A 218,736-nucleotide genomic window follows, 5' to 3' on the forward strand; every position below is an offset into this window, starting at 1 on the left:
GTCTGGTCGATTTCGATGGCGCAGTCAGAGACCAGGGGAGCGCCGGCGAGGGCGGTTCCCTTGAAATAGTCGACCGACCACCGTGTGCTCAGGCAAGCACCGGGAACCACGACTTCTTCGGGAACGGCAACCTCGATGGCCGTGGATGCCTCCGAGACGAGGGCGTTATTGCCAACGGACTGAACGATGTAGTAGTAGGTCGTTCCGGCCGTGACGGTCTGGTCGGTGAAGGTCAGGGCGGCCAGGGGAGCCGCGCCGTTGAGAGCGACGCCGTCGGTGGCAACGGTCGCGGTGGTGCCGCGGTAGATGTTGTAGCCCGCAGTTTCCGGCACGGCGTCCCAGCTGATAACGGCCAGGTCGGCGTCGTCGAGGCTGCCGACGACGTTGGCCGGAGCCTCTGGTGCTGCCGGTGCTGCAGGAATGTCCACGCGTACAGCGGTCGAGGCTGCCGAGGCCGCAGTGTTTTCGCCCAGCGCCACGACCACGTAGTAGTAGGAGCTGCCGGCAATAACGGAGGCGTCGGAATAGCCCGTCGCGGTGAGGGTCTCAGCGTTCAGCGGCGTGCCCGTGATGTCGACCTCGGTGCTGGCACCGCGGTAGACGTTGTATCCCACGGCTCCGTCGACGGCCTGCCAGGACAGGGCGACGGAGTCGGAGCTCAGGGTGGTGGTGACGTCCGTCGGAGCGGATGGGGCGAACGCGGTCACCTCGTAGATCTCGAGGTAAGCGATCTTGCCGTTCGTGCCTCCCTCGGCGTCGATCGTGAGCTTTCCGTCAGTCACAGAAACTGTGGCAACAGATTCGTTGTATTCATTGCTGGCGGATCCCACGAAGGGTGCCAGAAGTTCAACCCCTTCTGCTCGCAGCGCGTGGGTGCTGTCATAGTTGCCCGTGGCCGAATCGCCCATAGCTGCGACTACGTTGTAGCTGCCATTTGGCAGGTTGTATTCCCAGACGCCCTCCTCGGTGGTGATTCCGTTGGCGGCGTTCGCTGCGGCGATATCGCCGTACTGCATGTGCACGACCGACGCCAGCCGCGGGTCGGTCGTGACCCCGGAATTGGTGCGAACGCGGGCATTGAGTGAGAAGTCGAAGGGGGTGCCGTCATCAGCCGTCAACCAGCCGTAGCCAGTCCCTGCCGCAAACGGCAGGCCGGTGTCTTTTGTGTACCCGTCAACTGCGGGGCCGGCGGTCGTTGAGAAATTGAACTTCTCCACGAGGGTGCCGGTGGGAGCCGGAGTGGTCAACGCCGTGGACTCCGCCGCAGCCGCGGCATTGCCCGACGCATCAACGGCGACGACCGAGTAGACGTAGCCGGTGCCGGTGAAGGTGCTGGTGTCGGAGTACGAGCTGTCGGTGAGCAGATCTGTTCCCGACAGGGGCGTTCCTGAGGTCGAAACGGGTGAGGTGAGGCCGCGATAAACACGGTAACCGGCCAAATCTTCAGCAGCTGATGCCTCCCAACCCACGTCAATCTGGCCGGGTACGGCCTCGCCGAGCACGTTCGTCGCGGGGGCAGGCGGCGTCGAGTCGGTTTCGCCCACGGTGAAGGAATTGAAGGAGAACGTCGCCGCCGTGGCTTCGGGCATATTGCGCTTGGTCGCGAACACGCCGCCGAATGAGTCGACCGTGCTGGTCGCAGGCCCGGTTAGAAGCGATCCGTCGAGAAAGTTAGCCGGAATCTGCACCCGCCCCAGCGTCGTCACGGCGCCACCGGCGAGCTGATAGTGCGCGGTGGCAGTGCCGGTGATGGCGTCGATGTCGAGGATGAGGGTCACCGCCGAGCCGTTGGGAATCACAGCGGTGGAGGTGTCGAAGTTCACCTGGTCAACCGCGGTGCTCGTCGAGATAGCAGCGACTTCTCTCCCCAGTTGAATCTGTCGGTTTGACGCACCGGCGCTGCTGCCGGGAGCGGCCATCACCAATTTCAAGTAGTTATCGTCGTTGGGCCCAAACCACAAACCGGCCTGGGCCGAGTTGTAGACCCTGCTCGGGGCGGTGAGGGTGGTGGTGAGCCGTAAGTTTTTGCCCGAAGCTAGAAGGCCTGCCCCGAGAGTGTTGTCCTGTTGGTTTCGAGTACCGCCGTTGTTGATGGTCGGCGCGTTGTGCAGGTACGCGATGCCCTTGCTGGCCGCGATTTTGAGCGAGCCGTCGGCGACCGTGAGGTTGTTCGGCAGGTACCACTGGCTGTCGGCAGAAGACGGCTGCACCATGGTGAAGCCGGTTCCAACGTCTCCGCTGGCCGGCAGGCCGCCGGACTCTTCGTCGAACTCGAGTGTGAGCGAGTTGCCCGGCGCCGCGATCTCTTCGGGCTGCAGAGGCGAGTAGGGGGACGTGGCCCAGGCTGCCGGGTCTTCGGCAATGTCAGCGACGGTGAGTGCGGCGGCAGGCATCGTGCCCAGGAGCGAAAGTCCGAGTGCTGCAATAGTGCCGACCGCGATGCTTCGCAGGCGGCGTGGTGGAGTAGAAGGGGCCTCGGAGCGAGGAGCAAAGCGCGACATTATTATCCTGACTATTTGGTTGCGCTAACTGCGATCGAGCACGTCAAGTCGACGCGCCCTCGCGAGTGCGGTCACAGATTTCTGGGGCTTCACCGTCCGCGAGTGAGACGCGCTGGGCGACTTGGGTTGGTGAGACGATGCGATTGGTCGCCCTGACTCATATCTGCCGAGTCTTGGTAAGTTGCGGGCAATTGCCAGAACGTTATCGACAAATTCTCAGATTTGGCGACCCCTGTCGCGCGTTCTCCCCCCGCATTGGGGGGAGACTGCTGCCCGGTCTGGGGGGTGCCGGTGCTGCCCGTGCGATTTACTCGTCCTAGACTGACGATCGCCCAGCTATACCCGGATGGGCTGCTAGGAAACGCCTGCGAGAGGCCAAGGCATGCCCCGAGTTCACCGGTTGCTTGCTGGCACAGCCTGGATTTACGGGGCTCAGCTTACGACGGTGACTCTACAATTCGGCTACGCGGCTGTGACGTCACGGACGGTCGATGCGAATGGCTTCGGCCAATACGGCGTAGCCCTTGCGGGAGCTGCTCTTGTGGGGCTCCTTGCAACCGGAGGCCTCGCTCAGACGGTGGCGCGAATGCTCACCATCGATCCCGCTCGCTTGCGGGCCATTTCGCTTTACGGTCTCATTCTTGGAGGCGCCGGTTTCGGCGTTGTGCTCGCGGGAGCGAGCCTCTGGGGCCAGCTGTGGTCGGCTCCCGGAGCGGCCCAGCCGTTACGGTGGCTGGGCATCAGCGTGCTAGTGGCTCCCTTGTTGGGGCTGGGGACGGGGCTCTTACGCCGGGAGGGACGTTTTCGGTTGCTCGCGACCATCGTTCTCATCGGCAATCTGATCGGTATGGCGGTCGGAGTTGGGGCCGTTGCGCACTGGGCGACGCCGAGTGCGCTCGTGCTCTCACCGGTGCTTGCGCAACTGCTCACAGCAGTGGGCACCTGCTCAGTGAATCGCAAACGATTGCTCGGCAGGGCTCGCCTCGGCGACGCTCGCGGCGACATTGCGTTTAGTTGGCGGCTTACACTCGCGTCGGTGCTGACCTATGCGAACGGCAACGTCGGTCGATGGGCGGCATCGAAGGCTCTGGGCGCTGCGGCTCTCGGGCACTGGAATCGTGCCGACGTGGTAACGACAGTGCCCTTCCACCAACTGCAAAATGCCATCGTGCAGGCGATATACCCCGAATTCCGACACGATCGGCGCGATGGTCGGCGTGCGCGCGAGGTGTGGCCAGACCTTCTCGTGCTCGTAGCCTGGGTCACGGTGCCCGCCGCAGCTGTTGCTGCGGTGCTCCTTCCCGTACTGATTCCGGTCTTGTTTGGACCCGGTTGGGTCCTTTCCGGCCAGCTTGCCGTGCCCCTCTTGCTCATCGCGGCGATCCAGGCCGTGTCAAGCGTTCTGTCCGCGGCTATCGAAGTGTTGGGAAGATTTTGGTGGATCTGGGGCACACAGCTTGCCCTTCTCGTGGTTTACATCGGTGCCGCTGTGGCAGCGCTCGTGACCCGGGGATGGGTTCCACTCATAGCGGGGCTGTTCGTTGGGATGATCGCGCAACACGGGACGCACATCATTCTCTGTCGACGTTCGGGCTACCTTGCCTTAGGCCCACTGCTCCGAGGTTACGCCAGCGTCGTCGTCGTCGCTCTTTCACTCGCGGGCCTGACGATGATCGTCGTTCGAGTGCTCTCACCAGCCTCGTTGCCTGCACAGCTTCTCGGATCGGTCGTCGTGCTGGTCGCAGCCGGAGCACTCATCTATGCCGCACGTAATCGCCTCCCGCCGATCCGGATTATGCGTGAGCACTCGCTGATCTGACGCTCAGCTGGTCACAGTTCGTGCAGGGCAGGTGCGGCGATTTTCCATATTTCGGTGGCGCGTGCGGGATCGATTCGGGCGCCGCCAGCATTCAGCAGTGTAACTAGGTTGTCGTCCTGGCGAAAGTGGTCGAAGGCGAACTGGCGGCCGGCGGCAGCGGCCGCCATCCGCTGGCCCGGGCTTGTTGTGCCGAGAATCGCCGCCACCCGGTGCACGATCTCGCTGACATTAGGCTCGTGGTGGAGAAACTGCTGACCCGGCGGAAAGACGTCATCGAAGCCGGGTTTCGTTGAGGTGACGTGAACGGTGCCACTCGCAAGCGCGATGGGCAACCGGTCGGAGAAAGAGCGTGACTCGGTCGTGAAGTGTTCCCAACTTGCCGTGATCCACCCGGACTGCACGGCCCGTCCCTGGTCGAGAAAGTCGATGGGGCCCTGAGCGGACGGCCCGGTCCAGCCACGCCCATACACAGCAAAGCGCTTGCCGAATCGCTTCTGAAATGCCGCGACCAACTGTGCCCGTTCTCGCGCTCCGGGCATTGAATGCAGGGGAATGCGCGAGCCGTTGGCATTGCCAATGAGAACTACGTCGAAGGGGCGATCGAGGGGCAGTGGCGCGTGGCCGAATTGATCGGAGTTGAACGCAGTGGGAACCCACCGCACATCGGGCACCCCACAACGACGCAGAAAATCTAGCTGTGCGGACGCGCCAACGCTGAAGGCGACATCCGCGTATGCGGCGGCACTGCGGAGTTCCCGCGGCGGAGGCCGGTGCCACCGATCGTAGAGATCACCTTCGTGCAGCACCAGGGTGAATTCGGCGAGTTGTCGAAGTTCTTGCCAATGTCGGCCGTACAGCTCGCTGCGTTCCGGATGCTGCACGAGCACGATGTGCGGTTGAAAGTCGTGCACGAGCTGGGCCAACTGCCCGAATACGTCTGATTCCCCATTTTGCAAACGCCACAACGGGCTGAAAATACGAACGTCGCCGATCAACTGCCCGGCAGCGAGTCTGGCGAGTCCCAAACGTAGGCCCTGTTGCCGCCATTCGCCCGCTTCATTAGGCAGGTACAGCACGCGTGATCCGAGCTGGTTCATGGCCGCACGGCAGTTCGATAGACCCCGACGTATTCACTAGCGCCACGCGCCGAAGTGAAATCAAACGGGCTCACAACCGCCTCTGTCGGCGGCGACAGCACAGCTTTCTGCCACGCTTCGGGGGTATCGGGCACCATTACCACCCCGGGAATGCCGTGCGCCCAATGTAGGCCGGGGGATGCGCTCACGAGGCAAGGAACCCCCGACACGATGGCCTCGGCGAGCGCCACCCCCATGCCCTCGACGCTGCTCGGCATTGCAAAGTAATCGGCACGGCCGAGGGCCGCGACAGGAGATTTTACACCTCGAGTAAATAGCTGCCCCGACGCTTCCAAGTCGTTGAGAAATTTCCGTTCGGCGTCACCGGAGCGCTCCTCCGAACCGAGGTGCATCACCGAGTGGCCTGCCGCGATGGCGGCCTGCAAGTAGAGGCCGTGCCGCTTAATAGCGGAACAGTTGCCAACAAGTAGCCCCAGCAAGGGCGTGAATGGGGCGCGCGCTCCAGCGTCACGTCGGGCACCCACCGCGAAGAAAGCGTCGTCGACCCAATTGAGAATCGTGCGGGTATTCCGACCAAAACGATGTTCATTAGCCGTGACGTCGGGCGACGGAGCGATGATGGCGCGTACGAAGCGGTCCGCCACTGCTGCCTGAATCCACCGGGAGAGAAACCAGCGTCCGCGCGCGTCGAAAACATTGTGCACGGTGCGCACGATGCACGGTCGTTGGCTGCCGAATGCGGCCACACATGCGAGAACGGTGCGCAGGTAATCGCCTTCGGTGTGCACGTGAATGACGTCAATCTGTTCTTGACGAACGAGCTTACGTAGCTGGCGACGCGAGTGTCGACCGGTGACTGGCCCGTTCAGCAACGTGACGGCGTAGCCCGCGCGCTGCAATTCATCGGCGAACGGATGCTTGCGGCCCTGGCCCACCACGAAGCCGCGCACACCCAGACGGGAGAAATCAGATGCTGCCGAGACGAGCATCCGTTCCATTCCGCTTGGGTTGAGCTCTCGAAGTAGGTGCAGCACACGCAGTTTTCTGTCAGTGGAGAGCATGCGACCTTCGTTCCGTGGGCTGCAAGGACAGCTGGGGCGGCAATGAACGATCGTTCAAGGTTGGCGAGAGGATGCGGCTGCTCGCCCACGCAAAGATGAGCAGGGTGTACCACGGCCAGGAATACGCCCAGCCGAAGACCAGAATGGCGCTGATAGTGGCAGTCTCGATCGGCATCGTGTGCTTGCGTACCGCCGTTCTTGCTAGCTCCACGAGGATCACCGCCAGCAGTGCTAACCCGACGAGTCCGGTGCGAAGGTACAGCATGATGTACCAGTTGTGCGGCGAGTACTCCACCCAGCGCGTCGCGGATTCGAACCGGCCGTAGCCGCTTCCCACGGCACTGCCGAAGATGACGTTGATAAGTCCATCGTCGGCTGAATGTTGCACGAGATAGAGCCAACCGCCGACGCGGCCGTCGTAAGTCTTTGCATTAGTGGCTGATTCCCCCAGGCCGCCGAGAACCTGCAAGCCGCCAACGGCGACCAGAAGGATGACGATCGTTGCGGAGTACGCGACAATCAGGAATGTGAACCACCGCACTCGAACCGAGAGGTGAATGAAAAGCGCCAGCCCGGCCGCGAGCAGCGCCAGCCACGCCGCACGTTGCTGGGTGAGTATCACTACGGTCAGAAAGACGGTGGATGACAGGATGGATAAAGTTTGGCGTCGCTTGAGCGCGTCGCAGCCTACGATCACTGCGCATAGCAGCAAGGTCAGGGCCTGACCGGAAACGAGGATGCGCGACGTCTGCTCTACACCCGATGCAGGGTCGACGAATTCGTCTGCACCGCCTAGCCCATAGACCGTCCAATGCGCCAGACCCACCGCTACGAGCGACCAGCCGAGCACGATCCCTCCCCGCGTCCACACTTCTTTCGGCAGTGTGTCGAAGCGAAGGCTGAGCCCCCAGAACAGCGCGGCGAAGGGGTATAGAAAGAATCGCAGCTCGTTGAGCACGATCCCGGGAGTGAACTCGCCAAGGCCCCGGGCGAATCCGACGGTGAGGACAAGGCCGATGACAACCCATAAGTAGGTAGTCCAGCCAACGTTTCGCACGATTTCTCGGACCCGGAATGAAGCCACTGTGAGCATCACAGCGGAGAGTAGATCGAGGGGGTAGAAGGTATTCCCCGCCACGATGAAAAGCGGCGGCAGTTGCGGAAATTCCCACGCCACCAGTACTGTCAGTGCCATGCAGACGGCGCCAAGAATCGGCCAGCGTCGCAGCATGAGTACCGCGAGCCAGAACGCAGCACCCGCGCCGGTGGCGACGAACAGTATCCAGACGGACGTCACGTCGACTGCACCAAGGCGGCGAAATGACGGCTCCACCACAAGAGGTAGGTAACGACGATAGCGGCGGGCCACTTAGCTGGTTCATGGCGACGAACGAACCGCCTGGTCGACGCGAAGTGGCCGCCTCCGGTAACGCCGATGAACTGGCGCCATTTTCGGCGTACGCCGCCGGCGGGTCCCGACGGATTGCGGGCGCAAGTGCCGATCGAACCGGGTGCCACCAGTACGGGGATCGAGAGCCACCGGCACCGCAGGCCATAATCGATGTCCGCGAGGGAGTGCGAGAAGCCTCCGTCGATTCCGCCTACACGGCGGGCAGCTGCGATCGGGACCAACACGGCATTACCGTTAAACGTGTCGACAGGTGTCGATCGGTCCGCGATTGGGACCAGGCGAAAGCTGCGGGGGTGCCACCCTTCTCGTCGGAATCCGCCATACGTCACCACCTGTGTGGTCGGGTCACGGAGCGCTCCGACCACGACTGCTCCGGGGTGCTTTCTCGCGCAGCGCAGCAGTACACTCAGGGCATTCGCATCGAACTCAGCGTCGTCGTTGAACCAGAACACGCTGTCGCCGGGGTTGGCGCCGATGAGAGCGTGTGCCTCAGCGCGCGCCATGCTCAAGGCCCAGAAATCCGAGCCCGCACCCGGCACAATCGTGAGGTGTAGGCCTAAGTCCAGCAGCGCTCCCGCGGTGCCATCGGTGGAGCCATCGTCGTAGATCGTGAACTCGATGGCAACGTCCGCCTGCCGAGCCGCCAGTGCCAGGCCGAGAACAGCGCGCACTGTGAGCGCGCGTCGGTTGTGGCAGGCTACGATTGCGCGAATCATCGGGTACCGGCTTCGCTGAAATGCCGCACTCCGGCGACGAAGTTTTCTACCATGAGCTGGATGCTGTATCGCTCGCGAGCCTCGAGGCATTCAGCGGCCAAGCCGCTCAATCGGCTGGCGTCATTTAGAATCTTTACGAGCTCGCTGGCGTAGGTGGCTTCGTCGTCGCGAGTGACGATGGCGTTTCTTGCTGCCTCAAGGTACTCGAATTCGGGCGCGTGCCACGGCCAATTCGTCGTTACGATGGGGGTGCCGGCGGCGAAGCTGTCAACGGCAACGAGACCGACCCGACCGGGCATGGCGATGACCTCCGCGCCGCGCAGGGCGAGTGCCTTCTCGGTTCCAAAGACGGATCCGAGGTAGTGCACGGCGGGGTTGGTGCGGCAGGCCTCCTCCACGGTCGCGCGTTCGGAACCGTTCCCGGCGATGAGCAGCCGAAAGTCGGGGTCGAGCGCGGAGGCCATGGCGGCAGAATGCAGAAGAAACGGAATGCGTTTCGGTTCGTCGAGGCCGCCCAGAAATAGCGCCGTCTTGCCGCGCAGGTCGTATGTTTTGACGAAATGACTGATCTCTGCCGGAGTGATTGAAGCCAGGTCCACGCTCAATGCAGCAGTGTCGCTGGCATTATTCAAAACAGTCACCCGTGCGGCAGGAAAACCGGCTCGCGTCACGGCATCACCGCCACCCCGGGTATATGCGAGAAACCAGCAACCCCTCCCGGTGAGCCACTGTTTGACAGCCTCCTGAACGCGACCCACCTGTTTTGTGTAGGTCGCGCCGTGACCCCAAAAGGCAATCGGCGTGGATTGGATGATCAAGCGAAACGTCTCCAGATTGCGCACGGCCTGCTCAACGATGATCAGATCGTAAGGGCCAGACCGCGTAATCGGTCTGAGTGATTTGAGGATCAGTGTGCGACCGCGGAACGTGAGGAACCGTGTCCGTAGCGCAGTGGCCCAAGTTGCAACGGAGGTATCACCACGCGCGCGCCATTCTGGTGGTGCATCGCCATAGAAAATTACGAATTCTATGCCGATTTCGGCCCCTCGTCGGCGCAGTAGCTCGAAAAATTTAACCCGATATTTAGGTAACCATGGATGCACAACCGCAATGCGTACGGTGGCGACTGCCTCAGCCGGGCCGTTCATCGGGGCAGGCCGACACCGCGTCGTCGTACGACGGCATAGAGAAAGCGCAGGTTGCCAACGAGGTACCGGTGTCCAAGTCGCCGGGGCTCGTTTGCCAGGCGATAGAACCACTCCATGCCGAGCCTGCGCACCCAGGCTGGCGCTTCGCGCTGGGTGCCTGCCACAAAATCGAATGCCGCGCCGATCGCGACAGTGATGCGTTTCGTTGAACGCGAAATTCGCTGCGCCTCAAAATCTTGCTTCGGTGTGCCAAGGGCCACCCACACGATTCCAGCGCCGCTGGACCGAATCATGGCGTCCTGCCGGGATCGCTCTTCGTAGGACAGAGGCCGGAGCGGCGGCGAATAGGCCCCGACGATTTGCACGCCGGGGTAACGCCGGTATAACTCAACGTGCAGTCGGGCCAGCGTTTTCTCGCTCGAGCCCAGCAAGAAATGGGTGACGCCATGGACTCGTCCGACATCGAGCACGTCGGTGAAGAGTTGGGGTCCGCGCGTTTGGGTAAGCGGGTTCGCACCGAAGGTGGTCAGCCACGAAAGCGGCTTGCCGTCGGCGAGATTGATTCCCGCGCCGGCGAACACCTCGTGGAGTGCATCATCACTTTCAGCAGATGCAATGGAATAGGCGTTGATGAGGTGCACATCTATCGGCTGCCCTCCGGAAGCCGCTGCCTTATTGCACAGCCACGCCGTCGCCGAAGCGGGAGTCGTCGAAGCGATTGTAAACCCGGCGACGCGCCGGGTTGGAAAGGCGTGCGGTTTCTCTTGCCGTGTCGTTACAAGGTTTTCGCCCATGCGCGTCGGAGCAAGGACGCGAAGGTCTTCTAATGGAAGGGTCATGAAGCAGTCTCCTTCGGAGTAAGGAGAGCGGATCGGAGGCGCAGTAGTGCGCAGTCGGCAGAGCTCCTAGGGGGGGCTCGCCGGCCAGACCGGGACGTTCACCAACGCGTTCTCTGGTTCGGGTGAGCCAGAACGTGGTCTCACGGTAGTGGAACGGGCGTCGAATACCACTCCCCCCAACCATGGGGGTGCGCGACATCCAATTTTCTGATAGGAGAATTACTCAGTTCCCTGCAGGGCGCAGCCTTTAAGCGTTCGCGGGAGCGATGTTGATGTAATGCGCAGCTAGAAGCGGAATTCATCGACTAGGTGAGAGTCGATGTGTGCATACATGGCGTCCAAGGGCTTCCCAACGTGTCGTGAGAACCATTGACGAATCCAGGTGAGCGGTGAGCGCATGCGGGTGCACCTTCTAGGCCGGGCTACTGCATCGAGTACATGCGCGGCTCGGTCGGCAACACACGACGAATTTTGCGGGTAAGCGCGTCTTCGTGGTGCGAACGTAGCCTAACTGGCGGATATTTGCGAGCGTATTGAGGAATTTTCGTTTCATTTTCAGTGCAGCAGTGATGCAACATCTTCAGGTGTCGCGCCGGTTTGTCATGGCGGGCCCGACACCTGACATTGATCTCGGGCGCGACGTCGGCGACCCAATTGGGGCACCACTTGCCCCCGTGATGAACGTCGAACACGTGGAAACTGCTGTAAGCCTTGTCTCAACGGATGCCGCCATTTGAACAAGCGCACTACTGCACGATTGCTCGTGCGCAACGGGAATTCACGCACCTTTCACCGGCGACGCTCAAGGTAGCGGAGGTAGCGGAGGTGGCAGAAAAGACGCTACTGGCGCGGATGAATTCCTGATCCGCGGTCGGTCCGCCGTGACCGATTGTGACTCCCGTCGGTGCATCCTGGCGAACGCTTTGTCTGAACGATGGGGTTCGTCGAGCAGGTGGGCCTCAAGCTGGGTACCGTCTTTGGGTGCGTGCGAAACTCGTGTGCACATGAAGGATTTTGCTGGGTAAGTGCGTCTCCGCGCAGCGCTTGCGAGATATTCGCATGTTGTTCTTTGGATTCGTGACCGGATAGGTCTCGCGGGTCAATACGAGTCGCGGCATCCGCTCAGTAGGCGCCGTCGCGAGCTAGCACGGCCTTGGTGGTGCGCCAGAGGATGACGAGGTCGCCTACGAGCGACCAGTTCTCGACGTAGTAGAGGTCGAGGCGCACGGTTTCGTCCCAGGTGAGGTTGGAGCGGCCGCTTACTTGCCAGAGTCCGGTGACGCCGGGTTTGACGAGAAAGCGGCGGTGCACGTGCAGCTCGTACTCGCTGACCTCGGTTTCGAGCGGCGGGCGGGGGCCGACGAGCGACATGCTTCCGGCGAACACGTTGAATAGCTGGGGCAGTTCGTCGAGGCTGTAGCGGCGCAGAAAGCGGCCGGCGCGGGTGACGCGCGGGTCGTTCTGCATCTTGAACATGACGGTGTTGCCGACCACGCGGGGAGTGTCTTGCAACGCGGCAAGGCGTGCCTCGGCGTCCACTACCATCGAGCGAAACTTGAGCATCTTGAAGAGATGACCGTTGTGACCCACGCGTTTTTGGTGAAACAACACCGGGCCGGGGCCGCTGAAGCGCACGGCGAGGGCGATGGCTGCGAGGGCGGGGGAGAGCACGATGATGAGCAGGGCCGAGCTGATGATGTCGAATGCGCGTTTGGTGAAAAGGGTATGGCCTTCGTATCGGGGGGTCTCAACATGAATGAGCGGCAGGCCAGCGACGGGTCGGGTGTGGATGCGTGGGCCGCCTACGTCGATGAGGCGCGGCACCATGATGAGGTGGTGGCGGCCGGGTTCGAGGCTCCAGCTGAGTTCGCGCATGCGGGTGGGGGAGATGTCGTCGCTGCTGGTGATGATCACCGTGTCAGCGTTCAACGAATCAAGGGCGGTGTGCATATCGTCGATGTCGCCCACCACGGGCACGGTGCCGCGCGGCAGATAGGCGCTGACTTCGCCCGACGTGACGCAGGCGCCGACGACGAGGTAGCCGGCGCCGAGGCGTGTTCTGAGCTCGTCGGCGATGTGGGCGGAGGATTCCTGGGTGCCGATCAGGATGACGCGGGAGGTGAACTGGCCGCGCGAACGCTGCGCGACGAGCCATTGCCGCCACATCCATCTTGAGAAGATGAGCACGACGATGCCGACGGGGAACGCGAGCAGAATGTAGCCGCGTGCCACGTCGATCTTGAAGAGATAGGCGACGATGGCGAGCAGGCCGAAGAGTCTTATTGAGGCCCCGGCGATGAGCTTGTACTCGTCGAAGCCGGTGCCGAGTACGCGGTCGGTCCGGGTTCCGTAGAGGTTGAGCGCGACCATCCAGCTGGCGATGAGAATGACTGACACCGACGTGTATGACACGGCCAGGTCGGTGGAGCGCACGGCCAGGCTGGCCCGGTCGAAGCCGAACCAGGCGATCTGCACGCCGAAGACCACCCAGAGCAGCACGAAAAAGTCGCTGAGGCTGAGGCGGGTCGAGTAAACGGCGTGCCAGTTGTAGGACCGTTTGGGGAGTTTTCGCGTGCGCGTCGTGTTCGACAAAATGCGATCAACTCCCCCGAATTCGCGGAGATTTGACCGCACCTCTAGTTTACATAAATGGGCTTTCCCCATTGAGGGGTAACGCAGTCCGCTCGCCTGGGCCCAGCAGCGGGGCAGGCTCCTTGAACTGCGTGAACGTGTCGCGGATCTGGCAATTCGTAGAGTTGTTGGGCTGACCAACTCGGGCGGGTCATCTTCGGGCATTGCGGAAGCAGTGTGACGAGTTAGATGTACCCGGCCATGACGATAGTGACTTGAGGGCTTGAAAAGGGAGAACCTCCGGTGCTTAGTGGAGTGGAGCTGTCAAAGGCCAACCACTTCAGACCAGGAGGTCCTCGTGTCCCACGCTAATGCTGCTTTGACTCCGCGTCACCGTCTTCGTTTGGCGCGTCTCATCGTCGATCAAGACCGCTCGATCGTCTACGCCGCCCGACTGTTCAACGTGTCGTGGCCGACCGCGAAACGGTGAGCCGACCGCTACGCCGCAATGGGCCCGGACGGGATGGAGGACCGGTCCTCACTCCCGCATCGAATGCCCACCAAGACACCTCAGGACCAAGTGAGGAAGCTCGTCCACCTGCGCTGGAAGAAGCGTTTGGGGCCCGTGGCGATCGGCGCAAAACTGAATATGCCACCCTCGACCGTTCATGCGGTTCTGAACCGGTGCCACCTGAATAAGCTGCACCACGTGGACGTGCGCACCGGGGAGGTCGTCCGCCGCTACGAGCACGCCACCCCGGGGTCGTTGATCCACGTCGACGTGAAAAAGCTCGGCAATATCCCCGATGGTGGCGGATGGCGGTACGTTGGCAGGCAGCAAGGCGGCAAGAATCGAGCCGCGACGGCGACCCAGAACCGCAGCGTTCACCGCCACCCACTGATCGGGACCGCGTTCGTGCACACGGTCATCGAGGACCACTCCCGCGTCGCCTATGCCGAGATCCACAACGACGAGACCGCCGCGACAGCCGTCGGGGTCCTGCACCGCGCGGTGTCCTGGTTCGCCGCCCGCGGCGTGACCGTGGAACGGGTCTTGTCGGACAACGGCTCCGCCTACAAATCACACCTCTGGCGCGACACCTGCCGAGACCTGAACATCAAGGTCAAGAAGACCCGCCCCTACCGCCCGCAGACCAACGGCAAGATCGAACGCTTCCACCGGACCCTCGTCGACGGCTGGGCGTTCAGCCGCTTCTACAATTCAGAATCTGCCCGTCGAAACGCCCTGCCAGCCTGGATCCACGAATACAATCACCACAGGCCCCACACCGCCATCGGAAACCACCTACCCATCAGCCGCTTAACCAACGTCCCTGGGCAGTACATCTTGCGCGTCACTGCGAGGTTGATCGACTGCTGACGGATGACGCGGCCAGCGTCGAACAAGCAATGGCCGCCTTTCGTGAGGTGGTGACAGGCCGCTCGGCTCGGCTCCTCGCTGAGGCGCTCGACCGGTTTGCTCTGGCGCGGCAATTTGCCGCCGACGCCACCGACGACGGCGGTGGCGATGCCACGACCGAGCACAGTTTTCACGAGCCCTTGGGTATAACCGCGCCCGTCGTGGTGGCAACGTCGAAGTCGAGATTTGTGGCGGCTGTCGGCGGTGAACTTGACCTCGGTAACGATTGGGTGGGTCGACAGGACTGGCTCCGAGAGGTTGTGCGAGAGGCCGCCAAGCCGCTCCAGATTGATCCAAGCGGCCGCGCGTTCCCGATGGGTGCCTGGAGCGGCTTCGACTACGCCCGGTGGATTGCGCTCGGCGCACCACAGGATGACTCGTACTTTGCTTTCGGAATCGCTAGTCGGTGGGCCATCGATGGGCGCACTCCGGTGTGGATCCAGGTAAATTCGGGCACCGGCGGATGGTCAACGGTTGAGGTGCGCGTCACCTCGTCGGTGCTCGCGAACACGATGGAGCTCGAGGCCGAACTTGCCGGGCGGGAAAGCACTCGACTCTGGATTCCGGTGGAAGCCCCCGCCTACCTTGAGCGGGAGACGTTGATCGCGCACTTCGTCGCCCAGGGAAGAGAGTTCAGAAAGGTCATCGTCAGCGCGGATGAGCCGCAGCCCAACCCGGCCATCCCGCTGTCGTTCGGCCGCTAGCCCCGGTTGGGCAGGTGTCGGGCGCTCGCGGCACTATTTAGAGATGACGGCACCGGTTCCTGGGGGTGCGCGCTTTGCTAAAACGTGCCACGAGACTGCCAGCATCCGCTTTAGGCGCGCGCCACGCCTTCGGCACGCTTTCGGCGTACGACAGTCGTGGTGACCAGGGTCAACCCGAGCAAAAACGCTGCGCTTCCGCCCGAAATCGCCAGCACGGAGCCGTCATAGCCGGTCGAGGCAAGCCCGACGTAGCCCACATACGCCTCCTCGGAACCGACATATCCCGCATCCGGAGGCACAACGGCACCGGTCGTTTTGGGGCTCGAACTGCCATTGGGAACGTAAGTGACAGCGGATGCCGCGGCCGGCACCGCTAAGACGGCCAGCGTGGCCAGCATGGTGATTGCAAAGAGCTTCTTGAGCATGAGGAGTTTCCTGTCGAAACGGTCGGTGCGGCACGAATCACGGTGGGTGTGTGCCGTGAACGCCTCATACCGTAGTGATTTTTCCCGTAGATATCTACGGGGTACTGACAAATTCTCACTGATTTTAGTGAGTTGCATTTTTCGAGCCAGAGCTCCCGCGCAAGCTGAAAGTGACGGCCCCGGCATCACGAACCGGCTGATGAATCCACCCGGCACCCGCCTGTAGGGTGGCAATGGCGTACATCCGCTCCCTCCATCGAACGGACGAATCATGCCCGACCTCGTTCTGCGCTCCGTCATGCAGCCCGGCGACACCACCCTCTCCGATCTGCATATCTCCGACGGGGTCATCACGCAGATCACGCACGTCGGCACCACAACGGATGCCCCCACCGTCGACCTCGAGGGCCGCACCGTCATCCCCGGCCTCTGGGACGAACATGTACACATGACCCAGTGGGCCCTCGCCGGCGCCCGGTTCGACCTCTCCGCTGCCGCCTCTGCCCGCGAAGCGCTCGAGATCGTGCGCGCACAGATCACCCCGGCCGCGAAACCGACCCCGCTGATCGGAGTCAGATTCCGCGATGCGATCTGGGCCGACCGGCCAACTCTGCGGGGTCTCGACGAGGCGACGCAGGGGTATCCGACCGCCTTGATCAGCCATGACCTGCACTGCGTCTGGCTCAACAGCGCGGCCGCCGCTCGTTTCGACGTGCACGTCGACGAGTCCGGATTGCTGAGGGAGCAGGCCGCGTTCGACCTCACGATTGCACTCGGCCAGCTGCCCGACGCCGAAGTCGACGTTCTGGCCGCCCAGGCCGGGAGCCTGGCCGCCGCCCGCGGCATCGTCGGCATCGTCGACTTTGAAATGACGTGGAACCGAGACCCGTGGCAGCGCCGCATCGGCAACGGATTCGACGCCCTCCGCATCGACGCCGGCGTCTACCTCGCCGACCTTGACCGCGCCCTCGTCGAGCGGATGCACACCGGCGACCGCATCGCAGACACCCGCGGGCTGCTCACCGTGGGACCGCTCAAGATGCTCATCGACGGATCGCTGAACACCCGCACGGCCTTCTGCGTCGACGAATATCCGGTCGGCGGGCATGGAGTGCTCACCGTGAGTGAAGATGAGCTCACCGACATTTTGTTGCGAGCCCGACAAGCCGGGCTGCTGCCCGCGGTGCACGCCATCGGCGACGCGGCCAACACCGTCGCCCTCAACGCCTTCGAGCGCGTCGGCACAATCGGCCGTGACACCCCCATCAGCCCGGCCGGTCGCATCGAGCACGCACAGTTTCTGCAGGGCCAGGACTTCGCTCGCTTTGCCCGCCTGGGCGTCACGGCGAGCGTGCAGCCGGAGCAGGCCCTCGACGACCGCGACGCCATCGAGCTCAACTGGGCGGCGGGCGCTGACCGCGTCTTCGCCCTGCGTTCGCTGCTCGACGCCGGCGCCACCCTGGCATTTGGATCCGACGCCCCCGTCGCCCCCCTCGATCCCTTCACCGCCATGAGCGCAGCGTCGTCCCGCGCTCGAAGCGACGGCCGCGAACCGTGGCGCCCCGATCAGGTCATCACCCGCAGTCAGGCACTTGCCGCGTCAACCCGCGGCCGCACCCGCCTGCGCGTTGGCGATGTCGCCGACCTTGCCGTTCTCGACGGTGACCCGCTTCAGGTCTCCGACGCCGTCTTTGAGCGGATGCCCGTGGCCGCCACGCTGCTCGCCGGTCGCGCGACCCACGGCGCCGCCCTCCTGGCCCCCCGAGAGAGACCTACCCGAACCGTCCAGACACGTAGTCCTCTGTGGCCTGAACACTCGGGTTCGAGAAGATCGTCGTGGTGTCGTCATACTCGATGAGCTTGCCCGGCTTGCCGGTACCCGCAATGTTGAAGAACGCGGTGCGGTCAGACACCCGCGAAGCCTGCTGCATGTTGTGCGTCACGATCACAATCGTGTACTCCTGCTTCATCTCTTCGATGAGGTCCTCGATAGCCAGCGTCGAGATTGGGTCGAGCGCCGAACACGGCTCGTCCATCAGAATCACGTCGGGCTCGACGGCAATGGCGCGGGCGATGCACAGTCGCTGCTGCTGCCCACCTGACAGCCCCGATCCGGGGCGCGCCAGGCGATCCTTCACCTCGTTCCACAGGTTGGCGCCGCGGAGGGCTTTTTCGGTGAGGTCGTCAGCATCCGTTTTCGACATGCGACGGTTGTTGAGCTTCACGCCGGCGAGCACGTTGTCCTGAATAGACATGGTCGGAAACGGGTTGGGTCGCTGAAAGACCATGCCGACCTGGCGGCGCACGAGCACGGGGTCAACGCCCGGTCCGTACAGGTTGTTGCCGTCGATGAGCACTTCACCCTCGACGCGGGCGCCGGGAATGACTTCGTGCATGCGGTTGAGCGTACGAATGAAGGTGCTTTTACCGCAACCGCTCGGCCCGATGAACGCGGTCACCGTGCGCGGCTCGATGACGATCGAGACACCCTCGACGGCCAGGAAATTGGTGTAATACACGTTGAGGTCGTTGACTTCGATGCGCTTGGACATAGGTCCCTTTCTATACTGAATGAAAAATTAGCGACCCAGTTTGGGCGAGAACCAGTAGGCGATCAGACGGGCGAGCCCGTTGAGCAGCATCACGATCAGAATCAAGGTGAGCGCCCCGGCCCAAGCCCGGTCGATAAAGGCCTGCGAGTCGGCGCCCTGGTTGGCGTACTGCGTGTATACGAACACCGGCAGGGTCATCATCCGCTCGCTGAACAGATCGTAATTCATGCTGGCGGTGAATCCGGCAATGATCAGCAGCGGGGCGGTCTCGCCGATCACGCGGGCGATTGCCAGCATGACTCCGGTCACAATTCCGGCCATGGATGTCGGCAGTACGACCTTAAGAATGGTCAGCCACTTCGGCACCCCGAGTGCAAAAGCGGCCTCGCGCAGTTCGTTCGGCACGAGCTTGAGCATCTCTTCGCTCGAGCGCACCACCACGGGAATCATCAGCACCGACAGTGCGATGGCTCCACCGAACCCAAACCGGATCCCCGGATCGTCGAACAGAAGCGCGAACAGGGCAAAGGCGAACAGACCAGCGACGATCGAGGGGATACCGGTCATCACATCGACGAAGAAGGTGATTGCCTTGGCCAGGCGTCCGCGACCGTATTCCACGAGGTAGATCGAGGCCAGGAGCCCGATCGGTACCGAGACGAGCGTTGCCATGCCGGTCACCAAAAGCGTGCCGATGACGGCGTGTAGCACGCCGCCGCCAGCGCCCACAACGTTGCGCTGCGAGGAGGTGAAGAACGTCGGCGTCAAAAACGCGGGCAGCCCGTTCACGACGGTCGTGTAGATGATCGAGATGAGCGGCAGCAGGGCAATGATGAACGCTGCGGTCACCAGCGCGGTCATCAACCGGTCCTTGGCCTTGCGCGAGCCCTCGACCAGGCGGGAGAGCACATAGATGGCCACGCAGTACAGCACGGTACCGAACACGACCGTGCCCACAATGTTGAAGCCTTCCACGGCTCCCGACAGGTAGAGCATCGCGAAGACGGCGGCCGACACGGCCCAGCTGGCGAGCAGTACCCACAGCGACGAGCGCCGGGGCAGTTTGCCGGCGGTGAGCGAGTTCGTGAGCGGCGAAGCTTCCAGAACGGATGACATCAGTTGGCTCCCGAAAATGCCTTACGGCTGTTGATGATGACCCGGGCCAGCATGTTCACGAGCAGTGTAACGACGAACAAAACGAGGCCGGTCGCGAGCAGAATGTTCACGCCGACGCCGTGCGCCTCCGGAAAGTTCAGGGCGATATTCGCGGCGATCGTGTTGGAGTTCTGCGCGGTGAGCAGTTGGAAGATCACTTCCGGGCTGGGGGAGAGCACCATGGCCACGGCCATGGTCTCGCCGAGCGCACGGCCGAGGCCGAGCATCGACGCCGAGATGATGCCGGGCAGGCCGAACGGCAACACGGCCATGCGAATCATTTCCCAGCGGGTGGCGCCGAGGGCCAGGGCTGCTTCTTCGTGCAGCAGCGGGGTCTGCAAAAAGATCTCGCGGCAGATGGCGGTGATGATCGGCAGAACCATCACGGCGAGCACGATCGCCACGGTGAAGATGGTGCGCCCGGTGCCCGAGGCCGGGCCGGCAAAAGGGGTGAACCAGCCGAACCAGTCCACGATGGTGGTGTAGAACGGCTGTACGAGGGGGGCCAATACGCCGATGCCCCAGAGGCCGAAGACCACTGAGGGAACGGCGGCGAGCAGGTCGACCAGGTAGCCGAGGCCCTGCGCGAGCTTGCGCGGGGCGAAGTGCGAGATGAACAGTGCAATGCCGATGGCGACCGGCACGGCCATGAGCAGCGCCAGAATGGCCGAGTAGATCGTGCCGAACACGAGCGGGCCCACGTAAGACCAGAAGTTGGTGATGTCTCCGCTGAATTCGTCTGGCGCCGCGACGAACGCCGGCAGGCTCTCGACGAGCAGAAAGATGGCTACGGCGGCGAGCACGGCGAGGATCAGGCTTCCGGAAATCACGGTGGCCGACGAGAAGATGCGGTCGCCGGGACGTTGCCTGGCCTTGATGGTCGTGGCGGCAGCGGTGGTCATGCCGGTCTCCTAAAACGCGTCGAGCTGGTGAAATTATGTGAAACGGGGGTGCCATGCGGCTGGACGCAACTGGCCGTACACCCCAGTCTGCCCGATCCGCCCTCGCAGGTGTGCGAGAACAGACCGGGCAGGTGTGTGAAGTTGTTACTTGACGGTCGCGAGAACCGCGGCGACGTCGGCTTCGAGCTGGTCGGTCAGCGGTGCAACGCCGGCAGACTCCTCAGCGACGGCCTGGCCGGCAGCGCTGGCGATGTACTCGATGTAGGCCTTGACGAGCTCGCCCTGTGCTGTATCGGCGTACTCGTTGCAGACGATCGCGTAGCTCACCAGTACCAGCGGGTATTCCGCCGGGTTGGTGGTCTTGCGGTTCAGGTCGAGCGCGAGGTCATCGGCTGCGCGGTCGGCCACGAGGGGCGATCCGGCAACAACCTCGGCCGCGGCCTCGGGGGTGTAGGCCACGAAGTCAGTGCCGACCTTGAGCTTGGCGGTGCTGAGCGTGCCGGCCTGCGAAGCGTCGGCGTAGCCGATCATGTTCGTGCCGTTGGTGACAGCGTCAACGACGCCCGAGGTGCCCTTCGCGCCTTCGCCGGGGAACGGGAAGGTGTCAGAGGCCTTTTCGGCCCATGCGTCGGGTGCGGCCTGGCCGAGGTAGTCGGTGAAGTTCTTGGTGGTACCCGAGTCATCCGAGCGGTGCACGGCGTGAATGATATCGGAGGGGAGCGTTGCGTCGGGGTTCAGCGCAACGATAGCCGCGTCGTCCCAGGTGGTGATTGCACCGGAGAAGATCTTGGCGAGCGTGTCAGCGTCCATGTTGAGTTCGTCAACGCCATCGACGTTGAAGATCACGGCGATGGGGGAGATGTAGACCGGCAGGTCGACGGCCTTGCTGTCGGGAGCGCAGGAGGCAAAGGTACCGGCGAGTTCTTCGGTGCTCATGTAGGAGTCGCTGCCGGCGAAGTCGGTACCGCCGGCGATGAAGGCTTCGCGGCCGCCGCCGGAGCCGGAGGGCTCATAGTTGATCGTGACGCCGGTGTTGGCCGTCTGGAAGCCGGCGATCCAGGCCTGCTGGGCGGCATCCATCGAGCTGGCGCCGGCGCCGTTGAGGGTTCCGGTGAGGGTGCTGGCGGATGCTTCGTCGGCCGCCGGGGCGGCGCCTTCGTTTGCTGCACAGGACGAAAGAGCGAGGCCTGCGGCAATGGCGATGACCGCGGGGCGGCCGAAACGCTTGAAGTTCACGTGTATTCCCTTTCAGGGTTTTGACAAGACTGTGTTTGCTTATACAAGCCGGTGCTGGCCCGTGTACGAGGTTAGAGATTTGAAGTAACCATCGCTCGACCTATTGGTAAACGGGAGGTAAACGAGAGATAACGCTTGCCGCGTCTGTGTCCCCAGTTCGGGTGGTCTCGGCGCGCGTGACCAGCGGATGCGTGACCGTGCAGCTGGACTAGGCCGTCGCGGGGTACGTCTCTATCGCGAGGATGCCAGCAGCCGGGTTCTCCGACGACAGGTGCACGATAGAGAACCCGCCCGTGTCCAGATCCGCGGCGTCGAACAGCGCAGCCGACGTCTGGCTGCCCGTCGCCAGCGCGATCTCCCGCATGATCTCCGGGAGTACCGGTCCGTGGCTGCAGAGCACGGCCGTCTTGCGGGCCCGCACGCGCTTGCCGACGACGGTGCGAACATCCGCTTCGCCGCTTTCGAGAGCGTCCTGGCTGATCAGCTCGCTCTGCTTGATGGGAATACCCGTGGCGGCGGCCAGCGGAGCGACCGTCGTGACACATCGCGTTGCCGTGCTCGAAATAATGCGCAGTGGGCGCCACGCCGTGATCGTGTCGACCAGGCTCGCCGCCTGCTTCACGCCGCGAGCGGTCAGCGGACGACGCGCGTCGGGCAAGGCGCCGGTGCGCGCCGCCGCTTTGCCGTGCCGCAGGGAGATCAGTGCGAACGTGCGGGTCACACCGGCATCGACCAGAGCGGAGAACGCCTCGAGAATGGTGACATCGGCTGGGTAGCTCAGATAGGTACGCGCCTTCTTGATGGTGACCCATTCAATGGCGGCGACCTCGCCGTTGGGCACAAAGGTGGATTGTGCGATGGCGTCGGGGGTAATCTCGGCGGCCCAGTAGTGCACGATCTTGGTGCGGCCGTCGGGCATGTCGTAGTGCGACACCCCGAGCGGAACTCCGAGGGCCACGGCCAGCCCGGTCTCCTCCGCGACCTCGCGCACCGCGGTACGGGGCAGCGTCTCGCCCGGGTCCACCTTGCCCTTGGGAATGGTTACGTCGCCATGTACCGTGCGGTGGATCAGCAGCACCTGCACGCGCCCCTCGACCAGCCGCCAGCAGACAGCACCGGCGGCGTACACGGCGGGGTCGATAGCCTTGACGGCCACTAGCGTCGTCCGGTCGGCCGCTTGCGCGCACCGATTTGCTGCATCAGCTTGTTCTGCATGTCGCTTAGGTGCACACCGTTTTCGTCGACGTCGTGGCGGGTCCACTGGCCGGTCTCGTCGAGCCACCAGCTTGACGTGCGCGGATCCATCGCTCGCTCGAACAGATTATCGATCTCGATCAGGTGCTCTGGATCGACCAGCCGCACGAGCGCCTCGACCCGGCGGTCAAGGTTGCGGTGCATCATGTCGGCGCTGCCGATGTACACCTGGGTGCCGCCGAGGCTGTGGAAGGAGAAGATGCGCGAGTGTTCCAGGTACCGGCCCAGAATCGACCGCACCCGAATGTTCTCGCTCATGCCCGCGACGCCGGGTCGCAGGCTGCAGATGCCGCGCACCCAGACATCGACCTGTACGCCGGCCTGGCTGGCCCGGTACAGCGCGTCGATGATGTCCTCGTCGACCATGGAGTTGACCTTGATGCGGATGCCGCTCGTCTTGCCCTCGAGCGCGTTGTGGGTCTCGATGGCGATGTGCTTGAGCAAAGCCTTCCGCAGGTGCAACGGAGCCACCAGCAGGCGCTTGAACTTCTTCTCGATGGCATAACCCGACAGCTCGTTGAACAGGCGGGTGAGGTCCTTGCCGACCTGGGGATCCGCTGTCAGAAGGCCGAGGTCTTCGTAGATGCGGCTGGTCTTGGGGTTGTAGTTTCCGGTGCCGACGTGGCTGTAGTGCCGCAACACGCCCTTCTCATAGCGCACCACGAGGGCGAGCTTGCAGTGCGTTTTCAGGCCGACCAGGCCGTAGACCACGTGCACGCCGGCCTTCTCGAGCTTGCGAGCCCAGGTGATGTTGGCCTGTTCGTCGAAGCGGGCCTTGATCTCAACCAGCGCGAGCACCTGCTTGCCGCTGTCGGCGGCGGCGATGAGTGCCTCGACGATGGGGCTGTCGCCCGAGGTGCGGTACAGCGTCTGTTTAATGGCGAGCACGTTCGGGTCGGCCGCAGCCTGCTCCAGAAATGCCTGCACGCTCGTCGCGAACGACTCATAAGGGTGGTGCAGCAGCACGTCGTGCTTGGCGACCGCTGCGAAGATGTCCTGCTCGGCGTTCGGCTCGCTCGGCAGCAGCTGGGCCGCCGTGGTCGGCACGTGCTTGGCGAAGTGCAGGTCGGGCCGGTCGATGCGAAGGTCGAACAATCCACCGAGGTCGAGCGGGGCTGGCAGGTGGTAGACCTCCTGCTCGGTCACGTCGAGTTCGCGCACGAGCAGGCCGAGGGTGACGTCGTCCATATCTTCGGTGATCTCGAGCCGAATCGGCGGGCCAAACCGGCGTCGCAGCAGCTCTTTCTCGAGCGCTTTGATCAGGTTCTCGGTTTCGTCTTCGTCAATCTCGACGTCTTCGTTGCGGGTAACCCGAAACACGTGGTGTTCCAAAATCTCCATGCCCGGAAACAGGTCGCCGAGCTGGTTGGCGATGAGATCTTCCAGCGCGATGTACCGAATGCGCTCAACTGACTCCCGGCGGTCGACTCGCACGAAGCGCGGCAGCATGGGTGGCACCTTGAGCCGGGCGAACTCCTGCTTGCCGGTCTTGGAGTTGCGCACCCGCACGGCCAGGTTGAGCGACAGGCCTGAAATATAAGGAAATGGATGCGCCGGATCAACCGCGAGGGGCATCAGCACCGGAAAAATCTGGTTAGAAAAGTAGGTACGGAGTGAACGACGATCGGAGTCATCGAGGCTCTGCCAGTCGACGACTTCAATCCCGGCCTCGCCGAGGGCGGGGCGCACGAGTTTTTGAAAGGCGAGGGCGTGGCGATCCTGCAGGGCATGGGCGACGGCCGAGATGTCGCTGAGCACATCCTGGGCGGCTCGACCCACGTTGGTCGGCACCGCGAGCCCGGTGAGAATGCGGCGTTTCAAACCGGCAACACGCACCATAAAGAATTCGTCGAGGTTGCTGGCGAAGATGGCCAAAAAGTTTGTGCGTTCCAGCACCGGCAGACTCTCGTCTTCGGCCAGTTCGAGCACGCGCTGATTGAAGGCGAGCCAGCTCAGTTCGCGGTCAAGGTAGCGGTCGTCGGGCAGCGCCGGGTCAAGTTTTTCGATGAGTGGGTCGAAATCGTCATCGTAATCTGTGAGTCCCGAGTCTGCTTGGGTGATTTCGCCGTCCATCTGACCATCCTGACACCCTTGGTCGCGCCGCCGCGACGAACGGGGTGAACGTCTGGCGAAATAATCTCTGGGCTGTTGACTTTCCGCCGCGTCGCGTGCTCAGTATTACGTCGCACCGCAGTGGCGCCGCGCCGCGCGCATAACTCCTGCAATTGGTGGGCCGCCACTTTTCCGTCCGCTAAATCATGCGGAACTTGCGGCGGCGTTCGAGAATTTGCAGGAGTTATGCACCCGCGACGGCGGGTACGGCGCCGTCAGTTCGCGAAGCGACGGTACTGCACGTCAACCGTGTGGTCGACAAAACCAAGCGCCCGATACAGGTGCACCGGGCCGAGGCTGTCGGCCTCGACATAGAGCGAGGCGGTGGTGCAACCAGCCTCGGCCAGGCGGTGCAGGCCGGCCTGCATGAGTACTCGTCCGAGGCCGCGGCCAGCGGCATCCGGATGCACCCCGACCACATAGATCTCGCCGATCGCCCCGTCGACCTTGAGCCAGTTGTAGCCGATCATGTCGCCTGCTGCGTTGTGCAAAATCAGAAAGTCGTCGGCGTTGAACCACGACTCCGCCTGCCGCGCCGCGAGGTCGGACTCGGTGATGGCACCCTGTTCCGGGTGCGTTGCAAACACGAGCGCGTTGAGCGCCACCCACTCCGGCTCGTCAATGCCCACCCGGAATGCCGAGATACTTTCGCCACTGGGTAGAGCGGATGCCTCCACCTCGTCGAGCAGCGGCCTGCGCAACTCCAGCAACGTTCGCGCAGCGACGAAGTTGAGCTCGTTGGCGAGCGCCCGGGCGGCCGGATGATCGCCGTGCGACCAGGCCGTCACGTCGTTCGGCTCGGCCTGGGCGAGTTCGCGCGCCGCTGTGCGCCCGAACCCGCGCCGCCGATAGGCCGGGCTGATCACGAGGTCAATCTCGCCGTGTCCTGACAGCGACGCCCCGACGACGAGTTCGTTCGTGCGCACCAGATAGGCGGTGCGATGGCCCGACTGCAGGTCATACAGAGCCTGCTCGTTGAACGGCGCGTAGCCGTCGAAGGCCAGCGCGGAATCGGCGACCTGGTGAAAGGCAGCCAGCCCAGCGGCATCCGCTGTACTAAGCGCGGACAGAATGGGGAACCCGTTCATCGTTCTCTTCGTGCACATTGAAACGGTAGCCCACGTTGCGCACCGTGCCAATGAGCGACTCCTGGTCGCCGAGCTTGGCGCGCAGGCGCCGCACGTGCACGTCAACCGTGCGGGTTCCACCAAAGTAGTCGTAGCCCCACACCTCGCTCAGCAGTTGTTCGCGGGTGAAAACGCGTGCTGGATGCGCCGCCAGAAACCGCAGCAACTCGAACTCCTTATAGGTGAGGTCGAGCGGCTTGCCGTGCACTTTCGCCGAATAGCTCGCCTCGTCGATGACGACTCCGGCGGCGCGAATCGTGTTCGACGGCTCCGTGCGAGCGAGGCGGCCTGCGGTCAAGCGGATTCGGGCATCCACTTCGGCGGGGCCGGCCGTGTCGAGAATGACGTCGTCGACGCCCCAATCGGGGCTGACAGCGGCGAGGCCGCCTTCGGTGATCACCAGCAGCAGGGGAATGGAGCTGCCCATGGTGCGCAGAATCTGGCAGAGCGACTTGGCCGCGGCGAGATTGCTGCGGGCATCGACCAGGATGAGGTCCGAATCGGGCGCATTGATGAGTTGGTCCGCCTGGGCGGGAATCAGCCTCGCGCTGTGCGACAGCAATGCCAGGGCGGGGAGGACATCATTGTTGGCCGCCGAGGTCAGGATCAACAACTGCGCCACGGGCGCCCTCCAAGCATCTCGAATTTCATACTAGCGTGCCATGGAACACGGGCGGTCAGGCAGAATAGAGACGTGAACTGGCACTGGAAAACGATCGCGACCGTGTGGGTACTGGCAATTGCGGGCGCAATTCTGACCGCGATTCTCGCCACCGACGGGTCCGCGATCAGCTGGATCGGCCTTACCCTGGCCGTCTGTACCCTCGTCACGCTGGGCCTGCAGATCGCCACCCGCACCAAAGAGGGCTACGTCAAACGGGTCACCATGAGCATCACCGGAGCCATCGTCATTCTGGTGGTGGCCACGGTCGTCGTCTCGATCTGACCGCTCGCACTAGACTCGCAGCATGGATCTGTTAGCGCTAGAACTTTTCTTCCTGGGCCTGCTCGGACTGGCCAGCTTGTCGATCGCCTGGGTATCGGGCATAGTCGTGTTCAAGCTGTTCCGGGGGCAGCGGTAACCACGCATGATTGACCTGCCGGTCGGCTTGCCGTCCGAACTCGTTCCACTCTCGTGGTTGATCGGGGTCTGGGAAGGCTCCGGTGTGCTCGAATACAAAATCGGTGAAGAGTCGGTCAGTAAAACCTTCGGCCACCGCATCAGCTTCAGCCAGGACGGCCTGCCACACCTGAACTACAGCTCCTACACCTGGCTCGAGCCCGAGGTTGCTTCTGCAGAAACGGATGCCGCCGCATCCGCTGGCACGTACCCCGGCGCCGCAGAAAATGCCGCGGCCGCACTACTGCCCCCGGCGCTGCCCCCCGAGATGATGTCCGACGAGAAAATACCGTTGGTCACCGAAACCGGATACTGGCGGCTCAGCCGTCACCAGGGTGACGGCGATCCGGGCCCCGGGATGCTGCCCGGCACCGGCGAGCGTCCGTTCACCTCGGCGGCTGCTGTCGAAACGCTGCGCAACAGGGATGGCGGCTTCGACATTGAGGTCACCCTCGTGCACCCCGGTGGTGTCGCCGAGCTCTACCTCGGCCAGGTCAAGGGCCCGCGCATCGATCTGGCAACGGATGCCGTGCTCCGCACTGCGGGCGCCAAGCCTTACGCCGCCGCCACCCGACTCTACGGCCTGGTCGACAACCACCTGCTCTGGGCCTGGGACATCGCCGCCCTCGGCCAGGACCTGCGCACCCACGCCTCCGGCCGCCTCGCCCGAGTGCAATAGCCCCCTCGCACTCGCTTCTGACCGGGCCCGGGCCCGGAAACGGGGCCCATGCTAGATCATGGGCCCGGTTCCCTAAAGTGGGCCCGGTCGCGCACCTCACCCGCCGCGCCCACCCGCCCCGCGCTCACCCGCCCCGCGCTCACCCGAATAAATCGCGCGGCCGTACTGTTGATACGGATGACNTGTTGATACGGATGACCAACGCACCGAAGCACGATCGCCGCCCCTCAACCCGGGCCGGCAGAATTGAGCGACATGACTGACCCGGCCCTGACCTCCTCCCCGCTGCTCGGCCTACCCGGCGCGGTTCAGGCCGAAGGAATCGATGCCGGCGTCGCCGCGCACTACGGCAACCCCATGATCGAGCAGCGCACCCTCGCTGCCGGTGGCGCCATCGTCGACCTCTCCCACCGCGGCGTGCTCTCCGTCTCCGGCCCCGACCGACTCACCTGGCTCAATTCCATCGCCAGCCAGGAATTGAAAAGCATGAAGCCGGGCGAATCCACCGAAATGCTGCTGCTCGACCCCACCGGACGTCTCGAGTACGCCATCCGCGTGCTCGACGATGGCGTCGAGACCTGGCTTTTGATCGAGGCGGCCGAGCTGCCCGGCCTGCAGAAGTTTCTCGACCGCATGAAGTTCATGCTGCGCGTGCAGGTCGTCGACCATACTCTGGCCTACGCCACGATCGGCGCCATGACGGATGCTCCCGCCACCGTCGGCCTCTTCCCCGCCGCCCCGAACGACGTGCCCCTGACCTGGCGCGACCCGTGGGCCGAAGTTGCCCGCGGCGGCTACCAGTATGCCGAAACTCCCGAGCACCCCGGAACCCACTGGACTTACACGGAAACCCTCGTGCCCCGGGCCAGTCTCCCGGCCCTCCGCGATGCCCTCGCCGCCGGAACCGTGACCGTCACGCCCGCGCTTGCTGAAACCGCCGCAGCACCCGGAGCCGCGCCCGCCGATGCCCTCGCCGCCGCATCCGCTTCGCCAGTGAAACCCGCAGGTCTCCTCGCCCTCGAAGCGCTGCGCATCGCGGCCTGGCGGCCGCGCCGGGCGCGCGAGGTCGATGAGAAGACCATCCCGCACGAGCTGGACTGGCTGCGCACCGCCGTGCACCTGAGCAAGGGCTGCTACCGCGGACAGGAAACTGTCGCGAAGGTGCACAATCTCGGCCACCCGCCGCGCCGGCTGGTCATGCTTCACCTCGACGGATCCGAGGGCGTACTGCCCGCCCCCGGCGACTCGGTGCAGGCCGACCGTGTCAGGCCAGAGCAAGAAGCCGAGCGGGTTACCGTTGGCGTCATCACCTCGAGCGGAATCCACTACGAGCTCGGGCCGATCGCGCTCGCGGTGATCAAGCGCACCATCCCGGCTGCGTCGACGCTCTACGTCGAGTCCGAGGGCATCGTCATCTCGGCCAGCCAGGAGATCATCGTGCCGCAGTCGGCCGGGTCCGTCGCCGACATCCCCCGCCTGCCCCGCCTCGGCATTCGCACGCCCGGTCACTGAGTCCGCCCCGGCGCTCGATAGAGTGGGCACATGCCTGCCCCCTACACACTCGTCCTTCTCCGCCACGGCCAAAGCACCTGGAACCAGCAGAACCTGTTCACCGGCTGGGTGGACGTTCCCCTCAGCGAACAGGGCGCCAGCGAAGCCGCGCGCGCTGGCGTGCTGCTGAAGGATGCCGGCCTGCTGCCGGACGTATTGCACACCAGCCTGCTCTCCCGCGCTATCCAGACCGCGAACCTGGCGCTCGAAGAAGCTGACCGCTCGTGGATCCCGGTGAAGCGCTCGTGGCGTCTCAATGAACGCCACTACGGCGGGCTGCAGGGCCTTGACAAGGCCGCGACCCAGGCCAAATTCGGCCAGGAACAGTTCATGCTCTGGCGCCGCTCCTACGACACCCCGCCGCCCGTGCTCGACGACTCGAGCGAGTTCTCGCAGGCGCACGACGCCCGCTACGCCGACCTCGGCCCCGACCTGCCCCGCACCGAGTGCCTCAAAGACGTCGTCGAGCGGATGCTGCCCTACTGGCAGTCCGACATCGCGCCCGACCTGCGCGCGGGTAAAACCGTACTGGTCACGGCGCACGGCAACTCCCTGCGTGCCCTGGTCAAGCACCTCGACGGAATCAGCGATGCCGATATCGCCGAGCTGAACATTCCCACCGGAATTCCGCTCGTCTACCAGCTCGGCGAAGACCTTATGCCGCTGGGCCCCGGGCAGTACCTCGACCCCGAAGCCGCTGCGGCCGGTGCGGCCGCCGTCGCCGCCCAGGGCAACAAGAAGTAGTTTCGCTGGCTAAATCGGCCACCCGGCGCACTTCTTTAGGCGCATAACTCGTGCAAATTGTCGGACGCCGGCACAAGTACCGTGTAATCCTGCGGTCGAAAATTCGTCGGGGCGCACATTGCAGGAGTTATGCGAGTGGCGCCTCGGTGAACTAGCGGAAACGGACCCGGAGTGCCGGCTTCGGGGCTGGTGACAGGATTTCGATGCCTGCGGCACCCCACGCCTCGTGGCCGCGCCTCATTTCGGTGGGCGCTGCGCCGGTTACTGTAGCGACTACCGAAACCGGGCGCGCGCATCTCGTGTGGTCACCCAACCGGATCCCCGCACCGCAAACGGACACCCGCACCGAAACCGGGCGCGCGCATCCGAGTCGTTACCAGATGATCAGGCGTGGTCGTCCTGGTGCCAGGCGCCCGTACCGAGGTACTGCACCTTCTTCGCGATGGAGACTGCGTGGTCAGCGAAACGTTCGTGGTACCGGCTGGCCAGGGTCGCGTCGACGGTGTCGGCGGCCAGTCCCTTCCAGGTTTCGCCGAGCACGGCGTCGAACACGCTCAGGTGCAGGGCGTCGACCTTGTCGTCTTCGTTGCGAATCTTTTCGGCGAGCTGCATGTCCTGGTTGGTGAGCAACTGGGTGAGCATGTTTGCGATGACTACGTCGAGGGCGCCCATCTCGGCGAAGGTGCTGCGCAGCCCCTTGGGGATGACCTTGTCGGGAAATCGGTAGCGGGCCAGCTGGGCGATGTGGGTGGCGAGGTCGCCCATCCGCTCGAGGGAGGCGCTGATGCGCAAGGCACTGACCACGATGCGCAGGTCGCGGGCGACCGGCTGCTGGCGCGCGAGAATGGTGATGGCGAGTTCATCGAGCTCAACGGTGAGTTCGTCGATCTTCTCGTCTTCGGTGATGGCCTCTTCGGCGAGGCTCACGTCGCTCTCGTTGAAGGCGCGTGTTGCTTTGTCCATAGAAATCGCGACGAGCCGGGCGATGTCGACGAGTCGCTGTTGAACTTCGGCGAGTTCTTGTTGGAATACATCGCGCATAGGGGTGGTCCTTCCGGCCGCGCGAACACGCACGATCTATGTGACCAGCTTTGGTCACCGGTTTATGATGTCGAATTTAGGTTAACGGCAGGTGCCGCCCACTTGAACACTTACTAAAGTACAGGGCCAGGCGTAGGTGCGTTGCGAACGACGGGCAGATACTGTCAGTAATCTGTAGAGATGGAATCGACGTGGCTGGTGTTGCTGTCGCTGGCACTCGGGCTCGGTGTTGGCGCCGGCTTCGTGTCGCTCGTGCACGTCGCCGAGCGTCACGGTCGCCGCGCTGCGGATGTCGTCAACCCCGCTGTGCCCGACGGTATCGATCAGGTGCTCGACGCCCTCGAGACAGCTGGCGTTGTGCTCGACCCGTCGAACAACGTCATCAAGACCAGCCCGGGCGCCCTCACTCTGGGCCTGGTCTGGAACCAGCAGCTCGTGCACCCCGAACTGCTTGAACTCGCCCGTCGGGTACGGCAGACCGGCGACCCGATCTCCGAAGACCTGGTGCTCTCCCGCGGTCCGTTCGGCGACGCGAGTATGCGATTTCGGGTGCGCCTGGCCCGGCTCGGCACCCGTTACGTGCTGCTGCTGGCCGAAGACCGCACCGAAGCCTTTCGCCTCGACGAGGTGCGCCGCGACTTCGTGGCCAATATCAGCCACGAACTGAAAACTCCCATCGCCTCCGTCGGTCTGCTCGCCGAGGCTCTCAACCAGGCAGCGGATGAACCGGAGCAGGTTCGCCGCTTTGCCAACCGGTTAACGACAGAGTCGGCCAGGCTCGGCCGCCTCACCCAGGAGATTATCGAACTGTCCCGGTTGCAAGCGCAGGACGCCCTCGCCGAACCGGAGATTCTCAGCGTGGACGACATCGTCGCCGCAGCGGTCGATCAAAGTCGGGTCGTCGCCGAGGCCGAGCGCATCACGATCGTCATCGGCAAGAAGTCTGGGGCCCGGGTTTTCGGTGACGAAGCCCTACTCATCGTCGCCGTTCACAATCTCGTCGCAAACGCGGTGAACTATTCCCTCGAGGGGTCGCGAGTCGGCGTCGGCGTGCGCCTGCAGAAGGGCATCGTCGAGATCACCGTTACCGACCAGGGAGTCGGCATCGCCGAGAGCGACCTCGACCGGGTGTTCGAACGCTTCTTCCGCGTCGACCAGGCTCGCTCGCGGCACACCGGCGGTACCGGCCTCGGCTTGTCCATTGTCAAGCACGTCGTGCAGAACCACGGCGGCGACATTCGCGTCTGGTCACAGCCGGGCAGCGGATCTACCTTCACCATCCGCCTTCCGGAGGCGGCTGTACCGATCATCGAACCACGCCCGAACAAACCGCGACCGGTCGCCCGTGCGGCCGCAGGAGACACACTATGACACGCATCCTCTTAGTTGAAGACGAGAGCGCACTGAGCGAGCCGCTCAGCTTCCTGCTCGAACGTGAGGGCTATGAGGTCGTCGTTGCCGAAGACGGCCCGAGCGCGATCAGCGAGTTCGACCAGAACGGCACCGACCTTATTCTGCTCGACCTGATGCTGCCCGGCATTCCGGGCACCGAGGTGTGCCGGGATATACGCACCCGCTCGACCGTGCCGATTATCATGCTCACGGCAAAGGATTCCGAGATCGATATCGTCGTCGGGCTCGAACTGGGCGCCGACGATTATGTCACCAAGCCCTATTCCACTCGTGAACTGGTTGCCCGCATTCGCGCGGTGCTGCGGCGGCACGAAGACCAGAGCGCAACCGACGTGGACACCATGCTCACGGCAGGCACGGTGCGCATGGACGTGGAGCGGCACGCCGTGACCGTCTCCGGTGAGCTCGTCAATATGCCGTTAAAAGAATTCGAACTCCTCGAATTTTTGTTACGGAACGCCGGGCGTGTGCTCACCCGCGGTCAGCTCATCGACCGGGTCTGGGGCACCGACTATTTCGGCGATACCAAAACGCTCGACGTGCATATCAAACGCATCCGCTCGCGAATCGAGGCTGCACCCTCCGAACCGGTCATGCTCGTCACTGTGCGCGGGCTCGGCTACCGATTCGAAGCGTAGCCCGAATACACTTCAGGCCGCCGACCCATAAGGGACGGCGGCCTGAGTGAGACGTCGTGAGGTTACGCGGCGGGCGTGGCCGACGGTGTTGGAGTCTCGGTCGGTGCGATCGTCGGCAGTAATCCGTCGTATTCTTCCTGAAAACCGGTCAGTACGGGCAGCAGTAGCTCGATGCCGGTCTCTTCGCCGTACTGAAAGAACACCGGAAACAGCGAGCCGGGCTGGCTGTCCATGTTCTCCAGAACCACCGAGGCCGCGCCGTCAGTGCCGAAGGTCACGGTCGTATTGGGCTCGACCGGAACGTTCTGCGAGACCTTTCCGGTGCTCGACTCGTACTGCACGAGCAGGCTCTGCACGGAGTCCGTCGGGTTCACCACGGAGACGACCAGGTTGGCCAGCTCGCCATCGGTGGAGAACAACATGGCGTTGCGAATGTGAATCTCGCCCACCTCGCCGCTAACGCCGTCGCTGGCGTTGTAGGCGATCGAGGTGGCCGGCGCTGCGAAGAACCCGCACGCGCTCGTGCCCAATAGAATGCCAGCCGCCAAGACGACGGATGCAGCGATGCGCGCTCTCACAAGACCTCCACTTACTGAAGCAGCGGTCGGCAAGGGCCGGCGCTGCAAAATTCACTTTGTCACTAGCTTAGCGGCGCGGGTAGGTGCGCAATTGTCGCCGACGTGCCTCGCGGGGGCGCGCGTACTGTAGCACCTCTTAGCTGTGGTAAACTCGGGGTCGCTGAAGGGATCACATCCATGCTGTTTGAGGTTGGCGAAACTGTCGTATATCCCCACCACGGCGCGGCGATGATCACCGAGGTGAAGACCCGCATCATCAAGGGTGAAGAGAAGCTGTACCTCAAGTTGAATGTCACCCAGGGTGATTTGACTATCGAGGTTCCCGCCGAAAATGTCGATCTTGTCGGCGTTCGCGATGTCATTGGCCAAGACGGCCTCGACAAGGTCTTCGAAGTGCTGCGGGCTCCGTTCACCGAAGAGCCCACGAACTGGTCCCGCCGGTACAAGGCCAATCTCGAAAAGCTGGCCAGCGGCGATGTAATCAAGGTGTCAGAGGTGGTGCGCGACCTGTGGCGCCGCGACCAGGACCGTGGCCTGTCCGCCGGTGAAAAGCGGATGCTGGCCAAGGCTCGGCAGATTCTGATCAGCGAGCTGGCCCTGGCTGAAAAGACTGACGAAGAGAAGGCGTCTACCGTACTCGACGAGGTTCTGGCTTCGTGAACTTCCGAACTATCTAGCTCGACCAATGTGCTTCGTGAGAGGCGGCGCCGACAGGCGTCGCCTTTTGCATGCTTGTCCCGACCATACTTTCCAGCCTGATGCTCAGATAGATACCCTCCAGATATGACTGATTCACCAGCACTATCGGCTGCGCCCTCGGTTGCCGTCATCGTCGTGGCCGCCGGCAGTGGTTCGCGCCTCGGTCACGCCGAGCCTAAAGCATTCGTTCCGCTACAAATGCGCCCCCTCCTGGAGCGTGCCTTGGATTCGATTTTTAGAATGCGTGAGGCCGTGCAGATCATCGTGGTTGCTCCCAGTGACCGGCTGACGTATGCCCGAGGCATTGCCGCTCAGGTCGCTGCACGTCACGAGGCGCCCGTTTCCACCAACCGGCCGGCGTCCGGCCCCGCCGCGTCTCCTTCGCGCACGGTCACCATCGTCGGCGGCGGGCGCACTCGCCAGGACTCGGTCGATCGCGGCATGAGTGCACTGATACCGAGCATCGACATCGTGCTCGTGCACGACGCCGCGCGCGCACTCACCCCGGCCGCCCTCTGCGACGAGGTCGTCGCTGCGGTGCGCTCCACTGGACACGGCATTATTCCGGGGTTGCCCCTGGTCGACACCATTAAGCGCATCGCCAATTCCGGCGCCATCCTCGGAACCGTCGATCGTTCTGAGCTCTCCGCGGTGCAGACCCCGCAAGGCTTTCCGCGCTCAATGCTCGCGGAGGCCCACACCTGGGCCGCGCAGAACGGCCGGTTCGAAGCCCTCACCGACGATGCGGCGCTCGTCGCGGACGCCGGGCTCCCGGTAAGCGTTATCCCCGGCCACCAGCTCGCCTTCAAGATCACGACCCCCGAAGATCTCGCACGTGCCGAGCTGATTTTGCAAGCTGCGCTGGGCGAACCACAGCCTCAGATCCTTCCGCGCATCGGCACCGGCCTCGACGTGCACGCCTTCGCGGCCGACGACACGACCGAACTCTGGTTGGCCGGCCTCCACTGGCCGGGGGAGCGCGGGCTCAGCGGCCACAGTGACGGCGATGTCGCCTGCCACGCCATCTGTGATGCCCTGCTCGGCGCCGCCGGACTCGGCGATATCGGCAGCGTTTTCGGCACGGCCGACCCCCGGTTCACCGGTGCGCACGGCGAGACTTTCCTCACCGAAACCGTGCGCCTGGTCGCCGCAGCCGGCTATCTCATTGGCAATGTTTCGGTGCAGATTATCGGCAATCGTCCTAAATTTTCACCGCGTCGAGGCGAAGCCGAAACGCGACTCGCCGGCATTCTCTCTGCACCGGTCAATATTGGCGCGACGACGACCGACACGCTCGGCTTCACCGGCCGCTCTGAAGGCGTGGCGGCGACGGCGACCGCATTGGTTTACCCCGCACCCCGTGCAGGGCGATTTGCCGGGCAGGTGGCCGCGCCCGCCCCCCTGCCCGAGCCGGGTCAGACCCCTGACCTAAACTGGGAGGCGTGACCATGCAACTGTACGATTCGAAGGCGCAGGCCCTGCGCGACTTTGTCCCCCTCGAAGCGGGGCAGGTCTCGATGTACGTGTGTGGACCCACCGTGCAGTCCAGCCCGCACATCGGTCACCTGCGCAGCGCCCTGGTCTACGACCAGCTTCGTCGCTGGCTCAGCTACCGCGGACTGAACGTCACCTTTGTACGCAATGTCACAGACATTGACGACAAGATTCTGATCAACGCGACCGGGTCCAGCGAGCAGTGGTGGGCCCTCGCCTACCGTTTCGAGCTCGAGTTCACCGCCGGCTACCAGCGTCTTGGCATTCTTGCGCCCACCTATGAGCCGCGCGCGACGGCGAGCATCACCGAGATGCAGACCATCATCGCAACCCTGATCGACCGCGGCCACGCTTATGCGGCCCCCGACGAATCCGGCGATGTTTACTTCGACAGTGCCAGCTGGGCGGCTTACGGTGCCCTCACCCACCAGTCGCCGGGCAATATGGAAGCGGCAACAGACGCCTCACCCCGGGCCAAACGCGACCCGCGCGATTTTGCCCTGTGGAAGGGGGCCAAGGTCGGCGAGCCCGCCTCAGCCGCGTGGGCCTCGCCATGGGGCCAGGGCCGCCCGGGCTGGCACATCGAGTGCTCCGCCATGGCCGCCCGCTACCTCGGCGACCACTTCGACATTCACGGCGGCGGCCTCGACCTGCGGTTTCCGCACCACGAGAATGAGCTGGCACAGTCGACAGCGGCCGGCAGCGACTTCGCGAACTACTGGGTGCACAACGGCCTGGTCAACGTGAACGGGCAGAAGATGTCCAAGTCGCTCGGCAACTCGGTGTTCGCGGCCGAACTGCTCGACCAGGCCCGCGCCATCGTCGTGCGCTACTTTCTCGGCGCTGCCCATTACCGCTCCACCATCGACTACAACGATGGATCCCTCGCCGAGGCCGAAGCAGCCCTTGAGCGCGTCGAAAGCTTTCTCGACCGGGCCGATCGCCGGCTGGCCGGCACCCGGTTCGCCGGGAGCGGCGTCGAGGTCGTGCCCGAGGATTTCGCCACTGCCATGGACGACGACCTCGCCGTTCCACAGGCGCTCGGCGTGCTCCACGACACCGTGCGCGCCGGCAACGCCGCGCTCGATGCCGAAGACCTGCACGCTGCGGCATCCGCTCGCAGTGAAGTACTCGCGATGAGCGAAGTGCTTGGAATCAACCCTTTGTCGCCCGGCTGGGCCGTGGCAACAGACGAACCGGCCATGGTGGCCCTGAGTGCGTTGGTCGAGCGACTGCTCGGCGACCGCAACCTTGCCAGGGAAAACCGCGACTATGCGGCCGCAGACCGAATCCGGGACGAACTCGTCGCCGCCGGAATCACCATCGAAGACACCCCGTCGGGTGCCCATTGGAGTTTTGACTGATGAAGAACTTAGACCGCAAATCGCGTACCGGAGCGGTGCGCAAGGGCAGCCGTGGAGCCCAGGTCGGCTCCGGCGGCCAGGGCCGTCAGGCGCTCGAGGGTAAAAAGCCCACCCCCAAGGCCGAAGACCGTCCGTACCACCCCGCTGGCAAGCGCAAGGCGGCTGCCGAACGGTTCACCGCGGCCGGCGGCTTCAACTCGCGGCCCGCAGCGGATGCTTCCGCCAACCGGGGCGGCGCCCGCGGCGGTACCCCGGCGCGTGGCGGGGCTCCTCGTGGCGGCGCCCGCGGCGCCTCGCAGGGTGCACCCCAGCGCGGCACCGGTAACAGCGGCGGCGGCGGATCCTCGACGCGTCGGGCGCAGCAGATTGACGAGCACGAGATTGTCACCGGCCGCAACTCGGTGCTCGAGGCGCTGCGGGCGAAGATCCCCGCGCTGACCCTCTATATTGCCGCGCGCATCGAGATGGATGAGCGGGTAAAAGAGGTGCTGCTCATGGCGACGAGCCGCAACATTCCCATTCTCGAGGTCATGCGCCCCGAACTCGACCGTCTCGCCGGTCGCGACGCCGTGCACCAGGGCCTCGCGCTCAAGGTTCCCGCTTACGAGTACGCGCACCCGATGGAACTGCTCGAACTCACCATCAGCCGCGGCCACAAGCCGTTGTTCGTGGCCCTCGACGGCATCACCGACCCGCGTAACCTGGGCGCGATCATCCGCTCGACCGCTGCGTTCGGTGGCCACGGAATCATCGTGCCGCAGCGCCGCTCGGTCGGTGTGACCGCCTCAGCCTGGAAGACCAGCGCCGGCGCGGCCGCTCGCACGCCCGTCGCGATGGCGAGCAACCTCACCCAGACGCTCAAGGCGCTCAAGGCGCAGGGAGTGTTCGTGCTCGGACTCGACGGCGACGGCGACGTGTCACTGCCCGACCTTGGTACCGGCTTCGCCGAGCGCCCGATCGTGATCGTCGTAGGCAGCGAGGGCAAGGGCCTGTCCCGCCTCGTCACCGAGACCTGCGACGCGATCGTCTCGATTCCCATCAGCGCGGCGACCGAGTCGCTCAACGCCGGAATCGCTGTCGGCGTCACCCTGTATGAGGTGGCCCGTCTCCGTGCCCAGATCAAGCAGGCAAAGGCCGCAGCAAAGCTCTAGCCCCTTTCTCCCCTTTTTTGGACCGGGCCCGGGCCCGGAAACCGGGCCCATGATAGATCGTGGGCCCGGTTCCATAAGGTGGGCCCGGCGGGCGCCGCGGGGCGGGGCGTGCCACGCCCGCGCGCCACGCCCGCGGCTCGTCCTCCCCGGCGGATGCCGCCGCCGATATTCCACAGATTCGCCGACTGCTCGACGCTCGAGACCCGTGCCCGGTCAGAATCAACCATGCTTGACAGCCTGGATCTACTAAATGCCCGCAACGAGGGCCTCATTCATGCCGCATCCCTGCGCGCGTCGGGACTCACCACCCATGCAGTGCGCGCACTCCTCGCGAGTGGCGAGCTGGTGCGCATCCGTCGTGGAATCTATATCTTGGGCGCTGCTTGGCGCGGAGGTCACAGCGCGGACCGGTATCGACTCTTCGTACGCGCCACGGTTCTCGCAGCCGAGCAGCCGTTGGTGCTTTCGCATCATTCGGCGGCGGTGCTGCACGACCTGCCCATCATTGGCCCATGGCCGCAGGTCGTGCACGCGATAAACAATGACACCGCCGGCGGGAGCAGCGCCCGATTCACCACGAGTCATAGGAGCGTAGCCGAGCCCGAAACCGTCATGGTGAACGGATGCGCAGTCACCAGCCTTCCCCGCACCCTCATCGACGTGGCCGCCAGCTCGATTTTCCTCGTCGGCGTCACGATGATGGACCACGCACTACGAGTGGACCAGGAGCGCGTTCAGGTGGAACGCCGCCGGGGCACCCTTGGTACCCCGGCACTGACCAAAGACGCGTTATATGCCGAACTCGCGAGTGTCAATCCGCGCAGCGGAGGCGCCCAGGTTCGCCGCGTCATTGAATTCGCGAATCCCCTCTCGGCCAACCCGGGCGAGTCGCTCAGTCGTGTTCGCCTGCATGAACTGGGCTTCGAGATTCCCGAACTCCAGGTGAGCTTCGTGGTGAAGGGCCACGAGTATTGGGTCGACTTCTTCTGGCGCGGTGTGCGCAAGATCGGGGAGTTCGACGGCAAAATCAAGTACACCCGGGGCGCGATATTGGGCGACCGGCACCCGGGTGATGTGGTCGTTGTCGAGAAGAATCGCGAGAATCTGCTGAGACCGTTTGCCAAGAGCTTCGATCGGTGGGACTGGGATACGGCCTACTCGCCGCGCCGATTCTATGATTTTCTGGCCGAGCACGACGTCCCTCGCGCCTGATCCGGTAGCGGATGCCCGCTGCCTCACGATCCGACCGTGGTGCGTCTGGGCCCACCTTACGGAACGGGGCCCATGATCTATCATGGGCCCCGTTTCCGGGCCCGGGCCCGGTCGAAGGCGGCTAGACCTTGAGCATCCAGTCGTCGGCATCGTCGGGGTCAGCAGACGCGTCGTCACCGAGCTGCGTGCGAATCGGCAGGGTGATGGCCCCGGTGAGCGGGTCGATCACGGTCGCCTCGTCGCGACGGTGTCGCAGTACGTCCTGCACGTACGAAGTGACGGCCTCGGCGAGCGGAATATCCCGCGACTGGTTTTGCGCCATGTACCAGCGGTGATCGAGCAACTGATGAAACACCTGCGCCCGCTCGAGCTTGCCTCGCAGCTCCTCCGGAATAGCTCGCACTACCGGTTCGAACACCCGCACCAGCCACTCGTGCGCGACCATCTCTTCGTCAACTCGGGGGTCACCGTAGGCAGCCCGATAAGAGTCGAGGTCGTTCAGCAGGCGGCGGGCCTGATTTTCTTCTGCGTCGAGGCCGGTCAAGCGCAGTAGCCGGCGCTGATGGTGGCCAGCGTCGACGACTTTCGGCTGGATGCGCACGCTTGAACCCGTGCTGTCGGTCTTGATGGCGAGTTCTTCGATGTCAAAGCCGAGATCGTTAAGGCGTTCCACCCGCTGCGCAATTCGCCAGCGTTCGGAGTTGGAAAAGGACTCGGAGCCAGTAAGTTCCTGCCAGAGCAGCCGGTACGCTGCGACGATGCCGTTGCTGACGCGCACCGGGTCGAGCTCGTCGGCGACGCGACCGCCAGCTTCCAGATCCATCAGCTCGCCAGCGATGTTCACTCTGGCGATCTCGAGGTCGTTTTCGCGTTGACCATTCGACAGACCGCCCGAGTACAGCTGTCCGGTTTCAGCATCGACGAGGTAAGCGGCGAAAGCGCCGGCGTCGCGGCGAAACAGGGTATTCGACAGCGAGACGTCTCCCCAGAAAAAACCGATCATGTGCAGGCGCACCAGCAGCACCGCGAGGGCGTCGACCAGCCGGGTGGCGGTATCCGGTCGCAGCTCGTGCGAGTACAGCGCTCGGTACGGGAGTGAGAACTTGAGGTGACGGGTGACCAGAACCGAATTGAGCGGATCGAGCGCAGCATCTGTTCTGTTGGTAATGACCGCGACCGGCTCAACGCAGGGAATCTCCAGGTTGGCCAGGGTGCGCAGCATGTCGTATTCGCGCTTAGCCATCTCGCTCGTGGTCTCTTTGATGGCGACCACCCGCCCGCTCAGGTGGGCGAACCGCACAAGGTGGCGCGAGATGCCCTTGGGCAGCGAGGCGATGCTCTCATTTGGCCAGGCATCGAGGGGCAGTTGCCACGGCAGGTCGAGCAGGGCAGGATCGACTGTGGCCGACGTGATATTGAGTGAACCGCTCATTATTTGACCCTAACAAACAACAAACGGCTGGAGGGAGCGAACCCCCTCCAGCCGTTGTACGTTACTGACTAGTCGGTGACGGCGCCGCCGAGGCGCAGGCCGCTTTCGGCGTCGAACACGTGTAGGTGGTTCGGCGTGGCTGTGAGGTACACCGTCTCGCCGGCGTTCGGGTGCGACCGTCCGTCAACGCGCGCGACGATGTCGGTGCGCTTGCCCTCGATCGTGGAGTGACCGTAGAGGTAGCCGTCAGCGCCGAGTTCCTCGACCAGGTCGACCTCGATCTGCAGGCCGTCGCCGGCGGCGGACGACATCTGGATGTCCTCCGGGCGAATGCCAACGGTGACCTTCTTGCCGGTCGAGCTGGCGAGTGTCTCGCGCTGCACGGGAACGGTCGCCGTGCCGAACTTGATGCCGCCATCGACGGTGTCCGCCAGGAACAGGTTCATCGCGGGGCTGCCGATAAAGCCGGCCACAAACACGTTCTGCGGCTTCGCGTACAGGTCGCGGGGCGAACCGACCTGCTGCAGGACGCCGTCCTTCAGAACCGCAATCCGGTCGCCCATGGTGAGGGCCTCGGTCTGGTCGTGGGTTACATAGACGGTGGTGACGCCGAGGCGGCGCTGCAGCGACGCGATCTGGGTGCGCGTCTGCACGCGCAGCTTGGCGTCGAGGTTGGAGAGCGGCTCATCCATCAAAAACACCTGCGGCTGACGCACGATTGCGCGGCCCATGGCAACGCGCTGACGCTGGCCGCCGGAGAGGGCCTTGGGCTTGCGGCTGAGGTAGGGCTCCAGGTCGAGCAGTTTGGCCGCTTCAAGCACGCGGGCGGCGCGCTCGTCTTTGTTGATGCCAGCGATCTTGAGCGCGAAACCCATATTCTCGGCGACGGTCATGTGCGGGTAGAGCGCGTAGTTCTGAAAGACCATGGCGATGTCACGGTCTTTCGGCGGAACATCCGTCACGTTGCGCTCGCCGATGAAAATATTGCCGTCATTGACCTCTTCGAGGCCGGCGAGCATACGCAGTGAGGTGGACTTGCCACAGCCGGACGGGCCGACTAAAACCAGGAATTCGCCATCGGCGACCTGCAGGTCGAGCTGGTCAACAGCCGGCCTGGTAGAACCAGGGTAAAGCCGCGTTGCCTTGTCAAAGGTCACTGAAGCCATGATTATTACTCCTTCACCGGCAGGAACGTGCCGGACGATCCGTTGTGAATAGGATTTTTGCGTCGCAGGCCAAAGCGCACGATCGTTCCAGTATTACACGACGGATGCCCCGGCGCGGGTTCGCGCCCCGTTTGGCCGTTTCCCAGTCAGGGGACCTACTATTTCAGTGGTGCCTTCACGTGCGCCCCCACTTCTCGAAAGCGATCTTTTATGACTATTGGCGGATCAGGCGACGGTAGTCCCTCAAAAAACCGGCGGCGTGACGCTGCCAGAGTGAAAGCCAAGCAGCTTCGAGTCAGTCAAAAGAAAAAGGACCGCCGCAACAAGGTATTTTTGCAAGGCGGCATCGCCCTCGCAGCCATCGCGATCGTCGTTTTGGTTTCCGTGATCATCGTGAATTCAATCAAACCGGCTGGTCCGGGCCCTAAAAACATGGCCAGTGACGGCGCGCTCATCGGCGAGGGCATGGTCACCGCTCTGACGCCCGCATTGCAGCCCAACGCGAACCCGAGGCCGTCCGAGCCGGATACCACCGGCGCCGTCGCCAACATTCGCGTCTACGTCGACTACCTCTGCCCACTTTGCGGCGACTTCGAAGACGCTAACAATGATCAGATCGCTCAATGGGTCGAGTCCGGCGCTGCAACAGTCGAAATTCACCCGGTAGCCATTCTCACGAGCAAATCCGCCGGCACCAAGTACTCCCTGCGCGCGGCGAACGCGGCAGCGTGCGTTGCCAATTATTCGCCGGATGATTTCTTCGCCTTCAGTTCCGCCCTGTTCGTCGACCAGCCCAAAGAGACATCGCCCGGCCGCAGCAACGACGAGATCAAGGCTGTCGTCCGGGAATCCGGTGTGAGCACGGCCCTCGCCAATATCAATTCATGTATTGAGGACGGCACCTACGAGTCCTGGGTGACGGCGGCAACCAACCGTGCGCTTGACGGTCCTATCCCCAATTCCTCGATGGAGTCCATCATCGGAACGCCGACCATCCTGGTCAATGGCAAGCCATATACCGGGTCACTCGAAGACCCGAAGGAGTTTGCGTCCTTCGTGCAGGTCGCCCTCGGTGAGACGTACTCCACGTCGACGCCAACGCCGACCCCCGGCGGGTAATGTGCCACTTCGCAAAGCGGATGCGCCACCTCGCTCCACGCGCATCCGCTTGGGTGTTGCCCGTGCCAGCGCTGAAATGATTTAGGATGGTGGACTGAGGCCTTACGCCTCATGCCGGCCTGGCGCAATTGGTAGCGCACCACTCTTGTAAAGTGGGGGTTACGGGTTCAAGTCCCGTGGCCGGCCCCATTCTTCCTGCTCCGCTCCGAACCGTGAGTGAGTCTTCGACCTCCCGGGCGCTCGCCCCGACGCCGAAGCGGATGTCCGCGCGCCCTGAGAGGAAACACGCATGAGCCTGATCCGGCTGAACGATGTCAGCATCCGCTTTGAGAACACCCAGATTTTGCGCGAAGCGTTCTTTCGCCTCGAACCTCGTGACCGGGTCGGCCTGATCGGCAAGAATGGCTCCGGCAAATCCACCATTCTCAAGCTCATCCTCGACCAGGTCTCGCCCGACACCGGCGAGGTCACGCTTGAGGACGACATCCGGGTCGGCTACTTCTCCCAGTTCTCCGAACTCAACGGCGCCCAGACCATCACCGAAGTGCTCGACGCGCTGTTCGTGGACGTGAAAGCGGTTGAGGCCGAGCTCGCGGCGATCGACGCGGCAATTGCCCTCGATTCTTCGGCCAGCTCTGAACTCGACCAGCTGATCTCCCGGCAGGGCGAACTGTTCGAGGAGATGGACCGGCTCGACGGCTGGGAGTACAAACGCCACATCGACACCGCCCTGACCACCCTCGGCTTTAACGAGGCACACCGCGTCTGCGCCATCGACGAGCTCTCCGGCGGTTGGCGCAACCGTGCAGCCCTGGCGAAAATCGTGCTCCAAGCCCCCGACGTGCTGCTGCTTGACGAGCCCACCAACTTTCTTGACGTGGCCGGCGTTGAGTGGCTCGAGGCCTGGTTCAAGAGCTTTAAAGGCGCCGCCATCGTGGTCTCACACGACCGCAAGTTTCTGGACGCTGTCGTCACTCGCATCATCGAGGTGGAGAACTTTCACCTGCACGAGTATCCCGGCAACTTCGGCGAGTACATCGTGCAGAAGCAGTTTCGGCTCAAGACGCTCGAGGCCCAGTTCGTGCATGAATCCGAGCTGCTCGCTTTCGAAGCGGAGGGCATCGCCGACCGCCGTGAAGCAGCCAAGGCCGAGAGCCGCCAGCTCGGCAACCAACTGGCCCACATCAAGAAGTCGCGCACACCGCGCCCAGTCGACCAGATCATCACGGAGATCTACGGCAACCTGCACGTCAAGGACGTCCTGTGTCGGGTCGACGGCCTCGCCAAGAGCTACGGCGACAAACTCTTGTTCGAAAACCTCAGTTTTGAGGTGCGCCGCGGCAACCGAATCGTGGTGCTCGGCAGCAACGGCAGCGGCAAAACTACCCTGCTGCGCGTGCTCACCGGCGAAGAGACGGCGGAGCACGGCTCGGTTGCCTGGGCCAGCGGGGCCGGCGTCGTCTCGTACAACCAGATTCTGGCTGAACTTGATGCGAGCGACACCGTCAGTCACGCCGTCAACGCCATGCCCGGCAGCCTTGCACTCACCGCGACGAAAAAGTCGGTCAACCGATTTCTGACCATGTTCCAGTTCAGCGAGGCCGATCTCAAGCAGAAGATCGGTGCTCTTTCGGGTGGTCAGCGCGCCCGCGTGGCCATGGCCCAGTGTTTGCTTTCCGGCGCCTCGGTGCTGTTGCTCGACGAACCGACCAACCACCTGGATATGTCGAGCACCCAGGTGATGGAACGCGCCCTCGTGCACTTTCCCGGCGCCGTCGTTGTGGTCAGCCACGACCGCTTCTTCACCGACAAGATCGCCAACCGCCGCTTGGTTTTCGGCAGTGAGGGAGCCGCCCCCGGCCAGATAGAGATGCGCGCCGCCTGACCCGCCCTCTTCTAGGGACCGGGCCCGGGCCCCGGGCCCAGCTTATAAACTGGGCCCGGGGTCACAAGGTGGGCCGCGCAGCCCAGCAGCCTGGCGGCGCACAGCGCACCCCATCTCGTAGTATTACCGGGTGACCCAAGCCCGCGCACGAAAACGAACGGAGGCGTCAGCCGCGCTCGCGACATCCGCTGTGCCGGTCTGGCTGGCCCTCGTCTTCTCGGTGCTGATCGGCGCTTTGTACGCCGTGCAATCACGCGTAAACGGCGAACTCGGGCACCAAATCGGCGACGGATTCATCGCCGCCGTCATCTCCTTTGGTTCCGGCCTGATCATTCTGAGCCTCGGAGTCATCGCGTTTCGCCGCGGACGCCGAGGACTCCAACTCGTCGCGCGCGCTGTATCGGCAAAACATCTGTCCTGGTGGCACCTGTTCGGCGGACTGGCCGGCGCCCTGTTCGTACTGTCGCAGGGTCTCGTCGCCGCGCCGCTCGGCATCGCGTTGTTCACGGTCGCCGTGGTGGCTGGCCAGACCGTGAGCGGTGTGCTCATGGATCGTTTCGGCATCGGCCCGGGTGGTCGGCGACCGCTGCACGCGTCCAAAATCGTTGGTGCCGCGCTCGCCCTGATCGCCGTCGCCTTCACGGTGAGCGCCGAAGTGAGCGGCAGCGGTGCGCTCTGGCTGCTCGCGCTGCCGCTCGTTGCCGGTATCGGCCAGGGCTGGCAGCAGGCCGTCAACGGTCAGGTGCGGGTCACGGCCCAGAGCGCGCTTACGGCGACCTTTCTGAACTTTCTCACCGGCACCATCGCCCTCGTACTCGCCGCGCTCGTGCACGGCCTGTTGGTGGGTTTCGCGCTCGACTTGCCAGGAAACCCGTGGCTCTACACCGGCGGACTCATCGGCTGCGTCTTCATTGCCGGGGCCGCCGTCGTCGTGCGCACCACCGGGGTACTGATGCTTGGCCTGTGCGTCGTGGCCGGCCAGCTGGTCTGCGCCCTCGCGCTGGACCTGCTGGCGCCAACGGCGGGGCATCCGCTCGGCATGACGACCATCCTTGGAACCGCGCTCGCGCTCGTGGCCGTGGTCATCGCCGCGGTGCGCTGGCGTCGCCCCGGCCACGTCCAGCGCCGAAATCCCGCGCCGAGGACCGGCGTCTAAATCCCGCGCCGACTACCAGCGTTCGATTACAGAACCTTGAGAAAATCTGCGGGGTCGATTGACAGCCGCACACCGGGTTTGCAGTCAGCCGGGATGCCGCCGATATACAGCCATCCGAGCAGTTCCTCGTTGTCGGCGAGGTCGTGCACCGCACGTACCGCTGCCGAGCGCACGAGAGGTCCGGTGCGCCACATCGCACCCCAGCCGGCGTCGTCGAGCAGAAGCGTGAGCAGGTGCGCGACGCCCGCCGCCGACGCATCCTGCTCCCAATCAGCCACCTTGTCGTTGGCTCGCCGTACGGCGACCACTGCAATCAGCAGCGGCGCCCGTAGCGGTTTGCCGGCCAGTTTGATGGCTTCACTGCCCTCGCAAGCGGATGCCAGCACAAATGCCGTTCCCAGCCGCTCCCGTGCGTCGCCGCGTAGTTCGAGTAGACGCCACGGCCGAAGCGCACCGTGGTCGGCCACCCGTGCCGCCGCGGCCACCAGGGGCAGCAACTGAGCTCGCGTAGGCGCAAGAGCCGTCACTTTGGAGTAGCTGCGCCGGCAATTGACGGCCTGAAAGACCGCAGACGTGGCAACATTCGGTGTTGAGGGAGGCAGGCTCACCGCTTTACTCGGCGGGCGTGAAGCTGAGCGAAATCGAGTTCATGCAATAGCGATCGCCGGTCGGAGTGCCGAATCCGTCGGGAAAAACGTGACCCAGGTGCGAGCCACAGTTTGCACAGCGTACCTCCGTGCGCACGCTGCCGAGGGAGCGGTCTTCGAGCAGTTCGACCGCTTCGGGCCGCACCGACTCGTAGAAACTCGGCCAGCCGCAGTCGGAATCAAACTTGGTACCGCTCTTGAATAATTCAGCGTTACAGGCGCCGCAGGTGTACGTGCCGGCCCGGCTCTCGTCGAGCAGCTCGCCGGTGCCGGGACGCTCGGTACCGGCCTCGCGTAGCACGGCATATTTTTCGTCGCCCAGTTCGGAGCGCCACTCGCTGTTTGACTTCTTGATTGCGTAGTCCATGGTGGAGGTCCCTTCGATCCGGCCGCCCACAAACGGACAACGTCTACTCAGCCTAAACTTGTGTGGCGCTGCCCGCATTCCGGGCCAGGCCGTTTTTGCAGCGTTTGCACGGCGATAGCCCCTGCGCTTCCGGGCGTTCCGGGCGTGCCGGAGGCAACATCTAGCCACCCACAAATAGGATAAAGCCGTCGGATAACCCGTCGAAACTGCCTTGGGGGAGAGAAATATCAATGAGTGAGAGAACACCGACCCACGCACACCCTCCCGCTTCGGCCTCCGAAAGCGCCCCGGTTGTAACCCAACTCGGCGAACGCGACGCCGCCGTGCTTTCCTTTGAGCGGCAATGGTGGCGGCATGTTGGCGCCAAAGAGGAAGCTATTCGTGCCACCTTCGGTCTTTCGGCCGCCCGGTATTATCAGATATTGGCGGCACTGGTCGATTCACCGTTGGCACTGGCCTTCGACCCGATGCTCGTGAACCGACTGCAGCGGATGCGTTCCGCACGTTCCGAGGCGCGCGCCAGTCGTTCGCTGCCCGCTCACGACTAGTACCTGACCGCATGTCGCCGGCATGGAGCGGCCGGCCAATCAAGGATCCAATCACTATGGCGCGAAAATTCGCGAAAGACCGTTTCGACACCCACCTGCATGCCCTCGACCGAGTGGGAGCCCACCGTGCCCCTCGTAGAAAGGGCCGCGGGTGGATTGGGTTCTGGTGGGCGCTCGGCGCCACCGTGCTCTTGATCGCGGTCGGCGTGGTCGGAATTTTCGCGATCAACAACCGCCTCGACTTCTCCAACATCCCGGGCCTGTCGTCGCCTAGCTCGACTCCGGTCCCCACCGAAACCGCCATTCCGACCGCCGAAGCGACCGTCGACCCGGCGCTGACCGTGAACGTGCTGAACGGCTCCGCGACGAACGGTGTCGCAGCATCCGTCAGCGACACGCTTACCGCCGCTGGCTGGGTAGTAACCGCCACCGGCAACGCGAGCACCGACACCGAACCGACCACCGTCATTTACTACGCCGATGCCAGCCAGGAAGGCGCCGCTCGCGGCATCGCTGCTTCACTGCCCGGATCGAAAATCGTCGTCTCGACCGGCTTCGTCGGCTCGGGAGCGGCCCTCACCGTCGTCGTCGGTAACGACTACGTGCTGCCAGCTGGCTGACAGGGACTCGAAACTTCGGACCTAGTGGGCATGGCCCGATTCGTCAAGCCCCTTTTCTTTCGCCGTGGCTTCAGTATTATCTGGTTTTGGTCACACATTTTGTTCGGGCAATACCCGCCCGGATCAAGAACACTCGCCCAAGGTAACTTGCACCAGTAGGTAACTTGCAACAGAAGACTTGCTCTCGGGGATTTGCTGCTTGCACAGAATGAACGCAGCTTTTGCGACACGGCCCGGAACAGCCAATGGGCGGTGCCGTCGAAATTGAGCAAGGAGTAACACATGGCGAACGGAACCGTAAAATGGTTCAACGCTGAAAAGGGTTTCGGCTTCATCACTGTCGATGGGGGAGGGCAAGACGTTTTCGTCCACTACTCCGCCATTGATATGAGCGGATACAAGGTACTCGAAGAAGGCCAGCAGGTCGTCTTTGAGGTCGGTGCCGGAGCGAAAGGCCCCCAGGCCGAATCGGTTCGACCGGCCTGACACAGCCAATAATCGGGGTCTGTCCCCCACCTAACGCCGCCCGCTGCAACGGGCGGCGTTAGTGTTTACCGGTGATCAAGAAAAAGACAGCCCGCACCACACGACCGTTGAAGAGCTCGGTCCTGCTCGCTCTGATCGTGCCGGCACTGCTGCTGAGCGGATGCTCCGGCAGTAGCGCGACGCCGACCAAGACGCCGGCTCCCGCCTGGGCTTCAGGCTATGTAGCCCCCGCCGCCACGGAGATCGCTCCGCTCACCGGCATTGCTGCGGCAGTCGGATCGACGGCGCGCCCTTCACTCGCGGCCAAGATCGACAACCACGTGGCCGCCCGGCCGCAGGTCGCGATCGACCGCACCGACGTCGTGTTCGAAGAACTGGTTGAGGGCGGCATCACCCGGTACGTCGCCGTGTGGCAGTCGAGCATTCCCGACCAGGTCGGGCCGGTACGGTCGATCCGCCCGATGGACCCGGACATCATCGCCCCGTTCAGCGGCCTCGTGGCGTTCTCGGGCGGCCAGCAGCGATTCGTCGATGCCATGGCCGCGACCGGTCAGATCAGTGCCATCTTCGACTATGACACGACTGGCCTGTTCTCCCGTTCGAACGCTACCGCGGCCCCGCACAACGTCATCCTCGCCGCCTCGGAATTCGTCAACCGCAACGCTACAGTCGCCCCGCCTGCCCAGCAATACGCTTATGCTGCCACGCTCGCCGGGGCGTCCGCGGTCGTGGACGGGGCCCCAATTTCAGTGATCAATGCCCGGTTCTCAAACGCGAGTGCCCGTAGCTGGACCTGGAATGCTGAAGCTACCGCTTACCTGCGTGCGCAGGACGGCGCGCCCGACCTCGCCAGCGACGGCGTGCAGCTCAAGGCCACCAACGTTGTCGTGCTGCGGGTGGACGTCACCGTCGATCAGAGCATCCCCAAGACCGAGCTCGTCGCCTCGGGTGAAGCGTCGATCTCGACCGGTGGAAAAACGCTGGCGGCCACCTGGAGCAAGGATTCTCAGACCGCACCGATCCGCCTTGTCGACGCTCATGGCGTGACAATTCGGCTCGCTCCGGGCAATACCTGGTTTCAGCTGGTGCCCAATGGCACCGGCTCGACCGATCTTGTTCCCTGACCGTCGGCAGCTGGTCAGACGTAACCCCGGATGCTCGCTTGCACTCTCGACCCCAGAGTGCCAGAATCGTTTTAGCACTCTCGTCACCTGAGTGCTAACCCCATCATCGTTTGGAACGTCCGGGAGGGACGAGTTACACATATGGCAAAAATCATTGCATTCAATGAAGAGGCCCGTCGTGGGCTTGAGCGCGGCCTGAACATTCTGGCCGACACCGTCAAGGTCACCCTCGGCCCGCGCGGTCGCAACGTCGTTCTGGAGAAGAAGTGGGGCGCCCCCACGATCACCAACGACGGTGTGTCCATCGCCAAGGAGATCGAACTCGACGACCCGTACGAGAAGATCGGTGCGGAACTCGTCAAAGAGGTCGCCAAGAAGACGGATGACGTAGCCGGCGACGGCACGACCACCGCAACCGTTCTCGCCCAGGCCCTCGTTCGCGAAGGCCTGCGCAACGTCGCAGCCGGCGCCGACCCGATCAGCCTCAAGCGCGGCATCGAGAAGGCCACGGCAGCTGTCATCGCCGAGCTCATCGCCAGCGCCAAGGAGATCGAGACCAAGGAAGAGATCGCCGCTACCGCGTCCATCTCCGCCGGAGACACCGAAATCGGCGCGATCATCGCCGAGGCCATCGACAAGGTCGGCAAGGAAGGTGTTGTCACCGTCGAGGAGTCGAACACCTTCGGCACCGAGCTCGAGCTCACCGAGGGCATGCGCTTCGACAAGGGCTTCCTGTCGGCGTACTTCGTCACCGACCCCGACCGTCAGGAAGCGGTCTTCGAAGACCCCTACATCCTGATCGTCAACTCCAAGGTCTCCAACATCAAGGACCTGCTCCCCATCGTGGACAAGGTCATCCAGACCGGCAAGCAGCTCCTCATCATCGCGGAAGACGTCGACGGTGAGGCCCTGGCCACGCTCGTTGTGAACAAGATCCGCGGCATCTTCAAGTCCGTCGCCGTCAAGGCTCCGGGCTTCGGAGACCGTCGCAAGGCTCAGCTGCAGGACATCGCCATCCTGACCGGTGGACAGGTCATCTCGGAAGAGGTCGGCCTCAAGCTCGAGAACGTCACGCTCGACCTTCTTGGTAACGCCCGCAAGGTCGTCATCACCAAGGACGAGACCACGATCGTTGAGGGTGCCGGCGACGTCGAAGCCATCGCCGGTCGCGTTTCGCAGATCCGTGCCGAGATCGAGAACACCGACAGCGACTACGACCGCGAGAAGCTCCAGGAGCGCCTCGCCAAGCTTGCTGGCGGCGTTGCTGTTATCAAGGCCGGAGCCGCAACGGAGGTTGAGCTCAAGGAGCGCAAGCACCGCATCGAAGATGCAGTGCGTAACGCCAAGGCAGCTGTTGAAGAGGGAATCGTCGCCGGTGGTGGCGTTGCACTCATCCAGGCTGGCAAGACGGCATTCGAGAGCAAGGCAGTCCTTGACCTCGTCGGCGACGAGGCAACGGGCGCGAACATCGTGCGCGTCGCCATCGACGCCCCGCTCAAGCAGATCGCACTCAACGCGGGCATGGAGCCCGGCGTTGTCGCCGACAAGGTGCGCAACCTGCCCGTCGGATGGGGCCTCAACGCCGCCACCGGCGAGTACGTCGACATGATCGCTGCCGGAATCAATGACCCGGTGAAGGTTACCCGCTCTGCGCTGCTGAACGCTTCGTCGATCGCCGGACTCTTCCTCACCACCGAGGCCGTCGTTGCCGACAAGCCCGAGAAGAACTCGGCTCCGGCCGGCGACCCCTCGGGTGGCATGGACTTCTAAGTCCGAGCCAGCACATTCGAACACCACAAAGTGGGCGTCTCCCTTGGGAGGCGCCCACTTTGTGCGTCTCGCTCGGACGACTCGTGCGTACGGGGCCACAAGGGGCGCGAAAATCAATTCCCGGGAATGACCGGCGGCCCCACGATTACAGCAGATGCCTATCGCACGAACAGACGGGTGTTGGCCTGCTCGGTCTCGGCGTACTGCTGCCCGGCGACGCTCAAGGCCTGGTTGAGCAGGGTCAAGCTCTCTTCCAGCTGCTGGTGCATGCCACGCCACTCGGCGAACGCCCCCTGGAAGGCCGCGGAGGCCTGGCCGGTCCAGAAACCTTCGAGGCTGGTCAGCTGGGCGTTGAGATCGCCGACATCTGCTTGTACGCGCGCAATGGTGCCACGGGCGGTACTCGCTGTGCTCTGTACCGCATCGCTGTCGACCTGGAAGCTCGTCATGGTGTGCCCTTCTCCTACATAGCAGTGGTTGGTGACTGCGAGCGTAGAAGGTGGGGGCGCGCCATCCGCTCTCTTAAATTGATCTGTGAGCGGATGCCGTTACCGGCAACCTGTGGAGGATGCGGCGAAATCCCTACGGAATGACGGGTTGCGCGTGCTGTGGTGCGCTCGGTGTGCCGGCGAGCGGGAGTGATACGCGGAAGGTCGCGCCGCCGCCGGGGGTGTCGACGACGTCGACCGTGCCGTTGTGGCTCGCGACGATCGCCGCGACGATAGCCAGTCCGAGACCGCTGCCGCCGGTTTCGCGGGCGCGCGAGGAGTCGGCACGCCAGAAGCGCTGAAAAATCTTCTCTCGAATCTGCGGCGGAATACCTTCGCCGTGGTCGATCACGGCGATCGATGCCCGCTGGGCGCGCGAATCCACCATGATTTCGAGTTCGATCGGGCTGTCAGTAGCGGTGAAGCGCATCGCGTTGCCCATGAGGTTGGTGATGACCTGGCGAATCTTGTTCTCTTCAGCCATGACGATCGGCGGTAATTGCGCATCCATCGGCAGCGCGGTCGGGGTGACGTCGGGCAGAACGGGGCCTCCCCGACGGGGCTTGCGAGTGCGCAGACGGGCCAGGGTGGCGCCGGCAAAGGCGATGGCTCCCGTCGGTGTGCCGGTTCCCGACGACCGGGTGATGGTGCCGGTGGTGGCGCTCTCCGACGAGTCGTTCCCTAATGGAAGAATTTCTCCGGAGTCCCCGTCAATATTCACGTCGAGGTCGTCGCCCCGCGGCCCGCTCGGCGGCGGGGGAGTGAGTACGGTGATCTGGCGGCCGGGGGAGCTGGCCATGGTGTCGAGGGCGGCGTCGCGGGCCAGCGGAACGAGATCCACCGGGGTCAGAGCCAGCGGCTTGGTCTCGTCGAGGCGCGCTAGTTCGAGCAGATCCTCGACCAGGCCGCCCATGCGAATGGCCTCCTTTTCGATGCGTTCCATGGCCTGGGCAACATCTTCGGGCGTTTGCAGCGCACCCATGCGGTACAGCTCGGCGTAGCCACGAACTGAAACGAGCGGGGTGCGCAATTCGTGGCTCGCATCGCCGACGAAGCGGCGCATCTGGTCGATGGTGCGGGCTCGGTCCTTGAAAGCACGGTCGATGCGGCTGAGCATGATGTTGAGCGAACGGTTGAGGCGACCGACCTCGGTGTTTGGGGTGGCACCGCCGAGGCGCTGGCTGAAGTCACCGTCGGCGATGGCCGCTGCGGTCTGCTCGGCTTCCCGCAGCGGCACGAAGGTGGTCGTGACGAGCACCCGGGTGAGCATGGCCCCGATCAAGACCACGCCAGCGCCGAAGCCGAGAAAGATCGTGAGGTAGGTGGCCATGGTGTTCTCGGTCGGCCGCAGCGACACCGCCATGACGAGGGTGCCGTAGGTGCCGGTGGGGCTGATCACCACGGGCACCATGATCGCGTGAAACTCGGTGTCGTGGGCGGCGTCCCACAGAGTCTGGATCTGCCCGTCGAGCTGGGACACCCGTTTCAGATCGAGCGGCATGCCCACGACCGGCAGTTCAGCATGGTCGCGTTCCTGCCAGGTTCGAGTGATCAGAGCGCCGTCCTGGTCGTAAAGTGCCACGAAGTAGTCCGACGCGACGCCTTCGGTGTCTCCCTGCGAGAAGACGCTCGACGAATAGCCGCTGAGCGCGGTTTGTGTGTCGACCTGCAGCTGCGTGTCGACCTGAGTCACGACATACTGCTTCAGCATTGCCATGGTGCCGATGCCCGAAACGAGCAGGCCTAGCGTGAGCATCAGCACCGTGACGCCGGTGATCTTGGAACGGAGGGAGATGCTGCTCCACCGTCTCGACAGGGTTTCGTGCATTTGGATTTAGTCTACGAAAGCTCGCTGTGTATAACGTGCGCCGGGACTACGCCTTGGCAGCCTTGAGCATGTAACCGAAGCCACGCTTGGTCTGAATGAGAGGTTCGCTCGAGTGCACATCGACCTTGCGGCGCAGGTAGGAGATATAGCTCTCCACAATTCCGGCGTCACCGTTGAAGTCGTACTCCCAGACGTGGTCCAGAATTTGCGCCTTCGACAGCACCCGGTTGGGGTTGAGCATGAGGTAACGCAGCAGCTTGAATTCGGTAGGACTCAGTTCGATGGCTTCCGTGCCTACAAGAACCTCGTGGGTGTCCTGGTCCATGGTGAGCTCGCCGGCGCGGATCACGGCGTCTTCGTCAGCGTGCATGGTGCGACGCAGGATGGCCTTGATGCGGGCGACGATCTCGTCGAGGCTGAATGGCTTGGTCACGTAGTCGTCACCGCCGACGGTGAGGCCGGTGATCTTGTCTTCGGTGTCGTCTTTGGCGGTCAGGAATAGGATCGGGGCGGTGTAGCCGGCCGAACGCAGGCGTTTGGTCACCCCGAAGCCGTTCATGTCGGGCAGCATGACGTCGAGGATGATGAGGTCGGGCTCCTCCTCGAGTACGGCGGAGATAGCCTGCGCGCCATTACCGACGGCGCGCACGGCGAAGCCGGCGAAGCGGAGGCTGGTGGTGAGGAGATCGCGGATATTGGGTTCGTCATCGACGATAAGGATGCGGGGGCCGTCAGTCATGCCCCCAGTATCTGCGCGTTAGCTGAAGCTTTGCTGATAGTGGACGGTGTGTGCGGGGATCGGTGGCAGATAACTGTCGTGCAACGCGGATTACCGCCATGATGGGAGAGGACGATCGACTCGTCTCACAGGTGAGGACCGCTATGAACCGCACGAGTACCGGCACAACGTTGACGTTGCCTCAAATGGATGCCCCGCAGCGGCTGATCGGCGGCCGCACCTTCAACTTCGATCGAGAGGTGGCCGTGATGGCCATCATCAATCGCACGCCGGACTCGTTCTATGACCAGGGCGCAACGTTCGCGCTCGACGCATCCGTTGTGGCGGCGCATCGGGCGATTGCCGATGGGGCCGACTGGATCGACATCGGCGGGGCTAAATTCGCTCCAGGGCCGGCCGTGCCCATCGAGCAGGAGATCGAGCGGGTGGTGCCGGTGGTCGAGGCGCTGCGCGGCTCGGGCGTGGTCATTTCGGTTGATACGTTTCACCCTGCGGTGGCCGCCGCGAGCATCGCCGCCGGCGCGCACGTGATCAACGACACCACCGGAGTGCACGATCCGGCCATGGCCGACATCGTCGCGGACAGTGACGCCACTCTCGTGATAACCCATAGCCTGGCGGCGCCGCGGAGGCCCTACCCGGCGCCGCACTATGACGATGTCGTTGCCGATGTCAGCGAGTTTCTGCTGGCGCGGGTCGATCGGGCTATGGGGCGAGGCGTTTTGCGCGAGCGGATCATCATCGACCCGGGCCACGACCTCAACAAGACCACGCGACACTCGCTCGAACTGACCAGGCGGCTCGGCGAGATCACCGCACTGGGCCTGCCTACCCTGGTCGCCGTCTCCAACAAAGATTTTGTGGGGGAGAGCCTGGACCGGCCACGCGGCGAACGCGTGGAAGGCTCTCTGGCAGCCATGACCGTGTGCATTCTGCAGGGTGCCCGCATCGTGCGCATGCACAATGTGCGGGCCGCCGTCGACGCCGTGCGCATGACCGAGGCCATCCTCGGGTTTCGTGAACCCGCCTACGAGCGTCACAACCTCGCCTGATGCGGGCTGAACTGCCGCCTCGGGCCGAATTGATCGAGGACTACCGCGTGGCCGCCCGATCGGTGCCGCGGGTGCGCGTCAACTTCATCGCCAGCCTCGATGGTGCCGCAACGCATGAGGGGCTCAGCGGCGGCCTGAACAACGCCGACGACAAGATGGTCTTCGACACTCTGCGGCTGCTCACCGATGTAATTTTGGTCGGCGCCGGAACGGTGCGCGCCGAGGGCTACGGCGGCATTCTGCTGCCAGCGGATGACGCGGCCTGGCGCGTGCAGGCGGGCCTGGCCGCCCAGCCCCGGGTCGCAATCGTGTCGGGGCGGCTGGATCTTGACCCTGGGCATCCGGTTTTCACGGATGCGGCGACCCGACCCATTGTGCTGACCCATGCAGCAGCGCCGACCGACCAGCGGGTGGCACTCGCCTCGCGCGCCGATGTGGTCGACTGCGGTGAGGACGCGGTCGACCCGCGACGCATGGTGGCGGAGCTCGCTCGGCGCGGTTTGCCCCAGATTCTCTGCGAGGGCGGTCCGCACCTCTTCGGCGACCTCGTGGCCGCAGACCGGGTCGACGAGCTCTGCCTGAGCCTCGCCCCGGTGCTCGAGGGGGGATCCGCCGGGCGCATCGCCGTCGGGGCGACCGCGGCGACCCGCGCCATGGAGTTGGTGCACGTGCTGCGCGCTGGCGACATGCTGTTCCTGCGGTACGCCCGTCGACAATCCTGACGCGGGCGGGCGGGCGGATGCGCTGGCCCCACCTTACGTACCTGGGCCCAGTTTATAAGCTGGGCCGGCGGACTGGGCCCGGGCCCCGTCCGCCGGGAGGGGGTCAGGCCGCCAGGGTGGGGGCGGTGAGGCTCTGCGCGTCAAGGATCGTATAGCTGTAACCCTGTTCGGCGAGAAAACGCTGGCGGTTCTGGGCGAAGTCCTGGTCGACGGTGTCGCGGGCGACGAGCGTGTAGAAGTTCGCCGACAGGCCGGACTCCTTCGGGCGCAGCAGCCGGCCGAGACGCTGGGCCTCTTCCTGGCGTGAGCCGAACGAGCCGGACACCTGGATGGCCACGGTTGCCTCGGGCAGGTCGACCGAGAAGTTCGCGACCTTCGAGACCACGAGCACCTTCACCTCGCCCACGCGGAACGCCTGGTATAAGCGTTCGCGTTCGTCGATGGGGGTGGCGCCGGTGAGCTGCGGGGCGTTCAAGACCGCGGCAAGTTCATCGATCTGGTCAAGGTACTGGCCGATCACCAGGATGCGTTCGCCGTCGTGCTTCTTGATCAGGGCCTGCACCACGCCGAGCTTGGCCGGTGCGGTCGCGGCCATGCGGTAGCGCTCATCGTCAGCGGCGGCGGCGTAGCTCAGCCGCTCCGACTGCGGCAGATCGATGCGCACCTCGAAGCAGTTGGCCGGGGAGATGAAGCCCTGGGCCTCGATCTCCTTCCACGGGGCGTCGAACCGCTTCGGGCCGATCAGGCTGAACACGTCGCCCTCGCGGCCGTCCTCGCGCACCAGGGTGGCGGTGAGGCCGAGACGGCGGCGCGCCTGCAATTCGGCGGTGAGCTTAAACACGGGCGCGGGCAGCAGGTGCACCTCGTCGTAGATCACCAGGCCCCAGTCCATGGCATCGAGCAGCTCAAGGTGGGCGTACTCGCCCTTGCGCTTCGCCGTAAGAATTTGGTAGGTCGCGATGGTCACCGGCTTGACCTCTTTCACCTGTCCGGAGTATTCGCCGATCTCGTCCGGCGTTAGCGTCGTGCGCTTGAGCAGCTCGTCGCGCCACTGGCGGGCCGAGACGGTGTTCGTCACCAGAATGAGCGTGTTGGTCTTCGCGGTGGCCATGGCCCCGGCGCCAACGAGGGTCTTGCCGGCGCCGCACGGCAACACGACGACGCCGCTGCCGCCGTCAAAGAAGCTCGCAACGGCCTTGTTCTGGTAGTCGCGCAGCGCCCAGCCGTCTTCCTTCAGCGCAATATCGTGCGGGGTCCCCGGTGTGTAACCGGCAAGATCTTCGGCCGGCCACCCGAGCTTCACCAGTTCCTGCTTGAGCTGCCCGCGAGCCCACGCCCCTACGAGATACGTTTCCGGAGAAGGATGCCCGATCAACAGTGGCGCAATGCGCTTCGCCCCTGCTATTTCGGTGAGAACGGCTTGGTCACTGCTATGCAGCACGAGGGCACCCTCGGGGTCACGTTCGATGACGAGCCGCCCGTAGCGACCGACCGTCTCAGTGATATCCACGCTAACCGTCTGCGGTATGGCGAACTTGGAATACTTCTCGAGCGTTGCGAGCATGTCGGACGCATCGTGCCCCGCTGCCCGGGCATTCCACAGGCCCAGCCGCGTGATGCGGTAGGTGTGGATGTGTTCGGGGGCGCGTTCGAGCTCTGCGAAAACGGCGAGGTCGTGACGAGCATCCTCGGCAAGAGGATGGGCAACTTCGAGCAACACCGTGCGGTCACTTTGCACAATCAGGGGGCCATCAGACATAGCCCCCAACTCTACGCCCGTCTAGCGGGGTTCCCGGTACGGGGCGGTGGCCGCGCACTCAGTTGGTACGCCCGTCTTGCGGGGTTCCTGGCACGGGGCGGTGGCCGCGCTCCAGGGATCGGTTGGTGTCAGCGCACCAGCGATTAGGGGGCCGGGGTGATGCTGAGGATGCTTTTGAGTGGCAGTGTGCGCTCGATGTCGGCCCGCCGGTCGCGAGCGCGGAAGCGTCCGTTGCTGACGCTGGCCGGTTCGAGCAGGTAGTCCACAACGGCGCCGCCGGGCATTGCGATGCTGACCAGGATGGTCTGCTTGGCCTTGATCGCGGTGTCGAGCTGGCGGGCGAGCCAGGCATCCGCTACTGAAAGGCCACTTTCAGCGCGGAGCCGCAGCTTCTCGACCAGGTTGCGGGCGGTGTCAACCGTCGGTGTCTGCGTGACGCGGGCGATCTGGTGACGGCGCAAGTGCACGATTTCACCGAGGTCGTCTTCGGCGGCAACGGGATAACGAGCGTCACTCAGCGCCCAAAAAACGGCGTCACCGGCAAAACGGCTGAGCAGGTGTTCGCTGTCGCCGGCGCGCACGAGTGCGAGCGGCGCCAGCGTCTGGTCGACGGCGATAGTGCCGAGCAGCGCCGCGTCAGCTGAGCATACGTAGCTGAGAAAAACGGTGCTGTTACCAGCCGGGGCGATCGGGGCGTTCGGCCCATCGGTGAGACTTCCAACTCGCACCCGACCGTACCGCGAAGCCGATTCGTTGATGAGGTAATCGACCGGCTGCGGAATGCCGGTGAGTGAGATCGACGCCAGAAAAGCGAGCAGCGAGTCTGCATTCTCTCCCGCGGCCAGGGCGCGATTGACGGATGCCGCGGTGATGCGATAACTCGACGCAAGCTCTCGACTTTCCACGTCGGCCATCCCCCGCAGCCGCGAGTCTATCGACGGTGCGAGTGGGCCTGGCGCGACGATCGAGAGGTCGTGCTGCAGATACACCGCGCCGACTTCAGCCGGCAGCGCGGTCGCCATGATGTCGACGGCTACCTCGAGGTCACCGCGCAGCACGCTGGCTCCGGCCGTGCTGGTGGTGTCATGGGCGGTGATGCCGAGCAACTCAGCGTCGCAGGCGAACTCGGTTAGCTGGGCGAGCATCCACTCGCCGCCGGCCGGATAGAGCCAGGCGATAAACGCACTGAGTTCGTCACCCCAGTGCAGCCCGGCCTGGCGCGGAAGAATATCGGCCACGATCGGCGGGAGCACCGCCAACCACGCCACGGCCAAGGCCGCCCAGCGGGAGGTCGTGTGCTCGAGCAACCAGGCCTCTCCGGCCTCGGTTTCCATCCAATATCCGTCGGAGTGGGCGAGCAAGTCGGCCCGGGAAGCCAAGGCCAGGATCGGGGCAACCAGATCGATGTCGACCGTCATTACGGCGGCGAGGCGCTTGGTGTCGGGCAGGCCGAGCCCACCCCGACTCAGCTGCCGGGCGGGCTCGCGGCACAGCTCGTTGACCAGCTCAGCGATCGACGACACCACCCCGAAGGCGCGCTCAGCGGCCAGCTGGTCGACGAACACAATCTCGGTGTCGGGCACGGCGGCGGGATTGACCGGGGGCAGAGCGACGGCGAGGTCGGCGGTACCCGGCAGGCCCTGGGCTGGCCAGCGCGCTAGATGAGTCGAGACGGCGTCGTAGGGAATGCAGCATCCCTCGCTGAGCTCGGCCAAGAACAAAGCGTGCAGGGTGTCGACCCGGCGGGCCACTGCGGCGAGCACGACCTCGGTTGAACCCAGTTCAGACAACCGGTTCGTCACCGCGCCCAGCGTCGGTACAGAATTGCTGCTGGTGAGTTGAGCGGCTACGGCCAGAACGGCAAGGGTCGGGCGGTCCAGGTGGCTGAGGGCCGATTGCACATTGCCCGCCTCAAGCAGGGCTTCGGCCAGATCGAAGAAGTCGTGGATGCCGTTCGCAGAAACGCCCCGCACCCCGATAACGTGCCGCAGCTCGGCATCGGACAGGACCCGAAGTCTCGATGCGAGGCCGAGCATTACTCGCGGTCTCGTCGAGCGGCGCGACTGCGGCGAACTCCCACAGAGATGATGAGCACGATAATAAGCACGAAACCGATTGGCAGGCCGTAGAGCGGCAGGATGAAGATTGGCGGCCAGATGCCGCGACTGAACCCGTCATTTTGGCCGACGCCCATCGCGGTCGCGATGATCACCGCGATAAACGCGAGAATCGACAGCCCCACCACACTCGCCACCATATAAGCGAGCACACGTTCCAGCCGGCTGACGGATTGCGGAGTTTGATTGGTCACAGACTAAGGATACGGGCACGCGGGTGCCGCAACCGAATATGCTGGGTGCACACCCCGCGCTCTCCTGTGCGCCCAAAACTCAGTGAGGTTCAGATGCCTACCGGCAAGGTCAAGTTCTACGACGAGGAGAAAGGCTTTGGCTTCATCACATCCGATGACGGTCAGGAGGTCTTTCTCCATGCTTCCGCCCTGCCGTCCGGCGTCACCATCAAGGCCGGCGCGAAGCTCGAATTCGGAATCGCCGACGGAAAACGCGGCGCCCAGGCGCTGTCGGTGCGCGTGATTGAGGCTCCTGTGAGCCTGTCGAAATTCAACCGCAAGCCGGCCGACGACATGTCGATCATCGTCGAAGACCTGGTGAAGCTGCTCGACGGTATCGGCACAAATCTCAAGCGTGGCCGCTACCCAGAATCGAGCCACAGCAAGAAGATCGCGGCGATGCTGCGCAAGGTCGCCGAGGAACTGGATGCCTGAGGCTACCGACGCACAGCCGGCGGACGCACAGCCGGCGGAAACGGCTAGATCGACCGACGCCACCCTGCTCGCGGCCGTTGAGCTGGCGCGCACGGCGCTGCTGGAGATCACGACCGACGACACTATCGGCGAGGTCCTTGGCCACATCGACGAAGGCGACCTCGTGGTGTCGCTGTTGTTTGACTGCCTGCTGACCGGCTATCCGGGCTGGCGCTGGACGGTCAGTCTTGCGCGGGTCGACGAGAATTCCGAGCCGAAGGTTCTTGAAACCGAGCTGACTCCCGGTGATGACTCCTTGCTCGCGCCCGAGTGGGTGCCGTGGTCGGATCGTCTCGTCGACGACGACATGACAGCGGATGATGACGAGTCTGACGAGGACGAGGATGAGGACGAGGACGAGGACTCCGACGACGCGGACGCAGACAATGCGGAGTCAGACGAAGATACGGACGACGACGCAGACTCGGCCGACGACGACGCGGATGACTCCCTCGATGCTCTGGACGGCATCGACTTCGACGAAGCGCTAGCGGCGGCGGAACTGAACCCAGGCGAACCCCACGAGGCCGACGCCGACGCCGGTCACAGTGCACCACAGCCACCAACCCGGTCCCGGCGCGCTCGCCGCGCCTGATTTTGCGGTGCCCGGCGCCGTTACCTCAATGAAGAGGGCGGCGCCGAGAGCTACCAGCCAGAGCAGGGTGCCGACGAACAGTGCCGTGCGGGCATCCGTTCTAGCAGGCAGCGGATCGGGTCGGCGTTCGCTGTCTTTCAACCAGAGACGCATCGTGCGATCCTTTCGTTGTGTTTTGTGCTGCTAGTTTCCGAGGTGCGCGACGACGTGCTCGATGGATGCCACGAGCTTCTTGACATCTTCGGGGTCGATGGCGGTGAAGGTGGCGATGCGCAGTTGGTTGCGCCCGAGCTTGCGGTATGGCTCGGTGTCGACGATGCCATTGGCGCGCAGAGTCTTGCTGATTGATGAGGCGTCGATGGCGTCGTCGAAGTCGATCGTCACGACGACCTGTGAGCGGTGCGTCGGGTCGGCCACGAATGGGGTCGCGTAGTCGACGCCTGCCGCCCAGTCATACAGAACGGATGACGACGCCTGCGTTCGCGCAGACGCCCACGCCAGCCCGCCGCTCTGGTTGATCCAGTCGATCTGGTTTTCCATCAGCAGGAGGGTGCTGAGGGCCGGCGTGTTGAGCGTCTGGTTCAGGCGGGAATTGTCGACCGCGTTCTTGAGGCTGAGGAACTCGGGTATGTACCGGCCGCTCGCGGCAATGCGTTCGACGCGTTCGAGGGCCGCAGGGGAGAACAATGCGATCCACAGGCCACCGTCGGAGGCAAGGTTTTTCTGCGGAGCGAAGTAATAGACATCCGCCTGGCTCGCGTCGAAGTCAATGCCGGCGGCGGCGCTGGTGGCGTCGATGACGGTGAGCGCGCCAGCGTCACCATTGACTCGGGTAACCGGGGCCATGACGCCGGTCGAGGTCTCATTTTGGGGCCAGGCGTAGACGTCGATGCCGTCGCGCACCACAAAATCGCTGCGTGAACCAGTGTTGGCCGTGATTACGTCGGGGGCTTCAAGCCAGGGGGCACCCGCCGCCTTGGCAAACTTGCCGCCGAACTCCCCGAACACTAAGTTTTGCGCGCGGTTTTCGATGAGGGAGAAGGCGGCGGCGTCCCAGAATGCGGTCGAGCCGCCGTTGCCGAGCACAACTTCGTAGCCGTCGGGAATGCGGAACAGTTCGGCCAGGCCGGCGCGCACGCGTCCGACGAGGTCTTTCACGGGTGCCTGGCGGTGCGAGGTGCCGAGCACTCCGGTGCCGAATCCGAGCAGATGGTCGAGCTGTTCGCGCCGGATTTTCGATGGGCCGCAGCCGAATCGACCGTCGAGGGGGAGTAGATCGGTGGGTATCAATAGGTCGGCCATACGGCGATTCTAGTTGCCCTGCCGCGGGCGGGTAGGCTTGTGACGCTGTGCGGGCCACTACCGAGGCCGCCAACGGAGCGCCGTTCTATCAGTCGATGAGCGGTGCGCGCACGAGCCGAATGAAGGGCTGCGGATGAGCGATCTGATCGACACGACCGAAATGTATCTCCGCACCATCCTCGACCTGGAGGAAGAACAGATCGTGCCCCTGCGGGCCCGCATCTCCGAACGACTCGGACACTCCGGTCCGACCGTCTCGCAGACCGTCGCCCGCATGGAACGTGACGGCCTCGTCATCGTGTCCGGCGATCGGCACCTGGAACTAACCCCAACCGGCCGCAGCAAAGCCGTGCACGTAATGCGCAAGCATCGTCTGGCCGAACGCCTACTCAGCGACGTGATCGGTCTCGAATGGGAGTTCGTGCACGATGAAGCCTGCCGCTGGGAACACGTGATGAGCGAGCAGGTCGAACGTAAAATTTTGGAGATGCTCGGTCACCCGACCGAATCTCCCTACGGCAACCCGATTCCGGGCCTGGACGAACTCGGTGATTCCCCTGCGGTCGCGTTCATGGCCGGCGTGACCAACGTTCTTTCCGTGGTGGCGAGTTCGACTGCGCCGGTAACGGCGGTCATCCGTCGTCTTGGTGAACCGGTGCAGTTCGACCCTGAGCTGCTCCTGCAGCTCAAGCAGAGCGGCGTCATGCCCGGCGCGACCGGGGTGTTTTCAGCCGCCGGATCGTACGTTCTAGTTCAGGTCGAAGGTTTCGGTGCCGGGTTAGAGCTGCCCAATGAGGTCGCCGGGCACATCTTCGTCACCACACCGACCGGCTACAGCCCGGTCGCTCACTGACGCTGCGCCGGGTTCTCAGCGCGTTGAATCGATCCAGTCGTCTCGACCTGCTAACTGGTTCGTTACCAATCCGTTAGAAATGTGCCGTTTCAGGGTGACAAATGGGCGTCGCTCTTGTAGCCTCGGGATGTCCCACAGACCATGAAAGGTCGAAGGACTCTGATCAAGACGCCTGCTTGCCCCGTCTCTTGATCTACGAACACACCCGCGATTAGCGAAGTGGACGGGACAACAACCTAGTGTTGTCGAGGCGCCGGAGGTTAAAACTTTGGCTGCATTAGGAACAAGAAGGTCCCGTCGCGGGCTGAACCGCGCATCGGATTCTCTGGAAAAAGTGGAATCGTCGGCACACTCTTACCGTGCCGTGCCTCGGGTGGCACCGAAGAAGCGACGTGGCGGTATCGCCAACATCGTCGTCATGACCCTCGCTACCGGCCTTGTTGCCACAATGGCCCTTCCGGCATACGCCTTTGCTCCCGGCTCGAAAGATGCCTCCTTCAAGGCCACCGAATCCACGGAGATGTCCAAGGCGCAAGCGCAGGCCGTTGATGTCGATGCCCAGGCGGCAACCGTGAGCGTTGCCCGAGAGGGTTTCACTGCGACCACGCCCGAAGAGCTGGCGGCAACCGCCGCTGCCGCCGCGGCGGAAACCCGTCGCGTTGAAGTCGCCGCGCAGATGACCTCCTATGCCGCGAGCTATTCCGGCCCGAGTGTTGCCGACTTCCTGGCAAACCCGACCTATCCAAATTTCGATCTCGCATCCGTTTTCAATGTGGCCTCGCAGTACCAGGGCACACCGTATGTCTACGGCGGCGCTACGCCAGCCGGGTTCGACTGCTCAGGCTTCATCATGTACGTCTACGCGCAGTTCGGAATTAGCCTGCCGCACTCCTCTGTTGGCCAGGGAGCGGCCGGAACGAAGATCTCGATCGAAGACGCCGTGCCGGGCGATCTCGTGATCATGGACGGTCACGATGGCTTCTACGCCGGCAATGGAAACATCCTGCACGCGCCGTACACCGGCCAGTCCGTGCGGATCCAGCCCATCTGGACCAGCGACTACTACATCGTGCGGATCGGCATCTAATTCGCCCCTTCCGGTGAACACTGGGTAACAGCTCACACGAATGGCGCATACAGGTTTACCTGTTGCGCCATTTGTGGGTTAACCTAGTGCCCTGATGTAGTTTGTAGGTCCGAAAGGAGAGCCAATGCATAAGCGACGCACTATCCACACCATGGATGTGCGCGGTCGCGAGTGCTTTCGGCATAGTTGTCAGAGCGAGAAGAGCTGTGTGAGCAGCCAGAAGGCGTTGTCATTGTGACGGCGCCTTTTTTTGTACTCTTTTTCGCCCCGTCGCGCTCCAGTTCTTCACGCATCGGATGTAGTTCGAATGGCTGGAAGCCGTCCAGCCTCCTTCGAAAGGGAGCGCATGCGCACACTGGTACTCAATGCGGGCTATGAGCCCCTCGCCGTCGTCTCGTTCAAACGAGCGCTCATTCTGGTGATGAATCAGAAAGCCACGATCGTGCAGTCCGATCAGGGCCATCCCGTTTTCGCGGCCTCGGGCTCGTGGGATCGTCCGAGCGTCATTCTGCTCACGCGGTACGTGCGCATCCCCATGTCGCGACTGGTTCCGGTCAGTCGCCGCGGAGTCTTGCGCCGTGACGAGCATCGTTGCTGCTACTGCGGCAAGTCGGCGGCCACGATTGACCACGTGTTGCCGCGTTCGCGCGGTGGCCGTGATACCTGGGACAACCTCGCCGCGTGCTGTCTAAGGTGCAATAACCTCAAGAGCAACCACACTCCGGCCGAAATGGGCTGGGAGCTGCGCTTCACTCCGCGGATGCCTCAGGGCACTACCTGGATTGTGCGCGGAGTCGAGCGCCCCGAGCAGGAATGGGACGCCTATCTGGCCCCGGCCGCCTAGCGCGGCGATTTACCGCCGGGGCAACAGGCGACATTGTGATCATCATCACAAGCGTGTTGACGGGGCGGTGCGTGCCACGCGACAACGCGGGCGGCGCGCTCGACCGAGCGGACTGATCGGCTAAACTTGCCGGACCAGCCTCTGTAGCTCAGTGGAAGAGCAATTCCGTCCTAAGGAAATGGCCGGGGGTTCGAATCCCTCCAGGGGCACCACGCTTGAAGGCCCTACATCCCTTGTAAACAATGGGCTGTAGGGCTTTCGCCATTCTGAGGAATGGCCGTTTGCCCACATTTTGCCCACACCTCAAAAAATTTAGGTCTAATCTGACGTTGGTAAAATAGCGTAAAACTGGCATTTGAACGTGCAACGGGGACACCCTGCCAAGGGTTTTTGAGGCCGCTCCTCAAGATCGAAAACCGGCCCCGACGGCGTGAATCGTTACGGCAGCGTGTCCGACCTGGCCTTTGCAATATGCAGCGCGATCGCCACGGCGTCAAGATCGTCAAACAGGTCGGCATGGGTGTCCAGGGTCCTCGCCGCTGAGGCGTGCCCCGGCATGCGCTGCACCGCCTTCACGTTTGCGCCGGCCGAGATCGCCAAGGACGCTACGGTATGCCGCAAATCATGCGGCGTCAGCCCAATAGGAATGGACGAATCGGTCAGGCGTGCGCGTTTCCGGGCTCCCGCGAACCAGCCGTCACCGTGGGTCGGCGTGGCCAAATAGATGTTGCCATCGCAGAACACGAGCTGGTTGCGCTGTTTGCCGGCGATCTGATCTGTCAGCGGCGCTTCGAGAAAGGCAGGAAAGGGCACGCTGCACATCTCGTAGCCCTTGGAGGAACGACTGCAGATCGCGGCCTTGCACCTGGGTGGTACCGGCGTGCGGGCGAACACTGCTCTGGTGGGCCGGTCTGCTGCCACGATCAGTGCGGTGTTTCCGGCTAGGCAGGAGATGCGGGTCAGTCCGGAAGCCATCTGCCAGACGCTTTATGGGGGCGGCCGGGGCGGCTTGCGCGGTGATCTGCATCAGCACTTGCGCACCGGCCGCGCCATCCGGCGTCCGAGACGGCCTGCTGCGAAGAACTCGGGCAAGATCCCGGACATGACCATGATCAGTGAGCGGCCGCCGGAGGTTTCCGGCCGCGCCGTGCCGGGGCATTGGGAAAGGGATCTAATCTTGGGATCACACTGCCGGTCGGCGATCGCTCCGTGTGTGGAGCGTCAGACACGGTTCACGATGCTGGTCCACCTCCCCGGTGACCCAGCGCAATCACGGTTCGTGATGGGCTGTTGGCCGCCATCAAGACCCTCCCCGAGCACTTGGAGAAGACTCTGACGGGGGATCAGGGAACTGAGCTGGCCCAACACCGGCAGATCACAATGGCCACCACGATGGCTATCTACTTCTGTGATCCACACTCGCCGTGGCAGCGGGGCACCAACGAAAACACCAACGGTCTGCTACGCCACTATTTCCCCACAGGCACCGACTCATCCGTCCATTCGCCCGAGCGGCTACTCGAAGTCGCTACCGAACTCAACAATCGACCCCGCAAAACACTCGACGGCAGCACACCCGCTCAAGCCATGCAACGACTATTATCAGAGCCAGAACAGCCCATCGTTGCGACGACCGGTTGAATCCGCCGTTCCCCTTGCGGTTACATGGTTCGCTGAGAGTCGTCATACGGCGCCATCCGGGTGCGGGGCACTTTTGTGAATTGGTCGACACGACAGACTTGGGTGATGACCAACATTGATTCGCTTCCCATCGCGGAGGTCGGATTCCCCGGGCCGCTCCGCGACAAGCTTGTTTCCGCTATCTGCGATGGACGTAAGACCTCGACGACGTCTTTTGTGGCGGAGTATCAGATTGAAAACGAGCCTTTGCCTCAGGTTGGTTCACGCCAGGCTGTCGTGGATTCGGAGGGGCGTCGACTCGTAACCATCGAAACAACGGATGTTGAACAGGTTCGGTTATCCGATGTGCCGTGGGAGCATGCGCGCGACGAGGGCGAAGGGCATTCGTCGTTATCTGAGTGGCGTATCGCGCACGAGCGATTTTGGGAGGATGATGAACTGCGGGCCTTTCCGATGGACCCAACTTTTGTTGTGGATGACAACACACTTGTGGTGCTTGAACGGTTTAGAGTCTTGGACTGATCCCGCTGAGCGTTTCCGCCAGGGGTACTTCGGCTGGAGGCTGTAGCGGTGCCGCGCAGCGGCTGCGACGCTGGCAAGATAACGCGTTGTCCCCGCAAGCGTGCCGACAACAAGGGCCTGTCCCAAATCTACGGCGGGCATAATGTCGGCATGACCAAACACTGGACGCCACTCGCTCTCGTCTATCTCGGGCTGGGTCTCGCCGGGCTCGCTGGGACCTGGACCTACAACGTTCTCGCGATCGTGCAGATGCGCAACTTCATCGGCGACTGGATGGACAGCGGACCGGCGGTCTCGTCGCTCACCGTTGACTTGCTCATCGCGGCGGTGGCCGGGAGCATCCTGATCATCGTTGAGGCGCGACGGCTCGGTATGAAGCGAGGCTGGCTTTATGTCGCCCTCTCGGGAGTCACCGCCTTCGCCTTCACGTTCCCGCTGTTCCTCGCGATGCGCGAGCGCGCTCTGGAAACGGCGCGTGAAAAGGTGCTGGATTAAACGGGCTGCAGGATACTCGTTTCGGCTCGTGATGGTCCTGGTTTTACTCGGCCAGAACCGCCGATCCCAAGGGTCTCAGCGAGGAGAACTCAAATGGGAACCCATACGCTGGCGTCTACTTCTAGATGTTCGTGATGAGAGCGACGGCAACGGCGAGCGACGACAAGCCGAAGGCCGCCTCGATCGTGTGCGGCACCCGCACGTTCCGAGAGAGTTCTAGACTGGTACTTTCGCGGCGTGCCGTACTACTGCCACGACCTGAACGAGGAGTCGTGTGAGCGAGCACCAGTACAGCCCAGCGGGCGACAGCGGCTACGCCCAGGATGTGCTCTCAGCGGGTCATCTGGCCATGCCTGCCCGCACCCTCGCCGACGTTTTCGCGTACACCGCAGCGCAGCATCCGGATGCTTTGGCCCTGGAAGACTTGGCCGGCACGATCAGCTATCGCGGCATGCTGCGGCGGGTGCAAACCCAGGCGAACGCGCTGAGCCTGGCCGGAGTACGCCGCGGGGACACCGTAGGCATTCGCATTCCCTCTGGAACCCGCGACCTGTATGTCTCGATCTTGGCCACGCTATTCGCCGGCGCAGCCTATGTTCCGGTCGATGCGGACGATCCGGAGGAACGCGCCCGCCTGGTCTTCGCCGAAGCACACGTGGTCGGCATCATCGGCGAGAACAGTGTGTTCGCGCCGCGCGAGGCCCTGGACCTGCAAGCATTACAGGGGCGACCCGTGCCGCCACACGACGACCCAGCTTTGGTCTTTCCGAGCGGCAACATTCCGACGCCCGACGACGACGCCTGGGTTATCTTCACCTCCGGCTCAACCGGTGTGCCCAAGGGCGTCGCTGTCACGCACCGTTCAGCCGCGGCGTTCGTCGATGCTGAAGCGGAATTATTCCTGCACGACGAGCCGATCGGAACGGGCGACCGAGTTCTGGCCGGCCTGTCAGTGGCCTTCGACGCGAGCTGCGAAGAGATGTGGCTGGCCTGGCGCAACGGCGCCTGCCTGGTGCCGGCCCCGCGCTCCCTGGTGCGCAGCGGCGCTGACCTCGGTCCCTGGCTGATCGCCCACGGCATCACCGTCGTCTCGACCGTGCCAACCCTCGCCGCGCTCTGGCCAGAAGAATCACTCGAGGCAGTGCGGCTGCTGATCTTCGGCGGCGAGGCCTGCCCGCCCGAACTGGTCGCCCGCATCAATGCCCGCGGCCGGGAAGTCTGGAACACCTACGGCCCCACCGAAGCGACCGTCGTAGCCTGCGGAGCACTCGTCGACGGTGTCGGCGAGATGCGTATCGGCCTGCCGCTCGACGGCTGGGACCTCGCCGTCGTCGACGCCCACGGCGACCGGGTCGCGGAAGGAGAGACCGGCGAACTCATTATCGGCGGCGTGGGTCTTGCCCGTTACCTCGACGCCGCCAAGGACGCCGAGAAGTATGCTCCGCACCCGCAGCTCGGCTGGAGCCGCGCCTACCGCAGCGGCGACCTCGTACGTTTCGACCCACGCGGTCTGGTCTTCGCTGGCCGTGCTGACGACCAGGTGAAACTCGGCGGGCGCCGCATCGAGCTCGGTGAAGTGGATGCTGCCCTGAGCGCTCTCGACGGAGTGGCCGGCGGTGCCGCTGTGGTGCAGACCACCCCGGCCGGTAACCACATTCTGGTCGGCTACATCGCTCTGACCACCACCAGCGCGCCGTTCGACCGGCAGGCCGCGATCGTCAGGCTGCGGGACGAACTGCCGGCCGCGCTCGTGCCGCTGCTCGCCATCGTCGATGCGCTGCCCACCCGCACCTCTGGCAAGGTCGACCGGGCGGCATTGCCGTGGCCATTGCCCGCCTCGCAGCCCGGGTTGGACGACGATGCGAAGGCGCTGTCACCGACGGCGGCTTGGCTGGCGGAGGCATGGGCATCCATTTTGGGGGTGCCGGTGACCGGGCCCGACGACGATTTCTTCGCCCAGGGCGGCGGCTCGCTCTCGGCCGCGCAGTTCGTGTCAGCCGTGCGCGCCCGCCACCCCGAAACCACCGTCGCCGACCTGTACGATCACCCGCGCATCGGGTCGCTCGCCGAGGAACTCGACGCGCGCACCCCCGTGACGCCGACTGTCGTACGGCAGGTGTTGCCGACGCCGGCTCGCAGTCAGTTTGCCCAGACGGTGCTCGGTATTCCGCTGCACGTGCTGAGCGGCGCCCGCTGGCTGGTTTACCTCGCCATCGCCAACAACCTGCTCAGCCTGGCCGGCGCGACCTTCGCCCCGACCCTGTCGTGGTGGTGGGTAGCGCTTGGGTTTGCACTGTTTGTGACCCCGCCCGGCAAGATGCTCATCGCCGTGGTGGCGGCCCGACTGTTGCTGCACGACGTGATGCCCGGCAACTATCCGCGGGGCGGCTCCGTGCACCTGCGGCTATGGCTGGCCGAACAGATCGCGCTGCTCGTCGACGCGGCGAGTCTCGCCGGGGCGCCCTGGATCAGCTACTACGCGCGGGCCCTCGGCGCCGAGATCGGCTCCGAGGTGGACCTGCACTCGTTGCCGCCGGTTACCGGGCTGCTCACCATCGGTGCTCAGGCCTCGATCGAACCCGAGGTCGACCTGGCCGGGCACTGGGTCGACGGTGACGTGCTCCGCATTGGCCATCTGCATGTCGGTGCCGATGCTCGGATCGGCTCCCGCAGCACCCTGCTCGGGGGCGCCCACGTTGGCGACGGCGCCGAGATTGAACCCGGTTCCGCGGTCTCGTCGCGTGTGCCAGCCGGGGAGCGGTGGGCCGGTTCCCCCGCTCGCCGTGTCGGATCGGGCCGCCGCCCGTGGCCGGCCGAACGTCCGTCGCGCGCCAGTCGCTGGCTTGGCGCCTTCGCGGCCGGGTCGGTGGCGATGACCGCTATCCCTACGATTGCAATCGTGCTCGGCGTGCTCATCGTCGGCGCCGCCGTCGGCAACGCCGACAGCCTCGGCGTTGCTGTGCTGCGCGCGGCTCTGATCATGCCGGTCGCCGTCGTTGGCGGCGGCCTCGCCTATGCGCTTCTGGTGATTGCCTTCGTGCGCGCGCTCGGCGTTGGCCTGCGGGAGGGTTACTATCCCGTGCGCAGCCGTATCGGTTGGCAGGTCTGGATGACCGAACGCACTCTCGACGGTGCCCGCACGGTGTTGTTTCCGGTCTACGCGAGCCTGCTCACGCCCACCTGGCTGCGACTACTCGGGGCTAAAGTCGGCGCCGATGTCGAGGCGTCGACCGTGTTGCTGCTGCCCTCGCTCACGACCATTGCACCTGGCGCGTTTCTCGCCGACGACACCATGGTCGCCTGCTACGAACTTGGCGGCGGCTGGATGCATATCGGGCCCGCCAAGGTAGGCCGCCGGGCCTTCCTCGGCAACAGCGGCATGGCCGGCCCCGGCCGCACCGTGCCGCGCAATGGGCTTGTCGCGGTGCTCTCGTCGACGCCCCGCAAAGCCAAACGCGGCTCGAGCTGGCTCGGCAACCCGCCGGCCCGCCTGCGCCGCAGGCAAACGGATGCCGATGACTCGCGAACCTTCCACCCTCCCGTTCGCCTGAAAGTAGCCCGTTCGCTGTGGGAACTGCTGCGCATCGTGGCCAGCTTCACCACCGCCTGGATCGCCCTTCTGGTACTGGCGTTGCTAGACCTGCTCTGGCTGCAGCTCGGCCTCGGTGCAGCGATCGGCCTCTCGGGGGTAGTCATGCTCACGGCCGGTGCGGTGGCTGCCGGGGTCACGACGGTGGTCAAGTGGACGCTGGTCGGGCGCATTGACGCGTCGGAGCATCCGCTCTGGTCATCGTTCATCTGGCGCAACGAGGTGTCGGACAGTTTCGTCGAGATGGTGGCTCGGCCGTGGTTTGCCGAGAAGGCATCTGGCACGCCGGCGCTCGCCGTGTGGCTGCGCACCCTCGGTGCCACCGTGGGCAAGGGCGTCTGGTGCGAAACGTACTGGCTGCCGGAAGCCGACCTGGTGCGGCTGGGGGCTGGCAGCACCGTGAACCGCGGCTGCGTCGTGCAAACTCATCTGTTTCACGACCGGATCATGCAGCTTGACGTGGTCGTGCTCGCCGAGGGCGCCACGCTCGGGCCTAACGGAGTCATTCTGCCGGCGGCGTCCATCGATGCCGGGGCGACCGTCGGGCCCGGCTCGCTCGTGATGCGCGGCGAACGGGTGCCGACCGGTTCGCTCTGGTCTGGCAACCCGATCACGCCGTGGCACCAGCCGCCGTGGGCTCGTTGAGCGTGGATAGTTCAGCGATGGCTCAGACTAAGCAGACGACCTACGGGTCGGCCAGCGCCGGTGACCCCTACCTTCCCACCAGCGGAAATGGTGGCTATACCGCCGTGCACTACGACGTGACCCTGGACTACCGAGTAGCCACCAACCGGTTGAATGCGACCGCGATCATTACCGCGCGGTCCCTCATGATGCTCGACCGGTTCAGCCTCGACTTCGCCGGGCTCACTGTGGAGAAAGTCACCGTGAACGGCGCACGGCCGACGAAAGTCACCCACAGCGCTCGTAAGCTGGTGATCAGCCTCGCCACGACCATCGACGCCGGGGCCGTATTTGAGGTGGTGGTGCGCTATCGCGGAGCGCCGCATCCGGTGCGCAGCGCCTGGGGCGACGTCGGCTGGGAAGAACTCGACGACGGCGTGCTCGTCTCCGGGCAGCCGTGCGGGGCCCCTTCCTGGTTTCCATGCAACGACCACCCGAGCGACAAGGCCACCTATCGCATCACGATCGCCTGCGAATCCAGCTACACCGTGGTGTCGAACGGGGTGTTGTCGAGCCGGTCGAGCCGTTCCGGCCGCACCACCTGGATCTTCGACGTGCGCGAGCCGATGGCGACCTACCTCGCCACGGTGCTGATCGGCCGCTACCGCCGCCTTGACCTGGCCAACACTCCGGTCGCGCACAGCCTGTACTTTCCCGCCCATCTGGCGACCCGTGTCGGTATCGACTTCGCCCGCCTCACCGAGATGATCGCGTTTTTCGCCGACCGGTTCGGGGCCTATCCGTTCGCGTCCTACTCGGTCGTCGTGACCGACGACGAGCTGGAGATTCCACTCGAGGCGCACGGCCTGGCCATATTTGGAAGCAACCACATCGACGGCGAGCACGGCAGCGACCGGCTGATCGCCCACGAGCTGGCACACCAGTGGTACGGCAATAGCCTGACCGTGGCCCGCTGGCAGGACATCTGGTTACAGGAGGGCTTCGCGTGCTACGCAGAATGGCTTTGGGAGGAGCAGCGCGGTGGCCGCACGGCCGACGCCCTCGCCGTGCTGCACCGCGGCCGCGTTGCGGCGCTGCCCCGTGACATTTTCGTCGGCGGCCCCGGCCCGCACGCCATGTTCGATGACCGTGTCTACAAACGAGGCGCGCTCGCCCTGCACGCCATTCGCAAATCTCTCGGCGACGAGGACTTCTTCGCGACCCTGCGCGCCTACACGGCGGCCCGGCGATACGGGCAGGTCTCGACCGACGACTTCATAGAATTTTTCTCCGAACACACCGGCAGCCGGGCGATCGGCGGGTTCGTGGCCCGCTGGGTGCAGGACAGCGCGCTGCCGAGCCTCTGATTACAGGGCACGAGGCGTGGCCGGGTTCGGGCGTGGGTGTGGTTGCGCTGCGTGGGAGTTGCGCCTTGGCCAGTACTCCCGCGCATTTCGTAGCGCTGGACCTGCGCCAGTACGCGGTAGTTCCGCCTCCCGCGCAGCGGCTCAACTCCCGCGTGGCGTGAAACGGATGCTCGCGGTCATCCGTCGCTCAGTGGATGGCACGCCGTGACGAACCGCGTGTTCCTCCTCCACAGGTGGGTGTGGGCCCTGGGTTCTGCACGGAGGGGGCAAGCCGCCTCCCGCAGCAGGCGCCTTCCGGACACTCTGGTTCTATGTCTCAGCCCGACCCAGAACCCAGCGCCAGCTTCGACATCGTTCCCCGAGGCGGCGCCGGCCTCATCTCCCAAACGAGCACCGACCCCGATCCTTGCAACGGCCTCATCCTCGCGTCTGATCTGGCAAGCGCCCTGGGCGTCGATTTTCGCTTGCGACGGGAATCAACACGGGGCCGACTGCAGCGGGTGAGCCGCGGTCTGTACTACCCCAGCGCGCGTTGGAACCAATTGCGGGAGGACCAGCGCTATCTGATCCGGGTGCGCGGGGCTGCCCTCATCCGGCGCGGTCAGGCGGTGCTCTGCCACCACTCGGCCGCCGTGCTCTGGGGGCTGCCGATGCTCGTCGGCTGGCCGGGGGAGGTGCATCTGCTCACCGAACGAGCCTCGGGCGGACGATCGGATCCGGGTATTCGCAGGCATGCTCTCGGCATGGATTCCCGCGACGTCACGACCATCGACGGACTACTCGTGACGACCGTCGACCGCACCGTGGTCGATTTGGCGGCGACCCTCGATCTGAAATCCGCCGTGGCAGTGGTCGACCGCGCGCTCTATCAGGACCGGTTTAGACGCACCCTAACCCTGACTACCAAGGTTGCGCTTCTGGCCACGCTTGAGCGGATGCTGCCCTTTCGCGGTTCCCGCCGCGCCCGCGCGATCATCCAGTTCGGAACGCATCTCTCCGGTTCGCCAGCGGAATCGGCTAGTCGGGTGAACATCGCCCTGAGCGGCTTTCCCGAACCGGAACTGCAGCATCCGTTCATCATCGATGGCAAGGAGTGCGAGACCGACTTCTACTGGCCCGAGATCGACGGTGTGGGGGAGTGCGACGGTCGGGACAAGTATTTCAACGCGAAGTATCTGGCCGGTCGCTCTCCCGAGCAGGTACAGTATGACGAGAAGCTGCGCGAGGACGGAATTCGCCGTCAGGTACATGGATTCACCCGCTGGCCGGCTTCGGTCGGGATGAGCCAGTACTCCCTGCGGCGGCGGCTCCTGGAGCTCGGACTGCAGCCCGGCCCGCAGCGCGCCCTGCGCGGCCTGGAACGCCCCCAGCCATAACGGCGGGGTGCACACGTCGCGCTGGACTTGCGCCAGTGCGCGGGAGTTCCGGTCTGGGCGGAACTCCAGCACCACGCGTCGCGCTGGACTTGCGCCAGTGCGCGGGAGTTGCGCCTCCCGCGCAGCGGCGCAACTCCCGCGTGGCGTGAAACGGATGGCCGCACGCTGGCGCCGAGCCTACGAATCGCGGCGCAGCTCCACCTCGGGGGTCTCCGCACTGAAAACGGCGAGGGTGCCGATCAGTCCGGGGCCTGCGTCGAAGCCCACGACGTGCACCCGGCTCAGATCGAGGGTGGAAGTCGGCCATCTCCATAAAACGGATGCCCCCGCCCACCCCACAGTCAGCTCTCGCGGGTCCACCGTCAGGCCCTGGCCCGAGAGCTTGAGCAGAGCTTCCTTCGTGGTCCAGATCCGGGCGCGCGCCCGGTCGCGCTCGCCGATCGGCACAGCGGCCAGCGCTGTGCGCTCGGTCGCATTGAACGCGACATCATCGAACCCGGCACGGCCGACCGCCGTGACGCTCTCGATGTCGACCCCGATCTGCCCGACCAGGGAGACGGCGACGGCGACGGTATGGCCGGCTCGACTCAGGCTCACGTGCACCGCGCTTGGCGCCAGGACGCGCGGGCGGCCATGCGCTCCGCCGCAGTGCTCGCAGCGTTGCTCGATGGTGACCGGGCCCCGCGCCGAGCAGACCAGGGCCACGGCGGCGGTGAGCCGTGCGCGGTCGGTCTGGGGGAGCGTCGCGCGCGGAGCGAGAAAAAGGGAGACATCCGTTTGCGGCACCCTCAAACGTTACCGGGCGGTGTAGGCGAATGACACACTTGAAGATCGAACAAGGAGAGCCGATGGCGCTGGTTGATAATGCGGTTTACGTGGATGGGCACCGGGTCTCCACCCCGCACACGCTCGACGAGACCTTTGAAGTCATGAAACAGAACAAGGGTTTCGCCTGGATCGGCCTGTATCGGCCGAGCGAGTTGGAGGTGCGGGCCGTCGCCACCGAGTTCAGCCTGCACCATCTAGCCGTGGAGGATGCGCTCGCCGGTCACCAACGGTCGAAGATCGAGCGGTACGGGGACATCCTGTTCGTGGTGTTGCGCCCGGCACGCTACATGGACGACGAGGAGCGCGTCGAATTTGGCGAGCTGCACGTGTTCGTCGGGCCGGATTTCGTCGTCACCATCCGCCACGCTGAATCGCCCAACCTCGCGCAGGTGCGGGAGCGCATGGAGCAGACGCCGCACTTGCTCGCACTCGGTCCGGAAGCCGTGCTCTACGCCCTTCTTGACCAGGTCGTCGACGAATACGTACCGGTCGTCGCCGGCCTCGAAAACGACATCGACGAGATTGAAGACCAGCTGTTCGACGGCGACCCGGAGGTCTCCCGGCGCATCTATGCGCTGTCGCGCGAGGTGATCGAGTTTCAGCGGGCAACCCAACCGCTCGTGACCATGTTCGAGTCCATGCAGCGTGGCTTCGATAAATACAACGTCGATTTGGAACTGCACCGGCACCTGCGTGACGTGCTCGATCACACCCTGCGGGTCGTGGAGCGTGGCGACGCTTTTCGGCAACTGCTGCAGAACGCGCTCACCGTGCACAGCACCCTGGTCGGCCAGCGCCAGAACGACGAAATGCGCCACCTGTCAGAGACGAGCCTCGCGCAAAGCGAGGAGGTCAAGAAGATCTCCAGCTGGGCGGCGATCCTGTTCGCACCGACGCTGGTGGGAACTGTTTACGGCATGAACTTCGACCACATGCCCGAGCTCCATTGGGCCCTGGGCTATCCGTTTGCCCTCAGCCTGATGCTCGCGATGGGTGTCAGCTTGTACGTCGTGTTCAAACGGCGCGACTGGCTGTGAACGTCAGTTGGGGTCAAAACCCGCGAAACCCCGGCCGCCTCAGGGCAAACCGGTGATTTGCCAATTAGGGTATCCCTGTGTGGCACCTCGATAAAAAACAAGATGACGACGACGTGCTTTCCAAGTACCTGGGCGGCGTCCCTGTCGACCCGCAAAACGTGACCAGTCCACACAACCTCAGTCTGGGCGACCCGGCCTTCACCGCGGGAAACATCGCCGAACCGGTCTGGCAACGCTGGCGCGACGAACTAGCAGCCCTCGGCGGACGATCGCCCCTGCTGCACTTCACCGACGAAGCCCGCACCCGCATCGAGCTCAGCGCCACGCACCCCGGCGGTCTGCCGCAGTTCATCATCGGCAAAACGACGCTGCTGTCCAACCTCATTCGCGACGAACTGGCGCTGCGCAACGCCCGCCTGGCCGCGAACGAGATCACCCAGAAAGGCATCGAACTGCGCTCCATGCGCGGCCTCGAGTCTGTCAACCTCGCCATCGGCCTTGCGGAGTGGCGCTATCAGGACATTGATTACAGTGCCCCGGTGCTGCTGCGTCCCCTCGCTATTCGTCGGTACGGACGCGACTACGAACTCAAGCTCAAGGGTCAGCCTTTTCTCAATCCCGAACTCGCCCGTGCCTTGAAAGACCAGTTTCAGATCGTGCTCGACGCCGACGCTTTTGTGGCGCTCGCCGTGACCAATGGCGCGTTCAAGCCGCAACCTGTCATCGACCGGCTGCGCGGGCTTACCTCGCACCTGCCCTGGTTCAACGTCGTACCCCGCCTCGTCGTCTCCTCATTCGCAGACGTGGGCCGGGCGCTCGCCGCCGACGCGTCGAACCTCGACCATCCGCTGCTCGACGCCGTTGCCGGCAACATGACCGCTCGGCGCAACATCGAGACCGCCTATAACCCGGTCGTACCAATCGGGCAGGACGCCCGCCCGCCCGCCACCGACACGCTGCTCGGTGACGCCGACTCCGAGCAGGAGAACGTTGTCGCGCAGATCGCAGCCGGCAACTCCCTCGTCGTGAAAACGCTGCCCGGCACCGGTGGCACCCAAACGATCGTCAACGCGATCGGCTCGCTCGTGGCCCAGCACAAACGGGTGCTCGTGGTGAGCGCCCGCCGCTCCAGCCTCGATGGCATCCACGGCCGCCTCGTGCAGGTGGGCCTGCCCGGCATCGCCGTCACCCCGCGCACCCTGCGCCGCGACCTGATCCAGTCGATCACCCGAAACGAGAGAGCGGCCCAGCCGCGGGTCGGCGACGTCGATGACGCACTCGTGCGCCTGCGCAAGGTGCTGCTCGACTACCGTTCGGCGCTCACTCGTCGCGACTCCGCTCTCGGCGTCTCTGTGCTCGACGCGCTGGGCGAACTCGCCCGGCTCGCTCAGCTGTCTGAGCCGCCGTCGACCACGGCCCGCCTCGACCGGCACGCCCTCGAACTTCTCGCCCATTCCCGGTCGGCCGCCGCCAACACCCTGATCAAGGCCGCCGTTCTCGGCGAATTTCGGTACGGACCCGGCGACTCGCCCTGGTACGGCGCCTCGTTCACCTCCACAGCGGATGCCTCCAACTCGCACCAGCTCGCCAAACGCATCAACCAGATCGAACTGCCCCGGCTGCTTGAACGCGCCAACGGCCTGATCGGTCAGACCCGGTTGCGCCCGTTCGAGACGATCAACGAACTCGGGATCTACCTGCGTCTGCTGCTGGATATTCGCGAAACCCTCGACAAATTTCAGCCCGGCGTCTACGACCGGTCGCTCACCGAGTTGATCGCCGCCACGTCGTCGAGGCGTGAATCGTCTGAGATGAGTTCGGCCAGTCGGCGCAGGCTGCGAAAGCTCGCCGAGGAATACCAGCGCCCCGGCGTGCGGGTCAACGACATGAACGAGAGCCTGCGGCGCATCCAGAGCCAGCGAACGCTCTGGCAGCGCTACGCAGCTGCCGGCGTCACTCCGGAGGTGCCGGTCGGCATTAACGACGTGCACGTTGCTTTTCAGCGAGTCTCGGAAGACCTCGGTCTGCTCGACATTCCGCTCGGCACCAGCGGCACGCCCCGGGCCCTGGCCGGGCGTCAGCTGAATGAGCTGGTAGCGATGATCTCCGGCCTCGCCGCTGAGAGCGAGGTTCTCGCGAACCTGCACGAGCGCACAGCGCTGCTGGCGACGCTACGCGAACACAACCTTGACCCGCTGATGACCGACCTGTCCCAGCGCCACGTGTCGGAAGAGAACGTCGCCGGCGAGCTCGAGCTGGCCTGGTGGCAGTCCGTGCTCGAAATCATGCTCGCGAGCGACCGGGCATTGCTGGGTGCCAACACCCAGGTGCTGGACCGCCTCGAGGCTGATTTCAAACTCGTCGACGAAGCCCACGCATCCGCTACCGGCAAGCTGCTGGCCTGGTTGCTCGCCGAAACCTGGAAGATCGGCGTCGTCGACTTTCCCGAGGAAGCCGACCAGCTGCGCCGTCTGCTGCGCGCCGATCGTGCCACCCCGGCCCGACTCAATGACGTCGCACCCCACCTCGGTCGAGTGCTCGCCCCGGTCTGGCTGGCCTCGCCCTACGAGATCGCCGGAATCAGCGACCAGATCACCTTCGATACCGTGTTGCTGGTTGACGCCGGAGCCACGACCCTCGCTGAAAACGTCGGTGCGATTCGCCGCGGCCGACAGATCGTCGCGTTCGGCGATCCGGTCACCCAGACGCCGTCAGCATTCGAGACCGGCATCGCCGGTTCGGGGGAGACCGTTGCGCCCGACGCGTCGGTGGACGCCCTGCACGCCGACTCTGCCCTGGCCCGCCTCGGCGAACTGCTGCCGACCCTCACGCTCACCCGCAGCTATCGGGCTGGCGGGGAGGACCTCGCTGAGCTCGTCAACCATCGCTTCTACGGCGGACGCATCGATTCCCTGCCCTGGGCCGGAAGTTTTCTCGGCCACGGCAGCCTCACCATCAACTATGTGGCCGGCGGCCGCGGCATGCCCGACGTCGATAGTGGCGCCATCGAGAGCGTCGACGCGGAGGTCGTGAAGGTTGTCGATCTCGTGCTCGACCACGCCTCGAAGCGTCCGCGCGAATCGCTTATGGTGATCACCGCGAGCACCCGGCACGCCGTGCGGGTGCAGCAGGCCGTGCTCGCAGCGTTTGCCAAGCGCACCGACCTTTCCGACTTCATTCTCAAAGATCGCAGCGAACCGTTCACCGTACTCACCCTCGAGCAGGCCGTGGCACAGAGCCGCGACCGGGTCATTTTCTCGATCGGCTACGGCCGCACCCCACACGGTCGTCTGCTCTCGAACTTCGGTTCACTCGGCGAACCGGGCGGGGAACGCCTGCTTGCGATCGGCATGACCCGTGCACGTCGCGCGCTCGACATCGTCTCCTGCTTTCGCCCCGCCGACATCGACGAGGACCGCCAGCGTCACGGTATTCTCGCCCTGTCCCAAGTGCTCAGCGAGACCGAAGCCCGTCGTGACGAGGTGCAGGTTCCCGACGCGAGCGAGGCCATGCTGGTCGATCTCGGCCACCGCCTCGAGAAGCTCGGCCTCAGTGTGCGCCTCGGCCACCGCGGCAAGCTGGCCCTCGCCGCCTCCTACGGCACCCGCGCCATCGTGGTCGAGACGGATGCCGTCGTCAATCGTGCGAGCCTGCGCGAGTCGCTTCGGCTGCGCCCCGAAGTGCTGCGCCGACTCGGCTGGCACTACCTGCGCGTGCACAGCTTCGAACTGTTCAGCAACCCCGACGCCGTCGCGGCGCGCGTGGCCGCAATCGCCGGTGTTCCGGCGGCGGATGCCGCTCCGCGTGCCTTTCCAGCCGGCGACGCCCCCACAGTCACCCCGAAACGCCCGGGCGCGTGAGCGGCTCGGAGGATGTGCCACCCCTGGGATCGGCGCGCCAGCCGATCGTGAAGGCGGCAGGCAAGGCCCGGCGCGCCAGACTTCTGCCCGCGCCGGATACCGACCCCAACCCGCACCCGCCGGTACTGCGGGAAGAGGGCGGCGTCGCCCACACTGGCAGCGCACCGAGCGCGAACGAGGCACAGTTGCGGCAGGATCGCCCGCCGCACTGGTAGCTGCTAGTGTTTGGGGCCCTGGTCGGCTGCGGCGTTCTTGGCCAGCAGATCGCGGATCTCGGTGAGCAGGTCGAGCTCGGTTGTGGGGTCCACGACGACGGCCGCAGGAATGCCCGCGTTGCGACGGCGGTCCTGCGACTCCTTGAGCTTGTTCAGCGGCAGCACGATCGCAAAGTAGACCACCGCAGCGATCAGCAGGAAGTTGATCAGCGCGCCAATGACGGCACCGAACAAAATGCCGTCCCCACCCCGGAGCGGGAGGACGAGCGAGTCTGCCAGGGACTCGGCGCTGAAGATCGACGCGATCAGCGGGTTGAAGATGCTCGTGACGATGGCGGTGACGAGCGCGGTGAACGCGGTGCCGATGACGACGGCGACCGCGAGGTCGATGACGTTGCCGCGCATGATGAATTCTTTGAAACCGTTGATCACGGGGTGCTCCAAACGGATAACTTGGGCGACCGTCTTTGTCAGCGCCATCTGCCTAAGACGCCTTCGCGGCCGGAACGGAGGAGGACGAGGAGGAAGAGGACGCCGAGCTGTCTTTCTTCGCCGGCGTACTGTCGGACTTCTTCGCGGACTTGGTTTCGGCGGGTTTGCTCGCCGAAGAGTCGGACTTGTCGGCTGATTTCTCGGTCGGCTTGCGGTCGAGATTCGGGTTGGACCGCTTCGCATCCGCTTTGGAATCGTTGCTGTAGAAACCCGAGCCGCTGAAGGTCACGCCGATCGAGGAGAACACCTTGCGCAGCTTTCCCTGGCAGGTCGGGCACACCGTGAGCGAGTGGTCGGTGAAGGCCTGCTGGATATCGAAAGCGGTGTCGCACGCGGTGCAACGGTAAGAGTAGGTAGGCACTGCATCTCCAGCTGGTTGAGCCGACAGGCAAACGCCTGCCAAGACTAAGGTTATGCGCGCACAGACCCCCGCAGGTTCAGAACCGGGGTCCCAGGCGGTGAAAACGGTTAGAAAGCGATGATTCGGGTCGGCGTCACGAGGCCGTTGACGGGCTGATCGTGCACTTCGCGGGGAACTTCATCGAGGTACTCGCTGTCGAAGACGACGGCGTATACCGGCGGGCATTTCTCCATCGAGCCGAGGGTCTTGTCGAAGTAGCCGCGACCCCAGCCCATGCGCAGTCCCGACTCGTCCACGGCCGCCGCCGGAACAATGATGAGGTCGACGTCATTGATGGCGATTGGCCCGAGCAGGGTTCCCACGGCCTCTGGGACGCCGGAAATTCCGGTGAATTCCTCGTCACCGTCGCCGACGGTCCAATCGAGCAGGCCGTCTTCGCGCGAAATGGGGAAGAGAACGCGAATGCCTTCTGCCGTAGCCCAGTTGAGAAAAGGCCGGGTATCAGGTTCGTTGCGGGCTGACAGGTAGCAGGAGATCGACCGCGCTGACAGGTCGAGAACAAGGCTTTGCAGATTTTCCGTGAAGCCGGCCGTGGCGAAGTCGCGCTCCGAGGACGTCAGGTTCTGACGGCGTTCGCGTAATTCCGCTCGTAGCGCACGCTTTCGATGAGCTATGTCGGAGTCCATATAAGGCATCCTACTTGCCACTAACCTAGTGCCCATGGGTACCCCGATAACTAAAGCAGTCATTCCCGCAGCTGGACTCGGAACACGCTTCCTCCCAGCGACCAAGGCCATGCCAAAGGAGATGCTGCCCGTCGTCGACAAGCCGGCTATTCAATACGTCGTCGAAGAAGCGGTCGCGGCCGGGCTCAGCGACGTGCTGATGGTTACCGGGCGCAACAAGAACGCCCTGGAGAACCATTTCGATCGCATGACTGAGCTCGAGGCCATGTTGGAACGCAAGGGGGACCAGACCCGGCTGGCCAAGGTGCGTGAATCCAACGAGCTCGCCGACATCCACTATGTGCGGCAGGGCGACCCGCGCGGACTCGGCCACGCCGTACTGCGGTCGCGGATGCACGTGGGAAACGAGCCGTTCGCGGTGCTGCTCGGTGACGACATCATCGACTCGCGCGACCCGCTGCTGACCCGCATGCTCGAAGAGCAGATCAAGCGTGGCGCCAGCATCGTTGCCCTGCTCGAGGTCGACCCTTCACAGATTCATATGTACGGGGCGGCTGCGGTCGAAGCTACCGATGACCCTGACGTCGTGCGCATCACCGGCCTCGTCGAGAAGCCCAGCGCCGAAGATGCCCCTTCCAACCTCGCCATCATCGGCCGGTATGTGTTGCGTCCCGAAATTTTCGATATTCTGGAACACACGGCGCCCGGCAAGGGCAACGAGATTCAGCTCACCGATGCCCTGCAGGAGATGGCTGTCACCCCGGAGTCCACCGGCGGCGTGTACGGCCTGATCTTTCGTGGCCGTCGTTATGACACCGGCGACCGGCTCGATTACATCAAGGCGATCGTGCAGCTCGCCGTCGATCGTGAAGATCTCGGTGCCGACCTCAAGCCGTGGCTGCGCGAATTCGTCGCCACCCTGCACTAACGATTTTCCCCGCCCAACCCGGCTTCTCACCCACGACAGACAGGCGAACCGTGCCGATCGCAATTCCGACCCTCCGTGAGGGAGCAGTCACCCTGCGTCCCATCCGATTGCGCGATTCGCGCGCTCTCGAGGGCGAACTGCTGGCGAACCGCTCGTGGTTGCGCAAGTGGGAGGCGACCAACCCCTACGCCCCAATGTCTTTCGACACGCGCGCGAGCATCCGCAGCCTGTTGACGCATTCGCGGTCGGGCAACGGCTTGCCGTTCATTGTGGAACACAACGGCGAACTGGCCGGTCAACTAAACGTGTCGTCGATCACCTGGGGATCGCTGTCGTCGGCCACCATCGGATACTGGGTCAGTGAAAAGTTTGCCGGCCAGTCGGTCACCCCCACGGCTGTCGCGCTCGCGACGGACTACTGCTTCTATCAGCTCGGCCTGCACCGCATGGAGATCTGCATTCGTCCCGAGAACAAGGCCAGCCTGCGCGTCGTTGAAAAGCTCGGCTTTCGGTATGAGGGCCTGCGCCGACGGTATATCCACATCAACGGCGACTGGCGCGACCATTTCTGCTTCGGCCTGGTCGCCGAGGAACTCAGCCAGGGCGTCATGCGCCGCTGGCAAGATGACCTGGTACCAGCGGATGCGGCGAGCGTCACCGCGTCAGATTTGGAGTCGGCCGCGCACCCGGTGCGTGTCATCACCCGATGACGGTTAAGAATTTCCCTGTTCGGGGGCGGAATCAGTGTATTAACTTGGGTGACACACCGGGAGTAATGTTCGGCGGATGTGCCCGCGCCTCTTACCGTTGTCAACATGAGTAGTGAGGCATTGGGTGGTGGGGTCATGGTGGCGGTGGCTGCTGTGCTCTGGGTTGCCTACTTGATGCCCACCTGGTCGCGCCGCAAGCAGTTTCAGGCAACCGAACGAAATGCGGTGCGATTGCAACAGACACTGCGTATTCTGGCTGAAACCGCCGAGGTTCCGCAGCAAGTGCGGCTTGAAGCGAATGCACGCACAGTAGCCGAGCAGCAACGCATTCTGGCCAGGGCCGAGCAATCGGAGCGGGCTGAAGCGCAGGCGATAGCGGATGCCGCCAGCGACGCTCGCCGCGCGGCCGCCGCTGTGGCCGCCGCGGCCGCGCCGCGCCTGCCGGAGTCTCCGGTGAAGAAACTTCGGCGTCTTCGGCGCTTTCGCGGCCTGGTGTCGCTGATTCTGCTGACCGGTTTCGTGCTGGCAGTATCGGGGATCTCTGCCGCTCTGACCGGTTCGTTCACGGCGCTGGTCGGCGGCGCAGTCATAATGGTCGCCGCGTTTAGCGTTCTCGGAAGACTCGCCACAGTCGCACGCTCGGCGCGCATCGTTCGCCTGGAAGCCCCCATGGAGCTGCCCGTGCTGATCAGGCAAACCTTCGAACCCGTGCAGCTAGAGCAGACTCCGGTCGCCGCGGCCACCTGGACGCCGCAACCGGTGCCGCGAGCGCTGCACCTCTCGCGCGGGTCCATCGCGCAGACGGCGATGGCATCCGTTGAAGCGGCCAACCAACTGCGCAGGGCAGCCGCCGAAGCGGAGGTCGCTCGTCGTGCCGCCGTACTCGCAGAGGAGGCCAACCGAGTGGTCACGCCGATCGCCCGGCCCGTCGTGGCGGCGACCACTGCTGCGGTGCCCAGCCGCTTCGCGTCGATGGGTATTGTCGGCGAGACAGTCCCGGGCATGACCGACCTCGATGCCGTGCTGCGCCGCCGTCGCGCGGTCTAATTGACGCCCCGCGCTAAAGGGGCAAAACTGTCGGCCAGCCCGTGATATTCTTCAAAGGCAGTTTGGGGCTATGGCGCAGTTGGTAGCGCGTCTCGTTCGCAATGAGAAGGTCAGGAGTTCGAATCTCCTTAGCTCCACTGTAGAAGGGCCAGTATCCGAAAGGGTGCTGGCCCTTCTTCGTCTCTGGAGCGGCTGCTTTATTCTGTCCGTGGATGGCGCAGGAGGGTGAGCCGAGCCTGGCCGACAGCAGGGCGTCCTGGCCCTGACTACAAGCGTATAGTTCCCTGTAATTTACGGGAGCTATGGTGAAAATCCCGCTCCGCGAAAGCGGGGTGGGACGTCTTCTAAGGCCGACGTCTCTACTGTCCGCAACGTACCAGTGAAATTGCATGCGGTAATCTGCGAGCGTTGCTAAAGCTGACAGAATTAGAGATCACGCCCAACTCTTACGGGATGCCCTGCAACGTCCGAGGCGTCACGTGCGTGTGTGCGCTGCGCATCTTGGGTGTGACGGAGCATGACCGATACCTCGGCTCGCGGGCCGCTAGGTGATCGGCGGGCGCTGCAGGGTCTGGCTGATGCGGCTGGCCTCGTCGAGCAGAAGTTGACCGAGGATCCTCTGCCGATCGGGCTTGAACCGCGGCTCGATGCCGGTCAGCGAGAGCGCCCAGCCGGGGCGGCCGCTGCGGTCGAAGATCGCGGCGCCCATGCCCCAGCTGCCCTCCAGAATGAGTCCGGGATTCACCGCGTAGCCGGTTTCCCTGGTTCGTTCGAGATTGGCGCGGATGCTGGCGGGTGAGTGCTGCGCGCCCCAGCGAGCCGAAAACGCGTCGGTGTCGTCGAGGAGGGCATCCACTTCTGCTGTGGGCAGATAGGCCAGAATGGCCAGTCCAGCGGATGCGACGCCCAACGGAAATCGCACCCCCTCGTGCAGCACGAAGGAGCGGATGGGGAAGCTGCCTTCTTCGCGGAGGAGGCACACGGTTTCACCGCCGCGCCGGATAGACAGGAAGGCGCTCTCCCCGGTCTCTTCGGCCAGGCGCACGAGGCTCGGCCGGGCAAGCTCTTCGATCGGGTAGCGGGCGGCGGCGACGGTTCCCATGACGAAGACCTCGGGGCCGTAGTGCCAGGTATGGCGCACGACATCGTGGTCGAGCAGGCCCTCGGCGGCGAGCGAGGTGAGCAGCCGGTGCACGGTAGGCCGGGTCAGGCCGGAGTGCTGCACGATCTCGGCCAGGGAAGTGCCTAAAGGATTTTGACCGACGAGACGCAGCAGTAGGGCAACGCGCCCGACAACCTGTGCGCCCTGCACCGGTTGGGCCAGGCGGGCCAGCTGGCCGCCGCGGGCCTTCAGCGCCGCAGGTGTGGCCGACTGACCGGTCATATCGACTCCTTTGTCCATAAGGTGGATAATTCGAAGCCTACTGTTCATGACATGGAGTCGCAATGCTATAACGATTGACAGGGCTTGTTGGCGCTGAATACGATGGCGTTAGGAAGTAGCGTCCACAAGGTGGACACGTTAGCAATGACCATCACTCAATGAGGAGACTGTATGTCCAAGGTTCAGGCCAGCGCGAGTGAGGCGCTGTACGACGTTCTGCGCGACGGGATGGTCATCGCGGTCGGCGGATTCGGCCTGAGCGGTATTCCGGCCGACCTCATCGACGCGGTGCGGGCATCCGGGGTGAAAGATCTCACGGTCGTCTCGAACAATATGGGTGTCGACGGCAAGGGACTGGGCGTATTGCTCGAAGCCGGTCAGGTGCGGAAGGTCATCGCCTCGTATGTGGGTGAGAACAAGCTGTTCGCCGAGCAGTTTCTGGCCGGCGTGCTCGAGGTTGAATTCAGCCCCCAGGGCACGCTCGCCGAACGGCTGCGGGCCGGGGGCGCTGGCATTCCGGCTTTCTATACCAAGACCGGCGTCGGCACGCTCATCGCCGAGGGCAAACTGCTCGCCGACTTCGACGGCGAAACCTACCTGCAGGAACGCGGCATCGTCGCCGATGTCGCCCTGGTCAAGGCGTGGCGCGCCGACACCCTCGGTAACCTCGAGTACCGGTTCACCGCCCGCAACTTCAACCCGGTCGTGGCAACCGCCGGCCTCGTGACGATCGCTGAGGCCGAGGTAATCGTTGAGCCCGGCGGCATCGATCCGAACCACGTCATCACCCCGGGCGTCTACGTGCAGCGTTTGATCCAGTCCTCGGCGCGGGTCAAAGACATCGAACAGCGCACCGTGCGCAGCCGGCCTGTTCTGGCCAGCCTGTAGTGAGGGAGTAGAACCATGGCTTGGACCAGAGATGAAATGGCCGCGATCGCGGCGCAGGAACTCAACGACGGCGACTACGTGAACCTCGGCATCGGCATCCCGACGCTTGTCGCCAACAATCTGCCTGAGGGCATTCATGTGACGCTGCAGAGCGAGAACGGGCTGCTGGGCATGGGGCCGTTCCCGTTTGCGGGTGAGGAAGATGCTGACCTCATCAACGCCGGCAAGCAGACCGTCACGGTGCTGCCGGGGGCGGCGATCTTCGACTCGGCGACCTCCTTCGGCATGATCCGCGGTGGTCATGTGAAGGTTGCCATCCTCGGCGCTATGCAGGTTTCCGCGCTCGGTGACCTCGCCAACTGGACCATTCCCGGGAAGATGGTCAAGGGCATGGGCGGCGCGATGGACCTCGTAGCCGGCACCCCGCGCGTAGTGGTGCTCACCGAACACGTCGCGAAAGACGGAACGCCGAAGATCGTCACCGAGTGCACCCTGCCGCTCACCGGCGTGCGGGTCGTCGATCGCATCATCAGCGACACGGCCGTCTTCGACGTGACGCCGACCGGCCTCGTGCTCCGCCAGCGGGCCCCCGGCGTGAGCCTGCAAGACATCGAAGACACCACAGAGGCAGCGTTCACGATCGGGGAAACTGCTCCGGTCTAGTCATCCGATCAACCAGTGAAAGCCCCGTCCAAGTCTCGGACGGGGTTTTCACTGGTTCAGGATTGCGTCGGCGGCCCGTTTGGCCTCCGGCACGGTCGTGGCGTCGTCGAGCTCGCGTGACCCGTCGGGGTTGAGGCGGATTACGCGCGGCCGGGCCGCGCGCATCCGTTCGTCAGTCCAGTCCTCGACATCGGAGTCGAGGCGCTGCCGGGCAGCCGGGCGTTTGTCGCTCGGGTCACGCGGATGCGGCGACATAGGTGTTCTCGATGACAGACCCCCAGTAGGGTCCGAACATAGTGTTCGCGATGTTGTTGTAGCCGAAACTGTTGACCGAGTTCTGCAGGCCGGTGGAACCGCTGCCGATCATCCACGGGCCGCCCGACGATCCGCCGGTCATGTCGCAGGGGATGCCCTGCGACTGGGTTTGGCCGTAGGGGTCAGGGGTGGCGGTGCCGTAGCAGGACTGCAGGGTCTCACCGTTGAACGGTGCGGCTGCCGGATAGCCGTAGGCGGTGTACGTAAGGCCGCGGCTCTGGTTGAAGGTGACGCCCGACGCGCCGACACTGTCGCTCAGAGACGAGCCGGTGGGTGAGGAAACGATGGCGAAGCCGGTGTCATAGCTGATGTCACCGCTGTTGCTCCACTGGGTGGGAGCGTACAGCTCGGTGGCGTTCCACTGGCCGAACGGTGCTGAGCCGTTCTCGTAGGCGGGCACGAAGATGAGTCGTGTGGCGAAATTTCCCGGGCCCTCGTTGACGCAGTGTCCTGCGGTGACGACGGTGTTCTCATTCGCGGCCGAGACCGAGTTGCCGGGACAAACGTGGTCGGCGCCGCCGAGGGTGAAGAAGATTTTGCCGATGTGGGAGACTCCAGTCATCGATCGCATCCAGCGGACTGTTTTGCCGCGAGTATTCCTACAATATTCGGCAGTGCAGTCGTTGTTCACTCCTTATGGGCGGCGCCCATTATGGGGTGCAAACGCGGGTATCTTTGTCGGGATCTGGTCGGAAGAGCACTCGATTTAGGCTCGATTGTTGAACAATAGTTGGAAATACGGCAGTCTAGGGGGAACGGAAGACGGGGACCATGCCAACCATCGATCTGAACAGCGACGTCGGGGAGTCCTTCGGCAACTGGACATTCGGCGACGACGCTGCCATCATCGCCTCGGTCACGAGCGTCAATGTGGCCGGCGGCTTCCACGCCGGTGATCCAACGACAATTCGCGCGACCTGCGCCGCGGCGGCCGCCGCCGGCGTCACGGTGGGCGCACACCCCGGGTACCGCGACCTGGCCGGCTTCGGCCGCCGTTTCATCGAGATGGATCCAGCCGAACTCAGCAACGATGTGATCTACCAGATCGGCGCTGTGCAGGCCCTCGCGCGCGCAGCCGGCACCGCTGTACGTTACGTGAAGCCGCACGGCGCCCTCTACAACACCATCGCCCACCACCCGGTGCAGGCGCAGGCTGTGGTCGACGCCATAATGGCCGTCGACCCGACCCTGCCGCTGATGGTTCTGCCCAACAGCGACATCGAACGAATCGCCCAGACCGCCGGGCTGCGTACAGTGGCCGAAGCGTTCGCCGACCGCGCCTACAACCCCGACGGCAGTCTCGTGTCGCGCACGCTGCCCGGAGCCGTGCTGCATTCGGTCGAGGCGGTGACCGCTCAGGTCGTTCGCCTCGCCCTGGAGGGCACAGTGGTCGCCGTCGACGGCTCGGTCATCGCCATGCCTGCAGCGAGCATCTGCCTGCACGGCGACACCCCCGACGCTGTGCACCTCGCCGCAGCGGTGCGTTCCGCGCTGCTGGCTGCCGGCGTCTCCATCACCAGTTTCGTGTAGCGGATGCCGCCCCCCATTCGATCTATCCGTCCCGTTGGGGACCGGGCCGTACTCGTGCAGCTCGGGGGCCTCAGCGAAGTGCTCGGGCTCTACGAGGCGCTGCGCGAGCATCCGCTGCCTGGACAGGTGGACCTGGTTGCCGCCGCCGAAACCGTGCTCGTGATGGCCGACACCGCGGCGGCAGCACGCGGGTTCGCCGCCAGGCTGCGCGCGATCGAACCGCGCACGGCCGCCGCCGAAAGCGACGAGCTCGTGACCATTGACGTTATCTACGACGGGGATGACCTCGACGAGGTCGGCGAAGTCACCGGCCTCGGCCCAGACGGCGTGATCGCAGTGCACACCGGGCAGCTGTGGACCGCCGCGTTTGGCGGTTTCGCCCCCGGCTTCGCGTACCTCGTGGGTGACGACCGACTGAGGGTCGCCCGGCGCAACAGTCCGCGGGCGGCTGTGCCGGCCGGTGCAGTGGCGCTCGCCGACGCCTATTCGGCTGTCTATCCGCGGGTCACTCCCGGTGGCTGGCAGCTGATCGGTCGCACTGATGCCGCCCTGTGGAGCCTCGACCGCGAGCAGCCGGCGCTTATTCAACCGGGCAATCGGGTTCAGTTCCGCGCTGTGCGCGAGTTCGTGAGTGCCGCGCCGACGCCCAGCGGGACCGAAGTCCTCGACCTCCCGCCCGACCTCCTCGTCGTACAACCCGGGCCGCAGACCACCGTGCAGGATCTCGGCCGCCCTGGTCTCGCTCACCTCGGCGTGGCGGGCGCCGGCGCCCTCGACCGCGGAGCCCTGCGCCGCAGCAATCGCCTGGTCGGTAACCCCGCCTCCGCCGCCGTGCTCGAAAACGCCCTCGGCGGCCTCGTACTCGACGCGCGCACCGAGCAGGTGGTCGCGGTGGCGGGAGCCTCCGTTCTCATCACGATCAGCAAAACGGATGCCGACCCCCGCGTCGTGCCCACCGACGCGCCCTTCGCGCTGCACGCCGGCGAACGGTTGACCCTCGACGTCCCCGCGTGGGGCGTGCGCAGCTACGTCGCCGTGCGCGGCGGCTTGGACCTGCCGCTCGTGCTCGGTAGCCGCTCGACCGACTCGATGTCGGGCATCGGCCCGGGGCCGCTCGTGGCCGGCACCGGATTACGGGTGTTGCCGGCCCCTCCAACGAGCGTGGTCGGTGCTGCTGAACCCGCGGTCGACCCGCCGGACGCGGTGACCGTGCTGCGCTATGTTCTCGGCCCCCGTGCTGACTGGTTCAGCGCCGACACGCTCGCCGGTTTCGACCGCACCGACTGGGCCGTCACCGCCCAGTCGAACCGCATCGGCCTGCGTCTGGACGGGCCGGCCCTTGAACGCGCGCACGGCGGTGAACTGCCAAGCGAGGGCACCGTGTCCGGCGCGATCCAGCTGCCAGCTTCGGGCATTCCGGTGTTGTTCCTCGGCGACCACCCGGTCACGGGTGGTTACCCGGTGCTCGGCGTCGTGCTGCACGCCGACCTGGACCGGGCGGCGCAACTCGGCACGGGCGCGCGCATCCGCTTTGCCGCCGTCACCACTGAAACCCCGAACGAGAGCTGAACCGTGCAGAAAGTACTCATTGCCAACCGCGGCGAAATCGCCGTGCGCATCATTCGTGGTTGCTCAGACGCGGGGCTTGACTCCGTGGCCGTCTACGCCGACGTCGACGCCGATGCGCTGCACGTTGGTCTGGCTACCGAGGCCTACGCCCTGGGCGGCAACAGCCCGGCCGACACCTATCTCAACGTGCCGAAACTGCTCGCCATCGCTCGCCGGGCCGGCGCGGATGCGGTGCACCCCGGGTACGGCTTTCTCTCCGAGAACGCCGACTTCGCCCAAGCCGTGCAGGACGCAGGGCTGACCTGGATCGGCCCGAGCCCGGAAAGCATCCGGGTGCTCGGCAACAAGGTCTCGGCACGCGAGATTGCCGTGCGGGTGGGCGCTCCACTCGTGGCCGGTTCGAACGGCACCGTCGAGACCGCCGCCGAGGTGCGCGCCTTCGCTGAGGAACATGGCCTGCCGGTTGCCATCAAGGCGGCGTTCGGCGGCGGCGGCCGCGGCATGAAGGTGGTCTGGGAACTCGACGCCATCGAGGAATCGTTCGACTCGGCGGTGCGCGAGAGCGTTGCAGCCTTCGGCCGCGGCGAATGCTACGTTGAGCGCTTTCTGCACAAGCCCCGGCACGTCGAGGCTCAGATTCTGGCCGACGGGAACGGCAACGTGATCGTCGTCGGCACCCGCGACTGCTCGCTGCAACGCCGCAACCAGAAACTGGTCGAAGAGGCGCCAGCCCCTTTTCTTACCGCAGACCAGCACGATCTCATCTACACGTCGGCGAAAGCCATCTGCCGTGAGGCGGGCTATGTCGGCGCCGGCACCGTGGAATACCTGCTCGCCGACGACGGCAGCATTTCCTTTCTCGAGGTCAACACGCGGCTGCAGGTGGAGCATCCGATCACCGAGGAGACGTCAGGAATCGACCTTGTGCTCGCCCAACTCGCCATCGCGGCCGGCGAAGGGCTGCCGGTGTCGAAAGACCCCGTGCCGCGCGGCCATTCGTTTGAATTCCGCATCAATGCCGAAGACCCCGGCCGCGGATTTCTGCCATCACCCGGCACCGTGACGACGTTCACCGTGCCGACCGGGCCGGGAATCCGCGTGGATTCTGGCATCCGTTCTGGTGATGCCGTTGCCCCGCAATTCGATTCGCTGCTCGCCAAACTCATCGTCACCGGCGCTGACCGCCCAAAGGCCCTGCGACGTGCCCGCCGGGCGCTCGCCGAGTTCGAGATCGAGGGCCTGCCGACCGTGTTGCCGTTTCACCGGGCGGTCGTCGACCTACCCGTATTCGCCGGGCCCGACCGGCTCGGCGTGTACACGAGTTGGATTGAAACCGAGTTCGCCGAGCAACTCGCGCACGACCCCTCGCTCGCCCCGGCCGCCCCGCTCGTGAGCCGCCGCACCGTCACGATCGAACTCGACGGGCGACGGATGGCCCTGGGCCTGCCTGAGAACCTGCTTGGTGGGCTCGTGCAGGGCGGCGCTGCTGCCGTGGCGCCGTCGATCCCGAAACCCGACCCGGCCGAACTGCGCTCCACTATGAGCGGCACCGTTGTGAAATGGCTCGTTGAGCCCGGCGCCACGGTGACCGAGGGCGAGGCTCTGCTCGTGCTGGAGGCCATGAAGATGGAATCGACCGTCGCCGCGCACCGCTCCGGAACGCTCGTTGGACTCCTCGTGGCGGTCGGCGACGCCGTGACCGTGCACGCCGTCGTCGCTGAGATCGAGGATTGAGCGCGAGAGTCGATACTGTGTGGCTATGACCCTCGACGAGATCCTTCCCGACCTGCGTCGCCAGAGCGTCGACGTGCGCCACGCCGAAACCGGCTTGTGGGCGGCTTCGATGCTGCGCGACCGCATCTCGGCCGGCCAGCTCGCGCCGGGCGCGAAACTGTCGGAGGAGCCGCTCTGCGAGGTGCTCGGCGTTTCTCGCAACACCCTGCGCGAGGCGTTCGCCACCCTCGCCGGCGAGCACGTCGTTACCCGCATCCCCAATCGTGGTGTCTTCGTGGCCCGGCCGACCGCCGACGATATCCGTGAGATTTACCGGGTACGACGCTTTCTGGAACCGGCCGCGCTGACCTGGTCGACCGCGTCGCCAACGGATGCCCTCCACGCCGCGATCGCGCGCGCCCGGGCCGCTCGAAGGGACGGTTCGGTGCCGGGCATGGCGAGCGCCAACCAGGACTTTCATGCGGGCGTCGTCGCGCTGACTCGAAGTGACCGCCTCAACGCGCAGATGACCCAGGTGCTCGCCGAGATGCGGCTGGTGTTCCACTCGATGGTGGCCGATCCGCTGTTTCACGCGCCTTACATCGACGACAACGCCGTCATTCTCGCGAAGTTCGAGGCGGGGGAGCGGGCGGCGGCTGCCGCACTCATGGTCGACTACCTGCGTCGCGCCGAGCAGCAGCTGCTCGAGGCGCACGCCCGCGCGTAAAGCTGCGGCATCCGTTGAGGCGCGCTACGGCACCAGATAGTCGGAGTCGCGGGCGTCCGTGATGAGCATGTGGCCGGGGGCGTGGCCGATCGCCAGCGGCGGGCGGGACTCCATCACGGCCGCTTGCGGTGTGACTCCACAGGCCCAGAACACGGGAACGAAGCCGTCGGCCACCGTCACAGGGTCTCCGAAATCGGGGTTGGCGAGGTCAAGGATTCCCAGATCGGTCGGATCCCCGATATGTACGGGGGCGCCGTGGACGGCGGGGTACTGGGCGGTGATGCGCGCAGCATCTGCTACCCGGTCAGCGCCGATCGGGCGCATCGACACGACGAGGGGGCCCGCCATACTGCCAGCGGATGCGCAGCGCCGGTTGGTGCGGTACATCGGTACGTTCCGGCCCTGCTCGATGTGCGCGATCGGAATGCCCGCGCCCTGAAGAGCCGCCTCGAACGTGAAACTGCAGCCGACGATGAAGGTCACCAGGTCGTCGCGCCACCACGCCGAAAGGTCGGTGGGCTCATCGACGAGCACCCCGTTCTGATAGACCGTGTAGCGCCCGACATCGGTGCGAATGTCGCCGCCGAGCAGCAGCGGGCCAGTCGTCTGCCCGGCCTCGAGCACGCCGAGAATCGGGCACGGCTTGGGATTGCGTTCGGCGAACAGCAGAACGTCGAAGGCCTGCTCCTTCGGCACGATGATGAGGTTCGCCTGGGTGAAACCGCTCGACCAGCCCGCCGTCGGCGTGGCGAGGCCGTCGCGAAACAGTGCGCGAGCCTGGGCAGGCGAGAGATTGGCCCGGTCGATGGCACTCACGCCCACAGCTGCACGAGGCCGCCGAGCGAGCGGTAGCCGAGATAGAGGGTGAGGAGCCAGGCGGCGACACCGACGACGAGCAGCCACTTCGGGTATACGTAGCCGCCGAGTAGGTCGCGGCGGCGCCACGCCACCCAGAGGATGACTGCAAAGCCGACCGGAAGGATCAGCCCGTTCACGGCGCCGGCCATGATGAGCAGGGTGGCCGGAGCCTGGCCGAGCAGAGTGAAGGCCGTTGCCGACACCGCGATGAACACGCAGGTGCCGATGCTGCGTACCCGCGGCGAGGTCTTGGCGGTGGTGACGAACGAGATCGACGTGTACGCGGCGCCGATCACCGAGGTGATCGATGCGGCCCAGAGGATCACACCGAACAACTTGAGGCCAATGTCGCCGGCCGCGGACTGGAACGCTTCGGCCGCGAGGTTGTCGCTGGTGAGGGCAACGCCGCCGGCGACAACGCCGAGAATCGCAAGAAACAACAGCACCCGGATGACGCCGGTGATAATGATGCCGAGGATGGAGCTCTTGGTGATCTCGCCGACGTTCTCGCGGCCGGAAACGCCGGCATCGATCATGCGGTGCGCGCCGGCATAGGTGATGTACCCGCCGATGGTGCCGCCGATGAGGGTCGTGATGATGAGAAAGTCCACGTTGTCGGGAATCACGGCGTTCTTGAGCGCTTCGCCGAGCGGCGGTTGCGACACGATAGCCACGTAGCCGATCAGCAGAATCATGACGGCGCCGAGCACGACCACAATCTTGTCAAGCGCCACACCGGCGCGCTTGCTCAGGAAGATGGCGATGGCCACGGCGGCCGACACGAGTCCGCCGATCTTCGGGTCGATGCCGAACAGAACGTTCGTGCCGAGGCCGGTTCCGGCGATGTTTCCCACGTTGAAGATCAGTCCACCGGTGAAGATCAGGGCGGCGAGAAACCAGCCGGCGCCGGGCAGCACGGTGTTGGCGAGTTCCTGGGCGCGCTTGCCGCTGACCCCGATCACTCGCCACACGTTCAGTTGCACGGCGATGTCCACCAGGATCGACACCACGATGGCGAAGGCGAAGGCGGCGCCGAGCTGCACTGTGAAGGTGGTGGTCTGCACGATGAAGCCGGGGCCGACCGCGCTGGTCGCCATGAGAAACATCGCCCCGAGGAGTGCGCCACGGTGTTTGTTCTTCAGCTTCTTTGGTTTGCGGGTAACGCTCGTGGCCATGGGTGCTGCTCACTTCTTTGGGATACGAGTCACCACCGGCGGTCACTGATTGTGAGAAAGCCTATGATTGTTCAACAATCAGCGCAACTCTTCTGCACGAATTGGGTCATCTTGTAATCTGCTCGAAACGCGGCGGCCGGTTGGAGCGCGCGCATTCGGTTGTTGCACGGGTTTCCCGGCGCATAACTCCTGCAATTTGTGGGGAGCGCCAAAGACTTCCGCAGGATTCCGCAGTGGGATTCCCGCGACCGTGCAGATTGCAGGAGTTATGCGCACGGCGGTGGAACGGATGCCGCCGGCCGGCCGGCGCGGCCGCGATCACCTTGGAGCGGCGATCGCGCGGATCCTGCTCACGGGTACCCGCGCCGCGATTTTCCAGGTGGTCAACCAAGTGGGACATCCGTTTTATTGAGCTCATCGATGAGCGCGAGCCCCCGCTCGGCCCACTGGATCTCGTGCTCGGCCCGCGCGATCAAGCCCTCATAGGTATAGCGCTTGTAGGCACGGATGCTCGCGTGCTCGCTCGCCGGCGCGTGGGTGAGGCGTTTTTCGAGCATGGTGCTCGTTCCGGTGTCGATCTCGCGCACCTTCGCGAGCCACTCGACCCGCTGTTCGTCGAAGTTCGCGATATGGGCGTGCAGCGCAGCGCGCGCCGCGTCGGGCTCGGCCCACTCGAGGTAGGCGGCCTTCAGGTGGGCCGGGTCGCGTTCGCGGGTGTAGCTGAGCGGCTCGTTCATCCAGGCGCGAAAGGCGTCGAGGCCGGCCGTCGTCACGTGGTATTCGCGCTTCTTGCCGCGCGGCCCCCACGGAACCTCGGCGCCGACGAGCAGGCCGTCGGCTTCCATGCGGCGTAATTCCGGGTAGATCTGCGAGTCGGGGGCATGCCAGACATGCGAAACGGATGCCTGAAACGCCTTGGACAGGTCGTATCCGGTCATCGGTTCCACGGTGAGAAGCGCCAACAGGGCGTGTCGAAGGCTCAAAGCGTTCTCATTTCGGTCTTGTAAGTAACTACCAGCATAGATAGTCTGAACCTGCGCTAACTATCTATGGGGATAGTTAGCTGACCGGAGGTCATCAATGACGATTATCCAGACCAAGAGTTCGACCACGAACAAGGTACTCAACTACCCGCTCAATACCTGGTACGTCGCCGCCTGGGACCACGAGGTCACCCGCAAGCTGATCTCCCGAAAGGTCGCCGATAAGCCGCTCGCCATCTACCGCACCGAAGATGGTCGGCCGGTGGCGCTCGCCGACGCATGCTGGCACCGTCTCGCCCCGCTATCGCAGGGCAAGCTGCTCACCAAGGACGAGATTCAGTGCCCGTACCACGGCATCGTCTACAACTCCGCCGGCCGCTGCGTGTCGATGCCCGCGCAGGAGACCATCAACCCGAGCGCGACCGTGCCCTCGTACCCGGTCGTCGAACGCCACCGTTTTGTCTGGGTCTGGCTCGGCGACGCGAGCCTCGCCAACCCCGACACCATTCCCGACATGCACCAGATGGACCACCCCGAGTGGGCCGGCGACGGCCTCACTATTCCGGTCACTTGCAACTACCAGCTCGTGCTGGACAACCTGATGGACCTGACCCACGAAGAATTCGTGCACGGCTCGAGCATTGGCCAGGCTGAGCTGAGCGAATCCGACTTCGAGGTCACGCACGACGACACCACCGTCACGGTTTCACGCTGGATGCGGGGCATCGACGCGCCGCCGTTCTGGCTGAAGAACATGCGGGACAAGTTTCCGGGCTTCACTGGCAAGGTCGACCGGTGGCAGATCATCCACTTTGAAGCGCCCTCGACCATCAACATTGATGTGGGAGTTGCCAAGGCTGGTACTGGCGCGCCTGAAGGCGACCGCAGCCAGGGTGTCAACGGCTATGTTATGAACACCATCACCCCGGAAACAGCACGCAGTGCGCACTACTTCTGGGCCTTCATGCGCAATTACCGCCTGGAAAGCCAGCTGATCACCTCACAGTTGCGCGCCGGCGTCTCCGGCGTGTTCAAGGAGGACGAGGACATGCTCCTGGCCCAGCAGACCGCCATCGACGCCAACCCCGACTACGAGTTCTACAACCTCAATATCGATGCCGGCGGTCTGTGGGTGCGCCGCCTGATCGAGCGGATGCTCGAGGACGAAGGCCGATCGGTCTCCGCCGGCCGCACTGGCCGCGTTCGCGACGCCAACTAGGCGGGCACAACCATGGCAGCCACCAATATTGAGGTCTGGCAGCAGGCGACGGTCATCGAGACCGTGGCCGTTGCCACCAACATCCAGCGCATCGTGCTGGAGCCAGCCTCACCCAAACGGGCCGAACCGGGTTCGCACCTCGACGTGTTCGTCACGGTCAATGGCGAGCGGCAGAAGCGTTCGTACTCCGTCGTCGACTCTACCGACGATGGCTCGCGGGTGGCGATCAGCGTGCTGCAGGCACCGCTGTCCCGCGGCGGCTCGATCTTTATGCACTCGTTGAACCCGGGCGATACGCTCGAGATCACCCAGCCGCTGCAGAACTTTCCGCTGCGGGTCGGCGCACCAAGCTACGTGCTGTTGGCCGGCGGCATCGGTGTGACCGCGATCGTCAATATGGCGCGGGTACTGAGGAAACTCGGCGCGAAGTACACACTCGTCTACGCGGCCCGCAGCCGGGAGCGCATGGCCTACCTGCCTGAGCTGCATGCGCTGCACGGCGACAACCTGCGGGTGCATATCGACGACGAGGGCACCGAATTGTCGGTGGCCGAGTTGGTCGGCAGCGTTGACCAGCAGACCGAGCTCTACATGTGCGGGCCGATCCGCCTGATGGATGCGGTGCGCCGCGCCTGGCGCGAACGCGAGCTCACCTATCCCAACCTGCGGTTCGAAACCTTCGGCAACAGCGGTTGGTACGACCCGGAGGAGTTCATCGTGCGGGTGCCGCGACTCGGCGTTGAAACGCGCGTGTCGGCTGGCCGCTCAATGCTCGAAGCTCTCGAAGACGCCGGCGTCGAGATGATGTTCGACTGCCGCAAGGGCGAATGTGGCCTGTGCGAGGTCAAGGTGCTCGCCCTGGAGGGAGCCATCGATCACCGCGACGTGTTCTACAGCGAACGCCAGCAGCACACCGCCGCCACGATGTGCTGCTGCGTCTCGCGCGCGCTCACCTCGCCGTCCGGCCTCCAGGCGGATGCCGCGCGCGGCGGCCTCGCGATCGTCACGATCGCCGTTTCCTAGCGATTACAAAAAGCGGATGCCCCGGCGACTGTCGCCGGGGCATCCGCTTTACTACGGCAGCTACCTGAGCGACGCCCTGCGCTGCGCGGTGATCTGCTCGGTGACCGGGCCGAGCTTGGCGCGCTGGATCTCGGCGTAAACGTGCGAGCGTAGCTCCATGAAGCGCGGGAGGGCACGTGTGTTGAGCTGGTCGCGTTCGGCGGGCAGGTCGATTTTGAGGTCTTCCTGCACGACGGTGGGGGAGCTCGAGAGCACAATGACGCGCTCGCCGAGGTAGACCGACTCGTCGATGTCGTGGGTCACGAACAGAATGGTCACGCCGAGCTGCTTCCAGATGGTGCGGATGAGGTCTTCGAGGTCGGCGCGGGTCTGCGCATCGACGGCCGCGAACGGCTCATCCATCAGCAGCACCTGGGGGCGGTAAGCCACGGCGCGGGCGATGGCCACGCGCTGCTGCATGCCGCCCGACAGCTGCCAGGGATAGCTCTTGGGAACGTGGTCCAGCCCGACCGACTTGAGGGCGGCGTCGACGAGCGCGGCGCGTTCGGCTTTGGGAACCTTCTGGTTCTTCAGCGGCAGTTCCACGTTGGCGCGAACGGTCATCCAGGGAAAGAGGCTGCGGCCGTATTCCTGAAAGACGACGGCCATCGATTTGGGCGGGCCTGTGACCTTGCTGCCGTTCAGTTCGACTGTGCCGCTGGTCTGTTCCATCAGGCCGGAGATGCATTTGAGCAGGGTGGTCTTGCCCGAGCCGGAAGGGCCGACGAGGCAGACCAATTCACCCTCGGCGAGGTCGAATGTGAGGTCCCGCACGGCCTCGACATCGCCGCCGGGCACCTTGTAGATCTTCTGCAGGCCGCGCACCGAGAGCATCGGCACGGCCTGGATTGGCTGGACGGGCTGTACGGGCTGGTTCATGGTGGTCTCGCTAACTGTCATGAGTGATCTCCTTCAGACCGTGGTACCAATGCAGTACCCGTCGTTCGACGAATTGAAAGATGAGGGCCAGGCCCAGGCCGATCAGGCCGAGCACGACGATGCCGCTCCACATTTCGGGGATGGCGAAGTTGCGTTGAAACTGCACGATGGTGAAGCCAAGGCCAGAGGAGGAGGCGAACATCTCGCTGATCACCATCAGAATCAGGCCGATCGACAGCGACTGGCGCACGCCGGCCATGATCTGCGGGGTCACCGCGGGGAGCACGAAATAGCGGATGCGTGCGAAACCGGCAATGCCGTAGCTGCGGCAGCTGTCGTTCAGTACCGAGTCGACGGCGCGTACGCCCTCGACGGTGTTGAGTAGCACCGGCCAGATGGCGCCGGAGATAATGACGGCGACCTTCATGCCGTCGTTGATGCCGATGAGCAGCATGAGCAGCGGCACGAGCACGGGCGGCGGGATGGCGCGAAAGAATTCGAGCAGCGGTTCGAGCAGGTTGCGCAGCCAACGGGTGGAGCCGATGAGCAGGCCGAGCACGATGCCGAGGGCGATGGCGAAGAACAGGCCGACCGCGAGACGGCCGAGGCTCGGCAGAACGTCATCGAAGAAACGGTCGCCGATCCAAGTGGACCACAGGGTCTGGGCAAGTTCGATCGGCTTGGGTACGAAGAAGTTCGTGGAACCGAAGGAGAGCGCCCACCAGACAATGATGAGCAGAATGGGCAGGCCGACGAAGTAGGCGATGCGTTTGAGGGGACTCACAGGACGACCTCTCCTCTCACGGAAGGATGCCAGGACAGCACACGTTTTTCAATGATGCGAGCGGCGAGGTTGATGAGCACGCCGATCATGCCGGTCGCGAGCACGAGGGCATACATCGACGAGATTGCGCCGCCCGCCTGGGTGAGAGCGATCTGCTTGCCGAGGCCGGGGGTGCCGATGATGAGTTCGGCGGTGATCGCCAGAATCAGGGCGACGGCCGCGGCCAGGCGGAGCCCGGTCATCAGGTAGGGCAGGGCGGTGGGCCAGATCACGTAGCGCACCCGGGCGAGCCGTCCGAGGCCGTAACTCTTGGCGGTGTCGTTGGCGACGGCATCCACATCGGCAATGCCGTAGAGCAACTGCAGCAGCACTTGCCAAAAGGAGGCATAGACCACGAGCAGCAGGGTCGACTCGATGCTGGTGCCGAAGATCAGCACGGCGAGCGGGATGAGGGCGACTGAAGGGATCGGGCGCAGAAACTCGATCGTGGTGTGGGTGGCGCGGCGGAGAAACCGGCTGGAGCCGATGATGAGGCCAACGACAATCGCGGCGACCGTGGCGATGGCAAGGCCAAGAGCCCAGCTCATCATGGTGTCGGCGACGTCGTTCCAGAACGCGGCCTCGGTGAGGTACTCCCCGAGGCGCGCGAGCACCTCACTGGCCGGCGGCAGGTAGCGATCGCTGACCAGGCCGAGGCGGGGAGCGGCTTCCCAGATCAGGAAGAACAGGATAATTCCACCGATGCCCAGGCCCAAAGCTTTCGCTTTCAGCCCGGCAGCAGTGCTACGTTGTTTTCTCATTCTGGCAAGCCACTTCCTCGTGGTCGGTGCGATTCAAACGGATGCTTCGGTTACGGCAGGAACGTGGACACGTCGGGTGCGGTCTCGACCACGCCGTACTTGAGGGCCGCTTCGCCGAGGGCGGTGACGGCGTCCACGCTGAATTCGGTTGGGAACTTCGGGAGCACGATTTTCGCGAGCACCTCGGGCGGGGTCTTGGTGTAGGTCGCGATGATTGCGCGCACGGCGTCAGGGTTGGCCTCTGCATATTCGAGCGACTTCTTCATCGCGGCCTGAAACTTGGTGACGAGTTCTGTGTCGCCCTCAACGGTCGCGGCAGAGGAGAAGTACGCGGCCACGTCGAGGTTCAGGTCGAAGTCGGCGTAGCCGTAGGAGATGACGCGCTGGCCGCTTTCGATGGCGGCGGTGACGAACGGTTCGACGACGAAGGCTGCGTCGACCTGACCGTTTTCCACGGCTGCGCTGGCGTCGGGGAACGGAATTTCGACGAAGGAGATCGACGAGGAGTCGCCGCCGAGGCGGTCGATCGAGGCTCGCATGACCGTGTCGACAATGTTGTTCAGGCTGTTGCCCGAGACGGTCTTGCCGTCGAGGTCGGCGAGCGTTTCGACGGGGGAGTCGCCCTTGACGATGACAGCGCCGAAGTCGCTATCGACATCGCCGGTCGACGCGACGGCCGAGTTGACGACCTTGAGCGGCAGGCCCTTGTCGTTGGCGACCATGAGCGAGACCAGGTTGCTGAAGCCGAACTGGTAGTCGCCGCTGACGACGGCCGGCACGATCGCGGCACCGCCGGTCGCGGTCTCGATGGTGAGGTCGAGGCCTTCGTCTTCGAAGAAGCCCAGGTCCAGGCCCAGGTAGAGGGGAGCGGTATCGGCGATCGGGATGACACCCACCGTGACGGGCGTGAGGGCGTCACTCCCGGCGGGGGCAGTGGTGTCTGCGCCGGCCGAGCAGGCGCTGAGGGCGAGAACGGATGCCGCGGCAAATCCGATCACGAGCATTTTCTTCATGTTCACTCCATTGTGTGGTGGTGCGGATCGTGCTGCTGTGGGTGTTCGGGCGCTATCAGCCTGCGTCAGAAGGACTCATCGGCTCTGATTGGAGACTAGCCATGGATTTCACCCCTAAAACAGGCGCTTCCGTCCAGTGGAAGTTCTTGGCTGATCCCGGTAGCGTGGCGGATGATGAGCGGTAAACCAGCACAGAAAGTAACGAACGTCGACGCCGTGGCCGTCGACGATCGATCCGTCGCGTCCCGGCTCTTCGCCATTCTCGACGCATTTGCGGCTCCTGCCGGAGCGACCTCGCTCACCCTGACCCTGACAGCCATCGCTCAACGCGCTGGCCTGCCACTGTCGACCACGCACCGGCTCGTCGCCGAGTGGGTCAGCTGGGGCGGCCTGAGCAAGCACGAGAATGGCCAGTATTCGCTCGGCATGAAATTGTGGGAACTCGGCGTGCAGACCCCGACCGCCCGCAACCTGCGCACCATCGCGCTGCCATACCTCGAAGACCTCTATGAGACGACGCGCGAACACGTGCACCTCGCTATTCTCGACGGGCGCGACGCGCTGTATCTGGAGAAGCTCTCAGGCCATCACGTAGTGCGCCTGATTTCGCGGGTCGGTGCGCGCCTGCCGCTGCACTCGACCGGGGTCGGGCTGGTGCTGTTGGCCTATGCACCGACCGATGTGGTGCAGGAATATCTCGCCACGAGCCTGCAGCGCTTTCTGCCGCGCACGGTCACCGAGCCAGAGGCAGTGCGAAAGCGGCTCGCCGAGATTCGCTTGATGGGCATCGCCCGCATGTCCGAGGAGATGACGGCCGGCTCGAGTTCTCTGGCCGCCCCCATTCGCGACCGTACCGGCCAAGTCGTAGCGGCCGTATCCATCGTGACCCGCACCACCGACACGGTTGACCCGGAGCAGGAGCAAGCTGTGCGCCTGGCTGCGCAGGGGGTCAGTCGGGCGTTGGGATACCGGCGTGCTCAGCAGTGAAGGAGTGTCGACACTTTCACTGAGTGGAAACACTGCACCGTACCCGCGCGCAGCGCAGCACACTGGTCAGATCACCCTGTCATCGTTGCTAGGAGAACCTGTGCCCCACGAAATCACCCGCGTCGCCATCATCGGCGCCGGTCCAGCCGGCCTTCTTTTGAGCTGGGCGCTGCAGGGCGTCGGCATCGATTCGATCGTCATCGAAAACCGCTCGCAGGAATACGTGGTGGGCCGCATTCGAGCCGGCGTCCTGGAACAGGGATCGGTCGAAACCCTCGCCCGCCTAGGACTGGGTGACCGCCTCGCATCCGAGGGGCTGCAGCACGACGGAATCTTCCTGCAGTATGCGGGGGAGCGTCACAACGTGAACTTCAACGAGCTGATCGGCCGCACGGTCACCGTCTACGGCCAGCAGGAGGTTGTCAAGGACCTCGTCAGTGCACACGCCGCCGCCGGGTCGACGATCTACTACGAAGCCTCCGACGTGGCCGTCGATGGCCTGACCTCCAAGAACCCGAGCGTAACGTTCGTGCACGACGGCGAGGAGCACACTATCAACGCCGACTTCGTCGTGGGCGCCGACGGCTTCCACGGCATCTGCCGTGCGTCGATCCCCGCCGAAGAGATCACCCTGTTCGACCGCAGCTACCCCTACGCCTGGCTCGGCATTCTCGCCGACGTCGCACCGTCATCCGACGAGCTGATCTACGCCCTGCACGAGGACGGCTTCGCGATGCTCTCGATGCGCTCGCCGGTTGTCTCCCGGCTGTACCTGCAGGTCGACCCGGCCGACGATATTGTGAACTGGTCGGACGACCGCATCTGGGAGGCGCTGCACACCCGGCTGGGCACTCCCGGCTGGGCCCTGCAGGAAGGCCAGATCACCGACAAATCGATCACCCCGATGCGCAGCTTCGTCGCTTCCCGCCTCGCCTACGGCAGCCTGTTTCTGGTCGGAGACGCCGGCCACATCGTGCCGCCGACCGGCGCGAAGGGCCTCAATTCGGCCATCTCCGATGTCACCCAGCTCGCCGCGGCCTTCACCGCTTTCTACGCGAAGGACGAAACCCTACTCAGCAGTTACAGCGAGACGGCGCTGGCCCGGCAGTGGCGGGTGCAGCAGTTCTCCCGGTGGATGACCGAGATGTTGCACACCAGCCCGGGCGACCTGCAGACCGGCGCCTTCGACTACCGCAGCCAGCTCGGCCAGCTCGACTACGTTACTCATTCGCCACTCGCTGCGCGCATGCTCGCCGAGCAGTACACCGGCCTCCTGCTCTAACCGATATCGAGGACACAATGACCCAGAAAACACCACGCCCCGGCACCGGCTCGGCGAGCCAAAATGAAATCACTACCGAGATTGAAACGATCGAAGCGGATGCCGCCGCCCGCGTCGTCGCCGGCGGCTCGCCCGAGCTGCAGCCTCGCCGCGACTACGCTCCGTACCGCAGCTCCCTGCTGCGCCACCCTACCCACGAACTCGTGCGCGTCGACCCGGAGGAGGTGGAACGGGTCTCACCCGCCTTCGGCCATACGGATGTCAACGTGCTCGAAAGTGACCTCACCATTCAGCACGCCGGCGAACCGATCGGCGAGCGGATGACAGTGAGTGGCCGCGTGCTCGACGGCGAGGGCCGCCCGGTGCGCCGCCAGCTGATCGAACTCTGGCAGGCCAATGCCGGCGGACGCTACGTGCACAAACGCGATCAGCATCCGGCACCGCTCGATCCCAACTTCACCGGAGTCGGGCGTGCCATCACCGGCGAGAACGGCGAGTACTCCTTCACCACCATCAAGCCAGGCCCCTATCCGTGGAAGAACCACATGAATGCGTGGCGACCCGCGCACATCCACTTCTCGCTGTTCGGCACGGCGTTCACGCAACGCCTGATCACCCAGATGTATTTTCCCGGTGACCCGTTGTTCGCTCTCGACCCGATCTACCAGTCGATCGCCGATGCTGATGCCCGCGCCCGACTGGTTGGCACGTACGACCACAGCCTCAGCGTGCCCGAGTTCTCGCTTGGCTATAACTGGGACATCGTGCTCACCGGACCCAAATCAACCTGGATGGAAAGCGAAGAAGCCCATGACTGACCTCGTGCGCACCGGACTGATCCCGAGAGAATCCACCTGGATGGAAAGCGAAGAAGCCCATGACTGACCTCGCCGAAGTAGCTGCCGTCGTGCAGCCCCCCGCCCCGCAGAAGCGAGCACTGCAAACCCCGTCGCAGACCGTCGGCCCGTTCTACGGCTACGCCTTGCCCTATGCCGGTGGGCCAGAATTGGTTCCCGGGTATCATCCCCGCGCCATCCGCTTTCATGGCACCGTCACTGACGGCGCCGGCGAGCCAATTCTCGACGCCCTGCTCGAGATCTGGCAGGCCGACGAGAGCGGCGCGCTCAGTCGTTCCCGTGGCAGCCTCGACCGTGACGGTTTCACTTTCACCGGGTTCGGCCGTTGCGCCACCACGATCGCTGGCCACTACACCTTCACAACGCTCAAGCCCGGTGCGGCCGGCGCCGCTGCGCCGTACATTCTGGTGACCGTATTCGCCCGCGGAGTGACCCATCACCTGTTCACCCGCGCCTATTTCGCCGAGGATTCCGTGCTGCACCAGAGCGACGCCGTGCTCAGCAGCTTGCCGGCCGACCGTCGCGACACGCTCATCTGCGTGTCAGAGGGAATCGTCGGGGGAGCCGAGTCCTATCGCTTCGATATTCGGGTGCAGGGCGAGAACGAGACCGTTTTTCTGGATTTCGATGTCTAACTTCACGTTTGATGCCGGGCTGCTCAACCCTCTGAGCCAGGGTACTCGCGAGTCGGAGCTGACCAGCGATCAGGCCTGGCTGCAGGCAATGGTCGACGCCGAGCTCGCGCTCACCCGCGCGCTCGTCGATGCGGGACTAGCCCCCGAGTGGATGCTCGAGGTTTGCGACGCGCTCGCCGATGCGAGCCAGTTCGACCTCGGCGCGATCGCGCTTGAGGCACGCGGCGGCGGAAATCCGGTGATTCCGTTCGTGAAGCACCTGGGCCGCGCGGCCGAGAGGATCAGGGGCGGAGCTTCTGACCACATTCACGTCGGAGCAACCAGCCAGGACATTCTCGACACGGCCGCCATGATCGTGGCCCACCGGGTCACGTGCGAGCTGATTTATCAGCTCGATTCCCTAGGCGCCACCCTCGCCGACCTCGCCGATGAACACCGCGGCACCGTGATGAGCGGCCGCACCCTGGGCCAGCAGGCCTCGCCGACAAGCTTCGGCTTCGTCGCAGCCAGCTGGCTCGACGCCGTACTGTTGATTGTTTCCCGCCTGGACAATTTTCGCGATACCCTTCCGGTTCAACTCGGCGGAGCGGTCGGCAACCTCGCCGTACTCACCGAGATCGCCCGGGCGCGGCGCAGTGACGCCCCCAGCACCGAGGTGCTCCGCCTGGTGCTTGATCGGTTTGCCCACCACGTGGGACTGGTCGTACCGCGCCTCAGCTGGCACACGAACCGTGTCGTCGTCTCCGAGCTGGCCTCGGTGTTCGCCGCTGCGACCGGCGTCGCCGGCACCTTCGCGCTCGACGTGTCGGTGCTCTCCCGTACCGAAATCGCCGAGGTCAGCGAACGTCTCGCTCCCGGCCAGGGCGGATCCAGCGCCATGCCGCACAAACGCAACCCGGTGTCGGCCGTGCTGATCACGGCGGCGGCGTTGCAGACGCCGGGTCTCGCATCCACTCTCTACGGCAGCATGCTGGCCGAAGACCAGCGTCCGAGCGGGGCCTGGCATGCCGAATGGCAGGCGCTGCGGGTGCTCGAACGGCTCACGATTTCGGCTGTGACCGGCGCTGCGTCGCTCGCCGCCCGCCTCGACGTCGATCCGGATCGTATGCGGGCCAACCTCGACCTCACCGACGGACTCGTGTTCAGTGAGCGGGTCACCACAATTCTGGCGGAAACCGTCGGTAAGACCACCGCGTTCGCGCTGGTCGAACGTGCCTCGCAGGAAGCCTTCGTCACCAACCGCCCGCTGCAGGTGGTGCTTGCGAGCATCCTGATCGCCGAGGGCTGTTCCGATGCGCTGCGTGCGCAGATTTGGGCGGCCTTCGACTATGAGGGCCAGCCGGGCCAGTCGGCGGCCGGCATCGACCGCGTTGTGCGCAGCTTTCGCCAGCGAGCGGATGCGTCGGCCGTATTGGGGGCAGTCGATACCGTTGAAAAAGCCACCCTCTCTTCCAGCGACGTGAGGACCTCATGAGCCAGCCCGTCATCCTCTGCACTGTCGAGCCGGCGCGAAACGGTGACGCCAACGCACCGCTCATCGTGCTCGGCCCCTCGCTCGGTACCACTACCGATCTCTGGGCGAGCGTCGTGCCTCTGCTGGCCGCCAGCCACCGGGTGCTCTGTTTCAACCTGCCCGGTCACGGTTTCAGCCCGACGACTTCTGCAGCATTCACGATCGACCAGATCGCCGACGCCGTCGTCGGTCTGGTCGACTCGATCAAGGTCGGTGCCTTTCATTACGCCGGAATCTCGCTCGGCGGCGCCATCGGTCTCGCCCTCGCGGTCAACCACCCCGGGCGCCTGGCAAGCCTCGCGGTGTTCTGCTCGGGCGCGAAAATCGGCACGACGCAAGGCTGGATCGACCGCGCTGCCGGGGTGCGGGCGAGCGGCACTCCCTCGCTCGTGGCGGGCAGCGCGGCACGTTGGTTCGCCCCCGATTTTCTCGGCCGCGACCCCAAAGCTGGAGCGCAGGCGCTCAACCAACTGCTCGACGTCGACGACGAGTCCTACGCGTTGGCGTGCGAGGCGCTCGCCCGTTTCGACCAAACGGATGCCGTCGGCGGTATCCGCACGCCGGTGCTGTGCGTTTCGGGCGAGTTCGATACCGTGACGCCGAGCACGCAGCTGCAGGAGCTCGCGGCGCGCATCCCCGGAGCTTTTGCGACAGTGATCGCCGGTGCCGCGCACTTGCCGTCGCTCGAACGCCCGGCCGAGGTCGGCACGCTGCTGGGCGAGTGGGTGGCCGGCGCCTCGGCCGGCGCTGGAACGGGCAGGTCCGGTGCGGCGGCGGCCGCCGTGACCGCGGCTCCGGCGGCGCTTTCGGCTGACCGCACCGCGGCATCCGCTTATGCCGACGGCATGCTCGTGCGCCGGGCGGTCCTCGGCGATAAGCACGTTGACGCGGCGTCCGCCGCGATCACCCCCGAAACCGCTGTCTTTCAAGATTTCATCACCCGCTACGCCTGGGGTGAGATCTGGACGCGACCGGGCCTTGACCGGCGCACTCGCAGTTTTCTCACCATCGCCGCGCTCGTCACCGGCGGGCACGAGGGCGAACTCGCCATGCACGTGCGAGCCGCCCTGACCAACGGCCTGAGCCGGGCCGAGATCAGCGAAGCCATACTGCATACCGCCATCTACGCGGGCGTTCCGGCCGCCAATGCCGCGTTCGCCGTAGCCCGCGAAGTCTTCTCCGGGCTCGATGCGGCTTCTGAAACTTTCCACGACACCGCCATTCGGCCGAGTTAGAGGACAAACACCATGGACAAGACCTACCCCTCAGCCGCGGCCGCCGTCGCCGATATCCCCGACGGAGCCTCGCTCGCCGTCGGCGGGTTCGGACTGGTCGGCGTGCCGATCGTACTCATTCGCGCCCTGCTCGCTCTTGGCAGCACCAACCTGCAGGTTGCGTCGAACAATTGCGGCGTCGACGGCTGGGGGCTCGGCGAGCTGCTCCGCGAAGGGCGAATCAGCCGCGTCATCGCCTCCTACATCGGCGAGAACAAGGACTTCGCGCGCCGCTACCTCGGCGGGGAACTCGAGGTCGAGCTCACCCCGCAAGGTACCCTAGCGGAGCGGCTGCGGGCTGGCGGCACCGGAATTCCGGCGTTCTTCACCGCTAGTGGCGTCGGCACCATGGTCGCCGACGGCGGACTGCCCTGGCGCTACGGCCCGGGCGGCGAGGTGACGGTGTCATCCCCGCCGAAAGAAACCCGCCGGTTCTCCTCGCTCGGCAGCGAGAAAGAATACGTGCTCGAAGAGGCCATCGTCACCGATTACGCCCTCGTGCGCGCCGTCAGGGGCGACCGGCACGGCAACCTCGTGTTTGAAAAATCCGCCCGCAACTTCAACCCGGTGGCCGGCATGGCCGGCCGAATCACTATCGCCGAGGTCGACGAGCTGGTCGAACCCGGGCAGATCGACCCCGATCAGGTGCACCTCGCCGGCATCTATGTGAACCGCATCGTGCAGCTCGGCGCGGTGGACGCCGCCGACCTGCCGATCGAGAAGACCACGACGCGGCCGCGGCCGGCAACAGAAGTAGGAGCGAACTGATGGCCCTCACCCGTAACGAAATGGCGGCCCGCGCCGCGCAGGAGCTCTCGCCCGACTCGTATGTCAATTTGGGAATCGGTCTGCCGACGCTCATTCCGAATTTCCTGCCCGAGGGAGTGCATGTCGTGCTGCACTCCGAGAACGGGGTGCTCGGCGTTGGACCCTACCCTTGGGAGGGCGAAGCCGACCCCAAGTTGATCAACGCCGGCAAGGAGACCGTCACCGTTAATCCGGGCGCCGCGTACTTCGATTCGGCGCAGAGCTTTGGCATGATCCGCGGCGGCCTCATCGACGTTGCCGTGCTCGGTGCCATGCAGGTCAGTGTCGTCGGCGACATCGCCAACTGGGCGGTGCCCGGAAAGATGATCAAGGGTATGGGCGGCGCGATGGACCTGGTGCACGGCGCCGACACCGTTATCGTCGTGATGGAACACGTTACCAAGGCCGGCGACTTCAAGATCAAGAAGGTCTGCGATCTGCCGCTCACCGGCAAGGCCGTCGTCACCCGTATCATCACCGATCTTGCCGTGATCGATGTCACTCCCGACGGGCTCGTGCTGCGCGAGGTCGCGCCCGGCATAACCGTCGACGAAGTGCAGGCCGCCACCGAAGCGACGCTGCTCGTTCCTTCGCCGCCGACCACCATCACGACGCTGGTCGGGGCAAACGAATGACCGCGCTGCGCCAGGTCGTCATCTGCGAACCGCTCCGCACGCCGATCGGTCGGTTCGGTGGCGCGTTCAAAACCGTCGCGCCGGCCGACCTTGCCGCGGCGGTTATCGCCGCGCTGATCGAACGCACAGGGCTCGACGGCGCCCTCGTCGACGACGTCATCTTCGGGCAGGCCTACCCTTCGGCCGAGGCAGCGCCGGTCGCTCGCGTCGCCGCCCTCAACGCGGGGCTCCCCGTCACCGTCGGCGGGGTGCAGGTCGACCGCCGCTGCGGCAGTGGACTGCAGGCCATCCTCGATGCGGCGATGCAGGTGCAGACCGGCGTGAGCGACTTGGCTCTCGCCGGCGGCGTGGATGTCATGAGCCAGGCCCCGCTGTACACGGTCGATTCCCGCTGGGGCCTGGCCGGAACCGCTGGCGTGCTGCTGCGCGACGCCCTCGGCCGTGGCCGCGAAACTGCTGGCGGCCGCCGTTATCCGGTGCCTGGCGGAATGCTCGAAACCGCTGAGAACCTGCGCCGTGACTACTCCCTCGATCGGGTCGAACAAGACGAGCTCGCCGCCCGGTCCCAGCGCCGTGCCCTCGCTGCCGTCGCCGACGGCCGTTTCCTCGAGGAAATCGTGCCGGTTACCGTGCCCGGCCGCAAGGGTCCCGTCGTCGTCTCGGTCGACGAGACCCCGCGCGAAACCACGCTCGAGGCGTTGGCCGGCCTCACCCCGATCATGGGCAAAGCGGATGCCGCCGCCACCGTCACCGCCGGCAACGCCAGCGGCCAGAACGACGCGGCCGCCGCCTGCATCGTGACCACCCCGGAGCGCGCGGCCGAGCTCGGCCTGACCCCAATTGTGCGCCTCGTCTCCTGGGCGCGGGCGGGCGTCGAGCCCTCCCGCATGGGCCTCGGCCCGGTACCGGCGACGAAGCTCGCGCTCGAACGCGCCGGGCTTACCCTCGCTGATATGGACCTGATCGAGCTCAACGAGGCCTTCGCCGCGCAGGTACTCGCCGTCAGCCGGGAGTGGAACTTCACCCCGCAAGATTGGGCCCGCACCAACGTCAACGGCTCCGGCATTTCCCTTGGCCATCCGGTCGGCGCGACCGGCGCCCGCATCCTCGCTACCGCGAGCCGGCACCTGCAGCGCACCGAAGGTCGCTACCTGCTCGAAACCATGTGCATCGGCGGCGGGCAGGGGCTCGCGGCGATCTTCGAGCGCGCGTAAAAGCATCCGTTTCGCTGGCACCCCGCTGCCGTCCGAACCCCGCCTTCGCCGACCCGTGAGTTTCACCCGCCGAGCCGTGAGTTTCGGCCCGAAAATCGCTAGAAATGGCTTGAGACTCACGGCTCGGTGAACGACGGGGGCCGAAACTCACGGCTCGGCGAGCGGATGCGGCCGCGCGGGCTACCAGCGCGCACCGCGTTCGGTCAGGGCTGCCCGCACTCGACGCAGAAGTTCGCGGCCACCGTCTTTCAAGTCGTCGTCGGTGATGCGCACCATGCGCCAGCCCTGGTCTTCGACGCGTTCGCGGCGGGTGATATCCACGCGGAACTGACGCGGATCGCTGCGGTGCCCATCGCCCTCGTACTCGAGGCAGACTCGAAGACGCGGCCAGGCCAGGTCGACCCGGGCTACGAAGACGCCGGTTGAATCACGGATCTCGAAGTTGACCACCGGTTCTGGCATCCCAGCATCCACGAGGAACAGACGTGTCTTGGTCTCCTGCGGCGAGTCGACCGCCACCCGCGTGAGACCCGCAGCTTCGCGCAGGGCGCGGCATCCGCGTCGCCCGATCAGGCGCGCCGCGACGGCGCGAAGTTCGTCGGGCGTGTGCCAGGGGTTGCGGCCGCTGCACAGAAAGTCCGCCACGGCAACGAGTTCAACCCGTGTCAGTATCGGGCCGAGGTCGATCCAGGTCTGCAAGAGGCTGGTCACGGGAAAGCCATGCACCCGCGTGATACCGCCGGCCACACCCTCATGTCCGATGATGCCCACCATCTGTGGTGCCCTCGTGCCCGCTGGCACCGAGATGTGCAACCGACGATCCGATTCCAGACGACGAGGTAACCAGATCCCATGAATCATGGCCGCCGTCGCGTGACTGAAGACGTGGGTGGACGGCATCCGTTTGGAATAAGCCCTGGCCAGCTCGAGACTGGACGCCGGATGCTCTTGGTTCGTCCGCAATCGACGAAACGACAGGGCTGCGCGTGCAGGCGTGCTGGGCATGCAGCGATCATGACGGCAATCGCCCTCGCGCATATGTGTTATCCACAGGCAACCCGAGACGGTGCAAAGCGCTATGCATCGCTCGCCGACCCGTGAGTTTCACTTGCCGACCCGTAAGTATTAGCCCGAAAATGGGGCGAAAGTCACGGCTCGGTGAAGGCAACGACTGAAAACTCACGGCTTGGTGAGCGGATGGCGGACGACCAACGCTACTGGAACGCGGAGATGCCCGTGATGGCGCGGCCGACGACGAGAGTATTGATTTCGTAGCTACCCTCGTAGGTGTAGAGCGCCTCGGCGTCGGCGAAGATGCGGGCCATGCCCCAGGAGGTGGAGATACCGTTGCCGCCGAGCACCGAGCGACCAAGCGCCACGGATTCCCGCATGCGGGTGCTGGCGGAGGCCTTGGCCATGGCCGCGTGCTCGGGCCGCAGCGTGCCAGTCTGTTGCAGCTGGGCGATGCGCACCATCGTGCCGAGGGAGGTCGTCGCGTTTTCCAGCATGCGCACGAGCTTTTCCTGCACCAGCTGGAACGAAGCGATCGGCTTGCCGAACTGCTGGCGGTCGAGGGCATAGCGTAAAGCACAGTCGTAGGCAGCGAACTGCAGCCCCACGGTCTGCCAGCCGACCCAGACTCGGGAATTGGTGAGCAGTCGGTTGGTGTCGCGAAAGCTGGTGGCTCCGGGCAGGCGGTCACGTTCAGCGACCACGACGTTCTCCAGGGTGATGGTGGCGTTCTGCACGATGCGCAACGCGATCTTGTTCTCGATCTTTTCGGCCGTGAACCCGTCCAGGGCCGCGCTGACGATGAAACCCTTGATCTGGTCGTCGGCGGTGTCCCGCGCCCAGACCAGAACGTTGGAGGCGAAGGTTCCGCTGCCGATCCAGCGTTTGACGCCGTTCAGCGTCCACGAGTCGCCGGAGCGGGTCGCGGTCGTTTCCATATTGCGGGAGACGTCGGAGCCGTGCTCCGGTTCGGTGAGCGCGAATGCACCGATCTTGCGCAGGGAGATGGCGTCGTCCAGGTACCGTTCGCGCTGGTCATCGGTGCCTAACTGGGCGATGGCCGCTGCGAACAAGCCGCTGTGCACCCCGACGAACGTGGAAATCGAGGCATCCACTCGTGAAAGTTCAAGGGTCATGAACCCGTGCAGCAGAAAATTGTTGCCGCGCGCGCAGAGTTCAACCAGGTTCAAGGCCGTTAGCGCGGGGACGATTTCGAACGGGAAGGTCGCGTTGTTCCAGTGCTCCGCGACGACCGGGCGCACGTCGCGTTCGAACACCGCGCGGGCCTGGGCCACGAGCTGGCGCTCCTCGGGTGTGAGCAGGTCTTCGTAAGAGAAGAAGTCGGTCGTGGAACCGGTGAAGAACTCGGGGGTGGCCGCATCCGCTGCGGTGCTGCCGATTTCCGGGCTGTCAATGACGGTGCTCATGGCGGGTCCTCTCTGACCTGGTACCCCTGAATTGTGCGCCAATGAGAGGAATTGCGCAATCTCTCGCCCTAACACCGTGCATAGTGCTGCTTCTGAGGCGCGAATAGCCCCGCAGATTGCCCCCAATGCGCGAAGCTAGCGCGTGGCAGAGGTGTTCATGGTGAGCACGTCGGTGCCAGCCAAATCGTGCAGGGTGAGCGTCACGGTCACTTCACCGAGCGTGCCGAGCGAGGTGACGTGGGTCCCGCCGCACGGGATGCGCACGCTCGCGCCGGGCAGTTCGCAGACCCAATAGCGGCGATCGGTCAACAGATCGCCGTCGCGGTCGATGCGTACCGCGGCATCCGTCTTGATCCACCCGGCGAGGGTCGCGTTGACCGTCGCTTCGATCGAGGCAAGCGCTTCGTTGAGGCCGTCGACCGTGAATCCCTTCTTGCGCAGCGACTTGCCGAGCCGGTACGTGTCGACGGAAGCGTTCTGACCGATGAGGGATTCGTCGATGGCGAGCCCGTCGAAGTCGGGGGTGCCGAGGGCATCGGGGCGCACTTCCTTCTTCCAGCGGTCAGCGAGGGCGGCGTTGAGGGCGAGGGAGGCCAGGTGGCAGCTGGTGTGCCCGGCGCTCGTGGAATCGCGCAGGCCCTCGTCGACCTCAACGGTGACGGTGTCGCCGGCGTTCAATCCGGCCGCGTCGACCACGTGCACCACGACGAAGGCCCAGCCAGGCGTTCCCTTAGCCACCGGAATGTCGGCGCCGATGTAGAGTGCCGATCCGTCGGTGGCTCCCACGATGCAGTCGTCGACCGGCCAGAAAGCCGCGCCATGGTGCAGCAGGGCCAGATCGGGACCCTGGTCGGGCCAGCCCGCATCGACCGGATGCACGCAGGTCGCGTCGAGCAGCACGGCAAATCGTCCGTCGCCCAGCGGCTCGGAATGCACCACGGTCGCCTGCGTGTCGACGGCGCCGCTCGGGTACAGTACGCGGGTGTCTTCGGTCGGCAGGGTCATGACTGTTCCTTCTTGAGCGGATGCTGATGGCAAAGAAAGAGGGTGCCGCCACGATCGTGGCGGCACCCCGTACGCTGGTTGGAACCTAGCTCTTGCGGGCCCGAGAAGCGGTCTCTTCAGACTTCGCCTTCTTGTCGGCCCTCTTTTCCTTGAGGGACTTGTCGGCAACCTTCTTGGTTGCATCCTTTTTCGGTGATTTATCAGCCATTGTGTACTCCTTCGCGCCGAGCCGTGGGGCCCCGTCAACTTGAGAATACGCGGATTTGCCGCAAACGTCATCTCTGGCCGCCGACCGTCGCGTTCGAACCGGTCGACTGGGCAGGAGACCTGTGCACCCACTGCCGGTGTGTCGTATGCTGACGCTCTACTGAAACCCTTATCTCGTTGAAAGGTCACCGTCATGAGCCATAGCGCCACCTACCGGGCAGTACTCTTTGGACCCAACCCGATCGCCGCCGGAACCGAGGTGGAGCTGGAATACATCGACGGTGAATACCAGGACGTGATCGTGCTCGAGGCGGTTGAAGATACCGAAACGATCACGCGCACCTACAAGCGCGGGCATGAGACCGATGAGCCCATCCCGTACCGCTTCGTCGAGGAAGACGTCGCCGAAGCCGACGGCGAGGCCGACGTTCCCAACTGATCGGTGGCGTCGCGGCATCCGCTCTGAAAGCGGATGCCGCAGCGCGCTAGATGCGCTTGGTGGAGTCCCGGCCGAGCCGCACCGGCAGGGCCATGAGCGGCCCGACGAAGCGGCGCTGCAGCCGGCGAGCCGGGCCCCACACGATTTGCACGATGTACTGCGACAGTAGGGCGCCGGCCGCCAGGGCCATGGCGATACCTGCGGCAGTGAGCAGGGAAAGCAGCCCGTTGATGTCGCCTTCTGACAGCATGAGCAGCCCGCGAAACAGGGTGAGTCCAGGCACCAGCGGCACCAGAGCCGTCACCATGATGACCAGCGGCGGGGTGCGCACGATGCGGGCGGTGACGGCGGCCAGCAGCCCGACGCCGAGAGCGCTCGCCGCCGAGGCCCAGACCATTCCGAATCCCGCGGCCAGGGCGGCGACGAACAGAAATTCGGCGAGGGCACCGAGCACGCAGACCACCCAGACCGCGCGCCACGGCACCTGCACGGCCAGCGCAAAGCCGATCACGATCACGATCGCTGCCACGAGCAGCACCGGCAGAACGCCGAGCGTCACGATCGGGTTCGAATCGATTTCGAGCAGCAGCCCGAACCGGGCCAGGAAGAGCGCGGAGCCGGACACCCCGGTGACCAGACCGGCCGTGATGAGCAGGGCCTCCACCATTCGGGCGGTGCCGGTGAGGTAGAACCCCGACAGTGTGTCATGCACGGCGCCGAACGTGGTCACTCCGGCGAGGAGCATGATGATGGTCGCGACGACCACGAGCGAGGGGTTCGCTGTGGGGTCGATGAGCCCGACGATCGCGGCGACGATCGGGCCGATCGCGCCGCCGACGACGGTCTGATAGAACAGCGGAACCTGGCGGTGGTCCAGCACCGAGGTGATCCAGTCGATGATCCAGGTGGCCACGAACGCGGCGATGATCACGGTGGGTCCGGCGCCGATGAGCACGGCGGCGCCCGCGCCGACCAGGCTCCAGCCGATGCGCCGCCACTGCTTGGGCACCTGCGGCTTGGAGCTGACGATGGTCGCGAGAATCTTCCGCGCCTCGGCCAGTTCGATCGGCTTTTCGATGATGTCCGCGATCAGTTCCGACGTCGCGGTGAGCTTGGAGTAGTCGAGTGTGCGGTACTTCACGTTGCGGCTGCGAATGATCGACTCGTGCGTCAACGCATCTTCCTGCGTGAGCGTGATGGTCGTGTGCGTGATATTGGCGTCAGTACCCTTGAGCCCGTAGGCCCGGGTGAGCGCGATCATGGCGGCGGTCGCATCTTCGGCACCGGCACCGGCGGTGAAGATGACCTCGGCCAGACGCATGGTGAGGTCGAGCACTGCCCGGGTGTAGCCGGCGTGGTCGAGCGAGATGGCGGTGGTTTTGCTAAAACTCATGAGGTGCGCACATCGATTGGGCCGAGGGCGGATGCTGCGGCGGTCGCGTGCGCGGAGTCCGCGTCGGAGGGGTGGAAGAAGCCCGCGAGCACGTCGCGGTAGAGCCGCGCGAGTTCGGAGCTTGCGTTGAAGGCGGAGCCGCCCGCGACCTGCACGGCGGTATCGACGACAAACTTGGCGTTTTGGGTGGCCCGATACTTGAGCCCGGACAGCTGGGCGAACCAAGCCGGACCGACCTCCCAGGTTTGCTCGTCGACCGCGCGCGCGAGGGCGTCGATCTGCGGGTAGATGCCGTCCATCGCAATGACGAGGTCGCCCACCCGCCAGCGTGCCACCGGATCCTGCGCGTGAGTGCGCCCGTCGTTCCTCCGCGATGTACGTCGCTGCGCGCCAGCAACTGCGAGTTCAAGCGCGCGCTGGCCGATACCGGTGTACACCGCACTGAGCAGAATCTCAAAGTTAGCGAAAATGCCGGCGACGAGCGGGTCGCCGTTCGGGCCGACCGGCAGCTTGCGCACGACCCGGTCGGGGCGTGCCAGGGCACCCTCCAGCACAGTGCTCTGGCTTTGGCTGGCGCGCATGCCGAGGGTATTCCAGTCGTCTTTTGAGTGGATGCCGGCATCCGCTCGATCGATAAACGCCCAGACGATCCGAGGGTCGTCCGGGGCTGAAGAATCGAGGCCCAGGGTGCCGAGCCGGGTCCAGACCGGGGAGAGTGAGGTGAAAACCTTGGTGCCGGTGAACCGGTAGCCGCCATCTGCCTGGGGGAGGGCATCCGTTGTCGAGCCGAACAGAACGAGGTCGTTGCCGGGTTCGCTCACGCCGAAGGCGAAGATTTCGCCGCGGCCGGCCTCCTCGAGCAGAAAATCGAGCGAGTGATCGCCCTGGGCGTAGAGGCTGGCAGCTACTCCCGTCCAGATCAGGTGCATGTTCACCCCGAGAGCGGTGGCCGGGGCGTGTGCGGCGAGCCGGGTCTGCTCGCGCGCGGTCTGCGCCAGGGTGCGGCCGAGTCCGCCGAACCGGGTTGGCACGAGGGCACGCAGATAGTCGGCGGCGACGAGGTCCTCGAGGTCGTCGGTAAAGAACGTGTTGGCCTGGTCATAACCGGCAGCCCGCGAACGGATGCCGGCCAAGATTTGGTCAGAGAGCAGCGGCTCATTTGGGTCGCTTGTGGGTATAGAAACGGGCACTGCCGGAGGCGTTTCGGGCAGGGCTAGAGCAGGGAGAAACTCGGTCACATAGACAAGCCTATGCAGGCTTGCGCCGGCGTGCGAACAACCGCACGATAAGCAACACAATTGCTCCGAAAACTGCCAGCACGATGAGCCACGGCAGGGCCACTCCAAGGCCGATTAACAGGCCGCCGAGGGCTGTGACGAGGGCAGTCCAACCGGCGATGATGCCGGTCCAAAAAGTATCGGGCCCGCCCTCGGCGACGGTGCCCTCCGCAACCAGCTCCAGTTGCACGGTCGAGTAGTCGATCTGGTCAGCGAGGAAGTCTCGCTGGGACTGCAGGCTTTCCAGCTCACCCTGCCGGCTCGACAGGGCGCTTTCGATGCTGATCAGGTCTGCCGTGGTGGTGGCGGAGGCCATCAGCGCGAGGAGCCGGTCGACCGAGGTGGTCAGGGCGGTGATACGGGCGTCGAGGTCCTGGCTCTGCTGGGTGACGTCCTTTGCGGTGAGTGAGACGAAGTTGAGCCGGCCGAGCTTCTTCAGCTCGGCCAGCGTGCGGTCGAGTTCGTCGGACGGGATGCGCAGGGTCAGGTTCGCGCTCGCCGGCTGGATATCGGTCGCCGGGTTTTCGCTGCGGCTGTCGACCCGGCCGCCGGCCTGTTCGGTGATGGTTACGGCCGATTCGCTCGCTTTGACCGGGTCGGTCGCGGTGATCGAGAGAGACCCGGTGGTGATGACGTCGCGATTGGCGGTGTTCAGATCGCTCGTGGTTCCGGTGATGTCGCGGGCGTCCTCGGCCGGGACGACCCCGCCCGACACGCTGCCGGACGAATCGGTGCTCACAGAACCGCTGTTCGCAGTGCACCCCGCCAACAACGCGGCCGTCATGAGCACCGCGATCACACCCCAGGTTCGTCTCATGCTTCACTGTATGAGCGTGTCGGCGTCACACGCTGGAGGCAGTCTGGGAGTCGGATTACAATTGGGACTCGATACCTACCTCCCCGAAGTAAGGTCATGGGGTCGGCGGAACAGCTCGACTCGTAACGACCAGGAGGACGACATGGGATTCGTAGACGACGCCAAGGATGCACTCGACGCCACGGGCAAGAAGATCGGTCGCGCGGTGGATGACGCCAAGGACCGCATTGAAGACAAGGCTGACGAGGCGAAGGCCGACGCCAAGGTGAAGAAGGCTGAGGGTGAGGTCAGGCACGCCGAAGCCGAGCGCAATGCCACCGCGGCCAAGAACGACTTCAAGGCCACCCTGCGCAACGATAATTAGCGCATGACTTGGTGGGCGAAGCGGATGCGCAGGACGCGTCGGCGTCGCCCGCCGCTGTTGCACGTGGCAACGGATGCCGGGACCGGCCCGGTCGTGATCCTCGTGCACGGCATCGCGTCATCCTCGGTCACGTTCTACGAGGTGATCCCGCTGTTAACCCCAAATCACCGGGTGATCGCCGTCGACATCCTGGGGTTCGGGCAATCCCCCGCACCGGAGGGGTGTCAGTACCGGCTGGAGGATCACGTCGGGGCCCTGGCCGCGACCATCCGCTCGTTGAAGCTACGCGAGCCGTTCGTGCTCGTCGGCCACTCGCTCGGCAGCCTGATCAGCACGCGCTACGCGGCGATGGAGCGACACGGCCTTGTCGCGACATTCCGGCGGCGTCTAACCGGTCGCGGCTCGGTGTCGCGCATGGTGCTCGTGGGGCCGCCGGTCTACGTCTCGCCGCGTGACATCGGCGATCCGCGGGTCAAGGCCCGGGTCAGTGCTTACCTGCGCGCCTATGATTTTCTGCGCGCCAACAAGGAATTCACGCTGGCCAACGCCGCGATCATGTCGCACCTGCTGCCCAAGGGCATCTTCGAACTCACCGAGAAGACCTGGACACCCTTCATCAAATCGATGGAGCACTGTATCGAATCGCAGACAGTGGTGAACGACATCGCGAGCCTCACGGTGCCGGTCGACGTGATCTACGGAGCGTTTGACGCGTTCATCGCGCACGGCAGCATGACCGTTATCGAGCGGATGCGGCACGTCACCATGCACCGCGTCGAGGCCAACGACCACATTATTCGGAAGCGCCTGGCCCGGGTGCTCGTAAAAGTCATCGACAGCTGAACTACACGGCCGGGAAGGTGGCGCCGGTGAGTTCCTCGGACAGCGACCAGAGACGGCGGGCATCGGCTTCGTCGAGCGAGCGCGGGGGCAGCCTGGCGGGAGCGGGGGCGCCGGTGAGTTCGCCGAATCCACCGGGGCCGTAGTAGCCGCCGCCAGCCGCTGCCGGGCTCGTCGCCGCGTAGAGCGCTGGCAGGATGCCCTGGTCGATCTGCTGCCAGATCCAGCCGATGTGGTGGCTGGCCTCGTTGACGGCGAGGAAGACCCGGGCCGAAGCTCCCTTGTGGGTGGGGCCGGTGATCTGCAGGTTGGTGACGGTTGCGCCCGGGTGAGCGGCGATGCTGCGCAGGCCCCAGCCGCCGACGACGCTGCGCCGGTTGAGTTCGCGCGCGAACATGAGCGTGGCGAGCTTGGAGAGCGCGTAAGCGCGGTGCGGCCGGTAGCGCAAGCCCTGCAGGTCGTCGAAATCGAGGCGTCCGGTGCGGGCGATCAGGCTTGAGAGGCTCACGACCCGGCTCGTTGTGGCGGCGCGCAGCAGCGGCAGCAGGTGGGCGGTGAGCGCGAAATGGCCGAGGTGGTTGGTGCCGAATTGCAGCTCGAAGCCGTCTTCGGTCTCGTCGCGCACCGGCGGCATCATGAGGCCAGCGTTGTTGAGCAGAATATCGATCGGGCGCCCTTCCTTCGTGAGCTCCTCACCGAATCCAGCGATGCTCGACAGCGAGGCCAGATCGAGATGACGGATGTTGGCGCTCGCCTCCGGGGTCTGCTCACGAATGCGTCTCACGGCTGCGGCACCCTTGTCCTCATTGCGCACGGCAAGGATGACCTCGGCGCCCGCGCGGGCGAGGCGGCCGGTGAGGCCGAATCCGAGGCCGCTGTTGGCGCCGGTGACGACGGCAAGTTTGCCGTGCAGGTCGGGAATCTGGATGTCGGGGAGGTGTTTGGCGCGCGTGGTCATGGGTCTCCCGTTTGTCGTAGAGCTCCATCCAACCCCGTTTGAAGGGTGGAAGTCACGCGACGGTCGGGGGCCTGCGGCGGATTCACGGCTGCGCGGTCAGGCGGCCTAGTGCTGCGGCGGGTCACCGATGCGCTCGAGGGCATCGACGATGAGCGCCCAGAACTTCTCGTGGTCGAGGTCGACGGCCACCTGCGTACTGCAGTCCGCCGGGGCCGGCGCGCGAAAGTCGGCGACGGTCATGCCGAGGGTGAGGGTGCCGGCCAGCTCCACATCGAGGGGAGCCTTGCGCACGGTGATCACGCTCGGATCGATGACGTAGGCAACCGCGCACGGGTCGTGCACCGGCGGATAGTCGAAACCCTGGGCATCCCTGTAGGTCTCGGCGAAGAACGTGAGCAGCTCGCCGACGAACCGGGCGGGGGCGGTGCCGACGGCCGCGATGCGCCGGGCGATGTCGGGGGTGGCGAGGGCCTGGTGGGTCAGATCCAGGCCGATCATGGTCAGGGGCCACTTCTCGTTGAAGACGATATGGGCGGCTTCGGGATCGATGACGATGTTGAACTCCGCCGTGGCTGACCAGTTGCCCACGTGGTAGCCGCCGCCCATCAGCACGACCTGCCTGACCCGCTCGACGATGCGCGGCTCCTTGCGGACGGCGAGGGCGATATTGGTCAGGGCGCCGGTCGGCACGAGCGTGATCTCACCCGGCTCGTGCGCCATGATCGTGTCGATGATGAGGTCGACCGCGTGCCGACCATCGAGCTGGAGCGTCGGTTCGGGCAGCACCGGGCCGTCGAGGCCCGACTCGCCGTGGATCGACGGCGCCGTCTCGATCTGCCGCACCAGCGGTCGCGGGCATCCTGCTGCGAACGGAACCCCGGTGATGCCGGCCACCCGGGCGACGGAGAGGGCATTGCGGGTGACTTTGGCGAGGGTCTGGTTGCCCACCACGGTGGTCACGGCGACAAGGTCGATGTTCGGGTTGCCATGGGCGAGCAACAGCGCGATCGCGTCGTCGTGGCCGGGATCGCAGTCGAGAATGATTTTGGTGGGCACAGTTCAGGGTAGATGCACGCGTGCCACTCGTGCTTACGGGGCCCGGGCCCACCTTGTGACCGTGGGCCCAGCCTACAAACTGGGCCCGCGGCCATAAGGTGGGCCCGGCCCTGGCCGCAGGGCTTGACGGAGGGGCGGCATCCGCTGGCCGCATTTCTCATGGTCCGCCCAGAGCCGCTCCGATAAGCTGGGCGCGCGGTTGTAGTTCACAGCCGCCCCCGTATCGAGGAGCTTGTTCGTATGACTGTGATCGAGGAATTCCTCATGCCCGGCGGCGGCACGAGCATCAACACCCTGCCCAAGGTTTCGCTGCACGACCACCTCGACGGCGGCCTGCGCCCGCAGTCCATCATCGAACTGGCCGACTCGATCGGATTCGTGCTTCCCACAACGGATGCCGACGCGCTCGGCGAATGGTTCTCCGACCAGTCCAATGCGGGTTCGCTCGTGGAATATCTCAAAACCTTCGACGTTACGACCGCTGTCATGCAGACCCGCGAGGGCCTCAGTCGGGTCGCCCGCGAATTTGTCGAGGATCTCGCCGACGACGGCGTCATCTATGGTGAGATTCGCTGGGCTCCCGAGCAGCACCTGGCCCGCGGCCTCACCCTCAACGAGGTCGTCGAAGCCGTGCAGGACGGCATCGAAGCCGGCATTGAGAACGTCGAAGAGTCGGGCCGCAGTATCCGCATCGGCCAGCTCATCACTGCCATGCGCCACGCAAACCGCGGCCTCGAAATCGCCGAACTCGCCGTGCGCTATCGCTTCGACGGCGTTGTCGGCTTCGACATCGCCGGCGCGGAATCCGGCTTCCCGGCCGGCAACCACCGCGCAGCCTTCGATTTGCTGGCTCGCGAATTCATGCCGGTCACCGTGCACGCAGGCGAGGCCGACGGCCTCGACAGCATTCGCGGCGCACTGTTCGATGGCCGAGCGTTGCGCCTCGGCCACGGCGTGCGACTCGCCGAAGACGTCACCATCGAACGCCAGGACGACGACAACACCTTCGTCACCCTCGGCCCAGTGGCCCAGTGGGTGCGCGACCGCGAGATCACGCTCGAACTGAGCCCCTCGTCGAACCTGCAGACCGGAGCGGTCGCCGCCTGGGGTGAGGAACTCTTCGACCACCCGTTCGACCTGCTCTATCAGCTTGGCTTCAAGGTCACCGTCAACACCGACAACCGCCTGATGAGCGACACCACCCTGAGCCAGGAGCTCGCCCTGCTCTCCGACGCCTTCGGCTACGACCTCGACGACCTGGAGATCTTCCAGCTCAACGCAGCCCACGCGGCGTTCCTGCCGCTCGAAGACCGCGAAGAGCTGGTTGAGGCCATCGAAGCCGGCTTCGGCGACGCCTGACGTCGGCCGGCCCAGAGCGCCAGCGCACCAAGCACCACCCCGCAGAACCGAAAGAAATCATGCCACTGCCGCACCTCCCGCTCGACGCCATCACGATCGGCGCGCACGCCGACGACTGGCCGGCCGCCATCACGGCGGCCGGGGACGCCCTCGTGCGTTCCGGCGCCGCCACATCCGCTTATACCGAGCGCATGATCGAGGTGATTCGCGAATTCGGCGCCTACATCGTGATCGCGCCCGGCTTGGCGCTCGCGCATGCCCGCCCGGGAGCGGATGTTCTCACCGACGGACTCTGCGTCGTCACCCTCGCCGAGCCGGTCACCTTCGGGCACCCTCACAACGACCCGGTCAGCGTGATCGTCGGACTGGCCGTTACCGGTGCCGACGACCACCTGCACTTTGTCGCCGAACTCGCTAACGTGTTCAACGATCCGACGGTGATTTCGGCCCTCGCCGGCGCGACCACCGCCGAGTTCGTGCGGAGCGTGTTCGAAAGGACTGACTCATGAAGATCGTCGTGATGTGCGGTATCGGCCTGGGCACCTCGGCCATTCTCAAAGTCAATGCCGAGCGCGCGCTCCAACGCCTCGACATCGATGCGAGTGTGCAGGCTACGGATGTCGCCGGCGTGCGCGCCGCCGCGGCCGACGCCCAGGTCATTCTGACGTCGTCTGAGCTCGTCAACGCGATCGGTAAAACCAACGCCGACGTCATCGTCATCAACAACTACTTCGATGTCGACGAACTGGTAGTCAAGCTCGACATCGCGCTGGGTTCCTAGCCCGTCCGCGGCCGGGGTTTCGACCCCGCCCGCGGTCTGGGCCCACCTTAGGAACGTGGGCCCAGCTTATAAACTGGGCCCACGTTCCTAAGGTGGGCCCGCCAAACGGATGCCACACCTTCCGAAGTACGAGTGGTCACCTACCTGCGCGGCGCCGACCCGAGCACAACGGGCCTATGCTCAGCGACATGAGCGACAGCGTGAAGCAGGGCGCGAGGGCTGAACATCGCTGGCCGGCCGTACTCGGGCTGCTCATTGCGCTCGCGCTGTACGCCACGCTGCCGAGTACGTTTCTGCCCGGCCTGCGCTACACGGTCGTCGCCGTCGGACTCGCCATGCTGATCCCACTCATCGCTCTGAACCCGCACCGGTTGCACCGCGAGACCCGCTGGTCGAGATCTATCGCCACCGGCCAAGCGTTCCTGCTGGTCGTGGCCAACGAGGTCGCGCTCGTGCAGCTCGTGATTCAGCTCACCTCGGGCGGTAAAAATGACGGCTCAACCCTGCTGCTCGCTGCCCTGCAAGTGTGGGTGACCAACGTCATCGCGTTCGCCCTGGTCTACTGGGAACTCGACCGCGGCGGCCCGGTCTCAAGGCGGCACGCCGACCGCGCGGACTTTCCCCCGGCCGACTTTCGCTTTCCGCAAGACGAAGACCACGACGCCATTGAGGAGGTCGCGGCCCGCTCATCGCTGCGCATCGGCTGGGTCGCGTCGTACTTCGACTACCTGTACTTTTCGCTGTCCAACTCCATGGCGTTCAGCCCGACCGATGCGATGCCGCTCTCGCTGCGCGCTAAGGGCCTCATGGCGCTCGAATCGTTCGGAGGCTTCGTACTGCTGGCCCTGGTCATTGCCCGGGCGGTCTCCCTGCTTGGCTAGCCGCGCCATGGCCAGCCCCACCGCTGCCGCAGGCGGGGACGGGGCCCCGTCCATGGGTCCGGTTTATAACCTGGGCCCATGGTCGAAGGGTGGGCCCAAGCGAGCGGTTGGGCCTTGTGGTCGACTGAACCCCGTCAGCGACTCAACCTGATGCCTCGCCAGCGCGATCAGCGCCAACTCTGCGAGTGGATGCGCCCACTCACGAGAGCTAGCCGCGCCGCGGCATCCGCTCGACCCGTGAGTTTGCGGTCTTCGCAGTCGCCGAGCCGTGAGTCTTGACGCTTTTATCCCGAAAAATGGCCGTAAGCTCACGGCTCGGCCAACGAAACTCACGACTCGGCGAAGGGGACGGGCAGCACTGAGGGGACGGCCAACAAACCTAGGCAATCAGTGCGCGCATGCCCCGGTCGAGCTCGTCGAGAGCGGCCTGCGCGGCGGAACGACGCTCCACCAGGGTGCCGACCGTGCAACGAGTGTCGATGTACACCTTGAGCTTCGGCTCGGTACCGCTCGGGCGCACCATCACGCGTGATCCGTCGGTCAAGCGGATGCGCAACACATCGCTCGGCGGCAGCTCGCCCAGCCCCCACCGAAAGTCATCGATTTCGTCGACGCGAATGCGTCCCACGTGGGTGGGCGGGGATTCCCGCAGGCGCGTCATGACCAGGGTGATCGTCGAGAGTTCAGATACCCGCACGGAGATCTGCCCGGAGGCGAAGTGCCCAAACTTCTCGCTGAACAGGTCGAGGTAGCCGGCGAGGGTCGTCCCCTCCGACTTGAGGTCGCTCACCAGCGAGAGCAGCGCCACTGCGGCCGAGATACCATCCTTATCGCGTACGGTACCCGGGTTGACCAGATAGCCAAGCGCCTCTTCGAACCCGTAAACCAGGTTGGGCACTCGGGACACCCATTTGAAGCCGGTGAGCGTTTCTGTGAAGCGCAGGCCGTAGGCATCCGCAACCGCATGCAGTGCCGGCGACGACACGATCGAGCAGGCCAGGGTGCCGGCCTCGACGGGCGGTAGAGCGTCGGGATCGCTCGCCGGAGCCATGGCGGCCGCCCGCCAGCCGAGAATCGCGCCGACCTCGTTGCCGCTGAGTCGGCGGTACCCACTCGCACTGGACAGGTCCGGTATGGCCACGGCGAGGCGGTCGGCATCAGGATCGTTGGCGATGATGAGCTCAGCGCCTACCTCGCGGGCGCTCTCGTAGGCCAGGTCCAGCGCGCCGGGTTCTTCCGGATTCGGAAAGGCAACGGTCGGAAAAGCAGCGTCCGGCGCGATCTGGGCGTCGACGAGGGTCGGCAGGTCGAATCCGGCCTTCTCCAACACCCGACGGGTGGTGTCCCAACCCACGCCGTGCATCGCTGTGTACACCGCGTTCACCTGCGCGCGGGGCGTGTGGGCGATGCCGGCCGTCGCCGCGATGTAGGCGTGCACGACGTCTTCCTCAGCGGTTTCATAGCTGCCGCGCGGCAGGTGCAGAACGTGTTCGTCGGCGGCAACGCGCAGAATCTCGGTCGAGATGGCCTTGTCGTCGGGGGAGACGATCTGCGCGCCATTGTTCGCGCCGCCCAGGTACACCTTGTAGCCGTTGTCGTTCGGAGGATTATGCGAGGCAGTGACCATCACGCCGCAGCTCGCGTCCAGGTGCCGCACCGCGAAGGCAAGCACGGGAGTCGGGAGCAGACGGGGCAAGAGGATGGCGCGCACCCCGGCTCCCGCCATGATCGCCGCGGTGTCGGTCGCGAAGACCTGCGAGTTCTTGCGTCCGTCGTAGCCGATGACCACCGACGGCGTGACACCGGCGGCAGCATGCCGGCGTAGGTAGGTCGCAAGGCCCGCCGCAGCCTGCGAGACCAGCACGCGGTTCATGCGGTTCGGCCCTGCGGAGATCTCGCCGCGCAGCCCGGCCGTACCGAATGCGAGCCGGGTGTCGAACCGCGAGTGCAGATTGGACAGCGCCGCGGTATCGCCGTCGTCGACGGCGTTGATCAAAACGCGAAGTTGCGCCTGCGTTTCCGGGTCGGGATCCTGATTCAGCCAGGCCCGAGCTGCCTGCAGCAAGGCCGTGGTGCGATCCGTCGAAGTTTCCGGTTTCTCGTGTACGACGGGCGCAGTCGCGAGATCGTCGACGTCGTCACTCGACGGGCCGTCGGACGTGATCGTCGAAATGGCAACGGTCGGTTCGAAGCCGGCATCGTCGCTGGTGTTCGTGATCGTCGAAATGGCGACAGTGGGTTCGGAGGCGTCGCCCGGGGTGTGCATGATCGGCAGGGCGCGGGTCGGAGTGTGAATCTCGTCCGCCGTGTCTGCGTCGGGGGCGGGCGCGGCATCCGGGGTGGCTGGCGGCGGGGCCTGCGGTGTGGCATCCGCGGTGGCTGGCGGCGGGACCTGCGGCGCGGGATTTGCGGGTGGGCCGGAATGGCGACCGCCCGTGCGCTCAGTCGGCCGCTCGTCGTTGTTATCGGGATGAGCCGTGTCGGGGCCGGTCACAGCGCGGCCACGATCCGAGCGAGCAGGGCGCTGATCACCGGTTCGGCCAGTGCGCCAGCCTCAAGGACTTCGCCGTGGCTGAGCGGGGTCTTCTGAATGCCAGCGGCGAGGTTGGTGATGAGAGAGAAGCCAAGCACTTCCATTCCGGCTTGCCGGGCCGCGATGGCCTCGAGCGCGGTCGACATCCCCACCATCTGGCCGCCGATCACCTTGGCCATCTGTACTTCTGCGGGTGTCTCGTAATGGGGCCCGCGAAACTGGCAGTACACGCCCTCGTCGAGCGTTGGGTCGATGCTGCGCGCAAGGTCGCGCAGCCGAGTCGAGTACAGGTCGGTCAAGTCGACGAAGTTCGCGCCCTCGACCGGAGAATCACCAGTGAGGTTGATGTGGTCGCTGATGAGCACCGGGGTGCCCGGCGTCCATGATTCACGGATGCCGCCGGCCCCGTTGGTCAGGATCATCGTCGTTGCTCCGGTCGCCGCCGCCGTGCGTACGCTGTGGACGACCCGGCGTACGCCGTGGCTCTCGTAGTAGTGCGTGCGCGCGCCGATCACGAGCGCGCGCTTGCCACCGGGAAGCAGAATGGAGCGCAGGGTGCCGGCATGGCCGGCGAGGGCGGGGGCGCTGAACCCGGTGATGTCGGCGGCGGCCACGGTGTGGGTGGTCTCGCCGATCAGATCGGCGGCCCTGGCCCAGCCGCTGCCGAGCGTTAGAGCGATGTCGTGCCGGGGAACACCCGTGATGCCGGCGATCTCCGCGGCGGCCGACCGTGCTGCCTCAAACGGATCTGTTTCGGGCAGGTCTAACGGGTTGATCTCGTTCGTGAACATTTCACTACTCTAGAACCCCCGCCGGGGGCACGGAGATTCTGAGCGAATTCTGCTCATCGGCGCGCTGAACGGGCACCAAGATGGCCATTCGGCTCGATTTAGCTGTTTTTGGGCGACAAGCGGCCGCGCGGGCGATGAACCGGTTTGGCGGGGACTGCGCGCCTTGAGAGAATGGAGTACATGGCCTATGAGTTCGAACGCAAGCAGCGCATTGCAGTATTAGGCGGTGGGCCCGGCGGATACGAAGCGGCCATCGCCGGAGCACAGCAGGGTGCCGATGTCACCCTCATCGAAAGCGTCGGTGTCGGCGGTTCCGCCGTCATAACGGATGTTGTTCCCTCCAAGTCCCTCATTGCCACGGCCGAGGCCTCGAACTCGATCGGCGAGGCGACCGACCTCGGCGTGCAGTTCTTCGTGCGCGGTGAAACCGGTAAGCCCCTGCGCCCCGAGGTGGCTATCAACCTGGCCGCCGTGAATAAACGACTGCTCGCCCTTGCTCGCCAGCAGTCCGAAGACATGAAGGCCACTCTCATTCGCGCCGGTGTGCGCTACGTGCAGGGCCACGGCCGCCTCGATGGCACCACCGGCATCATCGTCGCCACCTCCGGCGACTCGACCGCCACCGACTTCGATCGCATCGACGCCGACACCCTCGTCGTCTCCGTGGGCGCCAGCCCGCGCGTGCTGTCATCAGCGCTGCCAGACGGTGAGCGCATCCTCACCTGGACCCAGCTCTACAACCTCAAGGCCATTCCCGAACACCTCATCGTGGTCGGCTCCGGCGTCACCGGCGCCGAGTTTGCCTCGGCCTACCGCGCCCTCGGCGCGAAAGTCACTCTCATCTCCAGCCGGGATCAGGTTCTGCCCGGTGAAGACGCTGACGCTGCCAACGTTATCGAGAACGTCTTCAAGCGCAACGGCATGATCGTGCTCTCCAAGTCGAGGGCCTCCTCGGTCGAGCGCACCAAGACCGGCGTCGTAGCGGTGCTCGAAGACGGACGCACGGTCGAGGGCAGCCACTGCCTTATAGCCGTCGGCTCCATTCCAAACACCGCCAACATTGGCCTCGAGCAGGCCGGCGTGCAGGTTACCGACTCCGGACATATCCAGGTCAACCGGGTGGCACGCACCTCGATTCCGAACATCTACGCGGCCGGCGACTGCACGACCGAGATTCCGCTGGCATCCGTTGCGTCGATGATGGGCCGCACCGCGGTGTTCCACGCCATGGGGGATACCGTCAACCCGATCGAGATTCGCAACGTGGCCGCGAACATCTTCACCCAGCCCGAAATTGCCACCGTCGGCTACACCCAGAAACAGATCGAAGACGGACTCGCCCAGGGCGAGATTTACAAGCTGCCGCTCTCGCAAAACCCACGGGCCAAGATGATGGGAATCAAGGATGGCTTCGTGAAGCTGTTCGCCCGCACCGGCAGCGGCACGGTCATCGGCGGCGTCATCGTGGCGCCCAAGGCCAGCGAACTCATCTTTCCGCTCGCCCTCGCCGTCGAACACCGGCTCACCGTCGACGAGGTAGCCCGCACCTTCCCCGTCTATCCCTCGCTTACCGGCTCCTTAACGGATGCCGCGCGCGCCATGCACGTCGTCCTCTAGCTCTGGATTTCATCGGTTAGCTTTCGAAGTGGGCCGTGTGATTTCGTAGGCGGGGTTGTGAGTTTTGCGTTGTTGCGGGGCTCTGCGCACGCCTTTCGCGCAGGGCCCCGCACCATCGCAATGTTTGAGCGAGGAGCGGATGACCCGGTTTCGACGGCCCACCTCGAAAAACGAGCAGCCGGTGCGAAAGCTAGGCGGCGTCTGAGACGGTCAGCAGAACCGACCCGGAGGAGACCGTTTCGCCGACGACAGCGGCGACGCTGCCCACGATGCCGTCGCGGTGGGCGGTGAGGGGTTGCTCCATCTTCATGGCCTCGAGGACGAGCAGCAGGTCGCCCTTGACGACGTTGTCGCCTTCGGCGACGAGCAGCTTGATGATGGTCGCCTGCATCGGCGCCTTGACGGCGTCTCCGGTGGCGGTGTCGACGGAGTGCAGGCCACCGCGACGCTTCGGGGCCGGGCCGACCGAGCGGGCGCTTGCGCCGCCGGGTAACAGCCGGGTGGGTAGGGTGACCTCGATGCGCCGCCCCTCTACCTCAACAACGATGCTGTGGCGCTTCTGCTGGCCGACGGCGTCTTCCATGCTGCCGCTCCACGGTTCGATGTCGTTGTCGAACTCGGTCTCGATCCAGCGGGTGAAGACGGTGAATGGTTTGCCGTCGGTCGGCGCGAAGGCGGGATCACGCACAACCTTGCGGTGAAAGGGCAGCACGGTGGGCAGTCCGGCCACTTCGAACTCGTCGAGGGCCCGGCGCGAACGCTCGAGAGCTTCTTCGCGGGTCGCACCGGTCACAATGAGCTTGGCCAGGAGCGAGTCGAATGATCCACTGATCACGTCACCAGACTGCACGCCGGTGTCGACGCGCACGCCGGGACCGCCAGCAGGTTTGAACACGTGGACCGGGCCGGGCGCTGGCAGAAAGCCGCGGCCGGCATCCTCTCCGTTGATACGAAACTCAAACGAGTGAGCGGATGCGACGGGGTCACCATAGGTGAGCTCGCCACCCTCGGCAAGGCGAAACTGCTCACGCACCAGGTCAATGCCGGTGACCTCTTCGGAGACCGTGTGTTCAACCTGCAGTCGTGTGTTGACCTCGAGGAACGAGACCGTTCCGTCCTGGCCGATGAGAAACTCGCAGGTGCCGGCGCCGAGGTAGCCGACTTCCTTGAGGATGGCTTTGGAGGCGCGGTACATTTCGTCGCGCTGCGCGTCGGTGAGAAACGGGGCTGGCGCTTCTTCGACGAGCTTCTGGTGCCGGCGTTGCAGTGAGCAGTCGCGCGTCGACACGACGACGACGTTGCCGTGCATGTCAGCGAGGCACTGGGTCTCGACGTGGCGGGGGGAATCGAGGTACTTCTCGACGAAGCATTCGCCGCGACCGAAAGCTGTGATGGCCTCCCGCGTGGCCGAATCAAACATTTCGGCGACCTCGTCGCGGGTGCGGGCCACCTTGAGGCCACGTCCGCCACCACCAAAGGCGGCTTTGATGGCTACGGGCAGGCCGTGCACGTCAACGAAGGCGAGCACCTCGGCGGCGTCGCTGCAGGGATTGAGCGTGCCGGGCGCCATGGGGGCGTTGACCTTTTCGGCAATTTTGCGGGCCGAGACCTTGTCGCCGAGCTGCTCGATGGCTTCGGGCGACGGCCCGATCCAGGTCAGGCCGGCGCCGATCACAGCGCGGGCGAAGTCGGCGTTCTCGGCCAGAAAGCCGTAGCCGGGGTGCACGGCGTCGGCGCCGCTTCGCCTGGCGATCGAGAGAATCTTATCGATGACCAGGTACGTTTCCGCGCTGGTGGTGCCGTCGAGACCGTACGCCTCATCGGCCAGGCGGGCGTGCAGGGAGTCGCGATCCTGGTCGGCGTAGACGGCGACAGAGAGAATTCCACTGTCTTTCGCGGCACGGATGACCCGAACGGCGATCTCGCCTCGGTTGGCGATGAGGACCTTCGTTATGAGTGACACAATTACTTAGCCTATTGCCCGCCGTCACATCCCTTTTGGTTCTGTCCCACAAAAAGACCCGGCAGATTCTTGTGGATGCCTACAATTACAGCGCTCCGGGGCGATTCCACAGGGTCGGCCACTCGTGCCCCAGAGCGCGCACCAGCCGTCGCAGCGTGGGAAGCGACAGCCCCACTACGGTCGACGGATCACCGACGATGCTCGTTATAAAGGGAGCGCCAAGGCTGTCAATGGTGAACGCGCCTGCCACGAACAAAGGCTCCCCGGTGGCGATATAGGCATCGAGTTCGGCGTCGTCGAGATCGTCGGCAAAGGTCACCTCGGCCTCAGCGACCGCGCCGATCGCCCGGCCAGGCACGCCGTCGGCGACCTCGATCAGCCAGTGTCCTGAATACAGCGTTCCCGTTCGCCCGCGTTGGCGCTCCCAGCGTTCTTGCGCGGCCTGCGCGGTGTGCGGTTTGCCGTAGATGACACCGTCCAGCACGAACACGGAATCGCCGCCCAGCAGTAGCCCGGTGAGCGGTTCCTTCAGCGAAGCGGATACCGCCGTTTCCGCTTTCGCGCGCGCCAGTAGTTCCACGAGTACTCGCGGCTCCAGAGCCGAGCCCACCGCAGCCTCGGTCTCGGCGACGACCCGAGCCTCATCGACGTCGGGGTTGATCAGGACGGGTTCGATGCCGGCCGCGCGCAACAGGGCGAGGCGGGCCGGAGACGTGGAAGCCAGGTAGAGGCGCATGCGGTCCTATCAACGAGAGGGTGAGCATCTATTCAAGCAGGCCAGAAGGGGCAGCCGGCGAGGGCGTGTGGGATCATCATTAGATGAGCAACACGAGTCACCAGCCCCAGGCCTTTGAGCCGACATCCTCGGCGAGCGTCGGCGACGAGCTTGAACTGAACATCACGAACGTCGCCCACGGCGGAATCTTCATCGCCCGCCACGAGGGTCGCGTGATTTTCGTCAGCGACACCCTCCCCGGTGAACGGGTGCGCGCCCGCCTCACCGAGGCCAACCACAAGAGCTTCTGGCGCGCCGAAACGGTCACCGTGCTCGACGAAGCCCCTGAACGTCAGCCGCACATCTGGAGTGCGGCATCCGTTGATCGCGCTCCTGAAGACCGCGCCGGCGGCGCCGAATTCGGCCACATCGAGCTCGGTTTTCAACGCGAACTCAAGCGCCAGGTGCTCGCCGATGCGTTGCAGCGCATGGCTGGCCTCGATACTGACGTTGTCGTCGAGCCGGTTGCAGTCAGTGCGAAAGCCAGCCCCGGCGACGCGATGGACGGCACCGGATGGCGCACCAGGGTGAGCCTGCACGTGGCAGCCGACGGAACCATCGGTCCGTACGCAGCCCGCAGCCACCGGGTCATTCCGGTCGATGACCTGCCGCTCGCCGAGCACGAGCTCGAACTTCGCGCCCCGCTCGACACCCTGTTTCACAACGCGGCGAAAATCGACCTGGTTGCGCCGAGCAAGGGCGACGTGCAGGTGCTCGTCTCGGCCAAAGATTTCAATGGCAAGCCCAAGCGGGTGCCGCACGGTCTGATTCACGAGATCGTCGCCGACCGTGAGTTCGAGCTGGATCGCTCGGGCTTCTGGCAGGTGCACTCGATGGCCGCCGACACCCTGTACCACGCGGTACAGGACATCATCGACCCGAGCATTTTCGACCCGCGCGCGTCCAACCTCGACCTGTACGGCGGCGTCGGCCTGCTCGCCGCGGCCGTCGGCGATAAATTCGGCCCGACGACCCGCATCACCTCGGTCGAGAGCGACCCTGAAGCGGTCGCTTTCGCCGCTCGCAACCTCAAGGAATGGGCCGGCGCGACCGCCGAAGCCGACCGTGTCGACCGTTTTCTGCAGCGACTGCTGCGCGAAGCAGATGCCGCCGAACGGGCCCGTCTTGCCGCCGCGACGGTGGTGCTCGACCCGCCGCGTTCCGGCGCCGGCAAGGCCGTCGTTGACCAGCTGGTCGCCCTCGCACCGCAACAAATCGTCTATGTGGCCTGTGATCCCGTGGCTCTCGCCCGTGACGTGGCACTGTTTCAGAAGCAGGGTTATGACCTGAAGAATCTGCGTGCTTTCGACCTATTTCCCAATACCCACCACGTCGAAGCCGTCGCACTGCTCGGCAAATAGCTATCGTTGAGACCAGACAACCCGAAGGCAGCCCTACCGTGAGCCACGCAGCTACTGATCCCGCACCATCCATCCCTACTGATGCCACCGTTCGGGTCGGGATTGTCGACGATCATGAGTCGGTGCGACTGGGCTTGCAGGCCGCCTGCGAGAACGCCGGCTACGAAGTCTTGTTCGCGGCAGCCACCGCTCAGGCGCTCGTCGACGGCCTCGCCGGCCGCACCTGCGACGTGATCGTGCTCGACCTCTCGCTCGGTGACGGGTCGCTCGTCACCGACAACGTGCACCTGGCGGCGCGCACCGGCTCCGCTGTGCTCGTCCACAGCATCGCCGACCGGGTCGCTTCGGTGCGCGAAGCCCTCGCTGCCGGCGCGGCCGGAGTCATTCCCAAGTCCTCCCCGACCACCACCGTCATGGCGGCCGTTGCATCCGTTGCCCGAGGTGATGTACTCAACAACCTCGAGTGGGCCACCGCCATCGACGCCGACCGCGACTTCGCCAAGGCGCAGCTCGGTCGCCGCGAACGCGACGTGCTCCACCTCTACGCTTCGGGACTGCCGCTCAAGATGGTCGCCATGCAGCTGGGGATTGCACACTCCACCGCCCGCGAATACCTCGACCGCATTCGGGTGAAGTACGTCGAGGTCGGGCGTCCTGCTCCGACCAAGGTCGACCTGCTGCGTCGCGCCGTCGAAGACGGAATCCTGCCAGGGCTCGACGTCACCGAAGCCGACCGCGGTGTCTAAACGGGCCGCCCGCCAGGGCGACCACAACAATCAGGGTGCTTTGGTCTCCACGACAACCAAGCCGTTCAACGCGATCGGTGACGACGGATTCCAAGCCGATGGCAGCCTATTTGGCCGCGCGCGACAGCCGCGCAACCCGCTCAGCCACGCCCAGATCGAAATCGTGCTGTCGCGTTCGGTGGCCGCCGTCGCCGTGATCTTCGCCCTGCAGACCCTGCCGGTCATGCTTGAGCAACTCGACAGCCGCAAAGCTTCGGCAGCAGTGCCGATTGCGATCGTCCTGGCACTGGTGATTGTGATCTTCGTCACTGCGACACTGCTGCGGCAGGGCATCCGTACCTCGGCGGGCGCAGTGTCGGCCGTGTATCTTGCCGCCCTTTTCGTGTGGCCGTTGCTCATGCTCGATCCCGCGATGGTCCTCGAGAGCAAGCCCTGGCTCTGGTATCTCTGTGGAGTCGCCACCTCGTGCGCGGCAATTGCCCTGCCCTTGGGATGGGCCGTCGTGTACACCGTTGTAACCCCGGTCGCCTTTGGGCTCTTGCGGGTGCTGCCCTCCGGCGGCGAAGCCGAGAACCTGCTCGCCATGCTCGATACCTTCTACGCCATGCTGCTCGGCGGAACGGTACTCATCATCATTTATGTGCTGCGCCAGGCCACCACGCGCGTCGATACTGCCCAGTCCAACGCGCTCGCCAAATACGCCGTAGCGGTGCGGCATCACGCTACCGAGGTTGAACGCGTCGAGGTCGACTCCATCGTGCACGACAGCGTGCTCGCGACACTGCTCTCCGCGGCCGGCGTGCGCAATGCCAAGGGAGCCGAGCTGGCCGCTGCGATGGCTCGCAGTGCCATCATCCGCTTGCAGGCAGCCAGCGGGGAGCGAAACCTCGACGATGCCGCGGTCACCGTCAGCCAACTGACGGCGCGCCTTCGCTCCGCCGCGACGTCGACAGGAGTGTTCACCGTGACCGAGCTGTGCGTGGCCGGCGTCACCCTTCCCGAGCACGCCGCGGAGGCTCTCTACTCGGCCAGCGTGCAGGCCATGGTCAACAGCGTGCAGCACGCGGGCCCCGCACAATCGCGCAGTGTCACGGTTGGCAGTGACGACCAGAGCGGATGCGTCATCTGCATCAGCGACACCGGCCGCGGTTTCGACGTTTCCAGCGTTGCCAGCGCCCGCCTGGGCCTGCGCGTGTCGATCCATGACCGGGTGGCCACCGCGGGCGGAGTGGCGGTTCTGCGCACGAGCCTGGGCCACGGTACGACCATCACCCTCACCTGGCCGCGGCCCGACGAGCAAAACGTTGCCAGCGGTGATCAATCGGCCGAGGCGGAAGGCGCGCCGTCCAGGCGAGGCGTGGGTCCCCGGTGATGCCCGGCGTCGTGGTCGTTTCTCGCACCCTGGCTCTCATCGTGGCTGCTTTCTTCTCGGGCTACCATGTGTTGCTCGGCGTATATTCGCTCGACCAGCCGGCGTCCGTAGCGCCGATTGTGGCGGCCATGGGCCTGTATGTCGTGGCGACGATCGCGAGCCTCTGGATCAGCAGCCCCATGCGCATGTCGCTGCCGCTGGCACTGTTCAACGTGGGCGTCTCCGTGGCGATTCCGCTGATCGTGGGCAGCCAGCTCGATGGATCCTCCACCAACCTCGGGTACGCCACCTGGTACGTGGCCGCGATCGGCACCCTCATGACAATCACAGCTGCCCGCAAGCGCCCGCAGCTGGCCCTACTGGGTGTCGGCGTGCTCCTGCTGCACAGTGTCGTCTGGGCGGGCGTCGGCGAGTTGGGGCACATGGGCGTCATCGGCAGCGTGGTCTGGGTTGTCGCGGCCGCGCTGCTGACGAGAGCACTCGTGAAATCGAACCGGGATGCCCGCCAGTATGGAAGGGCCGAGCGGGAAGCGAGCGGATGGCACGCCGCTCAGGAGGCCCACCTCTACGAGCGCCAGGTGCGGCTGACCCAGACCATGCGTCTGGCCATGCCCATGCTGCGGCGCATCAGCGAGAGCGATGGCGATCTCAGCGAGGCCGACCGCCAGGAGTGCCGACTGCTCGAAGCCGCAATTCGCGACGAAATCCGTGGCCGACGTCTGCTGAACCACGCCGTGCGCGAACAGGTCATGGCCGCCCGTCGACGTGGCGCGAGCGTCACTCTGCTCGATGAAGGCGGGATAGACGATCTCAACGGATCCGCCCTGGAGATCGTGCTCAACACCCTCGCGACTGCCATCAGCCGCACCAAGGCCGACCGGATTATTGCTCGAACATCGGCCGACAGCGCGACCATCGCGGTCACTGTAGTGGGCCTGAGTAGCCCTGACCCGGCCGTAAGCGCTCTCGGACCGGACTCGTCCGGTGAAGAAGAAGTGGACCTGTGGATAGAAATTCCCCGAAAGGTCGAGCCCCGAACCTCCGCTTAGCGGTGCGTACACCTGGCGGTGCGCGCCGGGGCCCACGCGAAAGGGGATCAGCCGAAGCTGATCCCCTAACGACTATTCGAGAAAGGACGACAACCCGAATGCCATCCGTTCTCGCCCCCAACACATTCGCTCGCTTACCCTAGTCAGCGAATGATTGGTGGTGAAACTCAAGGAGCATCACCGAGCATCTTCAGTCTGCACTACCAAACTCGTCTGCACAGTCGGCATTTAGGGGGACAGACGTACCGGTAGGTGGACAGGCCTCACACGGACGGGGCCCGGGCCCCGTCCGAAGGGGGTGGGGGGAAATCGAGGAGCTAGCCGGTGAAGCCGCGCCAGCGGTTGGCGCCGGGTTGCACCGGCACCCGCATGGGGCGCTGGTTTTGCTGCCAGGCACTCTGACCGCGTTCCGGCGCAGCCCGGCGTTCGTCGGACTCTTCCCGCAACAGACCCCGGATGATGGCGGTCACCGCCGACACCTCGACATCACTCACCTGCGTGGTCACGAAAACCAGCTCTGACGGGTCGAACTCTGAAGGCTTGGAAACAGGCATTACAGCGGAATGTTTCCGTGCTTCTTGGCAGGCAGGGTCGCCCGCTTGGTGCGAAGGGCCCGCATTGCCTTGATGACCGAAACCCGAGTAGCTGCCGGCTCGATGATGCCGTCGAGCTCGCCGCGTTCCGCCGCGAGAAACGGGCTCGCCACGTTGTAGGTGTACTCGTTGGCCAGGCGGGTGCGCACCGCTGCGACGTCTTCGCCGGCTTCTTCGGCCGCCTTGATTTCGGCGCGGTAGAGAATGTTCACGGCGCCCTGGCCGCCCATGACAGCGATTTCCGCGGTCGGCCAGGCCAGATTGGTGTCGGCGCCGAGCTGCTTGGATCCCATCACGATGTACGCGCCGCCGTAGGCCTTGCGCAGGATGACTGTGACCAGCGGCACGGTGGCCTCGGCGTAGGCGTACAGCAGTTTCGCGCCGCGGCGGATGATGCCGGTCCATTCCTGGTCGGTACCCGGCAGAAAGCCGGGCACGTCGACGAGGGTGAGGATGGGGATGGAGAACGCATCGCAGAACCGCACGAAGCGTGAAGCCTTTTCGCCGGCCTCGATGTTCAGGGTGCCGGCCATGGCGTTGGGCTGGTTGGCGACAATTCCGATGGAGCGGCCCTCGACCCGGGCGAACCCCACGACGATGTTCGGCGCGTACAGCGGCTGCGTTTCGAGAAAGTCGCCGTTGTCCACGATGTGCTCGATGACGGTCTTCACGTCATAGGGCTGGTTGGGCGAATCGGGGATGATCGTGTTGAGGCGACGGTCGGCATCCGTTGTTTCAAGCTCCACCTCGCTGTCGAACACCGGCAGCTCGGCCAGATTGTTGTCTGGCAGGTAGCTCAGCAGCGCACGAGCAAAGTCGAGCGCGTCGGGTTCATCGCTGGCGAGGTAGTGCGAGACACCCGAGATTTTGTTGTGGGTGAGGGCTCCGCCGAGCTCTTCCATGCCGACGTCTTCGCCGGTGACGGTCTTGATGACGTCGGGGCCGGTGACGAACATCTGGCTGGTCTTGTCGACCATGATCACAAAGTCGGTCAGAGCGGGGGAGTAGACCGCGCCGCCGGCGGCCGGACCGCAGATGATCGAGATCTGCGGAATGACACCGGATGCGGCCGTGTTGCGGCGAAAGATCTCGCCGTACTTGCCGAGGGCCACGACGCCCTCCTGAATGCGTGCTCCGCCGGAATCGAGAATGCCGATGATCGGCACGCCGGTCTTCAGGGCGAGGTCCATCACCTTGATGATCTTCTCGCCGGCGACCTCACCGAGTGAGCCGCCGAAGATAGTGAAGTCCTGCGAGTAGACGGCCACCTGTCGGCCGTGAATGGTGCCGGTTCCGGTAACGACAGCGTCGCCGTACGGCCGCTTCTTCTCCATGCCGAAAGCTACGGTGCGGTGCCGCACAAACTCGTCGAGCTCCACGAAAGAGCCCTGGTCGAGCAGCAGGTCGACGCGCTCGCGGGCGGTCATCTTGCCCTTGGCGTGCTGCTTTTCGATGGCGGTCGCCCCGCTGGCCGTCACGGCTTCGTGATAACGCAGCTTGAGGTCGGCGAGTTTTCCCGCCGTCGTATACAGGTCGGGTGCCGCGGCGGGCGTCTTATCAGTCACCTTTTCACTCTACCGGCACCCCCCGCACGCTCCCCGTTGACGATGTTCTACAACTTTGCCCCGCAACCCTGCACGTTTCCCCCTTCAGGGGTTCATTGGCCGGCCGAAACCCTTCGGCCCGGCTCATAAGTCCTGCAATTTGGTCAGAAACAGCTCGAAATAGGTGTTTTGAGGCCATATTCGACAGAATTGCAGGAGTTATGCCGAAGAGAGGGTCGCCACCATGGAGTTTTCGCTCAGCCGCACCGAGGTGAGCCGGTTCGAGTACCGTTCCGAGGCCACCTCGACCAACGATGTGCTCAAAGAACACGCCACAGCGGATGCCGCAGCCTGGCCCGACCTCTCGGTCATCGTCACTGACAACCAGACCCAGGGGCGTGGCCGGCTCGGCCGCGTCTGGTTGGCCCCGACCGGCAAGGCTCTGGCCATCTCCGTGCTCGTGCGCCCGGAGGTGCCGCGGCACGCCCTCGGCTGGTTCCCCCTGCTGGCCGGCGCCGCAATGACCCGCGCCGTGAAAACAGTCGTCGAGGCGAGCATGAAGCCGGTCGAAGGGGTCAAAGAAGCCGAGGAGCCCCGCCACGATACGAGCCTGAAGTGGCCAAACGACATACTGATCGACGGCTATAAGGTGTGCGGCATCCTGTGCGAGCTCTTGCCCGATACAAAGGGCATCATCATCGGCGCCGGTCTCAACCTCTCCCTCGACGAACACGATCTGCCTACCCTCACATCCACCTCTCTGCTGCTGGTCACCCGCACAACGCCCGACCCCGACCAGGTGCTCGCCGCCTACCTGCACGAGCTCGTCACGCTCTATGACGCATTCGTGAAAGCACACGGTGACGCGCAGGCGAGCGGCCTGCACGCCGCCGTCTCCGCGCTCTGCGGCACGCTCGGCAGCGTCGTGCGCGTGGAACTGCCCGGCGGCACCGACCTGATCGGCACCGCTACTGGCATTGACGCTGACGGTCGGCTGACCGTCGTCAACCAGGTCGATGGCGAGGAACGGTCTGTCGCCGCTGGCGATGTCACCCACCTGAGGTATTAATAGAGGTAATGAAGAAGAAAACGCAGGGCGAGACCAACGAGACCGAATCCTCCGGCTACGCCCGCGAGAGCCGGCCCGAGAAGGTTGTGGCTCGCCTGCGCCCCCACGCCCGCGTGCTGGTCTGGCCGACACTGCTCCTGTTCGTCCTGGCCGGTGGCACCGGCTACTTCTTCGGCAACATGGCGCAGCCGTGGCAGAACGCTCTTGTGCTCGGCGGCGCCATCGCGCTCGCCGTACTCGGCTGGCTGCTGCCGCTTGCTGCCTGGCTCACCAAGCGCTACACGATCACCACCCGCCGCATCATCTTTCGCTACGGATTCTTCGTGCGTACCCGCCAGGAGCTGCTGCACAGCCGCGGTTACGACGTGAGTGTGCGACAGAACTGGGTGCAGGCCGGTTTTCGTTCGGGTACGGTGCTGATCAATTCGGGGCTGGAGCATCCGCTGGTCTTGAAAGACGTTCCCAACGTCGACCTCGTGCAGAGCGCGCTGCACGACCTCATGGAAAAGGCGAGCACCGTCATGGGATCCCGGCGGCAGGAGCAGTCAGCCCACGCCGACGAGTCAGCGTTCTGGGGCCGCCGCTAACCGAATAGCCCCGGTGCGCGTGCTGACAGAACGGATACCAGCGGATGCCGGCGCCCCGCTCCGGCTCGGTGCAAACACCCAGTAGCGGTAGAGCGTGAAACGAAACATGGCCCCGAGCAGCAGTCCGACGACGTTACCCGAAATGTTGTCGGCAAGAAGGCTGGTGTAGCCGAGCACGTAGTGGCTGAACCACAGGCAGGCGATGCCAATGCCCATGCCCACGAGGCTCACCGCGAGAAACTCCAGGCCCTCCCGGGCCGTGTGATTCTGGCGGTTCTCGCTGAAGGTCCAGTACCGGTTGCCGAGCCAATTCACCAGAATGGCCAGCACCGTCGAGATGACCTTGGCGTAGATGGGGCCGGCGTGGACATCGGCGGAATCCAGCACGGTGGTGCGCAGCAGGTTGAACACCGTGAAGTCCACCACGAAGCCCAGCGCACCGACGGCACCGAACTTGAGACCCTGACTCAGAAAGCTGAGCAGGCGCTGCTTCAGAGTGATCGACATGCGTCCGTCCGACGTTCGGTAAACTGGGCTGAAAAGCGCTCAAGTCTCGAAGTCTACGGCGTGCTGAAATTTACGGGCTGAGTTTGACATGCGTTTAGCTGAACGCTTGCAGAGAAAATGGTGAACAGATGGCTTTGACCGTCGGCGTGATTGGAGCGGGCCAGCTGGCCCGCATGATGATTCCCGCGGCCGTAAACCTCGGCATCGAGCTGAAAGTTCTCGCCGAAGCGGATGGTATGTCCGCCGAGCTCGCTGCCGTGAGCGTCGGTGACTACCGCGACCTGGCCACGGTTCTCGCCTTCGCGAAGACCGTCGATGTGATCACCTTCGACCACGAACACGTGCCTCAGCAGATTCTGCGCGAACTCGTGCGAGCGGGCGTCACGGTGCACCCAGGCCCCGACGCCCTGCTCTACGCGCAGGACAAACTACTGATGCGCGAAAAGCTCGCCGAGCTGGGGCTTCCGGTGCCGGATTGGGCGCGCATCGTTGACGTCGCCGGGCTCGCCGAATTTCTCTCCAACCACGGCGGCCGCGCCGTCGTCAAGACCGCCCGCGGCGGTTACGACGGCAAGGGCGTGCGCGTGGTCAGCCACGAAAACGACGTCGATGACTGGTTTCAGGCGCTCGCCGAAGACGGCAACGGCGGCGCCCTGCTGGTCGAAGAGCTCGTGCACTTCAGCCGTGAGCTGGCCCAGGTGGTTGCCCGCCGACCGGGCGGAGAAATCGCGGTCTGGCCGGTCGTGGAGACCGTGCAACGCGACGGCGTCTGCGCCGAGGTCATTGCGCCGGCCCCCCAGTCCGCGGGCCGGATTGCCGACGTGGCCACCGACATCGCGGTGGCCGTGGCCGAGGGCATCGGCGTCACCGGGGTACTCGCTGTAGAGCTGTTTCAAACAACGGATGAGCGCCTCCTCATCAACGAATTGGCGATGCGCCCGCACAACAGCGGTCACTGGTCGATTGATGGCTCCACGACGAGCCAGTTCGAGCAGCACCTGCGGGCGGTGCTTGACCTGCCGCTCGGTGCGACCGGTGCCAGGGACCCGTGGACGGTCATGGTGAACATCTTCGGTGGGCCCGCGTCAGGCTCGCTGACTGACCGTTATGGGGCGGGTCTGGCACAGCATCCGCTCGTGAAAGTGCACAACTATGGCAAGGCCTCGCGGCCCGGCCGCAAGGTGGGCCATGTCACGGCAGGCGGCGACGATCTCGACGAAGTTGCCTACCAAGCGCGTGCCACTGCACAATTCTTTCAGCAGTGAGCAATAGGATCATTTGCGTGCCAGACAACACCGAGACATTCACCGAGCCCGCGAGTTTTAACGCGCCGCTCGTCGGCGTGGTCATGGGCAGCGACTCCGACTTCACCGTTATGAGCGCTGCAGCGCAGACTCTCACGGACTTTGGGGTGGCGCACGAGGTGCAGGTGGTCTCGGCGCACCGCACCCCCGAGAAGATGCTCGACTATGGGCGCAGCGCGCAGGCCCGCGGACTCAAGGTGATCATCGCCGGAGCCGGGGGAGCGGCGCACCTGCCCGGCATGCTCGCAGCCATGACCACACTGCCCGTGGTCGGGGTGCCCGTGCCGCTCGGACTGCTCGACGGCCTCGATTCGTTGCTGTCGATCGTGCAGATGCCAGCCGGCGTGCCGGTCGCTACGGTCTCGATCGGCGGGGCGAAGAACGCCGCGCTGATTGCGATCAAGATTCTCGCCACGAGCGATGACGCGCTGCGCCACAAACTCGAAGACTATTCCGTGCAGCTCGCAGACTTGGTCGAGCAGAAGAACCGGGACCTCCAGACGCGATTATGACCAGTGTGACAAACCAGGGCCGTGTGACAGACCCGATCCGGCACCCGAATTCCGGCTCCGCACGCATCATGACCACGCGTGCGTGGTGGCTTGTCGTACTCAATTTCGTTCTGCCTGGTTCGGCGCAGGTGCTGGCTGGCAACCGCCGCCTCGGCCGGTTTGGCCTCGGTGCCACCCTCACGCTGATCACCACTGCGATCATTGTCGGCGTTGTCTATCTGCTCTGGCCCACAGTCGTACTCACCGTGTTCACGAGCACCATCGGCCTGTGGGCTGCCGCCGCGGTGCTCGTGTTTTACGCGGTCACCTGGCTCGTGCTCACGCTCAACACCCTCAGCCTCATCAGGTTGGGCCGCGCGGCGCCGGGCGCCCGCCCGATCATCGCTGCGTTCTCGACGGTGCTCATGCTTTTTGTCACCGGAACCGCCGGCTACGGCGCCTTCGTCGCCACCTCGGCGAGCGGCTTCCTCTCCTCCGTGTTCGTCGCCGGACCGAGCGAACCGCCGGTCGACGGCCGCTACAACATCCTGCTGCTTGGTGGCGACGCCGGCGCCGACCGCGACGGCCTCCGCCCCGACAGTATGTCGGTGGTCAGCATCGACGCCACGACCGGCCAGGCCACCACCATCAGCATGCCGCGCAACCTCGAGGACGTGCCGTTCTCGACAGGGTCCTCGCTCGGCGCGCTCTACCCAGAGGGCTACGGCTCCATCAACGGATGCGACGTGTCGGGTACCTGCATGCTCAACTCCATCTTCACCGAGGCCGAGCTGAAACGCCCCGAGTACTACCCGAACGCCGTGGCCGAGGGCAGTTCCCCGGGTATCCAGGCCACGATCGAGGCGGCGCAGGGCATCACCGGACTGACCATTCAGTACTACGTACTCATCGATATGCAGGGGTTCTCCGACCTCATCGACGCTCTCGGCGGCGTCGATATTGACGTGCAGAACCGGGTACCGGTGCACACCGATGAGTATTTCAACAAGGTGTTGTTCTGGTTCGAGCCGGGCATGCAGCACATGGACGGCTACCACGCCCTCTGGTTTGCCCGCTCCCGGCACGGCACGAGCGATTACGACCGCATGCAACGCCAGACCCAGATGCAGGAGGCCCTGCTCGCCCAGGCCAGCCCGACGAACGTGCTGACAAAGTTTCAGGGTGTGGCCGCGGCCAGCTCCCGCGTAGTGAAGACGGACGTGCCGAAGGGCATGCTCCCCTACTTCGTGAACCTCGCGTCGAAGACTAAGGAACTGCCGGTTATCTCGGTGCCGCTGATTCCCGCGAACGGCGTCGACCCCGAAGACCCCGACTACTCCGCCATCCGGGCCATGATCGCGGCAGCCCTGGCCCCCGCGCCCACCGCCACCCCGGCCCCGTAGCTCGGCAGTTACTCGGAGCCATTGCGGCGAAACGAGAATTTCTTGTGCCCGAAAAAGCTCAGCAGTGTCGTGACCACGAGAATGATTAACTGGGCGAGCAACGGCGGCACTTGCACGATTTCCACTAGCAGCGGCAGCGCGGCGGCGTTGATTCCGATCGCGACCAGGTAGACGCTCACGAACCGGGCGAAGTCCCGCAGTACGTGGCCATGCACCACAAAGACGAACCGTCGGTACAGCACGAAGGCGAGGGAGATGCCGACCACGTAGGAGAGCGCGAGGCTGAGCAGATAGCCGAGGTAGACATCCGCAAAAACCCACAGGGTGAAGGCCGAAAAAATCAGATACCCGACGAGCGTGTTCGTGGCGCCGACCGCGAGAAAGCGAACCCGCTGGTCTTGCAGAAGCCTCAGCATCAAGGGCTACAGGTCCGCGTGCAGCTGCCAGACCCGCTCGGCGGAGTCCCGCCAACTGAAGGCTCGCGACCGGTCGCCACCAATGACGCGCAGGCGGCCCCGCAGCGCGCTGTCGCCGAGCACTCGATTCACCGCGTCAAGAAGCCGCTCGGGGTATCCCTTGGCCGACCGCTCGACCGCCACGCCAGCATCACCAGCGGCCTCGAGCAGTGCGGGGGCATCGGAGTGCACAACCGGGGTGCCGAGGTGGAACGCCTCGATGATCGGCAGCGCAAAGCCCTCTTCGAGGCTCGGGTAGACGAAGACGCTTGCCCGGGCAATCACCACGGCCAGGTCGGAGTCGCTCAGCCCCGACATCGCACGCACCCGCCCCGGCGCCAGCCCGACTTCATCGGCGACCGAGGCGAGGTCGAGTTCTCCCCAGGTGTCCGGTCCGAGCACGATCAGCGGCAGGTCCGGTGCCCCGGGCAGCCCGAGCGCCGTGATCAGCGAAGTGACGGCCTTGCGCGGGTCGAGCGACCCGGAAGTCAAAATGTACTGCGATGGCAGCGCCAGCGCCTGCAGGCGCTCCTCCACCAGGGGAATGGCCGGCAGCACGAGCCGCCGACCTACGGCGCCGCCGATCACGCGCACCCGGTCGCCCAGGTCCATGATCTCGGTCAGCTGCCGCGCCACGGCGTGGCTTGGCACGACGATCGCGTCGGCGTGCTTGCGGGCGCGCTTGAGCATGCCCTTGGTCCACGCCACTGTCGTCGGGGTCAGCGATGACGGATGCGTCCACGCCAGCACGTCGTGCAGCGTCACCGCGATCTGAGTACCGTCGTCCGCCCGGTTGTGACGGCGTAGTGGGGCAAGCAGCCCCGGCGCGTGGATCAGGCCGGTGCCCGACGACGCGGTCACGCCGAGGGCCCAGGCCGCGGCCAGCTCGCGGCGTGCCAAGCTTGTCTTGTGTAGGTTGGCCAGGCCGGGGAGGGCGGCCTCAATCAGTTCATACTGTGCGGGGGTCGACGACGAGACGATGCCTTCAACGTCGCACTCGGCCGGTGCCGTTGCGATCAGGGCGCGGGTGAGTTCCTCGGTATACCGCCCGATACCGCCCGGCACCGGGGCGACCATCTGGTCGACAACTACCCGCAGAGTGATCATGCCGTCTCGAAAACTCCGGCAGCAAACGCTTCGGCCTGAGCGTTTTGCCAGCTGCGCATCGGTGCAAGCCCGGCGGCAGCCCAGTTGGCGTGGCCGAGCACCGAATAAGCCGGCCGCGGTGCGGGCAGCACAAAGGCGGAGCTGTCGGTCGGCAGCACACGTTCCGGGTCGAGCCCGGCCAGGGCGAACACGTCACGAGCCTGGTCGAACTTCGACGCGACCCCGGCGTTCGTGCCGTGGTAGATGCCGGCCGGCGCGTCGGAATCCAGCAGCAGCACGATCTGCGCAGCCAGGTCCACCGTCCAGGTCGGCTGGCCAACCTGGTCGTCGACGACGCTCAACGTGTCGCGCGTACCAGCGGCCTTGAGCATGGTCTTGGCGAAGTTCGCGCCGTTCTTGCCGTACAGCCAGGCCGTGCGCACGATGTAGCTGCGCGCGGCGTGCTCGGCGAGCACGAAGTTCTCCCCGGCAGCCTTCGTGCGGCCATAGGCGGAGATCGGGCTGTACGGCGTGTTCTCGGAGTAGGGAGTGGTTGCGCTGCCGTCAAAGACGTAGTCCGTCGAAATCTGCACGAGTTTCGCCTGCAGAGCGGATGCCGCCACCGCCAGATTGCGCGGCCCCACCGCGTTCACCCGGTAGGCCTCGTCTTCATGACTCTCGGCGTCATCGACCTTGGTATACGCGGCGCAGTTGATGATGACGTCGTGCCCGGCCACGGCGGACGTGACCGCGCCCTGGTCGGTCACGTCGAGGTCGCTGCGGCCGAGGGCCGTCACGTCGCGGCCGGCCAGAGCCGTCTGCAGGTCGCGGCCCAGCATGCCGGTGGCCCCGGTGATCAGGTAGCGGGTCATGTTATTTCAGCGCCGCACGAGCCTTGAGGGGTTCCCACCACTGGCGGTTGTCGCGGTACCACTGCACGACGTCGGCGAGGCCCTGCTCAAACGGAACCTCCGGGGCATAACCCAGTTCGGCCTGAATCTTGGAGATGTCAACCGAGTAGCGCAGATCGTGACCAAGCCGGTCGGCGACGCGGTCAACGTACGACCAGTCCTTGCCGGTTGAGTCGAGCAGCAGCTGGGTGAGCTCCTTGTTGGTGAGCTCGGTGCCGCCGCCAATGTTGTAGATCTCGCCGGCGCGTCCGCCGACGAGCACCATCGCGATGGCCCGGGTGTGGTCATCCACGTGCAGCCAATCGCGAATGTTGTTGCCTTCGCCGTAGAGGGGAACGTGCAGGTCGTCGATCAGGTTGCTGACGAAAAGGGGAATGACCTTTTCGGGGAAGTGATACGGGCCGTAGTTGTTCGAGCAGCGCGTGATCGACACGTTGAGGCCGTGGGTGCGGTGATAGCTGCGGGCGAGCAGGTCGCTGCCGGCCTTCGACGCGCTGTAAGGGGAGTTGGGTTCGAGTGCCCGCTCCTCGTTCCAGGAGCCTTCGGCGATGGAGCCGTAGACCTCGTCGGTAGAGACGTGCACGAACCGGGCCAGCTTGTGGCGCAGTGCGGCATCGAGCAGCTGCTGGGTGCCGAGCACGTTGGTCTCCACAAAGATCGTGGAGTCCATCACCGAGCGGTCAACATGGCTTTCCGCGGCGAAGTGCACGACCGCGTCGAGCCCGGGAAACAGGGTGTCGAGCAGTTTGCCGTCGCGAATGTCGCCGTGCACAAAGGAATAGCGCGGTGAATTGGCGATCGGGGCGAGGTTTTCGAGGTTTCCCGAGTAGGTCAGTGCATCGAGCACGACAACCTCGGCGCCTTCCAGGCCCGGGTACTTGTCTTCAATCGTGCGTCGCACAAAGTTGGAGCCGATAAAACCGGCGCCGCCGGTGACGAGGATCTTCATATAGGAGTAACCGTTCCGTTCGCTTGCATGGCCTCCGCGATTCTACCGTGGCCGCCCGACGAATCCTGAGAGCATCGGAGTCGCAAACAATGTATGGATCGCGCGACGTACCAGATCTCCCCGAACAGCTACGATGAAGTCGACTTGCGCGGGCCACGACAGGCTTGGGTGAAAAGAAGCATAGAGGAGGCAGACTTGAACAACTTCGCCGATGCGAAGTCGTCGACAAATTCAAGCGAGGCGTGGCTACGTGCCAGCTCATATTGGAAACCGACGCACATCACAACCTCCGCATGGCTGGGTCACGCACCCTTCGCTTTTTGGCTCGTTGATGCGGTTCGCCCGCGCTCCATCGTTGAGCTAGGCACGCACTTCGGGTTCTCGTATTTCGTATTCTGCGAAGCGGCACATCGACTGAACCTCGAAACGAGGGCCTATGCCCTCGATACCTGGCAAGGAGATGACCAAGCCGGTATCTATGGCGAAGAAGTTTTCGACTCGGTCGCCGCGATCAACAATTCTGAGTACTCGTCCTTCTCCACACTGCTGCGCGGCCTTTTCGACGATTCCCTTCCTTCCATCGCTGATGGCAGCGTCGACCTTCTGCACATTGACGGTCGTCACGGTTATGAGGACATAACACACGATTTCGAGGCTTGGTTACCCAAAATGTCCAGTCGCGGCGTGGTCATATTTCATGACATCGCTGAACGTCAAGATGGGTTCGGCGTCTGGAAATTCTGGGAGGAGGTGGAAGACCAGTACCCGTCCTTTGCGTTCGAGCACTCGCACGGGTTGGGTGTTCTCGGAGTTGGGAAAATCCTGCCGCCAACCGTAGAGGCATTCTTTGCAGCAGCCGCGGAGTCGCCGGAACAGGTGCGGGCAGCCTACGAAAGTCTCGGACTCGAAATCGAGCGGCTCGCAGAGCTCCACCACAGTGCGCAGAATGCTGAGGCTCTCGCAATGAACGTTGCAGCGAGCGACGAGGCTCTCCGCCAGGCCCAGGCCGAACTCCGAGAAGCCCGCGCGCGCTTCGAGTCGGCGGAGGCCGACACCGTGGGGCTACGCCAGCAACTTCTTGAGCTTCAAACCAGCACGAGTTGGACCCTAACTCGGCCGTTCCGAGCCATCAGCGCCCGGCTGAAGCCGTAGTCGTGCGATGGTCTTCGCCCTACCGATCACAGTCGCAGCGATTGCTAGACTCCGAAGGTGCAGATTCGCGAACTCTCGATACCCGACTCATTTGAAATCACCCCGAAGCAGTTCGGTGATGATCGCGGGGTGTTCCTTGAGTGGTACCGCTTTGACAAACTTGAAGAAAAGGTCGGGCACAAGCTCGACCTCGCCCAGGCCAATACTTCCGTGTCAAAACAGGGTTCGGTGCGGGGCATTCACTTCGCGGATATCCCGCCAAGTCAGGCCAAGTACGTTACCGCTGTTCACGGGGCTGTGCTCGACTACATCATCGACATTCGCGTGGGCTCGCCAACGTTTGGCCAGTGGGACAGTGTACTTCTGGACGACATTGATCGTCGCGCCGTCTATCTCGCTGAGGGACTCGGCCACTGTTTTGTCGCGCTGACCGACAACGCGACGGTGAGTTACCTAGTGAACAGCACCTTCAGCCCGGGCCGCGAACACGGCATCAGCCCGCTCGACGAAGAGATCGCTCTCGTGTTCCCGCCCGAGGCCGGCGAACTGCTCCTCTCGCCCAAAGACACGGATGCTCCCACCCTCGCTGCCGCGGCCGCTTCCGGCCTGCTACCCACGTGGAACGACGCCCGCGCCTACTACGCCACTTTGAACGACAGGAACTAACACACATGCGTGGAATCATTCTCGCCGGCGGCTCGGGCACACGCCTGTGGCCGATCACCAAGGGCATCTCGAAGCAGCTCATGCCTATCTATGACAAGCCCATGATCTACTACCCTTTGTCGACTCTGATGATGGCGGATATCAGAGAGATTCTGATCATCACCACCCCGGAGTACAACGAGCAGTTCCGGGCGTTGCTCGGTGACGGCTCCGATCTGGGTATTCGCATTGAGTACGCCGTTCAGCCTTCGCCAGACGGTCTTGCCCAGGCGTTCATTATCGGCGAGGAATTCATCGGCGACAAGAGCGTTGCTCTCGTACTCGGAGACAACATCTTTCACGGAGCCGGCCTCGGATCGGCACTGCGAGGGAACGCGCAGATTGACGGAGCGCGCATCTTCGCGTACCACGTCAGCAACCCGACGTCCTACGGTGTCGTTGAGTTTGATGAATCCGGAACGGCTATCTCGATTGAAGAGAAGCCACCAAAGCCGAAAAGTAACTATGCAGTTCCGGGACTGTATTTCTACGACAACTCTGTTGTCGAAATTGCTAAAACCATTGAGCCAAGTGCGCGTGGTGAGCTTGAAATCAGCACGGTAAATGAACGCTACCTAGAGCAGGGAAGCCTGCATGTCCAGGTACTGGATCGCGGCACCGCCTGGCTTGATACTGGCACGTTTGAGTCCATGATGCAGGCTTCCGAGTACGTGCGAGTCATTGAAGACCGCCAGGGTTTCAAGGTTGGCTGTATAGAAGAGATTGCATGGCGTGCGGGGTGGATCTCGGATGCAGAATTAGCTGTGCTCGCTGCCCCTCTCATTAAGAGTGGATATGGTCGTTATCTCAATAATCTAATAGCCGCGTGATTTGGGTAACTCACCCCTAGCCTTTGTCCGGTTAAAGAGAATCGAACTCCTGAGGGAGTAGACACTCCGAGCATATGAGCGGCTCAAGATAATCTACGAGCAGTTGCGGCCAGCCGAAAGACATGCAACTATTCGTTTCGTTGCGCATGGTTCGAGGTTCATGAACGGCGACTGCTGAGTTCATGCTCTAACCATTCAATTTTTGCACTGAAATGTTGTGAAGACGAAGCTGCCCCTGCTTCTATTGATTCCATTCTCGAACGCAAGTGAAGTGCAGTCGCTTCGGCGTTTTCTTCAAGCCATTGCAGCTTTTCGGATACAAAATCAAATCGAATTTGGATACTCCGCAAACGAGAGCTCATGTCGAAGTTGGATAAAATAAGATTGGCCAGAACTGCACTCCGTACGCCCGATTTTACGGGCGGTGCCTCGACGTCGGCTGATCCCGCAATAAATTCTGCGAGAGTATCGAAATGGGTCTCGACCCGCGCAATGATCGTCGCCAACTTCGATGGAGCCAAGGGCATCTGGTCGATGGATTTCATGACCGTGCGCAATTCTCCTATGGTCTCGGCATACCTCGTTTGGCAATCTAGAGAACGGAAGAGATCAGCACTCTTGTCGTAATTCATATAGTTGAAGCACACGGCCCTGACGCCATGGGCAAGAGCTGTGATTGCGCCGTGATAGCTGACACCGACATATAACTCCGCTCGTCGAATCACTGCGGCCATTTCTGTGATTGATTCGCTGATCCAGACGGATGATGGAGACAACATTTGCGATTCTAGAGTGCGTAATGCCCCAAGATCCCCGTGCGCATTGGAAAGTGGCAGCAATATTGCATGGAGGTCATTTTCTGCCGCGTAAACCGAGAGCACCCCCGCCAATTCCGCGATATTGTCCTTACTTAAGAAGCGATTGATGTGGACTACGAAGTAAGCCATTTCCGGCAGTGGAGTCCGTAAATTGTCTTCAGTTATTGAAAGGTATTTTGCGAGCGCCAGAGCGGTATCAGGACAAACAGTAATTTTATCGCTGGACAGTCCCAGAACACCTAGATTCTTCAGGGATGTGTCGTTGCGCACTGAAATGTACTTGCTCTGCTCAATAAGACCTTTGGCAATCGAGGAGATTTCGATCGGGAAGGTGTAGGGGACGTCGGGTGCATTCCACAACAAGGGGACGTCGTACTCGGCGCAGAAGACCGAGGTCACTATCCAAGTCTCAGCGATTGCGTAGTCCTGCAATTCCGCATTGTCTCCCAAAAACTGATGAAGGACCTCGGCGTGGACGAGGGCGCCGCCCCCGATGACGACCGCATCGAATGGTTCGATTCGGTGCATTTCTTCCAAGGTCGCGAGCGCATGGACGACTCGACTGCTGGGTGTAAGCCTGGGTTTGGTGTTAGTCGGTGCGAACTCAACCAGCTCTATGTCCAGACCACGAAGTCGCAGGGCTTCCCGAAAGATCTCGGGGAACAAAAGATCCCCATAGTTCTCAACATCGAATGCACCGGACATAGCAACTCGAAGGTTCTTCATTGCGCAACCTTATCCGCGGAAGGTGTCAGTACGGCAACTGAACGATCCGAAGACCACGACCCGCAGGCCCGGTCCGGGGCAATCGACTGCCTCGTTTTGATCCTGACGGCCCCAACGAACACCTCCGCAAGCGCCCCGCACGGAATCACCCCACGCATGATCGTTCGACCGTATACGCCAAGTCGCCTGCAGAAAAGCAGTCAAGGGCTATGGCGCCCACGGCGGCTGCCGTTGGCAGGCGACTACCGCAACAGGAGAAGGATGATCGGCGTCAGTATTCGGCCTTGAGGCCGCACGGCGTCGGATGACGTCACTTCGTTCGGATACAGCGTCTGCGCGCTGGTGCCAAACAATGCGTCTAATATAACGTATAGACGATGTTCATTAGGGCACTCCTGCGGTCTTGACTAAGCGGTGTCAATTTCCTGCATCCAGTCAGGCACACACGGGGGAAGAACATGGCGAAGAAAATCTTGGTTACCGGCGCTGCTGGCTACATTGGACGTCACGTCGTCAAAAGGCTCTGCGACATGGGCGCTGAAGTCACCGCCGTCGTGAGACAGCGCTCTGGACAGAGTCTCAAAATTGACTCCCGCGCTGAGCTTGTGGAGCAAGATATTTTTAAAATTGAGGGAGATCCTTTTGCACTCTTTGGATCGCCGGATGTGTGCCTTCACCTGGCGTGGGAAGCAGGTTTCTCCCATAACTCTGCAACGCACATGCTTCCTTATCTAAGCACTACGACTTTTTGATGAAAATGATCGATGGCGGCCTGAACCAACTTGCCGTTGCCGGCACGGTGCACGAAATTGGCCCACACTTCGGCATCGTCCAGGACGATGCACCTGCCTCGCCTGTGACTTTATACGGAATCAGCAAGAATAGCTTACATGAGGCCCTCAAAGTCCAGTCAACGATCAGAGATTTCTCGCTCCAATGGCTCAGGCTCTTCTACTTAGTTGGAGACGACAAATTCAACAATTCAATATTTACTCGCATCGTTGAAGCCGCAGAACGCGGTGACGAAACTGTACCTTTCACGGACGGCAAGAATGCCTTCGACTTCCTCGACGTCACGGAATCCGCTGATCAGATATCCAAGGCAGTATTGCAAGACGATGTTTTGGGCGTGATTAATTGTTGCAGTGGAGCTCCGACGCGAATTGGGGTTGCGGTGGAAAAGTTCATCGTCCAAAGCGGCTATGAAATCAAGCTCCAGTACGGGAGATATCCGAATCGGCTAGGCGAGTCTAGTTCTTTGTATGGCGACGCATCAAAAATTCGTCAGATAATGCAGGCCTGGGAATTGCAGCTAACAAAGTGAAACTTGATAGCAGCCAGCAAACGTCTAGGTTTGGGATTTATTTTTTTTATGATCCGTCCGGAATAGTCGATGAGTATATATTTCATTTCCTAAATGAATTAGATCCGTTCTTCACAGAGATGATATTTGTTGTAAACGGAAAGCTTGCACTCGAGAGTCGGCAGAAACTTGCTTTGATTTCCGGACTACAGGTAATTGTTCGGGAGAACTCGGGGCTCGATGTCTGGGCGTACAAGACCGCTTTGGACTATAAAGGATGGCGCGCTCTAAGCGCCTTCGATGAAATCGTTCTTCTAAACTTTACTATCATGGGTCCGGTCAACTCGTTCGCGGATATGTTTGATGAAATGGATGCTAAGGACCTCGATTTCTGGGGGCTTACAGTTCACAATGGTGCAGATTATGACCCATGGGGGAAGATGCCCGATGGGGTGATCCCGTTGCATTTGCAATCGCACTTTATAGCCATACGCAAATCCATGGTTTGCAGTCCCGAATTTCAACGGTACTGGGACGACATGATTCCTATCGAATCGTACTTGGATTCCGTGGCGAAGCATGAGGCACTATTCACGCAGCGATTCGCCAATATGGGATTCGCTTGGGCCTCGTACGTCGATACTGTTGACCTCGAAAACGTTCTGTATTATCCTCTTTTTAATCAACCGATCGATTTGATTGAAAATCGTAAATGCCCCGTCTTTAAGCGTAAGTCGTTCTTCGCTGGGACAGAATCGTACATTTATGAGAATTCGAACCTTGTGGCGCGGGATCTGTTAGACTATCTTCGCGAAACGGGGCGATTCGAGATGCGACTACTGATTCCGCACTTGATTCGCTCATGCCATTTAAGTGACCTCGCAGACACTCTTAACCTCCTTGAGGTCCTTCCAACAAATGCAAGTGACGTTGTGAACGATTTTCAAACATGCATCATAGCGCGAATTGACACTGCCGAGCAAGCCCGTGTGATTGTTGCACGCATCGGGAGCAGGCTAGATACAACTTTAATCGTGGCGCTGAAAAATAGTCTCGACAGAGCGGATATCCGCGCAGCTCTCAAAGACGCAGTGGTAACTGTGGAAATCGTCGAAGACGTAGGTCTGTTGGGGCTTTTGGCAGCAGCTCGTCCTTATGGTCTAGCGTGTTTCGTTGACCATATGGGGGATGAGGGTCGTTTTCCTTTTTCCAGTCGAGATGCCAAGTCTGAGTCGATTTTGAGCTGTCTTATTGACTCACCCGCATACGTAGATGCTGTTATTGAACGTTTTTCTAGCGACAGGTATCTAGGTGTGTTGAGTCCGCTCCCGCCAGTACACGGTGAATATTTTGGTAGCTTAGGGAACGAGTGGGGCGACGCTTTCAAGTCGGTCAGGACACACCTGAGCGAGCTCGACCTGAACGTTCCGCTAGACGAAGCGATACCACCAGTGGCACGTGCTTTAGGCTCGTTCTGGTTTCGACCGACTTCCTTATCCCCGTGGCTGAAGAAGTGGAAGTCTGTCGACAAATTTTTCGATGACGTGAGTTGTGGCGATTTGGCGGCAAAGGAAGACGCGACGCGATTAACTCTTCCCTTTATGGCGCAGGCCGCAGGGTATTACTCTAGCCAATTGGCTCCTGTGTCTACTGTGCGAAATCAGTTGACAAATATGACTTATTACCTGCGGGAGATCAATAAGACCGCACGATCAAGGCGCGGTGATAATTTTTCTCAACTTCTTGCGAAGGTTCGTCAGGAAGATGTAGACCTGACTTTCGCGGCGTACTTTAACTATGGAAATGGTTATAGTCAGATCCAGAGCGTGCAAGGCACTTATGAGTCAGGTGCCGCACGGGGTAGCTCTCGATATGCGAATATTCAAGTTCCGCCTGGAACTATTTCTGTTCGATTCGATCCGGTGGAAAACGGTATCACTCTGAGTGAAGGCGTTAGGATCGAACCATCATCGACTTTGAAGATTGCGCCGATTAATGGCGCAATAGCTGGCACGCAAGACATATTTCTCACTATTGATGGACAGTATGAGATAACTGGATGCTTCGACGACATTGCAAGTATTCGCATTTGCTTAGACTCGATTTCGGTGTTCATTCCGACGGATGACGATGTGGATCGAGTGGGAAATGATCTGGATAGACTCCGCCTCAGATTGGGGTCCGATTGGAGTCAACTCGCGCTGGAGCGAGACCGTGCGAATTCGGCGCTGGAGGAAATTCGGGCCACTCGCAGTTGGCGGTACACGCAATTTCTTAGGAATCTACTATCTCTGACTCGGCGCGGCTGAATTTTATGGAGGCTGTTTCGGCGTACGTAAAGGCCAAATTCTCAATGCGGGAACACGGGTGCTTCGCTAGGTGTACTTCCAAAGTAGGTTGGCTGAGTAACGACACGCTGTAGTCATTGAACGTGGGTGCGAGCCTCCGGTTGTTGACCGAGGCGGTCAAAGTCCAAGTACTTCAGAATAGATGTCGTCGCGCCCACGTCAATGCTGCGTTGACTCAACGTCACCGTCTGTGGCATAGACCCGTATCGTCGAGCAAGACCGCTCCATCGGCAGTGCGTCCGGCTGTTCAACGTCTCGTGGCTGTCCGCAGAACGGTGGGCGATCGACACACGCCTCAACGAGCCGCGACGGGCTGGAGGAGCGGTCGTCACGTCCGCACCGATCGGCTAACGAGACACCTCAGAACGAAGTGCGGCAGTTCGTCCCCCTGCGCTGGAATGGGGGATTGTGACCCGTTGCGATCGGCGCGAATCTTGATATGCCGCCTTAGACCGTTCACTCGGTTCTGACTTGGCGTCGCTCGAATAACCCCCATCACGTTGAGGGGGCGCACCGGTGAGGTCGTGCGGCGCTACGAGCACGCCAGTTCGGGGCGGTGATCCACGTCGACGTCAAAAACTCGGCAGCATCCGCGGTGGCGCCGGATGGTTCTTCGTCGGCCGGCAGCAAGAATCGAGCCGCAATGCGCAACCAGAAAAGGAACGCTCTCTATAACTCACTTATCGGGGCCGCCTTCGTGCGGGCCATCGTCGATGCTCACTCCCTCGTCGCCTACGTCGAGAACCACAATGACGAGATCGCTGAGACAGCGTCGGAGTTCTGCCGCGTGGCCGTGGTCTGGTTCGCCGCGCGCGGCGCGACCGTGGAACGGGTCTTGTCGGACAACGGCTCGGCCTGCACATCAAACGTCTGGGGCGCCACGTGCCGTGACTTGGATATCAAGGTTTAACCGATTCGACGCTTCAGAATCAGCAGGTCGAAACGCTTTGCCAGCGTGAACCACGAGTACAGTCAACACGGGCCCACACCGCCATGGGCAACCATCCACCCATCAGCCGCTTACCCAACGTCCCTGGGTAGGACAGCTAGATCATGTGCTGCCGGTCGGCTGCCTAGCGGCTCGGTCGTATAACCGCATCACGGGGACTAGTCCGATCGGGTCTCTACTAGCCGAAAGTAGTCAGCCGGAGCGGCCAAAGAATGAGGAACTACTGCGGCTGTGAACCAAGGCGCTTTCGACTTCCTAACGGCTACGAGAGATTTAAATAAATGCGCCCGGGTCCTTGTCTACGTGTGGTTTGCAGGCCTCCGCGCCTCTATACGAGCGCGCATACTAAGACCAGCTGCAAGCATGACCCTGAGGGGCAGGAGCCACGGTCCGGAGTATTTCTTGAATAGAAATTTCTGAGCGCTGTCGTGGTGAGCGCGTATCATCCCGGCGGACTCATCGCGCGTTGACGTGGAGTGAGCACCGGTATGCACGACGACGGCGGCTGGCTCATAGACGTTTCGGAGGCCAAGTTGCCCGATCCGGTATCCGAGGTCGACATCTTCGAAATACATGAAATAGCTCTCATCGAAGCCTTTTAGCTGGTCGAAAACAGATCGGCGGATCATCAGGAAGGCTCCGGAAAGCCAGCCTGCATCGCGTCGCTCCAGGGCAATCTCGGATTCTTTACGATAGGTACGTGTCCATGGGTTTCTGGGCCATAGATTGGTGAAGATCGCGTGCCCGATTCCGGAACGGAGCGAAGGAATGGTGCGGGCTGACGGGTACACCTCGCCGTCCGATGAGAGGATGCAGGGTCCAACGGCAGCGATCGTCTTGTCAACCGCGCATTCGAGGAGGCTGTCAATCGCGCCGGGGTTCACGGTTACATCGGGGTTGCTTACTACGACCCATTCGATCTCTGGTCCTAAGGTATGCACGGCGGTGTTGATGGCATTCCCATAGCCTTGATTTGAGGGCATCGCGAGGTAGGTTGCACCTGCACTGGCTGTCATCGACCTGACATCGTTGCTGGTCGCCATCGGCTTATTGTCCGCTACGACGACTCGGAGCGGCTGGCGGGATGCCGATGGCAGGGATGCAAGAAATGGTCCGAGGACGTTCTCGGAACCGTAGCTCACGGTGACGACGGCCACACGTGCGGTAGGGGCGGGAGGCTTCGATACGGTGGACATACGACTCCCAATCATAGTTCTAGGCTAGATTGACATGCGGCCATACCGGCCAGATACCCCAGTGAGGCTAAATGCGATACCTAAAGGAAGTTCTCGCGTCGCGAGAACTTTTGGCCAATCTCACCCTGCGTGAGATTCGCGGTCAGTACAAACGTACGATTTTCGGCCAACTCTGGTCGTTGGTGAACCCACTGGCCTCGATGTTGGTTTACACCCTCGTCTTCGCGTTCATCCTTCGAGTGGAACCGGAAGCCGGTGACCCCAGCGGACTGGACATTTTTGCCGTTTGGTTGCTCTGCGGGCTTCTTCCGTTCGCGTTCTTCTCAAATGTGGTGCAGCAAGGCATGGGATCCATTCTGGGCAACGTCGGGCTTGTACAGAAGGTTTACTTCGCGCGAATTGTGCTTCCACTTTCCAAGGTCGGCTCAGTCGGCTACAACTGGCTCTTTGAAATGGGTGTGCTCGTTGTAGTGCTGGTGATTTTCGGTGCTTTTGTCTGGCCGTGGCTCCCGCTCGTCGTCGTGACCATGGTGCTGCTGGCCATCTTCGCGGCAGGGATCGCGCTCATGCTGGCCGTGGCCAACGTGCACTTTCGCGACACTCAGTACTTTGTCTCGATCATCATGCAAATCTGGATGTACCTGACACCAATCATTTATCCCATTAGCTTGGTTGCGGTTCAATCAGACAAATACGGTGGACTCTTCGGGACCTCGGTCACGATCCTTGATGTCTACCGCATTAATCCCTTGGAGCGATTTGTTGCAGTATTCCGCCAGCTCCTCTACGACAATCGGTGGCCCGATCCGCAGGATTTTTTGCTCTGTGCAATTTGGGCCCTCGCCGCGTTCACCGTAGGACTGTGGATTTTCCGACGGAGCGAGAAAGGACTGGCTGAAGCACTATGAGCGAAGTCGCCGTAAGCATTGAGCACGTCAGTAAGAAATTTCGGCTTTACCATGAACGAAACCAATCCATCAAATCGGCAGTCATGCGCGGGCGCAGATCCGTGCACGAAGACTTTTGGGCGCTGAAGGACGTTGGCTTTGAGGTGCCAGTCGGGTCGACCTTCGGCCTGATCGGTAGCAACGGGTCGGGGAAGTCAACTCTCTTGAAATGCCTGGCCAAGATCTACTATCCCGAGACAGGAAGCATTACCTACAACGGCAAGATCGCAGCGCTCCTTGAAGTCGGGTCGGGGTTTCATCCAGAGCTCTCAGGCAGAGAGAACATCTTTCTCAACGGTTCGATCCTCGGGATGTCAAAGAAAGAGATCACCGCAAAGTTTGACGAAATCGTCGATTTTTCGGGAGTAGAAAAGTTCATCGACCAACCGGTCAAGAACTATTCGTCGGGAATGTACGTGCGGCTCGGTTTTTCAGTCGCGATCAATGTGAACCCCGATATCCTCGTGGTCGATGAAGTTCTGGCCGTCGGCGACACCGAATTCCAGGCCAAATGTGCGCAGAAATTCCGGGATTTCAAGAATCAAGGACGAACAGTCATTCTGGTCAGCCATTCCATGACCTCCGTGCGCGAGATGTGTGACAGTGCAGCGTGGCTAAGCCACGGGGAGCTCGTCAAGGTCGGTCCGGCCGACGAAACGATCGACGCATACCTCGACTCGTTGCCGGGGGCGTCGGCAGCCTAGAAAAGCTGCCGCGCCGTGCGCGCGCAGAACCGAGTTGACGCCATTTTTAGCTATCTATTTTGTGAGGTTTCACTGTGAAAAAGCGACGTACAGGTGTTGTATCGGTCGTGCTCGTCAACTTTCGAGGTGCTGAAGACACGATCGAGTGTGTCCAAGGTCTGGTGCAACTGGATTGGCCGTCGGAGCTGCTGGAAATCATCGTCGTGGAGAATGGATCCGGTGATGACAGCCTTGAAAAACTCCAAGGAATTGGCGAGCAGGTAACTCTGATCGAGTCCGCCGAAAACCTCGGATTCACCGGTGGTTGCAACCTGGGCGTAGCGAAGGCCACCGGCGAATTTATCGCGTTCCTGAACAACGACGCGAAGCCGGATTTGGGTTGGATCAGAGAAGCGATAGCCACCTTCGCTACTGGCAACAACATCGGCGCCGTCGCGAGCAAGGTTCTCGATTGGGAAGGTGACCGAATCGACTACGTCGGCGCCGCGATCACCTGGTACGGCATGGGGTATAAGCCTCATGCCGGCGAGACTGACCGCGGAGCCTGGAACGATGAACGAGACGTTCTGTTTGGTACGGGCGCTGCCATGTTTATCCGTGCATCCGTTTTCGAGCAACTCGGGGGCTTTGACGACAGCTTCTTCATGTTCTACGACGACGTGGATCTCGGCTGGCGGCTCAACCTTCTGGGATACAGGTTTCGATTTCAGCCGAAGTCGTTGGCCTTTCACAAGCACCACGCGTCAATGAACAAGTTTGGCAACTTTCGAGAGACGTACCTGCTCGAACGCAACGCCCTGTACACCCTGTACAAGAACCTTGATGATGAGTCCCTGGCACAGATCTTTCCGGGAGCGTTGCTGCTCGCAACACGACGCGCGATCGCGCGCGGCGAGCACGATTCCGCGTCTCTGGACCTCCGCGTTCCCGGCAACGATGATGAGCCGACTCTGCCGATTTCCAAGCAGACAATGGCAGGCATCTACGCGGTCGATCAATTCGTTGAGCTCCTTCCAGAAATGACAAAAGCTCGAGCCGATGTGCAAGCATCGAGAGCGGTGACAGATCGCCAGCTCAAACAACTCTTTGGCAATACTGACGAGCCTGCGTACCCCATTGAGAAGTACCTGCGCGGTTACGAGAAAATCGTCGACAATCTAGGCCAACTCACGATTGAGGGTCGTCGGCACATTCTTGTCATCACGGGTGACCCGGTAGGTCATCAGATGGCAGGTCCGGCAATTCGCGCCTGGAATATCGCCAAGGTGCTCTCCGACGAGCACGACGTTCGTTTGTTGAGCATGACGAAGGCCGTCGCTCTCGACGACGCTGTTGAGGTCGGCGTGATCGATCATCATCACCCGAACTCGGTCGTCGAGCACGAGAAATGGGCCGACGTCATAATCGTTCAGGGCCACGCACTCGCGCTTTTCCCCAGCCTTGAGACGTCAAGCAAGATTCTCGTTGTCGACGTTTATGATCCCTTGCACCTCGAACAACTCGAACAGGGCAAAGGCCAAACCTTGAAGGTGTGGAACAAGCAGGTGACCGAGGCGACGGACGCACTGAACCATCAGCTGCTTCTCGGAGACTTTTTCTTGTGCGCCAGCGAACGCCAACGACACTTCTGGCTTGGCCAGTTGTCCGCGCTTGGCCGCGTGAACCCCTATACGTATTCGCGTGACAACGATTTGGATTCCCTGATTGCCGAGGCCCCGTTCGGAATTCCGAGTGTCGACCCGGTACAGCGCAATCCCGCCCTGCGCGGAGTAGTGCCAGGCATCGACAAGGACGACAAGATCATCATCTGGGGCGGTGGCATCTACAACTGGTTTGACCCCGACACCCTCATTCGCGCCGTGGCCCAATTGGCCGAGCGTCATCCGACAATTCGCTTGTTCTTCATGGGCGTCAAACACCCAAATCCGGCCGTTCCCGAAATGGAAGCTGTGGCTGCAGCACGCGTTCTCTCCGAACAGCTCGAACTCACCGGCAAGCATGTCTTTTTCAACGAGTCGTGGGTACCCTACGGCGACAGGCAGGACTACCTTCTCGAGGCTGATGTTGGAGTGTCAACGCACTTTCAGCATGTCGAAACCACGTTCTCCTTTCGCACCAGAATTCTTGACTACCTCTGGGCAGGGCTACCCATCGTGACGACCGAAGGCGATTCGTTCGGTAGTCTCGTCGAGAAGGAATCCCTCGGGGCATCGGTGCCAGAACGTGACCAGGCTGCCCTAGAGTCGGCACTCGAACGATACTTGTTTGATGAAGAGGCCATAGCAGCAGCGCGTTCCAACGTACGCCGGGTACGCCAATCGTTCACCTGGGACAAAGCATTGGCGCCGCTGGTGGAATTCTGCCGCAACCCACAACAGGCCGCAGACAAGCAAGGCGCCAAGAAGGGTGGCAAAGGTAAGCGTGTAAAGGGAATTCCGAACGGCATCCCCAAAGCCAAGTCATCTCGGAGCACGGGACTCCGCCGTGACATTGAGCGCGCCGCATACTATTTTCAGCAAGGCGGTCCAACCGCTGTCGTGGAGCGAATCCGCGCACGCCAGGATCGCAATAAGGCACCCGCGCAGTGAGCGGTCCCGGCCACCAAAGTTAATTTTTCACCCTGGACACAAGTAATTGAGGATTAGAAAATGAATGCGGACGACACCGTTGGCCCCGACGACCTAGCCAACGAAGTGGCTCGACTCCAAGCGGAGCGCGATGTCTTGATCGCATCCATTCGAGATCTCACTCACGGTCAACTCATCAGCCGGGACCTCGAATTGGGACTTCGAGCCGAGCTGATGCAAGCCAAAATCGACCTTGGCCATGCTCGCGATCGTGGAGTACATGACCTCTACATGACTCGTCGATCGACCACTTGGCGTGTCGGCCGATTGGTCATGAAACCGGTCGTGTTCGGGCGTCGCGTTCTTAGACGAATCACCAAATGACCAGTCAGGGCCTCAGTCCACTTTTCTCGATCCTCACTCCCGTCTACGACACGCCGCTCAACGTGCTCTCAGACACAATCGAATCGGTACTCGCACAGTCGTTCACGGATTGGGAATTGATACTCGTCGATGACCTATCGCCGAATCCAGAAGTGCGGCGCGTGCTCCACGACGCTGCTCAACGTGATCCACGGATTCGCGTCATCGAGCGTTCAACAAACGGTGGAATTGTTGCCGCTTCGAACGATGCGATTCAGGCCGCTCGAGGTGAATTTCTGGCCTTACTCGACCACGACGACCTGCTTACAGTAAGCGCGCTTGAGTCTGTGGCCCTGGCGATTACGTCAAAAGCTGACGTCGACTATGTCTACTCCGACGAAGACAAGGTTTCTGAAGACGGCAAGTATTTTGATCAATTCGATAAGCCGGATTGGTCTCCGGAGCGATTGCGCGGTCAAATGTACACCGGGCATTTCTCGGTGCTTAGAACAGAGATTGTGCGCAATGTGGGAGGATTTCGTTCCGAGTTTGAGGGGTCTCAAGACCACGACCTCGTATTGAGAGTCACCGAACAAGCGCGCCAGATACTGCACGTTCGTGAGGTGCTCTATCACTGGCGGGTCGTACCCGGATCAACCGCTGAGTTGACAGACAACAAACCTTACGCTTGGGACGCCGGAGTGAGGGCCGTCGACGAACATCTGGCGAGGGTAGGCGTTGCCGGCCGCGCGACCCGGGGGCCCGTTCCTGGAACCTACCGGATAGAGCGCGAGCCTGATCTCGACAAATCGGTCAGCATTATCATTCCTACGCGCGGCACCGCCGGCGAGGTCTGGGGTAAGAACCGTGTTTTCTTGGTGGATGCTGTGACATCCGTTCTTGAGACCACGCAGCATCGCAACCTTGAGATCGTCGTTGTTTACGATGCTGACACCCCGGCTGACGTACTGGCCAAACTTAAAGAACTGGTGGGCGACCGGTTGACGCTCGTGCCGTTCTTTGGAACTTTTAATTTCAGCCGAAAGTGCAATGAAGGATTCTTGGCCGCTCGTGGGGAAGTGCTTCTCTTTCTTAACGACGACGTGCAGGCTCTCAGTGATGAGATGGTTGGCCAACTGATAGCACCTCTCAACGAGCCCGACGTCGGTATGACTGGCGCCATGCTCTATTTCGAAGACGGCGGTATTCAACACGCTGGACATCTGCACCATATGGGCCAGTTCTCCCACGCCTACCTGGGTGAACCGAGGGGAACGTACGGCGCATTCTCTTCGCTCTTGATTAACCGGGAGGCCTCAGGGCTGACGGCAGCGTGCATTGCCATGCCGCGCGCAGTTTTTCAAGAAGTGGGTGGATTCTCGGAACTGTTTCCTGGCAATTTCAACGATGTTGACCTCTCAAAGAAGGTCACGCAAGGGGGATACCGCTTGGTGTGGCTCGCAAACGTTGAACTCTTTCACTTTGAGTCACGATCTCGCAACCCGTTAGTGCACTCGTTTGAACAGAAGATGATAATCGACAGGTGGGCTGGTCCGCAGCGGGACCCCTACTTGGCCTGAATTTCATCTAATTCTTGCAGAAGGGTCCATTTGCGGACTTTTTTCGCGTAGCCTGATCGAGAGCTTTGTATTCAGTACATTGCCAGTAACGGAGTAACAAATATGCTGGCCAAATTGATGCGCGTTGTCATTGCAGTTGTCGTGACAAGCCTTGTCGCAGTCGTGACGGTAACTGTCCCTCAGAAAGCCGAGGCACTCACAGGTGCCGAGTTTAATCCGGGCTACATAATTTCCGACGCTCAGTTCTATGCGCGAGATGCAATGTCTCAGGAGCAGATTCAGGCCTTCTTGGACGCGCAGATTGGGACGTGTCAGAATTCGCTGTGTCTAAACGTTCTTCGTATCAATACGACAACGACAACTCTCTCCTTTGGAACGTGTGCCACGTATCCGGGGGAGGCGAACGAGTCTGCCGCGCGCATGATCTACAAGGTTCAGCAAGCATGTAATATTAGCGCCAAGATTTTACTCGTGACTCTGCAGAAAGAGCAGGGGTTGGTGACTAGTAAGGCGCCAACAGAGGCCGTCTTGCGTAAGGCCTTGGGCCAAGGCTGTCCGGACACCGCCCAGTGCGATTCCGCGTACTACGGCTTTTTCATGCAGGTCTACTCTGCGGCCCGGCAATTTGCTTGGTATGGCAATCCTGAGGGATCTCACACCTCAATCAAAGTCGGGCAGAGCAATCCAGTGCGATTTAACCCGAACGGCGATTGTGGATCTAGCAATGTTGTAATTCAGAATCGCGCCACTGCCTCTCTGTACTACTACACGCCGTATCAGCCAAATGCTGCCGCGCTGGCGAATCTTGGCGGGGTGGGAGATGCCTGTTCCTCCTACGGCAATCGGAATTTTTGGGTCTATTATAACAACTGGTTTGGCTCACCGAACCGTGAGGGAAACCCCATGGCGAGCCTGGACGTGCTCTCGTCCGTGCCTGGTGGCATTCGTTTGGCCGGTTGGGCGTTCGATCCCGACACTCGCGAGTCCATACAACTTCACGTTTACGTAAACGGTGTCGGCCAGGCTATCGTCGCCAGCAACACCCGAGAAGACATCGGTGCCATTTGGCCAAGCGTGGGGTCGGCCCATGGCTTTGACGCAGTCGTACCGGTGGCCGGCCCCGGAGCGCAACAAGTCTGCGTCTACGGGATCAACATCGGTCCGGGAGCTAATGTTCAGTTCACTTGCCAGACATTGCCGGGTATGACGGGATCGCCAAGTGGAGTGCTCGATTCGGTAACCGCCAGTGTCGGCACGATTACGGCCACAGGATGGACCTTTGACCCGGATACGGCTGCGTCCATCCCCGTTCACCTTTATGTGGACAACTCGGGCGGAGCCTACGTGGCAGACGACGCTCGGTCAGACCTCGCGCAGATCTACCCTGCCTATGGCGCCAACCACGCGTACTCGCGCACAATTCCGGCGGCCGGAGGCATCCATACCGTGTGTGCATACGGTATCGATATTGCGGGGCTTGGCAGTAACAGGCAGCTCGGGTGCAAGACAGTCACTGTTCCTTCGGGATCACCGTACGGCACGCTCGACGCCGTCTACGTGAATCCCGGAACAATAACCGCTACCGGCTGGGTCTTCGACCCTGACTCGACGCAATCATCTCCTGTTCACGTTTACGCTGGAGCGAATGGGACTTCAGGGGTTGCGGATCAGCTTCGTCCCGACGTTGGGGCCCTCTACCCCGGATATGGCAATAATCACGGTTACTCGGTTACGATGCCGGCCACACCCGGTGTGCAGACTGTTTGCAGTTACGGCATTGACATCGCGGGCGCAGGCTCCAACCGCAGTCTCGGCTGCCGAACTGTCACTGCAATGAGCGGTTCGCCCGTCGGCGTTGTCGATTCAATCTCTGCCAGTGGCGGAGTGATCTCGGCCTCGGGCTGGGCATATGATCCTGACACCGCTCAACCCATTCCGGTGCATATCTACGTTGACTCCGTTGGGACCGGGGTTACAGCGTCGAACCCACGTGCCGACCTGGGGTCCATTTATCCCGCATATGGTCCGAACCACGGATACGCTACACGCATCGCGGCGGCGCCCGGAACTCACAACGTGTGTGTGTATGGAATTAATATCGGGCCCGGATCGAACATGCTCCTCGGCTGTAAGTCCGTCATTAGCTAGGTGCTCTATAGAAGGCTGGCGCGAGGTTTTCGGTTAAGTAGCGTACTGCGCGATCGCGTCGAGGGAGTCTACGAACGTTTTGTCACTGTAAGTGCGTTCGGCCTGCCCAATTGGCGTGTAATGCTATGGTTCCCAGCGGTTCTTCTTCTCGGTACTGTCTTCATGGTCGCGCTGGGACTCAGCGGTACGTCGTCGGGTGCGCACTGGGTCAATCTTGGGACGGGTGCGGATCCCCGACTACTAGAGGGTGTACCCCGACCGATTCGTTCCGACGAATGGCTCGTTGCACAAGGATGGGTAGTCTCTCAAAGTAACCACGGTTTTCCGGCTGTGAATCCGGGTTTTCCCGGCGGCATGGACATGACCGTGCTCAACGAGTTGCCGAGTTGGGACTGGTCGTCGCTTTTCCGTCCCCATATGTGGGGATACCTGCTATTTGGGCTCGATGCCGGCGTTGCGTGGCAGTGGTGGATTCCCGCACTTGCCTTGGTCAGCGGATGCTACGTCTTCGTCGTCTCCCTGCTCCCGCGCCGACCGCTAACAGCGGCACTTATCGCTCTCGCACTGTTCTTCACGCCGATGCTTCAGTGGTTCTACACCCCGAGTTCGTTCTGGCCCGTCGCCTGGCCGCTCCTGGCAATGACCGCACTCGTGTGGATTTTAAACGACAAACGCCGGTGGGTGCGCTACTTCTGGGCCGTCCTCACGGGCTACACAGCGGTCACAATGGCCATGGGGCTATACGTTCCCTTCATTATTCCGGGAATGATGGTTTTTCTCGCTTTCGCGATCGGATACTTGTTTCGGGTGCGACAGCAAGAAGGAGCGACGCTCTGGACCGTGTTGGCAAGGCTCGCCCCGTTAGCCGTGGCAGGTCTTGCGGCATTAGCCGTGACCGGCATTTGGGCAGCGACGCGGTTTAATACGTTTTCTGCAATCCAAAACACGGTGTATCCGGGTCAGCGCGTGGAGCAGACCGGGGCGCTGCTCTCCCGCGACCCACTCCTGACGGGCATCGCGGGTGCGCCCTGGAATGAATCACTAAAGTCACTTGGCATTACCCTTCTCGGTGGCAATTCATCCGAGGGATCGTCAGTCATTCTGCTGTGCGTCTTCGTTCTGCCGGGTTTGCTGTGGTTTGCACTCAGGTCTCTCGGGCGCAAGCGCGATCGCGACTGGTTGCTGATTTCGTCCCTTGTGGGAATCGGGTTCATCGTCGCGTACCTGTTCGTCCCGGGCTGGGATGCTCTGGCTCAACTGATGCAATTCAGTCGAGTACCCGTGGAGCGGTTTAGAATCGGACTGATCGTGCTGTTGCCACTCGTCGCGGTGCTCACGATTGAGCAGGTCGGTCGATCAAGTCGTCGATTGCGTCTGCTTCTTGCTTTGCTTTGCTCTGGCACAACGGCCGCGTTGCTCTTAAGCCTTTGGTTCAAATTCAAGACTCTCGACCCAAATGTACTTGCCTACGCCCCCTCGTGGAAGATCGTCGCCGTGCTGCTGGTCTCAACAGTATTCTTCCTGTTCTTGCGCCGGGGGGCAGTCCTAGCTGCCGCGTGTCTATTGACCGTTTCCCTGCTCATCAGTTGGGGTGTCAACCCCATCTACAAGGGTGTGTATGACTTAAGCAGTACCGAGATTGGGCTAGCGGTGCACGACGAGAATTCTCGTGACAAAGGAACGTGGATTGGGACAGGCACGTACGAAACCATGGCCGTTTTGGTGCAAACGGGTGTACCGACCCTAAGCGGTGTCCAAACGTATCCCCCAAAGGAGATGTGGGAGAAGATCGATCCATCTGCCAAGTTTGAAGACAAGTGGAACCGCCTCGCCCGTGTTGTGTGGACTCTGAAGACCGGCGCGATGACGGTCGATAATCCAGCCCCGGACGTCATCGAGGTGACGGTCGATCCCTGCTCTCAGTTCGCGCAGGAGAACATCAAGTATGTGTTGTCCGACATTGACGATGCCACCGAGGAATGCTTGGTTCCGACGCAGGCGGTGCAGCAAGGTGCGCGCCCCATGCAGATTTTCGAGGTCGTACCGTTCTCGGGGTGACGAGCGATACGCGGGGCAGGGCCGAAGATTTGATATTCTCAAGAGTGCTCTTCTGCCGGCCCGAGCCGTCGACGGACTGAACCTGGCGGCGCGAGCGCTCTGCCTGGCTCAGAGTGAAGTACTGCCGCGTTTTGTTGAGGAGTTCAAGCTAGATGCATTCGGTTAGTCGCGCGGGGATTCCTAGCGCATTAGTTGCTGGTCTTCGAGATGCGTACGGGCGATTCGTCCTACCGGGCCTTAGCGGGTTGCCGAACTGGCGGGTGCTCCTGTGGTTCCCGTTGGCAGCTGCCGTCGGCTCGGCTATCCTCATCGTGCTGGGGATTAGCGGAACCTCATCAGGAGCCCACTGGGGTGCACTCGGTGTCGGCCCTGACCCGCGCTTGCTTGAAGGTGTTCCACGCGGGATCAGGTCAGACGAGTGGCTTGTGCAACAGGGGTGGGTAGTCTCGCAGGTGAACCGAGGCTTCCCCCCGATCAATCAGATGTTCCCCGGCGGAACTGACATGACCGTGCTCAACGAGTTACCTTCCTGGGACTGGTCGTCAATTTTTCGCCCGCATCTGTGGGGGTACCTATTCTTTGGACTAGACGCCGGCATGGCTTGGCAGTGGTGGATTCCCGCCTTGGTCTTAGTCTCCGCCTGCTACATGTTCGCTGTCACCCTGATGCCGCGCCGTCCACTCACCTCAGCTTTTCTGGCAGTGGCTGTGTTTTTCACTCCCTTTCTGCAGTGGTGGTACACGCCGAGTTCCGTAATGTCGGTTGGGTGGCCACTCTTGGCCATGGCTGCCGTTGTCTGGATTTTGGTCGATGATCGACGCTGGGTCCGCGTCGTCTGGTCCATTGCTGTTGGCTACTTCGCAATCACTCTCGCGATGGGGCTCTACGTTCCGTTCATCATTCCCGGCTTGATGGTTTTCATCGCGTTTGCCGTCGGATATCTGTTCCGTGCACGCCCGTGGGCGATCGGTGGCGCGAGGGCAACGTGGGGACGTTTAGCTCCGCTCCTTGCGGCGGGCGTTGGCGCCATCGCGGTCACGGCGATTTGGGCGGGGACACGGATCTCGACGTTTAATGCGATTCAGTCCACCGTCTATCCGGGCCAACGATTTGATCCGACCGGAAGCCTGATTGTGAAGGACCCTTACCTCGCGGGCATCGGCGGTGCACCCTGGAGTCAGGCGTTGAAATCCACGTCAGGAACGACGATCCTGGGCTTGAACTCATCCGAGGCTTCATCCGTTATCCTCCTCTGCTTCTTCGTATTGCCGGGACTCCTGTGGTTTGTACTGCAATCGCTGAGAAAATCACAGCGGACGGACTGGCTCCTTATTTCAGTCCTGGCCTGCCTGGGACTCATCTTGGCTTACCTGTTCATTCCGGGGTGGGACGAGCTCGCCCATATCATTCAGCTTGACCGGATCCCTGCTGAGCGATTCAGAATTGTCTTTGTCGTGCTGCTGCCGCTGGTCGCTGTCTTGACGATTGAACACATTGATCGATTCGGCGGGCGGGCGAATTTGATCGTTGGGGCCGTGTGCGCAGCGTTCACCGCCGCTATGATTCTCGGCACCGCACTTCGAATTCGGGAACTTGACTCCGCTGTACTCGCGGCGGCTCCGTCATGGAAAATCATCGCCGTTCTCTTGGTTGTGGCCACGCTGCTGCTGTTTGTGAAGAGCAGCGTTCCCGTGGCAGTGGCGCTGCTGCTAGCCGCATCTGTGGTTATGAGCATTGGCGTGAACCCGCTGTACCGCGGAGTGTTTGATCTCAGCGAGACGGCGACTGGAACTTCAATCGAGGAGTCGAACGATGAGGATCCCGGGACGTGGGTCGGCGTCGGTTCTTTCGAGGCGATGGCGTTATTGGTCGAATCTGGAGTGCAGTCACTGAGCGGAGTGCAAACATACCCGAGTAAAGAAATGTGGAGTGCGATAGATCCGTCCGGCAAATTCGAGACTGAATGGAACCGCCTGGGGCACGTACAGTGGGCCTTCGGGGCGGGAGAACCCACCGTTGTCAATCCGCAGCCCGATGTTATTTCCGTGACCTTTGACCCGTGCTCAACTTTTGCCCAAGAGAATGTTAGCTATGTGCTGACAGACGGTGCTCCGAATGAAAGTTCATGTTTGGTAGAAAACGCTGTGATTCCGCAGGGGACGCTCGTAATGAGAGTCTACGAAATTGTGCCAGGAAACTAGCGATGCCCACTCCGCTGAACAAGAAAAAGCTCTCGGGGTTCACCCAATTGTTGTTGGCAACGGCCATCGCTGGAGTTGCGGGTTATGTCATCACGTGGCTCGTGCCCCGGCAAGTAGGATTCAGCGCGTACGCCTCATTTGCAATTTTCTGGTCGTTGCTATTCTTTATAGTCAGCGCGCTATCAGGAATTCAGCAAGAAGTAACACGCGCCACGAGGCCGCGAACCGATCAGACGCTTCGGGCTCGGCATCAGTCTGTTGCCTTTGGAGCCGGGACAGCAGTGATTACCTTCGCGGTGATCGTTGCAACTGCGCCCGCCTGGGTGAACACAGTTTTTCCAATAAATTCGTGGCAGCTTGTTTGGCCGCTCGCGGCAGGGGCGGCGTCGTATGTTCTCGTGGCCGTGCTCGGTGGGTCGCTGTATGGAGTCTCCCAGTGGAGCGCACTGTTTTGGCTTATCTGTGTTGAAGCGACGCTTCGCTTCGTTGCAATAGCAGTCGCACTTATCTTCACGTCGGATATCGTTGCGTTGGCCTGGACGATCGCAGCGCCGTATACATTGACGCTGTTGGTGTTGTGGCCGCGAATGACCCGTAGTTTGGCGGGGAAATCTGAACTCGACGTCAGCCTGTATCGGCTCTGCGGAAACATTTCGCGAACCATTGTTGCGGCAGCGTCGATGGGTCTGATGGTCAGCGGTTTTCCTTTTGTGTTAGGTCTCGCGTCCGTCGGTGAACCAGCCGCTTTGTTGGGGCTGTTGATCCTCGCCGTTACGCTCACGAGGGCGCCGCTCATTGTGGTGATGATGGCGCTGCAGAGCTACCTGATAATTCACTTTCGAGATCTCGGAGACGCGGTTGGGGCACGGGTCTTTAAAATTATCGGGCTGCTCGGTGCCCTGGCCGTGGCTCTCGCACTCGTCGGTTGGTGGCTCGGGCCCGTCGTATTCGAGTTTCTTTTTCCGGGCGAACTCGTTCCGGAAGGATGGTTGTTGGCCGTCCTCGTAGCGTCATCGGCACTTATGGGGGCGCTCTGCGTGACTTCGCCAGCACTGCTGGCTTCCTCTCGTCATACCGTGTACAGCGTGGGATGGCTCCTAGCGGCTGCAACTACCGTCGTCTGCCTTCTGCTCCCCTTAGATCTCGTCGCCAAGACCGTGCTTTCGCTACTCGCCGGGCCGATTTCGGGTCTGCTAGTACATGGGAGCTACCTGGCCATAGCCAGGCGACAGTCCGGTGTTCTTAGTCAGTCGTAGTCTTGTTGGAAGCCTGATTCTCAAGATCGCGGAGTCGAAGGTCCTGCATCGCAACCGATTCGGCAAGGGTGCGAGACTTGCTCTCAAGTACCGTGAGCTCAGCACTATGTTGCAAGCAAACGAGAACCAAGATTGCAATGCTGACAAAGAAAACGAGGTTCGTTGGCACATCAATACCAACGACCTCGGATGCCCACTCCAGCGTTTTCGGAAACACGCCAACGATCAATGCCATCGTGCCGGCAAACAACCACCACATGGCGTGTCGCTCACGGAGCTGGCGACGGCGAAGTAATTCCACAACTACGGCCAAGGCAACGAGCGCTGACAGGATGCCGAAAATGTAACTAGTGACTGTCATGTCAACCTACTTTGTGGAAACGGCAAATGATGAAGCCGGGCGGACGAGTGCGAAAACCAAAGCCACCCCGGCGCGGCCTAGGTAGGCCGCTGCTTTAAATGGATTATGCGACGGAACGCCGCCGGCCCTCGGCCGCATGGAGACAGGAATCTGCTGAACGATCAGACCGGCGCGGGCAGCAATCACCAGCGCTTCGATAGTGTCACCCAGGTACTCAGCGGGGTAGTGGTCTGCGAACAGCCGCACGGCGCGAGGTCCCGAAGCACGAAATCCGGAGGTCGTGTCAGTGAGCTCGGTTCGCGCGGTCCGGCTCAGCGTGAATGCCAACACCTGCATGGCCCAGCGTCGCGGTCCGCGAACTTCATACTCACCTTCGCCGGCAAACCTGGCGCCCAGTACGAGGTCTGACGATTCAAGGGCATCTAGGAGCGCAACAACGCTGGCCGGATCGTGCTGTCCATCGGAGTCAATTTGAACGACGTTCCGGAAGCCGTTCGCGAGCGCGTACTTAAAGCCAACGCGCATCGCGCCTCCGACGCCCAAATTGAACGGCAAAACGGCTACGCGCGCGCCAGCCCGAGACGCAACGGCAAAAGTACCGTCTGTCGAACCATCGTCGACAACCAGGCACGCGATACCCGGAAGTGCACGTTGAACTTCATGAATTACTTGGGCGATGGACTCCTCCTCGTTGAGGGCAGGCATGACAATTAACGTCTGCGCAAAGGGGGAAGTCACTTTGCAAGCATATCAACCACTGTGCAAAGGTCAGGGTCGCCGCGAGTTCGTACCGTATCGTTAAGCAACCGTCGTCGAAAGGCTTTTCTTGCGCATTCTATTTGTCCATGAGGTGAACTACACCACCAAGGTCATCTACGAGATGCACGAATTCCCCGAGCTGCTCGCACTCAAGGGACACGATGTGACCTTCTTTCACTACCCAGAGCTTCCGACGGTTCCGCACAGGTCGGTGAGGTCGACGAAGGTAAAGATCACGGGGCGGGCCTATCCGGAAGCCGAAATTCAGCTCGTCACCCCGGCAACCTTCGGGGGGTCCCCGGCCGAACGGTATCTCGCGCCGCTGCTCGGACTGCCTGCTCTGCGGTCGGAGATCCGTCACGGCGCGTACGACGTGATCGTGCTTTACTCCGTGCCGACAACGGGGTGGCAGACGGTTCGGATCGCCGCAGGGGCCGGCGTGCCCGTCGTCTTCCGGGCGTTGGACGTTTCGCATCAAATACGCAGTAGTCCGGTGTCACGCCTGATTCGATTAGCGGAAAAGTACATTTACAAAAATGCCACGCTTTTGTCAGCCAATAATCCAGCGATGGCTGACTACTGCGTCGAAGTGTCGGGCCGGACTGGTGCCACAGTCGTGAATGTTCCGCCAATTGATTTGTCTCACTTCGCAGATGCCGTCGTGGGCGATCTGCGCGATGAGCTCGGACTTCGTGCGGAGAACAAAGTTGTGCTCTACATGGGGAGTTTCTTCAGCTTCTCCGGCCTTGACATCGTCTTGGAAAAAATGGCGGAAGAATTCGCACGGCACCCCCTGTTGAGGTTGGTGCTCGTGGGCGGTGGAGACCTTGACGAGAAGCTTCGAGCGCGCTCGCGCGAATTGGGGATTGCTGATCAGGTGATCTTCACCGGCGTTGTTCCATACGCACGTCTCCCCGCATACCTAAAAGTCGCAGATGTAGCAATCAATCCGTTCGTTCCGCAATTGTTAACGAATGTCGCCTTTCCGCACAAGGTGCTGCAGTACATGGCCTCCGAGATTCCGACAGTGTCGACGTCACTGACCGGGCTGCGCGGAGTGCTGGGCGACGATTCTGGCGTTACTTGGGTTGACCAACCCCACGATGTAACGGCGGCCGCCATCGAGCTAGCCTTCTCAAGCCAGGATGTGCGTCAAAAGGTCGCCGACAGGCAACGTGAGTTCATTTCATCGAACTTCTCGAAGGAGACCGCGATTGCCTCCTTCGAACGCGCGTTGGAGGGCGTGCTCTAGACTTGAATTCATGACTTCTCGTGTGCTCATTCTCGGAGGCACAGGGATGCTCGGCAGCGCGGTACTCAGCGCTTTCTCGGAAAACGGCCTCGAGGCAATAGCCACGACCCGAAATACCTCCGATCTGTCGGCTTCCTTGCGCCCGGTGTTCGTTAACTTCGACGTGACGACCGGTGATTTGGAAGAGGTTCTTGCTTCCTATGGCCAGGGCGACTTCGTCATCAACTGCATCGGGATTATCAAGCATCACATCGACGATTCAAGAGAAGATCATCGACGAAATGCAATCTTGATTAACTCGGAGTTTCCTTATGCGCTATGTGCGTTGGCGCAGAGGCAGGGATTTAGAGTCATTCAGATCGCCACGGACTGCGTCTATTCGGGCGGCGTCGGCAGCTATGACGAAGAGTCTCTGCAGGATGCAACAGATGTCTACGGTAAGACGAAGAGCCTCGGTGAGGTTCCCAGCAGTCACATGCTCAATTTGCGCTGCTCGATAATTGGCCGCGAAACCAAGAATGGCAAGTCCCTGCTGGAATGGGTGCTCGGTCATGCGCCAGGGTCGAGTTTCTCGGGCTACACCGACCATCTTTGGAACGGAATCACGGCCCAGGCGTTCGGGAGGATTGCGGCTGGCATCGTGAGCACAGGAAACCCACTAACCGGGACTTTTCATGTTGTTCCAGCAGATGTTGTCGACAAGTTCACGCTTTCATCCCAAATCCTTCGCGCCTACGAACGTTCAGATGTGACCGTCGTTCAGCAGGAGACCGGTCACGCGATCAATCGGACGCTGGATACCGTATTTCCCGATGTGAGCAATCGGCTGTGGACCGATGCCGGATATGCCGGTGCTCCCACCATCCAAGACATGGTCGGCGATCTCGTCGCACCACATTCCAGCTACTCAAACGGAGATCTTCAATGACCAACAGACGAATCAAAGACTCTGTCGTAACAATTACGGGTGGTACCGGCTCGTTCGGATCGACAATGGCTAAGTTCCTACTCACACAGGACGTTGCGGAAGTTCGAATCTTTAGCCGGGACGAATCGAAGCAGGACATGATGCGTCACGTCATCGATGATCCTCGTATGCAATTTTATATTGGAGACGTACGCAACGAACAGAGCGTCAGCCAGGCAATTCGCGGAAGCGATCTGGTCTTCCATGCGGCTGCGCTGAAACAGGTTCCGTCCTGCGAGTTCTTTCCGATGGAGGCCGTCGCAACGAATGTAACGGGGAGCTCAAACGTAATCCGGGCATCCCTCGAATATGGGGTGAAGTCGGTCGTGTGTCTCAGCACCGATAAGGCTGTCTATCCGATCAATGCCATGGGTATGACGAAAGCGCTTATGGAAAAAACTGCTATCGCCCTCGCACGTAGCAACCAAAATTCAGACACAGTCATTTCGGTTACGCGCTATGGCAATGTCATGTATTCCCGCGGGTCAGTCATTCCGCTGGTTTTGGGTCAGCTCAAGTCAGGCAAACCCCTGACAATCACTGATCCCAACATGACCCGCTTTCTGATGTCGCTGAGCGAATCGGTTGACCTCGTGAAGTATGCCTTCACTGAGGCGTCGACGGGTGACTTGTTCGTGCGCAAAGCCCCGGCAAGTACCGTCGAGACTCTCTTCCAAGCAATCGCTAACATCGCCGGGGTAGAGAAGCCAGAAATCAATGTGATCGGTGTCCGCCACGGCGAGAAACTGTACGAGTCGCTCCTGAGCTCCGAAGAAATGGCCCATGCCGAGGACTTTGGCGACTACTACAAGGTCCCACTCGACACGCGCACTCTCGATTACCGCCCCTATTTCGAAGAAGGCGAACAGCGCGAGGCGAACGACGACTCCTACACATCGCACAACACAGAACGCCTCGACGTGGCTGGTGTCGAAACGCTCCTGAAGACGCTCCCCGAAATTCGCGCCCTATTGGCCGGAGAGTAAATTTGTCCAAGCCTGTAATCGTCACGATCGTCGGCACACGGCCTGAGATCATTCGCCTTTCCCGCATCATCGCGCGGCTGGATCAAATCGTCGACCACGTTCTGGTTCATACCGGTCAGAATTTTGACCGGCAACTCAACGAGGTATTTTTCGAGGAATTGGGCGTGCGAACTCCGGACCGTTTCCTCAATGTGGACACCTCGAGTCTTGGAGCGGTATTGGGCGACACCCTGAAGAAAATTGAGCAGGTCTTTCTCGAAGTAAAGCCTGACGGCGTTTTGATCCTCGGCGACACGAATAGTGCGATTTCGGCATTGATCGCAAAAAGAATGCATATTCCCGTTTATCACATGGAGGCAGGTAACCGGTCCTTCGATGAAAACGTACCGGAGGAAACCAACCGCCGGCTTGTCGATCACATCTCTGACTTCAACTTGCCGTACACAGAGCACGCTCGACGCAATCTCCTAGCTGAGGGGCTCCCTCCCCTTCGGATCAGTGTGACGGGTTCGCCAATGACCGAGGTTCTGAACTACTACCGACCGAAGATCGAAAGCTCGAACGTCCTTGACCGACTGAACCTTTCGGCTGGCGAGTACTTTCTCGTGAGCGCACATCGACAAGAAAACGTCGACTCACCGGAGCGTCTCGGGGCGCTCCTGGAAACACTGCAAGCGGTGCATGACCGCTGGAATTTGCCGGTTCTGGTGTCTACCCACCCACGTACACGACGCCACCTGGCCGGGCTGCCTGCCTTCGAGAGGCTCTCGGGCATCGTTTTCCACGAGCCTTTCGGCTTTCTGGACTACAACAAATTGCAGTTGAACGCGAAATGTGTTCTTTCTGACAGCGGCACTATCAGTGAAGAATCGACGATTCTGGACTTTCCGGCCGTAACGATTCGGGATTCGATGGAACGCCCGGAAGCCCTCGACAGCGGCAGCATCGTCATGACGGGGCTGAACAGCCAAGAAGTGTTGTCAGGCATCGAAGAAATGATCTCGACATCCTACGCAACTAAACGAGCATTGCCGCCCGGATATGAGGTTGAGGACACTTCCCGGCGGGTGATTCGCTTCATGCTTTCAACGCTGAGTCGCCACCACTCTTGGGCCGGTATTCGCCAAAGTTAGTTGGTCGGCGGACCGAGCCAAGTGCAAGGGGGAAACGTGTCGTTAGTTGAAACGGAGGGGGCGCAATTGTCGTCACCTCTCGGTAGGTGGCTCGCTCGATATCGCCGAGCCATTTCGCTGGATAGCGATAATTTGCCTCGCGTGCGCGTGCTTCTGGCTCTTCCGGCACTGCTCGTGCTGGTGGGCGTAGTACTTGTGACCCTGGGGATCAACGGTTCGTCGTCCGGGGTCTTCCATGACCAGATCGCATATGGGAGCGACCCTGACCTGATTGCGGGCCAGCCACAGTTCACTCGTTCAGACGAATGGAACGTGCAGACGGTGTGGGCGATCGCTCAGGTCGAGCAGGGGCTTCCGCTTACCAACGAGACGTTTCCTGGCGGCATGGACGCCACCCTGCCCCAGGACCTCCCGCGCGTGGACTGGACTGTCGCCTTTCGCCCGCACTTGTGGGGGTTCATGGTGTTCGACGTGGACCACGCCATCGCTTTCAAATGGTGGCTGCCCGGTCTGGCTCTTATCGCAGCGGCGTACGTGTTTCTCGTTTCAGTTATTCCCCGTCGTCCGCTCGTTGCGGCGATGATTTCCGTCGGGTTTTTCTTTAGCCCCTTGTTTCAGTGGTGGTACTTATCCACCACTCTTTGGCCCGCCGTGTGGGCGTTGACCAGCATGGCGGCTTTGGTCTGGGCGTTTCAAAGCTCATCGGTGGCTTCGCGATGGACATGGGCCGGCATCGTCGGATACCTGACTGTTGTGATGGCAACGGGGATCTACGTTCCGTTCATTGTGCCTGCCGTTCTTGTAGTCGTCTTTTTCGCCGTCGGTCTGCTCGTGGATCACCTTCGCCAGAGGCCATTCCGAGGTACTGTCCTTAGGCGCATATCCCCATTACTGGCCGGGGGCCTCGTCGCATCCGTTGTAACCGGTGTCTGGTTGTATTCCAAGCGCAGTATTGTAGAAGCGTTTCTAGGGACGGCGTATCCCGGAGAACGCACGTCCCCGCCGGGCATGGGCGATTTGCTGAGTTTCACATCTGCGGTCGGATCATCTTTCACGCAATCACTCAACGACCAGCGCCCGGGACTTCTGGGAGCGAACTCATCCGAGGCCTCCACGTTTTTCTACATCGGAATCTTTCTGCTGCCGGTCGTTGCATGGATCATTGCTCAAGGGGTAAGAGCCAAGAGGTCCGTGCCCTGGACATTGGTTGGCCTGGTTCTCGTTGTCGTCCTCTTTCTTGCCTACCTGTTCCTTCCCGGGTGGGACGGTCTGTCGAAGCTTCTTCTGCTCGACAAGACGACTGGAAACCGAGTTCGATTGGGCATGGGGCTGGCCTCAATCGGGCTATTGGGTTACACCGTTCGCTACCTCGACAAGAACCGGTTACGAACCGGTTGGTGGCTGGCGATCATTCCGGCCGGGCTGTTTCTCGCATCCCAATTGCTCATTGGATACGTGGCTCTTCGAGGGAGCCCGGCGATGTTGGAGACGGCGCAGCTGTGGTGGCTCTGGGCCGTGCTCTCAGCCGCCTCGATTTTCTTCTTCGCCCGACGACAGCCGCGGCTCGGCGCAGCAGCATTTCTCATTGTCACAGTAGCTGGTAGCGCACTAACAAACCCGGTGTACCTGGGGGTGCTTGACTTGCGCGAAACTGACGTCTCACAAGCAATCATGGCCATAGATGAACCAGATCCACAGACCTGGGTGGGGGTCGGCAGTGGGCTGACCACCGCCATGCTGCTCGAGTCCGGTGTGCGCGCCTATAACGGTTTTCAAGGCGCGCCTTCAAGGCAGATGTGGGCAGCTATCGACCCCGCGGATGCCTACGAGCTTCAATGGAATCGACTCGCCGGAGTGAGCTGGACGGCAGCGCCGGGGGAGCCCGTCGTATCGAATCCCGCAGCAGACCAAATCAGCGTCACTTTCGACGCCTGCTCACAGTTCGCGCAGGAGAAAATTCAGTATGTGCTGTCGACCGACCAGCGCATTGACGACGCCTGCTTGAGCACAGAGTCGGGCTTCGAACTGCCGAAATCACAAATGTCCATCTACAAGGTGGTGCCAAAAGGCTAAGTGATCGTGCATTATGGTGCCACCTTCACGCCCAGGACGTGACGAACGAGAACCCGTAGGCCTACCACGTTACGTGCCGCTATGGCCTCCGGGATTCGTGTCAGAGCGTTAATCCGCGATGACGTGTGCATTCGTGCCACTCGGGCTGCACGGCGCCACCCCCGGTTGGAAAATTCACGTGAGAGCGACCGAAAATAGGTCTGCTCTTCGGCAAACCGGCTGCCCTCGGTAGCGCGCCACGACGAGACGCTGGCAGAGTGGCGCCGATACTCGAATACCACCTGATCGTCGACGACGAGTCGTGCACCCGCAAATGCAAGATCGATGGCAAGCGCGAGGTCCTGAACGACATTGTAATTGGGGCGGAATCCGATGCGACAAATCGCATCGCGCTGCCAGGCAATGGCGGGAAAGTTCATCCAGTTGCCTCGGGTAAGGCTGACGGCCATCCGCTCACCGGATAGTTCAAGGGAACCTTGGAAGCGGGGTCGATACAGCGCTTTCATGCGGTCGACGAGGGTCGTTGTCGGGTCTCCATTTTCATCAATTACGCGCGTCCCCGGGTGGATGAAGGTGGCGTCGGGGCGTTTTCCGATCAGCTCTTTGATGCGGGCGACGTAGCCGGGAAGCATGACGTCGTCACATCCGAAGATGGTGAGCCAGGGCGCTTCGGCCAGGTCTATGGCGCTCTGAAAATTCACGTTAATGCCCGCATTCACAGCGTTACGTACATACCGGATTCGCGAGTCTCCGAGCTCAACCAGCCAATGTCCGGGAGCCTCGTCGGGGTTGTGGTCGTCTATGACCACCAATCTCCAGTCAGGGTCCGTCTGAGCGAGGACGCTTTCGACCGCGGCGCGAAAATGGTCAGCGCGACCATAGAACGGCATCATGATGTCCAGTGTCACGTCGAGGCTCCTCCGTCGGGCGGCACACCGAGTGGGTCATACATACGGTGCTGCCGGGTAGCATTTATAGGTGAACCGATCCACGCTCATGTCCCAGGCCGCTGTCTCCACAGTAGGCGTACTTGTGCTGGGCCTGTCTCGATTCGGTTACTCAGTGCTGATCGGACGAGTCATGGGGCCAAGCGACCTTGCGCACGTGTCGGCCTGGTTGGCTCTGGCGCTCATCCTGTCACTGCTGTGGCCCACCGGGGCCGGGAATGCGGCATCACATTTTCTTGCACACGCGCGTTCATTAGGGCACACGCCGGTCCACTCCATGCGACTCATTCTGCGCACGTTCTGGATCTCGTGCATCGTGTTGCTCGCCATCGGTATACCCATAAGCGTCATGGCTTTGGGAGCGCAGCTTGCCGACGTCGTCATGATTGCTGCCCTCATCATTTCCTACTCTGGATACATTCTGGCGCGGGGAATCGAAGTGGGCCTCGGGCGAATCGAGCGAGCAGCCATCTGGGACGTCGCGGCGGCATTCGCCACCATGACGCTGCTTGCTGTCGTGCTCTGGGCCGGACTGTCGTGGGCTCTCCTTTGGCCGATCACCATCGGTTATGCAATCTTTGGTATTCAGACATGGCTGCGGGCGCAGCATGGCCATGAGAATTTGCGTCAAGAAAGTATTGTCGAAGCGACGAGCATATTGAAGCTAACGTCGTGGAACTCGCTGGGCCTGTTGGCGTCAAACGGCCTTATCCAGTTCGCGATGGTCTACGTTTTCATTGTTGAATCGCCGGCTAAAGCAGGCCTGTTTGCTGCCGCTATGTCACTTGCGACTCCAGCCTCGATGCTGAGCCAAGCAGTCACCCAAGTGCTAATTCCCCGTTTCTCAGAATGGCTGGCAACGGATAAGGCTGGAACCCGCAGTCGTTACTCTCTGGTCTTGGCGGCCATGGCGGCCGGGCTCGCCGTCGTTTTTGGCACGGTTGGCCTCGCGAGCCCTCTTATCGTGAACGTGGTCTTCGGGCGCCAATACGACGGCGCATCCACACTCATGTCAATGTTGCTGGCAGGTATTTTTGCATTCTCAATTGGGCTAGTCGCGACCGCATACCTTCTCACTACCGATCGTGTTGTCTCTGCCACCGTATTCTCCATAGCAGGACTGGCCGTTGGGCTTGCAACAATGATCGTTGGTACGCCCCTTTGGACCGGTACCGTCGCGGCCTCGATCGGCGTCACTGTCGGCTATAGCGTGACTGCAATCGGGGTCGTTGTGGTGTCGCTGCTGCCGCGGAAAGTGCCCACTTCTCGGGCAACGACTTATGATCCGATAGGCTGAGAGAGGCCCTTTTCTCGCAACACAAAACGGCCTTCTTCGCAACACAAAGGGATGTAATGCTCGACACCAGCACTATTGAACTCTCGATTGTCATGCCTTGCCTCAATGAGGCCGAGACGTTGGCGATCTGCATCGATAAAGCGATGGGGTATCTCAGACGATCCGGCGTTGTTGGTGAGGTCGTCATTGCTGACAATGGCAGCACCGATGGCTCGCAGCTCATCGCGCAAGAACGCGGTGCACGGGTCGTCGCGGTCGAAGCCAAGGGTTATGGGAGTGCGCTCATGGGGGGCATCGCCGCGGCGCATGGTACCTATGTGATCATGGGCGACGCCGACGACAGCTATGACTTTGACGCCTTGGAGCCATTCGTTGATCGCCTGAGAGCTGGCGACGAGCTCGTGATGGGTAACCGTTTTCGGGGCGGTATCGAGCCGGGAGCAATGCCGCCGCTTCACAAATACCTCGGCAACCCTGTTTTGTCTACGATCGGACGCATGCTGTTTCGTTCCGAGATTCGGGATTTTCACTGCGGGCTTCGGGGCTTTAATCGTGGGTCTATCCTGAGTCTGGGACTAGTCACGACGGGAATGGAATTTGCGAGCGAGGTCGTCGTCAAATCAACTTTGGGGGCGCTTCGCGTCAGCGAAGTACCCACAACCCTTAAAAAGGACGGCCGCAGCCGCCCTCCGCACCTCCGCAGCTGGCACGACGGATGGCGCCACCTGCGTTTTCTGCTTATCTTCAGTCCCCGCTGGTTGTTTTTGATTCCCGGGACCGCAGCCTTCGTACTAGGGCTTGTCGGCGTCATGCTGCTGAGCTTCGGGCCGGTTGTCGTTGGACGCATCGGTTTCACCTACTCCAGTCAGCTCTATTTGGCGGCGCTCACTGTGGTCGGCTATCAGTCGGTGCTGTTTGCAATTCTCACCAAAATTTACGCACAGCAAGAGGGATTTCGCATTCCACGCAGTCGTAACTTCGACCGCCTGCAGAAGCGCATCAGCCTGGAGAGCGGGGCCGTTGCTGGTCTTCTGCTATTTCTCGTTGGTCTGGGCGTTGCGGTTGCGCAGTTCATCGGTTGGGCCTCGAACGACTTTGGCCCCCTTGAAGCTGGAGCCACCCTGCGCGCGGCGATTCCGGCCGCCCTGCTCATGATGCTTGGTTCGCAGACGATTATGGCTGGAATGTTCCTAGGCGTGCTATCGGTCGGTGTGAAGCGCAGCTAATGGCGGTCAGTGTTTCCGTCGCGTTGTGCACATACAACGGTGCCGCCTATCTCGAAGAGCAGCTACTCAGCATTATTGGGCAAACGTTGCGCCCTGACGAGATCGTCGTGTCCGACGATGGGTCCACGGACGAGACGCTGGCCGTGGTGCAACGCGTCATGGCGGAGCGGCCTGATCCAGCTGTTGTCGTGCTTCGCAATTCCTCTGCGCTCGGGGTGACGGCGAACTTCGAGCAGGCGCTCGCGGCTTGTTCCGGCGACCTTATTGCGCTCTGCGACCAGGACGACATCTGGAGGCCGGATAGGGTCAAGCGGATGGTGGCCGAGTTCACTCAACGGCCAGCCCTGCAGATGCTGCACGCAGACGCCCGACTCGTTGATGCTGCCGGGGATCCCCTCGGATTCACACTGCTGCAAACGTTGGGCGTGTCTGATGCCGATCGCGCGGCAGTGCACGCGGGGCACGCCATCGACGCTTATCTGCGCCGTAACATCGTGACCGGGGCGACGATGATGGTGCGGCGCGAGCTGGTCGAGCGATCACGACCGTTTCCTGCGTCTTGGGTGCATGATGAGTGGCTCGCCATGGTCGCCGCCGCCACCGGGTCGGTCGACTTGCTCGACGAACCTCTGACCGACTATCGGCAGCATGGTGGCAACCAGATCGGCGTGACGAGCCTCGATGCCTCCGGTAAACTCGGTCGCCTGCGGGCGCCACGCACTGTACGGAATGCGCGGCTGTTAGCGCGAGCCGCAGTGCTGCAGCAACGGGCGTCGGAGTTCGAGCCGGCGGTATCCGCTTCGATATTGGCGCTGATCGATGCGAAGTTCGCGCACGAGGCGCGGCGCAGCGCGCTGCATCCGGCCCGGTTCCTGCGGGTGGGGTCGGTCGCACGGGGCTGGCAAGCCGGCGACTACTCCCGTTTCGGCCTGGGTTTGCAAGACGTGCTGCGCGATCTGGTGCAGCCGGTCTGACCAAGATCTCGACGGGCTGCCAGCAGATTAATCACGATTAGCCTGCGGAAGCGCAGTTACCACAGAAGGAAGGGCGCGGCGGAATCCGAGGATTTTTTCGAGGTCGTCGCTTTTGGCTGACGACGCCGTGGCTTTCCCGACTACTGCAGTGCTGCTACTGACTCTAGGAATCGTGACGGGCTGACGTAGTAAATGACCCCGTCTCGGTACCTGTAAGCCGAGTCAAACTCGGAGACCGGTCGAGTGACCGCGAACGGGCCAGTTTCGTCGTACCCGTCGGCTAGGAGTTCAGTCTTCAAGGTTTCCCAGGCGGCGGCGTCACGGGGCCAGCTCGCGTAGGCCACAGTGATGTCCGTTTGTGGTTTGGTCCAACGGCATCGCAAACCGTCGGCTCCGACCATCGTTGCGGCGTCGCTGGCGCTATCGTCTTCGCGGAAGGTCAGACCATCTGCTCGGATTTTCGTGATTAGGTCGTCGGCGAATGCGTTCTCGCAGGTAGTTGGGTCAGGCGTCGTCGATGGTGCAAGTGTCGGTGGCATTGTGGCGGTGACCTCCGGCGATGGTGCCTGTGCCTGTGCCGGTGCCTTTTGTTGCGCTGATTCTGCACAGCCAAAAAGCATCACGATAAGGCAGGCCGCTGCGATCGTTGTTCCAGCGCGTGTTCCCCAAGAGCTCATAGTTACAACGTATCTGCACTCCTTGGTTTCCTCCAGGAAATACCGCAAGTGGGGAAATCGGATGAGGCATTAGGCACGAAGGATTCCGACTAGAACGTACACTAATCGTGAGATTGGAATCCAGCCCTCTTGCGTCGATACTATGGATGTACGGTGGTCGCGGAATATACTATGGAGTTTGTCCCAAACTAAATCGATGGCGGTTCGGCTATCGCGAGGGGCCACCTATATTAGCCATACGGCTGTGATTCAACTGGTGGTTGCAGCCTCTGGCGGGTAGAGCGAAGTTATGGATCTATCCGGACAGATGTTAGGAAATATCGACTGAACAAATTGTTGGGGAATCAAATGCGGTGTCCAAATGTCCTCGCCCTTACTGCGGTGTCACTCTTATTGACGGGATGTGCTTCGGGGTCTTCGGTCATTGAGAAAGCTGATCCATCAGCCGAGCCGTCGGCGTCGAGCACCGTTCCGGCATCGGAGCCACAGTCGCGTTTGGGCCTGACGTGCGATGACGTCTTGCCGTCTGCGCTGGTGGCGACGGTGCTCAACACGGCACCCGTGACGACGGCCCTTATGGTCCGACCGCAATCGGCAACGCCGTTGGCGTATTCAGTGAGTCAGCTCGGTGGAGTGGCCTGCTTGGCGAGCGGCGAAGTAGACGAGCAGAGTTATGTGAGTATCGAGGTGTTACCCGAGGCAACCGCTCAGTGGACGACGTATACCGCTAAAAACGCTGAAATCATGTCGGAACCTAGTTCCACCTACGGTGACGCCTCCTACGTTGACTGTTTCAATTTCGGTGCGTATTTCACCTGTTCAGCGAACGTTCTCGCTGGAGCGAATTGGATCAACGTCTCTGTACGCGGATTGAGCGTGGACCCGAGTGTTGGTAACGAAGCCGTTGCTGAGCTTGTAGAACCGCTGATCACTGACATCGTCCAAACGGTGACGCGAGCTCCAACCCCCGAACCGTTGTGGATTGCTCCGGCCTCCACAGGGATGCTCCCGATGGACTGTTCGGTTTATGCCACCGCTGATGAATTTCGCGCCGCGTTCAGGACTACTGAAGAAATCGTGATTAGCGGGGATGGCGACGGCGATGGGTGGGGTATCGACGACGCAGGCTGGACGATTGCCGGGGGTGACCGATGCGTGTGGGCTTCAGAAAGGACGGGCCAGACTTGGCCCCTTTTCGTCACGGCGCTGCCCGGTGGGGAATGGGCATTTGACCATTCCACTGGTTTGATGGAAGCTGGCGACACAGTTCGCACGATGACCGAGGCCATCGCCGGTGTTGACCGGGCCACCTTTGGGTGCCATGTCTATTCCGGGTTCTGCACCCTGAATACTGCGATCGCCGGCAACTGGGTTCAGCTCAGTGCTGAGCAAGAGCTGGTTGGCACCGAGGACGACGTGCTGGCGTTGCTTATTGGCATTGCTGAACGCGCGGTCGAGCGCTTCCCCGTCTAGCCAAGCCGCTAGCGCGCGAATGAGCAGACCCACGGATTGCCGTCGAACGACGGAATGCGCAGCTGTTGGGCGAGCCGCGGCGCTGCAGCAACGGGCCTCGGGGTTCGCACCGGCGGCATCCGCTTCGATGTTGGCGCTGATCGATGCGAAGCTGGGCACGAGACGCGGTGCACGACATCACCGGCAGAACGACTTCTGCGCGTTGGACCGATCCTGCGTGGCTGGCGCGCGGGCGACTACTCCCGTTTTGGCCCTCCGCCGCGGTGGTTGCCAGCAGGGTTACGCGCATGTGCGGCGCCCAGACGAAGGCTGGGAGTCTGTAAGCTGCAGTCGAAGCAGGGGGAATATCAATGTCTGAATCGCCAGAAGGGCTCGGCATCTCACCAGGAGCCACAGCCAAGTCGAAACGATCCAACAAGTTGCGCATGGGCCTCACTATCGCCGGGGCCGTAGCGGTGATGGCAGTCGTCGGCATTGTTATTGCAGTGCAGTCGGGGGGAGCAAGCAGCGACCGGCCTTCGGCCGAAGTATCACCCAGCACGATCTCGAGTTCCACTGCCGAATCCGGCGCAAACGACGTACCGAGCTCAACCGCCACTGGCGATGCCGCGGCAGTTGAGGTTCCATCTGACTGTGGCGCTCTATACAGGCCCTCGATGCTCGCCGAGTTCGACCAATTGGTCTTAAACCCGGAGTGGTCAAAGGTTGCGGGAGAAGCCACGTTGTACGGCACGGACGATCAACAGTTGCAACTTTTGATAGACGCCGGAGGCCCCCTTGTGTGCCTTTGGGGCGGCGATAACGGCGGTGGGGACGTCGGCCTGACAACGAGCGTGGTCTCGGTGGACTCAGCTGGCGAGACCGCGGTAGAGGCACGCCTCGGGGCGTTGAATTTCAGTTGTTATGAACAACTTCGTGGACTGCGCTGCGTCATGTCGCAATCGTCAGAAGATGCTATGACGGGAGAATCGCACTTTCTGCGCGACGGTCTCTGGGTGGCCACGAAATGGGTGAACTTCGCCCCCGAGAGTTACACCGAAAGCGTTGTCGAAAGTCTGTGGGGGAGCCAATAACGCGTGCATGAGAAGCGGCGGAGTGTATTGCCATAAACCGACTGATGCGCGTGGGCGTGATTGTGAGTGGCTGGCTGGCGGGCGGGTGACTACTCCCGTTTCGGCCTGCAAGACGTGCTGCGTGATTTGGTGCAGCCGGTCTGAGGTCGCGCGCTGTCGGCGTTTGGCGCTACGGCGCGTCGGGGTGCGGCTTGTGCGGCAGCGCGTTGCGCCAGCTCAAACCCTGCGCGGCCTTGACCGAGCAGATCACGAGCAGCAGCCAGCCGAACTCGAACAGAATGGTGCTTTCCGCGGCGCTGGTCACCAGCAGGGTGACGAGAATGAGCGGTGCCCAGACGTAGACCAACGAGCGCTTGTTTGAGGCCAGCAGCCAGGAACGTACGAAGGCCAGCAGCACGAGGGCGAGAAAGGCGAGAAAGCCGATCAGTCCAACCTGAAAGTACACGTCGAGGTAGGCGTTGAGGCCCGTGGCGTGCAGGCGTCCGGTAGTGAATTCAAGCCAGCCGTAGGGGGTGACGTCGTGCGGCCAGAATCCGGCCCAGCCCCAGCCCTCGAGCGGATGCAGCTCCACCAGCCGCCACATTTCGCTCCAAAGCGAGTATCGCACTTCGAACTCGCTGCCGGCGTTGAGGGCATCGATGATGGGCAGGCGTGCGAGCCAGGCCACGCCGGCAGCGACGAGAGCCGCACTCAGGAGGCCGAGCTGCAGCATCCATCGGCCGTCGACGGACGTGCGACGCAGGCGATAGAGAGCGAGCGCGGCGACGGCGACGCAGATGGCGACGACCACGATGACGGGGGAGCGGGTAAGCGCCAGGCAGATGCCGGCCAGCCACATGGAGCCGATGCCGAGGCCGCGCGGAATGGACCGGGCGCGAAGCTCCACGTAGAAGGTGACGGCCGCGATGAGGGCGATGAGACCGAACACGTTCCGGGATCCGAACACGCCCTGAATCGGCCCGAGCTGGTCGATGTTGCCAACGATACCGAGAAAGGCGATGGGCAGGTCGAGCAGCAGCCCCGAGAGCACTTCGAGCCCGAAGGAGAGGGCGAGCAGCACCCGCAGCACGTCACCGGTGGCGCGCACCACCTGGAACGTGTCGCGCACGAGGGCCACGTAGATGGCGAGGAATCCCACGGTGATCTGGTAGCTAACGCCGATGATGGTCTCCAAGACGTAGCCGCTCCATACGCCGGAGAGCGCGCACCAGGCCACGAACACGATGATCGAGATGGGCAGCAGACCGTGCCACTCCACGATGGGGCGGCGGGCGAGCAGCGAGAGCACGGCCAGCACGACGAGGCCGCCGAGAATACCGATGAGGCCTGGCCAGCCCATGACGCTTCGCAGCGGGTGGGTGCTAAACGCGGTGACCAGAATGACGAGTGTGAGCGCGGCCGCGAACTTCGGCGACGCCAGCACGCGCCGCAGGGCATCGGGCAGGGTGGTCATCCTCTAATTTACCGCGCTGGCGTCACGGCATCGGCCGGGGCGCGTGCTGTTGCCGCTTGGTGACCACGGCCAGCACGATGAGAATCACCCAGCCACTCTCGATCAGCAGCCGGCTCTCGGCGATGCTTTGCGCGATCAGCGCGGCGAGCAGCAGGAGCGGAAGTAGAGCCGACACGGCGAACGGTTCGGTATCTTTCACGCCGAGACGGGGGCGATCGACGGCGAGAAACCAGGCTCGCCACAGGGTTGAGCCGACCAGGGCTGCGAACAGAATCACGCCGACGATCCCCAGCTGCAGCCACACATCGAGCCAGGCGTTGTGCGCCTGCAGGTAGGTGACGCCCTTGCGCACTGCGAGGTCGTTGAATGGTTCCACCCACGGCACCCAGTAGCTCACCCAGCCCCAGCCGAACACCGGTCGTTCCAGGGCGAGCTGGGTGACGCTGGCCCAGATATCGAAGCGGCCGGTGAGGTCGTCGCTGCGGCCGAGCAATCCGAACAGTTGCGAGGAGAACAGGGCGAGCGCCGCTCCCACCGCCAGAACGGATGCCGCCGCTACGACATACAGCGGCCGCCGGTGCTGATCGTGCACCCGTCTGGCCCAGAGCGCGAAAACCAGGGCGGCGACGACGGCGACGAGCGACACGGTAACCGTGGCCGAGCGGGTGAGCAGCAGCATCCCCACGGCCAGGGCCAGCCAGACCAGGCCGGCGTTGCGCCTGACTGTGCGGGCTCGCAGCTGCACCGTAAAAACGATGATGCCTGTCAACGCGATGAATCCGAGCAGGTTGCGGTTGGCGACGATGCCCTCGATGGGGCCGCCACTCAAGAGCAGGCCGCGGCTCCAATAGAAGGCGTTCGGCACGTTTTCGGTGCCGTAGTCGACGAAAAACGGCAGCACTTCGTGTTGTACGACAAGGGCCACGAACAACTCGAACGCGAGGCTCAGGGCGAGCACCCAGCGCAGCGCTCCGGCCAGGGTGCGCAGCAGCTCCGGCCAGGTGAGAGTCACGGCCAAAAACAGGGCGGCGAGGGTGGTGATCAGTTGCAGGGTTATTCCGAGCAAGGATGCCCCTGGGTAATACGACCATGCGATCGACAGGGTGGCCAGCAGTAAAAAAGCCGTGATGGTCTTGGGAAACTTGCGCCAGTTCAGGGGCGGGGCCAGGGCCGCCTGGTAGGTGTGGCCTCGCGCGATGTCACGGTCGGTGGGGGTGTTGTCTGGTGCGGACGCTGCTCTTTTTCTGTTGCTCGTGGCGTTGGCTTTCGCGCCGATCGCGGCGCCGGCGGCGGTTGCCCGATTGCGGGCGCTGCTGCGCTGGGTGCTGAGGCCGATCACACTGCCGACGACCACGATCACGGCGATGGCGCCGAAGCCCCACCAGCCGCCGAGGTTGCGCCAGAATTGGCCGGCCAGAACGGTGAACCAGACGAAGGTGGCGAAGAGTCGAATGACGAGGCGGCTCTGCACGGCGGACATGGTTTCAGATTACCGGTGTTGGTGCGCCGCGTTTCGCGGGCTAGTCGGCGTGGCCCGCGGCCAGATAGGCGAGTCGATGCAGGGTCTCGGTGTTGCGGTAGGCGATGGCCAGGTCGCCCAGGGGAGTGGGAACGAGGCGGGCTGGGCCGGCGATGACATCTTCGGTCAGGCGCACGAGGCATCCGTTTTCGGTGTCTTGGATGTCGATCGACACGTGCGCCTCACCGATCGGCCAGCCGCGCGCCTTGAGCATGACGTGGCGGGGCGAATGCCATTCGAGCACGGAAGTGGTGTCGTCGAGCAGAGCGGGCCAGATTCTGACCGAGTGGTGAACCTGGCTGCCGACGTCGGGCCAGCTCGCATCCACGTTGCGCATGCGGCTCGCGCCGACGACCCAGGTGGGGTAGAGCCATCCGTTTGAGAGCTGGCGAAGACCCGTTCGGCGGTGCAGTCGAAAGCTCGGTAGTTCACGGCCATGAGGACTCCTTGGGAGAGAGGTCGGGCGGCTCAATGATGTTGTATTCGTGGGCCAGGGCGCTCAGGGCGGCGCGGTATCCGCACATGCCGTGCACTCCCGGGCCGGGAGACGTCGACGACGAGCACAGGTAGACACCGGCGAGGGGGGTGCGCCACGGATCGCCGGAGACTACCGGGCGGCGCACGAGCTGGATCATGCTGATCGCTCCGGCCGCGATGTCGCCGCCGATGTGATTGGGATTGTGGTTGTGCATCTGCGCGGCGGTCTGGCTGGCGGAGGCGAGAATCGTGTCGCGAAAACCGGGGGCGAAGCGTTCGATCTGCCGGGTGATCTGTTCGGTCTGGTCGCGGGTGGAGCTGGCCGGGACGTGCGTGTACGCCCACAGCACGTGCTTGCCGGCGGGAGCGCGCGTGTCATCGAGGATGCTCGGCTGCGCCGCGAGCACATACGGGGAGCCGGCATGACGCCCGCTGGCCACCTCATTCTCGGCGCGAGCCTGGTCGGCGCGGGTGCCCCCCACGTGCAGGGTCGGCGCTCGCCGCAACTCTTCTGCCGCCCACGGCACCGGCTCGGAGAGGGCAAAATCCACCTTGGCGACGGCGTTACCGTAGCGAAACCGGCTGAGGGTGGTTGTGTAGCGATCGGGCAATGCCCCGGCGGCGAGGTCGACGAGGGCGCGCGGCGTCACGTCGAGCAGCGTCACGCGTGCTGGCGGCAGCTCGTCGAGACTGGTGATGTCGGCATCCGTTTGGATCTCGCCGCCGTGCGCGAGCAGGTCGTCAGCGAGCGCGCGCACGATGGCGCCGCTGCCGCCGATCGGGATCGGCCAGCCCCCGGCGTGGGCGTGCGCGGCGAGGGTGAGTCCGGCGCCAGCGGTGGAGGGGCTTGGCAGCCGTCCGATCGAGTGTGCGAACGTTCCGGTGAGCAGCGCCGGCGCGGTCTCGCCGGTGAAGCGCCAATTCCAAGCGGGGCTGCCCTGCTCGAGGGCGCGCAGCCCGAAGCGGGCCAGCGTGAGCGGATGCCGCGGTACGCGCAGCAGCGCATCCCCGGTGAGCTCGGCGATGGCGGTGATGTTCTGCACGAGCGGTCCCAGCAGATGCAGCCAGGCCGGGCCGTCGCGCCCGAGGCCCGCGGCGGTGCGTTCGATATCGTGCCAGGCCACACCGGCGCGGCCGCCGGGCAGTGGATGCCCGTAGGAGATCTCGGGTACCCGGAGTTCGATGCGGTCTTTGAGACCGAACTTCTGAAAGAACTCCGAAGCGAGCGCCAGCGGATGCACGGCGCTCCCAACGTCGTGGTGAAACCCGGGCAGGGTGAGTTCGGCTGTCGCCGCGCCGCCGCCGATCTGCGGGTTGCGCTCGTAGAGGCGCACCCTGAGGCCCGCGCGGGCGAGCGTGACGGCGGCGGCCAGGCCATTCGGTCCGGATCCGACGACGATCGCGTCAAGCCCCTGATCGGTACTCACTCCGGGCCGCGCTCGTTTGGTCTCATTCCGACACCGTATCCCGGGGCAGGGTGGGGGGACAGTCAGCAAACGCGATTTCGGGGCGCGGGTGGCGATTTTTCGGGGGCGTGGGCATCCGCTGGCGTAGCTAACGCCGGTAAATTTGCGACACGCCGTACCAAACGGATGCCCCACCCGGCGTGTCGCAAATTCTGGCGGCGTAGCGTGCGGCCGACCGTAAACCGACCGCAAGCCGACCGCAAGCCGACCGCAAGCCGACCGCAAGCCGACCGGTCTGCGGGTCAGACGAAGGCGGCCTGGCCGGTGATGGTGCGGCCCACGATGAGGGTGTTCATCTCCTGCGTGCCCTCGTAGGAGTAGATGGCCTCGGCGTCGGCGAAGTGCCGGGCCACGTTGTACTCAAGGGTCACGCCGTTGCCGCCGAACAATTCGCGGCACCAGGCCACGCTCTCCCGCATTCGGCTGGTCGTGTATGCCTTGGTCAACGCGGAGTGTTCGTCGCGCTGAACGCCCTGGTCTTGCAGCTGCGACACCCGCACGACCATACCGAGGCTCGCGGTGATGTTGCCGAGGCTCTTCACCAGCAGATCCTGCACGAGCTGGTGCCCGCCGATGGCCTTGCCGAACTGCTCGCGCTGCTTCGAATAGGCCACGGCCGCGTCGTAGGCGCCGATGGCGTTGCCGACAGCCGCCCACGAGACCTCGGCGCGCGTGGCCCGAAGCACCTTGGCGGTGTCCTTGAACGAGTTGGCGTTCTGCAGGCGCAGGTTCTCGGGCACTTCTACGTCGGTCAGGATGATGTCGGCGTTCTGCACCGCGCGCAGGCTGATCTTGCCCTCGATCTTGGTGGCACTGTAGCCGGCGGTGTCGGTGGGAACGATGAAGCCCTTGACCTGGTTGTCGGCGGTGTCCTTGGCCCAGATGATGGTCACGTCGCTGAACGTGGCGTTACCGATCCAGCGCTTGGCACCGTTCAGGGTCCAGGTGTCGCCGCTGCGGGTGGCGGTCGTGCGCAGGCCCTGCGCTGCGTCGGAGCCGCTGAGCGGCTCGGTCAGGCCGAACGCTCCCACGATCTCGCCCGAGGCGAGGCGCGGAATCCACTCGGCGCGCTGCTCGGCCGAGCCGCAGGCAGCGAGCGACCCGGCCGACAGTCCGTTCTGCACACCGACGAAGGTGGCAACGGATGCGTCCACTCGCGCCACTTCCAACGCCACGAACCCGCGGAACACGGTCGAATTCGCGAACGGTTTCGTCTCGTCCCAGCCGAACGAGTACAGGCCGAGCTCGGCGAGCGGCTGGATGATCTGGGTGGGGAATTCGGCGCGGTCCCAGCATCCATTCGCGATGGGGCGAACCTCTTGTTCGAGGTAGGTGCGCAGCTTGAGGATGGCCGCCTGTTCGGGCGCGGTGAGGAGGTTTTCGTAGCCGAAGAAGTCGCTGCCGAGTAGCTCAAAGGTCATGGATGCTCCATTGCAAGATAGGCGGCCGACACGCAACCGGGTCTAGCTGCCAGCCTAGGGTCGGTGGCTGGATGATCGAAGTCGGTTGGTAGTTTGGTCTAAACAGCGTACGAAGGAGCCGAAAATGTTTGTGGGCATCACCAATACCCCGCGCGATTATGCCTGGGGCTCCACACACGCCATCGCCGACCTGCTCGGTCATGCGCCGTCGGGCGGGCCGGAGGCCGAGCTGTGGCTGGGGGCCCACGCCGGCTCGCCGTCGGTGATCGAGGATGCGGCAGAGGTGGGCGGTTTCACCGACCTCGCGGGCTGGATCGCGGCTTCGCCCGAAGTGGCACTCGGAGCAAGCTGGGCCACGCGGCCAGCGGATGCCGCCGGCTCGGCCACAGCGACCCCGCGACTGCCGTTCCTTCTGAAGATTTTGGCCGCGGGACGCCCGCTATCGCTGCAGGCGCATCCGACGACCGAACAGGCCCGTGCCGGGTTCGCGCTTGAGAACGAGGCGGGAATCGCCGTCGACGCCGGAAACCGCAACTACCGTGACCCCTTCCACAAGCCCGAACTTCTCTTTGCGCTCAGTGACACGTTCGAAGCGCTCTGCGGGTTCCGCCCGCTCGCCGAGGTGCGCGGCATCATCGCCGAGCTGCGCCTGCTCGACCTTGCGACGGAGAACCCGCAGGCCGCCGCCATCGACCTGCTTGAGCAGCGCCTGGCCGAGGGCCTGCGCGACACCGTTGACTGGCTGTTGCGTGACGGCCGCGGAGGCGATTCCGGCGAGGTGAAATGGCTGGTCGAACGGGTGGTCGCGCTCGCCGAGCACGCTAAGTTTCTAGCCGTCGGGGGAGCAAACATCGGCTACGCGGGCGAGCTGGCAGCGGTGCGCGTGCTCGCCGCCGAGTACCCCGGCGACCCCGGAATTGTGCTCGCCCTACTGCTGAACCGGGTCTCCCTGAAACGTGGTGAGGTGTTGTATCTGCCAGCCGGCAACATCCACGCGTATCTGTCCGGGCTCGGCGTGGAGGTGATGGCGGCCTCCGACAACGTGTTGCGCGGCGGGCTCACCCCCAAACACATCGACATCGAGGAGTTGCTCGCGGTGCTCGACTTCACTCGGGCGCCGTCGCCGCGACTGGCTCCTATCGTTGTCGCGGATGGCGTCGCGCGGTATCGGCCGGGGGTTTCCGACTTCGAGCTCGTGCACATCCACGCGGATGCCGCTGCCCCGTCACCGACGCCTGTCCCGATGCGACAGATCACCCTTACCGGTCCGGCCATCGCGATCTGCACGGTCGGCGGCTTTCTCGTAGCGGGCAGCTCGTCGTCGCGGCCACTCAAGCGCGGCCAAGCCGTGTATGTGACGCCGGATGAGGGCACCCTGACCTTCGCCGGCACCGGCGAGGTCTTTCTGGCGATGCCCGGTGCCTAGCCCGATGTTCGACGAACTCCAGCGCGCTTTCCAGAGTCTGATCAGCCGCCTCGCCTAGCCTCCATCCGGGAATGCTGCTGGAGGGCATCCGCAATCGATGGGAACCACAACGATGCCGTTCGTGCTGATCATCGGAGGTCCCAACGCCAACGGCTACTCCATCGGCTACGCAACACAGATCTGTCTGGGAATAGTCGTGGGCCTGGCGGTCAATTTGCTGATTCTGCCGCCTCTTGCCATCGGCCAGGCGCGGGAACGCCTGGCGGGATTTCACAGAACGCTGACGAGACACCTCACCGAGGTTGTGTCCGGCATGGTCTGGGGCAAGCCGATCGCGCTCGAGCTTCCGCCGGAGCTGCGTCCAGTGCTTAGCGAAGCCCTGCACGCCGTTGCCGCGGCGATCACCGCCGGAGACGACGACGAGCGCCACCCTGACCACCTGGATTAGGCCGGCGTGGCGATCGAGGCGACCCTGCGCAAAATGCAGCAAGAAATTGGGGCAGGGGCCGCGTCGTTGAGTCCAACGGCCGCCATCGTGATCGATCTCAAACGAATTCTCATTGCCCTGCGACCGAAAACCGACCGTGAAGCTGCGTCGGCTTCGATCGGCTAGCGTCTGCAGCTCCCCCGTACCGAGCCGTGTCACGAGTCGCCGCCCGATGCCGCGGGACTTGCGCCGCTGCGCGGGAGGCGCAACTCCCGCGCACTGGCGCAATTCCAGCGCCACGAGATACGCGGGGGTTCTGGCCAGGTCCGAGGTCCCGAGCCGTGGCGCAGCTCCGCGTGTACCGCGCCGCAGGCAGGCGGATGCGCCCGCTAGCCGACCCGGCGGGGGCCGAAGGCCCGGCGGTAGGCGGTGGGGGTGGTCTGCAGGACCTGCAGAAAGTGGTGGCGCATCACGGCGGCCCCGCCGAAACCGGTGTCGACGGCGATCGCCTCGAGACTTCGGGAGGAGTCTTCGAGCAGTTCCTGCGCGCGCAGCAGCCGCTGCCGGTTGAGCCAGCGGGTGGGCGTCGTGCCGAGCTCAGCCCGAAACCGGCGTGCGAAGGTGCGCGGCGACATGAGCGACTTGCGGGCGAGCAGATCGACCGGCAATTCCTGGTCGAGGTGGCGCAGCATCCACTCGGTGACAGCGGCGAAGGATTCGTCGTGGCAGTCGACGACCGGAGCTTCGATGTACTGCGACTGGCCGCCGTCACGCTGAGGCGGCACGACCATGCGGCGGGCGATGACGTTGGCGGCCGTGGCGCCGAGTTCGGTGCGCACAATGTGCAGCGCGGCGTCTATGCCGGCGGCGGTGCCGGCTCCGGTGACGACGTGGCTGTCGTCGACGAACAGAACATCAGGGTCGACGGTCGTCTTTGGAAACGAGCGGGCGAGGGCGTCGGTGTACATCCAGTGGGTGGTGCTGCGGCGCCCATTGAGGATGCCGGCCTGGGCGAGCACAAATGCGCCGCTGCAGACGCTGAGCACCCAGGCGCCGCGGGCTTCGGCGTCGCGCACAACCTGCAGCACGCGTGGGTCGACGGCCTCGCCGGCCTCGTAGCCGGGAATGGCGATGAGGTCGGCATCGGCCGCGGCCGACAGGTTGTCGTGCACGACGATGTCGAAGCCGATCTTGGTGCGGATCGGTCCGGGTTCGGCGGCCACGACGTGAAAATCAAACGTTGGCCCGCCCTGAATGCTGCGGTCGATACCGAACACCTCGCAGATCACGCCGAATTCGAACGGCGCAAGGCCCGGGAGGGTGACGCACACGATCTTCTGAAGCATGAGCATCCTCTGGTCAACCTTGGCAGGAATGTATCGAATGATGTCGACTCTGCCACTCGCGGCAGAAAAGCACAATTCATAGAGTTTCTGCCATGTTCATTCTTTTTCTTCTCCTCACCGCCCTCGCGGTCGCCGCTATCGTTACCACGATTCGGTCCGTTCGGCGCGACGGCTACGGCCGACGCGCCCCCCGGATGACCGACGAAAGCGATGCTTCGGTTCGCTGGCGCTAGCCTGTAGCGGTGGCGCACCGCGTGTCACACGAGCGAACGGGGCGTTATGGCGTGGTTGGTTACCGGCGGAGCGGGCTACATCGGCGCCCATGTGGTGCGTGCATTCCAGGCTGAAGGCCTCGACGTGGTCGTGCTTGATGATCTCTCGAGCGGCCACGAGTCATTTGTGCCGGCCGGGGTTCCATTCATCCGGGCAAATGTGCTCGACGGTGACACCTTGTTGCACGCCTTTCATGAGCACCGAGTGACCGGCGTCGTGCACGTTGCCGGATTCAAGTACGCCGGCGTCTCTGTGCAGCGCCCGTTGCACACCTACGAACAGAATGTAACGGCCACCGCCACGCTGCTTGCCGCCATGAACTCGGCCGAGATTGACCGCATCGTGTTCTCATCGAGCGCTGCCGTCTACGGCACTCCGCGCACGGACCTCGTCACCGAAGAGACACCGAAGCACCCGGAGTCGCCCTATGGCGAATCCAAGCTGATCGGCGAGTGGCTGCTGCGCGATCAGGCCGTCGCGACCGGGCTGCGCCACACCTCGCTGCGCTACTTCAACGTCGTCGGCTCCGGCGACCTCGCCCTCCGCGACACCAGCCCGCACAACCTCTTTCCGCTCATTTTTGCTGCGCTGCTCGATGGGCGCACCCCGCGCATCAACGGCGACGACTATGCGACGCCCGACGGAACCTGCGTGCGCGACTACATTCACGTGGCCGACCTCGCGCTCTCACACGTCGCCGCAGCCCGCCGCCTCGACGCCGGCGACGCGATAGAGCCGGTCTACAACCTCGGCAGTGGCGACGGCGTCTCGGTCGGTGAAATCATGGCGAGCGTGCGCCGAGTGACCGGTATCGACTTCGTGCCAGAGATTGGCGCACGCCGCGTCGGTGACCCGGATCGCATCGTGGCCTCGGGCGCGCTCGCGGCCCGCGATCTGCAATGGAATATGGGCCACACCCTGGAGCAGATGGTGCAGAGCGCCTGGGACTCCTCGCGCGCCGCCGCGCATTGAGGGCTGCGACACGCCGACTCCAAGCCTGATCGTGCTACATTCGCAACGTTGCTTCGAGTCTGCAGCACCCCCCGAACGCCCGAATTCGTCCCCGTCGGCGCGTCGCAACCCTCCAGCCCGTATTGAGGGTTTACCATCTGCGACTTGACGTCATCGAATTACACCGGTGTAATTAGGTACAGCACTAAACGGTGCGTAGCGAGCGCTGGGAGACGATATGGCTATACCTGACTATCGTTCCGGAGTACCAGAGGACTGGTTCGTCGACCCTGTCACCCTCGGTGTTCCGGGAATACGACAAGATCTCGGCGACGAGAACCTGTTAGCCTGGCAGGCCGACTCGCTCTGCGCTCAGACCGACCCCGAGGCGTTTTTTCCCGAAAAGGGCGGTTCCACCCGCGACGCTAAGAAAATCTGCTCCGGCTGCGAGGTGCGCAACCAGTGCCTCGAGTACGCGCTCGGCAACGACGAGCGGTTTGGCATTTGGGGCGGCCTGTCCGAGCGTGAGCGCCGCAAACTGCGCAAGCGCGCATAGCATTCGCTCGTTAAGTAACGCTCGGCGTCCCGTAAGCGGACGCCCGACCGACCCATTTGCGCGACGCTGTTTCTGAACGGATGCTGCGGCATCCGCTTCGCTATTGCCCAGCCAATATTCGAGGCGCGCCCTCTCGGTTCAGGGCCGACCGCCGATCCCGACCTAGGCTGGTTCTGTTATGCAACCGAGAGTCACCGCCATCCTTGTCGCCAGAAACGGCGCGAAACACCTTGAGCGAACTCTCAAGGCGCTGTCGCTACAGACCCGTAAACCCGACATTGTCATCACCGTGGACTGCGGCTCGAGCGATGCGACCGCGAAACTGCTCGCCGCATTTGGGCCGACGCAGTTCATTGCCGCTGACGCTGATCTGAACTTTGGGCAGGCGATCGCTGCCGCCGTGCGGGTGACGACGCCGCCCACCCACGATCGCGAGCTGCTCTGGCTGCTCGCCCAGGACAGCGCGCCCGACCCGAATGCTCTCGAAATCCTCGTCGACGCTCTCGAGATCGCCCCCTCGGTGGCCGTCGCCGGACCCAAGGTGATGGAGTGGATCGCCGGCGAATACATCCATAACTTCGGTGAGTCCATGACGCCGACCGGTGCCACCGTCACTCTCGTCGAAAGCGAACTAGACCAGGGCCAACACGACGGCCTGAGCGACGTGCTCGCCGTCAGCGCCGGCGGTCTGCTCGTGCGCCACACCGTCTGGGAACAGCTCGGCGGATTCGATCCGGCCCTCCCAGCCGTGGACGACTCGCTCGACTTCTGCGTGCGCGTGCGCCTGGCCGGATACCGGGTGTCGGTAGTACCGGCCGCTCGTGTGGCGTCGGCTGGTGACGGTATTGCCGGACCAAACCAGTCCTCGCGGGGGCGGCTCCGTCGCCGCCGGGTGCGGGCCGAACGTTCTGCCCAACTTCATCGCCGCCTGGTCTACGCTCCGGCCTGGACCCTGGTTTTTCACTGGCTGTCTTTGCTGCCGCTGGCCTTTCTGCGCTCGATCGGGCAACTGTTGCGCAAGGAACCGGGCGCGATCGTCGGCGAATTCGCTGCGGCCTTCGGCGCAGCCTTCAACGGAATGCGCGTTGGCAATGCCCGCCGTTCGTTCGCCAAGACCCGAACTCTCGGCTGGGATGCCATTGCAACCCTGCGGGTTCCCTCAGCCGAAGTGCGCCGACGGCACTCGCTCAAACGTGAGGCGAGCCTGTTCGGCTTGCACGGTGAACGGCCCGAAATTCGCTTCTTCTCCGGCGGCGGCGCCTGGACCATGCTCGCCGCGGCCGTCGTGGGCATCATTATGATGGTGCCGCTGCTCGGCGCCGACACCCTCACCGGCGGCGGACTGCTGCCGCTCTCACCGACTCTGCCCGAGCTATGGGCGAGCGTCGGCTACGGCTGGCGCGACCTGGGACTCGGCTTCGTCGGAGCGGCCGACCCATTCGCCGCGGTCGTGGCCGTGCTCGGCTCGATCGCGTTTTGGTCGCCCTCGTTCGCGCTCGTGCTGGTCTACGCCCTGGCCTTTCCGCTGGGAGCGATCGGTGCGTGGATGGCCGCAACCCGCCTGACCGACCGCGGCAGCCTGCGCGCCCTGGCCGCGGCCCTCTGGGTGCTGGCCCCGACGTTTCTGATCGCCCTTGCCGACGGACGCCCCGCCGCAATTCTCGTCCACCTGCTGCTGCCCTGGCTGTTCTTCTCTTGGTTTGCTGCCGCGCGCACCTGGTCGGCGTCGGCATCCGCTGCCCTTTTGTTCGCTGCCGTCGTGGCCTCTGCGCCGTCGCTGGCCCCGGCACTGTTCCTGGTCTGGCTGTTCAGTGTGGCCCTGGCCGGCCGCCGGGTGATGCGCTTCATCGGTATTCCGCTGCCGGCGCTCGCGCTGGCGCTGCCGCTCATTGTCGATCAGGGCCTGCGCGGCGACTGGCTGTCCCTCGTCGCCGACCCGGGTCTGCCCGTGCCGAGCGGGCACGCACCCACCCTGCAACTGCTGCTCGGGCTGCCCGGCTCCGGAGGCTGGGCGGCCGTGCTCGACGGGTTTGGGATCGTCGGGTTCGACCCGCAACTGTTTGTGCCCATCCTGCTCGCGCCGCTGGCCGTGCTCGCCCTGCTAGCGCTGCTACTGCCCGGCGCGCGTTTGGCCAGCGGTGCCTGGCTGGTCGCGCTGCTCGGTTTCGGCACGGCCCTCGTCACCAATCAGCTCGTTCTCGCCGCGATCGGGTCCGAACCGGTGCGCGTCTGGTCTGGCGCCGGCCTCAGCCTGTACTGGCTCGGCCTGGTCGGCGCTCTCATTATCGGTCTGCGCTCGCTGCGCCGGTTCGCGTCGACGCCCGGCGTTGTCGCAGCCCTCGCTCTGGCCGTTGTTGTTCTGCCGCTTATTGGCTCACTGCACCTCGGCACCGCAGCTGTGCGCGAGGGAACCGGGCAGACCCAACCGGCCTTCGTCGCCGCCGAAGCCCAGATCGACAACCGGGTCGGCACGCTCAAGCTCACCCCGCAGGCCGACGGCGGCCTGCTCGCGTCCATCGAGCGCGGCGTTGGCGCCACCCTGAACCAACAATCCACCCTGGACAGCACAGACCAGACTCTTAGCGGCCGAGAGGAAACGCTCGCGGAGCTCTCCGGAAACCTGGCTTCGCGCAGCGGACTCGACGCCAGCGCGGACCTGGCCGAGTGGGGCATCCGCTTTATCGTCTTGCAGCCGGCCGGTTCGGGCATCGACGCCGCCGACACCGCGTTGCGCACCGAAACGGCCCTCGACGGCAACTCCGCCCTGGCCCCGGTCGGCGACACCGAGTTTGGCCGCCTGTGGCAGTTCGGTGAAACGGATGCCGCGGCGTCGACGCCCAGACCGGCTCGCGCCGGCGGCGTCTTCGGGCTCGTGACCCTGCTCATTGCCCTCGCCGTGGTGGGCAGCGCGGTGTTGTTGTCGCTGCCGATCGGCGCCGGTCGTGAAGCCGTGCGCCAGGCTAATCGTGATGCGATTCGCCGGGCAGCCCGCGCAAACGCCAAGCAGAAACCCAAACGGGCGCGGCGGGGGAAGGGGTCGGTGGCGTCTGATCTGGAGGCCGACCTGGAAGTGCCGCTCGGCACCGACCTCGAAGCCGACCTCGCGATAGACCGGGAGACGGGCGTCGGCACCGGACTGGAATCGCCTGATGATGGCACCGCCGATTCCGTGGAGGACGACAATGCCCGATAAGAGTCAACTTGCCCGCATCGGCGGTCGGGCCGGACGCGGTGTACTCGGCCTCGTCGGCATCGCCGTCGTCGTCGCGACGCTCGGAGCGGCCACCCTCGTGACCCTGCCGACCATCGAACGCGAGCCGCAATCGAGCGAGATCGCGCCGCTGCCGAGCGAGCAGCACCGGGTCTGTCCTGGGCCGCTGCTGACCCTCGCCGAAGACTCGACGCAGGCGCAGTCCGCGTCGAGTGTGGGGGCGGCATCCGCTGTGTATGGCGCTAATGACGCGGTGTCGCTGGAACAGATTCGGCCGCAGGTCACCGAGATCAGCGCGGTCGACGATGTGAACAGTCGACAGCCGCCGTTGCTGCTGACCGTCCCCGTGCAGAGTGGCGCCACCGTGCCACCGCTGGTGGCCGGCAGCCAGTCGCAGGTTGTCGCCACCGACACCATTGGCGGACTCGCCGTCGCTGCCTGCGCCGAAGCGGTCAGCGACAGCTGGATCGTCGGGGGGTCGACCGATATCGGACGCACCAGCCTTCTGCTGCTGAGCAATCCCACTACCGTGCTGGCGACCGTTGACGTAACGGTCTTCGGTGAGAGCGGACTCATCGACGCACCCGGATCGACCGGCATTCTGGTGCAGCCGGGTGAGCAGCGGGTCATCTCACTGGCCGGCCTCGCGCCGAACGTGAAATCGCCGGTGCTTCAGGTGTCATCGCGCGGTGGACAGGTGGCTGCGTCACTGGAGGAGAGCAGCATTCGGGGCATTGAACCGGGCGGAGTCGAGGTCATCGGCACCACCGCGACGCCCGCCTTCAATCAAACCATTGCGGGGGTGCGCGTGATGGCGGACGTCAGCGCCGAGACAGTCACGACGGGCGAGGGTTTCAACGCCGACACCCCGTCGATTCGGGTATTCGTGCCGGGCTCCAGCGCGGCGACGGTGCAGATCGGCGTGACGGGTGCCGACGGAACCACAGAGGGAACATCGACCCAGGTGGACGTCGAACCCGGTATTGCCACCGAGATTCCGCTCGCGCCGCTGGCCGTGGGTAGTTTCTCGGTGCACCTGCGCTCTGACGAGCCGATCGTCGCGGCCGCGCGCACCGTCACCGACAGTGCCGGCGGTAAGGACTTCGGCTGGTTCTCTGCCTCGGCACCGCTGGTCGGTTCCTTCGCCATAGCCGTGGCCGGCGGCCCGTCACCGACACTGCACCTGGTCAACGGCGGGGCAGCGGATACCGCACTCACCCTCACGCCCGCTGAGGGTGCCCCGGTCGACCTCCAGATCGATGCCGGAGCGAGCGCCACGGTGCCGGTGTCTGGCGGAGTGACCTACGTCGTGAGCGGCGGTTCGGAACTCTGGGCGCTCGTGGACTACTCCGGTGACGGGGTGCTGTCGTCTTTCGCCCTGAACCCGCCCGGGCCGCTGGCCTCATCGATCCGCGTCTACACGCGCTAGTTCCCTGTTCTCTTTGGACGGGGCCCGGGCCCCGTCCCCGTGAGGGGGCTACGGGGCGGGAGCATCCGTCTGGCGACGGGCTGCAGGTTTCGATGGCACACTGAACACTCGACTTGTAACCCGCTGGGAGCCGCTTGTGACGCTTGACCCGACTGCCTCGATTGTTGATTCATTGGTCGATCCTTTGGCCGACCCGACCGCGCGGGCGGAGATCGCCGTGATCGGCGGCTCCGGACTCTACGAACTCATCGACCCATCCGGCGCCGTGACGCACCAAGTGCAGACGCCGTACGGAACCGCTCCGGTCACAATCGGCCTGCGCGCCGGTCGCCGCGTCGCGTTCCTGCCGCGGCACGGCAGTGGCCACAGCGTCGCCCCGCACCTGATCAATTACCGCGCCAATATCTGGGCTCTCGCCTCGATTGGCGTGCGTGCGATCATCTCCTCGTCGGCCGTCGGCGGTGTCACGCCGGAGTATGCGCCGGGGCTGCTCGTGGTCACCGACCAGTTCATCGACCGCACGAGTGGCCGCCCCGACACCTTCTACGACCGGGAATCGGTGCAGCATCTCTCCGCCGCCGACCCGTTCGACCCGGCGCTGCGCGGCTATGCCGTGCGCGCGCTCAAAGACCTCGGCGAGAACTTCGCGCCCACCGGAACCGTTGTCGTCATTCAGGGCCCGCGGTTCTCGACCCGGGCCGAGTCGGTCTGGTTTCGGTCGATCGGCGCGCACATCGTCAACATGACCGCCTACCCCGAGATTGTTTTGGCCGGCGAACTCAACATGGGCACGGTCAACCTGTCGTTCGTAACCGACGCCGATGCCGGGCTGGCGTCGGTAGCCGCCGCTGGGGCCGGTGATTCGGGCAGTCCCAAGCCGTCCGTCGTCACAACCGCCACCGAGACGGATGCCGTTACCGCGTCGGCCGTGTTCCGTCGCCTCCACGACGCCCAGCCACGCATCCTGGCCGCGATCGACGGGATCCTGCGTGCCCTGCCGACGGACTTCGTCCCGCGTGAGCTCATCGAACCAGCCCAGGTCGACGCCGTGCTGGCACGCGCCGTGGCATCGGAGATCGCATGACCGTCGTGCTCATCACCGGGGGCGCGGGCTTCATCGGGTCCGCGATCGTCGATGCCGCCCTCGCCCACGGCTACACCGTGCGAGTGCTTGACTCCCTGCGCGCCGACGTGCACGGTTTCGTGCCGGACCTTCCCACCGTTTCGGGCCCGCAACGCGGGCCCGGGAACGCGAGCTGGGCGGGACTCGACCCGCGCGTCGAGTTCGTACACGGCGACGTCACCGAGCCGGCCACGGTGTCCCGAGCACTCGACGGCATCGACGCAGTGTGCCATCAAGCCGCCAAGGTGGGCCTCGGCGTCGACTTCGCCGACGCTCCCGACTACGTGCACAGCAATGAGGTGGGAACCGCGGTGTTGTTGGCCGCCATGGCCGAGCGGGGCATCCAGCGCCTGGTTTTGGCCTCATCCATGGTGGTCTACGGCGAGGGCAGCTACCGCGGTGCGAACGGATTCACCCGGCCCGGCCCGCGCCTCGCGAGCGACCTCGACGCCGGACGCTTTGACCCCCTCGATCCGGAGACGGGGCAGGCGCTTGAGCCCGTTTTGGTGAGTGAAACTGATCCGCTCGACCCGCGCAACGTCTACGCGAGTAGCAAACTCGGTCAGGAATACCTCGCCACGGCGTGGGCCCGCTCGACCGGCGGTCGCGTCGCCGCCCTGCGTTATCACAATGTCTATGGTCCTGGCATGCCGCAAAACACGCCCTATGCGGGAGTTGCCTCGCTGTTTCGTTCGGCAATCGAACGCGGTGAGGCCCCGCGGGTCTACGAAGACGGGCGTCAGCGCCGCGACTTCGTGCACGTACGCGATGTGGCCTTGGCCAACATCGCGGCACTGGACTTCACCGCGTTCGACTGGACCTCGCGATCGACCACGACCCAAACGGATGCCGCCGATCCCGTAGCTTTCCTGCAGGCCGCGCATTCCGATTCGGGAATATTTCGCCCGTTCAATGTCGGCAGCGGAATCGTGCACACCATCGGCGATATGGCGAGCGCCCTCGCCGCGGCGTCCGGCGGCCTGGCTCCGATCGTGACCGGGCAATATCGACTCGGCGACGTGCGGCACATCACCGCATCCTCAGAGCGCTTGCACCGTGAACTCGGCTGGTCCGCTGAGGTCTCGTTCGAAGACGGCATGCGCGAGTTCGCGACGGCGCCCCTGCGTGCCGCCGTGCGGCCCTGAGCAATAGCCGGCCCCGTAGTCGATCGGCTATCACCCCAGCGGATGCTGCGGCAACAGCAGCTCAAACCGGCATCCGTTCTCAACATTGGTCACGGTCGCCTGCCCAGCATGAGCCCGCACGATTCCCTCGACGATCGCAAGGCCCAACCCGCCGCCGCCGCTCTGACCAGCACCGGTTCCCCAAGCGGACGTGGTGCGCGGCTCGCTCGCTCGCCAGCCCGCCTCGAACACCCGGCCAAGGTCCCGCTCTGGAATTCCTCCGGCCGCATCGACGACGGAGATCACCGCCCGCCCGTCGACGTGCGGGGTGACCGAGACAACGATGGCGCTCCCTGCCGGGGAATGCTGAATGGCGTTCATGACCAGGTTCCCGACCGCGCGGGCGAGTTCGCGGGCATCCGCCTGCAGGGTGAGACCGCGTTCGCCCTCGAATCGCAGATCAAGGGATTTGGCGAGGGCGACCGGTGCGAGATCGGCGATTGTGTCGCTGATGAGGTCATACAGGGCGACTCGTTCGAGGTTGAGTTGGAGGGCGCCGGCGTGGATCTTGGACAGCTCGAACAGGTCATCGACCATGCCGCTGAGGCGGTCCACCTGCCCGCGAATCTGCCCGTAATAGCGCTCGGGATCGGGCGCCATGCCGTCTTCGAGGGCCTCGGCCATGGCGCGAATACCGGCGAGGGGTGTGCGAAGGTCGTGCGAGATCCAAGCGACGATTTCGCGGCGTGACGTTTCAATGCGCTCCTCCCGCTTGCGGGATTCAGCCAGCCGATCGGCCGTCGCGGCCAGTTCCCCGGCGAGCGAGGCGAACTCCGTACTCGTATGCCGATCCGGGGATATAACGGATTCGCCGCGACCGATGCTTGCCGCCGCGGCCCGAAAGTACCGGTTGTCGCGCGCAAGCGAGCGCCCCAGCACCGAGGCCATCACGAGCGACACGATCCCGGCGACGACGGCCACCGAGTAGAACACGTTTAGGTCGTGCGCCGATAGATACATCAGGGACGCCACCGCGAACGTTCCGCTGACCACCGACGCAATGGTCGCGAACGCGACGACGACCACCTGCATCACGAGCGACCACCGCGACAGCAGGCGCAGGGTCAGCAGTGCGAGCGCGCCCACGACGAGCGCGCAGGCGAGCGCGATGCCGGCGACGGTCGCAAACACCTCAGCGCTCATCGCAACGCTTCGTCAACGGTGCCTTCGCTGGCGCCGAGCGGCACCGGATCGAACCGATATCCGACCCCCCACACCGTATTGATGAGAAGCGGATGCGCCGGGTCGGTTTCGATCTTCTCCCGCAGCCGCCGCACGTGCACGGTTACCGTGGACAGGTCGCCGAATTCCCAGCCCCAGACCGTGCGGAGCAACTCCTCGCGGGTCAGCACCTTCGACGGCCGCCAGATCAGATAGGCGAGCAGGTCGAACTCGCGGGCGGTGAGCACGAGCGGCTGGCCGCGCAGCCGAATCTCATGCGCGGCCAGGTTAAGCGAGAATTCGCCGGCATCGAGGATCCCCTCCGGAATGGACTCGGTGCCGCTTCGCCGCAATACTGACTGCACCCGCAGCACGAGCTCCCGAGGCGAGAACGGCTTCACCAGATAATCATCGGCGCCAGCTTCGAGGCCCTCGATGCGGTGTTCCTCTTCGCCGAGCGCGGTCAGCATGATCACCGGAAGCGCGCCCCAGCTCGAGCGGATACGCCGACATACCTCGATACCATCCAGCAGCGGGAGCATGCGGTCCAGCACCACCAGATCGGGTAGGGCGATTTCGGCCTGGCGCAGGCCGGCGAGCCCGTCGGTGGCCTCATCCACGACGAATCCGGCGGCGCGCAGGTACCGTCCGACCACCTCGGATACCGTCGGGTCGTCCTCGATGACGAGCACGCGACGGCCGACGAGGGCATCCGCTCTGGGCGGCGCAAAATATTGGGAGGGGGACACCCCCTCAGACTAGGCGTGCGGCCGCCGCGGCGCGTGGGGGCGCGCGCATCGGTGCAGTGGATGCATTTTTCCCGTGATGCGCCGGTGTAACCCCGGACCGCTGGGCCCGGGCGCCGAGGCCTGGCTGTCCGACTTCGACCGGAAACACCCTCGACACCGCTTCCCCAGTTTGTTCCGTGATTCGTAACCTCTTTCACGCCGCAGGCCCAGACACCCCGCCTAGGGTCGAATAATGATCAACATTCGGGTAGACGTGGTGTTGCCCTGCCTAAACGAGGCGCAGGCACTGCCGTGGATTCTTGACCGCATGCCCGTGGGCTACCGCGCGATTGTCGTCGACAACGGCTCGACCGACGGATCCGCCGCACTCGCCCGTAGTCTCGGCGCCCGGGTTGTGCACGAAAGTCGCCGCGGATTCGGGGCCGCCGCCCACGCCGGTCTCCTCGCCGCCACCGCCCCGATCGTGGCGTTCTGCGACGCTGACGCCTCGATGGACCCCCGCGACCTGCCGCTTGTGGTCGACCCGATCGGCGCTGACGAGGCTGATCTCGTGCTCGGACGCCGCCGCCCAACCACCCGCAACGCCTGGCCTCCGCACGCCCGTCTAGCAAATACCTATCTTTCCTGGCGACTGCGCCGAATAACCGGTGTGAACATTCATGACCTTGGCCCCATGCGAGCGGCGCGCCGCGAGCCCCTTCTTGCCCTCGACCTCATCGATCGCCGCAGCGGGTACCCGCTGGAGATGTTTCTCGGCGCTGCAGCGGCCAACTGGCGCATCCGTGAAGTCGATACCGGTTACGCACCGCGCGTCGGCCGCAGCAAAGTGACCGGAACCGTACGCGGCACCCTTACCGCCATCAAGGACATGTCCGCGCTGCTCCGCACCGACCGCAGAACACCCGCCGCCGTCAACACCCTCAGCATCCGGAACGAGGCCCGCTCATGACCGCTATCGTCGTCATTGCCAAGGAGTGCCTGCCCGGCAAGGTCAAGACCCGGTTGCACCCGCCGCTCTCGCTCGAGCAGGCTGCTGAACTCGCCGCCGCCAGCCTCGCTGACACTCTCGCCGTCGCATCACACCTGCCGGCCACGCGCCACATTCTGGCGTTCGATGGCGTGACTGCGCCCGTGGAGGCATCAGCATGGGAGATTCTGCCGCAAACCGCTGGCGGCCTGGACGAACGCCTCGCTGCCATCTTCGACACCCTCGCCGAGCCCACGCTGCTGCTGGGAATGGACACCCCGCAGGTCAGTATTGGGCTGCTCGCCCCCGTGTTCACGAGCTGGGGCGACGAAACGGATGCCTGGTTCGGGCCAGCCGATGACGGCGGCTTCTGGGCGCTCGGCCTGAAAAACCCGAGTGGAGCGCTGCTCCGCGGCATCCCGATGAGCCGCTCCGACACCGGCGCCCACCAGCTGCAACGCCTCGACGAGGCCGGACTCAGTGTGCGCCTGTTGCCGGTGCTCACCGATATCGACACGATAACGGATGCCCACACTGTCGCCTCGGTCGCACCCCACACGCGCTTCGCGCGCGCTTTCGCAGGGGTGCGGGCATCCGCTCGCCCGGAGAACTTCGATTTTTTCCCGGCACCCCTGAGCGGGGCACGCTCATGACAGTCGCGGCGCCGCGCCTGTGGGTAAAGCGGACGGACGGAGCGGTCGACGACATGGACCGCACGACCGCCGAACGCTTTCGCCGCCCGACCACGTTCGGAGCTGGCGGGTCCGAACCGTATGCCCAGGCGTTGCAGAGCGACAACAACGTTCTCTACCTCCACGGCAATCGGGCCGGTGCCGAATCGGATACGCCGATGCGCGTGTCGACAATGCATGCCGGGCGCTGGAGCGCCCGAGCCGATCCGATCGACCGTTCTCTGCTCGCTGGGGCCGCCGGACCGGTGCTCGACATCGGCTGCGGACCGGGTCGCATGATCCAGGCCGCCCTCGACGCGGGACTCGACGCCCTCGGAGTCGATGTTTCGCCGACCGCCGTGCGGATCGCCCTCGCGGCGGGGCTCGCCGTTCTCCAGCGCTCCGTCTTCGACGACATTCCGCTGGAGGGAACCTGGGCAACCCTGCTGCTCGTCGACGGCAACATCGGCATCGGTGGTGACCCGGACGCCCTGCTCGACCGATGCGCGACACTGCTCGCCGTCGACGGCGTGCTCGTCGTCGAGGTGCACCGCGACCCCGAGCACGACCTCGCCTATGAAGGAACCCTGCACGACGCCGCCGGACACGCGAGCGACGCGTTCCCGTGGGCCGAACTCGGCGTCAGCGCCCTGTCCCGGAGGGCCGAAAAGGTCGGACTCGTGCAGGTCGCCGAATGGACTCGCGGGGACCGCTCCTTCGCCCGCCTGGCCCGCGCCTAGCTGCCTGCCGACCTGCCTGCTCCACTCGCGCTGGCGGACGGGGCCCGGGCCCCGGCCCTGGGCCCGGTTTATAAACTGGGCCCAGGCCCACAGGGTGGGCCCGGAGCCGTGGGCCCGAAAGCCCGGCACCTCACCGCCCGGAGTCGTCCGGAAAGGTCGTGACCGGGCTCTGCCAGCGTAGGAACGCCCACACCGACAGCCCCACGGTGGTCAGGGCCAGCACGAGCCAGAAGATCGCCAAGTTCAGCCCGTAGTTCAGCGGCAACACGGTCGCATTCGCGGGGGCGAAATTCTTCGCCACCATCGTGGGTACCGCGATCAGCGACACGATCGACCCAACGACAATTGCTCCTTGAACGATCGCAATGACCGTGCCGGTTACGCGCCGACCGACACGGCGAAGCGCAATCCCGAACGCAAACACGATCGGCGCAAGAATCGCATCGTGCAGCACGATCGCCGCCACGATCCACAACGCCACTCCCGGAATCCGGGTCAGCCGCACCGAATCGAACAGCACGAACGCACCCCAGGCGAGCAGCAGCACACCGACACCCACCAGCGCCAGGCGGATGCTGCGCATCCGTCGGCTGGTCGACGGCGCGATTCCGGCCGGCGGGGGATTGAGCCCCGTGGTAATCGTCGTCATCAGATCGCCTCGATTCGGCTGAGCCATTTGGTCTGCAGTACGCCGGGGCGGCCCGGCGCGATCATGCGCGCCGGATACCCGTGCTCGAGGTCGAGCGTCTCACCGTTGAGTTCGAGTGCCACCAGGGTGAGCGGGTCCCGCACATACTCGCGGCCCATCTCGGTCTTGCTGAAACTGCCGCGTTCTTCAAGGCTGATCAGGCGAAACGAGGTGTCCGGGTCGGCGCTCATCAGGTCGGCCAGGTCGCTCAAACGCACGCCGCGCCAGTAGGCCATCTGGCTCCACCCCTCGACGCAGGCGATCGGAAGTTGAACCTCGGTCTGCGGCAGCGCCAGCAACTCTGAACGGGTGAAGGAACGTTCGGTGCCGGCCACCGCCACGGTGAGGGTCCACCCAGCGGCCATGGCGGCATCCGCTACCTTGGCCTGCTCGCTCGTGCGGTTCACCGGAACACCTTGCTGGCCGACGCCCTTCTTGCGCGGCCCGAACAGGTTGACCGCGTTCAACGGTGTGAAGGTCTGGCCGGCGGTCAGGCCCACGACCGCAGTGGTGGCCACGCCGATCGTCACGAGAAATCCGCGCCGACTGACCCGGGTACGAGAGCGCGGCGTTGCATCGATGTAATCGAGCACGCGCCCGGTCACGCCGCCCGGCCGGGTGCTGCCCCACAATCGCACGGCCTCCGCATTGGAAGCCCGATTGTTCGAGACCGCGTCTTCCAGATGGTCGCTGCCCGGGGAATCCTTGCTCCAGTACCGCGTAATCACCGGCAGCTTCACACCGATGTGAATGACCAGCAACCCGATCAGCACCCAGCCGAGCGCGAAATGCACCTGCCGAAACGGAAACGGCCACGGATACCACTGGTAGGTGTTGAGTAGCCCGATCGTGATCTGCACGAGCGAGGCGCCCACGAACAGGGCGATCGAGGCCCGTTCGAGAAAATGAACCAGGCCACGCACCGGAGGAAAGGCGAACAGGGCGGGAAAAACGATGTAGAGCTTGGCCAGCAGCAGCGGAAAACAGGCGATGCCGGCCACGATGTGCGTGCCCTGCGTCACCTGGTACAGAAACTCCGGGCGGGTCGCAAAGCGCATCCAGTCGAGCGGTTCCTGCAGAAAATGGCTGTACAGGCCGGTGCCGAAACAGATCAGAAAAGCGGCGCCGAGCAGCCGGCCGATCACCGTCGCCATCCGCGGATTGCGCACGGGCGACGCCAGCGCCCGCTGGGCCTCATACATCAATCGCCGCATACCTCTATTGCACCATTGCACCGCGGCAACAACCGAACGAAATTCCTTACAGTGTGCGGGTGTCTCGGCGGCGGACCCCGTGCGCCACAGCACCATAAGACAGACTGAACCGTGCGCATAACAATCATCGCGGCCCTGTTGGCGCTCAGCGCTGCCCTCACCGCGTTCAGCGTCAGCGCCCTCGACCTGTTCGAACCCGACCGCGACGAGGTGCAGCTCGTGCTGGTCACGAGTGCGCTTTGGCTGCTGTTCGGCCTCGCGTACTGGCTGCTGCGCCGAGTCAACGGCCGCGCCGTCATCGCCCTGATCCTGGCCGGCTCGGCCCTCATCGGCGGCGTGGCTATGGCGGGCCCTCCCAACACGAGCACCGACTCGGCCCGCTACGCCTGGGACGGCATAGTGCAAAACGCCGGCATCAGCCCCTACGCCTTCACCCCAGCGGATGACCGGCTCGATTCCCTGAGACCCGACTGGCTCTTTCCCGCCCCCGAGACCACGGCCGCAGGCAAGGAGGTCTGCGTCGGCGAACGTATCGCCACCACCCGATCGACCGACGGCGACCGTCTCTGCTCGGCCCTCAACCGCACGGCCGTGCCGACGATCTACCCACCGGCCAGCGAAATTCTTTTTGCCGGCGTGCGTTTTCTCACCGGACCGGAGCCCGCCTACTGGCCGTTGCAGGTCGTCGGGCTGTTACTGAGTCTCGGCACGACCGTCCTGCTGCTGGTCGGCCTGCGTCGCCGCGGCCTCGACGAACGAAACGCAGCGCTCTGGGCGTGGTGTCCGCTCGTGGCGACCGAGGCGATCACCAACTCACACGTGGACATGCTCGGCGTCATCTTCGTCGTCGCGGCAGCATTCCTGGTCTCGTCCAGAAAAGTCTGGCGCGGTGGCATCATGCTCGGAATAGCGATCGGCACCAAGCTCATCCCGGTACTGGCCGCTCCCGCACTGCTCAAACGAGGCGGCTGGCGCATGGTGGCGGCATCCGTTCTGAGCTTTGCGCTGCTGTACGTGCCCTACGTGCTGGCCACCGGAATCGGGGTGCTCGGCTACCTGCCGGGGTACCTGAGTGAGGAGGGCTACCAGGACGGCTCCCGGTTTGCGCTGATATCCTTGGTCGCGCCGGGGGAATCCGCCGTGATCGTCGCCGGCCTGCTTCTGGCGGTCGTCGCCGTGCTGGTGATCATCAAGACCGACCAGAATCAGCCATGGGTCGGCCAACTGGTCATGATCGGCGCGACCCTGCTCGTACTCAGCCCCCGCTACCCCTGGTATGCGTTGTTGCTGCTGCCGTTCGTGGCTCTCAGCGGCCGCTGGGAATGGCTGCTGGTTCCGATGGCGCTCACCCTGCGGCTGCTCGTGCCGAATCCGGAGCTCACCCGGGCGTCGATCGCGATCGCGGTCATCGTGATCGTTGTCGTGTCGCTGCGTCGCGCCGGCCCCGGCGCCCTCAAGCGGATGCTGCACCCCTTGCGTTCCCGCCCCGCCTAAGCCACCCACGCGACGCATGTGTGTTGACACAGAGTTCACTTGCGTGACCAATGCCGAACGGATCGCGGCCACCTCGGCTCCTCACGCCGCCCATGTTGCCTCCATCGGCCTGTCACTCGACGACCTGCGCAGCCGGATGGCGGCATCCGTTTGACGCGCTGAGCGCATGCCGACGCCCAGTCCCGCGGCCCATCCCCGTGGCCCAATCCCGCCGCTCATCCCCGTGGCTCATCCCCGCGGCCCAATCCCGTCGTGGCACGCGTTAGGGAAGCGGGCACTCGTATGAACGAGTGCCCGCTTCCCTAATACGTGCCGCGAGGCGCAGCGGTCCCGCACGCGCAGAAATCGGGGCCCGCCTGTGGCGGGCCCCGATATGTGCTGTGAAGCTGGCTCTTGTGGAAGAACCGACCGACTACTTGGTCGCGGCGGTGATGGTCGCGATACCAACGAGCATCTGGTCAGCGACGGCGTCGGTGCTGAACGTGGAGTTCAGCAGGCCGGCGGCGACGGAGGAGATGTGAACCGTGGTGCCGGTGAGGATGGCGTTGTCGCCGTCCATCTTGAGCGGCTCAAGGGTTCCACCGTAAAGGTCGAACAGCAGGGCCTGGGGCGCGACGGACTCACCGTTGACCGAAACGTCACCGAAGAGCTCCGAGGTGGCCGGGTCGATGGTGAAGTTGGTCAGTTCGACGACGATGTCGCCGGCGGTCAGTGAGAAGCCGGATCCTTCGTGCTCAATGGAGCCCTGAACGTAGGGGCGGTAGTCTTCGGCCGGGTCGTAGTACTCCACGTTTCCGCCGGTGATCGGGAAGTGCAGGCTGCCCTCTTCCAGCGTGGCCGTTCCGACAGTGTTGGCCGTGAGGCCGAGGCTCGTCAGGGCGGCGCCGAAGTCGGCATCGAGGAGCACGGCGGTGTCAACACCGGAGAGGCTGGGGATCGAGGCGAGGGGCGTCGGAGTTGCTTCGGCCGAGCTAGAGCTGGATGAGCTCGAAGCGGGCGCCGGGGTCGTCGTGCTGGCGTCCGACGAGCAGCCGGCGAGGCCGGCGATGAGAATTCCAGCAGAGGCGAAACCGATGGTGGCCTTGGTGAATGTACGCATGGGATGAATCCGTTTCTGTAGATCGAGCAGGTGGTGTTGGGGTCTGCATGGTGTTCGGCTCCACCCCCGAAATGGTTTGGAATTGCCCAGATCTGTTACCGTTCTGTTACTAAATACAGCAAACGTCCAGACACGCGAACGCGCCGACCGACCGGGCCGAGAGGCCGAGATCCCAGTCATAGCAAGGATCGGTCCGGTAAGCGGATGCTGTTCGCGCCGGTTTTCTACTCACGGCAGGCGTTGGGCAAGCGGCACGGGTCCGACCACGTGCCACCATCTCGTACACATACCGCGATGGTCGCGGACGTGGGTAGCCATACCTAGAAGTGGCGGAAGCGATCCGGCGCGAGGTCCCAGGGGTCTTTCCCGAGAAGTTCGGCGACGCCGCGAAAGACGCAGGTCTCGATCATCATGCGCTGGTGTATCTCATCGTTTTCGTGCAGGCGTGACAGGCGCTGGATCGGCAGGCGATAGAACACGACGCGATTCGTCTCCGGTGTCACCATCCAACGTTCCACGCCGACACCGGGTATGACCGAGGGTGGTCCGGAAGCGACCTCGAACACGGATTTGCCCAGTTCTTCGGGCCAGACGCCGCGCAGATATTCGATTGTGCTTGCGATCGTCGTCTCAAACAGGTCGATACGGGTGCGCAGTGGCGGCAGGAACGGACCGGTCGCCGAACTTCGGATGCCGCGGCCGTGCCGATCACGCCCGCGACCGCGTACGGTCGGTTCGGGCGCTGCTGAACGACGGGATCGAGACATGCTGCCATCCTACGGCGGCCCGGAAGCGGCTACCCTTACAGGCAATGACATTCCGCCCGTGTTCTCGTGTCGCCTGCCTCGAACCCTCGGTGGCTACGCTCACCTTTGACTATGGGGAGTCTCTGGCAGTTCTCGGTCCGCTCTCCTTTCGCGCGGAACCGCACAGCTTTGACCTGTGCTCTCGCCATGCGGAGCGCACGAGCGCCCCCCAAGGCTGGCAACTCATGCGTCACCGGCTTCTGGCCGACGGCGCCGACACTGCCAGCCCCACGGTGCCGTGACCCGCTTTCGGCGTAGGGCTGAATCCGCTGTGCTTCGTGCCCTGTATACGCACCGGCAGAACAATGTGCAGGTCTTTCAGAGAGAAATGGGAAGATAGTAGCATGACTGTCGCCGCACCCACCGTGCCCTCCACCTCCACCTTCACCTACAAGATCGCCGACGTGTCGCTGGCCGAAGCTGGGCGCCACCAGCTGCGCCTGGCCGAGAATGAGATGCCCGGGCTTATGGCTCTGCGCACCGAATTCGGTGAGACCAAGCCGCTCGCTGGCGCTCGTATCGCCGGTTCCCTGCACATGACCGTGCAGACCGCCGTGCTGATCGAGACCCTCGTTGCACTCGGTGCCCAGGTGCGTTGGGCCAGCTGCAACATTTTCTCCACGCAGGACGACGCGGCCGCCGCGATCGCTGTAGGCCCCACCGGCACAGCGGATGCCCCAGCGGGCGTTCCCGTGTTCGCCTGGAAAGGGGAGACCCTCGAGGACTACTGGTGGTGCACGTCGCAGATCTTCGACTGGAGCGCCGAAGCGGCTGCGGCCGAAGCCGCCTGGACCGGCCCGAACCTGATCCTCGACGACGGTGGCGACGCCACGATGCTCGTGCACAAGGGGCGCGAGTTCGAACTCGCCGGCGCCGTACCAGCGGATGCTGCCGGTGACAGCCACGAGTATGGTGTCATCCTCGCGGCCCTCCGTCGTTCGCTGGCGGAGTCGAGCGACCGTTGGACGCTGGTGGCCGCCGACCTCATGGGCGTCACCGAAGAGACCACCACCGGAGTGCACCGCCTCTACGAGCTCGCCGCGGGCAAGCAACTGTTGTTTCCGGCCATCAATGTGAATGACTCGGTCACCAAGAGCAAGTTCGATAACAAGTACGGCATTCGCCACTCGCTGCCGGACGGCCTCAACCGGGCCACGGACGTGTTGATCGGCGGCAAGGTCGTCTTCGTCGCTGGCTACGGTGATGTCGGCAAGGGCGCCGCCGAAGCACTGCGCGGCCAGGGCGCCCGGGTGATCGTGAGCGAGATCGACCCGATCAACGCGTTGCAGGCCGCGATGGACGGTTTTCAGGTCGCCCGCCTCGATTCCGTCGTGGAACAGGTTGACATCTTTGTCAGTGGCACCGGAAACTTCAATGTCATCGGTGTCGACCACATGCTGCGCATGAAGCACCTCGCCATCGTTGCCAACGTCGGTCACTTCGACAACGAGATCGACATGGCGGCGCTGGAGTCGCTGCCCGGGGCGGTCAAGGTGCAGATCAAGCCGCAGGTCGACGAATGGCGCATGCCGAGCGGGCGCAGCGTGCTCGTACTGTCGGAGGGGCGCCTGATGAACCTCGGCAACGCCACCGGCCACCCCTCGTTCGTGATGAGTAACTCGTTCACCAACCAGGTCCTCGCGCAGATCGAGCTGTACGTTTCTCCGGAGAAGTACCCCGTTGGCGTGCACGTGTTGCCGAAGCTGCTCGATGAGAAGGTGGCCCGACTGCACCTCGATGCTCTCGGAGTCGAGCTGACCGTACTCACCCCCGAGCAGGCCGGCTACCTGGGCATTCCCGTAGAAGGCCCCTACAAAGTAGACCACTACCGCTACTAGCCCCTGCTCTTTCCTCCTTCTCTGCACCGGGCCCGGGCCCGGAAACCGGGCCCATGTTCTATCGTGGGCCCGGTTCTCGAAGGTGGGCCCGGTTCCCGAAGGTGGGCCCGGTTCCCGAAGGTGGGCCCGGTTCCCGCCAAGATCGGGGTCGGCCTCGAGAAAGCGGATGCTGCCCCTGCCGTCACTTTTCCGGGCCCGGGCCCGGAAACCGGGCCCATGTTCTATCGTGGGCCCGGTTCCCGAAGATGGGCCCGTGGTTTGAGTCGACGAGGAAGCGGAAGCTCGCCCGCAGGATTGTGGGTCCCGAGCGGATGCGGGGCTGCGACACGCCCGGGTGGGGGGCGTTTTGACGGGTGGGTGTGGGGACCGTAATGTATCTATACGTA

197 protein-coding genes, 3 tRNA genes and 3 pseudogenes are annotated in these 218,736 nt (G+C 63.6%); 121 read left to right on the top strand and 82 right to left on the bottom strand.

Features of this window, described 5'->3' with window-relative positions; genetic code table 11:
• On the bottom strand, nt 1-2,501 hold a 2,501-nt coding region (locus tag CXY70_RS08855), incomplete at its 3' end, for a hypothetical protein (RefSeq protein WP_199183405.1).
• A 382-nt stretch (nt 2,502-2,883) separates the two neighbouring features.
• On the opposite strand from CXY70_RS08855, the gene CXY70_RS08860 reads away from it, so the two are divergent.
• Entirely contained in the window at nt 2,884-4,320 is a 1,437-nt protein-coding gene (locus tag CXY70_RS08860; protein WP_104192017.1) for an oligosaccharide flippase family protein, read from the top strand.
• An 11-nt stretch (nt 4,321-4,331) separates the two neighbouring features.
• Here CXY70_RS08860 and CXY70_RS08865 read toward each other — a convergent pair whose 3' ends face one another.
• The 6 genes from CXY70_RS08865 to CXY70_RS08890 form a co-directional block, all read right to left on the bottom strand.
• Entirely contained in the window at nt 4,332-5,417 is a 1,086-nt protein-coding gene (locus CXY70_RS08865; RefSeq protein ID WP_104192018.1) for a glycosyltransferase, read from the bottom strand.
• Nucleotides 5,414-6,478 (bottom strand): glycosyltransferase, encoded by a 1,065-nt coding sequence (locus CXY70_RS08870; RefSeq protein WP_104192019.1) that lies wholly within the window; start codon nt 6,476-6,478, stop codon nt 5,414-5,416. The genes CXY70_RS08865 and CXY70_RS08870 overlap by 4 nt, the downstream gene beginning before the upstream one ends.
• Nucleotides 6,465-7,775 (bottom strand): O-antigen ligase family protein, encoded by a 1,311-nt coding sequence (locus CXY70_RS08875; RefSeq protein WP_104192020.1) that lies wholly within the window; start codon nt 7,773-7,775, stop codon nt 6,465-6,467. Before CXY70_RS08875 ends, CXY70_RS08870 begins: the two co-directional genes overlap by 14 nt.
• The gene (locus CXY70_RS08880) at nt 7,772-8,605 is read right to left on the bottom strand and encodes a glycosyltransferase family 2 protein (protein ID WP_158250946.1); all 834 of its coding nucleotides are present in this window, start codon (nt 8,603-8,605) and stop codon (nt 7,772-7,774) included. Before CXY70_RS08880 ends, CXY70_RS08875 begins: the two co-directional genes overlap by 4 nt.
• Nucleotides 8,602-9,204, bottom strand: coding sequence for a glycosyltransferase family 4 protein (locus tag CXY70_RS17790; protein ID WP_233205869.1), 603 nt, complete (start codon nt 9,202-9,204; stop codon nt 8,602-8,604). Before CXY70_RS17790 ends, CXY70_RS08880 begins: the two co-directional genes overlap by 4 nt.
• A 545-nt stretch (nt 9,205-9,749) precedes the next feature.
• Nucleotides 9,750-10,592: a WecB/TagA/CpsF family glycosyltransferase gene (locus tag CXY70_RS08890; RefSeq protein WP_104192023.1), complete on the bottom strand. Its 843-nt coding sequence runs from the start codon at nt 10,590-10,592 to the stop codon at nt 9,750-9,752.
• Between the two features lie 566 nt (nt 10,593-11,158).
• Between CXY70_RS08890 and CXY70_RS17795 the strand changes: the two genes are divergently transcribed.
• A complete protein-coding gene (locus tag CXY70_RS17795) occupies nt 11,159-11,329 on the top strand; it encodes a hypothetical protein (protein WP_158250948.1) in 171 nt (56 codons plus the stop codon).
• 385 nt (nt 11,330-11,714) lie between these two features.
• Here the strand turns inward: CXY70_RS17795 and CXY70_RS08895 are convergent, their stop codons facing one another.
• Nucleotides 11,715-13,184, bottom strand: a complete 1,470-nt coding sequence (locus CXY70_RS08895) for a sugar transferase (protein ID WP_233205854.1) — start codon at nt 13,182-13,184, stop codon at nt 11,715-11,717.
• Nucleotides 13,185-13,521: 337 nt separating this feature from the next.
• Here CXY70_RS08895 and CXY70_RS08900 point away from each other — a divergent pair.
• Together CXY70_RS08900 and CXY70_RS08905 are read left to right on the top strand one after the other, a co-directional pair.
• Nucleotides 13,522-14,544 (top strand): annotated as a pseudogene (locus CXY70_RS08900) (IS481 family transposase).
• Between the two features lie 29 nt (nt 14,545-14,573).
• The gene (locus CXY70_RS08905; RefSeq protein WP_104192025.1) at nt 14,574-15,287 is read left to right on the top strand and encodes a hypothetical protein; all 714 of its coding nucleotides are present in this window, start codon (nt 14,574-14,576) and stop codon (nt 15,285-15,287) included.
• A gap of 110 nt (nt 15,288-15,397) precedes the next feature.
• Here CXY70_RS08905 and CXY70_RS08910 read toward each other — a convergent pair whose 3' ends face one another.
• Nucleotides 15,398-15,712 carry a hypothetical protein gene (locus tag CXY70_RS08910; RefSeq protein WP_104192026.1) on the bottom strand — a complete coding sequence of 105 codons (315 nt, stop codon included), beginning with the start codon at nt 15,710-15,712 and terminating at the stop codon, nt 15,398-15,400.
• 271 nt (nt 15,713-15,983) lie between these two features.
• Between CXY70_RS08910 and CXY70_RS08915 the strand changes: the two genes are divergently transcribed.
• Nucleotides 15,984-17,570, top strand: a complete 1,587-nt coding sequence (locus tag CXY70_RS08915) for an amidohydrolase (RefSeq protein WP_104192027.1) — start codon at nt 15,984-15,986, stop codon at nt 17,568-17,570.
• Here CXY70_RS08915 and pstB read toward each other — a convergent pair.
• The 8 genes from pstB to CXY70_RS08955 all read right to left on the bottom strand — a co-directional run bounded on the left by pstB (nt 17,485) and on the right by CXY70_RS08955 (nt 26,672).
• Nucleotides 17,485-18,264, bottom strand: a complete 780-nt coding sequence (gene pstB, locus CXY70_RS08920; RefSeq protein ID WP_104192028.1) for a phosphate ABC transporter ATP-binding protein PstB — start codon at nt 18,262-18,264, stop codon at nt 17,485-17,487. The genes CXY70_RS08915 and pstB overlap by 86 nt on opposite strands.
• A gap of 27 nt (nt 18,265-18,291) precedes the next feature.
• Complete coding sequence (gene pstA, locus CXY70_RS08925; protein ID WP_104192029.1) at nt 18,292-19,380, bottom strand: phosphate ABC transporter permease PstA; 1,089 nt, start codon at nt 19,378-19,380, stop codon at nt 18,292-18,294.
• Nucleotides 19,380-20,321: a phosphate ABC transporter permease subunit PstC gene (gene pstC / locus CXY70_RS08930; RefSeq protein ID WP_104192030.1), complete on the bottom strand. Its 942-nt coding sequence runs from the start codon at nt 20,319-20,321 to the stop codon at nt 19,380-19,382. Before pstC ends, pstA begins: the two co-directional genes overlap by 1 nt.
• 144 nt (nt 20,322-20,465) lie before the next feature.
• Nucleotides 20,466-21,557: a phosphate ABC transporter substrate-binding protein PstS gene (pstS, locus tag CXY70_RS08935; protein WP_104192031.1), complete on the bottom strand. Its 1,092-nt coding sequence runs from the start codon at nt 21,555-21,557 to the stop codon at nt 20,466-20,468.
• Between the two features lie 208 nt (nt 21,558-21,765).
• The gene (locus tag CXY70_RS08940) at nt 21,766-22,713 is read right to left on the bottom strand and encodes an NUDIX hydrolase (RefSeq protein WP_233205855.1); all 948 of its coding nucleotides are present in this window, start codon (nt 22,711-22,713) and stop codon (nt 21,766-21,768) included.
• The gene (locus CXY70_RS08945) at nt 22,713-24,884 is read right to left on the bottom strand and encodes an RNA degradosome polyphosphate kinase (RefSeq protein WP_104192032.1); all 2,172 of its coding nucleotides are present in this window, start codon (nt 24,882-24,884) and stop codon (nt 22,713-22,715) included. The genes CXY70_RS08940 and CXY70_RS08945 overlap by 1 nt, the downstream gene beginning before the upstream one ends.
• Nucleotides 24,885-25,138: 254 nt before the next feature.
• Nucleotides 25,139-26,011, bottom strand: coding sequence for a mycothiol synthase (gene mshD / locus CXY70_RS08950; protein WP_104192033.1), 873 nt, complete (start codon nt 26,009-26,011; stop codon nt 25,139-25,141).
• Nucleotides 25,980-26,672, bottom strand: a complete 693-nt coding sequence (locus CXY70_RS08955) for a response regulator transcription factor (protein WP_104192034.1) — start codon at nt 26,670-26,672, stop codon at nt 25,980-25,982. The genes mshD and CXY70_RS08955 overlap by 32 nt, the downstream gene beginning before the upstream one ends.
• Nucleotides 26,673-26,744: 72 nt before the next feature.
• Between CXY70_RS08955 and CXY70_RS08960 the strand changes: the two genes are divergently transcribed.
• From CXY70_RS08960 to CXY70_RS08975, 4 genes are all read left to right on the top strand, one after another.
• Nucleotides 26,745-26,996, top strand: coding sequence for a hypothetical protein (locus CXY70_RS08960; RefSeq protein ID WP_104192035.1), 252 nt, complete (start codon nt 26,745-26,747; stop codon nt 26,994-26,996).
• Nucleotides 26,997-27,138: 142 nt separating this feature from the next.
• Nucleotides 27,139-27,849, top strand: coding sequence for an FABP family protein (locus CXY70_RS08965; RefSeq protein WP_104192036.1), 711 nt, complete (start codon nt 27,139-27,141; stop codon nt 27,847-27,849).
• A 246-nt stretch (nt 27,850-28,095) separates the two neighbouring features.
• Nucleotides 28,096-29,361, top strand: a complete 1,266-nt coding sequence (locus CXY70_RS08970) for a folate-binding protein YgfZ (protein WP_369852313.1) — start codon at nt 28,096-28,098, stop codon at nt 29,359-29,361.
• Nucleotides 29,362-29,391: 30 nt separating this feature from the next.
• On the top strand, nt 29,392-30,144 hold the full coding sequence (locus CXY70_RS08975) for a phosphoglyceromutase (protein ID WP_104192038.1): 753 nt from the start codon (nt 29,392-29,394) through the stop codon (nt 30,142-30,144).
• Nucleotides 30,145-30,528: 384 nt separating this feature from the next.
• Here CXY70_RS08975 and phoU read toward each other — a convergent pair whose 3' ends face one another.
• The gene (gene phoU / locus CXY70_RS08980; protein ID WP_104192039.1) at nt 30,529-31,185 is read right to left on the bottom strand and encodes a phosphate signaling complex protein PhoU; all 657 of its coding nucleotides are present in this window, start codon (nt 31,183-31,185) and stop codon (nt 30,529-30,531) included.
• Nucleotides 31,186-31,365: 180 nt separating this feature from the next.
• On the opposite strand from phoU, the gene CXY70_RS08985 reads away from it, so the two are divergent.
• Nucleotides 31,366-32,556 carry a cell wall metabolism sensor histidine kinase WalK gene (locus tag CXY70_RS08985; protein ID WP_104192040.1) on the top strand — a complete coding sequence of 397 codons (1,191 nt, stop codon included), beginning with the start codon at nt 31,366-31,368 and terminating at the stop codon, nt 32,554-32,556.
• A complete protein-coding gene (locus CXY70_RS08990) occupies nt 32,553-33,236 on the top strand; it encodes a response regulator transcription factor (protein WP_104192041.1) in 684 nt (227 codons plus the stop codon). The genes CXY70_RS08985 and CXY70_RS08990 overlap by 4 nt, the downstream gene beginning before the upstream one ends.
• Before the next feature lie 62 nt (nt 33,237-33,298).
• Here CXY70_RS08990 and CXY70_RS08995 read toward each other — a convergent pair whose 3' ends face one another.
• Nucleotides 33,299-33,814 (bottom strand): hypothetical protein, encoded by a 516-nt coding sequence (locus CXY70_RS08995; protein WP_104192042.1) that lies wholly within the window; start codon nt 33,812-33,814, stop codon nt 33,299-33,301.
• Between the two features lie 177 nt (nt 33,815-33,991).
• On the opposite strand from CXY70_RS08995, the gene CXY70_RS09000 reads away from it, so the two are divergent.
• From CXY70_RS09000 to CXY70_RS09020, 5 genes are all read left to right on the top strand, one after another.
• On the top strand, nt 33,992-34,474 hold the full coding sequence (locus CXY70_RS09000; protein ID WP_104192043.1) for a CarD family transcriptional regulator: 483 nt from the start codon (nt 33,992-33,994) through the stop codon (nt 34,472-34,474).
• Nucleotides 34,475-34,597: 123 nt separating this feature from the next.
• Complete coding sequence (gene ispD / locus CXY70_RS09005) at nt 34,598-35,959, top strand: 2-C-methyl-D-erythritol 4-phosphate cytidylyltransferase (RefSeq protein ID WP_104192044.1); 1,362 nt, start codon at nt 34,598-34,600, stop codon at nt 35,957-35,959.
• Entirely contained in the window at nt 35,956-37,371 is a 1,416-nt protein-coding gene (gene cysS, locus CXY70_RS09010; protein WP_104192045.1) for a cysteine--tRNA ligase, read from the top strand. The genes ispD and cysS overlap by 4 nt, the downstream gene beginning before the upstream one ends.
• A complete protein-coding gene (rlmB, locus tag CXY70_RS09015) occupies nt 37,371-38,522 on the top strand; it encodes a 23S rRNA (guanosine(2251)-2'-O)-methyltransferase RlmB (RefSeq protein ID WP_104192046.1) in 1,152 nt (383 codons plus the stop codon). Before cysS ends, rlmB begins: the two co-directional genes overlap by 1 nt.
• A 225-nt stretch (nt 38,523-38,747) precedes the next feature.
• A complete protein-coding gene (locus tag CXY70_RS09020) occupies nt 38,748-39,734 on the top strand; it encodes a type IV toxin-antitoxin system AbiEi family antitoxin domain-containing protein (RefSeq protein ID WP_158250949.1) in 987 nt (328 codons plus the stop codon).
• 121 nt (nt 39,735-39,855) lie between these two features.
• On the opposite strand, the gene CXY70_RS09025 is transcribed toward CXY70_RS09020, so the two are convergent.
• Both CXY70_RS09025 and CXY70_RS09030 read right to left on the bottom strand, forming a co-directional pair.
• The gene (locus tag CXY70_RS09025) at nt 39,856-41,166 is read right to left on the bottom strand and encodes a DUF4032 domain-containing protein (RefSeq protein WP_104192048.1); all 1,311 of its coding nucleotides are present in this window, start codon (nt 41,164-41,166) and stop codon (nt 39,856-39,858) included.
• A gap of 68 nt (nt 41,167-41,234) precedes the next feature.
• The gene (locus tag CXY70_RS09030) at nt 41,235-42,332 is read right to left on the bottom strand and encodes an ABC transporter ATP-binding protein (RefSeq protein WP_104192049.1); all 1,098 of its coding nucleotides are present in this window, start codon (nt 42,330-42,332) and stop codon (nt 41,235-41,237) included.
• Between the two features lie 273 nt (nt 42,333-42,605).
• Between CXY70_RS09030 and CXY70_RS09035 the strand changes: the two genes are divergently transcribed.
• The 4 genes from CXY70_RS09035 (at nt 42,606) to CXY70_RS09050 (ending at nt 46,492) form a co-directional block, all read left to right on the top strand.
• Entirely contained in the window at nt 42,606-43,451 is an 846-nt protein-coding gene (locus CXY70_RS09035) for a thioredoxin domain-containing protein (protein ID WP_233205856.1), read from the top strand.
• A gap of 113 nt (nt 43,452-43,564) precedes the next feature.
• Nucleotides 43,565-43,640: transfer RNA gene (locus CXY70_RS09040), tRNA-Thr, on the top strand.
• Nucleotides 43,641-43,740: 100 nt separating this feature from the next.
• Nucleotides 43,741-45,336, top strand: coding sequence for an ABC-F family ATP-binding cassette domain-containing protein (locus tag CXY70_RS09045; protein WP_104192051.1), 1,596 nt, complete (start codon nt 43,741-43,743; stop codon nt 45,334-45,336).
• 130 nt (nt 45,337-45,466) lie between these two features.
• Nucleotides 45,467-46,492: a DMT family transporter gene (locus CXY70_RS09050; RefSeq protein ID WP_199183406.1), complete on the top strand. Its 1,026-nt coding sequence runs from the start codon at nt 45,467-45,469 to the stop codon at nt 46,490-46,492.
• 26 nt (nt 46,493-46,518) lie between these two features.
• Here CXY70_RS09050 and CXY70_RS09055 read toward each other — a convergent pair whose 3' ends face one another.
• Both CXY70_RS09055 and msrB read right to left on the bottom strand, forming a co-directional pair.
• Nucleotides 46,519-47,100: a nitroreductase family protein gene (locus tag CXY70_RS09055; RefSeq protein WP_369852318.1), complete on the bottom strand. Its 582-nt coding sequence runs from the start codon at nt 47,098-47,100 to the stop codon at nt 46,519-46,521.
• A gap of 4 nt (nt 47,101-47,104) precedes the next feature.
• Entirely contained in the window at nt 47,105-47,506 is a 402-nt protein-coding gene (gene msrB, locus CXY70_RS09060; protein WP_104192053.1) for a peptide-methionine (R)-S-oxide reductase MsrB, read from the bottom strand.
• Between the two features lie 230 nt (nt 47,507-47,736).
• On the opposite strand from msrB, the gene CXY70_RS09065 reads away from it, so the two are divergent.
• The 5 genes from CXY70_RS09065 (at nt 47,737) to groL (ending at nt 52,054) form a co-directional block, all read left to right on the top strand.
• On the top strand, nt 47,737-48,054 hold the full coding sequence (locus CXY70_RS09065; protein ID WP_104192054.1) for a DUF3263 domain-containing protein: 318 nt from the start codon (nt 47,737-47,739) through the stop codon (nt 48,052-48,054).
• A 56-nt stretch (nt 48,055-48,110) separates the two neighbouring features.
• Nucleotides 48,111-48,674 carry a LytR C-terminal domain-containing protein gene (locus CXY70_RS09070; RefSeq protein ID WP_158250950.1) on the top strand — a complete coding sequence of 188 codons (564 nt, stop codon included), beginning with the start codon at nt 48,111-48,113 and terminating at the stop codon, nt 48,672-48,674.
• Nucleotides 48,675-48,956: 282 nt separating this feature from the next.
• Nucleotides 48,957-49,160 (top strand): cold-shock protein, encoded by a 204-nt coding sequence (locus CXY70_RS09075; RefSeq protein WP_035834941.1) that lies wholly within the window; start codon nt 48,957-48,959, stop codon nt 49,158-49,160.
• Between the two features lie 71 nt (nt 49,161-49,231).
• Entirely contained in the window at nt 49,232-50,284 is a 1,053-nt protein-coding gene (locus CXY70_RS09080) for a DUF3048 domain-containing protein (RefSeq protein ID WP_104192056.1), read from the top strand.
• Nucleotides 50,285-50,425: 141 nt separating this feature from the next.
• Complete coding sequence (gene groL, locus CXY70_RS09085) at nt 50,426-52,054, top strand: chaperonin GroEL (RefSeq protein WP_104127600.1); 1,629 nt, start codon at nt 50,426-50,428, stop codon at nt 52,052-52,054.
• 158 nt (nt 52,055-52,212) lie between these two features.
• Here the strand turns inward: groL and CXY70_RS09090 are convergent, their stop codons facing one another.
• From CXY70_RS09090 to CXY70_RS09100, 3 genes are all read right to left on the bottom strand, one after another.
• Nucleotides 52,213-52,503, bottom strand: a complete 291-nt coding sequence (locus CXY70_RS09090; RefSeq protein ID WP_104127599.1) for a WXG100 family type VII secretion target — start codon at nt 52,501-52,503, stop codon at nt 52,213-52,215.
• Nucleotides 52,504-52,636: 133 nt separating this feature from the next.
• On the bottom strand, nt 52,637-54,370 hold the full coding sequence (locus CXY70_RS09095) for a HAMP domain-containing sensor histidine kinase (RefSeq protein WP_104192057.1): 1,734 nt from the start codon (nt 54,368-54,370) through the stop codon (nt 52,637-52,639).
• A gap of 46 nt (nt 54,371-54,416) precedes the next feature.
• Nucleotides 54,417-55,109 carry a response regulator transcription factor gene (locus CXY70_RS09100; RefSeq protein WP_092112483.1) on the bottom strand — a complete coding sequence of 231 codons (693 nt, stop codon included), beginning with the start codon at nt 55,107-55,109 and terminating at the stop codon, nt 54,417-54,419.
• A 143-nt stretch (nt 55,110-55,252) separates the two neighbouring features.
• On the opposite strand from CXY70_RS09100, the gene folP reads away from it, so the two are divergent.
• Both folP and CXY70_RS09110 read left to right on the top strand, forming a co-directional pair.
• Complete coding sequence (gene folP, locus CXY70_RS09105; protein ID WP_104192058.1) at nt 55,253-56,161, top strand: dihydropteroate synthase; 909 nt, start codon at nt 55,253-55,255, stop codon at nt 56,159-56,161.
• Nucleotides 56,161-56,883, top strand: coding sequence for a pyrimidine reductase family protein (locus tag CXY70_RS09110; RefSeq protein ID WP_104192059.1), 723 nt, complete (start codon nt 56,161-56,163; stop codon nt 56,881-56,883). The genes folP and CXY70_RS09110 overlap by 1 nt, the downstream gene beginning before the upstream one ends.
• Before the next feature lie 103 nt (nt 56,884-56,986).
• Here CXY70_RS09110 and CXY70_RS09115 read toward each other — a convergent pair whose 3' ends face one another.
• The 3 genes from CXY70_RS09115 to CXY70_RS09125 all read right to left on the bottom strand — a co-directional run bounded on the left by CXY70_RS09115 (nt 56,987) and on the right by CXY70_RS09125 (nt 60,953).
• Complete coding sequence (locus CXY70_RS09115; protein ID WP_104192060.1) at nt 56,987-58,642, bottom strand: DNA repair helicase XPB; 1,656 nt, start codon at nt 58,640-58,642, stop codon at nt 56,987-56,989.
• Nucleotides 58,643-58,785: 143 nt separating this feature from the next.
• Entirely contained in the window at nt 58,786-60,678 is a 1,893-nt protein-coding gene (locus CXY70_RS09120; RefSeq protein WP_104192061.1) for a helicase-associated domain-containing protein, read from the bottom strand.
• Complete coding sequence (locus CXY70_RS09125) at nt 60,678-60,953, bottom strand: hypothetical protein (protein ID WP_104192062.1); 276 nt, start codon at nt 60,951-60,953, stop codon at nt 60,678-60,680. Before CXY70_RS09125 ends, CXY70_RS09120 begins: the two co-directional genes overlap by 1 nt.
• Before the next feature lie 93 nt (nt 60,954-61,046).
• Here CXY70_RS09125 and CXY70_RS09130 point away from each other — a divergent pair, with 93 nt between their 5' ends.
• Together CXY70_RS09130 and CXY70_RS09135 are read left to right on the top strand one after the other, a co-directional pair.
• Nucleotides 61,047-61,427 carry a cold-shock protein gene (locus CXY70_RS09130; RefSeq protein ID WP_104192184.1) on the top strand — a complete coding sequence of 127 codons (381 nt, stop codon included), beginning with the start codon at nt 61,047-61,049 and terminating at the stop codon, nt 61,425-61,427.
• Nucleotides 61,420-62,061, top strand: coding sequence for a DUF3027 domain-containing protein (locus CXY70_RS09135; RefSeq protein ID WP_104192063.1), 642 nt, complete (start codon nt 61,420-61,422; stop codon nt 62,059-62,061). The genes CXY70_RS09130 and CXY70_RS09135 overlap by 8 nt, the downstream gene beginning before the upstream one ends.
• A 183-nt stretch (nt 62,062-62,244) precedes the next feature.
• Here CXY70_RS09135 and serC read toward each other — a convergent pair whose 3' ends face one another.
• Nucleotides 62,245-63,363 (bottom strand): phosphoserine transaminase, encoded by a 1,119-nt coding sequence (serC, locus tag CXY70_RS09145; RefSeq protein ID WP_104192065.1) that lies wholly within the window; start codon nt 63,361-63,363, stop codon nt 62,245-62,247.
• Nucleotides 63,364-63,496: 133 nt separating this feature from the next.
• Between serC and CXY70_RS09150 the strand changes: the two genes are divergently transcribed.
• The 4 genes from CXY70_RS09150 to CXY70_RS09165 all read left to right on the top strand — a co-directional run bounded on the left by CXY70_RS09150 (nt 63,497) and on the right by CXY70_RS09165 (nt 66,359).
• Nucleotides 63,497-64,216: a metal-dependent transcriptional regulator gene (locus CXY70_RS09150; RefSeq protein WP_104192066.1), complete on the top strand. Its 720-nt coding sequence runs from the start codon at nt 63,497-63,499 to the stop codon at nt 64,214-64,216.
• Between the two features lie 334 nt (nt 64,217-64,550).
• The gene (locus CXY70_RS09155) at nt 64,551-65,303 is read left to right on the top strand and encodes a C40 family peptidase (RefSeq protein WP_233205857.1); all 753 of its coding nucleotides are present in this window, start codon (nt 64,551-64,553) and stop codon (nt 65,301-65,303) included.
• A gap of 346 nt (nt 65,304-65,649) precedes the next feature.
• Nucleotides 65,650-66,147: an HNH endonuclease gene (locus tag CXY70_RS09160; protein WP_104192067.1), complete on the top strand. Its 498-nt coding sequence runs from the start codon at nt 65,650-65,652 to the stop codon at nt 66,145-66,147.
• A 137-nt stretch (nt 66,148-66,284) separates the two neighbouring features.
• A tRNA-Arg gene (locus tag CXY70_RS09165) sits at nt 66,285-66,359 on the top strand.
• A gap of 226 nt (nt 66,360-66,585) precedes the next feature.
• On the opposite strand, the gene CXY70_RS17555 is transcribed toward CXY70_RS09165, so the two are convergent.
• Nucleotides 66,586-67,122 carry a tyrosine-type recombinase/integrase gene (locus CXY70_RS17555; RefSeq protein WP_146066099.1) on the bottom strand — a complete coding sequence of 179 codons (537 nt, stop codon included), beginning with the start codon at nt 67,120-67,122 and terminating at the stop codon, nt 66,586-66,588.
• Here CXY70_RS17555 and CXY70_RS18345 point away from each other — a divergent pair.
• The 6 genes and pseudogenes from CXY70_RS18345 to CXY70_RS09200 all read left to right on the top strand — a co-directional run.
• Nucleotides 67,082-67,788, top strand: a pseudogene (locus tag CXY70_RS18345) (IS30 family transposase); the annotation flags it as partial. The gene CXY70_RS17555 and the pseudogene CXY70_RS18345 sit on opposite strands and share 41 nt — an antisense overlap.
• 105 nt (nt 67,789-67,893) lie before the next feature.
• The gene (locus CXY70_RS09180) at nt 67,894-68,310 is read left to right on the top strand and encodes an ASCH domain-containing protein (RefSeq protein WP_199183409.1); all 417 of its coding nucleotides are present in this window, start codon (nt 67,894-67,896) and stop codon (nt 68,308-68,310) included.
• A gap of 150 nt (nt 68,311-68,460) precedes the next feature.
• On the top strand, nt 68,461-68,805 hold the full coding sequence (locus CXY70_RS09185; protein WP_104192187.1) for a DUF2834 domain-containing protein: 345 nt from the start codon (nt 68,461-68,463) through the stop codon (nt 68,803-68,805).
• 349 nt (nt 68,806-69,154) lie between these two features.
• Nucleotides 69,155-73,039: a Pls/PosA family non-ribosomal peptide synthetase gene (locus tag CXY70_RS09190; RefSeq protein WP_104192188.1), complete on the top strand. Its 3,885-nt coding sequence runs from the start codon at nt 69,155-69,157 to the stop codon at nt 73,037-73,039.
• A 17-nt stretch (nt 73,040-73,056) separates the two neighbouring features.
• Nucleotides 73,057-74,385 (top strand): M1 family metallopeptidase, encoded by a 1,329-nt coding sequence (locus CXY70_RS09195; RefSeq protein ID WP_104192068.1) that lies wholly within the window; start codon nt 73,057-73,059, stop codon nt 74,383-74,385.
• A 311-nt stretch (nt 74,386-74,696) separates the two neighbouring features.
• Nucleotides 74,697-75,761 (top strand): hypothetical protein, encoded by a 1,065-nt coding sequence (locus tag CXY70_RS09200; RefSeq protein ID WP_104192069.1) that lies wholly within the window; start codon nt 74,697-74,699, stop codon nt 75,759-75,761.
• A gap of 177 nt (nt 75,762-75,938) precedes the next feature.
• Here CXY70_RS09200 and CXY70_RS09205 read toward each other — a convergent pair whose 3' ends face one another.
• The gene (locus CXY70_RS09205; protein WP_158250951.1) at nt 75,939-76,547 is read right to left on the bottom strand and encodes a 4'-phosphopantetheinyl transferase superfamily protein; all 609 of its coding nucleotides are present in this window, start codon (nt 76,545-76,547) and stop codon (nt 75,939-75,941) included.
• Nucleotides 76,548-76,609: 62 nt separating this feature from the next.
• Here CXY70_RS09205 and CXY70_RS09210 point away from each other — a divergent pair, with 62 nt between their 5' ends.
• Together CXY70_RS09210 and CXY70_RS09215 are read left to right on the top strand one after the other, a co-directional pair.
• Entirely contained in the window at nt 76,610-77,626 is a 1,017-nt protein-coding gene (locus CXY70_RS09210; protein ID WP_104192071.1) for a magnesium and cobalt transport protein CorA, read from the top strand.
• Nucleotides 77,627-77,703: 77 nt separating this feature from the next.
• Entirely contained in the window at nt 77,704-81,486 is a 3,783-nt protein-coding gene (locus CXY70_RS09215; protein WP_104192072.1) for an ATP-binding protein, read from the top strand.
• 218 nt (nt 81,487-81,704) lie between these two features.
• On the opposite strand, the gene mscL is transcribed toward CXY70_RS09215, so the two are convergent.
• From mscL to CXY70_RS09235, 3 genes are all read right to left on the bottom strand, one after another.
• On the bottom strand, nt 81,705-82,181 hold the full coding sequence (gene mscL, locus CXY70_RS09225) for a large conductance mechanosensitive channel protein MscL (RefSeq protein WP_233205859.1): 477 nt from the start codon (nt 82,179-82,181) through the stop codon (nt 81,705-81,707).
• A 4-nt stretch (nt 82,182-82,185) separates the two neighbouring features.
• Complete coding sequence (locus tag CXY70_RS09230; protein ID WP_104192074.1) at nt 82,186-82,554, bottom strand: FmdB family zinc ribbon protein; 369 nt, start codon at nt 82,552-82,554, stop codon at nt 82,186-82,188.
• A 107-nt stretch (nt 82,555-82,661) separates the two neighbouring features.
• The gene (locus CXY70_RS09235; protein WP_104192075.1) at nt 82,662-83,240 is read right to left on the bottom strand and encodes a 5-formyltetrahydrofolate cyclo-ligase; all 579 of its coding nucleotides are present in this window, start codon (nt 83,238-83,240) and stop codon (nt 82,662-82,664) included.
• Nucleotides 83,241-83,274: 34 nt separating this feature from the next.
• Between CXY70_RS09235 and galU the strand changes: the two genes are divergently transcribed.
• The 4 genes from galU (at nt 83,275) to CXY70_RS09255 (ending at nt 86,062) form a co-directional block, all read left to right on the top strand.
• Nucleotides 83,275-84,168 carry a UTP--glucose-1-phosphate uridylyltransferase GalU gene (galU, locus tag CXY70_RS09240; protein WP_104192076.1) on the top strand — a complete coding sequence of 298 codons (894 nt, stop codon included), beginning with the start codon at nt 83,275-83,277 and terminating at the stop codon, nt 84,166-84,168.
• 50 nt (nt 84,169-84,218) lie between these two features.
• Nucleotides 84,219-84,878 carry a GNAT family N-acetyltransferase gene (locus CXY70_RS09245; RefSeq protein ID WP_104192077.1) on the top strand — a complete coding sequence of 220 codons (660 nt, stop codon included), beginning with the start codon at nt 84,219-84,221 and terminating at the stop codon, nt 84,876-84,878.
• 105 nt (nt 84,879-84,983) lie between these two features.
• A complete protein-coding gene (locus CXY70_RS09250) occupies nt 84,984-85,925 on the top strand; it encodes a hypothetical protein (RefSeq protein ID WP_104192078.1) in 942 nt (313 codons plus the stop codon).
• Nucleotides 85,926-85,989: 64 nt separating this feature from the next.
• A tRNA-Ala gene (locus tag CXY70_RS09255) sits at nt 85,990-86,062 on the top strand.
• Between the two features lie 407 nt (nt 86,063-86,469).
• Here CXY70_RS09255 and CXY70_RS09260 read toward each other — a convergent pair.
• Nucleotides 86,470-87,309 (bottom strand): IclR family transcriptional regulator, encoded by an 840-nt coding sequence (locus tag CXY70_RS09260; protein WP_104192190.1) that lies wholly within the window; start codon nt 87,307-87,309, stop codon nt 86,470-86,472.
• 171 nt (nt 87,310-87,480) lie between these two features.
• Between CXY70_RS09260 and CXY70_RS09265 the strand changes: the two genes are divergently transcribed.
• Nucleotides 87,481-88,197 (top strand): CoA transferase subunit A, encoded by a 717-nt coding sequence (locus tag CXY70_RS09265; RefSeq protein WP_104192079.1) that lies wholly within the window; start codon nt 87,481-87,483, stop codon nt 88,195-88,197.
• A gap of 15 nt (nt 88,198-88,212) precedes the next feature.
• On the top strand, nt 88,213-88,860 hold the full coding sequence (locus tag CXY70_RS09270) for a CoA transferase subunit B (protein ID WP_104192080.1): 648 nt from the start codon (nt 88,213-88,215) through the stop codon (nt 88,858-88,860).
• A 48-nt stretch (nt 88,861-88,908) separates the two neighbouring features.
• Here the strand turns inward: CXY70_RS09270 and CXY70_RS09275 are convergent, their stop codons facing one another.
• A complete protein-coding gene (locus CXY70_RS09275; protein ID WP_104192081.1) occupies nt 88,909-89,115 on the bottom strand; it encodes a hypothetical protein in 207 nt (68 codons plus the stop codon).
• Nucleotides 89,096-89,743, bottom strand: a pseudogene (locus CXY70_RS09280) (serine protease); the annotation flags it as partial. The pseudogene CXY70_RS09280 and the gene CXY70_RS09275, both read right to left, overlap by 20 nt.
• Nucleotides 89,744-89,946: 203 nt before the next feature.
• Between CXY70_RS09280 and CXY70_RS09285 the strand changes: the two are divergent.
• From CXY70_RS09285 to CXY70_RS09300, 4 genes are read left to right on the top strand one after another with little or no spacing between them, the layout of a single operon-like run.
• A complete protein-coding gene (locus CXY70_RS09285) occupies nt 89,947-90,705 on the top strand; it encodes a LamB/YcsF family protein (protein WP_104192082.1) in 759 nt (252 codons plus the stop codon).
• Between the two features lie 3 nt (nt 90,706-90,708).
• Nucleotides 90,709-92,274: a 5-oxoprolinase/urea amidolyase family protein gene (locus CXY70_RS09290; protein ID WP_104192083.1), complete on the top strand. Its 1,566-nt coding sequence runs from the start codon at nt 90,709-90,711 to the stop codon at nt 92,272-92,274.
• A gap of 3 nt (nt 92,275-92,277) precedes the next feature.
• A complete protein-coding gene (locus tag CXY70_RS09295; RefSeq protein WP_104192084.1) occupies nt 92,278-94,008 on the top strand; it encodes a biotin carboxylase N-terminal domain-containing protein in 1,731 nt (576 codons plus the stop codon).
• A 25-nt stretch (nt 94,009-94,033) separates the two neighbouring features.
• The gene (locus tag CXY70_RS09300) at nt 94,034-94,714 is read left to right on the top strand and encodes a GntR family transcriptional regulator (RefSeq protein ID WP_104192085.1); all 681 of its coding nucleotides are present in this window, start codon (nt 94,034-94,036) and stop codon (nt 94,712-94,714) included.
• 24 nt (nt 94,715-94,738) lie between these two features.
• On the opposite strand, the gene CXY70_RS09305 is transcribed toward CXY70_RS09300, so the two are convergent.
• The 3 genes from CXY70_RS09305 to CXY70_RS09315 all read right to left on the bottom strand — a co-directional run bounded on the left by CXY70_RS09305 (nt 94,739) and on the right by CXY70_RS09315 (nt 97,730).
• Complete coding sequence (locus tag CXY70_RS09305; protein WP_369852333.1) at nt 94,739-95,530, bottom strand: putative hydro-lyase; 792 nt, start codon at nt 95,528-95,530, stop codon at nt 94,739-94,741.
• Nucleotides 95,527-96,747, bottom strand: a complete 1,221-nt coding sequence (locus CXY70_RS09310; RefSeq protein ID WP_233205861.1) for an NRAMP family divalent metal transporter — start codon at nt 96,745-96,747, stop codon at nt 95,527-95,529. Before CXY70_RS09310 ends, CXY70_RS09305 begins: the two co-directional genes overlap by 4 nt.
• A 383-nt stretch (nt 96,748-97,130) precedes the next feature.
• Nucleotides 97,131-97,730 (bottom strand): PadR family transcriptional regulator, encoded by a 600-nt coding sequence (locus CXY70_RS09315; protein ID WP_104192086.1) that lies wholly within the window; start codon nt 97,728-97,730, stop codon nt 97,131-97,133.
• A 97-nt stretch (nt 97,731-97,827) separates the two neighbouring features.
• Between CXY70_RS09315 and CXY70_RS09320 the strand changes: the two genes are divergently transcribed.
• Both CXY70_RS09320 and CXY70_RS09325 read left to right on the top strand, forming a co-directional pair.
• The gene (locus tag CXY70_RS09320; protein WP_104192087.1) at nt 97,828-98,949 is read left to right on the top strand and encodes an aromatic ring-hydroxylating dioxygenase subunit alpha; all 1,122 of its coding nucleotides are present in this window, start codon (nt 97,828-97,830) and stop codon (nt 98,947-98,949) included.
• A gap of 12 nt (nt 98,950-98,961) precedes the next feature.
• Entirely contained in the window at nt 98,962-99,972 is a 1,011-nt protein-coding gene (locus tag CXY70_RS09325) for a PDR/VanB family oxidoreductase (RefSeq protein WP_104192088.1), read from the top strand.
• A 60-nt stretch (nt 99,973-100,032) separates the two neighbouring features.
• On the opposite strand, the gene CXY70_RS09330 is transcribed toward CXY70_RS09325, so the two are convergent.
• Genes CXY70_RS09330 through CXY70_RS09345 form a run of 4 tightly spaced genes read right to left on the bottom strand, consistent with a single transcriptional unit; the run spans nt 100,033 to nt 103,487 of the window.
• Entirely contained in the window at nt 100,033-100,845 is an 813-nt protein-coding gene (locus CXY70_RS09330) for an ABC transporter ATP-binding protein (protein WP_104192193.1), read from the bottom strand.
• A 55-nt stretch (nt 100,846-100,900) separates the two neighbouring features.
• Complete coding sequence (locus CXY70_RS09335; protein WP_104192089.1) at nt 100,901-101,674, bottom strand: ABC transporter permease; 774 nt, start codon at nt 101,672-101,674, stop codon at nt 100,901-100,903.
• Nucleotides 101,671-102,474 carry an ABC transporter permease gene (locus CXY70_RS09340; RefSeq protein ID WP_104192090.1) on the bottom strand — a complete coding sequence of 268 codons (804 nt, stop codon included), beginning with the start codon at nt 102,472-102,474 and terminating at the stop codon, nt 101,671-101,673. The genes CXY70_RS09335 and CXY70_RS09340 overlap by 4 nt, the downstream gene beginning before the upstream one ends.
• A 50-nt stretch (nt 102,475-102,524) precedes the next feature.
• Nucleotides 102,525-103,487 (bottom strand): ABC transporter substrate-binding protein, encoded by a 963-nt coding sequence (locus tag CXY70_RS09345; protein WP_104192091.1) that lies wholly within the window; start codon nt 103,485-103,487, stop codon nt 102,525-102,527.
• 174 nt (nt 103,488-103,661) lie between these two features.
• Here CXY70_RS09345 and CXY70_RS09350 point away from each other — a divergent pair, with 174 nt between their 5' ends.
• From CXY70_RS09350 to CXY70_RS09390, 9 genes are all read left to right on the top strand, one after another.
• Nucleotides 103,662-104,474 (top strand): IclR family transcriptional regulator, encoded by an 813-nt coding sequence (locus CXY70_RS09350; RefSeq protein WP_104192194.1) that lies wholly within the window; start codon nt 103,662-103,664, stop codon nt 104,472-104,474.
• A gap of 100 nt (nt 104,475-104,574) precedes the next feature.
• On the top strand, nt 104,575-105,756 hold the full coding sequence (locus CXY70_RS09355; protein ID WP_104192092.1) for a 4-hydroxybenzoate 3-monooxygenase: 1,182 nt from the start codon (nt 104,575-104,577) through the stop codon (nt 105,754-105,756).
• 17 nt (nt 105,757-105,773) lie between these two features.
• Nucleotides 105,774-106,574, top strand: a complete 801-nt coding sequence (pcaH, locus tag CXY70_RS09360) for a protocatechuate 3,4-dioxygenase subunit beta (RefSeq protein ID WP_104192093.1) — start codon at nt 105,774-105,776, stop codon at nt 106,572-106,574.
• A 59-nt stretch (nt 106,575-106,633) separates the two neighbouring features.
• Nucleotides 106,634-107,248: a protocatechuate 3,4-dioxygenase subunit alpha gene (pcaG, locus tag CXY70_RS09365; RefSeq protein WP_104192094.1), complete on the top strand. Its 615-nt coding sequence runs from the start codon at nt 106,634-106,636 to the stop codon at nt 107,246-107,248.
• Nucleotides 107,241-108,722: a lyase family protein gene (locus CXY70_RS09370; RefSeq protein WP_104192095.1), complete on the top strand. Its 1,482-nt coding sequence runs from the start codon at nt 107,241-107,243 to the stop codon at nt 108,720-108,722. The genes pcaG and CXY70_RS09370 overlap by 8 nt, the downstream gene beginning before the upstream one ends.
• A complete protein-coding gene (gene pcaC, locus CXY70_RS18670; RefSeq protein WP_104192096.1) occupies nt 108,719-109,996 on the top strand; it encodes a 4-carboxymuconolactone decarboxylase in 1,278 nt (425 codons plus the stop codon). The genes CXY70_RS09370 and pcaC overlap by 4 nt, the downstream gene beginning before the upstream one ends.
• 12 nt (nt 109,997-110,008) lie before the next feature.
• On the top strand, nt 110,009-110,803 hold the full coding sequence (locus CXY70_RS09380) for a CoA transferase subunit A (RefSeq protein WP_104192097.1): 795 nt from the start codon (nt 110,009-110,011) through the stop codon (nt 110,801-110,803).
• Nucleotides 110,803-111,477: a 3-oxoacid CoA-transferase subunit B gene (locus CXY70_RS09385; protein WP_104192098.1), complete on the top strand. Its 675-nt coding sequence runs from the start codon at nt 110,803-110,805 to the stop codon at nt 111,475-111,477. Before CXY70_RS09380 ends, CXY70_RS09385 begins: the two co-directional genes overlap by 1 nt.
• A complete protein-coding gene (locus tag CXY70_RS09390) occupies nt 111,474-112,691 on the top strand; it encodes an acetyl-CoA C-acetyltransferase (protein WP_233205862.1) in 1,218 nt (405 codons plus the stop codon). The genes CXY70_RS09385 and CXY70_RS09390 overlap by 4 nt, the downstream gene beginning before the upstream one ends.
• A gap of 180 nt (nt 112,692-112,871) precedes the next feature.
• Here the strand turns inward: CXY70_RS09390 and CXY70_RS09395 are convergent, their stop codons facing one another.
• The 4 genes from CXY70_RS09395 to CXY70_RS18490 all read right to left on the bottom strand — a co-directional run bounded on the left by CXY70_RS09395 (nt 112,872) and on the right by CXY70_RS18490 (nt 116,342).
• Entirely contained in the window at nt 112,872-113,696 is an 825-nt protein-coding gene (locus CXY70_RS09395; RefSeq protein ID WP_146066100.1) for a hypothetical protein, read from the bottom strand.
• 209 nt (nt 113,697-113,905) lie between these two features.
• Entirely contained in the window at nt 113,906-115,129 is a 1,224-nt protein-coding gene (locus CXY70_RS09400) for an acyl-CoA dehydrogenase family protein (RefSeq protein WP_104192100.1), read from the bottom strand.
• 135 nt (nt 115,130-115,264) lie between these two features.
• Nucleotides 115,265-116,134, bottom strand: a complete 870-nt coding sequence (locus CXY70_RS09405) for a metal-dependent hydrolase (RefSeq protein WP_104192101.1) — start codon at nt 116,132-116,134, stop codon at nt 115,265-115,267.
• 85 nt (nt 116,135-116,219) lie between these two features.
• The gene (locus CXY70_RS18490) at nt 116,220-116,342 is read right to left on the bottom strand and encodes a hypothetical protein (RefSeq protein WP_255408738.1); all 123 of its coding nucleotides are present in this window, start codon (nt 116,340-116,342) and stop codon (nt 116,220-116,222) included.
• 192 nt (nt 116,343-116,534) lie between these two features.
• Here CXY70_RS18490 and CXY70_RS09410 point away from each other — a divergent pair, with 192 nt between their 5' ends.
• Complete coding sequence (locus CXY70_RS09410; RefSeq protein ID WP_104192102.1) at nt 116,535-116,780, top strand: hypothetical protein; 246 nt, start codon at nt 116,535-116,537, stop codon at nt 116,778-116,780.
• A 46-nt stretch (nt 116,781-116,826) separates the two neighbouring features.
• Here CXY70_RS09410 and CXY70_RS09415 read toward each other — a convergent pair whose 3' ends face one another.
• The 3 genes from CXY70_RS09415 to CXY70_RS09425 form a co-directional block, all read right to left on the bottom strand.
• The gene (locus CXY70_RS09415; RefSeq protein ID WP_104192103.1) at nt 116,827-118,173 is read right to left on the bottom strand and encodes a threonine/serine exporter ThrE family protein; all 1,347 of its coding nucleotides are present in this window, start codon (nt 118,171-118,173) and stop codon (nt 116,827-116,829) included.
• The gene (locus CXY70_RS09420) at nt 118,170-119,351 is read right to left on the bottom strand and encodes an acyl-CoA dehydrogenase family protein (protein WP_369852372.1); all 1,182 of its coding nucleotides are present in this window, start codon (nt 119,349-119,351) and stop codon (nt 118,170-118,172) included. Before CXY70_RS09420 ends, CXY70_RS09415 begins: the two co-directional genes overlap by 4 nt.
• A 70-nt stretch (nt 119,352-119,421) precedes the next feature.
• Nucleotides 119,422-120,267 (bottom strand): DUF4349 domain-containing protein, encoded by an 846-nt coding sequence (locus tag CXY70_RS09425; protein ID WP_104192105.1) that lies wholly within the window; start codon nt 120,265-120,267, stop codon nt 119,422-119,424.
• Between the two features lie 142 nt (nt 120,268-120,409).
• Here CXY70_RS09425 and CXY70_RS09430 point away from each other — a divergent pair, with 142 nt between their 5' ends.
• Nucleotides 120,410-120,631, top strand: a complete 222-nt coding sequence (locus CXY70_RS09430) for a hypothetical protein (protein ID WP_104192106.1) — start codon at nt 120,410-120,412, stop codon at nt 120,629-120,631.
• A gap of 3 nt (nt 120,632-120,634) precedes the next feature.
• Nucleotides 120,635-121,474, top strand: coding sequence for an alpha/beta fold hydrolase (locus CXY70_RS09435; protein ID WP_104192107.1), 840 nt, complete (start codon nt 120,635-120,637; stop codon nt 121,472-121,474).
• A gap of 1 nt (nt 121,475) precedes the next feature.
• On the opposite strand, the gene CXY70_RS09440 is transcribed toward CXY70_RS09435, so the two are convergent.
• The gene (locus tag CXY70_RS09440; RefSeq protein ID WP_104192108.1) at nt 121,476-122,429 is read right to left on the bottom strand and encodes an SDR family oxidoreductase; all 954 of its coding nucleotides are present in this window, start codon (nt 122,427-122,429) and stop codon (nt 121,476-121,478) included.
• A gap of 105 nt (nt 122,430-122,534) precedes the next feature.
• A complete protein-coding gene (locus CXY70_RS09445) occupies nt 122,535-123,485 on the bottom strand; it encodes a nucleoside hydrolase (RefSeq protein ID WP_104192109.1) in 951 nt (316 codons plus the stop codon).
• A gap of 240 nt (nt 123,486-123,725) precedes the next feature.
• Between CXY70_RS09445 and CXY70_RS09450 the strand changes: the two genes are divergently transcribed.
• The 4 genes from CXY70_RS09450 to CXY70_RS09465 all read left to right on the top strand — a co-directional run bounded on the left by CXY70_RS09450 (nt 123,726) and on the right by CXY70_RS09465 (nt 126,506).
• Nucleotides 123,726-124,844: an adenosine deaminase gene (locus tag CXY70_RS09450; RefSeq protein ID WP_104192110.1), complete on the top strand. Its 1,119-nt coding sequence runs from the start codon at nt 123,726-123,728 to the stop codon at nt 124,842-124,844.
• Nucleotides 124,845-124,903: 59 nt separating this feature from the next.
• Nucleotides 124,904-125,353, top strand: a complete 450-nt coding sequence (locus tag CXY70_RS09455) for a PTS sugar transporter subunit IIA (protein WP_104192111.1) — start codon at nt 124,904-124,906, stop codon at nt 125,351-125,353.
• Nucleotides 125,350-125,625: a PTS sugar transporter subunit IIB gene (locus CXY70_RS09460; protein ID WP_104192112.1), complete on the top strand. Its 276-nt coding sequence runs from the start codon at nt 125,350-125,352 to the stop codon at nt 125,623-125,625. Before CXY70_RS09455 ends, CXY70_RS09460 begins: the two co-directional genes overlap by 4 nt.
• Before the next feature lie 188 nt (nt 125,626-125,813).
• Nucleotides 125,814-126,506 carry a DUF1345 domain-containing protein gene (locus CXY70_RS09465; RefSeq protein WP_199183411.1) on the top strand — a complete coding sequence of 231 codons (693 nt, stop codon included), beginning with the start codon at nt 125,814-125,816 and terminating at the stop codon, nt 126,504-126,506.
• 379 nt (nt 126,507-126,885) lie between these two features.
• On the opposite strand, the gene CXY70_RS09470 is transcribed toward CXY70_RS09465, so the two are convergent.
• Nucleotides 126,886-129,000, bottom strand: a complete 2,115-nt coding sequence (locus tag CXY70_RS09470; RefSeq protein ID WP_233205863.1) for a phospho-sugar mutase — start codon at nt 128,998-129,000, stop codon at nt 126,886-126,888.
• Nucleotides 128,997-129,830, bottom strand: a complete 834-nt coding sequence (locus CXY70_RS09475; RefSeq protein ID WP_104192114.1) for a purine-nucleoside phosphorylase — start codon at nt 129,828-129,830, stop codon at nt 128,997-128,999. Before CXY70_RS09475 ends, CXY70_RS09470 begins: the two co-directional genes overlap by 4 nt.
• Before the next feature lie 180 nt (nt 129,831-130,010).
• Here CXY70_RS09475 and CXY70_RS09480 point away from each other — a divergent pair, with 180 nt between their 5' ends.
• Nucleotides 130,011-131,447, top strand: a complete 1,437-nt coding sequence (locus CXY70_RS09480; protein WP_104192115.1) for an NAD(P)H-quinone dehydrogenase — start codon at nt 130,011-130,013, stop codon at nt 131,445-131,447.
• A 190-nt stretch (nt 131,448-131,637) separates the two neighbouring features.
• On the opposite strand, the gene CXY70_RS09485 is transcribed toward CXY70_RS09480, so the two are convergent.
• Together CXY70_RS09485 and CXY70_RS09490 are read right to left on the bottom strand one after the other, a co-directional pair.
• A complete protein-coding gene (locus CXY70_RS09485; protein WP_104192116.1) occupies nt 131,638-133,410 on the bottom strand; it encodes a biotin carboxylase N-terminal domain-containing protein in 1,773 nt (590 codons plus the stop codon).
• An 85-nt stretch (nt 133,411-133,495) separates the two neighbouring features.
• Entirely contained in the window at nt 133,496-134,146 is a 651-nt protein-coding gene (locus CXY70_RS09490; protein ID WP_104192117.1) for a nucleoside triphosphate pyrophosphatase, read from the bottom strand.
• An 83-nt stretch (nt 134,147-134,229) separates the two neighbouring features.
• On the opposite strand from CXY70_RS09490, the gene CXY70_RS09495 reads away from it, so the two are divergent.
• Genes CXY70_RS09495 through CXY70_RS09510 form a run of 4 tightly spaced genes read left to right on the top strand, consistent with a single transcriptional unit; the run spans nt 134,230 to nt 138,713 of the window.
• Nucleotides 134,230-135,546 carry a class I SAM-dependent RNA methyltransferase gene (locus tag CXY70_RS09495; protein ID WP_104192118.1) on the top strand — a complete coding sequence of 439 codons (1,317 nt, stop codon included), beginning with the start codon at nt 134,230-134,232 and terminating at the stop codon, nt 135,544-135,546.
• 38 nt (nt 135,547-135,584) lie between these two features.
• A complete protein-coding gene (locus CXY70_RS09500; protein ID WP_104192119.1) occupies nt 135,585-136,292 on the top strand; it encodes a response regulator transcription factor in 708 nt (235 codons plus the stop codon).
• Entirely contained in the window at nt 136,285-137,664 is a 1,380-nt protein-coding gene (locus CXY70_RS09505) for a sensor histidine kinase (RefSeq protein WP_104192120.1), read from the top strand. The genes CXY70_RS09500 and CXY70_RS09505 overlap by 8 nt, the downstream gene beginning before the upstream one ends.
• Complete coding sequence (locus tag CXY70_RS09510; RefSeq protein WP_104192121.1) at nt 137,664-138,713, top strand: hypothetical protein; 1,050 nt, start codon at nt 137,664-137,666, stop codon at nt 138,711-138,713. The genes CXY70_RS09505 and CXY70_RS09510 overlap by 1 nt, the downstream gene beginning before the upstream one ends.
• A gap of 317 nt (nt 138,714-139,030) precedes the next feature.
• On the opposite strand, the gene CXY70_RS09515 is transcribed toward CXY70_RS09510, so the two are convergent.
• Entirely contained in the window at nt 139,031-139,267 is a 237-nt protein-coding gene (locus tag CXY70_RS09515) for an acyl-CoA carboxylase epsilon subunit (RefSeq protein ID WP_104192122.1), read from the bottom strand.
• The gene (locus CXY70_RS09520; RefSeq protein ID WP_104192123.1) at nt 139,267-140,871 is read right to left on the bottom strand and encodes an acyl-CoA carboxylase subunit beta; all 1,605 of its coding nucleotides are present in this window, start codon (nt 140,869-140,871) and stop codon (nt 139,267-139,269) included. The genes CXY70_RS09515 and CXY70_RS09520 overlap by 1 nt, the downstream gene beginning before the upstream one ends.
• Nucleotides 140,872-141,094: 223 nt before the next feature.
• Here CXY70_RS09520 and CXY70_RS09525 point away from each other — a divergent pair, with 223 nt between their 5' ends.
• Nucleotides 141,095-141,919, top strand: a complete 825-nt coding sequence (locus tag CXY70_RS09525) for a biotin--[acetyl-CoA-carboxylase] ligase (RefSeq protein WP_104192124.1) — start codon at nt 141,095-141,097, stop codon at nt 141,917-141,919.
• An 8-nt stretch (nt 141,920-141,927) separates the two neighbouring features.
• The gene (locus CXY70_RS09530; protein ID WP_233205864.1) at nt 141,928-142,506 is read left to right on the top strand and encodes a PH domain-containing protein; all 579 of its coding nucleotides are present in this window, start codon (nt 141,928-141,930) and stop codon (nt 142,504-142,506) included.
• On the opposite strand, the gene CXY70_RS09535 is transcribed toward CXY70_RS09530, so the two are convergent.
• Nucleotides 142,483-143,013 (bottom strand): GtrA family protein, encoded by a 531-nt coding sequence (locus CXY70_RS09535; RefSeq protein WP_104192125.1) that lies wholly within the window; start codon nt 143,011-143,013, stop codon nt 142,483-142,485. The two genes, CXY70_RS09530 and CXY70_RS09535, sit on opposite strands and share 24 nt — an antisense overlap.
• Before the next feature lie 128 nt (nt 143,014-143,141).
• Here CXY70_RS09535 and CXY70_RS09540 point away from each other — a divergent pair, with 128 nt between their 5' ends.
• From CXY70_RS09540 to CXY70_RS09550, 3 genes are all read left to right on the top strand, one after another.
• Complete coding sequence (locus tag CXY70_RS09540; protein ID WP_104192126.1) at nt 143,142-144,278, top strand: 5-(carboxyamino)imidazole ribonucleotide synthase; 1,137 nt, start codon at nt 143,142-143,144, stop codon at nt 144,276-144,278.
• An 83-nt stretch (nt 144,279-144,361) separates the two neighbouring features.
• On the top strand, nt 144,362-144,829 hold the full coding sequence (purE, locus tag CXY70_RS09545) for a 5-(carboxyamino)imidazole ribonucleotide mutase (RefSeq protein WP_104192198.1): 468 nt from the start codon (nt 144,362-144,364) through the stop codon (nt 144,827-144,829).
• Nucleotides 144,826-146,211, top strand: a complete 1,386-nt coding sequence (locus tag CXY70_RS09550) for an LCP family protein (protein WP_233205865.1) — start codon at nt 144,826-144,828, stop codon at nt 146,209-146,211. The genes purE and CXY70_RS09550 overlap by 4 nt, the downstream gene beginning before the upstream one ends.
• 8 nt (nt 146,212-146,219) lie before the next feature.
• On the opposite strand, the gene CXY70_RS09555 is transcribed toward CXY70_RS09550, so the two are convergent.
• The 4 genes from CXY70_RS09555 to rfbB are packed head-to-tail and all read right to left on the bottom strand — an operon-like array spanning nt 146,220 to nt 149,612.
• Nucleotides 146,220-146,627: a GtrA family protein gene (locus tag CXY70_RS09555; protein WP_104192127.1), complete on the bottom strand. Its 408-nt coding sequence runs from the start codon at nt 146,625-146,627 to the stop codon at nt 146,220-146,222.
• A gap of 6 nt (nt 146,628-146,633) precedes the next feature.
• On the bottom strand, nt 146,634-147,773 hold the full coding sequence (locus tag CXY70_RS09560) for a glycosyltransferase family 1 protein (RefSeq protein ID WP_104192128.1): 1,140 nt from the start codon (nt 147,771-147,773) through the stop codon (nt 146,634-146,636).
• Nucleotides 147,770-148,624 (bottom strand): dTDP-4-dehydrorhamnose reductase, encoded by an 855-nt coding sequence (rfbD, locus tag CXY70_RS09565; protein WP_104192129.1) that lies wholly within the window; start codon nt 148,622-148,624, stop codon nt 147,770-147,772. Before rfbD ends, CXY70_RS09560 begins: the two co-directional genes overlap by 4 nt.
• Before the next feature lies 1 nt (nt 148,625).
• Nucleotides 148,626-149,612, bottom strand: coding sequence for a dTDP-glucose 4,6-dehydratase (gene rfbB / locus CXY70_RS09570; protein WP_104192130.1), 987 nt, complete (start codon nt 149,610-149,612; stop codon nt 148,626-148,628).
• Nucleotides 149,613-149,807: 195 nt separating this feature from the next.
• Between rfbB and CXY70_RS09575 the strand changes: the two genes are divergently transcribed.
• The 3 genes from CXY70_RS09575 to rfbA are packed head-to-tail and all read left to right on the top strand — an operon-like array spanning nt 149,808 to nt 152,299.
• Nucleotides 149,808-150,764 (top strand): class I SAM-dependent methyltransferase, encoded by a 957-nt coding sequence (locus tag CXY70_RS09575; RefSeq protein ID WP_199183412.1) that lies wholly within the window; start codon nt 149,808-149,810, stop codon nt 150,762-150,764.
• A gap of 57 nt (nt 150,765-150,821) precedes the next feature.
• Nucleotides 150,822-151,430, top strand: a complete 609-nt coding sequence (locus CXY70_RS09580; protein ID WP_104192132.1) for a dTDP-4-dehydrorhamnose 3,5-epimerase family protein — start codon at nt 150,822-150,824, stop codon at nt 151,428-151,430.
• A 5-nt stretch (nt 151,431-151,435) separates the two neighbouring features.
• Nucleotides 151,436-152,299 carry a glucose-1-phosphate thymidylyltransferase RfbA gene (gene rfbA, locus CXY70_RS09585; protein WP_104192133.1) on the top strand — a complete coding sequence of 288 codons (864 nt, stop codon included), beginning with the start codon at nt 151,436-151,438 and terminating at the stop codon, nt 152,297-152,299.
• Nucleotides 152,300-152,457: 158 nt separating this feature from the next.
• On the opposite strand, the gene CXY70_RS09590 is transcribed toward rfbA, so the two are convergent.
• Nucleotides 152,458-153,843, bottom strand: coding sequence for a polysaccharide pyruvyl transferase family protein (locus CXY70_RS09590; protein ID WP_104192134.1), 1,386 nt, complete (start codon nt 153,841-153,843; stop codon nt 152,458-152,460).
• A gap of 458 nt (nt 153,844-154,301) precedes the next feature.
• Between CXY70_RS09590 and CXY70_RS18495 the strand changes: the two genes are divergently transcribed.
• The 4 genes from CXY70_RS18495 to CXY70_RS09605 all read left to right on the top strand — a co-directional run bounded on the left by CXY70_RS18495 (nt 154,302) and on the right by CXY70_RS09605 (nt 158,404).
• Nucleotides 154,302-154,595: an NAD(P)-dependent oxidoreductase gene (locus CXY70_RS18495; protein ID WP_199183413.1), complete on the top strand. Its 294-nt coding sequence runs from the start codon at nt 154,302-154,304 to the stop codon at nt 154,593-154,595.
• On the top strand, nt 154,595-155,167 hold the full coding sequence (locus tag CXY70_RS09595) for an NAD(P)-dependent oxidoreductase (protein ID WP_199183414.1): 573 nt from the start codon (nt 154,595-154,597) through the stop codon (nt 155,165-155,167). Before CXY70_RS18495 ends, CXY70_RS09595 begins: the two co-directional genes overlap by 1 nt.
• The gene (locus CXY70_RS09600) at nt 155,164-157,455 is read left to right on the top strand and encodes a rhamnan synthesis F family protein (RefSeq protein WP_104192135.1); all 2,292 of its coding nucleotides are present in this window, start codon (nt 155,164-155,166) and stop codon (nt 157,453-157,455) included. Before CXY70_RS09595 ends, CXY70_RS09600 begins: the two co-directional genes overlap by 4 nt.
• Nucleotides 157,456-158,137: 682 nt before the next feature.
• Nucleotides 158,138-158,404 (top strand): DDE-type integrase/transposase/recombinase, encoded by a 267-nt coding sequence (locus tag CXY70_RS09605; protein WP_146066101.1) that lies wholly within the window; start codon nt 158,138-158,140, stop codon nt 158,402-158,404.
• Nucleotides 158,405-158,742: 338 nt separating this feature from the next.
• Here CXY70_RS09605 and CXY70_RS09610 read toward each other — a convergent pair whose 3' ends face one another.
• A complete protein-coding gene (locus CXY70_RS09610; protein ID WP_369852353.1) occupies nt 158,743-159,654 on the bottom strand; it encodes a glycosyltransferase family 2 protein in 912 nt (303 codons plus the stop codon).
• Nucleotides 159,655-159,710: 56 nt separating this feature from the next.
• Here CXY70_RS09610 and CXY70_RS09615 point away from each other — a divergent pair, with 56 nt between their 5' ends.
• The 9 genes from CXY70_RS09615 to CXY70_RS09655 all read left to right on the top strand — a co-directional run bounded on the left by CXY70_RS09615 (nt 159,711) and on the right by CXY70_RS09655 (nt 173,463).
• Nucleotides 159,711-160,547: an ABC transporter permease gene (locus CXY70_RS09615; protein WP_104192138.1), complete on the top strand. Its 837-nt coding sequence runs from the start codon at nt 159,711-159,713 to the stop codon at nt 160,545-160,547.
• Nucleotides 160,548-160,630: 83 nt separating this feature from the next.
• Nucleotides 160,631-161,290, top strand: a complete 660-nt coding sequence (locus CXY70_RS09620) for an ABC transporter ATP-binding protein (protein WP_233205866.1) — start codon at nt 160,631-160,633, stop codon at nt 161,288-161,290.
• 74 nt (nt 161,291-161,364) lie between these two features.
• Entirely contained in the window at nt 161,365-163,878 is a 2,514-nt protein-coding gene (locus CXY70_RS09625; protein WP_104192140.1) for a glycosyltransferase, read from the top strand.
• A gap of 60 nt (nt 163,879-163,938) precedes the next feature.
• Nucleotides 163,939-164,241 (top strand): hypothetical protein, encoded by a 303-nt coding sequence (locus CXY70_RS09630; RefSeq protein WP_104192141.1) that lies wholly within the window; start codon nt 163,939-163,941, stop codon nt 164,239-164,241.
• Nucleotides 164,238-165,800, top strand: coding sequence for a glycosyltransferase (locus CXY70_RS09635; RefSeq protein ID WP_104192142.1), 1,563 nt, complete (start codon nt 164,238-164,240; stop codon nt 165,798-165,800). The genes CXY70_RS09630 and CXY70_RS09635 overlap by 4 nt, the downstream gene beginning before the upstream one ends.
• A gap of 102 nt (nt 165,801-165,902) precedes the next feature.
• Nucleotides 165,903-167,948, top strand: coding sequence for a hypothetical protein (locus CXY70_RS17560; protein ID WP_146066102.1), 2,046 nt, complete (start codon nt 165,903-165,905; stop codon nt 167,946-167,948).
• A 360-nt stretch (nt 167,949-168,308) separates the two neighbouring features.
• A complete protein-coding gene (locus tag CXY70_RS09645; RefSeq protein ID WP_146066103.1) occupies nt 168,309-170,006 on the top strand; it encodes a hypothetical protein in 1,698 nt (565 codons plus the stop codon).
• A gap of 503 nt (nt 170,007-170,509) precedes the next feature.
• Nucleotides 170,510-172,207 (top strand): hypothetical protein, encoded by a 1,698-nt coding sequence (locus CXY70_RS09650; RefSeq protein ID WP_104192145.1) that lies wholly within the window; start codon nt 170,510-170,512, stop codon nt 172,205-172,207.
• Between the two features lie 2 nt (nt 172,208-172,209).
• On the top strand, nt 172,210-173,463 hold the full coding sequence (locus CXY70_RS09655; RefSeq protein ID WP_104192146.1) for a hypothetical protein: 1,254 nt from the start codon (nt 172,210-172,212) through the stop codon (nt 173,461-173,463).
• Here the strand turns inward: CXY70_RS09655 and CXY70_RS09660 are convergent.
• Together CXY70_RS09660 and CXY70_RS09665 are read right to left on the bottom strand one after the other, a co-directional pair.
• Entirely contained in the window at nt 173,450-173,824 is a 375-nt protein-coding gene (locus CXY70_RS09660) for a DUF2304 domain-containing protein (RefSeq protein ID WP_104192147.1), read from the bottom strand. The two genes, CXY70_RS09655 and CXY70_RS09660, sit on opposite strands and share 14 nt — an antisense overlap.
• Before the next feature lie 6 nt (nt 173,825-173,830).
• Nucleotides 173,831-174,562 (bottom strand): glycosyltransferase family 2 protein, encoded by a 732-nt coding sequence (locus tag CXY70_RS09665; protein WP_104192148.1) that lies wholly within the window; start codon nt 174,560-174,562, stop codon nt 173,831-173,833.
• A gap of 112 nt (nt 174,563-174,674) precedes the next feature.
• Between CXY70_RS09665 and CXY70_RS09670 the strand changes: the two genes are divergently transcribed.
• The 5 genes from CXY70_RS09670 (at nt 174,675) to CXY70_RS09690 (ending at nt 180,994) form a co-directional block, all read left to right on the top strand.
• Nucleotides 174,675-175,835 carry a glycosyltransferase gene (locus CXY70_RS09670; protein ID WP_233205867.1) on the top strand — a complete coding sequence of 387 codons (1,161 nt, stop codon included), beginning with the start codon at nt 174,675-174,677 and terminating at the stop codon, nt 175,833-175,835.
• Between the two features lie 10 nt (nt 175,836-175,845).
• The gene (locus CXY70_RS09675) at nt 175,846-176,763 is read left to right on the top strand and encodes an SDR family oxidoreductase (protein ID WP_158250952.1); all 918 of its coding nucleotides are present in this window, start codon (nt 175,846-175,848) and stop codon (nt 176,761-176,763) included.
• Complete coding sequence (locus CXY70_RS09680; RefSeq protein ID WP_104192151.1) at nt 176,760-177,788, top strand: polysaccharide biosynthesis protein; 1,029 nt, start codon at nt 176,760-176,762, stop codon at nt 177,786-177,788. The genes CXY70_RS09675 and CXY70_RS09680 overlap by 4 nt, the downstream gene beginning before the upstream one ends.
• Nucleotides 177,789-177,790: 2 nt before the next feature.
• Nucleotides 177,791-178,921, top strand: coding sequence for a non-hydrolyzing UDP-N-acetylglucosamine 2-epimerase (gene wecB, locus CXY70_RS09685; RefSeq protein ID WP_104192152.1), 1,131 nt, complete (start codon nt 177,791-177,793; stop codon nt 178,919-178,921).
• A 141-nt stretch (nt 178,922-179,062) separates the two neighbouring features.
• Nucleotides 179,063-180,994 carry a hypothetical protein gene (locus tag CXY70_RS09690; RefSeq protein WP_104192153.1) on the top strand — a complete coding sequence of 644 codons (1,932 nt, stop codon included), beginning with the start codon at nt 179,063-179,065 and terminating at the stop codon, nt 180,992-180,994.
• An 11-nt stretch (nt 180,995-181,005) separates the two neighbouring features.
• On the opposite strand, the gene CXY70_RS09695 is transcribed toward CXY70_RS09690, so the two are convergent.
• Nucleotides 181,006-181,902: a glycosyltransferase gene (locus tag CXY70_RS09695; protein WP_104192154.1), complete on the bottom strand. Its 897-nt coding sequence runs from the start codon at nt 181,900-181,902 to the stop codon at nt 181,006-181,008.
• 88 nt (nt 181,903-181,990) lie between these two features.
• On the opposite strand from CXY70_RS09695, the gene CXY70_RS09700 reads away from it, so the two are divergent.
• From CXY70_RS09700 to CXY70_RS09725, 5 genes are all read left to right on the top strand, one after another.
• Nucleotides 181,991-183,238, top strand: a complete 1,248-nt coding sequence (locus CXY70_RS09700; protein WP_104192155.1) for a lipopolysaccharide biosynthesis protein — start codon at nt 181,991-181,993, stop codon at nt 183,236-183,238.
• 56 nt (nt 183,239-183,294) lie between these two features.
• Nucleotides 183,295-184,464 carry a glycosyltransferase family 2 protein gene (locus tag CXY70_RS09705; RefSeq protein ID WP_104192156.1) on the top strand — a complete coding sequence of 390 codons (1,170 nt, stop codon included), beginning with the start codon at nt 183,295-183,297 and terminating at the stop codon, nt 184,462-184,464.
• A complete protein-coding gene (locus CXY70_RS09710; RefSeq protein ID WP_104192157.1) occupies nt 184,464-185,438 on the top strand; it encodes a glycosyltransferase family 2 protein in 975 nt (324 codons plus the stop codon). The genes CXY70_RS09705 and CXY70_RS09710 overlap by 1 nt, the downstream gene beginning before the upstream one ends.
• A 1,292-nt stretch (nt 185,439-186,730) precedes the next feature.
• Complete coding sequence (locus CXY70_RS09720) at nt 186,731-187,588, top strand: hypothetical protein (RefSeq protein WP_146066105.1); 858 nt, start codon at nt 186,731-186,733, stop codon at nt 187,586-187,588.
• Nucleotides 187,589-187,938: 350 nt separating this feature from the next.
• Nucleotides 187,939-188,661 carry a hypothetical protein gene (locus tag CXY70_RS09725; RefSeq protein ID WP_146066106.1) on the top strand — a complete coding sequence of 241 codons (723 nt, stop codon included), beginning with the start codon at nt 187,939-187,941 and terminating at the stop codon, nt 188,659-188,661.
• Between the two features lie 169 nt (nt 188,662-188,830).
• Here the strand turns inward: CXY70_RS09725 and CXY70_RS09730 are convergent, their stop codons facing one another.
• The 5 genes from CXY70_RS09730 to CXY70_RS09750 all read right to left on the bottom strand — a co-directional run bounded on the left by CXY70_RS09730 (nt 188,831) and on the right by CXY70_RS09750 (nt 194,997).
• Nucleotides 188,831-190,114 (bottom strand): O-antigen ligase, encoded by a 1,284-nt coding sequence (locus CXY70_RS09730; protein WP_104192161.1) that lies wholly within the window; start codon nt 190,112-190,114, stop codon nt 188,831-188,833.
• A gap of 22 nt (nt 190,115-190,136) precedes the next feature.
• Nucleotides 190,137-191,594, bottom strand: coding sequence for an O-antigen ligase (locus CXY70_RS09735; RefSeq protein ID WP_104192162.1), 1,458 nt, complete (start codon nt 191,592-191,594; stop codon nt 190,137-190,139).
• Between the two features lie 40 nt (nt 191,595-191,634).
• The gene (locus tag CXY70_RS09740) at nt 191,635-191,970 is read right to left on the bottom strand and encodes an SRPBCC family protein (RefSeq protein ID WP_233205868.1); all 336 of its coding nucleotides are present in this window, start codon (nt 191,968-191,970) and stop codon (nt 191,635-191,637) included.
• Nucleotides 191,971-192,061: 91 nt separating this feature from the next.
• On the bottom strand, nt 192,062-193,537 hold the full coding sequence (locus CXY70_RS09745) for an NAD(P)/FAD-dependent oxidoreductase (protein ID WP_104192163.1): 1,476 nt from the start codon (nt 193,535-193,537) through the stop codon (nt 192,062-192,064).
• 281 nt (nt 193,538-193,818) lie between these two features.
• Entirely contained in the window at nt 193,819-194,997 is a 1,179-nt protein-coding gene (locus CXY70_RS09750; protein WP_104192164.1) for an acyl-CoA dehydrogenase family protein, read from the bottom strand.
• 124 nt (nt 194,998-195,121) lie between these two features.
• Here CXY70_RS09750 and manA point away from each other — a divergent pair, with 124 nt between their 5' ends.
• The 3 genes from manA to CXY70_RS17800 all read left to right on the top strand — a co-directional run bounded on the left by manA (nt 195,122) and on the right by CXY70_RS17800 (nt 197,036).
• Nucleotides 195,122-196,423: a mannose-6-phosphate isomerase, class I gene (manA, locus tag CXY70_RS09755; RefSeq protein WP_104192165.1), complete on the top strand. Its 1,302-nt coding sequence runs from the start codon at nt 195,122-195,124 to the stop codon at nt 196,421-196,423.
• Between the two features lie 97 nt (nt 196,424-196,520).
• Nucleotides 196,521-196,871, top strand: coding sequence for a hypothetical protein (locus tag CXY70_RS09760; RefSeq protein ID WP_104192166.1), 351 nt, complete (start codon nt 196,521-196,523; stop codon nt 196,869-196,871).
• Nucleotides 196,872-196,877: 6 nt separating this feature from the next.
• Nucleotides 196,878-197,036 carry a hypothetical protein gene (locus tag CXY70_RS17800; RefSeq protein ID WP_158250954.1) on the top strand — a complete coding sequence of 53 codons (159 nt, stop codon included), beginning with the start codon at nt 196,878-196,880 and terminating at the stop codon, nt 197,034-197,036.
• A gap of 203 nt (nt 197,037-197,239) precedes the next feature.
• Here CXY70_RS17800 and CXY70_RS09765 read toward each other — a convergent pair whose 3' ends face one another.
• The gene (locus tag CXY70_RS09765; protein WP_104192200.1) at nt 197,240-198,196 is read right to left on the bottom strand and encodes a GlxA family transcriptional regulator; all 957 of its coding nucleotides are present in this window, start codon (nt 198,194-198,196) and stop codon (nt 197,240-197,242) included.
• 92 nt (nt 198,197-198,288) lie between these two features.
• On the opposite strand from CXY70_RS09765, the gene CXY70_RS17805 reads away from it, so the two are divergent.
• The 7 genes from CXY70_RS17805 to CXY70_RS09795 all read left to right on the top strand — a co-directional run bounded on the left by CXY70_RS17805 (nt 198,289) and on the right by CXY70_RS09795 (nt 206,884).
• Nucleotides 198,289-198,429: a hypothetical protein gene (locus CXY70_RS17805; RefSeq protein ID WP_158250955.1), complete on the top strand. Its 141-nt coding sequence runs from the start codon at nt 198,289-198,291 to the stop codon at nt 198,427-198,429.
• Between the two features lie 46 nt (nt 198,430-198,475).
• Nucleotides 198,476-199,441 carry a UDP-glucose 4-epimerase GalE gene (gene galE, locus CXY70_RS09770; RefSeq protein ID WP_104192167.1) on the top strand — a complete coding sequence of 322 codons (966 nt, stop codon included), beginning with the start codon at nt 198,476-198,478 and terminating at the stop codon, nt 199,439-199,441.
• A gap of 217 nt (nt 199,442-199,658) precedes the next feature.
• The gene (locus CXY70_RS09775; protein WP_104127507.1) at nt 199,659-199,976 is read left to right on the top strand and encodes a WhiB family transcriptional regulator; all 318 of its coding nucleotides are present in this window, start codon (nt 199,659-199,661) and stop codon (nt 199,974-199,976) included.
• 178 nt (nt 199,977-200,154) lie between these two features.
• On the top strand, nt 200,155-203,169 hold the full coding sequence (locus CXY70_RS09780) for a glycosyltransferase family 2 protein (RefSeq protein WP_104192168.1): 3,015 nt from the start codon (nt 200,155-200,157) through the stop codon (nt 203,167-203,169).
• A complete protein-coding gene (locus CXY70_RS09785) occupies nt 203,159-204,616 on the top strand; it encodes a DUF5719 family protein (protein ID WP_104192169.1) in 1,458 nt (485 codons plus the stop codon). The genes CXY70_RS09780 and CXY70_RS09785 overlap by 11 nt, the downstream gene beginning before the upstream one ends.
• Before the next feature lie 136 nt (nt 204,617-204,752).
• Nucleotides 204,753-205,700, top strand: a complete 948-nt coding sequence (locus CXY70_RS09790; RefSeq protein ID WP_369852365.1) for an MTAP family purine nucleoside phosphorylase — start codon at nt 204,753-204,755, stop codon at nt 205,698-205,700.
• Nucleotides 205,697-206,884, top strand: a complete 1,188-nt coding sequence (locus CXY70_RS09795; RefSeq protein WP_104192170.1) for an NAD(P)-dependent oxidoreductase — start codon at nt 205,697-205,699, stop codon at nt 206,882-206,884. The genes CXY70_RS09790 and CXY70_RS09795 overlap by 4 nt, the downstream gene beginning before the upstream one ends.
• A 30-nt stretch (nt 206,885-206,914) precedes the next feature.
• Here the strand turns inward: CXY70_RS09795 and CXY70_RS09800 are convergent, their stop codons facing one another.
• Nucleotides 206,915-208,066: a sensor histidine kinase KdpD gene (locus tag CXY70_RS09800; protein ID WP_104192171.1), complete on the bottom strand. Its 1,152-nt coding sequence runs from the start codon at nt 208,064-208,066 to the stop codon at nt 206,915-206,917.
• A complete protein-coding gene (locus CXY70_RS09805) occupies nt 208,063-208,833 on the bottom strand; it encodes a response regulator transcription factor (RefSeq protein ID WP_104192172.1) in 771 nt (256 codons plus the stop codon). Before CXY70_RS09805 ends, CXY70_RS09800 begins: the two co-directional genes overlap by 4 nt.
• A 232-nt stretch (nt 208,834-209,065) precedes the next feature.
• Here CXY70_RS09805 and CXY70_RS09810 point away from each other — a divergent pair, with 232 nt between their 5' ends.
• The 3 genes from CXY70_RS09810 to CXY70_RS09820 are packed head-to-tail and all read left to right on the top strand — an operon-like array spanning nt 209,066 to nt 211,211.
• Nucleotides 209,066-209,782 carry a glycosyltransferase family 2 protein gene (locus CXY70_RS09810; RefSeq protein ID WP_104192173.1) on the top strand — a complete coding sequence of 239 codons (717 nt, stop codon included), beginning with the start codon at nt 209,066-209,068 and terminating at the stop codon, nt 209,780-209,782.
• Nucleotides 209,779-210,453, top strand: coding sequence for a DUF2064 domain-containing protein (locus tag CXY70_RS09815; protein WP_104192174.1), 675 nt, complete (start codon nt 209,779-209,781; stop codon nt 210,451-210,453). The genes CXY70_RS09810 and CXY70_RS09815 overlap by 4 nt, the downstream gene beginning before the upstream one ends.
• Before the next feature lie 53 nt (nt 210,454-210,506).
• Nucleotides 210,507-211,211, top strand: a complete 705-nt coding sequence (locus CXY70_RS09820) for a bifunctional 2-polyprenyl-6-hydroxyphenol methylase/3-demethylubiquinol 3-O-methyltransferase UbiG (protein ID WP_104192202.1) — start codon at nt 210,507-210,509, stop codon at nt 211,209-211,211.
• A 130-nt stretch (nt 211,212-211,341) separates the two neighbouring features.
• On the opposite strand, the gene CXY70_RS09825 is transcribed toward CXY70_RS09820, so the two are convergent.
• Both CXY70_RS09825 and CXY70_RS09830 read right to left on the bottom strand, forming a co-directional pair.
• Complete coding sequence (locus tag CXY70_RS09825) at nt 211,342-211,860, bottom strand: hypothetical protein (protein WP_104192175.1); 519 nt, start codon at nt 211,858-211,860, stop codon at nt 211,342-211,344.
• Nucleotides 211,860-213,113 (bottom strand): molybdopterin-dependent oxidoreductase, encoded by a 1,254-nt coding sequence (locus CXY70_RS09830; RefSeq protein ID WP_104192176.1) that lies wholly within the window; start codon nt 213,111-213,113, stop codon nt 211,860-211,862. The genes CXY70_RS09825 and CXY70_RS09830 overlap by 1 nt, the downstream gene beginning before the upstream one ends.
• Before the next feature lie 111 nt (nt 213,114-213,224).
• Between CXY70_RS09830 and CXY70_RS09835 the strand changes: the two genes are divergently transcribed.
• Nucleotides 213,225-214,607, top strand: coding sequence for a glycosyltransferase family 87 protein (locus CXY70_RS09835; RefSeq protein ID WP_104192177.1), 1,383 nt, complete (start codon nt 213,225-213,227; stop codon nt 214,605-214,607).
• A gap of 412 nt (nt 214,608-215,019) precedes the next feature.
• Here CXY70_RS09835 and CXY70_RS09840 read toward each other — a convergent pair whose 3' ends face one another.
• Nucleotides 215,020-215,706, bottom strand: a complete 687-nt coding sequence (locus CXY70_RS09840; RefSeq protein WP_104192178.1) for a hypothetical protein — start codon at nt 215,704-215,706, stop codon at nt 215,020-215,022.
• Between the two features lie 320 nt (nt 215,707-216,026).
• Nucleotides 216,027-216,473: a metallopeptidase family protein gene (locus CXY70_RS09845; protein WP_104192179.1), complete on the bottom strand. Its 447-nt coding sequence runs from the start codon at nt 216,471-216,473 to the stop codon at nt 216,027-216,029.
• Between the two features lie 44 nt (nt 216,474-216,517).
• Between CXY70_RS09845 and CXY70_RS09850 the strand changes: the two genes are divergently transcribed.
• Both CXY70_RS09850 and ahcY read left to right on the top strand, forming a co-directional pair.
• Nucleotides 216,518-216,754 (top strand): DUF3499 family protein, encoded by a 237-nt coding sequence (locus CXY70_RS09850; protein WP_104192180.1) that lies wholly within the window; start codon nt 216,518-216,520, stop codon nt 216,752-216,754.
• 102 nt (nt 216,755-216,856) lie between these two features.
• The gene (gene ahcY / locus CXY70_RS09855) at nt 216,857-218,350 is read left to right on the top strand and encodes an adenosylhomocysteinase (RefSeq protein WP_104192181.1); all 1,494 of its coding nucleotides are present in this window, start codon (nt 216,857-216,859) and stop codon (nt 218,348-218,350) included.
• The last annotated feature ends 386 nt before the right edge of the window (nt 218,351-218,736 follow it).

Source organism: Cryobacterium sp. Y82, from assembly GCF_002929495.1.
GTDB lineage: Bacteria > Actinomycetota > Actinomycetes > Actinomycetales > Microbacteriaceae > Cryobacterium > Cryobacterium serini.

Coding starts and splice junctions, on each gene's coding strand:
- CXY70_RS08860 (WP_104192017.1), top strand. CDS start 2,884: ATGCCCCGAGTTCACCGGTTGCTTGCTGGCACAGCCTGGATTTACGGG.
- CXY70_RS08865 (WP_104192018.1), bottom strand. CDS start 5,417: ATGAACCAGCTCGGATCACGCGTGCTGTACCTGCCTAATGAAGCGGGC.
- CXY70_RS08870 (WP_104192019.1), bottom strand. CDS start 6,478: ATGCTCTCCACTGACAGAAAACTGCGTGTGCTGCACCTACTTCGAGAG.
- CXY70_RS08880 (WP_158250946.1), bottom strand. CDS start 8,605: ATGATTCGCGCAATCGTAGCCTGCCACAACCGACGCGCGCTCACAGTG.
- CXY70_RS08890 (WP_104192023.1), bottom strand. CDS start 10,592: ATGACCCTTCCATTAGAAGACCTTCGCGTCCTTGCTCCGACGCGCATG.
- CXY70_RS08905 (WP_104192025.1), top strand. CDS start 14,574: ATGGCCGCCTTTCGTGAGGTGGTGACAGGCCGCTCGGCTCGGCTCCTC.
- CXY70_RS08910 (WP_104192026.1), bottom strand. CDS start 15,712: ATGCTCAAGAAGCTCTTTGCAATCACCATGCTGGCCACGCTGGCCGTC.
- CXY70_RS08915 (WP_104192027.1), top strand. CDS start 15,984: ATGCCCGACCTCGTTCTGCGCTCCGTCATGCAGCCCGGCGACACCACC.
- pstB (WP_104192028.1), bottom strand. CDS start 18,264: ATGTCCAAGCGCATCGAAGTCAACGACCTCAACGTGTATTACACCAAT.
- pstA (WP_104192029.1), bottom strand. CDS start 19,380: ATGTCATCCGTTCTGGAAGCTTCGCCGCTCACGAACTCGCTCACCGCC.
- pstC (WP_104192030.1), bottom strand. CDS start 20,321: ATGACCACCGCTGCCGCCACGACCATCAAGGCCAGGCAACGTCCCGGC.
- CXY70_RS08945 (WP_104192032.1), bottom strand. CDS start 24,884: ATGGACGGCGAAATCACCCAAGCAGACTCGGGACTCACAGATTACGAT.
- mshD (WP_104192033.1), bottom strand. CDS start 26,011: ATGAACGGGTTCCCCATTCTGTCCGCGCTTAGTACAGCGGATGCCGCT.
- CXY70_RS08965 (WP_104192036.1), top strand. CDS start 27,139: ATGATTGACCTGCCGGTCGGCTTGCCGTCCGAACTCGTTCCACTCTCG.
- CXY70_RS08975 (WP_104192038.1), top strand. CDS start 29,392: ATGCCTGCCCCCTACACACTCGTCCTTCTCCGCCACGGCCAAAGCACC.
- phoU (WP_104192039.1), bottom strand. CDS start 31,185: ATGCGCGATGTATTCCAACAAGAACTCGCCGAAGTTCAACAGCGACTC.
- CXY70_RS08985 (WP_104192040.1), top strand. CDS start 31,366: ATGGAATCGACGTGGCTGGTGTTGCTGTCGCTGGCACTCGGGCTCGGT.
- CXY70_RS08990 (WP_104192041.1), top strand. CDS start 32,553: ATGACACGCATCCTCTTAGTTGAAGACGAGAGCGCACTGAGCGAGCCG.
- CXY70_RS09000 (WP_104192043.1), top strand. CDS start 33,992: ATGCTGTTTGAGGTTGGCGAAACTGTCGTATATCCCCACCACGGCGCG.
- ispD (WP_104192044.1), top strand. CDS start 34,598: ATGACTGATTCACCAGCACTATCGGCTGCGCCCTCGGTTGCCGTCATC.
- rlmB (WP_104192046.1), top strand. CDS start 37,371: ATGAAGAACTTAGACCGCAAATCGCGTACCGGAGCGGTGCGCAAGGGC.
- CXY70_RS09020 (WP_158250949.1), top strand. CDS start 38,748: ATGCTTGACAGCCTGGATCTACTAAATGCCCGCAACGAGGGCCTCATT.
- CXY70_RS09025 (WP_104192048.1), bottom strand. CDS start 41,166: ATGAGCGGTTCACTCAATATCACGTCGGCCACAGTCGATCCTGCCCTG.
- CXY70_RS09030 (WP_104192049.1), bottom strand. CDS start 42,332: ATGGCTTCAGTGACCTTTGACAAGGCAACGCGGCTTTACCCTGGTTCT.
- CXY70_RS09045 (WP_104192051.1), top strand. CDS start 43,741: ATGAGCCTGATCCGGCTGAACGATGTCAGCATCCGCTTTGAGAACACC.
- msrB (WP_104192053.1), bottom strand. CDS start 47,506: ATGGACTACGCAATCAAGAAGTCAAACAGCGAGTGGCGCTCCGAACTG.
- CXY70_RS09065 (WP_104192054.1), top strand. CDS start 47,737: ATGAGTGAGAGAACACCGACCCACGCACACCCTCCCGCTTCGGCCTCC.
- CXY70_RS09070 (WP_158250950.1), top strand. CDS start 48,111: ATGGCGCGAAAATTCGCGAAAGACCGTTTCGACACCCACCTGCATGCC.
- CXY70_RS09075 (WP_035834941.1), top strand. CDS start 48,957: ATGGCGAACGGAACCGTAAAATGGTTCAACGCTGAAAAGGGTTTCGGC.
- groL (WP_104127600.1), top strand. CDS start 50,426: ATGGCAAAAATCATTGCATTCAATGAAGAGGCCCGTCGTGGGCTTGAG.
- CXY70_RS09090 (WP_104127599.1), bottom strand. CDS start 52,503: ATGACGAGCTTCCAGGTCGACAGCGATGCGGTACAGAGCACAGCGAGT.
- CXY70_RS09095 (WP_104192057.1), bottom strand. CDS start 54,370: ATGCACGAAACCCTGTCGAGACGGTGGAGCAGCATCTCCCTCCGTTCC.
- CXY70_RS09100 (WP_092112483.1), bottom strand. CDS start 55,109: ATGACTGACGGCCCCCGCATCCTTATCGTCGATGACGAACCCAATATC.
- folP (WP_104192058.1), top strand. CDS start 55,253: ATGAACCGCACGAGTACCGGCACAACGTTGACGTTGCCTCAAATGGAT.
- CXY70_RS09110 (WP_104192059.1), top strand. CDS start 56,161: ATGCGGGCTGAACTGCCGCCTCGGGCCGAATTGATCGAGGACTACCGC.
- CXY70_RS09115 (WP_104192060.1), bottom strand. CDS start 58,642: ATGTCTGATGGCCCCCTGATTGTGCAAAGTGACCGCACGGTGTTGCTC.
- CXY70_RS09120 (WP_104192061.1), bottom strand. CDS start 60,678: ATGCTCGGCCTCGCATCGAGACTTCGGGTCCTGTCCGATGCCGAGCTG.
- CXY70_RS09130 (WP_104192184.1), top strand. CDS start 61,047: ATGCCTACCGGCAAGGTCAAGTTCTACGACGAGGAGAAAGGCTTTGGC.
- CXY70_RS09135 (WP_104192063.1), top strand. CDS start 61,420: ATGCCTGAGGCTACCGACGCACAGCCGGCGGACGCACAGCCGGCGGAA.
- serC (WP_104192065.1), bottom strand. CDS start 63,363: ATGGCCGACCTATTGATACCCACCGATCTACTCCCCCTCGACGGTCGA.
- CXY70_RS09150 (WP_104192066.1), top strand. CDS start 63,497: ATGAGCGATCTGATCGACACGACCGAAATGTATCTCCGCACCATCCTC.
- CXY70_RS09160 (WP_104192067.1), top strand. CDS start 65,650: ATGCGCACACTGGTACTCAATGCGGGCTATGAGCCCCTCGCCGTCGTC.
- CXY70_RS17555 (WP_146066099.1), bottom strand. CDS start 67,122: ATGGCTTCCGGACTGACCCGCATCTCCTGCCTAGCCGGAAACACCGCA.
- CXY70_RS09180 (WP_199183409.1), top strand. CDS start 67,894: ATGACCAACATTGATTCGCTTCCCATCGCGGAGGTCGGATTCCCCGGG.
- CXY70_RS09185 (WP_104192187.1), top strand. CDS start 68,461: ATGACCAAACACTGGACGCCACTCGCTCTCGTCTATCTCGGGCTGGGT.
- CXY70_RS09190 (WP_104192188.1), top strand. CDS start 69,155: ATGCCTGCCCGCACCCTCGCCGACGTTTTCGCGTACACCGCAGCGCAG.
- CXY70_RS09195 (WP_104192068.1), top strand. CDS start 73,057: ATGGCTCAGACTAAGCAGACGACCTACGGGTCGGCCAGCGCCGGTGAC.
- CXY70_RS09200 (WP_104192069.1), top strand. CDS start 74,697: ATGTCTCAGCCCGACCCAGAACCCAGCGCCAGCTTCGACATCGTTCCC.
- CXY70_RS09210 (WP_104192071.1), top strand. CDS start 76,610: ATGGCGCTGGTTGATAATGCGGTTTACGTGGATGGGCACCGGGTCTCC.
- mscL (WP_233205859.1), bottom strand. CDS start 82,181: ATGGCGCTGACAAAGACGGTCGCCCAAGTTATCCGTTTGGAGCACCCC.
- CXY70_RS09235 (WP_104192075.1), bottom strand. CDS start 83,240: ATGGACTCCGACATAGCTCATCGAAAGCGTGCGCTACGAGCGGAATTA.
- galU (WP_104192076.1), top strand. CDS start 83,275: ATGGGTACCCCGATAACTAAAGCAGTCATTCCCGCAGCTGGACTCGGA.
- CXY70_RS09250 (WP_104192078.1), top strand. CDS start 84,984: ATGAGTAGTGAGGCATTGGGTGGTGGGGTCATGGTGGCGGTGGCTGCT.
- CXY70_RS09260 (WP_104192190.1), bottom strand. CDS start 87,309: ATGACCGGTCAGTCGGCCACACCTGCGGCGCTGAAGGCCCGCGGCGGC.
- CXY70_RS09265 (WP_104192079.1), top strand. CDS start 87,481: ATGTCCAAGGTTCAGGCCAGCGCGAGTGAGGCGCTGTACGACGTTCTG.
- CXY70_RS09270 (WP_104192080.1), top strand. CDS start 88,213: ATGGCTTGGACCAGAGATGAAATGGCCGCGATCGCGGCGCAGGAACTC.
- CXY70_RS09275 (WP_104192081.1), bottom strand. CDS start 89,115: ATGTCGCCGCATCCGCGTGACCCGAGCGACAAACGCCCGGCTGCCCGG.
- CXY70_RS09285 (WP_104192082.1), top strand. CDS start 89,947: ATGCCAACCATCGATCTGAACAGCGACGTCGGGGAGTCCTTCGGCAAC.
- CXY70_RS09290 (WP_104192083.1), top strand. CDS start 90,709: ATGCCGCCCCCCATTCGATCTATCCGTCCCGTTGGGGACCGGGCCGTA.
- CXY70_RS09300 (WP_104192085.1), top strand. CDS start 94,034: ATGACCCTCGACGAGATCCTTCCCGACCTGCGTCGCCAGAGCGTCGAC.
- CXY70_RS09310 (WP_233205861.1), bottom strand. CDS start 96,747: ATGGCCACGAGCGTTACCCGCAAACCAAAGAAGCTGAAGAACAAACAC.
- CXY70_RS09320 (WP_104192087.1), top strand. CDS start 97,828: ATGACGATTATCCAGACCAAGAGTTCGACCACGAACAAGGTACTCAAC.
- CXY70_RS09325 (WP_104192088.1), top strand. CDS start 98,962: ATGGCAGCCACCAATATTGAGGTCTGGCAGCAGGCGACGGTCATCGAG.
- CXY70_RS09330 (WP_104192193.1), bottom strand. CDS start 100,845: ATGCTCTCGGTGCGCGGCCTGCAGAAGATCTACAAGGTGCCCGGCGGC.
- CXY70_RS09340 (WP_104192090.1), bottom strand. CDS start 102,474: ATGAGAAAACAACGTAGCACTGCTGCCGGGCTGAAAGCGAAAGCTTTG.
- CXY70_RS09345 (WP_104192091.1), bottom strand. CDS start 103,487: ATGAAGAAAATGCTCGTGATCGGATTTGCCGCGGCATCCGTTCTCGCC.
- CXY70_RS09350 (WP_104192194.1), top strand. CDS start 103,662: ATGAGCGGTAAACCAGCACAGAAAGTAACGAACGTCGACGCCGTGGCC.
- pcaH (WP_104192093.1), top strand. CDS start 105,774: ATGACCCAGAAAACACCACGCCCCGGCACCGGCTCGGCGAGCCAAAAT.
- pcaG (WP_104192094.1), top strand. CDS start 106,634: ATGACTGACCTCGCCGAAGTAGCTGCCGTCGTGCAGCCCCCCGCCCCG.
- CXY70_RS09370 (WP_104192095.1), top strand. CDS start 107,241: ATGTCTAACTTCACGTTTGATGCCGGGCTGCTCAACCCTCTGAGCCAG.
- pcaC (WP_104192096.1), top strand. CDS start 108,719: ATGAGCCAGCCCGTCATCCTCTGCACTGTCGAGCCGGCGCGAAACGGT.
- CXY70_RS09380 (WP_104192097.1), top strand. CDS start 110,009: ATGGACAAGACCTACCCCTCAGCCGCGGCCGCCGTCGCCGATATCCCC.
- CXY70_RS09385 (WP_104192098.1), top strand. CDS start 110,803: ATGGCCCTCACCCGTAACGAAATGGCGGCCCGCGCCGCGCAGGAGCTC.
- CXY70_RS09390 (WP_233205862.1), top strand. CDS start 111,474: ATGACCGCGCTGCGCCAGGTCGTCATCTGCGAACCGCTCCGCACGCCG.
- CXY70_RS09395 (WP_146066100.1), bottom strand. CDS start 113,696: ATGCCCAGCACGCCTGCACGCGCAGCCCTGTCGTTTCGTCGATTGCGG.
- CXY70_RS09400 (WP_104192100.1), bottom strand. CDS start 115,129: ATGAGCACCGTCATTGACAGCCCGGAAATCGGCAGCACCGCAGCGGAT.
- CXY70_RS09405 (WP_104192101.1), bottom strand. CDS start 116,134: ATGACCCTGCCGACCGAAGACACCCGCGTACTGTACCCGAGCGGCGCC.
- CXY70_RS18490 (WP_255408738.1), bottom strand. CDS start 116,342: ATGGCTGATAAATCACCGAAAAAGGATGCAACCAAGAAGGTTGCCGAC.
- CXY70_RS09410 (WP_104192102.1), top strand. CDS start 116,535: ATGAGCCATAGCGCCACCTACCGGGCAGTACTCTTTGGACCCAACCCG.
- CXY70_RS09415 (WP_104192103.1), bottom strand. CDS start 118,173: ATGAGTTTTAGCAAAACCACCGCCATCTCGCTCGACCACGCCGGCTAC.
- CXY70_RS09425 (WP_104192105.1), bottom strand. CDS start 120,267: ATGAGACGAACCTGGGGTGTGATCGCGGTGCTCATGACGGCCGCGTTG.
- CXY70_RS09430 (WP_104192106.1), top strand. CDS start 120,410: ATGGGATTCGTAGACGACGCCAAGGATGCACTCGACGCCACGGGCAAG.
- CXY70_RS09435 (WP_104192107.1), top strand. CDS start 120,635: ATGACTTGGTGGGCGAAGCGGATGCGCAGGACGCGTCGGCGTCGCCCG.
- CXY70_RS09440 (WP_104192108.1), bottom strand. CDS start 122,429: ATGACCACGCGCGCCAAACACCTCCCCGACATCCAGATTCCCGACCTG.
- CXY70_RS09450 (WP_104192110.1), top strand. CDS start 123,726: ATGACTGTGATCGAGGAATTCCTCATGCCCGGCGGCGGCACGAGCATC.
- CXY70_RS09455 (WP_104192111.1), top strand. CDS start 124,904: ATGCCACTGCCGCACCTCCCGCTCGACGCCATCACGATCGGCGCGCAC.
- CXY70_RS09460 (WP_104192112.1), top strand. CDS start 125,350: ATGAAGATCGTCGTGATGTGCGGTATCGGCCTGGGCACCTCGGCCATT.
- CXY70_RS09465 (WP_199183411.1), top strand. CDS start 125,814: ATGAGCGACAGCGTGAAGCAGGGCGCGAGGGCTGAACATCGCTGGCCG.
- CXY70_RS09475 (WP_104192114.1), bottom strand. CDS start 129,830: ATGTTCACGAACGAGATCAACCCGTTAGACCTGCCCGAAACAGATCCG.
- CXY70_RS09480 (WP_104192115.1), top strand. CDS start 130,011: ATGGCCTATGAGTTCGAACGCAAGCAGCGCATTGCAGTATTAGGCGGT.
- CXY70_RS09490 (WP_104192117.1), bottom strand. CDS start 134,146: ATGCGCCTCTACCTGGCTTCCACGTCTCCGGCCCGCCTCGCCCTGTTG.
- CXY70_RS09495 (WP_104192118.1), top strand. CDS start 134,230: ATGAGCAACACGAGTCACCAGCCCCAGGCCTTTGAGCCGACATCCTCG.
- CXY70_RS09510 (WP_104192121.1), top strand. CDS start 137,664: ATGCCCGGCGTCGTGGTCGTTTCTCGCACCCTGGCTCTCATCGTGGCT.
- CXY70_RS09515 (WP_104192122.1), bottom strand. CDS start 139,267: ATGCCTGTTTCCAAGCCTTCAGAGTTCGACCCGTCAGAGCTGGTTTTC.
- CXY70_RS09525 (WP_104192124.1), top strand. CDS start 141,095: ATGGAGTTTTCGCTCAGCCGCACCGAGGTGAGCCGGTTCGAGTACCGT.
- CXY70_RS09530 (WP_233205864.1), top strand. CDS start 141,928: ATGAAGAAGAAAACGCAGGGCGAGACCAACGAGACCGAATCCTCCGGC.
- CXY70_RS09535 (WP_104192125.1), bottom strand. CDS start 143,013: ATGTCGATCACTCTGAAGCAGCGCCTGCTCAGCTTTCTGAGTCAGGGT.
- CXY70_RS09540 (WP_104192126.1), top strand. CDS start 143,142: ATGGCTTTGACCGTCGGCGTGATTGGAGCGGGCCAGCTGGCCCGCATG.
- purE (WP_104192198.1), top strand. CDS start 144,362: ATGGGCAGCGACTCCGACTTCACCGTTATGAGCGCTGCAGCGCAGACT.
- CXY70_RS09550 (WP_233205865.1), top strand. CDS start 144,826: ATGACCAGTGTGACAAACCAGGGCCGTGTGACAGACCCGATCCGGCAC.
- CXY70_RS09555 (WP_104192127.1), bottom strand. CDS start 146,627: ATGCTGAGGCTTCTGCAAGACCAGCGGGTTCGCTTTCTCGCGGTCGGC.
- CXY70_RS09560 (WP_104192128.1), bottom strand. CDS start 147,773: ATGATCACTCTGCGGGTAGTTGTCGACCAGATGGTCGCCCCGGTGCCG.
- rfbD (WP_104192129.1), bottom strand. CDS start 148,624: ATGACCCGCTACCTGATCACCGGGGCCACCGGCATGCTGGGCCGCGAC.
- rfbB (WP_104192130.1), bottom strand. CDS start 149,612: ATGAAGATCCTCGTCACCGGCGGCGCCGGTTTTATCGGCTCCAACTTT.
- rfbA (WP_104192133.1), top strand. CDS start 151,436: ATGCGTGGAATCATTCTCGCCGGCGGCTCGGGCACACGCCTGTGGCCG.
- CXY70_RS09590 (WP_104192134.1), bottom strand. CDS start 153,843: ATGAAGAACCTTCGAGTTGCTATGTCCGGTGCATTCGATGTTGAGAAC.
- CXY70_RS18495 (WP_199183413.1), top strand. CDS start 154,302: ATGGCGAAGAAAATCTTGGTTACCGGCGCTGCTGGCTACATTGGACGT.
- CXY70_RS09595 (WP_199183414.1), top strand. CDS start 154,595: ATGAAAATGATCGATGGCGGCCTGAACCAACTTGCCGTTGCCGGCACG.
- CXY70_RS09605 (WP_146066101.1), top strand. CDS start 158,138: ATGCGCAACCAGAAAAGGAACGCTCTCTATAACTCACTTATCGGGGCC.
- CXY70_RS09610 (WP_369852353.1), bottom strand. CDS start 159,654: ATGATTGGGAGTCGTATGTCCACCGTATCGAAGCCTCCCGCCCCTACC.
- CXY70_RS09615 (WP_104192138.1), top strand. CDS start 159,711: ATGCGATACCTAAAGGAAGTTCTCGCGTCGCGAGAACTTTTGGCCAAT.
- CXY70_RS09620 (WP_233205866.1), top strand. CDS start 160,631: ATGCGCGGGCGCAGATCCGTGCACGAAGACTTTTGGGCGCTGAAGGAC.
- CXY70_RS09630 (WP_104192141.1), top strand. CDS start 163,939: ATGAATGCGGACGACACCGTTGGCCCCGACGACCTAGCCAACGAAGTG.
- CXY70_RS09635 (WP_104192142.1), top strand. CDS start 164,238: ATGACCAGTCAGGGCCTCAGTCCACTTTTCTCGATCCTCACTCCCGTC.
- CXY70_RS17560 (WP_146066102.1), top strand. CDS start 165,903: ATGCTGGCCAAATTGATGCGCGTTGTCATTGCAGTTGTCGTGACAAGC.
- CXY70_RS09645 (WP_146066103.1), top strand. CDS start 168,309: ATGACCGTGCTCAACGAGTTGCCGAGTTGGGACTGGTCGTCGCTTTTC.
- CXY70_RS09650 (WP_104192145.1), top strand. CDS start 170,510: ATGACCGTGCTCAACGAGTTACCTTCCTGGGACTGGTCGTCAATTTTT.
- CXY70_RS09655 (WP_104192146.1), top strand. CDS start 172,210: ATGCCCACTCCGCTGAACAAGAAAAAGCTCTCGGGGTTCACCCAATTG.
- CXY70_RS09660 (WP_104192147.1), bottom strand. CDS start 173,824: ATGACAGTCACTAGTTACATTTTCGGCATCCTGTCAGCGCTCGTTGCC.
- CXY70_RS09675 (WP_158250952.1), top strand. CDS start 175,846: ATGACTTCTCGTGTGCTCATTCTCGGAGGCACAGGGATGCTCGGCAGC.
- CXY70_RS09680 (WP_104192151.1), top strand. CDS start 176,760: ATGACCAACAGACGAATCAAAGACTCTGTCGTAACAATTACGGGTGGT.
- CXY70_RS09700 (WP_104192155.1), top strand. CDS start 181,991: ATGTCCCAGGCCGCTGTCTCCACAGTAGGCGTACTTGTGCTGGGCCTG.
- CXY70_RS09705 (WP_104192156.1), top strand. CDS start 183,295: ATGCTCGACACCAGCACTATTGAACTCTCGATTGTCATGCCTTGCCTC.
- CXY70_RS09710 (WP_104192157.1), top strand. CDS start 184,464: ATGGCGGTCAGTGTTTCCGTCGCGTTGTGCACATACAACGGTGCCGCC.
- CXY70_RS09725 (WP_146066106.1), top strand. CDS start 187,939: ATGTCTGAATCGCCAGAAGGGCTCGGCATCTCACCAGGAGCCACAGCC.
- CXY70_RS09730 (WP_104192161.1), bottom strand. CDS start 190,114: ATGACCACCCTGCCCGATGCCCTGCGGCGCGTGCTGGCGTCGCCGAAG.
- CXY70_RS09735 (WP_104192162.1), bottom strand. CDS start 191,594: ATGTCCGCCGTGCAGAGCCGCCTCGTCATTCGACTCTTCGCCACCTTC.
- CXY70_RS09740 (WP_233205868.1), bottom strand. CDS start 191,970: ATGCGCAACGTGGATGCGAGCTGGCCCGACGTCGGCAGCCAGGTTCAC.
- CXY70_RS09750 (WP_104192164.1), bottom strand. CDS start 194,997: ATGACCTTTGAGCTACTCGGCAGCGACTTCTTCGGCTACGAAAACCTC.
- manA (WP_104192165.1), top strand. CDS start 195,122: ATGTTTGTGGGCATCACCAATACCCCGCGCGATTATGCCTGGGGCTCC.
- CXY70_RS09760 (WP_104192166.1), top strand. CDS start 196,521: ATGGGAACCACAACGATGCCGTTCGTGCTGATCATCGGAGGTCCCAAC.
- CXY70_RS09765 (WP_104192200.1), bottom strand. CDS start 198,196: ATGCTTCAGAAGATCGTGTGCGTCACCCTCCCGGGCCTTGCGCCGTTC.
- CXY70_RS17805 (WP_158250955.1), top strand. CDS start 198,289: ATGTTCATTCTTTTTCTTCTCCTCACCGCCCTCGCGGTCGCCGCTATC.
- galE (WP_104192167.1), top strand. CDS start 198,476: ATGGCGTGGTTGGTTACCGGCGGAGCGGGCTACATCGGCGCCCATGTG.
- CXY70_RS09775 (WP_104127507.1), top strand. CDS start 199,659: ATGGCTATACCTGACTATCGTTCCGGAGTACCAGAGGACTGGTTCGTC.
- CXY70_RS09780 (WP_104192168.1), top strand. CDS start 200,155: ATGCAACCGAGAGTCACCGCCATCCTTGTCGCCAGAAACGGCGCGAAA.
- CXY70_RS09785 (WP_104192169.1), top strand. CDS start 203,159: ATGCCCGATAAGAGTCAACTTGCCCGCATCGGCGGTCGGGCCGGACGC.
- CXY70_RS09795 (WP_104192170.1), top strand. CDS start 205,697: ATGACCGTCGTGCTCATCACCGGGGGCGCGGGCTTCATCGGGTCCGCG.
- CXY70_RS09800 (WP_104192171.1), bottom strand. CDS start 208,066: ATGAGCGCTGAGGTGTTTGCGACCGTCGCCGGCATCGCGCTCGCCTGC.
- CXY70_RS09810 (WP_104192173.1), top strand. CDS start 209,066: ATGATCAACATTCGGGTAGACGTGGTGTTGCCCTGCCTAAACGAGGCG.
- CXY70_RS09815 (WP_104192174.1), top strand. CDS start 209,779: ATGACCGCTATCGTCGTCATTGCCAAGGAGTGCCTGCCCGGCAAGGTC.
- CXY70_RS09820 (WP_104192202.1), top strand. CDS start 210,507: ATGGACCGCACGACCGCCGAACGCTTTCGCCGCCCGACCACGTTCGGA.
- CXY70_RS09825 (WP_104192175.1), bottom strand. CDS start 211,860: ATGACGACGATTACCACGGGGCTCAATCCCCCGCCGGCCGGAATCGCG.
- CXY70_RS09830 (WP_104192176.1), bottom strand. CDS start 213,113: ATGCGGCGATTGATGTATGAGGCCCAGCGGGCGCTGGCGTCGCCCGTG.
- CXY70_RS09840 (WP_104192178.1), bottom strand. CDS start 215,706: ATGCGTACATTCACCAAGGCCACCATCGGTTTCGCCTCTGCTGGAATT.
- CXY70_RS09845 (WP_104192179.1), bottom strand. CDS start 216,473: ATGTCTCGATCCCGTCGTTCAGCAGCGCCCGAACCGACCGTACGCGGT.
- CXY70_RS09850 (WP_104192180.1), top strand. CDS start 216,518: ATGACATTCCGCCCGTGTTCTCGTGTCGCCTGCCTCGAACCCTCGGTG.
- ahcY (WP_104192181.1), top strand. CDS start 216,857: ATGACTGTCGCCGCACCCACCGTGCCCTCCACCTCCACCTTCACCTAC.